Source organism: Nocardia xishanensis NBRC 101358 (assembly GCF_001613365.1).
In the GTDB taxonomy this organism is placed as follows: domain Bacteria; phylum Actinomycetota; class Actinomycetes; order Mycobacteriales; family Mycobacteriaceae; genus Nocardia; species Nocardia xishanensis.
The window spans coordinates 55,833-286,518 of the sequence record NZ_BDCF01000001.1 but is presented as its reverse complement, the minus strand read 5'-3'; the positions used below and the strand labels follow the sequence as shown (position 1 = coordinate 286,518).

At 68.7% G+C, this 230,686-nt stretch carries 210 protein-coding genes, 2 tRNA genes and 1 pseudogene (2 of these 213 only partly in view); 113 read left to right on the top strand and 100 right to left on the bottom strand.

Going from position 1 to position 230,686, the window contains the following annotated elements; translation table 11 throughout:
- On the top strand, positions 1-4,127 hold the 3' portion of the coding sequence (locus NX1_RS01350) for a non-ribosomal peptide synthetase (RefSeq protein WP_068052307.1). It extends 33,106 nt beyond the left edge of the window; the window shows 4,127 of its 37,233 coding nt (coding positions 33,107-37,233); its start codon lies off the left edge, out of view; the stop codon is at positions 4,125-4,127.
- 253 nt (positions 4,128-4,380) lie between these two features.
- Complete coding sequence (locus NX1_RS37610) at positions 4,381-4,620, top strand: hypothetical protein (protein ID WP_245668258.1); 240 nt, start codon at positions 4,381-4,383, stop codon at positions 4,618-4,620.
- Positions 4,621-4,808: 188 nt separating this feature from the next.
- Here the strand turns inward: NX1_RS37610 and NX1_RS01340 are convergent, their stop codons facing one another.
- Together NX1_RS01340 and NX1_RS01335 are read right to left on the bottom strand one after the other, a co-directional pair.
- Positions 4,809-5,024 (bottom strand): hypothetical protein, encoded by a 216-nt coding sequence (locus NX1_RS01340; protein ID WP_068052301.1) that lies wholly within the window; start codon positions 5,022-5,024, stop codon positions 4,809-4,811.
- Positions 5,025-5,307: 283 nt separating this feature from the next.
- Positions 5,308-5,865, bottom strand: a complete 558-nt coding sequence (locus tag NX1_RS01335) for a peroxiredoxin-like family protein (RefSeq protein WP_068052298.1) — start codon at positions 5,863-5,865, stop codon at positions 5,308-5,310.
- 71 nt (positions 5,866-5,936) lie between these two features.
- Between NX1_RS01335 and NX1_RS01330 the strand changes: the two genes are divergently transcribed.
- On the top strand, positions 5,937-6,551 hold the full coding sequence (locus tag NX1_RS01330; protein WP_068052297.1) for a TetR/AcrR family transcriptional regulator C-terminal domain-containing protein: 615 nt from the start codon (positions 5,937-5,939) through the stop codon (positions 6,549-6,551).
- 27 nt (positions 6,552-6,578) lie between these two features.
- Here NX1_RS01330 and NX1_RS01325 read toward each other — a convergent pair whose 3' ends face one another.
- A complete protein-coding gene (locus NX1_RS01325; RefSeq protein ID WP_068052296.1) occupies positions 6,579-7,721 on the bottom strand; it encodes a GDSL-type esterase/lipase family protein in 1,143 nt (380 codons plus the stop codon).
- Positions 7,722-7,832: 111 nt separating this feature from the next.
- Here NX1_RS01325 and NX1_RS01320 point away from each other — a divergent pair, with 111 nt between their 5' ends.
- On the top strand, positions 7,833-8,306 hold the full coding sequence (locus NX1_RS01320; RefSeq protein ID WP_068052295.1) for a MarR family winged helix-turn-helix transcriptional regulator: 474 nt from the start codon (positions 7,833-7,835) through the stop codon (positions 8,304-8,306).
- Between the two features lie 141 nt (positions 8,307-8,447).
- On the opposite strand, the gene NX1_RS01315 is transcribed toward NX1_RS01320, so the two are convergent.
- From NX1_RS01315 to NX1_RS01295, 5 genes are read right to left on the bottom strand one after another with little or no spacing between them, the layout of a single operon-like run.
- Positions 8,448-9,101 (bottom strand): ester cyclase, encoded by a 654-nt coding sequence (locus tag NX1_RS01315; protein WP_068052292.1) that lies wholly within the window; start codon positions 9,099-9,101, stop codon positions 8,448-8,450.
- 14 nt (positions 9,102-9,115) lie between these two features.
- The gene (locus tag NX1_RS01310) at positions 9,116-9,622 is read right to left on the bottom strand and encodes a WKL family lipoprotein (protein ID WP_068052289.1); all 507 of its coding nucleotides are present in this window, start codon (positions 9,620-9,622) and stop codon (positions 9,116-9,118) included.
- Between the two features lie 18 nt (positions 9,623-9,640).
- Positions 9,641-12,133, bottom strand: coding sequence for an FtsX-like permease family protein (locus NX1_RS01305; RefSeq protein WP_068052287.1), 2,493 nt, complete (start codon positions 12,131-12,133; stop codon positions 9,641-9,643).
- Positions 12,130-12,855, bottom strand: coding sequence for an ABC transporter ATP-binding protein (locus NX1_RS01300; RefSeq protein WP_068052283.1), 726 nt, complete (start codon positions 12,853-12,855; stop codon positions 12,130-12,132). The genes NX1_RS01305 and NX1_RS01300 overlap by 4 nt, the downstream gene beginning before the upstream one ends.
- Positions 12,855-13,298 (bottom strand): type II toxin-antitoxin system Rv0910 family toxin, encoded by a 444-nt coding sequence (locus tag NX1_RS01295; protein WP_068052279.1) that lies wholly within the window; start codon positions 13,296-13,298, stop codon positions 12,855-12,857. Before NX1_RS01295 ends, NX1_RS01300 begins: the two co-directional genes overlap by 1 nt.
- Positions 13,299-13,637: 339 nt before the next feature.
- Here NX1_RS01295 and NX1_RS01290 point away from each other — a divergent pair, with 339 nt between their 5' ends.
- The 11 genes from NX1_RS01290 (at position 13,638) to NX1_RS01240 (ending at position 34,708) form a co-directional block, all read left to right on the top strand.
- Positions 13,638-20,045, top strand: coding sequence for a type I polyketide synthase (locus NX1_RS01290; RefSeq protein ID WP_084500780.1), 6,408 nt, complete (start codon positions 13,638-13,640; stop codon positions 20,043-20,045).
- Positions 20,042-20,956 (top strand): metallophosphoesterase family protein, encoded by a 915-nt coding sequence (locus tag NX1_RS01285; protein ID WP_068052273.1) that lies wholly within the window; start codon positions 20,042-20,044, stop codon positions 20,954-20,956. Before NX1_RS01290 ends, NX1_RS01285 begins: the two co-directional genes overlap by 4 nt.
- The gene (locus NX1_RS01280) at positions 20,953-21,183 is read left to right on the top strand and encodes a hypothetical protein (protein WP_068052270.1); all 231 of its coding nucleotides are present in this window, start codon (positions 20,953-20,955) and stop codon (positions 21,181-21,183) included. Before NX1_RS01285 ends, NX1_RS01280 begins: the two co-directional genes overlap by 4 nt.
- A complete protein-coding gene (locus NX1_RS01275; RefSeq protein ID WP_157119470.1) occupies positions 21,180-21,746 on the top strand; it encodes a hypothetical protein in 567 nt (188 codons plus the stop codon). The genes NX1_RS01280 and NX1_RS01275 overlap by 4 nt, the downstream gene beginning before the upstream one ends.
- On the top strand, positions 21,743-23,269 hold the full coding sequence (locus tag NX1_RS01270; RefSeq protein WP_068052264.1) for a flavin-containing monooxygenase: 1,527 nt from the start codon (positions 21,743-21,745) through the stop codon (positions 23,267-23,269). The genes NX1_RS01275 and NX1_RS01270 overlap by 4 nt, the downstream gene beginning before the upstream one ends.
- Positions 23,266-24,126 (top strand): class I SAM-dependent methyltransferase, encoded by an 861-nt coding sequence (locus NX1_RS01265; protein WP_068052260.1) that lies wholly within the window; start codon positions 23,266-23,268, stop codon positions 24,124-24,126. The genes NX1_RS01270 and NX1_RS01265 overlap by 4 nt, the downstream gene beginning before the upstream one ends.
- Positions 24,123-25,529, top strand: a complete 1,407-nt coding sequence (locus tag NX1_RS01260; RefSeq protein WP_068052256.1) for an NAD(P)/FAD-dependent oxidoreductase — start codon at positions 24,123-24,125, stop codon at positions 25,527-25,529. The genes NX1_RS01265 and NX1_RS01260 overlap by 4 nt, the downstream gene beginning before the upstream one ends.
- 116 nt (positions 25,530-25,645) lie before the next feature.
- Positions 25,646-26,539 (top strand): alpha/beta fold hydrolase, encoded by an 894-nt coding sequence (locus NX1_RS01255; RefSeq protein WP_169812155.1) that lies wholly within the window; start codon positions 25,646-25,648, stop codon positions 26,537-26,539.
- On the top strand, positions 26,536-32,700 hold the full coding sequence (locus NX1_RS01250; protein WP_084500766.1) for a type I polyketide synthase: 6,165 nt from the start codon (positions 26,536-26,538) through the stop codon (positions 32,698-32,700). The genes NX1_RS01255 and NX1_RS01250 overlap by 4 nt, the downstream gene beginning before the upstream one ends.
- Positions 32,688-34,172, top strand: coding sequence for a beta-ketoacyl synthase N-terminal-like domain-containing protein (locus NX1_RS01245; protein WP_068052250.1), 1,485 nt, complete (start codon positions 32,688-32,690; stop codon positions 34,170-34,172). Before NX1_RS01250 ends, NX1_RS01245 begins: the two co-directional genes overlap by 13 nt.
- Positions 34,169-34,708, top strand: a complete 540-nt coding sequence (locus tag NX1_RS01240) for a DUF4442 domain-containing protein (protein WP_084500762.1) — start codon at positions 34,169-34,171, stop codon at positions 34,706-34,708. Before NX1_RS01245 ends, NX1_RS01240 begins: the two co-directional genes overlap by 4 nt.
- Before the next feature lie 137 nt (positions 34,709-34,845).
- On the opposite strand, the gene NX1_RS01235 is transcribed toward NX1_RS01240, so the two are convergent.
- Entirely contained in the window at positions 34,846-35,562 is a 717-nt protein-coding gene (locus tag NX1_RS01235; RefSeq protein ID WP_084500856.1) for a TetR/AcrR family transcriptional regulator C-terminal domain-containing protein, read from the bottom strand.
- Here NX1_RS01235 and NX1_RS01230 point away from each other — a divergent pair.
- Positions 35,521-36,414, top strand: coding sequence for an NAD(P)-dependent alcohol dehydrogenase (locus NX1_RS01230; RefSeq protein WP_245668256.1), 894 nt, complete (start codon positions 35,521-35,523; stop codon positions 36,412-36,414). The two genes, NX1_RS01235 and NX1_RS01230, sit on opposite strands and share 42 nt — an antisense overlap.
- Before the next feature lie 2 nt (positions 36,415-36,416).
- Here NX1_RS01230 and NX1_RS01225 read toward each other — a convergent pair whose 3' ends face one another.
- The gene (locus tag NX1_RS01225; protein WP_068052241.1) at positions 36,417-37,391 is read right to left on the bottom strand and encodes a helix-turn-helix transcriptional regulator; all 975 of its coding nucleotides are present in this window, start codon (positions 37,389-37,391) and stop codon (positions 36,417-36,419) included.
- 125 nt (positions 37,392-37,516) lie between these two features.
- Between NX1_RS01225 and NX1_RS36755 the strand changes: the two genes are divergently transcribed.
- Entirely contained in the window at positions 37,517-37,669 is a 153-nt protein-coding gene (locus tag NX1_RS36755; RefSeq protein WP_169812154.1) for a hypothetical protein, read from the top strand.
- A 10-nt stretch (positions 37,670-37,679) separates the two neighbouring features.
- Here NX1_RS36755 and NX1_RS01220 read toward each other — a convergent pair whose 3' ends face one another.
- The 4 genes from NX1_RS01220 to NX1_RS01205 all read right to left on the bottom strand — a co-directional run bounded on the left by NX1_RS01220 (position 37,680) and on the right by NX1_RS01205 (position 42,683).
- Positions 37,680-39,692, bottom strand: a complete 2,013-nt coding sequence (locus NX1_RS01220; protein ID WP_084500759.1) for a 5-oxoprolinase/urea amidolyase family protein — start codon at positions 39,690-39,692, stop codon at positions 37,680-37,682.
- Positions 39,689-40,309 carry an urea amidolyase associated protein UAAP2 gene (locus tag NX1_RS01215; protein ID WP_068052235.1) on the bottom strand — a complete coding sequence of 207 codons (621 nt, stop codon included), beginning with the start codon at positions 40,307-40,309 and terminating at the stop codon, positions 39,689-39,691. Before NX1_RS01215 ends, NX1_RS01220 begins: the two co-directional genes overlap by 4 nt.
- Positions 40,306-41,070: a DUF1989 domain-containing protein gene (locus NX1_RS01210; RefSeq protein ID WP_068052233.1), complete on the bottom strand. Its 765-nt coding sequence runs from the start codon at positions 41,068-41,070 to the stop codon at positions 40,306-40,308. The genes NX1_RS01215 and NX1_RS01210 overlap by 4 nt, the downstream gene beginning before the upstream one ends.
- 71 nt (positions 41,071-41,141) lie before the next feature.
- Positions 41,142-42,683 (bottom strand): amino acid permease, encoded by a 1,542-nt coding sequence (locus NX1_RS01205; protein WP_068052231.1) that lies wholly within the window; start codon positions 42,681-42,683, stop codon positions 41,142-41,144.
- 211 nt (positions 42,684-42,894) lie between these two features.
- Between NX1_RS01205 and NX1_RS01200 the strand changes: the two genes are divergently transcribed.
- Positions 42,895-43,563, top strand: coding sequence for a TetR/AcrR family transcriptional regulator (locus NX1_RS01200; protein WP_068052853.1), 669 nt, complete (start codon positions 42,895-42,897; stop codon positions 43,561-43,563).
- Positions 43,564-43,576: 13 nt separating this feature from the next.
- On the opposite strand, the gene NX1_RS01195 is transcribed toward NX1_RS01200, so the two are convergent.
- The 7 genes from NX1_RS01195 to NX1_RS01165 form a co-directional block, all read right to left on the bottom strand.
- The gene (locus tag NX1_RS01195) at positions 43,577-45,013 is read right to left on the bottom strand and encodes a TerD family protein (protein ID WP_169812159.1); all 1,437 of its coding nucleotides are present in this window, start codon (positions 45,011-45,013) and stop codon (positions 43,577-43,579) included.
- A gap of 98 nt (positions 45,014-45,111) precedes the next feature.
- Entirely contained in the window at positions 45,112-45,642 is a 531-nt protein-coding gene (locus tag NX1_RS01190; RefSeq protein WP_068052221.1) for a hypothetical protein, read from the bottom strand.
- A 78-nt stretch (positions 45,643-45,720) separates the two neighbouring features.
- Positions 45,721-46,521 (bottom strand): family 1 encapsulin nanocompartment shell protein, encoded by an 801-nt coding sequence (locus NX1_RS01185; RefSeq protein WP_068052219.1) that lies wholly within the window; start codon positions 46,519-46,521, stop codon positions 45,721-45,723.
- The gene (locus tag NX1_RS01180) at positions 46,518-47,564 is read right to left on the bottom strand and encodes a Dyp-type peroxidase (RefSeq protein ID WP_068052214.1); all 1,047 of its coding nucleotides are present in this window, start codon (positions 47,562-47,564) and stop codon (positions 46,518-46,520) included. Before NX1_RS01180 ends, NX1_RS01185 begins: the two co-directional genes overlap by 4 nt.
- Positions 47,565-47,775: 211 nt before the next feature.
- Positions 47,776-48,102, bottom strand: a complete 327-nt coding sequence (locus tag NX1_RS01175) for a cupin domain-containing protein (RefSeq protein ID WP_068052211.1) — start codon at positions 48,100-48,102, stop codon at positions 47,776-47,778.
- A gap of 173 nt (positions 48,103-48,275) precedes the next feature.
- Complete coding sequence (locus tag NX1_RS01170) at positions 48,276-48,791, bottom strand: dihydrofolate reductase (RefSeq protein ID WP_068052208.1); 516 nt, start codon at positions 48,789-48,791, stop codon at positions 48,276-48,278.
- Positions 48,788-49,588, bottom strand: a complete 801-nt coding sequence (locus tag NX1_RS01165; protein ID WP_068052205.1) for a thymidylate synthase — start codon at positions 49,586-49,588, stop codon at positions 48,788-48,790. The genes NX1_RS01170 and NX1_RS01165 overlap by 4 nt, the downstream gene beginning before the upstream one ends.
- Before the next feature lie 107 nt (positions 49,589-49,695).
- Here NX1_RS01165 and cobF point away from each other — a divergent pair, with 107 nt between their 5' ends.
- Together cobF and NX1_RS01155 are read left to right on the top strand one after the other, a co-directional pair.
- Positions 49,696-50,436: a precorrin-6A synthase (deacetylating) gene (cobF, locus tag NX1_RS01160; protein ID WP_068052850.1), complete on the top strand. Its 741-nt coding sequence runs from the start codon at positions 49,696-49,698 to the stop codon at positions 50,434-50,436.
- Between the two features lie 47 nt (positions 50,437-50,483).
- Positions 50,484-51,353 (top strand): Fpg/Nei family DNA glycosylase, encoded by an 870-nt coding sequence (locus tag NX1_RS01155; RefSeq protein WP_068052202.1) that lies wholly within the window; start codon positions 50,484-50,486, stop codon positions 51,351-51,353.
- 4 nt (positions 51,354-51,357) lie between these two features.
- On the opposite strand, the gene NX1_RS01150 is transcribed toward NX1_RS01155, so the two are convergent.
- The 4 genes from NX1_RS01150 to pdxR all read right to left on the bottom strand — a co-directional run bounded on the left by NX1_RS01150 (position 51,358) and on the right by pdxR (position 56,068).
- On the bottom strand, positions 51,358-52,869 hold the full coding sequence (locus NX1_RS01150) for a carboxylesterase/lipase family protein (RefSeq protein WP_068052200.1): 1,512 nt from the start codon (positions 52,867-52,869) through the stop codon (positions 51,358-51,360).
- Between the two features lie 13 nt (positions 52,870-52,882).
- Positions 52,883-54,319 carry a dihydrolipoyl dehydrogenase family protein gene (locus NX1_RS01145; protein WP_068052197.1) on the bottom strand — a complete coding sequence of 479 codons (1,437 nt, stop codon included), beginning with the start codon at positions 54,317-54,319 and terminating at the stop codon, positions 52,883-52,885.
- Positions 54,316-54,561, bottom strand: coding sequence for a DUF2630 family protein (locus NX1_RS01140; RefSeq protein WP_068052194.1), 246 nt, complete (start codon positions 54,559-54,561; stop codon positions 54,316-54,318). Before NX1_RS01140 ends, NX1_RS01145 begins: the two co-directional genes overlap by 4 nt.
- 70 nt (positions 54,562-54,631) lie before the next feature.
- Complete coding sequence (pdxR, locus tag NX1_RS01135) at positions 54,632-56,068, bottom strand: MocR-like pyridoxine biosynthesis transcription factor PdxR (RefSeq protein ID WP_068052191.1); 1,437 nt, start codon at positions 56,066-56,068, stop codon at positions 54,632-54,634.
- 79 nt (positions 56,069-56,147) lie between these two features.
- Between pdxR and NX1_RS01130 the strand changes: the two genes are divergently transcribed.
- The gene (locus NX1_RS01130) at positions 56,148-56,837 is read left to right on the top strand and encodes a pyridoxamine 5'-phosphate oxidase family protein (RefSeq protein ID WP_068052190.1); all 690 of its coding nucleotides are present in this window, start codon (positions 56,148-56,150) and stop codon (positions 56,835-56,837) included.
- A gap of 385 nt (positions 56,838-57,222) precedes the next feature.
- Here NX1_RS01130 and NX1_RS01125 read toward each other — a convergent pair whose 3' ends face one another.
- On the bottom strand, positions 57,223-57,900 hold the full coding sequence (locus NX1_RS01125; RefSeq protein ID WP_068052189.1) for a DUF4386 family protein: 678 nt from the start codon (positions 57,898-57,900) through the stop codon (positions 57,223-57,225).
- A 61-nt stretch (positions 57,901-57,961) separates the two neighbouring features.
- Between NX1_RS01125 and NX1_RS01120 the strand changes: the two genes are divergently transcribed.
- Positions 57,962-58,657, top strand: a complete 696-nt coding sequence (locus NX1_RS01120; protein ID WP_245668255.1) for a TetR/AcrR family transcriptional regulator — start codon at positions 57,962-57,964, stop codon at positions 58,655-58,657.
- A 114-nt stretch (positions 58,658-58,771) separates the two neighbouring features.
- Here the strand turns inward: NX1_RS01120 and NX1_RS01115 are convergent, their stop codons facing one another.
- Entirely contained in the window at positions 58,772-60,058 is a 1,287-nt protein-coding gene (locus tag NX1_RS01115; protein ID WP_068052186.1) for a hypothetical protein, read from the bottom strand.
- A gap of 2 nt (positions 60,059-60,060) precedes the next feature.
- Complete coding sequence (locus NX1_RS01110; RefSeq protein ID WP_068052183.1) at positions 60,061-60,828, bottom strand: crotonase/enoyl-CoA hydratase family protein; 768 nt, start codon at positions 60,826-60,828, stop codon at positions 60,061-60,063.
- A gap of 125 nt (positions 60,829-60,953) precedes the next feature.
- On the opposite strand from NX1_RS01110, the gene NX1_RS01105 reads away from it, so the two are divergent.
- The 4 genes from NX1_RS01105 to NX1_RS01090 all read left to right on the top strand — a co-directional run bounded on the left by NX1_RS01105 (position 60,954) and on the right by NX1_RS01090 (position 64,598).
- Positions 60,954-61,592 (top strand): TetR/AcrR family transcriptional regulator, encoded by a 639-nt coding sequence (locus tag NX1_RS01105; RefSeq protein WP_068052180.1) that lies wholly within the window; start codon positions 60,954-60,956, stop codon positions 61,590-61,592.
- Positions 61,579-63,201 (top strand): acyl-CoA dehydrogenase family protein, encoded by a 1,623-nt coding sequence (locus NX1_RS01100; protein WP_068052177.1) that lies wholly within the window; start codon positions 61,579-61,581, stop codon positions 63,199-63,201. The genes NX1_RS01105 and NX1_RS01100 overlap by 14 nt, the downstream gene beginning before the upstream one ends.
- Before the next feature lie 24 nt (positions 63,202-63,225).
- Positions 63,226-63,897, top strand: a complete 672-nt coding sequence (locus NX1_RS01095; protein ID WP_068052169.1) for a nucleoside/nucleotide kinase family protein — start codon at positions 63,226-63,228, stop codon at positions 63,895-63,897.
- Positions 63,898-63,968: 71 nt separating this feature from the next.
- Positions 63,969-64,598, top strand: coding sequence for a potassium channel family protein (locus NX1_RS01090; RefSeq protein ID WP_068052163.1), 630 nt, complete (start codon positions 63,969-63,971; stop codon positions 64,596-64,598).
- Here NX1_RS01090 and pgi read toward each other — a convergent pair whose 3' ends face one another.
- Complete coding sequence (gene pgi, locus NX1_RS01085; protein ID WP_068052160.1) at positions 64,599-66,236, bottom strand: glucose-6-phosphate isomerase; 1,638 nt, start codon at positions 66,234-66,236, stop codon at positions 64,599-64,601. It lies immediately after the preceding gene.
- Positions 66,237-66,405: 169 nt separating this feature from the next.
- Here pgi and NX1_RS01080 point away from each other — a divergent pair, with 169 nt between their 5' ends.
- Positions 66,406-67,860 (top strand): NAD-dependent succinate-semialdehyde dehydrogenase, encoded by a 1,455-nt coding sequence (locus NX1_RS01080; protein WP_068052156.1) that lies wholly within the window; start codon positions 66,406-66,408, stop codon positions 67,858-67,860.
- Positions 67,861-67,995: 135 nt separating this feature from the next.
- On the opposite strand, the gene NX1_RS01075 is transcribed toward NX1_RS01080, so the two are convergent.
- Positions 67,996-68,289, bottom strand: a complete 294-nt coding sequence (locus NX1_RS01075) for a chorismate mutase (RefSeq protein WP_084500853.1) — start codon at positions 68,287-68,289, stop codon at positions 67,996-67,998.
- 540 nt (positions 68,290-68,829) lie between these two features.
- Between NX1_RS01075 and pcrA the strand changes: the two genes are divergently transcribed.
- Both pcrA and NX1_RS01065 read left to right on the top strand, forming a co-directional pair.
- Complete coding sequence (gene pcrA, locus NX1_RS01070; RefSeq protein ID WP_373864854.1) at positions 68,830-71,343, top strand: DNA helicase PcrA; 2,514 nt, start codon at positions 68,830-68,832, stop codon at positions 71,341-71,343.
- 84 nt (positions 71,344-71,427) lie between these two features.
- Positions 71,428-71,853 (top strand): hypothetical protein, encoded by a 426-nt coding sequence (locus tag NX1_RS01065; protein WP_174555441.1) that lies wholly within the window; start codon positions 71,428-71,430, stop codon positions 71,851-71,853.
- A gap of 29 nt (positions 71,854-71,882) precedes the next feature.
- Here the strand turns inward: NX1_RS01065 and NX1_RS01060 are convergent, their stop codons facing one another.
- Positions 71,883-73,262, bottom strand: coding sequence for a DUF1731 domain-containing protein (locus NX1_RS01060; protein ID WP_084500750.1), 1,380 nt, complete (start codon positions 73,260-73,262; stop codon positions 71,883-71,885).
- An 83-nt stretch (positions 73,263-73,345) separates the two neighbouring features.
- Complete coding sequence (locus tag NX1_RS38595; protein ID WP_068052839.1) at positions 73,346-74,665, bottom strand: M23 family metallopeptidase; 1,320 nt, start codon at positions 74,663-74,665, stop codon at positions 73,346-73,348.
- 565 nt (positions 74,666-75,230) lie between these two features.
- Here NX1_RS38595 and sucC point away from each other — a divergent pair.
- The 7 genes from sucC to NX1_RS01020 all read left to right on the top strand — a co-directional run bounded on the left by sucC (position 75,231) and on the right by NX1_RS01020 (position 83,805).
- The gene (sucC, locus tag NX1_RS01050) at positions 75,231-76,397 is read left to right on the top strand and encodes an ADP-forming succinate--CoA ligase subunit beta (RefSeq protein WP_068052151.1); all 1,167 of its coding nucleotides are present in this window, start codon (positions 75,231-75,233) and stop codon (positions 76,395-76,397) included.
- 12 nt (positions 76,398-76,409) lie between these two features.
- Positions 76,410-77,324 (top strand): succinate--CoA ligase subunit alpha, encoded by a 915-nt coding sequence (gene sucD / locus NX1_RS01045; protein ID WP_068052149.1) that lies wholly within the window; start codon positions 76,410-76,412, stop codon positions 77,322-77,324.
- Between the two features lie 166 nt (positions 77,325-77,490).
- Entirely contained in the window at positions 77,491-78,543 is a 1,053-nt protein-coding gene (locus tag NX1_RS01040; protein ID WP_068052147.1) for a DUF5336 domain-containing protein, read from the top strand.
- A gap of 237 nt (positions 78,544-78,780) precedes the next feature.
- Positions 78,781-80,298 (top strand): cell division protein PerM, encoded by a 1,518-nt coding sequence (locus NX1_RS35870; protein ID WP_245668254.1) that lies wholly within the window; start codon positions 78,781-78,783, stop codon positions 80,296-80,298.
- A gap of 146 nt (positions 80,299-80,444) precedes the next feature.
- Positions 80,445-81,119, top strand: coding sequence for a phosphoribosylglycinamide formyltransferase (gene purN, locus NX1_RS01030; protein WP_068052138.1), 675 nt, complete (start codon positions 80,445-80,447; stop codon positions 81,117-81,119).
- Positions 81,116-82,717, top strand: coding sequence for a bifunctional phosphoribosylaminoimidazolecarboxamide formyltransferase/IMP cyclohydrolase (gene purH, locus NX1_RS01025; RefSeq protein ID WP_245668253.1), 1,602 nt, complete (start codon positions 81,116-81,118; stop codon positions 82,715-82,717). The genes purN and purH overlap by 4 nt, the downstream gene beginning before the upstream one ends.
- Before the next feature lie 200 nt (positions 82,718-82,917).
- Positions 82,918-83,805: a TIGR01777 family oxidoreductase gene (locus tag NX1_RS01020; protein WP_068052836.1), complete on the top strand. Its 888-nt coding sequence runs from the start codon at positions 82,918-82,920 to the stop codon at positions 83,803-83,805.
- A 7-nt stretch (positions 83,806-83,812) separates the two neighbouring features.
- Here NX1_RS01020 and NX1_RS01015 read toward each other — a convergent pair whose 3' ends face one another.
- The gene (locus NX1_RS01015) at positions 83,813-84,265 is read right to left on the bottom strand and encodes a hypothetical protein (RefSeq protein ID WP_174555440.1); all 453 of its coding nucleotides are present in this window, start codon (positions 84,263-84,265) and stop codon (positions 83,813-83,815) included.
- 227 nt (positions 84,266-84,492) lie between these two features.
- Here NX1_RS01015 and NX1_RS01010 point away from each other — a divergent pair, with 227 nt between their 5' ends.
- On the top strand, positions 84,493-85,074 hold the full coding sequence (locus tag NX1_RS01010; protein WP_068052830.1) for a LysM peptidoglycan-binding domain-containing protein: 582 nt from the start codon (positions 84,493-84,495) through the stop codon (positions 85,072-85,074).
- Between the two features lie 120 nt (positions 85,075-85,194).
- Here NX1_RS01010 and NX1_RS01005 read toward each other — a convergent pair whose 3' ends face one another.
- From NX1_RS01005 to NX1_RS00990, 4 genes are read right to left on the bottom strand one after another with little or no spacing between them, the layout of a single operon-like run.
- Positions 85,195-85,983, bottom strand: coding sequence for an AAA family ATPase (locus NX1_RS01005; protein ID WP_068052132.1), 789 nt, complete (start codon positions 85,981-85,983; stop codon positions 85,195-85,197).
- Between the two features lie 30 nt (positions 85,984-86,013).
- Entirely contained in the window at positions 86,014-86,682 is a 669-nt protein-coding gene (locus NX1_RS01000; protein ID WP_169812153.1) for an HAD family hydrolase, read from the bottom strand.
- Between the two features lie 2 nt (positions 86,683-86,684).
- Entirely contained in the window at positions 86,685-88,286 is a 1,602-nt protein-coding gene (locus NX1_RS00995; RefSeq protein ID WP_068052130.1) for an MFS transporter, read from the bottom strand.
- A 39-nt stretch (positions 88,287-88,325) separates the two neighbouring features.
- Complete coding sequence (locus NX1_RS00990) at positions 88,326-88,952, bottom strand: DEAD/DEAH box helicase family protein (protein ID WP_068052126.1); 627 nt, start codon at positions 88,950-88,952, stop codon at positions 88,326-88,328.
- 129 nt (positions 88,953-89,081) lie between these two features.
- Between NX1_RS00990 and NX1_RS00985 the strand changes: the two genes are divergently transcribed.
- The gene (locus tag NX1_RS00985; RefSeq protein WP_068052123.1) at positions 89,082-89,660 is read left to right on the top strand and encodes a TetR/AcrR family transcriptional regulator; all 579 of its coding nucleotides are present in this window, start codon (positions 89,082-89,084) and stop codon (positions 89,658-89,660) included.
- 11 nt (positions 89,661-89,671) lie between these two features.
- Here the strand turns inward: NX1_RS00985 and NX1_RS00980 are convergent, their stop codons facing one another.
- The 6 genes from NX1_RS00980 to rpmB form a co-directional block, all read right to left on the bottom strand.
- Positions 89,672-90,661, bottom strand: a complete 990-nt coding sequence (locus tag NX1_RS00980) for an AvrD family protein (protein ID WP_068052120.1) — start codon at positions 90,659-90,661, stop codon at positions 89,672-89,674.
- A gap of 39 nt (positions 90,662-90,700) precedes the next feature.
- Entirely contained in the window at positions 90,701-91,696 is a 996-nt protein-coding gene (locus tag NX1_RS00975; protein WP_245668252.1) for a beta-ketoacyl-ACP synthase 3, read from the bottom strand.
- A 415-nt stretch (positions 91,697-92,111) separates the two neighbouring features.
- Positions 92,112-92,366: a 30S ribosomal protein S18 gene (gene rpsR, locus NX1_RS00970; protein WP_011211513.1), complete on the bottom strand. Its 255-nt coding sequence runs from the start codon at positions 92,364-92,366 to the stop codon at positions 92,112-92,114.
- Positions 92,367-92,398: 32 nt separating this feature from the next.
- Complete coding sequence (gene rpsN / locus NX1_RS00965; RefSeq protein WP_068052115.1) at positions 92,399-92,704, bottom strand: 30S ribosomal protein S14; 306 nt, start codon at positions 92,702-92,704, stop codon at positions 92,399-92,401.
- 1 nt (position 92,705) lies between these two features.
- Complete coding sequence (rpmG, locus tag NX1_RS00960) at positions 92,706-92,876, bottom strand: 50S ribosomal protein L33 (protein WP_067784286.1); 171 nt, start codon at positions 92,874-92,876, stop codon at positions 92,706-92,708.
- A gap of 9 nt (positions 92,877-92,885) precedes the next feature.
- Entirely contained in the window at positions 92,886-93,122 is a 237-nt protein-coding gene (rpmB, locus tag NX1_RS00955; protein WP_068052112.1) for a 50S ribosomal protein L28, read from the bottom strand.
- 143 nt (positions 93,123-93,265) lie between these two features.
- Between rpmB and mrf the strand changes: the two genes are divergently transcribed.
- From mrf to rpmF, 3 genes are read left to right on the top strand one after another with little or no spacing between them, the layout of a single operon-like run.
- Positions 93,266-94,588 (top strand): ribosome hibernation factor-recruiting GTPase MRF, encoded by a 1,323-nt coding sequence (gene mrf / locus NX1_RS00950; RefSeq protein ID WP_245668251.1) that lies wholly within the window; start codon positions 93,266-93,268, stop codon positions 94,586-94,588.
- On the top strand, positions 94,585-94,851 hold the full coding sequence (locus NX1_RS00945) for a type B 50S ribosomal protein L31 (protein WP_068052107.1): 267 nt from the start codon (positions 94,585-94,587) through the stop codon (positions 94,849-94,851). Before mrf ends, NX1_RS00945 begins: the two co-directional genes overlap by 4 nt.
- A gap of 1 nt (position 94,852) precedes the next feature.
- Positions 94,853-95,026 carry a 50S ribosomal protein L32 gene (gene rpmF, locus NX1_RS00940; protein ID WP_068052105.1) on the top strand — a complete coding sequence of 58 codons (174 nt, stop codon included), beginning with the start codon at positions 94,853-94,855 and terminating at the stop codon, positions 95,024-95,026.
- 292 nt (positions 95,027-95,318) lie between these two features.
- On the opposite strand, the gene NX1_RS00935 is transcribed toward rpmF, so the two are convergent.
- Genes NX1_RS00935 through NX1_RS00910 form a run of 6 tightly spaced genes read right to left on the bottom strand, consistent with a single transcriptional unit; the run spans position 95,319 to position 101,219 of the window.
- Positions 95,319-96,359 carry a DUF1906 domain-containing protein gene (locus NX1_RS00935; RefSeq protein ID WP_068052102.1) on the bottom strand — a complete coding sequence of 347 codons (1,041 nt, stop codon included), beginning with the start codon at positions 96,357-96,359 and terminating at the stop codon, positions 95,319-95,321.
- 41 nt (positions 96,360-96,400) lie between these two features.
- Positions 96,401-97,162: an MHYT domain-containing protein gene (locus tag NX1_RS00930; protein ID WP_068052099.1), complete on the bottom strand. Its 762-nt coding sequence runs from the start codon at positions 97,160-97,162 to the stop codon at positions 96,401-96,403.
- 11 nt (positions 97,163-97,173) lie between these two features.
- The gene (locus NX1_RS00925) at positions 97,174-97,758 is read right to left on the bottom strand and encodes a GTP-binding protein (RefSeq protein ID WP_068052096.1); all 585 of its coding nucleotides are present in this window, start codon (positions 97,756-97,758) and stop codon (positions 97,174-97,176) included.
- Positions 97,759-97,783: 25 nt separating this feature from the next.
- Entirely contained in the window at positions 97,784-98,158 is a 375-nt protein-coding gene (locus NX1_RS00920; RefSeq protein ID WP_068052093.1) for a DUF742 domain-containing protein, read from the bottom strand.
- An 8-nt stretch (positions 98,159-98,166) separates the two neighbouring features.
- Entirely contained in the window at positions 98,167-98,577 is a 411-nt protein-coding gene (locus NX1_RS00915) for a roadblock/LC7 domain-containing protein (RefSeq protein WP_068052090.1), read from the bottom strand.
- Positions 98,574-101,219, bottom strand: a complete 2,646-nt coding sequence (locus tag NX1_RS00910) for a sensor histidine kinase (RefSeq protein ID WP_068052087.1) — start codon at positions 101,217-101,219, stop codon at positions 98,574-98,576. The genes NX1_RS00915 and NX1_RS00910 overlap by 4 nt, the downstream gene beginning before the upstream one ends.
- A 355-nt stretch (positions 101,220-101,574) precedes the next feature.
- Between NX1_RS00910 and NX1_RS00905 the strand changes: the two genes are divergently transcribed.
- The 7 genes from NX1_RS00905 (at position 101,575) to NX1_RS00880 (ending at position 107,976) form a co-directional block, all read left to right on the top strand.
- Positions 101,575-102,261: a response regulator transcription factor gene (locus NX1_RS00905; RefSeq protein ID WP_068052085.1), complete on the top strand. Its 687-nt coding sequence runs from the start codon at positions 101,575-101,577 to the stop codon at positions 102,259-102,261.
- 10 nt (positions 102,262-102,271) lie between these two features.
- Positions 102,272-103,744 (top strand): HAMP domain-containing sensor histidine kinase, encoded by a 1,473-nt coding sequence (locus tag NX1_RS00900; RefSeq protein WP_157119468.1) that lies wholly within the window; start codon positions 102,272-102,274, stop codon positions 103,742-103,744.
- Between the two features lie 72 nt (positions 103,745-103,816).
- Positions 103,817-105,229 (top strand): S1C family serine protease, encoded by a 1,413-nt coding sequence (locus NX1_RS00895; RefSeq protein ID WP_084500734.1) that lies wholly within the window; start codon positions 103,817-103,819, stop codon positions 105,227-105,229.
- Entirely contained in the window at positions 105,226-105,795 is a 570-nt protein-coding gene (locus NX1_RS00890; protein WP_218024028.1) for a MogA/MoaB family molybdenum cofactor biosynthesis protein, read from the top strand. The genes NX1_RS00895 and NX1_RS00890 overlap by 4 nt, the downstream gene beginning before the upstream one ends.
- Positions 105,792-105,983, top strand: coding sequence for a hypothetical protein (locus NX1_RS38590; RefSeq protein WP_373864853.1), 192 nt, complete (start codon positions 105,792-105,794; stop codon positions 105,981-105,983). Before NX1_RS00890 ends, NX1_RS38590 begins: the two co-directional genes overlap by 4 nt.
- Positions 105,984-106,492: 509 nt before the next feature.
- Complete coding sequence (locus NX1_RS00885; RefSeq protein ID WP_068052081.1) at positions 106,493-107,167, top strand: MspA family porin; 675 nt, start codon at positions 106,493-106,495, stop codon at positions 107,165-107,167.
- 137 nt (positions 107,168-107,304) lie between these two features.
- Positions 107,305-107,976 carry an MspA family porin gene (locus NX1_RS00880; RefSeq protein WP_068052079.1) on the top strand — a complete coding sequence of 224 codons (672 nt, stop codon included), beginning with the start codon at positions 107,305-107,307 and terminating at the stop codon, positions 107,974-107,976.
- Between the two features lie 194 nt (positions 107,977-108,170).
- On the opposite strand, the gene mscL is transcribed toward NX1_RS00880, so the two are convergent.
- From mscL to NX1_RS00865, 4 genes are all read right to left on the bottom strand, one after another.
- Positions 108,171-108,578, bottom strand: a complete 408-nt coding sequence (gene mscL / locus NX1_RS00875) for a large conductance mechanosensitive channel protein MscL (protein WP_068052077.1) — start codon at positions 108,576-108,578, stop codon at positions 108,171-108,173.
- Between the two features lie 144 nt (positions 108,579-108,722).
- Positions 108,723-109,391, bottom strand: a complete 669-nt coding sequence (locus NX1_RS00870) for an SAF domain-containing protein (RefSeq protein ID WP_068052075.1) — start codon at positions 109,389-109,391, stop codon at positions 108,723-108,725.
- Between the two features lie 101 nt (positions 109,392-109,492).
- Positions 109,493-109,786, bottom strand: a complete 294-nt coding sequence (locus tag NX1_RS34945) for an FmdB family zinc ribbon protein (protein ID WP_084500731.1) — start codon at positions 109,784-109,786, stop codon at positions 109,493-109,495.
- 68 nt (positions 109,787-109,854) lie between these two features.
- Positions 109,855-110,460, bottom strand: a complete 606-nt coding sequence (locus NX1_RS00865) for a 5-formyltetrahydrofolate cyclo-ligase (protein ID WP_245668250.1) — start codon at positions 110,458-110,460, stop codon at positions 109,855-109,857.
- 78 nt (positions 110,461-110,538) lie between these two features.
- Here NX1_RS00865 and NX1_RS00860 point away from each other — a divergent pair, with 78 nt between their 5' ends.
- The 5 genes from NX1_RS00860 to NX1_RS00840 all read left to right on the top strand — a co-directional run bounded on the left by NX1_RS00860 (position 110,539) and on the right by NX1_RS00840 (position 115,200).
- Entirely contained in the window at positions 110,539-111,495 is a 957-nt protein-coding gene (locus NX1_RS00860; RefSeq protein WP_068052070.1) for a UTP--glucose-1-phosphate uridylyltransferase, read from the top strand.
- Between the two features lie 125 nt (positions 111,496-111,620).
- Positions 111,621-112,877: a molybdotransferase-like divisome protein Glp gene (gene glp, locus NX1_RS00855; RefSeq protein ID WP_068052067.1), complete on the top strand. Its 1,257-nt coding sequence runs from the start codon at positions 111,621-111,623 to the stop codon at positions 112,875-112,877.
- A gap of 12 nt (positions 112,878-112,889) precedes the next feature.
- On the top strand, positions 112,890-113,540 hold the full coding sequence (locus tag NX1_RS00850; protein ID WP_068052065.1) for a GNAT family N-acetyltransferase: 651 nt from the start codon (positions 112,890-112,892) through the stop codon (positions 113,538-113,540).
- A 352-nt stretch (positions 113,541-113,892) separates the two neighbouring features.
- Positions 113,893-115,047 carry a divisome protein SepX/GlpR gene (sepX, locus tag NX1_RS00845; RefSeq protein WP_068052063.1) on the top strand — a complete coding sequence of 385 codons (1,155 nt, stop codon included), beginning with the start codon at positions 113,893-113,895 and terminating at the stop codon, positions 115,045-115,047.
- Positions 115,048-115,127: 80 nt separating this feature from the next.
- A tRNA-Ala gene (locus NX1_RS00840) sits at positions 115,128-115,200 on the top strand.
- 455 nt (positions 115,201-115,655) lie between these two features.
- Here the strand turns inward: NX1_RS00840 and NX1_RS00835 are convergent.
- Positions 115,656-116,102, bottom strand: coding sequence for an SRPBCC family protein (locus tag NX1_RS00835; RefSeq protein WP_068052061.1), 447 nt, complete (start codon positions 116,100-116,102; stop codon positions 115,656-115,658).
- Between the two features lie 45 nt (positions 116,103-116,147).
- A complete protein-coding gene (gene acpM / locus NX1_RS00830; protein ID WP_068052059.1) occupies positions 116,148-116,453 on the bottom strand; it encodes a meromycolate extension acyl carrier protein AcpM in 306 nt (101 codons plus the stop codon).
- A 119-nt stretch (positions 116,454-116,572) separates the two neighbouring features.
- Between acpM and NX1_RS00825 the strand changes: the two genes are divergently transcribed.
- Positions 116,573-117,574, top strand: a complete 1,002-nt coding sequence (locus NX1_RS00825; RefSeq protein ID WP_068052057.1) for a MerR family transcriptional regulator — start codon at positions 116,573-116,575, stop codon at positions 117,572-117,574.
- A gap of 57 nt (positions 117,575-117,631) precedes the next feature.
- On the opposite strand, the pseudogene NX1_RS00820 reads toward NX1_RS00825, so the two are convergent.
- From NX1_RS00820 to NX1_RS00805, 4 genes and pseudogenes are all read right to left on the bottom strand, one after another.
- Positions 117,632-117,931: pseudogene (locus NX1_RS00820) on the bottom strand (IS30 family transposase); the annotation flags it as partial.
- A 128-nt stretch (positions 117,932-118,059) separates the two neighbouring features.
- Positions 118,060-118,704, bottom strand: a complete 645-nt coding sequence (locus tag NX1_RS00815; RefSeq protein ID WP_068052052.1) for an HAD family hydrolase — start codon at positions 118,702-118,704, stop codon at positions 118,060-118,062.
- The gene (locus NX1_RS00810; RefSeq protein ID WP_068052813.1) at positions 118,698-119,882 is read right to left on the bottom strand and encodes an MFS transporter; all 1,185 of its coding nucleotides are present in this window, start codon (positions 119,880-119,882) and stop codon (positions 118,698-118,700) included. The genes NX1_RS00815 and NX1_RS00810 overlap by 7 nt, the downstream gene beginning before the upstream one ends.
- Before the next feature lie 498 nt (positions 119,883-120,380).
- Positions 120,381-121,199 carry an alpha/beta hydrolase gene (locus NX1_RS00805; RefSeq protein ID WP_068052049.1) on the bottom strand — a complete coding sequence of 273 codons (819 nt, stop codon included), beginning with the start codon at positions 121,197-121,199 and terminating at the stop codon, positions 120,381-120,383.
- Positions 121,200-121,318: 119 nt separating this feature from the next.
- Here NX1_RS00805 and NX1_RS00800 point away from each other — a divergent pair, with 119 nt between their 5' ends.
- Together NX1_RS00800 and NX1_RS00795 are read left to right on the top strand one after the other, a co-directional pair.
- A complete protein-coding gene (locus NX1_RS00800) occupies positions 121,319-122,260 on the top strand; it encodes an ATP-binding cassette domain-containing protein (RefSeq protein WP_068052047.1) in 942 nt (313 codons plus the stop codon).
- Entirely contained in the window at positions 122,257-123,006 is a 750-nt protein-coding gene (locus tag NX1_RS00795) for an ABC transporter permease (RefSeq protein ID WP_084500728.1), read from the top strand. Before NX1_RS00800 ends, NX1_RS00795 begins: the two co-directional genes overlap by 4 nt.
- Here the strand turns inward: NX1_RS00795 and NX1_RS00790 are convergent.
- A complete protein-coding gene (locus NX1_RS00790) occupies positions 122,990-126,139 on the bottom strand; it encodes an ATP-binding protein (protein WP_068052041.1) in 3,150 nt (1,049 codons plus the stop codon). The genes NX1_RS00795 and NX1_RS00790 overlap by 17 nt on opposite strands.
- A 174-nt stretch (positions 126,140-126,313) precedes the next feature.
- On the opposite strand from NX1_RS00790, the gene NX1_RS00785 reads away from it, so the two are divergent.
- From NX1_RS00785 to NX1_RS00775, 3 genes are all read left to right on the top strand, one after another.
- Complete coding sequence (locus NX1_RS00785) at positions 126,314-127,543, top strand: cytochrome P450 (RefSeq protein WP_068052037.1); 1,230 nt, start codon at positions 126,314-126,316, stop codon at positions 127,541-127,543.
- Positions 127,540-127,743: a ferredoxin gene (locus NX1_RS00780; RefSeq protein WP_068052035.1), complete on the top strand. Its 204-nt coding sequence runs from the start codon at positions 127,540-127,542 to the stop codon at positions 127,741-127,743. The genes NX1_RS00785 and NX1_RS00780 overlap by 4 nt, the downstream gene beginning before the upstream one ends.
- A gap of 301 nt (positions 127,744-128,044) precedes the next feature.
- Positions 128,045-128,518, top strand: coding sequence for a hypothetical protein (locus NX1_RS00775; protein WP_157119467.1), 474 nt, complete (start codon positions 128,045-128,047; stop codon positions 128,516-128,518).
- 248 nt (positions 128,519-128,766) lie between these two features.
- On the opposite strand, the gene NX1_RS00770 is transcribed toward NX1_RS00775, so the two are convergent.
- The 5 genes from NX1_RS00770 to NX1_RS00750 form a co-directional block, all read right to left on the bottom strand.
- Positions 128,767-129,096 (bottom strand): SH3-like domain-containing protein, encoded by a 330-nt coding sequence (locus NX1_RS00770; RefSeq protein ID WP_068052029.1) that lies wholly within the window; start codon positions 129,094-129,096, stop codon positions 128,767-128,769.
- Positions 129,093-129,803, bottom strand: a complete 711-nt coding sequence (scnC, locus tag NX1_RS00765) for a thiocyanate hydrolase subunit gamma (RefSeq protein ID WP_068052026.1) — start codon at positions 129,801-129,803, stop codon at positions 129,093-129,095. Before scnC ends, NX1_RS00770 begins: the two co-directional genes overlap by 4 nt.
- Entirely contained in the window at positions 129,800-130,102 is a 303-nt protein-coding gene (locus NX1_RS38585; RefSeq protein WP_068052023.1) for an SH3-like domain-containing protein, read from the bottom strand. The genes scnC and NX1_RS38585 overlap by 4 nt, the downstream gene beginning before the upstream one ends.
- Positions 130,099-130,524: an SH3-like domain-containing protein gene (locus NX1_RS38580; protein WP_068052020.1), complete on the bottom strand. Its 426-nt coding sequence runs from the start codon at positions 130,522-130,524 to the stop codon at positions 130,099-130,101. Before NX1_RS38580 ends, NX1_RS38585 begins: the two co-directional genes overlap by 4 nt.
- 186 nt (positions 130,525-130,710) lie before the next feature.
- Positions 130,711-130,968 (bottom strand): Dyp-type peroxidase domain-containing protein, encoded by a 258-nt coding sequence (locus tag NX1_RS00750; protein WP_068052017.1) that lies wholly within the window; start codon positions 130,966-130,968, stop codon positions 130,711-130,713.
- 27 nt (positions 130,969-130,995) lie between these two features.
- Here NX1_RS00750 and NX1_RS00745 point away from each other — a divergent pair, with 27 nt between their 5' ends.
- From NX1_RS00745 to NX1_RS00735, 3 genes are all read left to right on the top strand, one after another.
- On the top strand, positions 130,996-131,445 hold the full coding sequence (locus tag NX1_RS00745; protein WP_068052014.1) for a MarR family winged helix-turn-helix transcriptional regulator: 450 nt from the start codon (positions 130,996-130,998) through the stop codon (positions 131,443-131,445).
- A 93-nt stretch (positions 131,446-131,538) separates the two neighbouring features.
- A complete protein-coding gene (locus tag NX1_RS00740; protein ID WP_068052011.1) occupies positions 131,539-131,988 on the top strand; it encodes a hypothetical protein in 450 nt (149 codons plus the stop codon).
- Positions 131,989-132,110: 122 nt separating this feature from the next.
- Positions 132,111-132,413 carry a hypothetical protein gene (locus NX1_RS00735; RefSeq protein ID WP_068052008.1) on the top strand — a complete coding sequence of 101 codons (303 nt, stop codon included), beginning with the start codon at positions 132,111-132,113 and terminating at the stop codon, positions 132,411-132,413.
- A gap of 160 nt (positions 132,414-132,573) precedes the next feature.
- Here the strand turns inward: NX1_RS00735 and NX1_RS00730 are convergent, their stop codons facing one another.
- Together NX1_RS00730 and NX1_RS00725 are read right to left on the bottom strand one after the other, a co-directional pair.
- Positions 132,574-133,392 carry a hypothetical protein gene (locus NX1_RS00730; RefSeq protein ID WP_068052005.1) on the bottom strand — a complete coding sequence of 273 codons (819 nt, stop codon included), beginning with the start codon at positions 133,390-133,392 and terminating at the stop codon, positions 132,574-132,576.
- Positions 133,393-133,523: 131 nt separating this feature from the next.
- Entirely contained in the window at positions 133,524-135,719 is a 2,196-nt protein-coding gene (locus tag NX1_RS00725) for a hypothetical protein (RefSeq protein WP_068052002.1), read from the bottom strand.
- Between the two features lie 241 nt (positions 135,720-135,960).
- On the opposite strand from NX1_RS00725, the gene NX1_RS00720 reads away from it, so the two are divergent.
- Complete coding sequence (locus NX1_RS00720) at positions 135,961-138,075, top strand: acyltransferase family protein (RefSeq protein ID WP_068051999.1); 2,115 nt, start codon at positions 135,961-135,963, stop codon at positions 138,073-138,075.
- Between the two features lie 28 nt (positions 138,076-138,103).
- Here NX1_RS00720 and NX1_RS00715 read toward each other — a convergent pair whose 3' ends face one another.
- From NX1_RS00715 to NX1_RS00705, 3 genes are all read right to left on the bottom strand, one after another.
- Entirely contained in the window at positions 138,104-138,514 is a 411-nt protein-coding gene (locus NX1_RS00715; protein WP_068051997.1) for an RNHCP domain-containing protein, read from the bottom strand.
- 11 nt (positions 138,515-138,525) lie between these two features.
- Entirely contained in the window at positions 138,526-138,909 is a 384-nt protein-coding gene (locus NX1_RS00710; RefSeq protein WP_068051994.1) for an RNHCP domain-containing protein, read from the bottom strand.
- A 311-nt stretch (positions 138,910-139,220) separates the two neighbouring features.
- Positions 139,221-140,615 carry a serine hydrolase domain-containing protein gene (locus NX1_RS00705; RefSeq protein WP_068051991.1) on the bottom strand — a complete coding sequence of 465 codons (1,395 nt, stop codon included), beginning with the start codon at positions 140,613-140,615 and terminating at the stop codon, positions 139,221-139,223.
- Positions 140,616-140,780: 165 nt separating this feature from the next.
- On the opposite strand from NX1_RS00705, the gene NX1_RS00700 reads away from it, so the two are divergent.
- The 8 genes from NX1_RS00700 to NX1_RS00665 all read left to right on the top strand — a co-directional run bounded on the left by NX1_RS00700 (position 140,781) and on the right by NX1_RS00665 (position 149,824).
- The gene (locus NX1_RS00700; RefSeq protein ID WP_068051988.1) at positions 140,781-141,155 is read left to right on the top strand and encodes a DoxX family protein; all 375 of its coding nucleotides are present in this window, start codon (positions 140,781-140,783) and stop codon (positions 141,153-141,155) included.
- A gap of 183 nt (positions 141,156-141,338) precedes the next feature.
- On the top strand, positions 141,339-142,358 hold the full coding sequence (locus NX1_RS00695; RefSeq protein ID WP_068051985.1) for a GAF domain-containing protein: 1,020 nt from the start codon (positions 141,339-141,341) through the stop codon (positions 142,356-142,358).
- A 338-nt stretch (positions 142,359-142,696) separates the two neighbouring features.
- The gene (locus tag NX1_RS00690; protein WP_068051984.1) at positions 142,697-143,140 is read left to right on the top strand and encodes a GyrI-like domain-containing protein; all 444 of its coding nucleotides are present in this window, start codon (positions 142,697-142,699) and stop codon (positions 143,138-143,140) included.
- Positions 143,137-143,571, top strand: coding sequence for an effector binding domain-containing protein (locus NX1_RS00685; protein ID WP_068051981.1), 435 nt, complete (start codon positions 143,137-143,139; stop codon positions 143,569-143,571). The genes NX1_RS00690 and NX1_RS00685 overlap by 4 nt, the downstream gene beginning before the upstream one ends.
- 253 nt (positions 143,572-143,824) lie before the next feature.
- The gene (locus NX1_RS00680) at positions 143,825-144,595 is read left to right on the top strand and encodes a hypothetical protein (RefSeq protein WP_068051978.1); all 771 of its coding nucleotides are present in this window, start codon (positions 143,825-143,827) and stop codon (positions 144,593-144,595) included.
- Positions 144,592-146,739 carry an Rv1355c family protein gene (locus NX1_RS00675; protein ID WP_068051976.1) on the top strand — a complete coding sequence of 716 codons (2,148 nt, stop codon included), beginning with the start codon at positions 144,592-144,594 and terminating at the stop codon, positions 146,737-146,739. The genes NX1_RS00680 and NX1_RS00675 overlap by 4 nt, the downstream gene beginning before the upstream one ends.
- Positions 146,740-146,806: 67 nt before the next feature.
- On the top strand, positions 146,807-148,624 hold the full coding sequence (locus tag NX1_RS00670) for a putative bifunctional diguanylate cyclase/phosphodiesterase (RefSeq protein ID WP_068052811.1): 1,818 nt from the start codon (positions 146,807-146,809) through the stop codon (positions 148,622-148,624).
- A 75-nt stretch (positions 148,625-148,699) separates the two neighbouring features.
- Complete coding sequence (locus NX1_RS00665; RefSeq protein ID WP_068051972.1) at positions 148,700-149,824, top strand: glycosyltransferase; 1,125 nt, start codon at positions 148,700-148,702, stop codon at positions 149,822-149,824.
- Positions 149,825-150,114: 290 nt separating this feature from the next.
- On the opposite strand, the gene rsmI is transcribed toward NX1_RS00665, so the two are convergent.
- Complete coding sequence (gene rsmI / locus NX1_RS00660; RefSeq protein WP_281216012.1) at positions 150,115-150,987, bottom strand: 16S rRNA (cytidine(1402)-2'-O)-methyltransferase; 873 nt, start codon at positions 150,985-150,987, stop codon at positions 150,115-150,117.
- Positions 150,988-151,175: 188 nt separating this feature from the next.
- Between rsmI and NX1_RS00655 the strand changes: the two genes are divergently transcribed.
- Entirely contained in the window at positions 151,176-152,774 is a 1,599-nt protein-coding gene (locus tag NX1_RS00655) for a dolichyl-phosphate-mannose--protein mannosyltransferase (RefSeq protein ID WP_068051969.1), read from the top strand.
- A 40-nt stretch (positions 152,775-152,814) separates the two neighbouring features.
- On the opposite strand, the gene NX1_RS00650 is transcribed toward NX1_RS00655, so the two are convergent.
- Positions 152,815-153,180, bottom strand: a complete 366-nt coding sequence (locus tag NX1_RS00650; RefSeq protein ID WP_068051966.1) for a GntR family transcriptional regulator — start codon at positions 153,178-153,180, stop codon at positions 152,815-152,817.
- A 7-nt stretch (positions 153,181-153,187) separates the two neighbouring features.
- Positions 153,188-154,483: an arginine deiminase gene (arcA, locus tag NX1_RS00645; RefSeq protein WP_373864849.1), complete on the bottom strand. Its 1,296-nt coding sequence runs from the start codon at positions 154,481-154,483 to the stop codon at positions 153,188-153,190.
- A gap of 126 nt (positions 154,484-154,609) precedes the next feature.
- Here arcA and soxR point away from each other — a divergent pair, with 126 nt between their 5' ends.
- A complete protein-coding gene (gene soxR, locus NX1_RS00640) occupies positions 154,610-155,095 on the top strand; it encodes a redox-sensitive transcriptional activator SoxR (RefSeq protein ID WP_068051963.1) in 486 nt (161 codons plus the stop codon).
- On the opposite strand, the gene NX1_RS00635 is transcribed toward soxR, so the two are convergent.
- Positions 155,064-155,954, bottom strand: coding sequence for an SDR family oxidoreductase (locus NX1_RS00635; protein ID WP_068051960.1), 891 nt, complete (start codon positions 155,952-155,954; stop codon positions 155,064-155,066). The genes soxR and NX1_RS00635 overlap by 32 nt on opposite strands.
- Positions 155,955-156,106: 152 nt before the next feature.
- On the opposite strand from NX1_RS00635, the gene NX1_RS00630 reads away from it, so the two are divergent.
- Entirely contained in the window at positions 156,107-156,859 is a 753-nt protein-coding gene (locus NX1_RS00630; RefSeq protein ID WP_068051957.1) for an isocitrate lyase/PEP mutase family protein, read from the top strand.
- Positions 156,860-156,943: 84 nt separating this feature from the next.
- Here NX1_RS00630 and metG read toward each other — a convergent pair whose 3' ends face one another.
- On the bottom strand, positions 156,944-158,542 hold the full coding sequence (gene metG, locus NX1_RS00625; protein WP_281216011.1) for a methionine--tRNA ligase: 1,599 nt from the start codon (positions 158,540-158,542) through the stop codon (positions 156,944-156,946).
- Between the two features lie 62 nt (positions 158,543-158,604).
- Here metG and NX1_RS00620 point away from each other — a divergent pair, with 62 nt between their 5' ends.
- From NX1_RS00620 to rsmA, 4 genes are all read left to right on the top strand, one after another.
- A complete protein-coding gene (locus NX1_RS00620) occupies positions 158,605-159,435 on the top strand; it encodes a TatD family hydrolase (RefSeq protein WP_068051951.1) in 831 nt (276 codons plus the stop codon).
- A 408-nt stretch (positions 159,436-159,843) separates the two neighbouring features.
- Entirely contained in the window at positions 159,844-160,971 is a 1,128-nt protein-coding gene (locus NX1_RS00615) for a resuscitation-promoting factor (RefSeq protein WP_068051948.1), read from the top strand.
- A 149-nt stretch (positions 160,972-161,120) separates the two neighbouring features.
- Complete coding sequence (locus NX1_RS00610) at positions 161,121-162,287, top strand: lipase family protein (protein WP_068051945.1); 1,167 nt, start codon at positions 161,121-161,123, stop codon at positions 162,285-162,287.
- A gap of 177 nt (positions 162,288-162,464) precedes the next feature.
- Positions 162,465-163,346, top strand: a complete 882-nt coding sequence (rsmA, locus tag NX1_RS00605) for a 16S rRNA (adenine(1518)-N(6)/adenine(1519)-N(6))-dimethyltransferase RsmA (protein WP_068051942.1) — start codon at positions 162,465-162,467, stop codon at positions 163,344-163,346.
- A gap of 215 nt (positions 163,347-163,561) precedes the next feature.
- Here the strand turns inward: rsmA and NX1_RS00600 are convergent, their stop codons facing one another.
- Genes NX1_RS00600 through NX1_RS00590 form a run of 3 tightly spaced genes read right to left on the bottom strand, consistent with a single transcriptional unit; the run spans position 163,562 to position 166,892 of the window.
- Positions 163,562-165,802 carry a heavy metal translocating P-type ATPase gene (locus NX1_RS00600; protein WP_068051939.1) on the bottom strand — a complete coding sequence of 747 codons (2,241 nt, stop codon included), beginning with the start codon at positions 165,800-165,802 and terminating at the stop codon, positions 163,562-163,564.
- Positions 165,799-166,686 carry a DUF8832 domain-containing protein gene (locus tag NX1_RS00595; RefSeq protein ID WP_068051936.1) on the bottom strand — a complete coding sequence of 296 codons (888 nt, stop codon included), beginning with the start codon at positions 166,684-166,686 and terminating at the stop codon, positions 165,799-165,801. The genes NX1_RS00600 and NX1_RS00595 overlap by 4 nt, the downstream gene beginning before the upstream one ends.
- The gene (locus NX1_RS00590) at positions 166,686-166,892 is read right to left on the bottom strand and encodes a heavy-metal-associated domain-containing protein (protein ID WP_068051933.1); all 207 of its coding nucleotides are present in this window, start codon (positions 166,890-166,892) and stop codon (positions 166,686-166,688) included. The genes NX1_RS00595 and NX1_RS00590 overlap by 1 nt, the downstream gene beginning before the upstream one ends.
- A 151-nt stretch (positions 166,893-167,043) precedes the next feature.
- Here NX1_RS00590 and NX1_RS00585 point away from each other — a divergent pair, with 151 nt between their 5' ends.
- Both NX1_RS00585 and NX1_RS00580 read left to right on the top strand, forming a co-directional pair.
- Positions 167,044-167,979 carry a 4-(cytidine 5'-diphospho)-2-C-methyl-D-erythritol kinase gene (locus NX1_RS00585; RefSeq protein WP_068052800.1) on the top strand — a complete coding sequence of 312 codons (936 nt, stop codon included), beginning with the start codon at positions 167,044-167,046 and terminating at the stop codon, positions 167,977-167,979.
- A 95-nt stretch (positions 167,980-168,074) separates the two neighbouring features.
- Positions 168,075-169,865, top strand: a complete 1,791-nt coding sequence (locus NX1_RS00580; protein ID WP_068051930.1) for an ABC-F family ATP-binding cassette domain-containing protein — start codon at positions 168,075-168,077, stop codon at positions 169,863-169,865.
- A 110-nt stretch (positions 169,866-169,975) separates the two neighbouring features.
- Here NX1_RS00580 and NX1_RS00575 read toward each other — a convergent pair whose 3' ends face one another.
- Both NX1_RS00575 and NX1_RS00570 read right to left on the bottom strand, forming a co-directional pair.
- Positions 169,976-170,896, bottom strand: a complete 921-nt coding sequence (locus tag NX1_RS00575; RefSeq protein WP_068051927.1) for an Abi-alpha family protein — start codon at positions 170,894-170,896, stop codon at positions 169,976-169,978.
- On the bottom strand, positions 170,887-172,209 hold the full coding sequence (locus NX1_RS00570) for a DUF445 domain-containing protein (protein WP_068052797.1): 1,323 nt from the start codon (positions 172,207-172,209) through the stop codon (positions 170,887-170,889). Before NX1_RS00570 ends, NX1_RS00575 begins: the two co-directional genes overlap by 10 nt.
- Positions 172,210-172,573: 364 nt before the next feature.
- On the opposite strand from NX1_RS00570, the gene NX1_RS00565 reads away from it, so the two are divergent.
- The 3 genes from NX1_RS00565 (at position 172,574) to NX1_RS00555 (ending at position 175,209) form a co-directional block, all read left to right on the top strand.
- On the top strand, positions 172,574-173,449 hold the full coding sequence (locus NX1_RS00565) for an Abi-alpha family protein (protein ID WP_068051924.1): 876 nt from the start codon (positions 172,574-172,576) through the stop codon (positions 173,447-173,449).
- A gap of 279 nt (positions 173,450-173,728) precedes the next feature.
- Positions 173,729-174,256, top strand: coding sequence for a nuclear transport factor 2 family protein (locus NX1_RS00560; RefSeq protein ID WP_068052794.1), 528 nt, complete (start codon positions 173,729-173,731; stop codon positions 174,254-174,256).
- Complete coding sequence (locus NX1_RS00555) at positions 174,253-175,209, top strand: RNA polymerase subunit sigma-70 (protein ID WP_068051921.1); 957 nt, start codon at positions 174,253-174,255, stop codon at positions 175,207-175,209. Before NX1_RS00560 ends, NX1_RS00555 begins: the two co-directional genes overlap by 4 nt.
- Before the next feature lie 92 nt (positions 175,210-175,301).
- On the opposite strand, the gene NX1_RS00550 is transcribed toward NX1_RS00555, so the two are convergent.
- Positions 175,302-176,945, bottom strand: a complete 1,644-nt coding sequence (locus NX1_RS00550; protein ID WP_157119466.1) for a peptide chain release factor 3 — start codon at positions 176,943-176,945, stop codon at positions 175,302-175,304.
- 308 nt (positions 176,946-177,253) lie between these two features.
- Here NX1_RS00550 and NX1_RS00545 point away from each other — a divergent pair, with 308 nt between their 5' ends.
- Complete coding sequence (locus NX1_RS00545) at positions 177,254-177,850, top strand: 50S ribosomal protein L25/general stress protein Ctc (protein ID WP_068051916.1); 597 nt, start codon at positions 177,254-177,256, stop codon at positions 177,848-177,850.
- Positions 177,851-177,873: 23 nt separating this feature from the next.
- Positions 177,874-178,455, top strand: coding sequence for an aminoacyl-tRNA hydrolase (pth, locus tag NX1_RS00540; protein WP_068051913.1), 582 nt, complete (start codon positions 177,874-177,876; stop codon positions 178,453-178,455).
- Positions 178,456-178,506: 51 nt separating this feature from the next.
- Here the strand turns inward: pth and NX1_RS00535 are convergent, their stop codons facing one another.
- The gene (locus NX1_RS00535; protein ID WP_068051910.1) at positions 178,507-180,153 is read right to left on the bottom strand and encodes a fatty acyl-AMP ligase; all 1,647 of its coding nucleotides are present in this window, start codon (positions 180,151-180,153) and stop codon (positions 178,507-178,509) included.
- A 149-nt stretch (positions 180,154-180,302) separates the two neighbouring features.
- Positions 180,303-180,995: a lysophospholipid acyltransferase family protein gene (locus tag NX1_RS00530; protein ID WP_068051907.1), complete on the bottom strand. Its 693-nt coding sequence runs from the start codon at positions 180,993-180,995 to the stop codon at positions 180,303-180,305.
- A 97-nt stretch (positions 180,996-181,092) separates the two neighbouring features.
- Here NX1_RS00530 and NX1_RS00525 point away from each other — a divergent pair, with 97 nt between their 5' ends.
- From NX1_RS00525 to NX1_RS00515, 3 genes are all read left to right on the top strand, one after another.
- Positions 181,093-181,656 carry a TetR/AcrR family transcriptional regulator gene (locus tag NX1_RS00525; protein WP_068051904.1) on the top strand — a complete coding sequence of 188 codons (564 nt, stop codon included), beginning with the start codon at positions 181,093-181,095 and terminating at the stop codon, positions 181,654-181,656.
- Between the two features lie 85 nt (positions 181,657-181,741).
- On the top strand, positions 181,742-182,647 hold the full coding sequence (locus NX1_RS00520) for a hypothetical protein (RefSeq protein WP_068051901.1): 906 nt from the start codon (positions 181,742-181,744) through the stop codon (positions 182,645-182,647).
- 96 nt (positions 182,648-182,743) lie between these two features.
- Positions 182,744-183,007, top strand: a complete 264-nt coding sequence (locus tag NX1_RS00515) for a hypothetical protein (protein WP_084500722.1) — start codon at positions 182,744-182,746, stop codon at positions 183,005-183,007.
- On the opposite strand, the gene NX1_RS00510 is transcribed toward NX1_RS00515, so the two are convergent.
- The gene (locus NX1_RS00510) at positions 183,004-183,921 is read right to left on the bottom strand and encodes a ribonuclease Z (RefSeq protein ID WP_068051898.1); all 918 of its coding nucleotides are present in this window, start codon (positions 183,919-183,921) and stop codon (positions 183,004-183,006) included. The two genes, NX1_RS00515 and NX1_RS00510, sit on opposite strands and share 4 nt — an antisense overlap.
- Positions 183,921-185,099 carry an aminotransferase class V-fold PLP-dependent enzyme gene (locus tag NX1_RS00505; RefSeq protein WP_068051895.1) on the bottom strand — a complete coding sequence of 393 codons (1,179 nt, stop codon included), beginning with the start codon at positions 185,097-185,099 and terminating at the stop codon, positions 183,921-183,923. The genes NX1_RS00510 and NX1_RS00505 overlap by 1 nt, the downstream gene beginning before the upstream one ends.
- A 237-nt stretch (positions 185,100-185,336) precedes the next feature.
- Here NX1_RS00505 and egtA point away from each other — a divergent pair, with 237 nt between their 5' ends.
- The 4 genes from egtA (at position 185,337) to egtD (ending at position 189,970) form a co-directional block, all read left to right on the top strand.
- Entirely contained in the window at positions 185,337-186,647 is a 1,311-nt protein-coding gene (egtA, locus tag NX1_RS00500) for an ergothioneine biosynthesis glutamate--cysteine ligase EgtA (RefSeq protein WP_068051891.1), read from the top strand.
- A gap of 100 nt (positions 186,648-186,747) precedes the next feature.
- Positions 186,748-188,088 (top strand): ergothioneine biosynthesis protein EgtB, encoded by a 1,341-nt coding sequence (gene egtB / locus NX1_RS00495; RefSeq protein ID WP_068051888.1) that lies wholly within the window; start codon positions 186,748-186,750, stop codon positions 188,086-188,088.
- Positions 188,088-188,915 (top strand): ergothioneine biosynthesis protein EgtC, encoded by an 828-nt coding sequence (gene egtC / locus NX1_RS00490; RefSeq protein ID WP_068051885.1) that lies wholly within the window; start codon positions 188,088-188,090, stop codon positions 188,913-188,915. The genes egtB and egtC overlap by 1 nt, the downstream gene beginning before the upstream one ends.
- 83 nt (positions 188,916-188,998) lie before the next feature.
- Positions 188,999-189,970 (top strand): L-histidine N(alpha)-methyltransferase, encoded by a 972-nt coding sequence (gene egtD / locus NX1_RS00485; protein WP_068052788.1) that lies wholly within the window; start codon positions 188,999-189,001, stop codon positions 189,968-189,970.
- Between the two features lie 9 nt (positions 189,971-189,979).
- On the opposite strand, the gene NX1_RS00480 is transcribed toward egtD, so the two are convergent.
- The 7 genes from NX1_RS00480 to NX1_RS00450 all read right to left on the bottom strand — a co-directional run bounded on the left by NX1_RS00480 (position 189,980) and on the right by NX1_RS00450 (position 195,546).
- Positions 189,980-190,624, bottom strand: a complete 645-nt coding sequence (locus NX1_RS00480; RefSeq protein ID WP_068051882.1) for a DUF2461 domain-containing protein — start codon at positions 190,622-190,624, stop codon at positions 189,980-189,982.
- A 28-nt stretch (positions 190,625-190,652) separates the two neighbouring features.
- Positions 190,653-191,489, bottom strand: a complete 837-nt coding sequence (locus NX1_RS00475; protein ID WP_068051879.1) for a DUF4190 domain-containing protein — start codon at positions 191,487-191,489, stop codon at positions 190,653-190,655.
- Between the two features lie 211 nt (positions 191,490-191,700).
- Complete coding sequence (locus NX1_RS00470) at positions 191,701-191,976, bottom strand: hypothetical protein (RefSeq protein WP_068051876.1); 276 nt, start codon at positions 191,974-191,976, stop codon at positions 191,701-191,703.
- A 78-nt stretch (positions 191,977-192,054) separates the two neighbouring features.
- Complete coding sequence (locus NX1_RS00465; RefSeq protein WP_068051873.1) at positions 192,055-192,780, bottom strand: hypothetical protein; 726 nt, start codon at positions 192,778-192,780, stop codon at positions 192,055-192,057.
- A gap of 138 nt (positions 192,781-192,918) precedes the next feature.
- The gene (locus NX1_RS00460) at positions 192,919-193,899 is read right to left on the bottom strand and encodes a ribose-phosphate diphosphokinase (protein WP_068051870.1); all 981 of its coding nucleotides are present in this window, start codon (positions 193,897-193,899) and stop codon (positions 192,919-192,921) included.
- Positions 193,896-195,386 (bottom strand): bifunctional UDP-N-acetylglucosamine diphosphorylase/glucosamine-1-phosphate N-acetyltransferase GlmU, encoded by a 1,491-nt coding sequence (gene glmU, locus NX1_RS00455; protein ID WP_068051867.1) that lies wholly within the window; start codon positions 195,384-195,386, stop codon positions 193,896-193,898. The genes NX1_RS00460 and glmU overlap by 4 nt, the downstream gene beginning before the upstream one ends.
- Before the next feature lie 89 nt (positions 195,387-195,475).
- Positions 195,476-195,546, bottom strand: a tRNA-Gln gene (locus NX1_RS00450).
- A gap of 364 nt (positions 195,547-195,910) precedes the next feature.
- Between NX1_RS00450 and NX1_RS00445 the strand changes: the two genes are divergently transcribed.
- The 7 genes from NX1_RS00445 to NX1_RS00415 all read left to right on the top strand — a co-directional run bounded on the left by NX1_RS00445 (position 195,911) and on the right by NX1_RS00415 (position 205,314).
- Positions 195,911-196,525 (top strand): TetR/AcrR family transcriptional regulator, encoded by a 615-nt coding sequence (locus NX1_RS00445; RefSeq protein WP_068051864.1) that lies wholly within the window; start codon positions 195,911-195,913, stop codon positions 196,523-196,525.
- Positions 196,526-196,706: 181 nt separating this feature from the next.
- Positions 196,707-197,354 carry a TetR family transcriptional regulator gene (locus NX1_RS00440; protein WP_068051861.1) on the top strand — a complete coding sequence of 216 codons (648 nt, stop codon included), beginning with the start codon at positions 196,707-196,709 and terminating at the stop codon, positions 197,352-197,354.
- A 504-nt stretch (positions 197,355-197,858) separates the two neighbouring features.
- Positions 197,859-201,476 carry a transcription-repair coupling factor gene (gene mfd, locus NX1_RS00435; protein WP_068051857.1) on the top strand — a complete coding sequence of 1,206 codons (3,618 nt, stop codon included), beginning with the start codon at positions 197,859-197,861 and terminating at the stop codon, positions 201,474-201,476.
- Complete coding sequence (locus NX1_RS00430; RefSeq protein ID WP_084500720.1) at positions 201,473-202,246, top strand: nucleoside triphosphate pyrophosphohydrolase; 774 nt, start codon at positions 201,473-201,475, stop codon at positions 202,244-202,246. Before mfd ends, NX1_RS00430 begins: the two co-directional genes overlap by 4 nt.
- Positions 202,247-202,396: 150 nt before the next feature.
- Positions 202,397-202,630: a Uma2 family endonuclease gene (locus NX1_RS00425; protein ID WP_068051851.1), complete on the top strand. Its 234-nt coding sequence runs from the start codon at positions 202,397-202,399 to the stop codon at positions 202,628-202,630.
- Positions 202,631-202,805: 175 nt separating this feature from the next.
- Positions 202,806-203,897 carry a glycerol dehydrogenase gene (locus tag NX1_RS00420; protein ID WP_068052786.1) on the top strand — a complete coding sequence of 364 codons (1,092 nt, stop codon included), beginning with the start codon at positions 202,806-202,808 and terminating at the stop codon, positions 203,895-203,897.
- A gap of 427 nt (positions 203,898-204,324) precedes the next feature.
- Positions 204,325-205,314: a phosphodiesterase gene (locus tag NX1_RS00415; protein ID WP_084500714.1), complete on the top strand. Its 990-nt coding sequence runs from the start codon at positions 204,325-204,327 to the stop codon at positions 205,312-205,314.
- Here the strand turns inward: NX1_RS00415 and NX1_RS00410 are convergent.
- On the bottom strand, positions 205,262-206,695 hold the full coding sequence (locus NX1_RS00410; RefSeq protein WP_245668269.1) for a stealth family protein: 1,434 nt from the start codon (positions 206,693-206,695) through the stop codon (positions 205,262-205,264). The two genes, NX1_RS00415 and NX1_RS00410, sit on opposite strands and share 53 nt — an antisense overlap.
- Before the next feature lie 557 nt (positions 206,696-207,252).
- On the opposite strand from NX1_RS00410, the gene NX1_RS00405 reads away from it, so the two are divergent.
- The 3 genes from NX1_RS00405 to NX1_RS00395 all read left to right on the top strand — a co-directional run bounded on the left by NX1_RS00405 (position 207,253) and on the right by NX1_RS00395 (position 208,977).
- Positions 207,253-207,708: a flavodoxin domain-containing protein gene (locus NX1_RS00405; RefSeq protein ID WP_068052776.1), complete on the top strand. Its 456-nt coding sequence runs from the start codon at positions 207,253-207,255 to the stop codon at positions 207,706-207,708.
- 161 nt (positions 207,709-207,869) lie between these two features.
- The gene (locus NX1_RS00400; RefSeq protein ID WP_068051848.1) at positions 207,870-208,352 is read left to right on the top strand and encodes a hypothetical protein; all 483 of its coding nucleotides are present in this window, start codon (positions 207,870-207,872) and stop codon (positions 208,350-208,352) included.
- A gap of 49 nt (positions 208,353-208,401) precedes the next feature.
- Positions 208,402-208,977: a TerD family protein gene (locus tag NX1_RS00395; RefSeq protein ID WP_068051845.1), complete on the top strand. Its 576-nt coding sequence runs from the start codon at positions 208,402-208,404 to the stop codon at positions 208,975-208,977.
- Between the two features lie 19 nt (positions 208,978-208,996).
- On the opposite strand, the gene NX1_RS00390 is transcribed toward NX1_RS00395, so the two are convergent.
- The 5 genes from NX1_RS00390 to NX1_RS00370 form a co-directional block, all read right to left on the bottom strand.
- Entirely contained in the window at positions 208,997-210,400 is a 1,404-nt protein-coding gene (locus NX1_RS00390; protein ID WP_068051842.1) for an MATE family efflux transporter, read from the bottom strand.
- Positions 210,397-211,428 carry a PLP-dependent cysteine synthase family protein gene (locus NX1_RS00385; protein WP_068051839.1) on the bottom strand — a complete coding sequence of 344 codons (1,032 nt, stop codon included), beginning with the start codon at positions 211,426-211,428 and terminating at the stop codon, positions 210,397-210,399. Before NX1_RS00385 ends, NX1_RS00390 begins: the two co-directional genes overlap by 4 nt.
- Before the next feature lie 106 nt (positions 211,429-211,534).
- A complete protein-coding gene (locus tag NX1_RS00380; protein WP_245668245.1) occupies positions 211,535-213,631 on the bottom strand; it encodes a type III PLP-dependent enzyme domain-containing protein in 2,097 nt (698 codons plus the stop codon).
- Positions 213,622-214,632, bottom strand: coding sequence for an ornithine cyclodeaminase family protein (locus NX1_RS00375; protein WP_174555439.1), 1,011 nt, complete (start codon positions 214,630-214,632; stop codon positions 213,622-213,624). The genes NX1_RS00380 and NX1_RS00375 overlap by 10 nt, the downstream gene beginning before the upstream one ends.
- Complete coding sequence (locus NX1_RS00370) at positions 214,604-215,758, bottom strand: TauD/TfdA family dioxygenase (RefSeq protein WP_068051832.1); 1,155 nt, start codon at positions 215,756-215,758, stop codon at positions 214,604-214,606. The genes NX1_RS00375 and NX1_RS00370 overlap by 29 nt, the downstream gene beginning before the upstream one ends.
- A gap of 307 nt (positions 215,759-216,065) precedes the next feature.
- Between NX1_RS00370 and NX1_RS00365 the strand changes: the two genes are divergently transcribed.
- From NX1_RS00365 to NX1_RS00325, 8 genes are all read left to right on the top strand, one after another.
- Complete coding sequence (locus NX1_RS00365; RefSeq protein ID WP_068051829.1) at positions 216,066-217,595, top strand: ABC transporter substrate-binding protein; 1,530 nt, start codon at positions 216,066-216,068, stop codon at positions 217,593-217,595.
- On the top strand, positions 217,592-218,521 hold the full coding sequence (locus NX1_RS00360; RefSeq protein ID WP_068051826.1) for an ABC transporter permease: 930 nt from the start codon (positions 217,592-217,594) through the stop codon (positions 218,519-218,521). The genes NX1_RS00365 and NX1_RS00360 overlap by 4 nt, the downstream gene beginning before the upstream one ends.
- Before the next feature lie 14 nt (positions 218,522-218,535).
- On the top strand, positions 218,536-221,193 hold the full coding sequence (locus tag NX1_RS37595) for an ABC transporter ATP-binding protein/permease (protein ID WP_245668244.1): 2,658 nt from the start codon (positions 218,536-218,538) through the stop codon (positions 221,191-221,193).
- Between the two features lie 73 nt (positions 221,194-221,266).
- Positions 221,267-221,992, top strand: a complete 726-nt coding sequence (locus tag NX1_RS00345; protein WP_068051823.1) for a lytic transglycosylase domain-containing protein — start codon at positions 221,267-221,269, stop codon at positions 221,990-221,992.
- Positions 221,993-222,115: 123 nt separating this feature from the next.
- Positions 222,116-223,402, top strand: a complete 1,287-nt coding sequence (gene eno, locus NX1_RS00340) for a phosphopyruvate hydratase (protein WP_068051820.1) — start codon at positions 222,116-222,118, stop codon at positions 223,400-223,402.
- Positions 223,403-223,721: 319 nt separating this feature from the next.
- Entirely contained in the window at positions 223,722-224,150 is a 429-nt protein-coding gene (locus tag NX1_RS00335; RefSeq protein WP_245668243.1) for an FtsB family cell division protein, read from the top strand.
- A complete protein-coding gene (locus NX1_RS00330; protein WP_068051815.1) occupies positions 224,147-224,674 on the top strand; it encodes a DUF501 domain-containing protein in 528 nt (175 codons plus the stop codon). Before NX1_RS00335 ends, NX1_RS00330 begins: the two co-directional genes overlap by 4 nt.
- Positions 224,667-225,614 carry a Ppx/GppA phosphatase family protein gene (locus tag NX1_RS00325; RefSeq protein ID WP_068051812.1) on the top strand — a complete coding sequence of 316 codons (948 nt, stop codon included), beginning with the start codon at positions 224,667-224,669 and terminating at the stop codon, positions 225,612-225,614. Before NX1_RS00330 ends, NX1_RS00325 begins: the two co-directional genes overlap by 8 nt.
- Before the next feature lie 69 nt (positions 225,615-225,683).
- Here NX1_RS00325 and NX1_RS00320 read toward each other — a convergent pair whose 3' ends face one another.
- Positions 225,684-226,232 carry a TetR/AcrR family transcriptional regulator gene (locus tag NX1_RS00320; protein WP_068051809.1) on the bottom strand — a complete coding sequence of 183 codons (549 nt, stop codon included), beginning with the start codon at positions 226,230-226,232 and terminating at the stop codon, positions 225,684-225,686.
- A gap of 105 nt (positions 226,233-226,337) precedes the next feature.
- Here NX1_RS00320 and NX1_RS00315 point away from each other — a divergent pair, with 105 nt between their 5' ends.
- Positions 226,338-227,264 carry an esterase/lipase family protein gene (locus tag NX1_RS00315; protein ID WP_068051807.1) on the top strand — a complete coding sequence of 309 codons (927 nt, stop codon included), beginning with the start codon at positions 226,338-226,340 and terminating at the stop codon, positions 227,262-227,264.
- On the opposite strand, the gene NX1_RS00310 is transcribed toward NX1_RS00315, so the two are convergent.
- The gene (locus tag NX1_RS00310) at positions 227,240-227,707 is read right to left on the bottom strand and encodes an SRPBCC family protein (RefSeq protein WP_068051804.1); all 468 of its coding nucleotides are present in this window, start codon (positions 227,705-227,707) and stop codon (positions 227,240-227,242) included. The two genes, NX1_RS00315 and NX1_RS00310, sit on opposite strands and share 25 nt — an antisense overlap.
- A 194-nt stretch (positions 227,708-227,901) precedes the next feature.
- Between NX1_RS00310 and NX1_RS00305 the strand changes: the two genes are divergently transcribed.
- On the top strand, positions 227,902-229,368 hold the full coding sequence (locus NX1_RS00305; protein ID WP_068052768.1) for a peptide MFS transporter: 1,467 nt from the start codon (positions 227,902-227,904) through the stop codon (positions 229,366-229,368).
- Between the two features lie 58 nt (positions 229,369-229,426).
- Positions 229,427-230,686 carry the 5' portion of an amino acid permease gene (locus NX1_RS00300; protein ID WP_068051801.1) on the top strand. The gene runs 219 nt beyond the window's last position, so the window shows 1,260 of its 1,479 coding nt (coding positions 1-1,260); the start codon lies at positions 229,427-229,429; the stop codon falls past the right edge of the window.

Sequence of the window (230,686 nt, the reverse complement as noted above, 5' to 3'; positions counted from 1 at the left end):
TGGAATACCGTGGCCGCACCGACTTCCAGGTGAAGATCCGCGGCTTCCGCATCGAGCTCGGCGAGATCGAGGCCGCGCTGCTGCGGCAGGAGACGATCGCCGCGGCGGCGGTGCTCGCGCACAACGATCCCGGCCTCGGTGATCGGCTCGTCGCCTACGTCGTGCCGTCGGCGACCGGAATCGACCCGGAGACCGGCGAGCTGGACAAGCGCAAGCTCCAGTCGGCGCTGGCGGCGGACCTGCCGTCCTACATGGTGCCGAGCGCCTTCATGGCGCTGGAAGCCTTGCCGCTCAACGCGAACGGCAAGCTGGACCGCAACGCGCTGCCGCAGCCGACGTTCGAGAAGGCGGCGTTCCGCGCGCCGGTGACCCCGGCCGAGCAGATCGTGGCCGGCGTGTTCAGCGACGTCCTCGACGTCGAGCACATCGGCGCCGACGACGACTTCTTCGCGCTCGGCGGCAACAGCATCCTGTCGATCCAGCTGGTGTCGCGGGCCAAGGCGCTCGGCGTCGAGTTCAGCGTCCGCGACGTGTTCGACCAGCGCAGCGTGGCCGCGCTGGCGGCCATCGCGACCGCGACGCAGGCCGAGCGGGAACAGCCTGCCGAACTGCCCGGCGGCGGTGTCGGCGAGATGCCGCTGCCGCCCGCGGTGGCCGCCGCCCTGGCAGGCGGTGCGCCGTTCCGTCGGTTCGCGCAGTCCGCGCTGCTTCCGCTGCCCGCCGCGCTCGACTGGTACACGCTGCTCGACGCGCTCGAGGCGCTGTTCGACCGGCACGACGCACTGCACACGACACTGCGTGCGGAGGGCAAAGGCTGGGTGTTCGAGGCCATGCCGCGCATCGACGTGGAACCGCTGCTGTGCGAGGTCCGGGTCGAGAAGGGCGCCGAGTACGGCGACCTGCTCGCGGTCGAGCGCGCCGCCGCGGTCGACCGGCTCGATCCCGAAACAGGCGTGCTGGCGCAGTTCGTGCTGTTCACCTTCGCGGACAACCGTCCCGACGAATTGCTGGTCGTGGCACACCGTTTCGCGGTGGACGCGCAGTCGTGGCGGGTCCTGCTCGCCGAACTGACCACCGCGGCCGAGCAACTCGGCGTCGACGCGCCGCTCGAGCTGCCCGCGACCGGCACCACGCTGCGGCGCTGGGCGCACAGCGTGGCCGCCGACGAGGCCGCCGCGCACGAATCGGAACTGCCGTTCTGGCAGGAGATCTCGGCGACGGACGAGCCGCTGCTCGGCGCGCGGGCGTTCGATCCCGCGATCGACACCGCGGCGACCGTGGACCGCGTGCGGATCACCGTGCCCGCCGAGGTGACCGACGCGGTGCTGAACACCGCGTCTGCCCGCTTCCACGGCGCGGCGGCCGACGCGCTGCTCGCGGCGCTTGCCATGGCGCTGGTGCGCTGGCGCGGCGAACAGCACGGCGGCGCCGCGCTGGTACGCCTCGCTGGCGATGGGCGCGCCGCGCACGCCGCGGGCGCCGCGCACCTGGATCGCACGCTCGGCTGGTTCGACCTCGCCCACCCGGTGCGGATCGATCTGGACGGCGCCGACCTCGGCGACGCCTTCGCGGGCGGAGTCGCGGTGGATCGGATCCTGAAGGCGGTCAAGGAGCAGCTGCTCGCCGTGCCCGACAACGGGCGTGGTCACGGGCTGCTCGGACTGGCCGACGCCGCACAGGTCGCCTTCCGCTACCTGGGCGCGCTGCCCGCCGAGATCGTCACCGTCGCCGACCCCGCCCGGCCGGCGGCCGCGGCGCTCGACATCGACGCGATGGTGCTCGACGGTGCGAGCGGACCGGAGCTGGTGGCGTCGTTCGCGTTCCCGACCGGCCTGCTCACGGCAGAGCGCGTCGGCGAACTCGCCGAGACCTGGGTGTCCGCGCTGACCGCGCTGGCCACCCGGGTCCGCAGGCCCGACGCGGGCGGCCACACGCCGTCCGACATGCCGCTGGTGCGGGTCGGCCAGACCGACATCGAGCTGTGGGAGCGGAGCTACCCCGGCCTCACCGAGGTCTGGCCGCTCACGCCGCTGCAGTCCGGTCTGCTCTTCCACGCGCTGATGACCACGGCCACCGTGGACGTCTACAACATGCAGGCCGTGGTGGAGCTGAGCGGCGAGGTGGACGCCGAACGGCTGCACGCCTCGGCGCAGGCGCTGCTCGACCGCTACCCGAACCTGCGCACCGCGTTCGTCACCGACTCCACGGGCCAGTCCGTGCAGATCGCGCTGGACGGTGTCGAGGTGCCGTGGCGCGAGGTGGATCTCACCGATCTGCCCGAGGCCGAGCGGGAGGCGGAACTGCGCAGGCGGCTCGCCGAAGACCTGGCGCAGCGGTTCGACATGGCCGTGCCGCCGCTGGTGCGCTACGGGCTGTACCGCACCGCCGCCGACCACTGGCACCTGGTCATCAGCACCCACCACGTGCTGCTGGACGGCTGGTCGATGCCGCTGCTGATGCAGGACCTGCTGGTCCTGTACGCGGTGCGCGGCGACGCCTCCGCGCTGCCCGAGGTCGCGTCCTACCGGACGTTCCTGGAGTGGCTCTCGGGCCGCGACCTGAACGCCTCGCTGCGGACGTGGGCGGGTGCGTTCGAGGGACTCGACGAGCCGACCGAGCTTGCCCCGCAACCGGGTTCGGCCGAGGGGTACCAGACCGGCAAGCTGGTCACCCACCTCGACGCCGACCGCACCCGCAGGCTCACCAAGCACTGCGCCGAACTCGGCATCACGGTGAACACTCTGGTGTCGGCGGCATGGGGCATCCTGCTCGGCAGGCTCACCGGACGCTCGGACGTGACCTTCGGCGCCACGGTGTCGGGCAGGCCCGCCGAGCTGCCAGGCGTCGAATCGATGGTCGGTCTGTTCATCAACACGCTGCCCGTCCGGGTGCGCATCGATGACCGCGCCACCATCGAGGACCAGCTGCGCCAGTTGCAGCGCGAGCAGGCCGATCTGCTGGATCACCACTACGTCGGCCTGGCCGACATCCAGCGGGCGGCGGGGGCCGGGTCGCAGTTCGACACGCTGTTCGTGTTCGAGTCCTACCCGATCGACCGCGAGGCGATCGAGGCGGCGAGCTCGATCGACGGCATGTCGGTGACCGGGGTGGACGTCAGCAACACGACGCACTACCCGCTGACGCTGAAGGTCGCGGCCGAGTCGATCCTGGAGATCAGCCTCGAGTACCTGCTCAGCCGGTTCACGGCCGAGGAGGTGCAGACGCTGTCCACCCGGTTGGTGCGGGTGCTGGACTCGCTGCTCGGCGACCCGTCCGGGCTCGTCGGCGACATCGACATCCTGGACAGCGCCGAACGCGCCCAGCTGCTCGCCGAGTCCGGCGTGGCGACGACGGCCGCGGTGCCGGAGTCGGCGAACCGGGTCGGCACGCGGACCGTGGCGACAGTGCTCGCCGACGTGGTCGAGGCGGATCCGCAGGCGCCCGCACTGCTCGTGGACGGCGACGAGATCGCCTACCACGTGCTGGATCGGCGCTCCTCGCAGCTGGCTCGGGTGCTGATCGCGCGGGGCACTGGTCCCGGCGACGTCGTCGCGGTGGCGCTGCCGCGCGGTGTCGACGCCGTGGTCGCGGCATGGGCGGTGCAGAAGGCGGGCGCCGCCTGCCTGTTCGCCTCGGGCCTGAGCGCGGACGAGATCGTCGCGGCCGGAGCGAGTTTCGGTATCGGCGAGGCGGTGGCCGAGGGCACGCTGCGCTGGCTCGTGCCGAGCGATCCGCAGGTGCAGGGCGAACTGGCGGCCGCCGCCGGACACCCGGTGTCCTACGCGGACCGGGTGCGCTCGCTCGGCGAAGAGCACCCGGCCTTCGTGGAGCTGGTCGACGGCGCGCCGGTCGCGCTGAGCCAGACCGCGGCGCTCGACCTGGCCGAACGGATCCGCGACGAGAACGCGATCGACTACGAGTCGACCACGTTCACCACCGCCGCCGCGGGCCGCGCCGCCCTCTGGGAGTTCGTGGCTACGTCCACCGCCGGCGCACTCTCCGTGCTCCCCACGGCCGACGACATCGCCGACGACCTGGCCGACGGTGAAGTCACCCACTGGTTCGTCGCCCCTGGCGAACCGACCGACGCCGCCGACGAAGAGATCCGCGTCGTCGTCGCGGAGTGATGTGCCCGCTCAGTCGGCGCGGAAGACCCCAGGTCGACCGTGCCGACTGAGCTGGACTCGGGCAGAGCCGACCCATATGGGTCGGTTTCGACCGAGGTCGGAGGTGTTCGATGGCGATGCCGGTTCCCGGCTCAGATCGTTGGACGGCTGCCGATCTCGATCACATGCCGGAGGACGGACTCCGGTACGAGGTACTGTATGGCCTGCTCGTCGTGAACGCGTCCCCGAAGCCGCGGCATCCAAGTCGACAACCTTGCAGGACCGCATGGTGAAGCCGGTTCTCTATGCCGAGGCGGGCATCCCGAATTACTGGCGCTTCGAGCTCAACGCCTTCAAGGGACAACTGCCCGGCGAGTCGTTGCCGGTGGCGTTCGTCCATTCCCTCGGCGGCGACGGCGGCTATGAGCCGACGCATCGGGTCGCCGCCGGTGAGAAGATAACCGTGCGAACACCTTTCGAGTTCATTCTCGACCCGGCCGCACTGCTGCCATGAACCGAGCGGCCGAATCTGATCGGGCCAGGTCGAATGCCGCCGCTCCCAAGTGAATTCGAGTGTCGCATGATGATTTCGGACACTGCTGGATCGAGCAGGTCCGGCTGGCGCACCGGGTTATCAGTGCCCGGTGGCACGGGCGGAAGCCAATTCCGCCCGTGCCGTCGATTGGGCTATGCGCCCGACTCCTAGTTGCAGCTGTAGGCCGAGCCGCACCGCATCATGCGAAGCAGCCCATCGAAGCCGCTGAGCAGTGCACTACCGGACGACGCGCCCGGTGCGGGCTCGCCGGGCGCGATCACCGGTGTGACGGTAATCGGTTCGGCCGCAGCCGGACCCGCGGTGAGGACGGCTCCGAAGGCCAGTGCCGCGACGCCCGCGCCGAGCAGCTTGGTGAACGACATAATGAGTCCTTCTCAGTTCCATGGTTATGGATGGCGGCTCGTAGTGTTCCGCATTTGACCAATCGGTCTCATTAGCGCCAACGTTACGAAAACTGGCCCGCGCCAACTACTTCCGGTTCGACTGCCCTGGTCACGCGAGAAGGCGGTGTTCCTCGGTGAAGAGCTTCCCATGAGCCCAGCGCGCCGAGCACGGTGTCGGTCAGCTGTTCCGGGGTTGCTCATGCCTTGCGGGAGTCTTCGACACGGTGAGCGGGACGAAGGTCAGAAGTCTCGGCGATCCCCGTCACCGGAGCTGCTCGGCGGGCACGAGCGCCAGTAGTTCGTCCACCGACCACTGGTCGTAGACGTGTGAGCCGTGCTTGGACGCCAGTACGCGGCCGCCGGGAGCGATGAGGAAGTCGGCGGGCAGGCCGAGGCTGCCGCCGTCGGGACGGGACGGGGGAGCGGGGCGGTCGCCGCGCAGTGCGGCGCGCAGGTCGTGGGCGACGGCGCGGGCGATGGCGGGCCAGCCGCGCGGGTCGAGCAGGGCGCGCGGCGCGGATTCGACGCCGAACTCGCGGTAGAGGACGCGGTCCGGGTCGGCGATCACGTCGAGCGGCAGATCGTCGGTGTACTTGCGCAATTCGTCCGTGTGCGAGTGGAAGACGATCACCTCGCGGACGTTCGCCGCGGTGATCTCGGCGTGGCGGGCGACGATCGAGCGCAGGTGCAGGTTGCACACCGGGCAGCCCGCGAAGCGGCGGAATTGCAGGTGTACGAGGCAATCGGGGTCCGGGATCGGTACCTCCACGCCGGTGATGGTCAGCAAGGTGCGTGCGGCGACGGAAGTGGGCAGTGCCATGGGATTCTCCTTCGTAGGTGTACGACGTACGCCTACGACAAGTATGCGCGTACCTTGTACGCTGTCAACCCATGCCACGTCCTCGCTCGCTGACCACCGACGATCTCGGCAACGCCGCCCTCGCGGTCATCGACCGCCACGGGCTGGAAGGGCTGACCATGCGGGCCGTCGCGAAAGAACTCGGCATCGCCACCATGGGCCTGTACCGCTATGTCGCGGACCGGGATCGGCTCGAGGTGCTCGTGGTCGACCGGGTGCTCGGCGCCATGGCGACCACGCCGCCGGAAGGCGAGGATTGGCGCGCCAGGGCCGTGGTCCTGCTGACGCGCATGCGCTCCGCCGTCGCGGCCCATCTCGCCGTGGTTCCGCTGATCTTGCGGCACCGCCAGTCCTCCGCCGCGTCGTTGCACTGGATGGAGGCCATGCTGACGGTGCTCACCGACGCCGGTTTCACCGGCCGGGGCCGGGTGATCGCGCAGCGCACGGTGGTCGGCTTCCTGCTCGGCTTCCTGCAGAACGAGCACTACGCCTCGATCGCGGGGTCGGGCACCGCGACCATCGCGGCGCTGCCGACCGACGATTTCCCGCTGCTGGTGCAGACTGCGAGCCAGGCGCGGAAGATGTCGGTCGAGGACGAATTCCGCGGTGGCGTCGAGATCGTGCTGCGCGGACTGTCTCCGCGCTGAATCCGGCTGTGAACGTTCGGGATCCGGCTACCCGAAGATCTTCGCGAGGTCGACGGACTCGGCCATCGCCCGCGCGCCCGCGTCGTTCAGGTGCATGCCGTCGCCGCTGTCGAATTCGGGCCGGATGTAGTCCGGGCGCTGCGGATCGGCGACGGCGCGGTCCACGTCGAACACCGAGTCGAAAACGTCTGTGCCACGGATCCATTCGTTTACGGCGCGGCGGGTCGCCAGGGTTTCGGCGACGGGGAGGCCCGGGTAGACGCAGCCCGCGTAGGGGCCGATGGTGCCCGCGTGGATGGTCAGCCCGGCGGCGTGCGCGCGGCCGGCCAGTTCGGTGAAGCCGTCGATGAGTTCCGTCGCGGTGGCGGGGGCTTGGCCGCCCATGCCGCCGAGGATGAGGTCGTTGATGCCGAAATGGATCACCACGTGGCGCACGCCGGGGACGTCGCGGGCGTCGCGCTCGAACCGGTCGAGGCCGCGTTCGCCGATCTCGTCGGTGAGCAGCCGGTTTCCGCCGATGCCCTGGTTGACCACCCAGCCGCGTTGCGTTCGCTCGTTGAGCACGTCCACGGAGCGGCGATTGGCGCCGAGCGTACTGCCGAAGCCCTCGAACCACGAATCCCCGAAGGCCACGGCGATGTCGGTCTCGGCGGGTGCGAGGACGTCTACGCCGCTCACGAAGAAGCGCGAGGGAATTTCCTGTGCCCCAGGTATTTCCGTGCCGCCGGTGTGATCGCCGTCGGCGACGTAGGCGACTTCGGTTGGCATGTGCGAGAACGTCGCGAGCCCGGTCGGTTCGGGCAGGTAGAGGCTGAGCAGTAGATCGTCGCCCGCCTGCACCGCGAGGTCGATCGGGTCGCTGAGCGCTTCGCCGCCCGCGGGCACTGTCAGTTTCGTGGTTCCCGCGAACCGCACCTCGCGGTCGGTCTCCTGGACGATCTCGTCGGCGGTCTTACGCAGCGCGATCCGGGCGGCCCCGATGACGAGCGGTGACCGTCCGTAGCGGTTGGTCAGGCGAATGCGGATCTGCTCGCCACCGCCCGCCATGTGCAGTACCTGGCGCAGGGTCTGATCGGCGAATCCGTGCGGATCGGTGAGCTTGATCCGCTCGTCCGGGCTGATGACGGCCGAACGGAAGCCCGCGACCCACCGGGTGTCTTGCGATGCCATGATTACTCCTAAGTCGTTGACGCGAGGAATATTGCGTTGGCATATATCTACTCCGATGTATTCCGCTCGTCAACTATCCGCGTGTCAAATACTGGGGTAGAGTCCGAGGGCATGGACGAGTTCGACCTCTTCGACGATCCGCGCCTGACGGTGATGGGCCTGCTCTACGAGGCGCACGACGGTCTGCTCACCAAGCTGGAGCCGAGCTGGAAGACGAGCGGCCTCTCCGGCTTGGACCTGAATGCCCTGCTTCGCCTGAGCCGTTCCCCCGAACGGCGACTGCGCATGACGGACCTCGCGACCCAGACGTCGCTGTCGACCAGCGGCGTCACGCGGCTGGTCGATCGGTTGTCGGCGGCGGGATTGGTCGAGCGGGTACTCGATCCGGCCGACCGCCGCAGCGCCCGCGCGGTGCTGACCGACGCCGGGGTCCGCCGCCTCGAGCAGGTACTACCGGGTTATCTCGACGCGATTCAGCGCTGGTTCACCGGTCTGCTCACGCCGGAACAGCTCGACGCGCTGACCGTCGCGCTGCGGATCGTTCGCGACGCCACCAACCCGGACGCCACCGCGCGCACCGACTGACGGAGTACCAGCCTCGCGCCTTGCCCTGCCCTCGTATCAGCCTGGGTTCTTTCGGCGGCGGGGTCCTCGCCTGCGCGGATATCCGGCCGGGATCAGCGGGCCTGGCGCGAATCGCGTCGACATCGGTCGCCTACGGGGTGCCTATCGGCGGTGGCGCCCACGGAATCTGTGGATCGAGCGCAGCAGTGGTGCGCCCAGCCGTTGTATGCGAATCCCGAACTGGAACAGTCTGGTTCGTGGACCGGGGAGCATGCCGACCTGTTGGGCGAGATCGAACAGATCGGTTGTGGTCGACCAGCGGCAGAGTAATCCGTCGTTCAGTTCGTAGACGTCGACTCCGTGGGCGTCGAATCGCCGACCGGTCGGTGCGATTCCGAGGGGTGACGGGCCACCGCCCATGTCTCCCGCGAACGTGGCGCGCATTCGCCACGGCACGGCCATGCCGGTGCCGAGCAACGCCAGGTAGGGAGTGCCCGAGAGCTCGAAACGCACATCGGGGAACGCGCGCCACGTCATGGTCACGACTTCCCGGAGGGCGGCTTTGCCGGTAAGCCGTTCGCCGAACAGCGACGGGTCCTCGTACACGACATCGTCGGTGACGAGTGTCAGCACCCGCTCGAGATCGTGCTCGTTCCACGCGGCGAGCCACCGCATCGACCAGTCACGCCACATGGTCGCTTGATCGGCGGCTCGCCCGACGAATGTCCGCACCAACTCGGGCATCGCCGCGGCCAGTTCATCGGAGGTCATGCCCTCGACGAGCGTGGGTTCGAGACTCGCGATTTCGATGCTCATGGTATTCGCTCCGGTCACTGGCAAGCGGACGAGGTGAGCTGCGCATTGGCGAGCATCTGACAGGCCCATGCCTTTTGAAGCTTCCAGCGACCACCCTCGGCGACGAAGGGGATCTGCGCTTGGCCCTCCACCGGCTTGCCATTGAGGGTGAGTGTCGCGCTCGCTTGCATCACCCCCGCCCCGACGTACTCCACCTTCGTGATGGTCATGGTTACCTTGTTGGCCGCTCCGGCTTGGGTCATCTTGTCGATCAGATCCGGATCGACGTCTGCGCCCTGCACGGCTCCGATCTTCTGCTCCCGGGGCGTATTCGGGTCCAACGCCAGCGTCAGACCGGCGTTGAGGTCGCCGGGGCCGGGCAGCGGCAGCGGTGATTGGTCGGCGGCCGGCTTCGTCGTGGTGTGTTGTGCGTCAGTTTTCGCATCGTGGTCGGAACCACCGCACGCGGGAACGATGGCGGCCACGATCGCGGCGAAAAGGACCGCCGCCAGTCGGCCGTGAATAAGCTTGTGCCGCTGCATCTTCAGTCTCCTGCTCGGTTATTCGATACTCACTGCTTCGATGATGTTCAGTCGCGCTGCTCGGAGAGCGGGTGGAATCGAGCCGAGCAGGCTGAGTCCTATCGCGGCCGCGGTGAACACGAGGACCATCGAGTTCGGTCGGTAGGCGACGTCGATATTCATGATGTCCGGGGTGACGCTGTCGAAGAAGAATTGACTCGCCATGCCGAACAGCAGTCCGAGCCCGCCGCCGACGACACTGATGCCGGCCGCTTCGGCGAGCACCATGCCCAACGTGACGCGACGGCTCGCGCCCATGGCGCGCAGCACCCCGATTTCTCGCCGCCGCTCCAATACCGAGAGCGTGAGGGTGTTCAACAGTGCTATCGCCGCGATCAGTACGACGATCACCCACACGGCATTCGCCACGGCCATGCCTTGCCGGATAGCGCCTTCGACGCCGGCCAATGATTCCGCCCCGGAGTAGACATGTACGTCGGAAGGGCTCGACTGCCTGATCGATGCCAACAGCTGTGCCTCGTCGACACCCGGTGCGGCTTCGACCTGCAGCAGGGTGGCTCCGGGGCGGTCGAACCAGTCCTTCATTTGGTTCAGTCCGATACCGGCGGTACCCGTCAGCGCCGAGAAGTACGAGACCACACCCAGCACCCGAGTCCGTTGGAGTCCGCGCGGAGTTCGGATCGACAGTTCATCACCGACCCCGACGCCCAGAGCGCGGCTGAGATCCCGGGAGAGCACCATGCCGTGCCCCGCGACGACATCGGCGCGGACCTGTGGGTCCAGATCCTGATACATCGGGCTGACGCTGCCATGGTCCAGCCCGTAGAGAATGACCTTCTCGGTGCCGAGGGTGGCGTAGCCGAGCTGTCCCTCGGTGACGTGCGCGACGCCGGGAAGCGCTGCGACTTCGGCAGCGAGGCCGGACGGGAGCGCGGTGGTCGGAAATTGTTCCGGCGGATGGGACGCCACCCAGACATCGACGTCGCCGACCGCTCCCAGCGAGCTTCGCACCGAATTCAACAGGTCGTTGTTCGCGCCCGTGATGGTGATGGTGACCGTCACGGCCATGAAAACTGTCATCATGGTCGCCCAGACGCGGCGCGGAGCGCGCTCGAGTGTCGCGGCGGCGAGCTCACCGGCACGGCCGAAACGCCGCGCCACCCACGCCGCCGTGCGGACCAAGCCACCGATGGTCGCGAAGCACAGCGCGATACCCGCGCCGAAGAACATCGACAATGCGAACCCGGACCAGAAAAAGTTGCCCAGCCGAAGGAGCACCAGGACAACGGAAACCGTCAGTCCGCCGACAGTCACGCAGATCGCGGCCACACGCAGCCAGAGGCGCACCTGATCGGCGACCGATGCTCCCACCGGCGCGAGCGCTTCGATCGGTGACACCTTGTACACCTGGTATGCGGCCACCGCCGATGCGGCCACGCTGGTGCACACCGCCGCACCGACTGCCAGCGGAATCGCATAGAGGGGCAGTGAATACACGGTTCGCGCCTCTACGGACTGCATCAGCGCAACGGGCAGCGTGCCGATGGCGATGCGGCCGAATCCGATTCCGATCACGGAGCCCGCCATACCGCCGATCAGACCGATCATCGCGGCCTCGCCGAGCAGATCGCCGACGATGGTGCGGCGCCGACCACCGACGGCGCGCAGCATCGAAATCGTCGGTCGTCGTTGGGCTATCGCCATCGTCATGGTGGTATAGATCAAGAACGCCGCGACGATGAAGGCCAGTGCGGCGCCCATCAGCGTCATGTACTGCAGTATTCGAACACCATTGCCGGTCTGTACGGCGCGAACGCTGGGCTCGGCCACCAGCGCCCGGCCGTTCACCGCACGGTCGACAGCCTCCCGAAGCACCTCTGGATTCGCGTGCGGCTCGGCGACTATCATCACCGAATCCAGACGTCCCGCGTGCCCGGTTACTCGTTGCGCGATAGTCAGGGATGTGAGGACGAAGTGGCCTTCGTTGAGCCGTGCGGGCGCCCCGTCACGGATCACGCCCGCGACCGTGACCCGATGCGATCCCAGCCGAATGATGTCGCCGGTTGTCGCGCCGACACCGGTACCGACCAAGACTCCGTTCGTCGTGGACACGAGCGCTGCGAGCTGCTGCTCGACGGCCTCCTGGAGGTCGCTGCCCAGCGCTGTCGCTGAGGCGTCTGCGCCGAGCAGAAGCACTGGTCCGCTGTCGGAGTCGACCTGAGTCCGCACCATGGGGACCGCTGCCACGACCCCCGGAGTTGCGGCGATGTCGTCGCGGATCGACGCGGGAAATCCGGAATCGGTGACTCCGGTGACTTCGAGCGCGGCGCTTCCGGCGATGCCGCCGACCAGCCGGTCCACCGAGCCGGTCAACGAACCGAAGATGCCGAAGACCGAAACCAGGAACGCGGCGGAGACGGCCATCACCGTTATCGAGGCAATGGTCCGGCCCCGGTGTTTCACGGATTCGCGAAGGCCGAACAGTCGCCAGCGATCGATCAGTGCCGTCATCGGACCTCCGCCACCGGATCGCCGAGAGCGACCGCGGCACGGGAGGAGTCGTCAGCGATGATGCGTCCATCGGCCAGGGTGAGGATCCGGTCGGTGGTATTCGCGGCCTCGGTGTTGTGGGTGACCATGACGACGGCGCGCTCGCGCTGATCGTCGTGTGCGATCCTGGCGAGCAGCGCCATGATGTCGGCGCCGGTCTTGGAATCGAGGTTGCCGGTGGGTTCGTCGGCGAGGATGAGCGGGGGATCCATCACCAAGGCGCGAGCCAGCGCGACCCGCTGCATTTGTCCGCCGGACAGTTCCGATGGCCGATGGTCGACGCGGTCGCCGAGCCCGACCAGCTCGAGCAACTCTCGGGCGCGATCCTTGGTGGCGCGAAGACCGGTGCCGTCCAACAGCTTCGGGACGGCGACGTTCTCCCACGCGGACAGCGTCGGAAGCAGATTGAAGAACTGGAAAACGAATCCCACATGGTGGCGACGGAACTCGGACTGCCGATCATCGTCGAGATGCCCGATTTCCCGGTCGCGGAACCGTATCGACCCGCGGTCGGGCCGATCCAGTGCACCGAGCAGATGGAGCAGGGTGCTTTTGCCTGCGCCGGACGGGCCGACCACCGAGACGAATTGCCCTGCATCGATGCGTAGATCGATTCCGTCCAGTGCCCGCACGGACTGTCCACCGATCCGGTAGGTCCGCACGACCTCACCGAGTTCGAGCATCACGGGGCATCGGACCTGGTGAGCTTGCTCAGCCTGGCCATGGATTCGGTCAGTTGCGCCTGCGCATCGCCCTCGACCACCTTGGCGAGTTGGCCCGTCAACACCGGACCGGAGAAGTCGCCCGCGATGGTGAGCCGACAACCACCTGGGCTGCGTTCGATGGCGAAGCTGAACTCGCAGGTGACGCCGGCCGGGCTGCTGCCCGAAAGGGTCAACCGCATGGGTGGTTTGAACGCGGCGATGGTCAGATCCAGCCGCTGGGTCATGCCGAGCATGCGAATGTTCTGCACAAGCTTGGTATTCACGCCGATGTGCTCCGGCGGTTGCTCGGCGAACCCATCGTGCAGCAAGAACCAGTCCCCCCACGTCGCGGTGTCGGCGATGAGTGCGTAGAGCTGCGCCGGGCTAACCTCCAACGCGCTGGTGACTTCGAACCTGGCCACGCGCCTCCCCTTCTTGGTAATTGATTAGCAAACTCGTGGGTGCGAATCGTTTCGATGACCGAACGAGAAGACGTTCCCCCGCCCCAGAGCAGCCTTGCTGGCTTGAACGTAGCTGTCAGCGTTCACGATGCGATGTGAAGTTGCAAGTAACCGATCGTCACATCAAGATCTGTTCTGAAACGTGTTGCAGGCGGAGATGGTGTGGGTTACGGTGGCCATCACCGCATCAATTGGGAGTACTTGATGCGAACTCGACTTCTCTGCCCATGTTGTGGCAGCCAATCATAAGAACATGTTCTATATACATGCATCGGTGCATGTCGAGAAAGGGGGGATTTCGTGGTGAACGAAGACGTCTCGTCGGATGCTGTCGCAATCGTCGGAATGGCTTGCCGTTTTCCTGGCGGGATCGACTCGCCGGAAACGTTGTGGCGCTTCCTGGTTGAAGGAAAGCACATCTCCAGCAAATTCCCGTCGGATCGATCCATGACCGAGTTGGCGGACATGGCCTCGCCCGAGGTCGCGGCGGCTATGGCGCCGATGGGCGGATTCATCGACGAGCCGGGGCAATTCGACCCGGAGTTCTTCGGGATCAGTCCTCGCGAGGCCAGGGCGATGGATCCGCAGCAACGGATGGTGCTCGAGACCACCTGGCAGGCGGTAGAGGACGCGGGCATCGACCCGACGACGTTGCGCGACACGGACACTGGCGTCTACGTCGGTGCGATGGGCGGTGACTACGCCTATTTGATTCCCGGTCAGAAGGACCTCGACCCGGGATATATCTCGTTGGGCGTCAGTCAGAGCGTGCTGTCCGGGCGCGTCTCCTACATCCTCGGGTTGCAAGGCCCCACGATGAGCATCGACACCGCCTGCTCGTCCTCGCTGGTGGCGATGCACCTCGGCGGTCAGGCGCTACAGGCCGATGAATGCTCGCTCGCGCTGGTCGGTGGCGTCTCGATCATGTCCACCCTCACCGGCTTCTACGCGTTGGGCCAGCACGGTGCCATCTCGAAAGAGGGGCGCAGCAGGCCCTTTGCGGCCGACGCCGACGGATTCTGCATGTCAGAGGGCGTGGCAATGCTGGTGCTGGAGCGGCTCTCCGACGCACGCCGGAACGGACATCGGGTGCTGGCGGTCATGCGAGGCGCGGCCGTCAATCAGGACGGCGCCACGAAGGGCTTGACCGTGCCGAGCGAGGTGGCGCAGCGCAAGCTGATTCGTGCGGCGCTGGACAGCGCCGGGCTTGCGGCTGCCGACGTCGATGTCGTGGAGGGACACGGGACAGGTACTCCGGTAGGCGATCCAATCGAACTACGGGCTTTGTTCGACACCTATGGTCGGGATCGCGTCGCGGGACAGCCGTTGAAGCTGGGATCGATCAAGGGCAACTTCGGCCACACTCAGGCGGCGGCTGGTGTGGCCGGTGTCATCAAGACGGTCCTGGCGATGCGGCACGGCGTACTCCCATCCACTGTCAACGTCAGCGAACCCACACCGGCGGTGGATTGGTCGCACGGCGCGGTCGAATTGGTGACGCAGATCGGTCCATGGCCGGACAACGGCCATCCACGGCGGGCAGGCGTCTCGTCGTTCGGGATCGCCGGTACCAACGCGCACGTCATCCTCGAAGAGGCGCCACCGGCTGCCGAGCGGTCCGCTGACTCGTCCTCGGAAACCGTTGCGCCCGTGGCGGTGTGGCCGATCTCCGGCAAGACGCCAGAGGCGCTCGCCGATCAGGCGGCCCGGCTGGCGGACCATGTCAGAGCGCATCCCGAATTCTCGCTGCGTGATGTGGGTTGTGCCTTGGCGACCAGCCGGACGACATTCGAGCACCGGGCTGTGCTGCTCGGCACCAACCGAGTCGATCTGCTCGCTGGTCTTTCCGAGGTAGCGGAAAGCAAACCGGTCGGACCGATCAGGGGCCAGGCGCAGCCGGATCGACAGGTGGCCTTCGTCTTTCCCGGTCAAGGCGCGCAATTCGCGGGTATGGCAGCGCAATTGATGGATGAGTCGGCCTTCTTCGCGGAGCAGATCCGCACCTGTGAGGCCGCGTTCGCCGAATTCGTGGACTGGTCGCTGACCGAGGTACTGCGCGAGGCGGACGGCGCCCCGTCGATCGAACGCGTCGACGTGGTGCAGCCCGCGCTGTTCGCCACCATGGTCTCGCTCGCCGCGCTGTGGCGTTCGTACGGCATCGAGCCTGCTGCCGTGATCGGGCATTCGCAGGGCGAGGTCGCGGCGGCGTACGTGGCCGGCGCGTTGTCGTTGTCCGACGCCGCGCGGATCGTGACCATGCGCAGCAAGCCGCTGCGCACCCTGCCCGGTTCCGGTGGCATGGCCTCGATCAACGCTTCGGCCGACCGGGTTCGCGAGCTCATGGACGGCCTCGACGACCTCTACATCGCCGCGATCAATTCCCCGACGATCACCGTCGTCGCCGGAGGGGCGGGGGCGGTGACCCGAATGGTCGAGCTCGCCGAAGACAACGGCATACGGGCCAAGCGTATTCCGGTGGACTACGCCGCCCACACGTGCCATCTGGACCCGCTGCGGGAGCAGTTGCGGGCGGCCGTCGCGCCGATCGTGCCGATGGCCACCGATGTGGTGTTCTTCTCCACGGTCACCGGCGACGTATTGCCGACCGAGCAGCTGGGTCCGGACTACTGGTTCCGTAATCTGCGCGAGCCGGTCGACTTCGAGCAGGGCTTCCAAGCGGCGTTCCAGTCGGGATTCGACGCGTTCATAGAGATGAGCGTGCATCCGGTGCTCACTTCGGCGATGCACGAATCACTTGACTCCGCTGGATCTTTCGCGGATTCCTGCCTCATCGTCGGCTCGCTCCAGCGGGAAGACGCCGGTATGCACCGGTTCCTGATCTCGGTGGCCGAGGCCCACGTCAAGGGCGTCTCCCCGGACTGGTCGAAGATCTATCCGTTCCGCGGCGCCCGGCCGGTTACCCTGCCCACCTACGCTTTCCAGCGTCAGAAGTACTGGCTGGAGAGCGTTGCCAACACCGGTGGCGGGAAGCCGAGCGGGTTGGGTCTGGTCGCCGCGGGCCACCCGCTGCTCGGTGCGGTGTCCGAGTTGCCCGGCGCCGATCGGTACCAGTTCAGCACCCGGCTGTCGGTGACCAGCCAGCCCTGGCTCGCCGACCACGCGCTGCACGGCAATGTGCTGGTGCCCGGCGCCATGCTGCTGGAACTCGCGCTGCACGCCGGCGACTCGCTCGGCTGCCCTCGGGTCGAGAAGCTGAGCATGTACACCCCGGTCACTCTGCCGACGGAGGGCGCCATCCACCTGCAACTGGTGGTGGGCGAGCCGGAGAAGGGCGGGCGGCGCAAGATAGCGATCTATTCGCGTCCGGAGGTGAAGGACGAGCTGCCGGGTACCAGCCAGTGGAGCCTGCACGCCGACGGATTGCTGACCGCTGCGGCCCAAACCGATGACATCGAAGGACAGGGCCTCGAACTGTGGCCACCGGTTGGCGCGGAGCCTGGGATGGAGCCCGAGACCGCGTACCGAACCCTGGCTGCGCTTGGCTACCAGTACGGCCCCGTCTTCCAAGGGATGAAGGCGGTGTGGAAGCGCGGCGAGGATGTCTTCGCCGAGGTGGCGTTACCGGAGACGGTGGCCGACGCGGACAAATACGGCCTGCATCCGGCGTTGCTGGATGCCGCCATGCAATCCGCTGCCGCCGCCGCGGCTTTGCTGCCTTCGGAGGCGGGCGCGATCCGGCTGCCCTTCGCCTGGGAGCGGGTCGAACTGCGTGCGGTGGGCGCGAAAGCGTTGCGGGTCAGGCTGACTCCGGTCGGCGATGACCGTCTGCGCTGGGTGCTGGCCGACAACACCGGCCGCGTGGTCGCCGTTGGCACCTTGCAGGTGCGTTCGATCTCGATGGGCAAACTCGCGACCCGCGGTTTATCGGGCCGCCAGGAATCGCTGTTCGGTGTGGACTGGTTGGCCCTTCCCACTCAGCGAGCCCGATATTCGGCGCGGCGGGGTGAATGGGCCGTTGTCGGCGCGGAACCGCTCGGGGTGCGCGACGAAGGGGAATTGAGCGCCTACGCGGATATCGACGCGTTGGGCGCGGCGATCGCGTCCGGTGCGGAGGTCCCCAAGGTGGTGCTGCTGCCGAGGCTTGCCGGATCCGCGGGCGCCGAACCCGGTGCGCACCTGACGGGCACCGTTCGCGACGAACTGGTGCGAACGCTGAGCCAGCTCCAAACCTGGTTCGCCGATGAACGATTCGCCGAGACGAAGCTGGTCGTGCTGACCAGGCGAGTGCAAGCGGTCGACATCTCCGAAGAGGTTTCCGACCTGGCAGGCGCGACCGTGTCGGCGCTGGTGCGCAGCGCCCAGTCCGAGTTCCAGGACCGGATCCAGCAGATCGATCTCGACGAGGCCGATATCACCCTCGATCAGCTCAGCACGGTCCTGCAGACCGACGAACCCGAGCTGGCGCTGCGCGCCGGCGAATTCTTCGCTCGTCGATTGCGTTCCGGCCTCGAAGCCGCGGCCACCGTCGGCGCCCGGCTGAGCGGACCGTGGCGGCTGGCGATCCCGCCGTCGGGCAACCTCGACGACGTCACGTTGTCGGAAGCCGATGACGACGCGGCCGCGGACACGTTGCTACCCGGAACGGTTTCGGTCGCGCTGCGTGCTGCCGGTCTGTCCTTCCCGGTCACGCTCACCGCACTGGCCGCGTCGTCAGGAACGCCGTCCCGGTTGGTGCACGAGGCGGCCGGTGTCGTCGTCGCGGTCGCTTCGGACGTGACGGGCCTCGCGCCAGGAGACCGGGTGTTCGGCCTGTTCGACGAGATCGCCGCTACTTCGGTGGCCGATCACAGGTTGCTGGCAACGGTTCCGGCGGCATGGTCGTTCGCTCAGGCCGCCGCGGCGCCGGTCGCCTATCTGACCGCCTTGTACGGCCTGCGCGAAGTGGCGGGGGCACGGGCGGGGGAGCGGGTGCTCGTGCACGCCGCCACCGGTGGCGTCGGCATGGCCGCGGTGAACTTGTCCCGGCATCTCGGCCTGGAGGTGCTCGCGACCGCCGGCAGCGCCAAGCGGGATGATCTGCGCGGCATGGGCTTCGTCGAGGAACATCTGGCGGACTCCCGCTCGTCGGACTTCGCCACCCGATTCGCGCACCACGACATCGGGATCGTGCTGAACCTGCTGCCGGACGCCTTCACCGACGACTCGCTGGGTCTTCTGGGATCCGGGGGCCGATTCGTAGAGATCGCTCGTGACGTGGTGCGCGATCCGAAGGAAGTTCGTGATGCGCACGGTGTCGCCTACTCCTCGTTCGAGTTGGGCGCACTCGATCCAGATTTGCTGGGCGGACTGCTCACCGAGTTGGCGGAGCTGTTCGCCGATGGTGTCCTGGCCCCGCTGCCGTTGACCCGTTTCGATGTGCGGCACGCCGCCGCCGCGCTGCGGCTGATGTCCAAGGCCCAGCACGTCGGAAAGGTGGTGCTCACCTGGCCGTCTGCCTTCGATCCGGAATCGACGGTCTTGATCACCGGCGGCACCGGCACGATCGGCGGGATCATCGCCAGGCATCTGGTCTCCGCCTACGGTGCGAAGCAGCTGCTGCTGACCAGCCGCAGCGGCCCGCGTGCCGACGGGATAGATGCTCTGGTACGGGAATTGGAGGCGATGGGTGCTCGCGTGACGGTCGCCGCGTGTGACGCCGGTGATCGGGACGCGCTGGCGGCAGTGCTCGACTCCCTGCCCGCGCGGCATCCGCTCGGCGGTGTGGTCCATCTCGCGGCCGCCCTGGCGGACTCGACGTTCGCCGCGCTGACGGCTGACCATGTGGACGCGGTGCTGCCCGCCAAGGCGTACGGCGCCTGGCATCTGCACGAGCTGACCCAGCACCTGGATCTGTCGATGTTCGTGCTGTTCTCTTCGGCGGCGGGGACATTCGGTAGCGCCGGCCAGGCCAACTACGGTGCGGCCAATGTCTTTCTCGACAGCCTGGCCCTGCACCGGTACCACCGCGGGTTGCCCGCTACTTCGATGGCGTGGGGCTGGTGGGCGGAGGACACCTCCAATACCGGCGGCATGGACGAGAAGGACCGTTCGCGCCTGACCCGCATGGGTGTGACGCCCATCCCGACACAGGAGGCGCTGGAACTGTTCGACGCGGCCTTGCGCACGGGCCGCCCGCATGCGCTGCCGGTCGGTATGGATCTGTCGCTGCTGCGGGTGGCCGCGCAGGTGACCGAACTACCACCGTTCTTCCGCGCGCTGCTGCACACCCGGCCGCGTGCCACGCAGCAGATGGGGGATTCCTCTCAGCTGGCCAAGCGGCTGAGCGGGCTGAGCCCATCCGAGCAGCACGAGGTGATCGTAGAGCTGCTCGAGACGCCGATCTCGATGGTGCTTGGCTATTCGTCTCCCGATGCGGTCCAGGCGGATCGGGAGTTCACCGAGATGGGTATCGATTCGCTCAGCTCCATCGAGCTCGGCGCACACCTGCGGGCGCTCACGGGCGTCAAGCTGGCGAACTCGGTCATCTTTCAGTATCCGACGGTGAACCTGCTGGCCCGCCATGTGCTCGATCAGGTGACTCCGCAGGATGCGGAGCTCGCGGATCCGATCGTCGCCGAGGTGGAGATGCTGCTCGAGCGGCTGACGGCGATTCACGTGGACGGCGATGTGCCCGACGAACTGATCACCCGGCTCTCCGGGGCGGTGCGGAGGCTAGGGGGTTCCGTTGCCACCGAGGCGTTTTCGTGAGCCGCTTGCTCGCGGTGAGCGACCTGCACGTCGGTCATCCGGGGAATCGGGACGTTGTCGAGCGGATTCACCCGGACTCCCCGGACGATTGGCTGATCGTCGCCGGTGACGTGGCCGAGAAGACCGATGCGATCCGCTGGGCGCTCGGACTGCTGCGCACGCGCTTCGCGAAGGTGATCTGGACGCCCGGCAACCACGAGATGTGGACCACCGCGCGAGATCCGCGCCGCCGTCGCGGCGAGGGGCGGTACCGGCACCTGATCGACGAATGCCGGGACCTCGATGTGATCACTCCGGAGGACCCGTACCCGATATGGGAGGGTGCGGGCGGTCCCGCGGTGCTGGCGCCGCTGTTCCTGCTCTACGACTACAGCTTCCTGCCGCGCGGCGCGCAAACGAAGCAGGAGGGTCTGGCGCGTGCGGTGGCGACCGGCTCGGTGGCCACCGACGAGGAATTGCTCGCCTGCGATCCGTACGCTTCGGTGGACGAATGGTGTCGGCAGCGGGTGGACTACACCCGCGCCCGGCTCGACGCGCTGGACCCGACCGTGCCATTGGTGCTGGTCAATCACTTTCCGCTGCTCCGGCGACCGACCGAACGGCTGTTCCGCTCGGAGTTCGCCATGTGGTGCGGCACCGAGCTGACCGCGGATTGGCATCGCCGCTACAACGTGCGGTGCGTGGTCTACGGGCACCTGCACATTCGTAAGACCGACCACTTCGACGGCGTGCGGTTCGAAGAAGTGTCCATCGGCTACCCGCGGGAGTGGCGCCGCCGAGGGCTCCCCGACCCCCTGCTGAAGGAAATCCTGCCAGGCCCCGACGCTTCGTCGCGATCGGTCGGCGCGACGAGCCGACGCGTCGCCGGTCATGCCTGGCGTATGGCTCGAAAGGGAATTTCGCCACGATGACCGAGACGATCAGCGCGCGGAGAACGCTCGAAAACGAGCTCGGCGATGGCCTGACCGCGCTCTACCTGTTGTCCGAAGCCCAGTGCGCGGACCTGCTGACGCTCCTGAACGGCGCTGCAGGGCGGGACCGCGCCCTCGCCGAGTCCGAGCTCGCCGACAGTATCGCCCGCCTGCCGTGGGGCATCAGGTCCGTGGTGCGCGCGGTGCTGCTGAGGGGGCGGCGGTGACCGATCGTGCGACGAGTATTCAGTTGACGAAGCTGGCCGCCGCGCTGCATGTGCCTATCGAGCGCATCGAGTACCTGGGCATGCTGGGCGGCGACCATCTGGCGGCGTTGCAGGAGCGGGTCGTGAGCACGTTGCGCTCGCGCTATCCCGCTGAGTACCAGCGCTATTCGGCGCTGGGGCGGCGCGTGCCGATGCGGCTGGCGGTGCCGTTCGCTACTCGGGTGCTGCCGCCTCGGTTGCTGGGCCGCTCGATCGGCGGCGAATTGCTCGACCGGCGTACCGACAAGTCGCTGGGGGTGCTGTCGAATATCGATCCCGTGGTGGTCGCCGACGCCGCGCCCTATATGAATCCCGCGGTGGTCGGCAGGCTGGCGGAGATCGCCGCACCGGAACTGATCCGCGACGTGATGGAAGAACTGCTGGCGCGCAAGGACTTCGACACGGCCGACCTGTTCGTCGACTTCGTCACGGAGTTCTTCATGGCGGCGGAACAACCGGCCGCTGAATCGGACACCCGGCAGCCACGCCGGAGCCTGCTCCGGAGGTTGGGGAGGAGACGATGACGCCGGCGGGCGAGCGCGATTTCGAAGTCGTGGTGATCGGCGCCGGGTTCTCGGGCATCTGCGCGGCAATCCGCCTGAGGCAGGCGGGAATCCACGACTTCGTCGTGCTGGACAAGGCCGACGACATCGGCGGCATCTGGCGCGACAACACCTATCCTGGCGTGGGCGTGGACATTCCGATCTGGGGATACTGCTTTTCGTTCGAGCCGAATCCGGACTGGCGATACGCATACGCAAAGGGCCACGAGCTGAAGTCGTACGCGGACAGATGCGTGGACAAGTACGGTGTGCGCCCGCATCTACGGTTCGGCGCCGAGGTGACCGGCATCCAATTCGACGACGAACTCGACCATTGGGATGTGCAGACCAGCCGGGGCCCGCTGCGCGCTCGATTCGTCATCAATGCCTGCGGTGCCCTAGGGCGACCGAAGCTTCCCGAGATCCCGGGCCTGGATACCTTCGCAGGCGCGGTGATCCACAGTGCCCGCTGGGATCACTCGGCGTCGCTCGCAGGCCGGGTCGGGGTGATCGGAACCGGGTCGTCGGCGGTCCAGATCATCCCCGAGGCGGCTGCTCGCGCAGAACGGCTGACGGTATTCCAACGCACACCCATCTGGGTGATCCCGAAACCGGATTTCCCTATCCCGTTGTTCCTGCGCTGGTTGTTCCGGCTTGTGCCCGGCATGCTGAGAGTGCCGCGCTGGATCGTACTGGTGTGGCTGGAACTGCTCTACAACGGCGTCTTCCGGTTCAAGGCGCCCAGTGCGGTGACAGCGCTGGAGTGGATCGCTCGGCTCACCCTGCTGGCGCAGGTGCCCGATCGCGCTCTCCGCGAGCGGCTTACACCGCGGTATCGGTTCGGGTGCAAATTCTTGACCCTGTCCAACCGGTACTACAAGACGTTCGCGCGTGACAATGTCGACCTGGTCTCCGAGGATATCGTGGCGATCACCGCCACCGGCGTCACGACCGGCGACGGTCGCCATCATCGGATCGACACCCTGGTGTTGGCGACGGGTTTCGAGGTCTTCGAACGCACCAGTCTGCCTCGGTTCCCGATCACCGGTAGCGGCGGCGTGGATCTCGGCGACTATCTGGACCGCAATCGCAACGCCGCGTACGAGGGTGTCACGGTCCCGCCCTGCCCCAATGGCTTTCTCGTGCACGGTCCCTATTCGATGACGGGATCTTTCTTCGTGACCATCGAAAACGCGGTGGCGCACGCGCTTCGGTGTATCTCCGAAGCGCGGCGACGGGGTGCCACGCGGGTCGAGGTGAAGCCGGAATCCCATGCGCGCTTCACCGAGGAGATGATCACGCGTCAGGCCACTTCCATTTTCTACAACTCGAACTGCGAGCAGGCCCGCAGCTTCTACTTCGACCAGTTCGGTGATGTTCCGCTATTCCGGCCGTCGACCAGCGTCGAAGCATGGTGGCGCATGCGGAGATTCCCGCTGGCCGACTACACGTTCACCAAGCGTGCGGACCGGGAACGGACCGGCGAATATCAGGAGGCTTCATGACTTCGCCGTCGATCGGCCATGTCTCCGACACCGCGCGCTGGGTGGCGGTCTATCGGGCGCTGGAATCTGCTCGACCGGACGCGCTGTTCCACGACGAACTCGCGTCGGTGCTGGTCGGCGCGCAGGGCTTGACGCCAGGGCAATCGGAGATGCTGCCACGCGGCGCGCGAAACCACTGGCCGACCGTAGTGCGCACCAGGCTGATCGACGATCTCGTTCTCGACTCCCTGCGCCAGAGCTGCGACCGGGTGATCAATCTGGCCGCCGGCCTGGACACGCGCCCCTATCGGCTCGACATCCCGGCCGAAACGATCTGGTACGAAGCGGATCTGCCGGAGCTGATCACCTATAAAGACGCGCGGCTCGCCGACCAGCGAGCGCGGTGCGAGCGGGTCGCCCGGGCCGTCGACGTCACCGACGAGGTCGCGCTCGCGGAATTCCTCGCCGAGGCGTGCGAGGGCGCGCGCGCTGTTCTCGTGATCACCGAAGGACTGCTGCCTTATCTCACGGCGTCGCAGGTCCGCATGCTGAGCAACGTCCTGCGCAGGCCGGAAGTCCGCTGGTGGGCGCAGGATCACTGGTCACCCGCCATGCTGCGGCTGGTCAACCTGACCATGGGGCGCGACCTCGGTTCGGCGCGTTGGACCTTCGCGTCGAGTTTGAGCTTCTATCAGGGATGGTCGGTCGAGGCGGCGCACTCCACGTTCCGGGCCGCGGCCCGATGGAAGCGTTCCCCCCTGGCGTTGCGCGGATGGGCGCTGTTGCCGGACATGGAACGCGGGCCGAAGCTGGATCGCTCCCAATTGTGGTGCGGTGCGGTACGCCTGACCCAACGGGAGCGGGAGGGCAGCGCATGAGCCCGGCCAGACCACAGGTGGTCGTGCTCGGCGGCGGCTTCGCGGGCTTGCTGGCGGCATCTGCGGCGGCCCCGCACGCCGGCGCCGTCATCGTGCTCGAGCGGGACCGATACCCGCAGGGCTCGGAGTCACGCCGTGGTCTGCCGCAGTCCCGGCATCCACACTTCCTCGCGCCCGGCGGTGTACTCGGACTCGAGCGGCTGCTGCCCGGAATCGCCGGCCGGCTCCTCGCGGCGGGCGCGCATCGCATCGGCGTCAATACCGACTTGCTGTTCCGCTCCGGCGCGGGCGGCTGGATGGCCCGCAACGACACGGGCCGATTCGGGATCACGTGCAGCAGGTCCCTGCTCGACCGTGTGGTGCGTGCGATGGTCGTCGAGGCGGATGCCATCACCGTTCGCCAGGGGTGCGAGCCGGTGCGGCTGGTGGGCTCCGCGACCGCGGTCCGCGGTGTGCGGGTACGCGACGCGGCGGCCGGAACGACCGAGCAACTCGAGGCCGACCTGGTGATCGATGCCACCGGTCGCGGATCGCAGGCCGGTCGGTGGCTGGACGCGCTGGGAATCGCGGCACCACCTACCGAGGTCGTCGACTCCGGCCATGCCTATGCCACCAGGGTGTTCCGTGCTGCGCCTGGTGCCGAATCGGGATTTCCCGTAGTGCTCATCCAGGCCGAATCCCGATCCGGTACGCCCGGTGGCAATGCCATCCTGCTGCCGATCGAGTGCGGTCGCTGGATCGTAGCCATTGGCGGCACCCGCGGCCGCGAACTGCCCGCCGACGACGACGAATTCGTCGACTACGCCCGGCGCGGTGTGTCCGATCCGCTGGTCGCCGAGATCCTTGCGTCAGCCGAGCCGTTGACCGGGACGATGCGCTCGCGCAGCACGGGTAATCGGCGATACCGGTTCGACCGCGTCCGGTCCTGGCCCGCTGGATTCGTGGTCGTCGGTGATGCCGTAACGGCATTGAATCCGGTATACGGTCAGGGACTTTCGGTTGCCACGCGCTGTGCCGGCACGCTGGTCGCGGAATTCGCGCGCAGGGGTGTGGCTGCCGGTGCGGCGCCTCGGTTGCAACGCTCGATCGTCCGGGCGGGGACTGATCCGTGGCAGATGGCGACCAGTCAGGACCTCGCGTTCCGCAATACCGAAAGTCCCGGCCGCACCGTACTCGATCGCTGGAAGTTCCGGTACGGTGCGCGGGTGTTCCGCGTCGCGGAGTCGCGGCCCGCAGTGGCCGGCGTGGCATCGGATGTGATGTTCCTGGCGCGCCCGGCCCTGGCAATGGGGCATCCGGTGGTGCTCGCCGGAGCCGTCCTCGGCCCACGGCGGCCGCCGTTGACCGAGCCGCCGTTGACCGGCTGGGAACGAGGATTCGTGGCCGGGAGACGTGTCGGATGATCCGGCGCATGGCGTGGGTAGCGCTTTCACTGTGCGTGATGTGTGCGGTGGCGTTCTCGGAATTCGCGGTAGCACTGGCGGATACAACGCAACAGGGAGCCGAGGAGGTCCTGCCGATGCCGGCCTCGGCGGACAGGTGGGTGCTGGGTTCCGGCGATGTTCGACTGCGCGTGCACGAGTACGGCCCGCGCGCCGAGGTGGCGCCGACCGTTGTTCTCGTCCACGGCTACATGTCCACCTCGCGCGCCTGGGATCAGGTCGTGGCGCGCCTGGCCTCGAACTATCACGTGGTTACCTACGACACCCGCGGCAATGGCGAGAGCGACCATCCCGCTCGGCAGGAGGACTACGCGCTTCCCGTGCTTGCCGCCGATATCGGCGCGGTCATCGACGCCACCGCAGGCGGCCGCCGCGTGCATCTGGTGGGCTGGGATTGGGGCGCAGGCGAGGGCTGGGAGGCGGCCGCGACCCCGGCTGTCGCCGCCAAGCTCCTCGACTTCACCGCCCTGTCCGGGCAGAACCTCGATCTGTGGGGGCAGTGGCTCGCGCGCACCGTAGAGAATCCAGCGGACCTTCCTGCGGTGGTCGACCAGGCCGTGCGTTCGGTGTACATCCCGCTCTGGCACGTGCCGGTCGTCACCGAGGCCATGTGGAACGCGGGCATCATGGGGGCCACGTTGGACGCGGTCATCCAGTGGGAAGGCGCTCCGCCGCCGCACGTACCGCCCGCCGATGGAATCGCCTCACTGAATCGGTATCGGGCCAATGTGTTTCAGCGTCTTACCGATCCGACCTACAGCCACCTCGTCGTGCGCGACGTGCACGTCATCGTTGCGGTGCACGACCTGTATGTCGGAATCCCGGTCATGACACGGGCGATCGAAGGCGCGGCGGACCACCTGACCTTCACCGAAATCGACGCCGGCCACTGGGCACCCATCACCGCTGCACAGCAGGTCTCCGACGCGATTGTCAGCGGATTCTCGCCGACTACGGAAGGAACGCCATGAACGAGCCCATCGCGATCGTCGGCATGGCGGGCCGTTTCCCCGGGGCAGGCGATCCGACGGCACTCTGGGATTTGCTGATCTCGCGTGGTGACGCGATCGGGCCGGTCCCCGCCGACCGCTGGGACGCCGGCATTCCACTGGACGCGTCCAAGCGAGTGCAGGCGGTCGGCGGCTTTCTCGACGGTATCGACGGCTTCGACGCGGCACTGTTCGGCATCTCGCCGCGTGAGGCCGCCGATATCGATCCGCAGCAGCGGGTCGTGCTCGAAACCGTCTGGCGCGCATTGGAGGACGCGGGCGCGCCCGCCCATGGCCTGCGCGACACCCGGACCGGCGTGTACGTCGGCGCGTCCTGGCACGACTACGAGACGCTGCGCACGCGGCGGGGTATCGCCGCTACGCAGCACAGCCTGGTCGGCACCGCGCTCGATGTGATCGCCTCGCGTCTGTCATACGTTCTCGGCCTGACCGGACCCAGCATGGTGGTCGAGACCGGATGTTCCTCGGCGCTGGTGGCGTTGGATCTGGCAGTTCGCGCCATCCGCACCGGCGATATCGAATCCGCGATCGTCGGCGGCGTGAATCTGATTCTGACGCCCGATATCTCGATCGGACTCACACATTTCGGGGCGCTGTCCGATGCCGGACGCTGTGCGGCCTTCGGTGCGGGTGCGGACGGTTTCGTTCGCGGCGAGGGCGTGGCAGCGGTGTATCTCAAGCCGCTGAGTGCCGCTCGCCGCGACGGCGACCGGGTGCGAGCCATCATCGTCAACACTGTCGTGAACAACGACGGCGGCGGTGAAAGCTTGGTCACCCCGAGCATCGACGGCCAGCGAGAGTTGTTGCGGCTGGCTTATCGGGACCTCGACATCGACCGGCTGGCCTATGTCGAAGCGCACGGAACCGGCACCGGCAGAGGCGACCCCATCGAAGCGAGGGCTCTGGGCGAGATCCTCGGAACGCCGCGGGATTCCCGGCGCGGCCCACTGCTGATCGGTTCCATCAAAACCAATATCGGACATCTGGAGGCTGCGGCCGGACTCGCCGGCCTGATCAAATGCGTGCTGTGCCTGGAGCGCGGGATGGTGCCACCGAGCCTGCACTCCGCTGATCTCAATCCCGATATCGCCTTCGACGACCTGAACGTGCGGGTCGTGCGCGAAAACGTCGAAGAATTGTCTACCGACGCGCCGGTCTATGTCGGCGTCAACTCCTTCGGGTGGGGCGGCACCAATGCGCACGCCGTCTTGGAACGCGCGGAATGCACGGTAGAAGAGAACGATTCGTACCCGTCGAGGGTCGGGTTCGTGCCGATCTCGGCACACTCCGACGACACGTTGCGCCAGCGCTGCCATGACATAGCGGACCTGTTGACCGCCGAACCACAGAAGTTGGGTCCCGTGGCCGCCGCGCTCGCCCGCCGTGCGCCGTCGATGTCGTGGCGTGCCGCCGTACTGGGCTCCGCGCCGGACAGTGTGTCGGCGGCGCTGCGCCGTCATGCCGCCGACCCGGCTGCCGAGCAACCCGAGGTGCTGTCGGGGCGTGCCCGCGAAGTCGAACGGGTTTGCTTCGTCTTCCCGGGCCAGGGCGCGCAGTGGCACGGTGTCGGCACGGCGCTCTACGGGGTTGATCCGGCGTTCACCAGCGCTGTCGACGCGTGCGCGGCCGCGCTCGAGCCGCACGTGGACTGGAGCCCGCTACCGGTCATATCCGGTGTGGCCGGTGCGGATTGGCTCGAGCGAGTCGATCAGGTGCAACCGGTGCTGTGGGCGTTGTCGCTGGGTATCGCTGCCATGTGGCGGCGCATGGGCATTGCTCCGGACGTGGTCGTCGGCCACAGCCAAGGCGAAATCGCGGCGGCGACTTTCGCCGGTGGGCTGAGCCTGGCGGATGGCGCGCTCGTCGTGGCGCGTCGCAGCGCCGCGCTCCGAGCACTGGCGGGCACCGGACGAATGCTGGCGGTAGATCTTCCGAAGGACGAGCTACCCGCTGCGATAGGGGGTTTCGAGGATGCCGTTGGGCTGGCGGTCGACAATGGTCCGAGATCCTGTGTGCTGGCGGGTGATACCGACTCGATCGAAGCGCTGCACGAGATTCTCACCGCCGATGGTGTGTTCTGCCGGATGGTCAAGGTGGACTATGCCTCGCACAGCCCCCAGATGAACCGGCTCCGGCCCGAGCTAGCGGCGGCGTTCGCGGGGGTGACGGGGCGTGCGGGCACCGTCGAAATGCGTTCCACCGTCACCGGGCACCCGGTCGGTCCCGACGATCTCGGCGGCGATTACTGGATCGAGAACCTCTGTCGCCCAGTGTTGTTCGCCGACACCTTGAACGCGCTGTTCGACTCCGACGTCACGCACGTGATCGAGGTGAGCCCGCATCCGGTACTGACGCCGGCCGTCGAGCAACTGGCCGCCACGCGGCCGAACCCGCCCATCGCGCTTTCGTCGCTGTACCGGGAACGAGATCCCCTTGCCGAGATGTGTCGCAGTCGCGCCGAGGCGTATATCGCGGGGCTGCATCCATTCTCTGATATCACCGCCCCGGCCTCCGCGCTACTGCCTCCGTATCCGATGCGACGACAGTCCTATTGGCTTCCGGTGCGCGAATCCGGCGTATCCGCGGCCGGCGATCTGCGGGTTCCCCTGCTCCCCAGTGTCGTCGAATCCGGCGCATGGCACGCCACCGTTGCTATCGCGCTCGACGGCATGGCGTGGTTGGCCGACCACCGCGTCGGTGAAGCGGTGGTGCTGCCCGCCGCCATGATGGTGGCCATGGCCATAGCGGTCGGCCGTACCAAGTACGGGCGCCCACCGGCGGCGTTGCGGGGTTTACGATTCACCGATGCCCTGATGCTCGATGACGCGCCGGTCCGAGTCGACGTGCTGCTGCGCGAGGACCTCACGGCTGGTGCGAGCATCGAGATCAGGTCGCTCGATGCCGGGGGGCGGACATGGACAGCGCACGCCCGAGGCCGGGCGACATACGAGGTGGAGTCCACAGCCGTTCCTGGCTTCCCGGCCGAATCACCGGACGACGATGCCATGAGCTCCGAGGATTTCTACGAGCTGTGCCGACGGCGAGGACTGAATTACGGCCCGGAATTCCAAGGTGTGCGGGAAATCAGGATTTCGGGTGACACTGCGCTCGCGCGGGTCACGCTCGGCGAACAGGGACGGGCACAGCTGCACCGAGGCGAGTTGCACGCGGCGCTGCTCGACAGTGCGATGCAGGTCGCACTCGCACTGTTCGACGAGGAACGAACTGTCGTTCCGGCGGCGATCGAGGAGCTGCGGCTGCATGCCGAGCCGGGCGATTACATCGAAACGGCCTTGGTATGTGCTGTCCGGAGGTCGGTGAATTCGGCGGACGTCCATCTCTTCGATGCGCAGCGAGCGCCGTTGGCTTCCATCCGTGGACTCCATTTGGCCGCCATCGATGGCGAACGCAGCGCTGTCCGGCGATTCGATCGGGAATTCCACTTCGTGTTGCGCACCGCGGCGCTCGCCGAGCAGGGCTCGGCGGATACCCAATTCGTCCTGGCCGGTGCGGCGACGCTTCGAGACGAATTGACCGAAGCCCTTCGCCGGCGCGGCGCGGCCGTGCGCTCCGCTGATCGGGAACCGGTCGACCAGACCGCGACCGTGGTGTATCTGGTACCCGTCGCCGACCTCGATTCCCAACGCCAGGGACTTGTGCGGCTCGCCGAGCTGGTACGCGCCCACACCCGGACCGGAACCGCGCCGCGGCGCCTGGTCGTGGTGACAGCGAACGCCTACGCCGCCGAGCCCGAGGATCGACCGGATCCGGGCGCAGCGATGTACTGGGGATTCGCCCGTGTGCTGCGACGTGAACATCCCGAACTGTCCACCGCGATCATCGATGTCGCCGGGCCCGGCGACATCGATGCGTGCGCGGCCGAACTCCTGACGGCGACCGGAGAAGATCAGGTGGCGCTTCGTGGCGGGCGACGCTACGTCGGCCGGCTCGAAAGCGGTGAGCATCCGTGCGAGAGTGCGGCGCGCCCGTGGCGCGAACTCCCGCAGCCTTTCCGGCTGCGGTCGGCTACAGGCCGAGTCTGGGATGGGCTGCAGTACGTGCCGCTCGATCTCCGCACACCGGATGACGGTGAGGTGCTGGTCGAAATCGAGGCAGCCGCCGTGAATTTCATCGACGTGATGAAAGCCGCCGGAACCTATCCGGACACCTCACCGGGAGCGGGGGATTTCGGCGTCGAATGTGCCGGTGTGATCCGCCGGATCGGGCCGGGCGTGACAGACCGAGCCGTGGGCGATCGGGTGGTGGCCTGCGGACTGGGGACATTCGCCTCACACATCACTGTTCGGGCCGACCACACCGCGCCGATTCCCTCCGGCATGACCGCTGAGATCGCCGCGGCCTTGCCCATCGTGACGACGACCGCTTGGTACGCGCTGGCCGTACTCGGTCGCCTCGGACCGGGCGACACTGTGCTGATTCATTCCGGCGCGGGCGGATTGGGTTTGGCGGCCATCGGTGTAGCGCGCCGACTCGGCGCGCATGTGCTCGCCACGGCCGGTTCCGCGGAGCGCCGCGCGTTCCTGCGTGACGCGCACGGGATCGAGCATGTCTTCGACTCGCGCGCGCTGACGTGGGCGGACGAAGTGAAGGCAGTGACCGATGGGCGCGGCGTGGACGTCGTACTCAACTCGCTGGCCGGCGCGGCCATTGATCACGGTCTCGACCTGCTCGCCGAGGACGGCCGTTTCATCGAGGTCGGGAAGAAGGACATCTACGCAGATCGTCGTCTCGGCCTGCGGGCGTTCGCCAAAGGCGTCGGGTTCCTCGCCGTCGACCTGGCCGGGATGATGACCCGCCGACCCGACCGCTTCGCCGCCGCACTGCGGGAGTCGTGGCAGCTGGTCCTCGAAGGTGAGCTCGCACCGGTGCCGACCACCACTTATGCGCTCACCGAGGCCGCGGATGTCCTGCGGGACATGGCCCGCGGCGAGCACATCGGCAAATTCGTGCTCGATCGCCCCGAAACGGTGCGCGAGATCGCGCCGGAGCCTATGCCGAACGGCCGATTTCGAGCGGATGGGACGTACTTGATCACCGGTGGCCACGGTGCGCTCGGTCGCAGCCTCGCTAGGTGGCTGCTCGCGCACGGAGCCGGGGCCATTGCCCTGCTCGGGCGCAACGCGACCATGGAAACGCCGCCGATCGGCGCGACGGTACGTAGCTATCGCGCCGACGTCTCCGATCACGCGGCTCTCGCTACAGCGCTGGATTCGATCCGGAGTGAGCTTCCTCCGCTACGCGGGGTGTTCCATGCCGCCGGAGTGCTCGACGACGCCACCGTGCTCGGGCTCTCCGCCGAACAGGTCGAACGCGTCTTGCGACCGAAGATCGACGGCGCGCGCCATCTGGATGCGCTGACCGCGAACGACCCGCTGGATTCGTTCGTGCTGTTCTCCTCCGCCGCCGCGCTCGTCGGCAACCCGGGCCAGTCCGCCTACGCCGCGGCGAACTCCTACCTCGACGCACTCGCGGTGCGGCGACGCTACGACGGCCGACCCGGATTGAGCATCCAGTGGGGACCGTTCGCGGATATCGGTTTGGCCGCGGCACAGCAGAATCGAGGGGACCGGCTGGCCGCGCACGGAATGGCCGGTATCACCGAGATCGACGCATGGTCGGCTCTCGCCGCGTTCCTTGCCGAGGACCGCCAGGTCATCGGGTATCTGTCCTTCGATTCGCGCCGGTGGTTCGACGCCTATCCCGACTGTGCCGCGCTGCCGAGCTGGGAAGCGCTGCGACACAGCGCTGATACCGCGGCACCAGGCCTCGCTCTGAGCGAGTTCCGCTCTGTCCTCGCCGAGGCGACGGACGCCGAGCGGCCCGGGATGGTGCTCGACAAGATCGTCGAAGTCGCCGCGGGCGTCCTCCGAATGGCCACCGACGCCGTCGACGTGCGAACGCCATTTCGATCCATGGGTCTCGACTCGCTGATGAGCCTCGAGATGCGCAACAGGCTCGAATCCGTATTCGCCCTACGACTCTCACCGACCGTGCTGTGGACCTATGGCACCGCCGAGACGCTGGCCGTCGCACTCCACGGCGAACTGGCCGGCGCGTCCGAAGATCCCGTGACGTCAGGAGATAGAGGATGGATGAGATAGATACCGCGACTGCGGGCGAACCGGACAACCTTGCCCTGCGCCGCGCCACCGAGACCATCAAAAGACTGCGCGCACAGCTGGATCGACGATCCCAGGCCGGACCCATCGCCGTCGTCGGCGTCGGATTGCGACTTGCCGGGGGGATCAGCGACCTCGACGGATTCTGGGCGGCACTGAGGGAGGGGCGTGACCTGATCGGCGACATGCCGATGCACCGGCGTTGGCCGTTCGAAGACGAATGGGAACAACTGCCTATCCGGGGCAGCTTCATCGACGACGCACTCGATTTCGACCCGGACTTCTTCGGGATCAGCCCGCGCGCCGCGCAGGCCATCGATCCGCAACATCGGATGCTGCTCGAGGTCGCCTGGGAAGCACTGTGCCACAGCGGCACCGACCCCGACCGGCTACGCGGGGCCGCGGTCGGCACGTTCATCGGGATCAGCGGGCGGCAGGACTACGCCGACTGGGCGCGCCAGTACGCCGACGCGCACTGGGCGCTCGGCAACGGGCACAGCTTCGCGGCCGGACGAATCGCCTACACGTTCGGATTCACCGGGCCCGCGGTCGCGTTCGATACCGCGTGCTCCTCCTCCCTGGTCGCGATCACCCACGCGGTGCAGTCCTTGCGGCGCGGCGAAACGGAGATCGCGGTGGCAGGCGGCGTCAATCTGATTCTCGCGCCCGGCTCCACGCGGGTGATCAACCGAACGGGCTCACTGGCACCCGACGGCCTGTGCAAGGCCTTCGATGCACGGGCCAACGGCTTCGTACGCGGTGAGGGCTGCGGCCTGATCGTGCTGAAGCGGCTCGCGGACGCCGAGCGCGACAACGACCGAGTGCTCGGCGTCATTCACGGATCCGCGCTCAACCAGGACGGCCGATCGTCCGGATTCACCGCGCCCAATGGCGACGCCCAACGCCGGTTGATCGAGGCCGCTATGGCCGACGCCGCTTGTCGCCCAGCCGATCTCGGTCTGATAGAAGCCCACGGCACCGGCACCGCATTGGGCGATCCGATCGAGATGAGCGCTATCGTCGCGGCGCTGGCCGCTCGAAACGGCGGCCGGACACTGCACGTCGGATCTCTGAAGACGAACTTCGGCCATCTCGAGGCAGCGTCGGGGGCCTTGGGGCTCGTCAAAGCCCTCCTGTGCGTGCGCGATCGCGTGATCCCGCCGCTGCTGCACTTCGATACCCTCAACCCGCGAGTCGATCTGAACGGCACCGACATTCGACTGTCGAGCCAGGTGACGCCGTGGTCGGCAACGGAGAGCGGCCCGCTGGCCGGGGTGAGTTCGTTCGGCATCATCGGGACCAACGCGCACGTCATCGTCGGGCCGGCGACTTCGACGGAAGCCATGCGGGACGACCGAACTCCGCTTGAAACCGCGCGACCCCAGTGGAATCGGGTGCCCTGCGTACCGGGGTTCCTCGGCGACCCTCCACCCTCGTACGCCACAGTCCGATGACTTCATTCCCACGCGGCCCGGAGGGCTCGATCATGAAACCGCTGAACTCCACGAAGGGCGCTCGTACTCGTGCGCCTCGGGCATTGCCGGCGAATCCAGCGCGGTTCCGCCTGCTGATGAGCCTGTATCCGCCGTTGTTCTTCGCGGGTGTCCGAGTGGACGATGTCGCCGAAGACTGGACCGCGATCAAGGTCAGTCACCGGGTTCGCCCGTGGAATCGCAATGTCAACCGCTCTGCCTTCGGCGGCACCCTGTTCGCCATGACCGACCCCTTCTACGCGGTGATGGCGGCGGGTCAGTTGGGCAGCGGCTACCGCATCTGGAACACCTTCGGCAGCATCGAATTCCTCGCGCCTGGGATCGGAACCGTCAGCGCGACGATGAAACTGGGCGCCGACCAGGTCGACATGGTTCGCGACGAGATCCGTTCATGCGGTCATTCGGTGACGACGCATGTCACCGAGATTCGAGCCGCGGATGGCAAGTTGGTTGCGCGTGCGTCCCAAAACCTCTACGTACGCCCAATTCGAAGCTAGGGGCCGGTACGCCCGAGCCGCGAGGCTCCAGCGATGATCGCGGAGAGTCGATTTCCGCGATCACATGCCGGGAGTCGGCGCCGCGGGTCTCGCACTAACCGAGCAGTCGCCTGGACGGAGAAGGCCGTAATGGCAGATCAGTCGGTGACTTCCAGCAGCCGCTCCAGTCCGTCGAGAATCAGTTCGAGGCCGAACTCGAACTCCGAGACGCCGTCGTGCTCGCCCTCGATGACCAGGCGGGTGAGCGCGTTCATGTGCGGGTGTGTCGATTCTGGAATGCGCGGCAAGAAATACGTCGCCGCCGAAACATATTCGGCTGGTTCCAGCGGAAAGGTCGACTCCCGCAGCGTGAATCCGTAGATGTGCGCGTCCATCGCGTTCCACGCCCGGTCAGCCTGCTGGTAGGTGAAACCGGCGGAGCGCAGGCAGCCGAGTGTGGCGTCGATGTAGCGCAGCATCGCCGGGCCGACGTTCACCCGCGAGCCGATCAGCCCGGTCGCCCAGGGGTGGCGGCGCAGCACCTCGTGCGCCGAGACGGCGCGGGTGCGCAGCGCCGCCCGCCAGTCTCCACCGATCTCCGGCACCGCCATCTCGGCGACCACCAGATCCGCGATCCCGTCGAGCAGGTCGTCCTTGTTGGCGACGTGGTTGTACAGCGACATCGCCTCCACGCCGACGGTCTGGGCCAGTTTGCGCATGGACAACGCGTCGAGTCCCTGCTCGTCGGCGAGACGGACGGCGGCTTGCAGGACGCGTTCGCGGGTGAGGCGGGCGCGCTCGGCGGTCCGACTCCCGCCGAGAACGAAGTACTGGTGCGGGTCAGGGCGGCCGCCGTCGCCTCGGGCGACGTGCACCTGCTCACCGGCAAGCCGTATCTCATCCGGCTGATGGGCTTCGGGGTGCGCAAGCCCAAGCATCCACTGATCGGCCACGATTTCGCGGGCGAAGTGGTGGCCGTCGGGACGGCGGTCACCTCCTGCCGGATCGGCGATCGCGTCTATGGGGCAACGAATTTCGGCGCGTTCGCCGAGTACGTCTGCGTCGACGCGGCGACGCTCGCGCCGATGCCCGCCGGTCTCTCCTTCGAACAAGCTGCCGCCGTTCCGGATTCGGGCATGACCGCGCTCCAGGGTCTGCGCGACGTCGGCGGGGTGCGCGCCGGGCAGTCGGTGCTGATCAACGGAGCGTCCGGCGGTGTAGGCAGTTTCGCGGTGCAGATCGCCAAGGCGCTCGGTGCGCGGGTGACGGCGGTGTGCAGCACCCGCCATGTCGAACACGTGCGCGGCCTCGGCGCGGATCGGGTGGTCGACTACACGACAGCGGATTTCGTCGAATCGGGCGAGCGCTACGACATGCTGCTCGACCTGGTCGGCAACCGCGGCCTCGCCGACTGCCGCAGGGTGCTCGCACCCGAAGGTGTTTTCGTGTCCTCGGCGGGCTCACCGGGCGGCGAGTGGATCGGTCCGGTGCTCTGGATCGGGCGGGTGGTCGTGGCCGACCTTTTCACCCGGCGGACCATGCGTCCGCTGCTGATGAAGCCGCGTAGAGCCGATCTGGAATTCCTGACCGAGCTCGTCGAGACCGGCAAGGTACGCCCGGTGATCGAGCGCGAATATCCGTTGCGCGACGCCGCCGCCGCGATCGCCCATGTCGCCGAGGGGCATGCCCAGGGCAAGACGGTGCTGGTCGTCGGGCGGCGGCCGTAGGTTCACCCCTGAAGCCGGTGCGGCGGATCGGAGACAGCCTCCGCGAAGCGCTCGGCCAGCGTGCGGACGCGCTCGACGAGCTCGGGCGGCTCGTGCACCCGGAAGGGGAAGTCGAACAGCGCCACGTAGATGGCGATTTCATCGAGCGAGTCGGAACCCGTTCGCAGCAGGCAACTTTCGTCGTCGATCGGTTCGATGACGCCCACCGTCGGCGCGATGCGGTCGGCGGCCGTCGCAGCGGGCACGCCCAGAGTGATACGGGCGGCGTAGCGATAGGGTGCGGTCGTCACGCCTCGCGAGACGTAGCCGGCCAGATCTATTTCGGGCGCCTCGCGCGGCGCGAATCGCGGGCCGGTGGGGATGCGCGGGTGCATTCGGTCGACCCGATAGGTGCGCCAGTCGGCGCGATCGACGTCCCAGCCGACGAGGTACCAGCGACGGCCGGTGTGCGCAAGCCGATGCGGCTCCGCGGTGCGTAGAACGCTCTCGCCCTCGTGGTTCCGGTAGTCGAAGCGCAGCCGGTGCTGATCGCGGATGGCGGCGGCGACGGCGGTGAGCACGTCTGGATCGACCGTCGCGCCCGCGGCGGGCACGGTGACCGTCACCGAGTGCAGCAGCCGCACGCGATGCCGCAACCGCGAGGGGAGCACCTGCTCGAGCTTGGTGAGCGCACGCAGCGAGCTGTCCTCGATACCGGCGATGGTGCCGCCCGCGGCGGTGCGCAGACCGACCGCGACGGCCACCGCCTCGTCGTCGTCGAGCAGCAGCGGAGGCAGTTTCGCCCCCGCGCCGAGCCGGTACCCCGCCACCCCGGCGGTGGCCTGCACCGGATAGCCGAGGGCGCGCAGCTTGTCGATGTCGCGGCGGACGGTGCGCACATCGACCTCGAGGCGCGCTGCCAGCTCGGCCCCGGTCCAGTCGCGCGGGGTTTGCAGCAGCGACAGCAGGCGCAGCAGCCGGGCGGAGGTCTCCAACATGTGAACGAGTCTGCCCGAAACCTAGGGCTGGAAGTGTCCTAGCTCTTCCGGATATTTCCGGCATGTCGCCGCGCGAACGAGCGCACAATCGATGGTCAGGACCGCGGTGAGCAGGAGCGATCGCCATGACCGAGCCGTTGCGGATGACGCAGGAGCATCGAGAGGCATTCTGGCGGCGCTGCGGCTGGTCACCCGAACAGCCCGAGACGCAGCGCCGCGCGATCGAGCAGCGCTGGGGCGACGAGTGGATCGACCTGGCCGAACTGCTCGGCTGGTGAGGCGCGTCGCTCAGTCCGCGCCGAGTTCGCCGGCGCGCCGCCACGAGTCACGCTCGGCGGCGAAGGCTTTCGCCTGAATGGCGCGGAAGCGGTCGATGTCGGCGGCGTTGCCTGCGAGGAACGCGCGGTAGTCCGCGAGCCGGAACTCGCCTTCCTCGGCGCGCACCTCCACCTTGCCCGCGGCGAAATCGGCTCGCATGTCGAGCAATTCCTCCGCGCTCACCGGGTACCAGCTGATGCGGTCGAAATACCGCAGCAGCCACGGTGTCTCGGTGGCGGCGTGGTTCCACACCTGGGTGGTACGTCCGACGAACTGGTAGCCGCCCGGTCCTTCCATGCCGTAGATGCACAGGTACGCGCCGCCGATCCCGACCGCGTTCTCCGGCGTCCAGGTGCGGGCGGGGTTGTATTTGGTGGTCACCAGCCGGTGGCGCGGATCGATCGGGGTGGCCACCGGCGCGCCGAGGTACACGTCGCCGAGGCCGAGCACCAGGTACTGCGCACCGAAGACGGTGTCGTAGACGTCCTGCACCGTGTCCAGCCCGTTCATGCGGCGGATGAACTCGATGTTCCACGGGCACCAAGGCGCGTCGGCGCGCACGCCGTGCATGTAGCGGGTGATCGCTTCCCGTGTCGCGGGATCGTCCCAGGAGAGCGGCAGGTGCACGGTGCGGCTCGGCACCACCAGATCCGCGCCCGACGGCAGCTCCCGCTCGGCTTCGGCGAGCAGGTCCAGCAGCATGGGCACCGGCAGGACGTGCGGATCGACGCGGATCTGCAAAGACCGCACACCAGGGGTCAGCTCGACCACCCCGCGCGGATTCGCCGCCAGTAGGTGCTGATGCAGCGCGTGCACGCGGGCCCGAAGGCCGAGATCCAACGTCATCGCGCCGTATTCGACGAGCACGCCGTCGTCGCCCGCCCTGCGGTACGTCACACCGGTCTCCGCGTCCGCCTCGGCGCGGCGCAGCACGCCGTCGTCGCCGTCGCCACCGCTGGAGAGCACCGAAGGCCACGAGGCGCGACGGCCGGGCCCGAGTTCGCGCAACGAGGCGGCGTGCTCGCGGCGCACCGGCACGAAGCGCACGGCGTCGCCGGGGCTGAGCTGCCCCAGCTTCCACCGGTCGGCCGCGACCACTGTGACCGGGCAGACGAAGCCGCCGAGGCTCGGACCGTCGGGACCGAGCAGGATCGGGGTGTCACCGGTGAAATCAAGCGCGCCAACGGAATACGGGGTGTCGTGAATGTTGGACGGGTGCAGGCCTGCTTCCCCGCCGTCGGTGCGAGCCCACTCGGGCTTGGGGCCGATCAACCGCACGCCGGTGCGGTCGGAGTTGAAGTGCACCTCGTAGTCGGTGCCGATGATGGTGTCGAAATCGGCGCGGGTGAAGAACTCCGGTGCGCCGTGCGGTCCCTCGGTGACGGCCAGTTCCCAGCGCTCGGCCAGCACCGGGCGGTCGTCGGCGGGCACGGCGGTCGCCAGGGGCTCGCGCGGCGCGCCCAACGGCAGGATCTCCCCGGCGCGCAGCGCGGCGCCATCGCTGCCGCCGAACCGGCCGAGTGTGAAAGTGGCCATGCTGCCGAGGTATTCGGGCACCTCGATGCCACCCGCGAACAGCACGTACGTGCGCATGCCGGGTCCGCGGATCGCGCCGACCTCCAGCACGCCGCCCGCGGGCACCAGGACCGTCCGCCACTGCTCGACGGGCGCGCCGTCCACCGTCACATCCGCCGGTGCGCCCGTTACGCACACCCACGTCGCGCTGGCGAACCGGAGCGCGGGCCCGCCGAGTGCGCATTCCAGCCCCGCCGCGCCCTCGGCATTGCCGAGCACCCGGTTGCCGAGCCGGAAGGACAGGTCGTCCATCGGGCCCGACGGCGGAACGCCGACATGCCAGTAGCCGACGCGACCCGGCCAATCCTGCACGGTGACGAGCATTCCGGGCCGCACGACCTCGACGGAGGCCGGCGCCTCGGCAACCTCGGGCTGCGAGGTCAGGACGGGGACCTCGACGATCGTCATCGCGTCACCACCATGCGCACGGGAGTGGGGTCGAAACCGTTGCACGGGTTGTTGATCTGCGGGCAGTTGGACACAAGCACCAACGTGTCGATCTCGGCGCGCAGCGTCACCTTCTTGCCCGGCGCGGACAACCCGTCCACGATGCCGAGGGTGCCGTCGGGCTCCACCGGAACGTTCATGAACCAGTTGATGTTCGACACCAGATCCCGTTTGCCGAGGTCCCATTTCATCGCCTCGGCGAGAAAGTTCTCCACGCAGGCGTGCTGGTGGCGGGTGTGGTGACCGTAGCGAAGGGTGTTGGACTCTTGCGAGCAGGCGCCCGCGATGGTGTCGTGGTTGCCGACTTCGTCGGCGAGCACCGTCATCAGCGCGGTGCCCGCCTCGGTCAGCAGCACGCTGCCCGTGGTCAGGAAGATATTGCGCTGGGCGGTGACGGTGGCCTGGGCGCTGTAGCGGTCGGCGGTGTCGGCGGCGGAGTAGAGCAGGCAGTCCACGGCCTGGTTGCCGTGCAGGTCGATGATCTCCAGTTGCTCGCCCGCGCGAACGATCGCCGACCACGGCGCGCGGGCGGGGACGGTCTCGTCGAGCACGACGCTGCGGGACAGGGTCGGGGTCATGCCGTCATCTCCAGGGTCATGGCCGTCCAGGCCGCTTCGGTGTTGTGCACGGCCCGTTGGTATTCCGGGTCGCCGTTGTGGTCCGCGGTCAGGTCCTCGGGCGCGGACCAGGCGACGATGTCGAGTTCGGTGGTGGCGCGCTCGTCGAGCGGGTGCGCGGCGTTGGCCACCAGCAGCGTCGCGGGGAGGTGGACGAGCAGGTCGACCGAGGAGCCCGCGGGCGCGCTGCCGGTGGCGTTCAGCGCGCCGTCGGGTGATACACGGACACCGCGAAAGAACGAGACGCTCGGGGCGATATCGCGCGGCGAGAGGCCCTGTTTGGCGCCCGCGAGGCGCAGCAGCTCGCGAGCCTCGGACGTGGGACCGCACAAGGTGTCGTGCTGGCCGGAGTTGTCGGCCAGCACGGTGGCCAGCACCCGGCCCTGATCGGTGAGCAGCGGATGACCTGTCGAAAGGTATGCCTGCCATGGCACTTTCACGGTGTCGGCGACGTTCAGCCGCTCCCACGGCGCGTCGGCGCGCAGCAGCAGTACGTGGGCGCAGGCGGACCCGGCGGGGTCGCTCAGCCGGACGCGGGTTCCCCGGCCCAGGACGACATTGGCGTAGCCGCCCGCCGGAATGCGCTGCGACCAAGTGACCTTCGCGGACGGCACGTCGGAGGACAGGTCCGGCCCGGCGATGGTCGCGGCCGCCGCCTGCGCGCGAGCGTGTGAGCGGGCGCCCCCGGTGGAGGCGGTGCCCGGGTTCCTTGGCTCGGTCATCGAGAATCCTTTCGAGAAGTACTCGTGCGCGGCGGTCGGCGGCCCGAACGCCGCGCACGGAACGAACGCGGTCAGGCCGGTTGCCCGGCGGGTTCGCCGCTCGCGGCGGTGCGCGGTGCGGCCACGACGAACCGGTGCACGAGCGCGCCGACCGCGGCCACGGCGAGCACGAAGAGCGGTGCGGCCCAGAGCATCCACCAGCCGCCGCCGTTCGGCGTGTACACCTCGGGGCGCGGCCAGGCCAGGTTGATCACCATGACGACGCCCCACACCACCGCCAGCGCGTTGACCGGAATGCCGAAGCGGCCCAGCCTGAACAGCGACTCGTCGGCGGCCTCCGCCGTGCGGCCCCAGCCCCGCAGCCGCCGGATCAACAGCGGCACGGTGACCAGCAGGTAGGCCAGGTACAGCGAGACGATGCAGACGCTGGCGAGCGTCGCGAAGATCGCGGCGTTGCCGAGATTCAGTGCCAGCAGGGCGATCCCGAGCAGGCCGATCACCACCGCGGGCAGCACCGGTGTGCCGTACCGGGGATGCACCGCGGCGAGCTGCCTGGCGAAGGGCAGCTTGCCGTCGCGGGCCATCGAGAACATGAGCCGCGAGCCCGCGGTCTGAATCGCCAAGGTGCACACCATGATCGCGACGGCGACGCAGCCGAGCAACACCTTGCCCGCCGGGCTGTCCAGCTTCGAGGTCAGGACGTAGGCGATTCCCTCGGTGGCCAGCGCGCCGTCGTCCAGGCTCGGTGCCGCCATCAGCGCGCCGAGCAGCATCAGTCCGCCGCCGAGCGCGGAGACCGACAGCGCGGTGAGAATGGTGCGCGGCGCGACCCGGCGCGGGTTCTTGGTCTCCTCGGAAAGCTCACCGGCGGAATCGAATCCGACCATCACGTAGGCGGCCATCAGGCCGGAGACCAGGAACGCGGCCCAGTACGGCCCCGGTGCGGCCTGATCGGTGTGCAGCACGACGCCCGGCCCGCGTTCGCTGTTCACGAAGAAGAGGCCGATGATCGCCGCGACGCCGACGATCTCGATGGTGACGCCGATGGAGTTGATCTTCGCCATCAGGTCGATGCCGATGACGTTGATCGTGGTGGTGACTATCAGCAGGATACTGCCGAGCAGCACCGCGTTGGTCGCGCCGGACGGGGAGGTGAGCGCGGTGTCCTCGCCGACGATCTGGAATCCGCTCCAGATCGTCGGCAGCACCACTTGGAGCGCGATGGCGGCCGCGGCCGCGGTGACGATCTGCGCGACGACCATCATCCAGCCGGCGAACCAGCCGACGAGCTCGCCGCCGAGCCGCCGCGACCACTGGTAGATGCAGCCGGAAAGTGGGTAGCGGGCGGCCAGTTCGGCGAAGTTCAGCGCGACGAGGAACTGCCCGGCGAAGACGATCGGCCAGGTCCAGAAGAAGGCGGCGCCGCCGAACGAGTAACCGAAGCCGAAGAACTGGAAGATCGTGGTGAGAATCGAGACGAACGAGAAGCCCGCCGCGAACGAGGCGTAGCGGCCCAGCTTGCGGTGGAGTACGGGCCGATAGCCGAAACTGGCGAGGTCGGCGCTGTCGACGTTGGCGTCGGAGGGCGGAGGCGGGGCGACTGTTGTGGCCATGGGCGGTGTCCTTCGGCGTGCGGCCAATACCTATCGCATGACAGTTTTGCGTCCGCGATCGCGGTTTCGGTGTCCGCCGTGTATCGCTTGCGGCAACGCCGGTAACTTCTGCGTTGCCTGAGTTTCTATCGAGTGACAGAAACCTCTCCGCCGGATGGCGGCCGCCGATGGCGCCGACCGCCGCCCTCGCTCACGATGCCAGAATGGGCAGGTGGCAAACCTCGGTCCCGGCCGTCCCCGTTCGGAACAGCGACCTCGCCGCGGTCACACGCCGCGCGCGGAAATCCTGGACGCGGCGGGCGAACTGTTCACCACCAACGGCTACGCCAACACCTCGACCAGGGCGGTGGCCGACGCCGTCGGCATCCGCCAGGCCTCCCTGTACCATCATTTCGCCGCCAAGGACGACATCCTCGACGCGCTGCTCGCCGAAACCATCGCCGCCCCAGTCGAACTCGCCGAGCGCCTGCGCGCCGACACGGACCCCGCGCCAACCCGGCTGTACGCGCTGGCCTGGTTCGACGTGCGACAACTCTGCGCCGCGCGCTGGAATCTCGGTGCGCTGTACCTGCTTCCCGAGCTGCGCACCGAGCGCTTCGCGGCGTTCCGTCTGCGCCGCGACGAATTGCGCGGGCACTACGAGACATTGGCCGAGGCCGTCATCGAAGGCGTGGGCGCGGCCGGTATTCCCGGCGCGGAGGTGCTGCCGTTCCGTCTCGTCGAGACGGTGATCAGCATCCGGTCCGACGAGGGGCGCGCGCCCACGTACGCCGAGCAGACCATTCCCGACGCCGCGCTGCGCATGCTCGGCTGGGCCGGTGACCTGGAGGAGGCGCGCTCCGACGCGGCGCTCCTGCTGGAGCGGCTCGCCGCGGACTGACGCCGCGGGCGGGTCAGCCCTTGCCGCGGCCCGCCTTGAAGCCGAAGTCCCAGTTGTACATCCGCGCGATCTCCATGACGCCGGCGCCCGGCCTACCCGCGGGCGGCCGGATGAAGGTGCCCTCGCGGCGGACCACCAACTCGCCGTTGATGTTCTCGATGTGCGCGAGCACGGCGTCGCGCGAGTCGTCCATGCAGCCGTCGAGCATCATCTCGATCGGCGGGCAGTTCAGCGGATAGAGCGTCGCGGTGGCGTGCACGCCGCGGAAATCGTTGGCGCCCTCGTAGATCGAGGTGAAGACCAGGATGCGGCGGAACTGGGCGGTGAAATCCAGGTTGATGTCCAGGTTCTCACCGGTGGCGCTGCTGCCGGTGCGGTCGTCTTGGTCCAGCCGGATGAACGGCGGACGATCGAGCGCGCCGAACGAGCGGTCCAGCGCGCGCACCGAGCCGATCCGGCCGTCGGCCAGCTCGAAGAAGCAGCTGAGATCCAGATCCAAGCCGCCTGCGCCGCGCCGCCTGCCGAACAGGCCACCGCCGCGCTGGGATTGGCTGGTCCAGTTCAAATTTATCCGCATGGTGCCGCGGGTCGCGCCCTGCTTGGTGAGCGACACCGAGGGCGCTTCCTTGGTGAGCGAGATCTTGCTCATGTTCACCGGTGCGCCACCGCCCTGCGGAGGCGGCGGGGGAGCGTATTGCTGTTGGGCGGGCGGCGGTGCGTACTGCTGCTGGGGCGGCGGTGGCGCGTACTGCTGCTGCGCGAATTGCGTTGGCGGCGGAGCGTATTGCTGCTGCGGCGGCGGGGGAGCGTACTGGTCCTGGGGTGGCGCGTACGGCTGCTGCTGCGGGGGCGGCGGCGCGTACTGTTGGGTCGGCGGCGGGGTGAACTGCTGGGTCGGCGCGGGCGGCGGCGTCTGCGGTGCCGCGGGGGCCGGAGCGTCGTCGACGCTGATGCCGAAATCCGTCGCCAGCCCGGCCAATCCGGAGTCGTAGCCCTGACCCACCGCCCGGAACTTCCATGCGCCCTGGCGGCGGTACAGCTCGCCGAGCACGAACGCGGTCTCGGTGGTGGCGTCGGTGCTGTCGAAGCGGGCCACCTCGGCGCCGTTCGAGGCGTCGAGCACCCGCACGTACAGGCCGCGGAACTGGCCGAAGGTGCCGCCGTCGGCGGATGCCGCGACGACGATGGTCTCGATCTGCGGTTCGACCTGGGCCAGCTGCACCGACAGCACGTCGAGCACGGTCGGACCCTGCTGCTTGCCCTCGTGCCGGACGGCGCCCGACGGGTGCTGCGGCTGGTTGTAGAAAACGAAGTCGTTGTCGGAGCGGACCTTTCCACCGGCCAGCAGCAGAGCCGAGGCATCCGCGTCCGGAATTCCTGGCCCCGATTGCCACCCCAGCTCGATGCGAACCGCGGACATCGGCACCGCAACGTTGGCGCCCTTCATCATCGACACGACTGTCAACGTATACGACGCGGGTGGTGCTCGTCATCAGTGTTCGCCGCCACGACGGAAGAACGGCGCGACCGGTTCGTCCGCACGCGAATTCAGCGCGTCGGCGGTGCGACGTTCCAGTGCGTGCTCAGCGCGCCCGCGATCTCCGGCAGGACCGTCACCGGAACCCGCTTGTGGCGCAGCATCTCCCGTATCTGCTTCACCTGATCGCGTTTGCGCAGGTCGTAAGCGCCCGACACGGGACGGACCACCGGCGGGATGGACAGCAGCACCAGTTCGCCGTGCCGCTCGTCGCCACCGGCCAGATCGAGCGCGAGCGACCAGCGCGCCCGCTCGTCGAGCGCGAATCGGCCCGCGATCACGCGATCCCATTCGATGCTCGACTCCGCCCACGGCGTGCGGCGATAGATGGCGCCCTCGGTGAGCAGGACCGCGTCCCGCCCGAAGAGCGCCACCAACAGCGCGATGCCGCCGACCCCGCCCGCGAGCAGGCCGGTGAACACCCGATTCAGCCCGAAACCGGTGACGATCGCGGCGCACACTAGAGCGGTCACCGCGATGCCGAGCACGCCGTACAGCATGGCTCGTCGAGTCGGGACGACGCCCGCGCGCACCATCGTCATTTCTGTCTCGCCTCCCGGGGAACTACGGGCTCACCGTACCGGCTCGCTCGGCGGGCAGGAACGCGGCGCACGCGACCGTCAGGCGCGCAGCGCGACCGCCGCCTCCGCGGTGTAGACCAGGAACTGCAAGCTCTGCTGGAAGTAGAGCCGCACCGAGTCGGCGTCGTGCGAGAGGTAGCCGATCGAAAGGTCCTGTCCGAGGCTCAGATCGAAGTCGCCGCCGCGGGTGGTCAGCACGAACGCGCCGTCGATGGCGGGCGCCCAGATGATCTCGCCCTCCGGGATGAGGCGCTCGATGTGGGTGCGGATCGGGTGGCCGTGGTCGGAGGTCTCGCTCACCGCGGTGTAGAGATCGGCGCTGAGCAGCACCGAGTACGGTCCGTCGACGCCGGCCAGGCGCAGCGCGCTCAGCGATTGCGCGACGGCCTCCGGGACGAGACGCGGATCGGTGGGCACCTGGATCGGTTCGTTCGACGAGCTCGCCCGGATACCGGTGATGTTCGCGCCGGGGTAGCCCTCGAAGATGGCGCGGTCCTCGGCGAAGGCGATGCGCCGCGCGGCCTCCTTCACCGGGTCGAGATCGGTGTCCTTGGCGCCGCGCTCGACGTTGTCGAGTTCCTCCCGCGAGAGCGTGAACGGCACCCGCAACTCGACCAGCGGCGCGACGACGCGCTGGCGCGCCTGCACGCCCTCGTCCGGCGCGTCGATCGGGGCGGTGCGACCGAGCCCGACGGCGGAGTAGTCGGCACCGTGCGGGCCGGACACGTCGACCACCCTGCGCCCCGCGATGTGCCGCTTGAAGGTGCGGGTGGCCTCTTCTTCGATCGCCGTCCATGCCTCGGAGGTGATCGGCGCGAGTTCGCGATGGAGGTTGTTCACGGCGTGCTCCTTTTCAACGTGCCGATACCGAGTGAGCCGTCGCCCGCTACGGCCGACTTGTCAACGTCGCTGGGCGGCAGAGATTCCCCGCCCGGCTCTGCGGCGGCCGCCGTCCCCGGCGCCGGCGGCAGGTCTTCGAAGAAATCCAGTGGCGGCGTGAAGAACAGCGTGCCGGTGACCGCGACCGAGAAGTCGAGAATGCGGTCGTAGGCCGCGTCCTCGGTGCCCTCGAACATCCGCGAGAGCATCGTCTCGGTGACGCTCGGGGTGGCCGCGTAGGCGATGTAGTAGGTGCCGAACCGGCCCTCGCGGACGCTGCCGAACGGCATGTTCGCGCGCACGATCTGGCGTTCGTTGCCGTCCGCGTCGACCAGGGTGTTCACCGCGACGTGCGAATCGGCGGGCTTGTCCTCGTCGGAGAGCTCGAAATCGTCCAGCTTGGTGCGGCCGATGATCTTCTCCTGCTGCTCGACCGTCAGCGCGCGCCAGTCGTCGAGCGGGTGCAGGTACTTCTGCACGACCACGTAACTGCCACCGGCGAATTCGGGATCCTCGTCACCGATCAGGGCGGCGCTCACCGCGGCCGCGCCCTCGGGGTTCTCGGTGCCGTCCACGAAACCGAGCAGGTCACGCTGCTCGAAATAACGGAAGCCGACGGTCTCGTCGACGATGGTCGCGGCGCCCGCGAGCCGGTCGCCGATCACCATCGCCAGCTCGAAACACGCGTCGTGCACCTCGGACCTGATGTGGAACAGCAGATCGCCCGGCGTGGACGGCGCCCGGTGGTGCGCGCCGGCGAACTCGCGCAGCGGATGCAACTCGGCGGGCCGCGGCCCGGCGAACAAGCGGTCCCACGCGTCCGAGCCGATCGAGGCGACACAGCTCAACCCGGCGCCGGGCAACCGGAAGCCGACCGAACGGCGCAAACCGGGCAGGTCGGCGAGCAGATCGCGCACCGCCGCTTCACCACCCTCGTCGATGGTGGCGACGAGGAAGATCGCGGCCGGTGTGAGCGGTTCGAGGATCGGCTGCGGCTCACCCATGATCAACAGAGTAGTTGGCGCGCCGGGGCGCGCGGGTTCGCGGGCCCTTTGTCTCGCTTCCCAGCGGTCGAGACTCGCGACTGCGTCGCATGCGCTTCGGCCGCTGGGAAGTGAGACGGCCGCGAACGGGCTCGCAAAGACTCGCCCTCGGGTGGCTGAGAGAGCGAGGAACGCGCGTTTCGTCTCGAGCGGGCGCTGATGGACGGGCGACCTACTTCGCGACGGTCAGCAAAAAGGCGACATCGTCGACCGCTTTCACGCTGTGCCGCGCCTTGGGGACGACGAGCAGGTCACCCGCCGAACCCTTCCATTCGTTCGCGCCGCTGATCAAGGTCAGGGTGCCGGTCAGAACCAGCAGGGTGGCATCGCCCGCGTTGTCGTGTTCGGCCAGGCTCTGGCCCGCCGTGAGGCCGACGACGGTCTGACGCAGCGTCTGGGCGTGGCCGCCGTAGATGGTCTGTGAGCTTCGCCCGCTGGTGGCAGTTGCGGCCAATTTCAATTGCTGGCGAGCGACCGCGGTCAGGGATTTCTTGTCCATGGACTGCCTTTCGCGTCACATCCGCCGGTGCAGGGCTGGTGTCACCGGCTCGGAGCGCTCGGGCGGACGATGGTCCGCACCGCCGCATATCCAGGAGTATGCCCGACCGGGACCGCTCGCGTGCCGGGTTTGCCGGGCCTGCCGGTCAGCGGCGTGTTGCCAGGCGGGCGGGTTCAGCCGGCGGCGCGGCGCAGATACCGCCGGATGCGGAAGCGCAGCCCGGTGGCGGACGTGCGCCATTCCTCGGGTTCGTCGGCGTGCCATTCCGGACCGATTTCTGGGGCGTGCGCGTCGCCCTGGACGCTGATCTCCACCTCGGTCACCACCAGCTCGGTCGCCAAATCCATGGCGGCCCGGTAGATTTCGCCGCCACCCGCGATCCACACCGGATCCGGCGCGCTCAGCTGGAGCGCCTCGGCGAGCGAACCGGCGCGTTCGGCGCCCGGCACGGACCAATTCGGCTGCCTGGTGACCACGATATTGCGCCGCCCGGCCAGCGGCCGGAACTTGGGCGGCAGCGAATCCCAGGTGCGCCTGCCCATGATCACCGGATGGCCCCAGGTCACGGTGCGGAAGTTGGCCATGTCCTCGGGGACGCGCCAAGGGATGGTGTTCTCGAAGCCGATCACGCCGTCGGGAGTCTGGGCCCAGATCAGGCCGACGGTGCGGGTGCGCACGGCCGCGTTCATACCGCCACCGGTGCCTTGATCGCCGGATGGTGTTGGTAGCCAACCACTTCGATGTCCTCGTAGGTGTAGTCGAACAAACTCGGCGCGCGGCGAAGGCGCAGCTCGGGGAACGGGTAGGGCGCACGGCCGAGTTGCTCGGTGACCTGCTCGACGTGGTTGTCGTAGATGTGGCAGTCGCCGCCGGTCCAGATGAAGTCGCCGGGTTCGAGCCCGCTCTGCTGCGCAACCATGTGGGTGAGCAGCGCGTAGCTGGCGATGTTGAACGGCACGCCGAGAAACAGGTCGGCGCTGCGCTGGTACAGCTGGCAGGACAGTTTGCCGTCGGCCACGTAGAACTGGAAGAACGCGTGACAGGGGGCGAGCGCCATCTTGTTCAGCTCGGCGACGTTCCACGCGGAGACGATGATGCGACGCGAATCAGGGTCGGTGCGCAGGGTGTCGAGCACCTGGGTGATCTGGTCGATGTGCGCGCCGTCGGGGGTCGGCCACGACCGCCACTGCACGCCGTAGACGGGGCCGAGTTCGCCCTGCGGGTCGGCCCACTCGTCCCAGATCGTGACGCCGTGCTCGCGCAGCCAGCCGACGTTGGAATCGCCGCGCAGGAACCACAGCAGTTCGTACACGATCGACTTGAGGTGCACCTTCTTGGTGGTGACCAGCGGGAAGCCCGCCGCTAGGTCGTAGCGGAGCTGGTGGCCGAACACGCTGCGGGTGCCGGTACCGGTGCGGTCCGCCTTCGCGGTCCCGGTATCCAGCACCAGCCGGAGCAAATCCTCGTACTGCGTATCCGTCGCCACGAGTGGCAAGCTTACTGTCCGCGTCCGGACGGACCGCGCCGCCCGGATTGCCGCGCGTGAGCGGTGTGATTGCCGCGCGGCGGCGGGGTGCTGGCAAGCTCGGGCACATGCGCAAGCTCTTCGTGATCGGTATCGGTGCGGGCGACCCCGACCAGGTGACGGTGCAGGCGATCAAGGCCATGCGGCAGGTCGACACGTTCTTCGTGATCGCCAAAGGCGTCGAGAAGCAGGAGTTGCTCGACGTGCGGACCACGATCCTTGCCGAGCACGTCGAGCGGCCCTACCGGGTCGTCGAGATCGCCGACCCGCCGCGCGACCGCGATCCCGCCGACTATCGCGGCGTCGTCGCGGACTGGCACGAGCGCAGGGCCACGCTGCTCGCGGAGGCCTTCGCAGCCGAGGAGGGCGTCGGCGGGATCCTCGTGTGGGGCGACCCTTCGCTCTACGACAGCACCCTGCGGATGGTGGAGCTGGTGTTGGACAGCGGGCGGACCGCCTTCGACTACGAGGTGATCCCCGGGGTGACCAGTGCGCAGGCGCTGGCCGCGCGGCATCGCATGGTGCTGCACCGGATCGGCGAGCCGGTGCACGTCACCACCGGCAGGCGGCTGCGCGAGGACGGGCTCGGCCCCGGCTCGACGCTGGTCATGCTGGACGGCGAGTGTTCCTTCACCGAGGTGCCCGGCGACGATTTGCGCATCTGGTGGGCCGCCTACCTCGGCATGCCGGACGAGACGCTCGTCGCGGGTCCGCTGCGCGAGGTGCAGGACGAAATTTTGCGGCGGCGGGCACAGTTGCGGGCCGAAAAGGGCTGGATCATGGACATCTATTTGTTGCGCCGCGACTGATCGTTCGTCCCCCGCGATTGTCGGTGGCCCCGGGTAGCCTGGGACGCGTGCCCGAGCTACCGGAAGTGGAGGCGTTGGCGCAGTTCCTGCGGGAGCACGCGGTCGGCGCGGTGGTGGGGCGTGTCGACGTCGCCGCGCTCAGCGCGGTCAAGACGTTCGATCCGCCGGTGACGGCGCTGTCCGGGCGGGACGTGACCGGCGCCGACCGCTGGGGCAAGTTCCTCGGCATGGACTGCTCGGGACTCTGGCTGATCACCCATCTGTCCCGCGGCGGCTGGCTGCGCTGGATCGACGAGCCGAGCCCGACGCCGCCGAAACCGGGCGGCAAGAGCCCGCTGGCGCTGCGGGTGCACTTCTTCACGCCCGAGGGCGCGACCCCCGCGTTCGACCTGACCGAGGCGGGTACCAAGAAGCGGCTCGCGGTGTACATCGTCGAGGATCCGAAGATGGTGCCAGGTATCGCACGGCTCGGCCCCGACGCGCTGGAGGTCACCGAGCCGCAGTTCGCCGAGATCCTGCGCGGCGCCTCGCAGCGGATCAAGACGGCGATCGTCGATCAGTCGCTGCTGGCGGGCGTCGGCAACGCCTACTCCGACGAGATCCTGCACGCCGCCAAGGTGTCGCCGTTCGCGAACACCAAGACCCTCTCCGCGGAGAAGATCGCGCAGCTGTACGAGGCGATGCGCACCGTGCTCACCGACGCGGTCCAGCGTTCGGTCGGCCAGGACGCGGCGCGGCTCAAGGGCGAGAAGCGTTCTGGCATGCGGGTACACGCGCGCACCGGGCTGCCGTGCCCGGTCTGCGGTGACACCGTCCGCGAGGTTTCCTACGCCGAACGGTCCTTCCAGTACTGCCCCAGCTGCCAGACCGGCGGCAAGGTGCTCGCCGACCGCAGGATGTCGCGCCTGCTGAAGTGAGCCGTCAGGTCAAGGTCGGCACGCGAATGCCGTCCCAGGCCAATCGTTTCGCGCGGTCCGGGTCGTGGGCCAGCCGGGTCGGATGGTCGATGATCAGCGTGGTCCTTGCGTCCTCGGTGTAGGCGGGCCAGTGCGGCAGCGGCGCGCCGGTGCGGGCGAAGGACAGCCAGTTGTCCTGGAACTGGTCGGTGACCGCGAGCAGACTGCGGCGACCGCCCGCCGCGGTGAAGGCGCGCCCGACCGGGCTGTCGGCGGCGCCGAAGACCGGGATCAAGTCGCTGGCGTGGGTCGCGCCGACGCCGGCGAGTCGCAGTGCGCGCGGCGCGAAGTCGTAGCGGTAGGCGTAGGTCGGGGCGTACCGGCTGTGCCCTTCCATCACCGTGACGGATGGACGCCAGAAGACGTAGTCACCGCCCATGCGCACCGCGGTCCGAGGCTGCGGGTAACCCGGATAGGCCGCCGCGACCTTGGCCTCGAATTCCGCACCCGCGCGGTCGAACAAGGCGTGCAAGCGTCTGGGATTGGTGGGCAGCTTGTCGGCGAACCGCGCGAACAGCGCGCCCTCGTCGCGATTCGTGCCGATGATCAGCGGCAACCGGTGCGCCGCGCCCGCGCCGATCGCGTCGACCGGAGATCGCGGCAGGAAATCGCCGTCGACGACCGGGCAGATGGGGAACAGGCCGGGCCGCTCGCTCAGCACCGCGTCGCTCGTGCGGTCGACGGCCCTGCGGATGTCGTTGGCGGGCGCATCGATCAGCGCGCGGGACGCGTCGGCGGGATCGGCGCCGAGCGCGTCGAGGCAGCGGCGGGCGAAGATCGCGGCGTCCTCGGCGCTCAATGACCAATCCGCGGGCGGACTTTGGGCGATGCCGCGGTGGAACAGTCCGCGCGCGGCGGGGGTGGCCAGCAGCGCGAGCACGGCGTGCGCGCCCGCGGATTCGCCGAAGATCGTGACATTGCCGGGGTCGCCGCCGAATCCGGCGATATTGCGCCGCACCCATTCCAGCGCGGCGACCTGATCACGCAGGCCGAGGTTGGCGTCGAACGGGCGTCGCGGCGTGCCGAAGGCGCTGAAGTCGACGTAACCGAACGCGCCGAGCCGGTAGTTCAGCGACACTACGACCGCGTCGCCGCGCAGCGCGAGCCGCGCGCCTGAATACAGCGCGAGCGCCGAGGTGCCGATCAGGTAACCGCCGCCGTGGATGAACACCAGCACCGGTCGGGGGCCGGTGGACGGCGCCGCGGGGGCGGTGACATTCAGTGTCAGCGAGTCTTCGCTGGTCGGCTGGTAAGCCCTCGGGCCGATGCGGGCGCCCGCCCTGTGCTGCATGGACGCGAAGCCGAACTCGGTGGCCGTGCGCACCCCGGACCACGGGCGCACCGGTTGCGGCGCGCGAAATCGGAGGTCTCCCACCGGCGGCGCGGCGTAGGGCAGTGAGCGCCAGCGCAGGACGCGGCGGCCACGGCGACCGCGGACGACACCGTCGGCGGTCTCGATGTCGATCGTTGCCACCATTGATCGATGGTAGCTACGAGCGGCGGGCCTCCAACAGACGCAACCAGATCTCGCTGACCGTCGGATAGGCGGGTACGGCGTGCCATAAGGTGTCGAGCGGAACCTTGCCGACGACCGCGATGGTGGCGGCGTGCAGCAGCTCGCCGATCTCCGGCCCGACGAAGGTCGCGCCGAGCAAGGTGTCGGCGGCGGTGTCGACGACGATCTTGGCTCGGCCGGAATAGTTCTCGCGGGCGAGCGACGACCCGGCGACCGCGATATCGATCTCCACGGTGTCGACGTCGTAACCCGCGCGGCGGGCCGCTTCCTCGGTGAGGCCGACCGAGGCGACCTCGGGGCTGGTGAACACCACCTGCGGGACCTGCTCGTGGTCGGCGGTCGCGGCATAACGCGCTCCGTCGAGCGGGCGGCCCTCGGCGCGCGCGGCGATCACGTCGCCGCAGATCCTGGCCTGGTATTTGCCCATATGTGTCAGCGCTGGACCGTGATTCACGTCGCCCACCGCGTACAGCCAGTCGCCGGGAACGTCGCGTGCGGAGAGGTGATCGTCGACCTCGACGTAACCGTCGGCCAATCCGACTGCGGCGAGCCCGAGTTCCGCGGTCGCGGGCCCGCGCCCGGCCGCGACGACGATCTCGTCGGCCTCGATCGATTCGATGCGCGCGCCGCGGGTCCGCACGGTGACGGCGCCGCCGTGGATCCGGCCCTCGCCGGTGTCCTTCGGCTCCGTGCGCGTGACACTCTCCGGTTCGGTTTCGAACAGCACCCGCACGCCCGCCTCGGCCAGCGCGCTCGCCACCCGCTCGCGCGCGAACGGCTCGGCGTTGGCGAGCAGGGCCTTGCCGCGCACCAGCATGGTGACCTCGGAGCCGAGCGTGGCGAGCCAGGTCGCCGATTCACAGGCGACGACACCGCCGCCGACGATCACCGCGCGTCCCGGGACCTCGTGCAGGTTGGTCGCGTCGCGGGAGATCCACGGGAGGGCGTCGCGCAGGCCGGGCACGTCGGGCACTCGGGCTCTGGTTCCGGTCGCGAGCACCACCGCGTGCCTGGCCCGCAGCGTGCGGCCGTCGACCTCGACGAGGCGTTCCCCGGCGAGTCGCCCGACGCCGCGAATCACCGCGATGCGGCTGTGCTCGGCCCAATCGACCTGGCCGGAGTCGTCGTGGTTGTGCACGATCCGGTCCCGGTGGGCGAGCACGGCCTCGACATCCAAGCCCTTCGCGTCGATGCCCGGCATGGCGCGGGCGGCGGCGAGCAGATGCCCGGGGCGCAGCAGCGCCTTGCTCGGCATGCAGGCCCAGTACGAGCATTCGCCGCCGAGCAGTTCTTGCTCGACGATCGCGGCGGTGCGGTCGCTGCCCGCGATGGCGTAGGCGGCGGCGTTCTCCCCGGCGGGTCCGCCGCCGATCACGATGACGTCGTACTCGCCGGACGGCTCGGAACTCACTGCAGGTAGCCCTCGACCTGGCGCGGCGAGCTCACCTGGGCGTCGTCCGGGGAGGCGCCCACGTCGATCCTGGCCCTGCGCTGGCGCAGCAGGTCCCAGCACTGGTCGAGCATCACCTCCAGCTCGGCCAGCCGCTGCCGTTCGGTCACCGGGTCCACCTCGCCCGCGGTCGCCTTCGAGCGCAGCCTGTGCTCGTCGTCGACCAGTTGCTTGATGCGTTCCAGGATGTCCTGTTCGGTCATGAGTCACCACTTCGATACTCGGAGGTATGCGGCAGGGCGTGCAGCGACCGGGTTGCGGTCACGGACCATGCTACGACCGGGCCGGGGCAGCCGAGGCCCGAGCCGGTTGCCCGGCGGCCACTTCGGCGAGGCACTCGGCGGCTGTCGGGACCGCGGCGCGCAGGTCGCGCGAGCTCGGCGCCGCGTAACCGAGCGCGATGCCGAAGCTGGTCGGTGGCGCGGCTCTCGTGTGGTGCTGGGCGGAGAGGTGGTGCCGGGCCAGGCCGTCCAGAACGACGCCGCGCGCTGCCGCAGCGTCGACCGCACGGTGTTCGGCCTCCGCCGTCGGCAGCGGCACCACGACGTGCGAGCCCGCGTCGTCGCCGACCACGGTCAACCCTTTGCGGCGCAATTCCGTGACGATCAGTTCCCGGCGCGGCGGGAGCGCGCGCCGCAACCGGCGCAGGTGCCTGGCCAGGTCGCCGTGTGCGGCCAGTTCGGCGAGGACGCGTTGACCGGCCGGGCTCGGCGAGGTTCCGGTGCGATCGCGATGCTCGAGCACGGCCGCCGCGATCGACGGCGCGGCGACGAGCCAGCCGACGCCGAGTACCGGCGAGAGGATTTTGCTCGTGGTGCCGAGGTGCACGATCACATCCGGCGCCATCGCCGCGAGCAGCGGCAGCGGGGCGGTGTCGTAGCGCAATTCGCCGTCGTAGTCGTCTTCGATGACGAATACGCCGGTGCGACGGGCGAATTCGACGAGCTGCACGCGACGAGCTGCGGGCATTCGCGCGCCGAGCGGAAACTGATGCGCCGGTGTGCAATACACGGCCTTGATGTTGGAAGGCAGGTCGTCGACGCGCAGACCCTCGGCATCGATCGGCACCGGAAGCACCCGGATGCCGGCCGCCAGAAAGGCGCCCGCCGCCCGCTGATAGCCGGGCTCCTCCATGGCGACGGCGTCGCCGGGCCGCAGCAGGGCGGCGGCCAGTTCGCCCACCGCGGAACTGGTTCCGGCCGTGGCGAGCACGACGGTGTCACTGCCCGCGCTCAGTCCCCGATGGCGCAAGAGGTGTTCGGCCACGGCCGCCCGGTATTCCGGTTCGCCCGCGCGGTCCTTGCGGATGACCGGCGGCTGGTCGGAGGCGGCCCGCCAGGCGCGGCGCCACGCCGGTCGGTCGATGGCCTCGACGCAGGGCGCGCCGGGAACGAGGTCGTAGCCGACGCCTTCGAGGGCAGGGTCGGCGGCGACGTGGTTCGGTGCGGGGGCCGCGGCCGGGGCGGTGGTGAGGTACGTGCCCGATCCTCGTTTGCCCTCGAGCCAGCCTTCGGCGTGCAGCTGGTCGTAGGCCGACGCGACGACGGTCCGGCTGACGCCGAGTCGCCGGGCCAGCGCCCGCGAGGACGGCAGCCGATCCGAGGCGCGCAACAGGCCCGAGGTGGCGGCGGCGCGCAGGCCGTCGGCCACCTGCACCGACAGCGGTTCGGACGCGTCGCGATCGAGCGCGAGGGGTAGTTCTTCGAGCACCGGACACCTCGGATTGGACTGTGAGAATCGGGCTGAATTGGCTATTCAAGAATGCCACTTCCTGCCGGACGCTGGTGTCATGACGCACTCGACCAGCGCCCGCCCGTCCCTGTCCCCGACCCCGCGCAGCACGCTGACGCGGTCGAAAGAACGCGGCCGCAGCGACCGCGCAGAACTGGACGCGGTGCTCGACGCCGGTCTGATCTGCCACGTCGGCGTCGTCCTCGGCGGCAGCCCGGTGGTGCTCCCGACCGCGTACGGCCGCGACGGCGACACCCTCTACCTGCACGGATCGACCGGTTCGGGCAACATGCGCGCCGCGCTGGCCGGTGACATCTCCGTCGCGGTCACGCACGTCGACGGCGTCGTCTACGCCCGCTCCGCCATGCACTTCTCGATGAACTACCGCTCGGCCGTCGTGCACGGACGTGCGGTCGAGCTGACCGACCCCGAAGCGCGCACGCACGCCCTGCGCGTGATCGTCGAGCACGCCGCCCCCGGCGCGTGGGATCGGGTGCGCCCGCCGAACAAGAAGGAGCTAGCCGCCACCATGGTGCTTGCGCTCGACCTGACCGAGGCGTCGGTGAAGGTCCGCGAGGGCGCGCCGCTGGACGACCCGGCCGATGTCGACAGCCCGACGTGGGCGGGCGTGCTGCCGCTGCGCCAGGTGTGGGACGCGCCGATCGATTCGCCGGATCTGGCGGACGGGATCGGGGTGCCCGCCGATGTGCTCGAGCGGAGTGCGTTGGGGGTTTCGTTGGCGCGGTGAGGGATTCGCAGACATTCCCCCCGCCGATCGCTGTTCGCCTTCGCGGCCGTGGTCACCCGATATGCGGAGTCGTGGGGCCGGTCCACATGGCCGCGCTAGCCGCCCGAGCGTTTGGCGACCTAGTGCTTCGCTGCCTCCTTGCTTTTTCCCGGTGGCCGCCCTTTCGCTGGGGCTCCCAGTCACTCGAGCCTCCGGTATCGAGGTGGGCTGTGCGCGGACCTGGGTTCAGGCGGGGTTGCGGTGAGTTGGGCGCGGGTGGCCCGGTGCTTCGCCGCCGTGGCGCCTTGCTGCCCCTGGGTGATTGGTTGCCGGGAGCTCTCTGTCCGCTCCGGCGCTCGATAGCTTGCGCGTCCGGTGCCGAGGTGGGCTGTGTGGGGGCCTGGATTCAGGCGGGGGCTGCGGCGGGTTGGGGGCGGGTGGTGAGGAGTGTCGCGAAGAGGAGCAGCCATGCGCTCCACAGGATGTAGCCGAGGAAGTTGGCGGTGTTCGCGAATGGCAGGTCGAGTGGGATGAGGATGCCGAGGGCGATCAGGGCGGCGCAGGCGTAACCCAGTGACGTGAACCAGTGGGGGAAAGTCTGCCGTAAAGCGAGGCAGACCAAGGTGGTCCACGCGGCGGTCAGCAGGTAGCCGAGGGTTTCGCCGAGTGCGGTGCCCAGGATCGAGCCGAGTAGTTCGAAGGTGTGCACGGCGGGGGAGCCGGGTCCTTCCGCTGCGGCGCGGTCGGCCAGTGTGGGGACCAACAATGGCCAGCGCAGGAGGCCGATCGCCTGGACTGTTGCGGCCGCGACGCCGACGTACACGGCGCGGCGCATGGTGGACGAGTCGTCGAGTCGGCCGATTCGGATCGCGAGCGGGGCGAGCGCGAGGGCCGCGATGGCCAGCACGGTGAACCAGGTGATCACCGCGAATTGGTTCGCCCGGAACAGTTCCAGCACGTCGGGGGCGGGCTGTTGCAACACATCGGGGTAGTCGAAGACGCCGCCCAATCCGAGGAAGGCGACGTTGAGCGCGACGGGGGCGGCGACGAGCAAGGCAATGGTGGGCCAGGGCCTGGTGGACACGGGTTACACTCCATTCTGGCTGTACGGGGTACAGCTAGCTGTACGCGGTACAGTCAAGCGCGTGTCCGCAGCGAAGTCAATCCCCGAGGGGGAACGCAGAATCCGGCCCGCGCGCCGGTCCTTCACCGAGGCGCAGGTGGTGGACACCGCCCTGCTGCTGCTCGACGAGGGAGGTGCGGCGGCGGTCTCGATCCGGGCGGTCGCGGGACGGCTCGGGGTGAACCCGAACGCCGTCTACACCTACGTCGCGAGCCGCGCCGATCTCGAGCGCGCGGTGATCGAACGGGTGCTCGGCTCGGCGCCGCTGACGGTGCTGGCCGATCCCGCAATCGAATGGCGTTCGGCCATCGTCGAATTCGCGGTCGAACTGCGCCGTCGCGTCCTGGAACACCCGGCGGTCGCGGGGCTGATGATGACCGCGCCCATGGACGGCCCCGCCGCGCGCGACGTAGGCGAAGCCCTGCTGGCCTGCCTAGCCAGGGGCGGCCTGTCCCCAGACCGCCGAGCGCGCGCCGCCTACGCCGTCATGGTGCAGGTGATCGGCGCGATCGCGATGGAGGTCGCCGAGGCCGACGGCCGCCCCCCGCTGCCGCCCGAATCCGTGCGCATCGCACAACGCCGCGCCGCCCTGGCGGAGATCCCGGCCGAACGCTGGCCGCACACCCACGAGAGCCGCGACGTGATGGCGGAGTGGATCAGCGCCGAACAGTTCGCCTGGAGCCTGCGCGCATTGTTGGACGGGCTGTCGGTGGGGTGACGCACGCATGCCGTCGGAGCGTCGGATCCAAAACCGAGACGGCCTCGCCCCGGCCGCAGAGTGTGGACAACCGAGCGTAGTCCATCATCGCTGCGGCACACGTGGCCTGGCGCATCACCACGGGTAGGCGTCGAGCCCGAGGCGGCCAGCGGCTTCCGCTGCGAATTCGGCCAGCGCCGTATCGGATTCGATGGCGGGGTCGAGGCCGACCAGAGACAGGACGTAGTCCTGGCCGCTGCGGCATAGGTAGCCGGACAGGCGCGTGCGGGGGAGGTGGGTGGTGGTGAGCCCGGGGTGGATGGCGCGGGCGGCGACGCCGATGCAGGGATGGTCGCCGACGGTGCTCAGTGAATCGGGGAGAGTTCCGATGTTGGAGCACAAGATGTCTCGCTCGCCCGCACCCTTGGACAGGGCGTAGGCCCAGCGGTCTGGGATCACCTGGAGCAATTCCTCGGGCATCCCACCGGGGCTGGACATTCGGCGCTCGTACGCGGCGCGGGCCTTCTTGCGCAGTGTCGCGGGTGTGTCGGCGCGATCGACGACGATCTCGGTCATCGCGAGGTCGTTGTCGACGCGCGGCTCGTCGCGGGTGTCGACGGGCAGACTCGCGGAAATCCCGTGAGCGGGAAATCCAGTGTCCCACAACAGCATCGCGACGAATAGAATGAACAGGCTGTTAGCTGTACCGCCGTGTTCTGCGGCAACCCGGTCCCATTCGTCGGCGCGGAACTGCACGATCGCGCCGTGCGCGCCCAGTACGTCCACGCCCGTGCGCACCGGTCCCTCGGATTCGGGCCGTTTCGGAATCCCATGGCGCAGTGCACGGATCGTGCCACCCACCACGACCGACCATTGACGAATGGCGTCCGCCCACTCGGACTCCCTTGTGTAGCGCGACCGTGCGTCACCCGCGAAGATCGACTCGAGCCGTCCCGCACCGGCCGGCACGGCGCGAGCGTCGACCACCTCACGCAACGCGGAATCCACCGCGTGCACCAGCCCCCGGGCATCGGCAAGCGCGTGCGAACAGGTCAGCGCCACAACGGATCCGCCATCGGAAAGCCAGCGGGCGGCGAGTCGCCACCCAGGACCGAATTCCGGGTCCAGGTCCGTGCCCAGCGTGTCCGCCCAAAGCAGCAGCTCTTCGAGAGGGAGCGTGTCTTCGCGGAATTCGAGGGGGTGGGCACGGGTGTTCGGCTGCCAGAAGCGACGAGCGCCGGGAACGCGAGATCGGGTCACCCTGCGGCCCAAAGGCCCTACCCGCAACGCGGCGTGAATGCGTTGCAGCAGCGCGGGTTCGACACGGTCGGCGGTGCGCCAGAGCCCTTGGAGGGCGATGGGTGTGCCGAGCCCGCGGTGGGTGCGCAGGAAGATCTCGTCGACGACGCCGAGGCGGTCCATCCTCAGCCGGACACCCCGTGCCGCCCCGCGCCCGCGGCGAACCGCTGCGCGCCCGCGAGTGCGCCGTCGCCGTCGGCGAGGGCGGTGAGCCCGTGCCGGAACTCGTTGCGCAGGGCCGCGGCTTCGTCCATGCCTTCTTGCTCGAGCATCGACATCCGGTCCGAGCGCAGACAGGTCTGCGGCAGCCTGGCGAGTTCGCTCGCGAGTTCCTCGGCGGCGGCGCGCGCCTCGCCGGTGGGCACGGCCCGGTTCACCAACCCGATCTGCAGCGCCTCGGGCGCGCTGACGGCCCGGCCGGTCAGCACCAGATCCATGGCGCGGCCCGTGCCGATGATCCGCGGCAGCCGTATCGTGCCGCCGTCGATGAGCGGCACGCCCCAGCGCCGGCAGAACACCCCGAAGGTGCTGTCCTGCTCGGCGACTCGCAGATCGCACCACAGCGCCAGCTCGAGCCCGCCCGCCACCGCGTAGCCGGAGATCGCGGCGATCACCGGCTTGGACAACATCATTCTGGTCGGGCCCATCGGGCCGTCGCCGTCCTCGGCCGCGCGGTTGGATCGCTCCGTCCCGAGCGCCTTCAGGTCGGCGCCCGCGCAGAAGGTCCCGCCCTCGCCCCAGAGCACCGCGACCGCCGCCGTCGGGTCGGCGTCGAACTCGCGGAAGGCGTCGGCGAGTTCGAGCGCGGTCGGCCCGTCCACCGCGTTGCGCGCCTCGGGACGGTGCAGGATCACCGTCGTCACCGGCCCGTTCTTCTCGACTCGAACGCTCACTGACGCCCCCTTCGTATCGCCGTCCCTCGCCGCGGCGGGCGGGGCGCTCCTAGATGGCTCACGTTCTCGACCATACGACGGCCCGGCCCTTGTGTGAAGAAGTGAATCCGTGATTCACTTCTTTCGTGGCGTACCGCAGGACCCCTGCCGTCCAGGCCCGCCTGGACGCCCAGGAGCAGCTGATCGTGCAGGCCGCGACCAAGGTCCTCTCCGAGGCCGGGTTCGCTGGCCTGTCCATGGTCGCGGTCGCGAACCGCGCCGGAGTGGCCACCGGAACCGTGTACAAGCACTTCGACGGCAAGGCGAACCTGGTGACCGCGGTCTTCCGCACCGTCGTCGCCCGAGAGGTCGCCGCCGTCACCGCGGCGGCCGAGAAAGGCAGCGCGGTGGAGCGGGTGACGGCGGCCGTGGAGACCTTCGCCGGGCGCGCCATGAAGAACCCCAAACTCGCCTACGTGCTGCTCGTCGAGCCGGTGGACACCGTGGTCGACGCCGAGCGTCTGCACTTCCGCCGCGCCTTCGCCGAGGCCTTCGAATCCGCGGTGGCCGATGGCGTCGCGCACGGCGAACTGCCCGCCCAAGACCCGCGCACCAGCGCGGCCGCACTGGTCGGCGCCATCGGCGAAGTGCTGGTCGGCCCGCTCGCCGCCGCGCCGCACGCCGAATCCGTCGTCCCCCAACTCGTCACCTTCTCGATCCGCGCGCTCGGCGTGCGGCCGGGGGCGAGCGCCGAGAAAACAGGAGTGTCCGATGCAGACTCATGAGGTCTTCAACCAGGTCCCGAACATCGTGCCCTTCGACGCCGGGCGCAACCCGGCGCTGCTGGAGGGCCTGCACCGCGAGGGCGCGGGGTGGGCCGAGGACGAGGTCCGCGAACTCGGCAGGCTCGCAGGCGGTTTCGCGGCGCAGGAATGGGGCAGGCTGGCCAACGAGTACCCGCCGGTGCTGCGCACCCACGACCGCTACGGCAACCGCGTCGACGAGGTCGAGTTCCACCCGCACTGGCACGACCTGATGCGGGTGGCGGTCGAGCACGGTCTGCACGGCTCGCCGTGGACCGACGACCGGCCCGGCGCGCACACCGCCCGCGCCGCCAAGTTCTACACCTGGGGCGTGGCCGAGGCCGGACACATGTGTCCCATCTCGATGACCTATGCGATCGTGCCCGCGCTGCGCAACAACCCCGAGCTGGCCGCCCGATACGAGCCGCTACTCGCCTCGCGCACATATGATTTCGGGCTGCGCGAACCGTCTGCCAAGGCCGGTTTGATCGCGGGCATGTCGATGACGGAGAAGCAGGGCGGCTCCGACGTGCGGGCCAACACCACCTCCGCGACCCCGCAGCCGGACGGCAGCTACCGCATCGTCGGGCACAAGTGGTTCACCTCCGCGCCGATGTCGGACATGTTCCTGACGCTGGCCCAGGCGCCGGGCGGCCTGTCCTGCTTCCTGCTGCCCCGGGTGCTGCCGGACGGCAGCCGCAATCCCATTCGCATCCAACGGCTCAAGGACAAGCTGGGCAACAAGTCCAATGCCTCCTCGGAGATCGAGTACGAGAACGCGACCGGCTGGCTGGTCGGCGCGGAAGGCGCAGGCGTCAAGACCATCATCGAGATGGTGAACATGACCCGGCTCGACTGCGTGATCGGCTCCGCGACCAACATGCGAGCCAGCACCGTCTACGCCGTGCACCACGCCAGGCACCGAGCGGCCTTCGGCGCCGAGCTGATCGACCAGCCCGCCATGCGCAACGTGCTCGCCGACCTGGTGATCGAATCCGACGCGGCGACCACGGTCATGATGCGCCTGGCGGGCGCGACGGACCGGGCGAGCGGCGATCCCGCCGAGGCCGCGCTGCGCCGGATCGCGCTCGCGGTCACCAAGTACTGGGTGTGCAAGCGGGCTCCTTCGCATGCCGCCGAGGCGCTGGAGTGCTTGGGCGGCAACGGATACGCCGAAGAGTCGGGAATGCCGCGGCTCTATCGCGAGGCGCCGCTGATGTCGATCTGGGAGGGTTCGGGCAACGTGGCCGCGCTGGACGCGCTGCGCGCCATGGGCCGTCAGCCGGAGACCGTCGAGGCGTTCTTCAACGAGGTGACGCTGGCCAAAGGCGCGAACCCGCGTCTGGACGACGCCATCGCCAAGGTCGGCAAGGAACTGGCCGATCTCGGCGACATCGAATACCGCGCCCGCCGCGTCGTGGAACTGATGGCGCTGGTCCTCCAAGGCGCGCAGCTTGTTCGGCACGGTCACCCCGCGGTGGCCGACGCCTTCTGCGCCAGCCGGCTCGGCGACGACTGGGGCATCGCCTTCGGTACCCTGCCGACCGGCGTCGACACTGGCGCCATCATCGAACGCGCCTTCGTCGAATGACCGGCGCTGGGTAGTGTCTGCGCGGTGAGCGAGGTCGAGATTCCGCTGCACCGGCTGGTGCGCAGGGTGCTGGATCGAGCGGCCGAGCGTCCGGAGCGGCGGTACTTGCTCGGCATCGCCGGACCCCCGGGAGCGGGGAAATCCACGCTCTCGGTGCTGCTTCGCGACGCGTTCCCGGTCGCGGCGGCCGAGATCGCGCCGATGGACGGTTACCATCTGTCCAACGAGCGGCTTCGCGCGGCGGGCAGCCAGGCGCGCAAAGGCGAGCCGGACACCTTCGACGTCGCCGGCTTCGTCGAGAACCTGCGCCGCCTGCGCGACACCCCGCGCGGAACGCCGGTGCCGTGGCCGACATTCGATCGCGCCACCGACGAGCCCACCCCGGCGGGCGTGATCTTCACCGACCAGTCGATCGCCGTCGCCGAGGGCAACTACCTGCTGCTCGACGACCGCGCCGGGCACGGCTGGTCGGCTGTCCGGGCGGAACTCGACGAATGCTGGTACCTCGACGCCGACCGCGGCGTGCTGGCGGCCCGGCTGCTCGACCGGCACCGGAAGGGCGGCCGCGGCGCCGAGGCCGCCAGGACGAAGGTGTACGAGAGCGACCTGCGCAACGCCGATCTCGTCGGCGCGACGCGGGAGCGCGCCGACCTGGTGCTGCGCGAGCGCGACGGACGCTACTTCGTGGTCGGCTGACCGCGCCGCGAATCTCGCTTCACCCGGCGCGTGTGACGCCGCATCGGCGAGCCCCCGCCGATCATTGACCCATGACGGAGTCGCAGCGGGTTTCGGGGAGCGTGCACGTACTGCGGAACGCCGCCGCACTGCTGTGCGCGCTGCTGTTCTACTACGGCGTCCCGATCGACTGGGACAGGGATGTCGACCTGCCGGGACGCATCCTCGGCTTCGCGGCGTTCCTCGCCGGCGTCGGCGGGCTCATCTGGCTGACGGTGCGCCGCATCGAGCGCTACCTGCGCGCGCCGCTCATGACCGGCGGCCGAGTGGACGGCATTCTGTTGCTGCTGTGCGTGGTGGCGATGTTCTTCGCGCTGTTCTACTACCGGCTCGGGGTGCACTATCCCGGGCAGTTCGAGGGACTGTCGACCCGCACGGACGCGCTTTACTACACCGTCGTCACGCTGGGCACGGTCGGCTACGGCGACGTGCACGCCATCGGTCAGGCCGCGCGGATCGCCACCATGGTGCAGATTGTCTTCGACCTCATCGTCATCGGCAGCTTGCTGGCCATCGTCTCCACCGGCGTCGCCCGGCGACTGGAGGCGGCCGCGGCGCGTCGACCCGACGACGCGCAGCTCTCGGACGACAAGAAGCCAGGCTCCGGCGACGACCCTCGCCCGCTGTCCGGCCAGGGCCCGCGGCCGGACGGGCACGACTGATCAGCGGTTGGCGCGATACCAGCGGATGAGCGCGTCGGTGGACGAATCGTCCTGCGGCGCGGGTTCTTCGACGGCGGTGAGCAGGGGAGCGAGTGCCAGCGCCTGCTGTTTGCCGAGTTCGACGCCCCACTGATCGAAGCTGTCGATGCCCCAGATGCTGCCCTCCACGAAGACCTGGTGTTCGTAGAGCGCGATGAGCTGGCCGACCACCGAGGGCGTCAGCTGCGGCGCGAGGATGGTCGTGCTCGGACGGTTGCCCGGCATCACCTTGTGCGGCACCACCTCGGGATCGGTGCCCTCCGCGGCGATCTCCTCGGCGGTCTTGCCGAAAGCGAGCACCTTGGTCTGGGCGAACAGGTTGCTCATCAGGATGTCGTGCATGCTGCCGGTGCCGTCGCGGGTCGGCAGATCGTCGGTGGGACGGGCGAATCCGATGAAGTCGGCGGGAATAAGGCGGGTGCCCTGGTGCAGCAGTTGATAGAAAGCGTGCTGGCCGTTGGTGCCCGGCTCACCCCAGAAGATCTCGCCGGTGGAGGTGGTGACGGGAGTGCCGTCGGCGTGCACCGACTTACCGTTCGACTCCATCGTGAGCTGCTGCAAATAGGCGGGGAAACGCGCCAGGTCGTTCGAATACGGCAGCACCGCACGCGATTCCGCGTCGAAGAAGTTCGAGTACCACACGCCGAGCAGACCGAGCAGCACCGGTGCGTTCGCCTCGAGCGGCGCGGAGGCGAAATGCACGTCCACGGTGTGCATTCCGGCCAGGAATTCCGCGAAGCGCTCTTTGCCGATGGTGGCCATCACCGAAAGCCCGATGGCCGAATCCACCGAATAGCGGCCGCCGACCCAGTCCCAGAAGCCGAACATGTTCGCGGTGTCGATGCCGAATTCGGCGACTCGCTCGGCATTGGTGGAGACCGCGACGAAATGCTTGGCGACCGCGTCCTCGCCGAGCGCGGCCACCAGCCAGCGGCGCGCGGCGGTGGCGTTGGTCAGGGTCTCGAGCGTCGAGAACGTCTTGGACGCAACGATGAACAGGGTGGTCGCGGGGTCGAGGCCGGCGAGCTCGGCGACCAGGTCGGCGGGGTCGACGTTCGAGACGAAGCGAGCGCCGATACCCGCGTCGGCGTAGTGGCGCAGCGCCTGGTGCACCATCACCGGGCCCAGATCCGAGCCGCCGATGCCGATGTTCACCACCGTGGCGATCCGCTCGCCGGTGGCGCCGCGCCAACGGCCCGAGCGCAGCTCGTCGGTGAATTCACCCATTCGTCGCAGCACCTCGTGCACCTCGGCGCCCGCGTCGGCGCCGTCGATGATCATCGACTCGCCCGCGGGCAGGCGCAGCGCGACGTGGCCGACCGCGCGATCCTCGGAGGTGTTGATGTGCGCGCCCGCGAACATGGCGTCGCGCCGCTCGGCCACCCCGGCCTCGTACGCCAATTCGCCGAGTAGCTGCAGAGTTTCCCGGGTGACCCGGTGCTTGCTGTAGTCGATGTGCAGGTCGCCCACCTGGACGGTCAGTTCACGACCGCGCTCGGGGTCGTCCGCGAAGATCTCGCGTAGGTGTCGCTCGGACACGGCGCCGTAGTGATCGTGCAGTTTCCGCCATGCCGCCATCGCGGTGATGTCGCTGCTCACGTTCGCCGAGCGTACTCACCGTGCGGCGCCATCGCACGGCTGAGGCGGGCAATCCCCGGTCGAGTCGGCGCCGCGCGTGGCCGCCTTGGTGACGTCGCGTGAGCGCGGGCCGCCAATTTCCCGGATCGACTCCGGCGTCACCGACCAGGTAGCGGCCTAGGCTGGCGGCATGGTGTCCGAACGCGAACTACTCCAATCCGTACCGACGCAACTATGGATCGGCGGGCCCGTCGATGCCGAGGGCGGCGCCACTTTCCCGGTGCGCAATCCCGCCGACGGGGAAGTGCTGATCGAGGTCGCCGACGCGAGCCCGCAGGACGCGGTGCGCGCACTCGACGCCGCGGCAGCCGTGCAGGCCGAATGGGCCGCGACCTCATCGAGGGAGCGGGGCGAGATCCTGCGCGCGGTGTTCGAGCAGATCACCGCGCGAGCCGAGGAATTCGCGCTGCTGATGACCCTGGAGATGGGCAAGGCGCTGCCGGAGAGCCGCAACGAGGTGCGCTACGGCGCCGAGTTCTTCCGCTGGTTCAGCGAGGAGGCCGTGCGCGTGCACGGGCGCTACCTGCACGCACCCTCCGGCACCGGCCGGATCATGGTGCACAAGCAGCCGGTGGGCCCGTGTCTTGCCATCACGCCGTGGAACTTCCCGCTGGCCATGGGCACCCGCAAGATCGGTCCCGCGCTGGCCGCGGGCTGCACCATGATCGTCAAGCCCGCCTCGGAGACGCCGCTGACGATGCTGCTGCTCGCCAAACTGTGCCAAGAGGCCGGACTGCCCGATGGGGTGCTCTCGGTCATCACGACCAGCCGTTCCGGCGCGGTGACCGGGCCGCTGCTGGAAGACCCGCGACTGCGCAAACTCACCTTCACCGGGTCCACCGAGGTCGGCAAGAAACTCGTGCAGCAGTCCGCGCACGGCTTGCTGCGCACCTCGATGGAGCTCGGCGGCAACGCGCCGTTCGTGGTGTTCGACGACGCCGACGTCGACGCGGCGGTGCAGGGCGCGATGCTGGCCAAGCTGCGCAACGGCGGCGAGGCGTGCACCGCGGCCAACCGGTTCCACGTGCAGAACGGGGTGCTCGAGGAGTTCACCGCCAAATTCGCCGAGGCGATGACGAACTCGGTCACCATGGGGCCTGGCACCGATCCCGAGACGACCCTCGGCCCGCTGATCAACGAGGACCAGCTCACCACCGTCAGCGAACTCGTCGACGACGCGGTGGCGGCGGGCGCGCGGGTTCGCCTCGGCGGCAAGGCGCCAAGCGGTCCCGGCTGGTTCTACCCGGCCACGATTCTCAGCGACGTGCCGCCGCACGCCAGGATCTTGCGCGAGGAGGTGTTCGGTCCGGTCGCGCCGATCGTCGGTTTCGAGACCGAGGAGGAAGGTCTCGCCGCCGCCAACGACACCGAGTTCGGTTTGGTCGCCTACGTGTACACGCGGACGCTGGATCGCGCGCTGCGAGTGGCGGAGGGACTCGAGTCGGGCATGGTGGGCGTCAACCGCGGCGTCATCTCCGATCCGGCAGCGCCGTTCGGCGGCGTGAAGGCTTCCGGGTTCGGCCGTGAGGGCGGCATCGAGGGCATCGAGGAGTACTTGTCGACGAAGTACATCGCGCTGACCTGACCGGCTCGCGCCGGTGTGACCCGAAAACGCAAGGACCGCCCCGGGGTTCGAACACCCGGGGCGGCCTGTGGATGCGATGGTCTCGCGATCACCGCAAGGCTCGCGTGCCGCTGGAGGCGGCGGGAGAACTGCGCGTCAGTGGCCGAGGCGACCGCGACCGAGACGCAGCAGCAGCATGGCGAGGGTGTGGCCCTCCTGGCCGAGCTCGCTGAAGCGCTCCAGCACCTTCATCTCGCGACTGTGCACCAGTCGCGGGCCACCGGAGGCCATCCGAGTCCGTCCGATCAACCGGGAGACCTCGCTGCGTCGCTTGATGGCGGCGAGGATCTCGGCATCGAGCTGGTCGATCTCCTTGCGGAGCTTGTCGATCTCCGCCTCGGTCTGCGGCAGCGCCGCGTCGGACCCGGTGGTCGTGGCAGGGGTGCTCATCATTCATCTCCTCGTGTCAGAACGTGGATCGGCGGGTGCGCACGGCGCGTTACCGTCCGGTTCTTTCACCGTGAAACAGACCTGGTGGGCTTCTATAGTCCCCCAGAAGCGTGTGGTCGGCTACAAGGCTCCGCGATACCGATTTCCGGCTGGTAACCGAATCGGATGCATCGCGGTAACGCTGACCATGGGGGCCAGTCTGCCACGCGGCCGAACCAATGCAAAACGTCTGATTTTGTGAATCTGCTGAGAACGAGTCGAGCGGTTTTGCGGGATGCCACGCCTGGAGGTGTTCACTGAATGTTAGCCGGTGGTCGTCGCGCGGTTCGGAGCGCACCCGGGGGCTTCGCTTGTGTCGGTGGCCGCCGGTAGCGTGGATGGGCAATGGACATCACGGTGGCTCCCCAGACGCAGGCCGGTCGGAACCGGCATCAGGACGTGAACCCAACTCCGCGGCAGGCGGCCGATTCGGCCGCGGCCACGGGGCAGTCCGACGCGCCGCGATACTCGGCCGAACAGGCGGGGTCGTTGCCCGAACAGATGGGATTCTCGACCGGACAGGCGGGATCGTTGACCGAACAGGCACAGCGTCGCGCCGACGAGCAGGCCGAGCGTCGGGCCGAATGGGATCGCCGGCGCGCCGAGGAGGCCGAGCGACTGCTGGACGGGCTCAATCCGCAGCAGCGGGCCGCGGTCGTGCACAGCGGTTCGCCCCTGCTCATCGTCGCGGGCGCCGGCTCGGGCAAGACCGCCGTGCTGACCCGTCGGATCGCCTATCTGCTCGCCGCGCGCGGCGTCACGCCGGGCCAGGTCCTGGCGATCACGTTCACCAACAAGGCTGCCGCCGAGATGCGGGAACGGGTGATCGGGCTGGTCGGCCCGCGCGCGAACAATATGTGGGTTTCCACTTTCCACTCCAGCTGCGTGCGGATCCTGCGTATGCAGGCGGCTCTGCTGCCGGGCTTGAATTCGAATTTCTCGATCTACGACGCCGATGATTCGCGGCGATTGCTGACGATGATCAGCCGCGACTTCGACATCGATACGAAGAAATACTCCGCGCGACTCCTCGCGACCGCGATCTCGAATCTGAAGAACGAGTTGATCGGGCCGGAGCAGGCCACCGCGGACGCCGAATCGGACGATACCGAACTGCCCGGCTTGGTGGCCCGCGTGTACACCGAATATCAGCGCAGGCTGCGCGCGGCCAACGCGCTCGACTTCGACGACCTGATCGGCGAGGCGGTCGCGCTGCTGCAGAACCACCCGCAGGTCGCGGAGTACTACCGTCGCCGCTTCCGGCACGTGCTCGTCGACGAGTACCAGGACACCAACCACGCGCAGTACGTGCTGGTGCGGGAACTGGTCGGCCACCACACCGCCGAGGCGGAGCAGGGGGAGGACGACGCGGGAGCGCCGCCGAGCGAATTGTGCGTCGTCGGCGACGCCGACCAATCCATTTACGCGTTCCGCGGCGCGACCATTCGCAACATCGAGGAATTCGAGCGCGATTTCCCCGACGCGAAGACCATTCTGCTCGAGCAGAACTACCGCTCCACCCAGCACATCCTGTCGGCGGCGAACGCGGTCATCTCGCGCAACGAGGGCAGGCGTGAGAAGCGGCTGTGGACCGATTCCGGCGAGGGCGATCTGATCGTCGGCTATGTGGCCGACAACGAGCACGACGAGGCCTCGTTCGTTGCCCGCGAGATCGACCGGCTCGTCGATCAGGGCGAGGCGAACTACGGCGATGTCGCGGTGTTCTATCGCACCAACAACAACTCCCGTGCGCTGGAAGAGATCTTCATCCGGATGGGTCTGCCGTACAAGGTGGTCGGCGGAGTCCGGTTCTACGAGCGCAAAGAGGTTCGCGACATCGTCGCCTACCTGCGCGTGCTGGAGAACCCCGACGACGCGGTGAGCTTGCGCCGCATCCTCAACACCCCGCGCCGCGGCATCGGCGACCGGGCCGAGGCGTGCGTCGCCGTGCACGCCGAGCAGCGCGAGATCGGTTTCGCCGCGGCGCTGCGCGACGCCGCCGACGGCAAGGTCGCGCTGCTGAACACCCGTGCGCAGCGGGCGATCTCCGGCTTCCTCGAGTTGCTCGAGGAGATCAGGGCGGCGGGCGTGCAGGCCGACGCCGACTTCCCCGACGTCGGCAACGTGGTGGAGGCCGTGCTCGATCGCACCGGGTACCGCGCCGAGCTGGAGGCGTCCGACGATCCGCAGGACGGCGCCCGGCTGGACAACCTGAACGAACTGGTCAGCGTGGCGCGCGAGTTCAGCTCCGAGGCGTACAACAACGCCGTCGCGGCGCGCGAGGAGGGCATCGTGCCCGAACTCGGCGAAGGCGAACCGGACCCGGGCTCGCTCGCGGCGTTCCTGGAGCGCGTCTCGCTGGTCGCCGACACCGACCAGATCCCGGACGAGGGCTCCGGCGTGGTCACCATGATGACGCTGCACACCGCCAAGGGCCTGGAGTTCCCGGTGGTCTTCGTGACCGGCTGGGAGGACGGCCAGTTCCCGCACATGCGCGCGCTCGGCGATCCCACCGAACTGGCCGAGGAACGCCGCCTCGCGTACGTCGGCATCACCAGGGCCAGGCATCGGCTTTACCTGACCCGCGCGGTGGTCCGTTCCGGCTGGGGGCAGCCGGTGTCCAACCCGGAGTCGCGCTTCCTGCAGGAGATCCCGGGCCATCTGATGGATTGGCGGCGACTCGAACCCGCGAATTCCGCGGCGTCGAGGGGCCTGCGCAGGCGCGGCGACGACGACGGGCTGGAACGGGACTGGACGCGCGGTGACGGCTGGTCCGAGCGTCCGGGCGTGCGTCCCGATCGAGGTCCGCGCCGCCCCGCTCCCGGCGGCGCCGCCCGCAACAACACCAATCTGGTGCTCGCGGTGGGCGACCGGGTCAGCGACGACAAGTACGGCCTCGGCCGCGTGATCGCCGCCGAAGGCTTCGGCCCGCTGGCGACGGTCACGATCGACTTCGGCACCGCGGGCAAGATCCGCCTCATCCCGCAGTACAGCCGGACCTTGGTGAAGCTCTGACGCCGGTGTGCGGCCGGATGGGGTCTTTCGGCAGGTGCCGTCCGGCCCTCCCGGACCCCGCGCAAACGCGGTAGCGTCCGGCGGGTGGAGACCGTCGCGCAACATCTGGTGTGGTTCCTGCCCATGCTGTGGCTCGGCATGGTGCTGGCCATCTCGTTCCTCGAAGCGCCACTGAAGTTTCGCGCGCCAGGGGTGACGCTGGCCTTGGGACTCGGAATCGGGCGAATCGTGTTCCGCGCGTTGAACATCGCGGAAACAGTCCTGGCGGTGGCGCTGGTGCTTTCCTGCGTGGCGCTCGAGCCGAGCACGGCGACGTGGGTGTGGCTGGGTATCGCGGTGGCGATCCTGGCGGCCCAGATCCTCGTCGTCCGCCCACCACTCACCCGCCGCTCGAACCGGGTGCTCGCGGGCGAGGAACTGCCCCGTTCGCATGCGCATTACTGGTACGTCGGGCTCGAGGTCGCGAAGGTCGTGGCGCTCGTCGGGTTGGCCATCGCCGCCGCGCCTTGAGGGTCGTACCTCCCGCGGTCAGCGGTACCTCAATGCGGCAATAGATCACCCAACGCATCAGCCAACCGCGGGTACCGAAACCGGAATCCCGCCGGACCGAGCACCGCCGACGTCGCATGGCGCCCGGTCAAGCCCAGCGCCGCATCCGTCCGCAAGAGAACCGCACCGAGCTTCAGCACCGGCCCGGGGGTCGGGGGTGCTGGCGGGCGGTGGAGGTGGCGGCGGAGTGCGGCCATCAGCTCGCGGTTGCGTACGGGAAAATCGGTGGCCGCCACCAAAATGCCGTCCGGCAGCGTGACATCGGGGTCAAGCCCGAGCGCGGCGCGGACGATGCCCAACCAGTCTTCGATGTGGATCCAGCTGAACCATTGGTCTCCGCGGCCGACTCGCCCGCCGAGGCCCGCGCTGGTCAGCTGACAGAGCCGCCGCAGCGCGGGTGCGTGCGGGTCGAGCACGATGGAGGTGCGCAGGATGGTGTGGCGCTTGGTGTTCGCGCCGTCGAAGGCGCGCTCCCACGGCTCGGCCACGCCGGTCATCTGCGGCAGGCCGACGGGCAGCGGAGTTGCTTCGGTGCAACGGGTCTCGCCCGCGTCGGACCAGATCGCTGTGGTGCTTGCCTGCACCCAGTAGTCGACGGGCGCGGGCAGGGCGGCCGAGGCGGCCACCAGGGCGGCGGTGGGATCGACTCGACTGCTGCGCAATTCGATGACATTGCGTTCGGTCGGGCGGCAGTCCACCAGTTCGCCCGCCAAATTGACGATCGCGGTCTTACCCGGATTGCTCAGGGCCGTGACCCATTTCCCAACGGACTTACCGTCCCATTCGACTTGATCGAACGGCAGCGCGGGGTCGCGGCGGCGGGTCAGGATGGTGACTCGCTGTCCGCGGCTGACGAGATCGGCGGCGAGCTGCCTGCCGAGCGCGCCGCTGCCGCCCGCGATCACGACCGTCAGCGCGTCGGGCTTCGGAGCGAGACCGGCCAGCCTGGCCAGTCGCGCGAAACAGACGCGCGGGTCATGTTCCAGCAGTCGGGCGACGACGGTGCGCGCCGCCGCGGCCGAAGGCCCGGAGAAGGTCAGTTCCTGGGTGAGGTTCGTTCCGCCTTCGGCGGGAATCAGGCGCCAGGTCAGCCGCATCCGGCCCGCCGGTTCCGGCTGTTCGATGGTCAGTTCGCGCTGCGGACGCAGGACGGTGATCGCGAACGGCGGCGCCGTCCGGCCGTGTATCGCGCCCACTAGACGTCCGCGCGGTAGATAGTCACCGGTCGCGCCTACCGCGACGGGGCCGTGCAGCCGCACCGAGACGACGGCCGGGTTCCACTCGGGCCAGCGAGCCGGATCGCCCACCACCTGCCACACGAGTTCCGGTGGCAGCGCGATGAATTGGGTGTACCTCGTTGTACGAGCCATACCCCGACGCTAGAACGCGGACAACGGCTCGGGAAGCGTGCCGTTGCTCACGCGTGTCGATCGCGCCGGGTCGATCGGGCGGGTCAGTCGCGCTGTGGGCCGAGGCTGATGCCTCGGGTGGCTAGCCAGGGTAGCGGGTCGACCTTGTCGGAGCCGTTGAGCCAGACCTCGAAGTGTACGTGCGGGCCGGTGGAGAAACCGCGGTTGCCCATGGTGGCGATCTGATCGCCCGCCAGCACCCGCTCGCCCTGCGAGACCGTCGCTGTATCGACGTGGCCGTAGATGGTGACCGTGCCGTCGTCGTGCAGCAGGCGCACCCACATGCCGAATCCGGCGGCCGGACCGGCCTCGATGACGGTGCCGTCGGCGACCGCGTAGATGGGGGTGCCGATCGGGCCCGCGACGTCGATGCCCAGGTGCTGCACGCCCCAGCGGGCGCCGAAGCCGGAGGTGAAGTTGCCCGCGGCGAAGCGCGCGAACAGCGGGCGCAGCTTCGCGGCTTCCGCGGCGGCGAGATCCTCCGCGTACTTGCGGCCCTTTTCCAGGATGTCGTTGAACTGGCCGAGGTTCGCGGGGGTGGAGACGTTGAGCACCTGCGGCGAGCCGGGCGCGGCATTCGGGTCGGCCATGCTGACCGACTGGGCGGCGATCTCGTGGATCTGACCGGCGGCCTCGTAGTCGATGCTGTGCGAAGGCTGCTCGGGCGAGGCCATCGCGGCCTGTCCCGCGGCGACGACCGCGCCCGCGGCGACGGCGACGACCGCGGCGCGGCCCTTGAGCGCGGTGGGCGGCGCCGGCATCCGGTGCGCGCCACCGCCGCGTCTGTTCGGGCCGCGCGCCGGGATGACTTTCGGCGCGGCGTTGTCTTCGGTGGCTTCGGCGAACCAGGGGTTCTCGGAGCCCCAGTCTTCCTCGGCGGCTTCGGACGTCCACGCGCCGTCGGCCTCCGCCGACCAGCCGTTGCTCGGATCGGCTCCCCAGGAGTCGTCCGCTTCCTGCGCCCATTCCCCGTCGGGCTGCTGGGTCCACGCGCCGTCGGATGTCCATGCGCTGTCCGACGTCCACGCGTTGTCGGCGGGGGGCGTCCACGCCTCGTCCGCGTCCGGCGACCAGGCATTGTCGTTCGAAGCCCACGCACCGCCGTCGGACCACGCACCGCCGTCGGACCACGAATCCCGCTCGGCCCATTCGGTATTCGCGGACCAGGTGGACGTGTTCTCGTCGCCGTGCGCGCCGCTCGCGGCGTATCCGGTCGCGGCAGCGCCCGTGGCGGCGTAGGGGTTGTTGGACGACTGGAAGGCGTGTCCGCCGTGATCGCCGTGGGCGAAGGATTCGTCGTCGTCGCGATAACGATGTCCCGAGCGAGCGCGATGATCGGGAACGAGGGTGGAGCGATGGTTCATCGGCGGTGCCACATCGTGGAGCGGGGGATGATGACGGTGCCGAGAGATCGGCAGAAGGTCGACGTCGAAGGCTCGTCCGCAGGCCGGCCCACCGTCCGCGGAGCGTTGTGCTGCATCAAGGCTTGCCGTCCTCCTGAATCCTTGGAACAACGGAGTCGTGACATAGTTGTGACATCGACCGCATTTACGGTAACGAAACGATTGCGGGGTCCGCAAGCGTTGCGACCAATCTGTCCAACCATGTGAGATTGATCACCGTAACAGCACGGAATAACTCACTGTTTTCCGGGCACGCGAGTGAGGTCGAACGACGACGATTTGTAGTAGATCGTCGTCGGCTCCCGGCTTCGGCGGCTCTACCTGGCAAACCGACAACAAACTACTCGCGAGTAGCGTTGGCCAGGGGTTTTTCCGGCCGTCGACCCCGCCCGTGACCTGCGCCACTTAGGATGAACGTGGCCGATTGGCCCTCCATGTGACTGGTTAGAGTCCGACCCGACCCGCTTCCGACGTCGGGCCGCCAACAAAGACGTTGTCATCACAACGCAGACGAGACGGTGAGTACATGGATCTCTTCGAATATCAGGCGAAGGAGCTCTTCGTTAAGCACGGAGTGCCTTCGTCCGAGGGCCGCGTCACGGACACGGCCGAGGACGCCCGCGCCATCGCGGAGGAAATCGGCAAGCCGGTGATGATCAAGGCCCAGGTCAAGGCCGGTGGCCGCGGTAAGGCGGGTGGCGTCAAGTACGCCGCCACCCCGGAGGACGCGCTCACGCACGCGCAGAACATCATCGGCCTGGACATCAAGGGCCACATCACCAAGAAGATCCTTGTCGCCGAGGCCAAGGACATCGCGGAGGAGTACTACATCTCCTTCCTCCTCGATCGTTCCAACCGCACCTACCTGGCCATGTGTTCGGTCGAGGGCGGCATGGAGATCGAAGAGGTCGCCGCGACCAAGCCGGAGCGGCTGGCCAAGGTTCCCGTCGACGCCGTGCAGGGTGTCGATCTCGCGTTCGCGCGTTCGATCGCCGAGCAGGGCCACCTGCCCGCCGACGTGCTGGACGCCGCCGCGGTGACCATTCAGAAGCTGTGGGAGGTGTTCGTCAAGGAGGACGCCACCCTGGTCGAGGTCAACCCGCTGGTGCGCACCCCGCAGAACGAGATCCTCGCCCTCGACGGCAAGGTCACGCTGGACGAGAACGCCGAGTTCCGCCACGCCGACCACGAGGCGTTCGCGGACAAAGACGCGACCGACCCGCTGGAGCTGAAGGCCAAGGAGAACGACCTCAACTACGTCAAGCTGGACGGCGAGGTCGGCATCATCGGTAACGGCGCGGGTCTGGTCATGTCGACCCTGGATGTCGTCGCCTACGCCGGCGAGAACCACGGCGGCGTCAAGCCCGCCAACTTCCTCGACATCGGTGGCGGCGCCTCGGCCGAGGTGATGGCGGCCGGGCTCGACGTCATCCTGGGCGACGCGCAGGTCAAGAGCGTGTTCGTGAACGTCTTCGGCGGCATCACCGCCTGTGACGCGGTCGCGAACGGCATCGTGAAGGCGCTGGAGATCCTCGGCGCCGAGGCGAACAAGCCGCTGGTCGTTCGTCTCGACGGCAACAAGGTCGACGAGGGTCGCAAGATCCTGGTCGACGCGGCGCACCCGCTGATCACGCTTGCGCAGACAATGGACGAAGGCGCCGACAAGGCCGCCGAACTGGCAGCGGCCAAGTAAAGGAAACCGGAAATGTCTATCTTCCTGAACAAGGACTCCAAAGTCATCGTCCAGGGCATCACCGGCGGCGAGGGCACCAAGCACACCGCGCTGATGCTCAAGGCGGGCACCCAGGTCGTCGGCGGTGTCAACGCGCGTAAGGCGGGCACCACCGTCGCGCACACCGACAAGGACGGCAACGCGGTCGAGCTGCCGGTGTTCGGCACCGTCGCCGAGGCCATCAAGGAGACCGGCGCGGACGTCTCCATCGCGTTCGTTCCGCCGAAGTTCGCCAAGGACGCCATCATCGAGGCCATCGACGCGGAGATCCCGCTGCTCGTGGTCATCACCGAGGGCATCCCGGTGCAGGACACCGCCTACGCGTGGGCCTACAACGTCGAGAAGGGCAACAAGACCCGGATCATCGGCCCGAACTGCCCCGGCATCATCACCCCCGGCGAGGCGCTGGTCGGCATCACCCCCGCCAACATCACCGGCAAGGGTCCGGTCGGCCTGGTCTCCAAGTCCGGCACGCTGACCTACCAGATGATGTACGAGCTGCGTGATTTCGGCTTCTCCACCGCCATCGGCATCGGCGGCGACCCGGTCATCGGCACCACCCACATCGACGCCATCGAGGCGTTCGAGAAGGACCCGGAGACCAAGCTCATCGTCATGATCGGCGAGATCGGCGGCGACGCGGAGGAGCGGGCCGCGGCCTACATCAAGGCCAACGTCACCAAGCCGGTGGTCGGCTACGTCGCGGGCTTCACCGCTCCCGAGGGCAAGACCATGGGTCACGCGGGCGCCATCGTTTCCGGTTCGGCGGGCACCGCCCAGGCGAAGAAGGACGCGCTGGAGGCCGCGGGCGTCAAGGTCGGCAAGACGCCGTCCGAGACCGCCGCGCTCGCTCGCGAGATCCTGGAGAAGGCGAGCATCAGCGCCTGATTCGGTCCGAAATCGTTACGAGGGCCGCCTTTCCGCAGGAAGGGCGGCCCTCGTCGTCGTCACGGGAAGCCGTCCGGCCTGCTGTTCGAGGATGACCCGAACGGTCCGGTGCAGTAGCGTCAAGAGTGATCCAGCCGAACAACGACTCGACGTAGGAGACGACGACATGTCATACCCGACCGGGGGCTCCGGGTACAACACACCCGCGACGCCCTCCGCACCACCCAGTCTCGGCCAGACGGGCAGTGGTGCCAGCACAGGTGCGAGCGCTTCCGGTTCCGATGCCAAGGGCCTGCCGTTCTTCCTTGTGGTCGGTGTCGCTGCGCTCGGCGTGATCAACTTCCTGCTCGGATTCCTGCCGTTCTCCGTGGAGGAGGTCGAGCGAGCGGGCACCACCATCACCGGCGACAACTACAACGCCTTCACGCCGTTCGGCGCGACCGCCGCGCTCGGACTGCTACTACTCGGCGGTCTGCTCGCGGGAATCTCGGTGCTGCCCAAGCAGAATTGGACCGGCGCGGCCGCCGCCGCGTCGGCCGCTGGGTTCCTGACGCTGCTGTTCCAGGTCATTTCGCTGCCCGATCCGCTCGCAACGGAGTTCGGCGCGTGGGTGCTGATCTTCCTCGCGCTGGTGCAGACCGGCGTCGCGATCGCCGCGGTGCTGTTCGAGGCGGGCATCGTCAAGGCCCCCGCCCCGAAGCCCGCGTCCGCGCAGGCCGCGCAGGCCGGTTTCGGCGGCCAGGCCCAGGGCGGCTACGGCCAGCAGCAGTTCGGGCAGGGCGGCCAGTATGGTCAGCAGAGCCAGCCGAGCCAGCCGGTTTACGGACAGCAGCCGGGCCAGACCTACGGGCAGGCGGGCTACGGCACCGGCCAGCAGTACCAGCAGCAGCCGTACGGCCAGAGCCAGCCGAGTCAGCCGACCTATGGTCAGCAGCCCGGTCAGGCCTACGGCCAGCCGTCCTACGGTCAGCAGCCCGGTTACGGTGCGCCGCAACAGGGTTCGCCGTACGGCGCCGCGCCCGCGCAGCAGCAGCCGCGTCCGGACGAGAGCGCGACGCAGCACTTCGGCGGCGGCGCTCAGCCCGGCCAGCAGCAGCAGTACGGCGCTCCCGGCTACGGCCAGAGCCAGCAGGGCCAGCCGTTCGGCGGCGAGAAGACCTCCGATCCGGCCGGCGACGCCACCCAGGCCTTCCGTCCGTCGGACGACAACAACAAGTAATCGACGCAGGTTCCGCGAGCACCTATCCCTCCGGGTGGGTGCTCGCGGCGCGCCTGCCCCGCTCACCTCGGGACAGGTGTCACGCTGAAGTGCCATGAGGGAACGCAGTGAGCGAATCATGTGCCGGCGCGTTTCGCGCATGCCGGAGCCGAATGTCGGTGAGGCGAATGCATGAACTCACCGAGGAAGTCTCTCCTCCGCTGGAGAAGCGGGGCCGCCGACGAATCGGAATCGCCGATGCGTAGCGATCATTCGCCCGAGATCGAGGACTCCGGGTTCCTGTCTCTGACCCCGGAACGCGCCAGGGTCCTGCTCCTGGTCGCGGCCCGGCCCGCCACCTTCGCGCTGAGCGCGATCGTGGTGCTCGTGCTGGTCACCTTGTTCGCCGCAGGCAGCGCAATGGCGGGCGCCGCGGGCGCCGTCGCGGCGAGCTGGCTTGCGGTGCACCAGGTTCCGTTGGTGATCGGGAAGACCACGCTCGGCCTGTTTCCGCTGCTGCCGACCGCGCTGCTGCTCGGCGCCGCGGGCCGGGAGTGCTATCGGGCGGTGACGCCGAACAGTTCGCGCACCGAAATCGGCTGGGTCTTCGGAGCCGCGCTGGGCGGGCCGCTGTTGCTCACCGCAGTCTGCCTCGCGGTGGCCGAGGACGCTTCCGCCGTGGTCGCGCTGCAACCGCCGGACACCCTCGCCGCCTTCGGCTGGGTCATATTCCTGCATCTCGGCGCGGCGGGCGTAGGTGTCGCGCTGCGAATGCGTCGCCGGATGTTCGACCTGCTCCGTGCGCCGGAATGGGTGATCGCCGGAATCTACGGCGCGGGAGGTACCGTGCTGCGGCTGTTCGGCTGCGCCGCCGCGGTCACGGTCGTGTCGTTCCTCGCGCACTGGGGCGACATCGGCGACACCTACCGCTCCGCGGGAAATGCCTGGGGCTTCATCGGATTGACGGTGCTCTCGCTGGCCTACTTGCCCAACGTGGTGCTGGGTGCGGTGGGCGTGTTGCTTGGTGCGGGCGCTAATTTCGGTGCGGCATCGATCGGTTTGTTCGGCGTGGTAGGCGGACCGGTCCCGGCGGTGCCGGTGATGGCGGCGGTGCCGACCGGCCCCGCGTCGGCTTGGTGGGCGGCGTTGCTGCTGATCCCAGCCGCGGTCGGCGTGCTCGGTGGCATCGATGCCGGACGCACCTCGGGCGATCGCCTCACCGCCCCCTGGGCGACGCTGACCTCCGCCGGTGCGGCGACCCTGCTGCTCGTCCTGTTCGGCGCGCTCGCGGGCGGTGAGTTGGGCAGCTTCGGGCGGGTCGGCCTCGAGCTGCCGATCTTCGCGCTGGTCAGCTTCGGGTGGCTGGCGTGCGCGGGCTACGTCGGCCTGGTCTGCGCCCGGTACTTCATCGCTCCGGTCGGCGTGACGCTTCCCGTTTCGGACTATTACGACGATGACGACGAGGACTACGACACCGACGCGGATTACTACGACGACGACTACGAATCCGACGGCTATCGCGACTACGCGGACGACGACTACCACGACGACTACCGCGACGACGACTACCGCGAGGACGACGACTACTACGACGACGACGGGTATTACGGCCACGACTCGTACTACGACGACGACCCGGACGCACTCGACGCCGAACTCGTCGACGACCCGCCCAAGCTCACCACCGCCCCGCGCCAGACGCCGCCCGACATCGTCGACGCGGAAGTCGTCGAGGCCGATCCCGGCTTCGACTCCCGGGCCGACCGCAGGCGATAGCGGGCGCCGACGGGAGATTCCGCCGTCGGAAGGCGCGTAATAGCATCCCGCCCGCCCCGGCGCGCCCGCCACCGGTGGAAAGTCACGCGCAGGCCACCGACTAGGCTTTACTCCGGCGGCGCCCCGATCCGGCCGCCGTCCGGTCGATACGCAGGAGTAGAGCGCTGACGTCTCCGCATGCCGAGTGGGTGCCCGCCGCGGCGCCCGCCACCGTAGTCGTGCTCGCCTCGGGCACCGGGTCGCTGCTGCGCGCGCTTCTCGACGCGGCGAGCGCCGCGGACTATCCGGCCAAGATCGTCGCGGTGGGCGTCGACCGCGTCTGCGCCGCCACCGAGCACGCGGATTCCGCGGGTGTCCCGCACTTCCGGGTAGCGCTGAAAGACTTCCCCGACCGCATGGCGTGGGACGCCGCGCTGACCGACGCGGTGGCCGCATACGCGCCGGACCTGGTGGTCTCGGCCGGTTTCATGAAGATCCTCGGTCCCGCGTTCATGAACCGCTTCGGCGGTCGGATCATCAACACCCACCCCGCGCTGCTGCCGTCCTTTCCGGGCGCGCACGGCGTGCGCGACGCGCTCGCGTACGGGGTGCGGGTCACCGGCTCGACGGTGCACCTGGTCGACTCGGGCGTCGACACCGGACCGATCCTCGCGCAGGAGCCGGTGCCGGTGCTGCCCGACGACGACGAGGACACGCTGCACGAGCGGATCAAGATTGTCGAGCGACGGTTGCTGGCGGAGGTCGTCGCCGCCGTCGCGACGCGAGGCATTGTCTCCGACGGACGAAAGGCAGTAATTCCAGATGAGCGGGTGCGCCAGTGAGTGAGCGTAGCGAAACGACCGTGGTTCCGGGCGAGCGCAAGCCGATCAGCAGGGCGCTGGTGAGCGTCTACGACAAGACGGGCCTCATCGAGCTCGCGACCGGTCTGCACGCGGCGGGCATCGAGCTGGTGTCCACCGGCTCGACCGCGGGCAAGATCGCCGACGCGGGTATCCCGGTGACCAAGGTCGAGGACCTGACCGGGTTCCCGGAGACGCTGGACGGCCGGGTCAAGACCCTGCACCCGCGGGTGCACGCGGGCATCCTCGCCGATTCGCGCAAGCAGGAGCACGTCGACCAGCTGGTCGAACTCGGCGTGGAGGCGTTCCAGCTGGTCGTGGTGAACCTCTACCCGTTCACCCAGACCGTGGCCAGCGGCGCGAGCCAGGACGAGTGCGTCGAGCAGATCGATATCGGCGGTCCGTCCATGGTGCGCGCGGCCGCGAAGAACCACCCGTCGGTCGCGGTGGTCGTCGACAGCGGTGACTACGACGACGTGCTCGCCGCGGTGAAGTCCGGCGGCTTCACCCTCGCCGAGCGGACCGCGTTGGCCGCCAAGGCTTTCCAGCACACCGCGAGCTACGACGTGGCGGTGGCGAGCTGGATGACCTCGGTGCTGGCTCCCGGCGTGGCCGAGGAACAGGCGAGTTCGCCGTTCCCCGGCTGGATCGGTGGCTCGTGGGAGCGCGCGGCGGTGCTGCGCTACGGCGAGAACCCGCACCAGGCCGCGGCGCTGTACACCGACAACGACGGTTCGGTCGGTCTCGCCCAGGCGGAGCAGTTGCACGGCAAGGAGATGTCGTACAACAACTACACCGATGCCGACGCCGCCTGGCGCGCCGCCTACGACCACGAGGCGCCCGCGGTGGCGATCATCAAGCACGCCAACCCGTGCGGCATCGCGATCGGCGCCGACATCGCCGAGGCGCACCGCAAGGCGCACGCCTGCGACCCGGTGAGCGCGTTCGGCGGTGTGATCGCGGCCAACCGCGAGGTCACCGTGGAGATGGCCGAGCAGGTCGCCGACATCTTCACCGAGGTCATCGTGGCGCCGTCCTACGCCGACGGTGCGGTGGAAGTGTTGCAGCGCAAGAAGAACGTGCGCATCCTGGTCGCCGAGCCGCCGCAGCGGGCGGGCGTCGAGCTGCGCCCGATCAGCGGCGGCGCGCTGTTGCAGCAGCGCGACATCCTCGACGCCGAGGGCGACGACGCGGCCAACTGGACCCTCGCGGCGGGCGAGGCCGCGGACGCGCAGACCCTGGCCGATCTCGAATTCGCTTGGCGCGCTTGCCGCGCGGTGAAGTCCAACGCCATCCTGCTCGCGCACGACGGCGCGTCGGTCGGCGTCGGCATGGGGCAGGTCAACCGCGTCGACGCGGTGCAGCTGGCGGTGCAGCGGGCGGGGGAGAGGGCAACGGGTTCGGTGGCCGCCTCGGACGCGTTCTTCCCGTTCCCGGACGGTCCGCAGCAGCTGATCCAGGCGGGCATCCGCGCCATCGTGCAGCCGGGCGGTTCGGTCCGCGACCAGGAGACCATCGATCTGGCCCGTGCGGCCGGAGTGACGCTGTACCTCACCGGTTCTCGCCACTTCGCGCACTGAGTGCGTAGGAACGACGAGTCGTAGGAACGCGGAGAGCGGTCCCGAAAGGGCTTGCTCTCCGCGTTTTTCGTACCCGGGGCATTCGGAGCGGTCGATGTGCCGGAGCCGCAAGGCTTTTCGGTAAAACAGACTGGACGTCTGGATCTCACTATCTGGAACGGCATCTCCGGAACAGTATTTCCATGGTGCAGAATGTACGCATGCGTATCGTGGTCGCCGGGACATCGGGGTTCCTCGGCAAGTATCTGGTCTCCAAGCTGAACGACGACGGCCACGAGGTGGTCCGCCTGGTGCGCCGGCAAGCCCTGCGACCCGACGAAATCCATTGGGACCCTTACGGTTCCGAATTCGACAGCGGCATCGTCGGCGGAGCGGGCGCGGTGATCAACCTGTGCGGCGCCACCGTCGCCGGCAAGCGCTGGACGCCCGCCTACAAGGAGGAGATCCGGGCCAGCCGCATCGTGCCGACCGAGGTGCTCTCGCGCGCGGTGGCCGAGACCGGCGTCCCGGTTCTGCTCAACGCCTCGGCCGCGGGCTGGTACGGCGACAGCGGGGACCGGGACGTCGACGAGTTCGCACCGCACGGACCCGACTTCCTCGCCACCATGTGCCGGGACTGGGAGGCCGCGACCGAGGCCGCCTCCGCCGCCGGTGTCCGCGTGGTGAAGCTGCGCACCGCGAACGTGCTCTCCGCGGATTCCATGCTGGTCGAGAAGCTGCGCCCGCTGTTCCGCCTCGGGCTCGGCGGCAAGTTCGGCACCGGTCGCCAGTACCTGCCGTGGATCACCCTGCACGACTGGCTCGCCGCGGTGGACTGGCTGCTGACCTTCTCGGTCTCGGGCCCGGTCAATCTCTCCGCGCCGGAGACCGTCACCAACGCCGAGTTCACCACCGCGTTCGCCGCCGCGCTGAACCGGCGGGCCCGGCTGACCCTGCCCGGCCCGGTGCTGAAACTGATCGGCGGCGAGGGCGGCGCCGAGCTGCTGCACGGGCACCGGATGGTGCCGAAGGTGTTGGTGGGCAACGGTTTCGAGTTCACCCACGGCACTCTGGAACAGGCCATGAAGTACACCTTCGCCGTGCGCTGAGTCTCGGTCAGCTCGCGCTGAGCACCGCCCGGTCGCCGAGCGGCGCCTTCAGCGGGATCTCCATCGTGCCGAACACCGCGATCATCACGCACATCCTGCCGACCGCGTCGGCACGGGTGCCGCCGCGCAATTCCACCGTGACCGCCTTGTCGGTCTCGGTGGTCACCGCGTCGACGCCGTAGCACTCCGGCGCGCCCGTCTGGAAGTTGACGGCGATCTTGTCGTCGGCGACGCGGGCCCACGACATGAACGGGATCGGGTGGGCGCCGACGATCGTCGGGTCGGGCGTGAACGGCCGGCCTTGCGCCTGCGCGACCTCACTCGGCGTGCTCGGCGCGGACGTGGTCGCGCCAGGAGAGGTGTTCTGTTGCGCGCCATCGTCATCCGAACCGCCGCACCCCGCGACGGCGAGACCGAGCAGCAGTGCGACGGCGGCGAGGGAGATGCGTCGGCGATTCATGCCGACCACCCTAGGGGACGAAGTCGGCGGACCGGTCCGCGGCTGTATACACCGATGTCCGGTGGGGCGCGACGCGGCGGATGTCACACAGTGAACATTCCGCGAACCATGCGCGTAATCCGTGTGCTGATATCGGGCGGACTGTAGATTCGGCGGCGGTGCGCGCCAACGGCTTTCGGCGCGCACCGTTGTCAAAGCTCTGCACAGTGATCTTCGAAAGGAACAACGTGGGCGACACGCTGCGCGTAGGCGAAGAACTGGGACTCGGCCAGTCCCTGACCGGCGGTGCGTACACCCTGACTCTGCAATCGGACGGCAATCTCGTGCTGTCGGAACCGGGTGGAAACGTCGTATGGGCCACCCAGACTCACGACCAGGGTGTGGAGCGGGCGGTTCTACAGCACGACGGCAACTTCGTGCTCTACAAGGGCGAGGGCGCCGCCTGGTCGACCGAGACCAACGACACGGACGCGGACCGGCTCGTCGTGCAGGCCGATCGCAACGTGGTGCTGTACGGCGCCGACGGCAGCGCGCTGTGGGCCTCGGGCACCGACACCGACAACCCGCTGCCCGCGCCGGAGCCGGAGCCGCAGCCGGAGCCGGAGCAGCCGGCGGCCCCGGTCGCCGAGGAGGTGCCCCCGCCGCCCGCGCCGGAGCCGCGCACCTACACCGTGGAGCCGGGCGACACCCTGTGGGCCATCGCCGAGCGCTTCTACGGCGACGGCAACCGCTACCAGGAGATCGCCGACGCCAGCGGCATCCCCAACCCGGATGCGATCAACCCCGGCCAGGTGCTGACCATCCCGTAAGCGGCACACCGCGCGGGCCGGCGAAAAGCGACGTGGGCCCCCGGGACTATCTCTCGGGGGCCCACGTCTTTCGCGTGAATGGTCTGAGGGCGCTTGCGCGCCTTTGTCTTTCGTTGGCGGTCAGTACCGCATGGCGTAGGAGACCTTGCGCCACAGCGATTTCTTGCGCTGGGCGGCCTTGAACCGGTCGTCCTCCTCCAGCACCGCGGTCGCGGAGGTCACCCGGCGTTGGGCTTCGGCGATCGCCTCGTCGACCGGCATCACGGTCTCCAGGTCGAACAGCTCGACGATCCGGGAAACCCGTTCGTGCACGGTCCCGCCCACCACTTCGTAGGGCAGCCCGATGTCCTTGACCACTTGCAGCAGCGTGTCGTCGGACAGCTTACGGAACGGTTCGGACACCGGGCGGTGACCGTCGGTCTTCATCGGAAACTCTACCGGCAGATGCACATAGGCGTCGTACAACCTGGCGGCCCTTTCCTTGACGACGTCGCCGATGATGTCGGTGTACTCCCGCAGCGGCGCCTTGCGCCCGAAGCCCGCGGCGGCCTTCACGGTGCGCAGCAGCAGGCCTGCGCCGGGGTTGATGCCGACCGCCATCCGCGCGGTGCCGTACACCCATTCGTGCACCACGGAACCGTCGGAAATGAAAGAGCCCTCACCGGATTCGTTGTGCACCCGTTCCTCGAAACGGCGCAGCCCGAGTTGCAGCAGCTCGATGGAGTTCAGCTCCATCACCGTCTTGCCGGGCGCCAGATCGATCAGCAGCTCACGGGAGGTGAGCGCGTGCGTGCGCGGAATGCCGGTGGCGATCGAGAGCGTCTCGGTCGTCGTGCTCTTGCCGACGCCGTAGGTGCCGGAGATGGCCAACTTCAGGCTGTCGCGGCGCTGTCCGCCGACTAGGTACACGGGTCCTCCGATCGTCGGTGGTCGACACGCTCAGTGGTCGTCACGCAGCACTTCCCAGCCCCGCACCGCGGCGACCCGCTCCAGTGCGGGATCGACCGGGACGACCGCCGGGTGACCGACCGTTTCCAGCACCGGTACGTCGCTGAGATGGTCGCCGAAGCCGAAATCGCCCGCGAGATCGTGCTCGGGATATCTGGCCGCGAACGCCTCCACCTCGGCGCGTTTGGCCGCGCCGATGAGGGACTTGCGCACCGCACCGGTGTACACGCCGCCGCGCTCTTCCAGCTCGGTGCACAGCACGCCCGCGCAGTCCAGCTCCCGCTCGATGGGTCGCAGGCAGGCGCGGAAGGAGCCGGACACCAGTACCGTCTCCACGCCCTGCGTGCGCAGCTCGCGCAGGCGGCGCACCACGGGCTCGCGATAGAGCCCGTCGGCGCGCACGCGCTCGTGCCAGCCGCGCGTGGCGTCTTCGACCTCGCGGACCGAGATGTCCGTCCAGAGCAGGTAATAGCTCCGGTTCAGCGTTTCCCGGTCCGCTCCGGTCGCGGCCAGGCGTTGCATCCGCGTCTGATGCATGGCCAGCACCTCCGCGCGCCCCGTGCCTTCGAAGAAGTACAGCGCGAAGTGCTGCAGCGTGCTGATCCGCAGCAAGGTGTGGTCGACATCGGTGAACGCGAAGCGCGGCCTGGTCGCGAGCACGGTCAGGCCACCGGCGCGGGCTGGGCGCCTTCGGTCGGCACACCGGGGGTGGCCAGCGCGGCCTCGTCCAGATCGCGGCTGCGCAGCGTGAAGAACGCGATCGCGCCGGAGATCGCAGCGAGCACCGCGGCCAGCACCATGGCGTTCTCCAGGCCGCTCACGAACGCGGATTCCGCTGCGGCGCGGACCGATTCGGCGACCGACTCGGGAACCTGGGCCGCGACGACGGAAGGACCGCCGGCGGCCACCGCGTCGCCGGCCTCGGCTGCCTTGTCGGCGAAGACCGTGCGCGCCGCCTCCGATTCGGTGAAGGCGCTGCCCACCCGGTTCTGGAAGAACGCGCCGACCGCCGCGATGCCGATGGCCAGGCCTGCCTGCTGGAAGGTCTCGTTCACACCCGAGGCCATGCCCGCCTTGTCCGGCGTGGTCACCGCGATGGAGAACGCGGCGCGCGGCGGGTTGAACACGCCCATGCCGAGACCGATCAGCACCATGCCGGGAATCAGCGCGGTCCACGAGGAGCCTGGCTCGACGAGCAGCACCGCGATCAAGCCCGCGGCGATGAGCAGCTGCGAGGCGCCGACCAGGATCGCGGGCGGCAGCTTGGCGACCATGCTGCCCGCGATCGCGGCGGCGACGAACAGCAGCAGCGTCAGCGGCAGGAAGCGGACGCCGCTGGAGAAGGCGCCGTAGCCGAGCAGATTCTGCACGTAGGAGATGAGCAGGAACAGCGCGGGCATCACCGAGAGCGCGCACAGCGCGGTCACCACGGACAGACCGTTGAAGGTGCGGTTGCGGAACAGGGTGAGGTCGAACATCGCGTGAGTCGGCCGGGAGATCTGCAGCCAGGTGAAGACGGCGAGCAGCACCAGTGCCAGGGCGAAGCAGCCGATGATCCGGCCGCTCGTCCAACCGTCCTGCTCACCACGCATGAAGCCGAGCACCAGGAAGAACAGGCCGGCGGAGAAGGTCACCATGCCCGGCCAGTCGAGGGGCGGCGGTGTGTCGCTGCGGGATTCGCGCATCTTCAGGTAGCCGACGGCGAGCGCGGCGATGGTCACCGGCACGTTGATCAGGAAGATCCAGCGCCAGCCCGCGGTTTCGGTGAGGCCGCCGCCGATCAGCGGGCCGAACGCGATCGCCAGACCCGCGACGCCGCCGAACACGCCGAACGCCATGCCGCGGTCCTTACCGCGGAACTCGTGCCCGAGCAGCGCCGGGCCGACCGCGAAAAGGATCGCGCCGCCGAGGCCCTGCACCAGGCGGGCGAGGATCAGCACGAAATCGTTCGGCGCGAGCCCGCAGGCCAGCGACGACAGCACGAAGATCACCAGGCCCGCGTCGAAGACCTTCTTGCGGCCGATGCGGTCGGCGAGCGAGCCCGCCGCGAGCAGCACTGCGGCGAGGCCGAGTGCGTAGGCGTCGAGGATCCACTGCAGCGCGGAGAACGTGGAATCGAAGGCCGCCCTGATGTCGGGTAGCGCGACGTTGACGACGGTGAGGTCCAGCATCAGCATGAACGTGGCCAGGGCGACAACGACCAGGGTCCAGATCGCACTGTCCGATCGCTGTGGTGTCTTGGTTAATGCGCCTGCGGATGCCATGGGAATCCCCTCCAGGTGGTATGCGGCGACGGCTGTTGTTTACGCGGCTTGCAACGCTGCGGAGACCGCGTCGGGCACCGGCATCAGCTGCGGGAGCTGATACATGCCGGCCACCCGGGTGACGATTTCCTCGATGGACCCCCCGATCACCAGATAGGGGACGGTCCCTTCGTGCAGGGTGTCGAGCAGGAGTCGATCGATGGTGGTGCGGTATCGGTCATCGCCATCGGTGGCCGATTTCCGGTCCATCCTGAGATGGACGAACCCGTCGTAGGTGACGTTGGCCCGCCGCGTCACGATTCCGCCGTGCGCCAGCAGGTACCGCTTCTCGAAGATGCGATAGGGCAGGTCGCGCGGGTTCCACAGCCAGCGCCGGAGCCTGCGGGTTCGCCGCAGCGCCTCGGCCGCCACCCATTCCTCGAGCACCGAACCGTCGGAGATGAAACCCGAGGCCAGCCTGGCTTCGGAATCCACGCGCTGTTCGAAGCCGCGCACCGCGGCGTCGACCGTCGGCGCCAGCCTGCGGTCGGCCCCCGGGGTGGCGAGGTGGGTGGAGATGGCCGCGTAGTCCAGGCCGGTGGCCAGCGCGAGTGCGGTGCAAACGGTGGTCTTACCCGTTCGCGGTGCGCCGGTCACGGCCAGTCGTAGCGCGGGTGCATCCTTCATCGGGCGTCCTTGTATTGCGGGTGCCCGCACTCTCGCGTATCCGCTTGTGCCCAAGCGGAATACGCGAACGCGGAATGCGGTCTCACCGGGTTCATCGAAAATCTAGTAATCGAGTGATAACTTGTCAACATGAGGCCCAGACTGAGCGCGGCCGAGCGCCGCGAGATGATTCTCGAGGCCGCGGGGCGGGCGTTCTCGCGGGGTGGCTACGCGGGCACGAGCACCGACGTCGTCGCGCTGGAGGCCGGGGTGTCGCAGCCTTACGTGGTCCGCATGTTCGGCACCAAGGCGGATCTGTTCCAGGAGGTCTTCGACCGGGCCGTCGCCGCCTTGCTCGCCGCGTTCACCGCCGAACTGGAGGATCGGGAGGTGGCCGCGTCGCCCGAGGTCTGGGATCGGCTCGGCGGGGTGTACAACCGCCTCGTCGAGAACCGGGACGTGCTGGTGGTCCTGTTGCAGGGCTTCAGCGCGGCCGCCGGTCATCCGCAGATCGCCGCCGCCGCAAGGCGTTTCGTCTCCGCGCTGTACACCCTGCTGGTCGAACGCACCGGGTGTGGCCCCGAGCGCGCACGGGAATTCATCGCCAACGGCATGCTGCTCAACGCGCTGCTGGCGATGAACGCCACCGAACACGCCGACGACCCCGCGCTGGCCGCGCTCGCGCGATGCGCGCTCGGCCAGGACTGCGGGTTCGACGACGCTCCGTGACCAGGGCATGCCTAGTCGGGCAGCTGGTGGGCGAGCAGGCAGAACCCGGTGACGCCCTGGAACTCCTTGATCAGCAGATCGGCGCTGCGCCAGCGCTGGCCGCCGCGGTCGATGGTCGAGGTGCGGCGGATTTCCACCGTGCCGTCGAACGACTCGGCGGAGGAGCGGCGCGGCCCCTCGGTGACGAACTCGAGCTTGCGCATCCACAGAGTGTTGCTGCTGTTCCGGTCGAGTCCGTCCATCTGGTAGAGCAGGATCTGGGAGAGCTGCGCCGCGCCGACGATGGCGTCGATCGGCGAGACCGAGTCCCAGTAGGCCGATTCGGCGCCGACGTAGCCGCCCTCGACGCCGGCGTTCACCCGCTGCTTGCTGTTGATGCGGGAGGCGGACTCGTCGACGGTGAGGTCCGTCGCGGTCAAGGTGTGGTCCTTGACGCCGTTCAGGTAGTAGTGCGGCGCGGGTCCGTAGATGTCGCTGAGCTGCGCGATGTGGTCGACGCCGGGCACGTCCAGCGTGCCGGAACCGACCGGGTGCACCATGGTCAGCGTGCCGGTCAGGTTGCCGACGCGGAACTTGAAGGCCGTCTCGAGCTCTTCGGCGTCGTCCGCGGTGATGGTGGTGATCTCCGCCTCGACCGGAATGTTGTCGAGGTCCTCGTGCGGCGCCGCGCCCGCGCGTACGGCCGCCTGGCGCACCCACATGCGAGAGGATTCGGCGGCGCCGAGGTCGCGAGCGTGCGTGATCGCCGCGTCGCATAGGGAGGCCGCGAGCATGACCGTGTCGACGCTGCTGACGTGCGGCACGAGCTCGCGGTGCTTCTTGGTCGACCAGGCGGCCGGGTAGCTCAGCCGCGCGGTACCGGAGTATTTGGTGCCGACCTGGGTGGATCGGCGGATCTGGAGGTCGGTCAGTTCTGGACTGACTTTTTTGTAACCCTCACCGAAGTATCGATCGGACCGAGGTCCGAGGGGCTCGTCGTAGCTGGAAAAAGAAACGGTCATGGCAGAGCAACTTTCGAAGAGCGATCGAGCGATTCGGTTTCAGGCAACCTGGGGCAGGTCGAAAACCTGTCCCGCATACGACAGGCCGGCGCCGAAAGAAACCTGCAGAGCAAGTTGTCCCGGCTTTGCCCGGCCCGAAGACACCAGGTCATCGATCGCCAACGGAAGGGCGGCGGCGGAAGTGTTTCCGGCCCGTCGGACGTCGTCTGCGATCACTACCGATTCGTCCTGCCAGCCGAGTTTGCGAGCAACCCCGTCGATGATTCGCAAATTCGCCTGATGCGGGATGAATACCTCGACGTCGGCGAGCGTGATACCGCCGGCGTCTGCGATTTCGGAAACTATCCTCGGCACCGCGCCGGTCGCCCAGCGGAATACTTCGGTGCCTTCCATGTGCAGGAAGGGAGTGGTCGTGGTGGTCGGCGCCGCGCGCAGTTCCTCCCACGTGGGTTCCTGCCTGATCAGGCGGGCCTGGGTGCCGTCGCTGCCCCATACGGTGCGCCTGATGTGCCCGGATTCGGTGCGGCCGACGAGGGCTGCGCCCGCGCCGTCACCGAAGATGGGAGCCACCGACCGGTTGTTGGGATCGATGACGTGGCTGAGCTTTTCGGAGCCGATGACCAGAATGTTGTCGGCCTGGCCCGCGTTGATCAGCGCGGCGGCTTGGCCGATGCCGTGCGCGTAGCCGGAGCATCCCGCCGAAATGTCGAAGGCGGCGGGTCCGGCACAGCCGAGTTCGGCGGCGACGATGGCCGCTGCGGCCGGAGTCTGGTTGAGGTGGGTCGAGGTCGCGAGCATCACGACGTCGATCTGGCGAGCGGACGTTGCGGCGGCGTCGAGCGCTTTCTGCGCGGCCGATGCGGCCATCGAAATTACTGTCTCGTGATTTCCGGCGAATCTACGTTCGGTAATTCCGGTCCGCGTTAGTATCCACTCTTCGTCGACGCCCAATTCGGGGGCGAGGTCGGAATTGGAAACAATTCGATCGGGCCGGTATGATCCGATCATCAAAACTCCGGCTTGTAAAGCCGTCATACTTCCCACCCCCGAGAGGTGAATTCGTCAATTCTGTATGCATCAATGTATCACCCGTCCAGAATTCGCGAGTCAGATCACATTGCTATAACGCCTGCATAACAGGCAACTGTGACGAAGGTCACGTTTTTTCATAGACTATTGACATGGCTCGATCACCGGCCTTCGCCCGCCCCGTTGCCGGTAGATTGCCATTCATTAACTACTTATTGGTAATCGAGTGATGCGCACCCGATGAAGTGGTCGGCGTGCGAGTTGAGGCCGGTCGCGCCGGTTCGCTCGATCGATAACCAGGAATTGTCCGTCGGGCCGCCGTGGGCGGCTCGTCGGTCGACGAACCGCGCATACGACAACGGCGGGGGCTCGGATGCGTCACGCACCCGAGCCCCCGCCGTCGAGGCTGGAAGACCTCGCGCTACCGGCTGGTGAACGGCAGCAGGGCCATCTCGCGGGCGTTCTTCACCGCGACGGCGACCTGACGCTGCTGCTGCGGGGTGAGCCCGGTGACGCGCCTGCTGCGAATCTTGCCGCGGTCGGAGATGAACGTGCGCAGCAGGTTCACGTCCTTGTAGTCCACCGTCTCGATCCCCGCGGCGATCAGCGGGTTCTTCTTGGGGCGACGGGCCTGTTCCGCGCGGACCTTCTTCGACGGTGCTCGCTTGACTGCCATATCAGGGGTTCCTTCTACGGGATCGGTGGTTCTTACCAGCTCGATTTGTGCACACCGGGAAGCTCTCCCCGGTGGGCCATCTCGCGCACACGCACACGGGAGAGGCCGAACTTCCGGAGGTGGCCGCGCGGACGTCCGTCCGCCACATCCCGGTTGCGCAATCGTACCGGACTGGCATCGCGGGGCAGTCGCTGCAGTGCCGCCTGTGCGGCGGCGCGATCGGCCTCGGATGTGGCCGGTCGCCGGATCAGTTCCTTGAGTTCCGCACGGCGCGCGGCGTACCGGGCGACGACGGCTTCGCGCTGCTCGTTGCGGGCGATCTTCGACTTCTTCGCCACCTCAGCGCTCCTCGCGGAAGTCCACGTGCTTGCGCACCACGGGGTCGTACTTCTTCAGCACCATGCGGTCCGGGTCGTTGCGCCGGTTCTTGCGCGTGACGTAGGTGTAGCCGGTGCCCGCGGTGGACTTCAGTTTGACGATCGGCCGGATATCGGTCGACTTCGACGCCATGAGAGCTCCTCAGATCTTCTCGCCGCGCAACCGGATGCGGGCGACAACGGCCTCGATCCCGTCCCGGTCGATGGTCTTGATGCCCTTGGCCGAGACGGTCAGCGTGATGCGGCGGTCCTCGCTGGGCAGGTAGTAGGTCTTGCGCTGGATGTTGGGGTTCCAGCGGCGGCTGGTCCGCTTGTGCGAGTGCGACACGGACTTGCCGAATCCGGGCTTGCGCCCGGTCACTTGGCAGTGGGCCGACATGCGGGCTCCCTCCATTCGGGACTGGCACCGGCCGGAGTCGCCAGAGCAGACAGCGGAAGATGACAATCATTTTCGACAACGACTGCCCGACACTGTAGCGTTGCCTTACGGCAAATGAAAATCGTTATTGAAAGGGGTTCCTGGTGGTAGTGCCTGATCCCGCCCTGCTCCCACCCGAGCCCGACGGCCGGACGCCGGTGGTGCTGGTCACCGGCCTGCCGGGACGCGCCGCGACGGGCGTTGACCGTGTCGCCGCCGCGCTGCTCGGCGGTGAGGGCGCCGTCGTCGTCCGCCACGAATTGAGCGAGCTGCGCGAGGGCATCGTGCGCCGCACGGTCCGCACCGCGACGGACGCCAGGACCACCGTGCTCGAACTGGCGCACGGCTGCGTCTCCTGCACGCTGCGCGCCGATCTGCTTCCGCTGCTGTGCACGCTGGCCGCGCGGGAGTCGGTGCGGCGCATCGTGCTCGCGCTCGACCCGGCCTTCGAGGCCGAGGCGGTGTGCCAGGCCGTCGGCGATGTCGTGGTGACCGGCGTCGTCGGCCGGGTGGACGGACCCGCGGGAAGGGACGTGCGCGTCGAGGCGGTGCTGAGCTGCCTGGACAGCGGGCAGTGGCTGGCCGATGCCACCGGTGACGAGACCCTCGCCGAGCGCGGCCTCGCCGCCGCGGACGACGATCGCACCGTCGCGCAAGTGGCCGTCGGCCAAGTCGACTTCGCCGACGCGGTGGTTGCCATCGGCCCCGCGCTCGACGCCGTGGAGCAGGCCAGGCTCGGCGCCGTGCTGGCTCGCCTGGTTCCGGACGCGCCCGTCGCTTGGATCGACGACTTGGATGGCCTCACTACCGCGGACGTAGACGCGTTGCTCGCGCGGATCCCGGCGCAGGCGCGCCGCGGCCGGACCTTCGACGCGCACGCACCGCTGCTGCGTGGACAGCCGCCGCTGGTGGCCGAGCACGGCGTCACCCTGATCGAGTTCGCGGCTGGCAGGCCCTTCCATCCCGGCAGGTTGCACGAGGCGCTCGACGTGCTGTTCGAGGGCGTGGTGACCGCGCGCGGCCGGATCTGGCTGGCCACCCAGCCCGACGAGGTCGTCTGGCTGGAGTCCGCGGGCGGCGGGCTGCGCATCGGCGGCGCGGGCCGCTGGCTGGCCGCGATGAGCGAGGACGAGGTGGCGCGGGCGGATCGGGACCGGCGGGCGCTCGCGGCGTTGCGCTGGGACGACCGCTTCGGCGACCGGGACGTCTCGCTGGTGATCCTCGCGCACGACGCCGATCCCGCCGAGATCCGTCGGGCGCTGCACTGGGCGCTGGTCGAGGACGACGAGCTGCGGCTGGTCGAGCGCGCGCCCGAGCGGGTCGCGCTGTGGGACGACCCGTTCGGCGACTGGCATGCCGATCCGTGCGAGGACGGACTGATCGACGAGGTCGCGCAGACCGAAAGTCGGAGAGGAGAAGGAAAGTGAAGACAGGTGTCCACCCGGACTATCACCCGGTGGTGTTCGAGGACTCCAGCACCGGCAAGCGGTTTCTCACCAGGTCCACCGCGACCAGTGCGCGGACCGTGGAGTGGGAGGACGGCAACATGTACCCCTTGCTGGTGGTCGATGTGACCGCCGACTCGCACCCGTTCTGGACCGGCGCGCACCGCGTGCTGGACACCCAGGGCCGGGTCGAGAAGTTCGAGCGCAAGTACGGCAGGCGCGTGCGCGCCGGACGGGAGGCCTGAGATGGCGGTGCCCAAGCGGAGGATGTCGCGGTCCAACACCCGCAGCCGTCGCTCTCAGTGGAAGGCGACGCCGCCCGCGTTGGTGCCGGTGACCGTCGGCGGTGTGGTCCACCGGGTGCCACGCCGGCTGGTGCAGGCCGCGCGTCGCGGCTTGATCGACTTGGCTCGTCTCTGAGTCGGCGTCGCCAACGGCGAACAGTCAGCAATCTTCCGGCTACTGATGTGTCGTGGATCACATGGCGTTATTTCCGAATTGCCGCGTGCGACAAGGTAACTGAGGCGTGAAATACCGACTTAGAGTTGGTTTTTTGGGGTATTAAAAGTCTCCGTGCAGTGATGATTTCGTGCTCACACGCCGGTACGCTCATCCGAGAGGGCGGGTTCTTCTGGTTCTCGGGAGAACCCGCTCATCGCCAAATTCGGCAATTCCTCCCCAAAACCGTTCTCGCGAACGATCTTTCGGTGACCTATGACTTGCCGACGTGTGCCGCGGGCTCCGTGTCCGAATGTCCCGGCAATCCAGGCAAATCCGGCAGCAGCGATTCCAGTCGCGCCAGCTGCGCGCCGATCAACTCGGCGGGGCCCTCGATCAAGGAGAGCGGCCACGGCCAGCGGTGCCCCTCCAGTCGCTGTACCTCCTCGACCAAGTCGGCGGTCGTGGCCTCCAGTTCGCTGATCTCCGTGCGCAATTCGCCGACCTGGGTGCGCAGGGCCTCGGTGTCGCCCTCCAGCTCGTCGATCCGGCGTTGCATCTCGTCGATGCGGCTCAGCGCGGCGGCCAGCCCGTCGACCATCGTCAGGTGTCTGCCTTCGGTGTCGGTGCCCAGCTGCGGCCACCCGGCGAGACCCGGCCCGCGCAACTGGGTCTGGATGTCGCGCAGCACCGCGTCCTGCTCCGGCGTCATGTCCGGTTCCTCCTGTACGAAATCCCATTGGCCGAAATCCACTGTCTCGGCCACGTTCACATCGCAGAGCACGCCGTTGACCCGGACCTGGCGCAGCGTCTGGTGAATATTGCGCCTGGTCTCCACGTTGCCGCCCGACCACGCGTCGGTCTGCCAGGCCCAGGCGGCGCTGCCCGCGTCCAGCGCCCTGCTGACCGTCCAATACCCGCCGTAGATGCCGACATTCGCGGCGCCGAGCACGGTGGCGGCCCCGTCCAGATACGCGTCGATCGCCACCTGGTCGTGCGGGGTGGCGTCGAAATCCGCCGAGAAGTAGATGGGCCGGTCGCGACGGCCGCCGCAGCGCAGCACCTGCGCGAGGCCTGCCCGCGCGTCCACAATGCCCGCGTTGTAGCCGTCCAGCATGCGGGCGGCGGTGGTCTCCCAGTTGGAGACGATGGAAATGTCGTGTGCCCGAAGATCGTCGGCCTCGGCGGGCGTCAGCTGCTTACCTGGCAGACTCGGGCCGCCCGGCGTCAGATAGCGCACCACGAAGTCGAAACCAGCCGCCCGGATGGCAGCGCCCCCCGGACGTCCACCGGAGTAGTCCAGGCCGAAGCGCATGTGTCCCACTGTAAGACGTCGACCGCGCGGTGCGTCGCGGTTCAGCGCATCAGCCCGGGCTGCCGCGACGGCAGCGACGACGGCGTCCTCCGGTCAGGGGCGACCAGCACCGCGGTGATCGGCACGGCCAGCGACAGCACGCCGATGACGAACATCGGCATCAGGAAGGAGAACAGGTCGTCACCGGTCGGCATGGCGGCGCGCTGGTCGATCCGCAGCTCCAGCCCGGCCATTCGCAGATAGTGCATCCCGATGACAGCGCACCCGAACAGGGCGGAGGCCCCGACGACAGCGGACGTCGGCCACATGCGCTGCACGAACCACAGTGTGGCCAGCGAGATCACGATGCTGAGCGCGCCCGCGGCGAGCACTTGCCACAGTCCGAATTCGAGCTTGCCGCGCACCTGCACGGCGCTCATCCCCAGAGCCAGCATCAGGCTCGTGCCGACGCCCATCAGCACACCGCCGCCGAGCAGGCGCGCCAGCTGCGGCGTCCGCCCGACCAGCACCAGCCCCCCGAAGACCGCGAGCACGGCGAGCACAGCCGCTCCGATGAGCCGGACGACGTCGTAGCGGATCATGGTGTCGCCCGAAGGCGTGACACCGAGCATCGTCACGAAAATCGCCAGCCAGGTACCGATTCCGCCGATCGAGATCGCGGCCGAGGCCAGCCAGACCAGCCGGAACTTGGACGTCACCGATTTGGTCGACTGGCGGATGCAGATCAGACCGATCAACGCGCCCGCCATCGCCACCAGGATCGACAGGCCTAGCACCCAATAACCCATGGAGAAGTAGGACAAAGCAGCGAACCTCACACCTGCCCGACGGGCTGCTCTTGCTGTTGTGCGGCGAGCCGCTGGATCGCGTACTCCGTCACGGCGGCGAGGGATTGGCGCACTTCCATGGCGTTGCGAGCGTCGATGTCGACGATCGGGACGCCGGACCGCACCGAGAGCGCCTCGCGTAGCTCGGCGACCGGGAACCGCGGAGCGTCCGGAAAACGGTTGACCGCCACCAGGAACGGCAGTCCGCGCGCTTCGAAGAAGTCGACGGCGGCGAAGCTGTCCTCGATGCGACGGGTGTCGACGAGCACCACCGCGCCGATCGCGCCGCGGATCAGGTCGTCCCACATGAACCAGAACCGGCGCTGGCCCGGCGTGCCGAACAGGTACAGCGTCAAGTTCCCCGGCAGCACGATGCGGCCGAAATCCATGGCGACCGTCGTGGTTTCCTTGCCCGGTGTGGCGGCGAGGTCATCGATGCCGTCGGAGAAACCGGTCACCATCGCCTCGGTGCGCAGCGGGACGATCTCCGACACCGCGCCGACGAAGGTGGTCTTGCCAGCGCCGAATCCCCCTGCGACAACGATTTTCGTAGACGCGGTGCGGTTGTCCATGGGTGCCGAACCGTACGGCTGGGAGTTATAGGGCGCGGAGTCCACGCAAAGTCCTCTCCATCAGGGACCGGCGCTCGTCGTAGCTCGCCTGGTCGCTCAGGGTCCAATGCACGCGTAGCGTCCCGGCGACGACGAGATCGCCGATCACGACCCGGACCAGTCCGAGCGGCCGCTGTAGCTGGGCCGATATTTCGGCCACCGAAAGACGTGCGGTGCCGAGCCGCACGATATCGGTGCGGATATCGCCGACCGGCCATTCGAAATGGGCAGTGTAGGAGATGGTCTCGATGACCGCCTCCAAGGGAAGGTCGACCGCGGGTTCGGTACGCCCCGAGGTCAGGGCGTAGGGACGAACGCGGGTGGGTGGTGTGCCCGGCCCCCCGCCGGATGGGTTAGACATCGCACGCTCTACACGGCCGTCCGGGCGGTGGCCTGAACCACCGAACCGACACGATCCACGAGTAGCGCCATCTCATAACCGATCCGGCCGATGTCGTGCGTCTTGTTGGCGAGCACCGCCAGGTGCGAACCGTTGCCGACAGTCATCACCAGCAGGTAGCCGCGCTGCATGTCGACGATGGATTGCATCACCTTGCCGCCGTTGAACAACTGGGCGGCGCCGGTGGACAGGCTGGCCAGACCGGCGGTGACCGCGGCCAGCTGCTCGGCCCGGTCCGAAGGCAGGTGCGGGCTCGTCGCCTGCAGCAGGCCGTCGGCCGACACGAGCACCGCGTGCGTGACACCCGGCACGTCCCGCGTGAAGCGGGTCACCAGCCAGTTCAGATTCTCGTCTGTGGTGTTGCCTGGTTTCTCGGTCATGCAAGCCCTCCGTCGTTGTACTGGGCGTCGGCCCGCCCGCTGCGGACCCCGCTGAGATGCCTCGTCAAGCTATTGCGGATCTCGTCAGGATTCCGCGTGTTGGATTCGTTGGTCGGCGCCAGACCGCCCGGGACCAGCTGCGCTCCCGGCTGCCGGATGGGCAGGCCGCCGGAGGTGCGGCCGGAGTTGGTCGGGTTGCTCGCCTCCGCGGCGGCGGCCCAGCCGACGTCGGCGGGGGAAGTCCAAGCGCCGCCGTCGTTCTCGGAACCGGCGGAAGCGGGTTCGACCAGCCACTCCGAGACCATGCGCTGGTAGATGGGCGTCGGGGACTCCGGGTTCACCGGTCGCAGACCGGTGATCGTGGCCTGCGCCGCGTTCGCGAGCGCCGCGGGCTCTGGCACCTCGTAGGTCGCGGTCTCGGCCCAGACGTCGACGTGCGCGGGTTCCTCGGGCGCGGCGGGCGCTGGCACGGGCGCAGGCAGTGCCCGCGGCTCCACCGAGCGCGGCGCACCGTTCTCGTTGCGCATCCGCATCGGCAGCGGGCCGCCGCGGCCGGGATCGGTGGTCTCGGCATCGATCACCGGCGCAGCGCGGTCGGCCGGGGTGGCCACCCGGATCGCCGGGCGGCGCTGCGGCAGACCGGTGCCGCTCATCTCGAACGACGAGGTGTGTTCCGGCAGCGCGAGGCTCGGCACCGGCACCAGCATGCGCGGGGGCGCCACGGTGGGTTCGGGCGCGTTGTCCTGCGGCTGCGGCGCGGTGAGCTGCGGAGCCTTGTCGCTGATCGGCACCGGGGAGACCAGGGTGCCCGGCAGGTGCACGCTCGCCGTGATGCCAGGCTGCTGTGCCATTGCCGAGGTGCGGCGCAGGTTGACCGTGATGTTGTGCCGCTTGGCGAGCCGGCCGACCACGAAAAGACCCATGCGGCGCGCGGTTTCGACGGTGACCTCACCACCGGAGGCGAGGTGCTCGTTGACCGTCTGCAGGTCCTCGGCCGACATGCCGAGACCGCGGTCGATGATCTCGATCAGGTAGCCGCCGTCCACCGCGCGGGCTACCGAGACGGCCACCGGAGTGGTGGGCGGTGAGTAGCGCAGCGCGTTGTCGATGAGCTCGGCGAGCAGGTGCTCGACGTCGACGGCGGGCTCACCGGGCACGATGCCGTCGGGCGCGCTGCCGATCTCGACGCGCTGGTAGTCCTCGACCTGGGAGACCGCGCTCCACAGCATGTCCGACAGCGGCACCGGCGGCAGGTGTCCGCGGCGCAGCGCGGTGCCCGCGAGCACCAGCAGGTTGTCGCCGTTACGGCGCATGCGGGTCGCGAGGTGGTCGAGGCGGAACAGGCTCTGCAGGCGCTCGGAGTCGTCCTCGTCGTGCTCGAGCTCCTCGATCAGCGTCAGCTGCTGCTCGACGAGCGACTGGCTCCGGCGCGAGAGGGTCTCGAACATGCTGCCGATCTGGAGGCGCAGACGCGCCTGCTCGGCGGCGAGGTGGAGCGCGGCGCCGTGGATGTCGTCGACGGCGCGGGCCAGCTGGCCGATCTCCTCTGTGGTGTGCACATCGACGCGGGTCGGCTCCGGCGTGGCGTTGCCGGAACGCACGACCTCGAGCTCGTTGGGCAGGTCGACGTGCGCGACCTGGAGCGCGCCGTGCCGCAGGCGGCGAATCGGGACGACGAGCGAGCGGGCGACCGCGAGCGCGAGGGCGAGACCGGCGAGCAGCGTCGCGACCACGATCGCGATATCGCGCAACACGATGCCGCGGACTTCGGCGGTCCGGTCGGCCAGTCGCGCGTCGATGGTGTCGACCAGGTTCAGCGTGGTCTGGTCGTAGGCGGTGGCACTGGTGCGCAGCGAGTCGATGACCGGCTGGCTGCCCGCTGGGTCGCCGAGGTTCTGGCTGAAGGCGCCGAGGCGGACGTTCACCGCGTCGATCAGCACGCTGGCGTTGAGCGCCGAAGACGGCTGCAGCTGGGCGAACTGGCTCAGCAACACCAGCTCACCACCCGCGGTGATCAAAACCGTCGGGCGCACGGCCGGGTTGCGGTCCGCGCCGGGCGAACCGATCAGCAGGTACTGCTGGGTGTGCAGCCTGCGCGCGTTGGTGGTCACACCGAGCTGGAGGAAGTACCGCTGAATGGTGATCTCTTCCAGCGAGGTCGAACGCGCGATCGCGTTGCCGATGCGGGCGGCGACCTCGTCGGCCTGCTGGCCGATCGCCACCGGCGAGCTGTTGCGCAGGCCGTTACGCATCGCGCGGCCCGCTGTGAGCGCCGCGTCGAGCTCGTTGACCACGTCGGTCGGCGCGCCCGTCGAACGCAGGGCGGTCTGGAGATCCACGGCCGCCTGGTCGAACCGGCCCGCGATGCGGTCCAGGTCGGCGTCGGTGGTGTGGTCCTCCCACGTGGTCGCCGTGCTGACGGCGAGTTGTTCGGTGGCCGAGGCGAAACCGAGCATCGGCCGGATGATCCTGGCCTGGTCGGTCGCCGCGTCGAGGTCGCCGATCGTGTTCAACTCGTCGTTGATTCGCAATACCGCGAACGTCGAGGCGAGCACCACCGGCAGCAGTAGCACGATCCCGACCTTGCGGGTGACGGACCAGTTCGACAGCCTGAATTGCCGGGAACGCGGTGCTGCATCCATCCGCTTCCGTCGCCTCCACTCCGCGCGGGGTCCCCGGATGGCTAGTGGCTGTTTCACATAAGTATGGGACCAACCCGCTGAGAACCAACTCGAGGTCTTGTTTTTACCGCTGGGAACATACCGTGCTGAGTGTGTAACGGCAATCCGGGGCACTCGTCTTGATATTCCTCTAATATGGCTGAGCAGAACAAGTTTCGGTACCGGAGTGGGACTCGCGAGGACCGAAATCCGCGCGCGCCGGTGAAAGCCCCTGGTCATCGGTGGTGCTCCGCCATGTCGCCTCTCGGGCGCGGTTCGCGGCGTGTCGGGCATCCCCTCTCAGTTGGCTCTCAGTCGATGCGGTCAAACTGGTGGCATGCGCATTCTGGTAGTCGATGACGATCGCGCCGTCCGGGAATCGCTGCGTCGGTCGCTGACCTTCAACGGCTACTCGGTCGATCTCGCGGTGGACGGTGTCGATGCCCTCGAGAAAGCCACCGTGCAACGCCCGGACGCACTCGTGCTGGATGTGATGATGCCGAGATTGGACGGGCTCGAAGTTTGCCGACGGTTGCGCAGCACCGGTGATGATCTTCCGATTCTGGTTTTGACGGCGCGCGATTCGGTTTCCGAAAGGGTTGCCGGACTCGATGCCGGAGCCGATGACTATCTGCCGAAGCCATTTGCCCTCGAGGAATTGCTCGCCCGGTTGCGCGCGCTGCTGCGCCGCCGCGCGCCCGAACAAGGCGACACCTCCGAGGCGATGCTCTTCGCGGATCTGTCCCTGGATCCGGTGACCCGCGAGGTGTCCCGCGGCTCCCGCTCGATCAGCCTGACCCGCACCGAGTTCGCGCTGCTGGAAATGCTGATGGCCAACCCGCGCCGGGTGCTCACCCGCAGCCGCATCCTCGAAGAGGTGTGGGGCTACGACTTCCCGACCTCGGGCAACGCGCTCGAGGTCTACATCGGCTACCTGCGCCGCAAGACCGAGGCCGAGGGCGAGCCGCGCCTCATCCACACCGTGCGCGGCGTCGGTTACGTGCTGCGCGAGACTCCGCCGTAGGCCGCGCGACATGGCTCGAAGCGTCCCCCGGCGACCCGTCATCGCCACCCTGGGCCAGCGCCAGCCCGACCCGAACGAGATGCGGCCGCCGATGCCGCTCACCCGCTCGGTCTCGCTGCGCTGGCGCGTCACCCTGCTGGCCGCCTCGGTGGTTGCCATCGCGGTCGCCTTCACCTCCATCGCCGCGTACGCGATGGTGGCGCGCGCGCTCTACGCCGATGTCGACGCGCAATTGCGGGCGCGTGCCTCGACGATGATCGACAACAACTTCGAGAGCATGGGCTTTCAATCGATCATCCTGGCCGGGCTTTTCTCCAACGATGTCGGCGTCGCGCTGATCTTCGCCGACCACAAGCCCTATATGCCGCCACAGCAGACAATTCCGCCGGTGGGGGAGCAGGAGTTCGCCGTGGCCGACGGTGAACTGACCTCATCGCTGCGCACGGTGAGCAATCAGCGCGTCCTCGCGGTGCGCACCAATTCCGGTGCGACGCTGGTCATTTCCCAGCGGCTGGAGCCAACCCGAGAGGTGCTCGACCGGCTGGCCTGGCTGTTGTTCGTTGTCGGCGGATGCGGCGTCGTGCTCGCCGCGGCGGCGGGCACGGCGGTCGGCCGCACCGGGCTCAGACCCATCGCCAGACTCACGGCCGCGACCGAACGCGTCGCGCGCACCGACGACCTCACGCCCATCCCGGTCACCGGCGACGACGAATTGGCGCGACTCACAGACAGTTTCAACACCATGCTGCGGGCGCTCGCCGAATCACGGGACCGCCAGCGGCGTCTGGTCGCCGACGCCGGGCACGAGCTGCGCACGCCGCTGACCTCCCTGCGCACCAACATGGAGCTGCTCATCGCCTCCAGCAGGCCGGGCGCGCCGCGGATCCCCGAGGAGGACATGGCCGAGCTGCGCGCGGACGTGATGGCCCAGATCGAGGAGCTGTCCACCCTCGTCGGCGATCTGGTCGACCTGGCCCGCGAGGACGCCCCCGAGACCGTCTACGAGCGGATCGACCTCGGCGAGGTGACCGAGCGCGCGTTGGAGCGCGCCCGGCGCAGGCGCGGGTCCATCGAGTTCGTCGCCGAGCTGCGGCCGTGGTTCGTCTACGGCCACGAGGCCGGACTCGAGCGTGCCGTGCTGAACGTGCTCGACAACGCCGCCAAGTGGAGTCCGGCGGGGGCCCAGGTGCTGGTCACCATGCGCGAGACCGGACGAGGTCTGCTGGAGCTCGCGGTGGACGACGCGGGACCCGGTATCCCGTCGGACGAACGGGAGCTGGTGTTCGAGCGGTTCTACCGGACCACCGCGTCCCGATCGATGCCGGGCTCGGGTCTCGGCCTGGCCATCGTCAAGCAGGTGGTGACCAAGCACGGCGGCACCATCACGATCGACACGTCCGACCGCGGCGGCGCGCAGATCCGTATCGTGTTACCAGGTGAGGGTGATGGCCTCGCGTCCCCTCAGGAGATCTCGGAGAACTGAAAGCACGGTCTCAGTCGGCTCTAAGCCGTCGTCGGCACGCTGGTCGGCAGACGTGAGGAGAAACGAGAAACCATGACGGAGGATTTCCAGGACCGCAACGTGGAACCGGGGAAGGCGGACGCCTCCGTCCCCCGGCCGACCGAGCAGTTCCCGCACGCGGGCGCGGCCGAGCACGCGGCATGGGCCGCTCCCGGCGCGGCGCACCAGACGCCCCACTATCAGCAGCAGCAGCATCCCGGCGAGCACCATCGGACGCAGCCGTTCCACGGCCCGGAATCGGGCCACGGATTCGGCGCTCCCGGCGCACCGCCGCCCCCGCACACCGTGCCGGGCGCGGCCTTCGGCGCGCTGCCGCCACAGCCGCCGCGGCGCCCGTTCCGCACCGGCCTCGTCGCGGGCGCTGTGGCGCTCGCGCTGGTCAGCGGTGGTGTCGGCGGTGCGGTCGGCGCGCTGGTCACCCGGTCCGACGACGGCAGGGCATCGGTGACCAACGCGCTGGACGCGCCCAAGCCCAATGTCAGCAACGCCTCCAACGCGCCCGCGGGTTCGACCCAGGCGGTGGCGCAGAAGGTGCTGCCGAGCGTCGTCATGATCAAGGTGGCGAGCAACCGCGCCCAGGGCGAGGGCTCCGGCGTCGTGCTCTCCTCCGACGGCCTGATCCTGACCAACAATCACGTGGCCTCCGGCGGCGGCGCGGGCGCCAAGATGGAGGTCATGTTCTCCGACGGGAGCAGCGCGCCGGCCACGCTGGTCGGCGCCGACCCTGTTTCGGATCTCGCGGTGATCAAGGTGCAGGGGAAGAACGATCTGACCCCGATCGAACTGGGCACCTCGTCGAATCTTCAGGTCGGCCAGCCGGTGGTCGCCATCGGGTCGCCGCTCGGCCTGGCGGGCACCGTCACCACCGGCATCGTCTCGGCGCTGAACCGGCCGGTGTCGACCAGCGGCGAGGGCGGCCAGAACCCCAACGCTCCGCAGCCGGTGATCGACGCGATCCAGACCGACGCCGCCATCAACCCGGGCAACTCGGGCGGTGCGCTGGTCGACGGCAGCGGCAAGCTGATCGGTATCAACACGGCGATCGCCAGCCTCGGCGCCGGCGAGATGGGCAGCCAGCAGAGCGGTTCGATCGGGCTCGGCTTCGCCATCCCGGTGGACCAGGCCCGCAGGGTGGCCGACGAGCTCATCAAGAGCGGCCACGCCACCTACGCTCAGATCGGCATCAAGCTGCGCCCGCAGGACAGCGCCGCGCTGGTGCTGGAGGCGACGCCGGACGGTCCGGCCGCCAAGGCGGGGATCCCGTCGGGCGTCGTCATCACCAAGCTGGACGACCGCTCCATCGACTCCGGCGAATCCCTCATCGCAGCCGTCCGTTCGCACCAACCGGGAGACAAGGTGAAGGTCACCTATACCGACGAACAAGGCAACAATCCGAAGACCGTCGAGGTCACCCTCATCGGCGCGCCCGCGGACGGTGGACGATGAGGCGGCCGAGTGACGCGGAATTGTCCAGCGCCGCCGCCGGGTTGCTCGGCACAGGCGCTACGGTGAGCACCATGGAAATCGATGCTCCTGTGGCGGGGCGTGCACTGGTGGTGGTCGTCGACGATCGAACGGCGCATGGAGGTGTGGACTCGCTCGGCCCGCTGGTCACCGAGCTGCTCACCGAGGCGGGTTTCCTCGTCGACGCGTCGGTGTCGGTGCAGGCCGACGAGGTGGAGATCCGCAACGCGCTGAACACGGCCGTGATCGGCGGCGTCGACCTGGTCATCTCCGTTGGCGGCACCGGAATGTCGCCGCGCGACGTGACGCCGGAGGCGACCTCGCAGGTGCTGGACCGGGAACTGCCCGGAATCAGCGAGGCGCTGCGCTCCTCCGGCCGAGTCGCCGGCTCGCTGGACGCCGGGCTGTCGCGCGGGCTGGCGGGCGTATCGGGCAGCACCCTGGTGGTGAACCTGCCCGGCACCCGCGCCGCCATCCGCGACGGTATGGCAACCCTCTCGCCGCTCGCCAGCAAAGTGATCGGCGAACTGTCCGGATTGGCCGAATAATTTCGGCCGCCGACTCCTCCGACGTCCCTCGCCCCGCCGCGCGCCGGGCGAGGGACGCCGCGCGTCTGGCGCGGATTTTCGGCGAGACTCTCCCGGAGACCACCCGCGACGAGCGCGGCGACGATCCGGACGATCGCGGTTCGGCCGACGACTGGTTGCGCTCCCAGGTTCCGCCGCATCACGGCTGAGCGCCTTTCTACTATTTAAGTCCGTACTTTAGGACGATATTCCTCCGTGATCTCCTCACCGTTTTCAATAACGGACTGTGATCTGCGCCATTCGTACGGCCCTGTCCCGTAAGCCGCGGTTGGCGTCGTTGCGACTCGTGTCGATCGGATCGGCGAATGCGCGACATTCCCGCCTGCATTTATGCACGTCAAGCGATATTGGCATGTCAGCACCAGTGATCTACATCACATTGTTCTTTACAATTCTTTACGTTGCCAGGCAGTTACCGACGGTTTAATCTTCGCCTCGAGCCACCCAAACGTAGGACCCCGCAGGCTCGGATACGGCTCGTATGTGGTCGATCCGGTGGAACCAAGGCTCGGTTCCGTTGTCAGCGAGGGGCGTTGCGCCGAAATAACAGCCGGTTACATATCGGCAACAAAGGGGCGACAAACTGAGCTGGGCCTGAGAGGACCACTGTCCAGCCTCGATGGTCGAGGTTGACTGTTTGAACCTGATGAGGGGAAGTATGAGCGAGAACCGCACCAACGGTCTGCGTCGCGGTGCCCGCGTCGCGGGCGTCGGCGCCGCCGCGGCCGTTGCCATGGGCCTGCTGTCGACCGGTGCTGCCAATGCCGACACCTTCGTGCCGTTGCCGGACGGTCAGAAGGTCGGAGCCGGCGTGACCCTGACCCGCACGGGTGAGCACGCCCTGATTTCGCCGTCCCTTGCCGCCAACGGCGCCGGTCGCGTCGTCTGGGTCTCGGGCAACGCCACCGCCGATGTCACTGTCACTCCCGAGGGTACGGTCGGCCCGAACAACGGTCCCGCGGGCGGCCCTGGCACCAACAACTCCTCGACCCACGGCGCTTCCCAGCTGAGCACCGGCTACATCGTCGGCTGCCAGGTGAGCATCGCCGACGACGCCATCTCCGCGGGCGTGTCGGGCGGCGTCAACCTCGACGGCTTCAGTATGGGCGGCTCCATCGGCCTGAACCTCGGCCCGGGCGAAGTGAAGTTCGTGCAGATCGACTACAAGGACATCTTGAAGCCGGGCGTGTACTCGGTCGAGTACCAGGACGCGGAGATCGAGATCCAGGGCTGCGCGGGCTACGCCCAGGCGCGTGCCTACACCGTGGTCGAGATCATCGGCGACCACTACTCGAAGACCACCCTCTACGGGATGCCTTTCAGCATCGGCTGACGTCTGTCGAGCCCACCGCGGCGAGCGCGGACCGCGATCGATCGCACGAGCGATCGTCGCCGGTGCCGGGCCGCCGCCGATCGAACAACGAACAATCTTCTCGCTGAAGCGATTCAACCCTCGAGGGGTACAACGAAATGATCAACCGTAAGAACGTGGCGCGTGTGGCCGGTGTCGGTGCCGCCGCCACCATCGCCATGGGCCTGTTCTCCACCGGCGCCGCCAACGCCGACACCTTCGTGCCGCTGCCGGGCGGCCAGATCGTCAAGACCCTGTCCGACGGCACCGTCGTGACGGTCCGCCTGGTCGGTGAGTCCGCCAACATCAACCCGTCCCTTGGCTCCACGCCGGTGCACCGCAACGCGTGGGTCTCCGGTTCGGCTCAGGTCGAGCTGTCCGGCACCGGCTCGGAGGCCGGCGGCAAGATCTTCCCGGGCTACACCGTCGGTTGCCAGGTGAACATCGCGGGCGGCGGCGCCGAGGGCGGCGTCGAGGCGGGCAGCGACTGGCAGGGCGAGAGCCCGAGCATCGGCGCCACCAGCGGCGGCAATCTGTCGCTCGGCCCGGGCCAGGCGACCTCGTTCTACATCCTCGACATCGAGGAGGCCGACGACTTCGGTAACGAGGCGCACAAGAAGCGCAACAAGTTCAAGGGCAGCAACGGCTCGGTCACCTGGTCGGACTCCACCATCGGCCTGTCGGGCTGCGGTGGCTACGCGCAGGCCCGCGCCTTCGTCAGCGTCGAGGTCGAGACCGACAATGTCGTCACCTGGGTGACGCTGTGGGGTCAGCCGTTCAGCCTCGGCTGACGATCCGAACGAACGGGCCCGTCGCTTCTGCGACGGGCCCGTTGTCGTTCGTATCGGCGGATCGATTCCGATCCCGGACATGCGTCCAACCCGACGCGACTAGGCTGGATGTGTCGTTCGGAGGGGACAAACCGGACGACCCGACGGGAGCGGGTATCCGGGGCCGCTGCTCGAGGGCCCGCTTCCGGCTCGGCTCAGAACTCGTGCCGTCCGCCCGCGCTCTCGCGTCCCTCGGCGAGCAGATCGCGGATCTGCACCAGGATCTCGGTATCGCTCAGCGGTTCTTCCACGTCGCCGCCGAACCGCTTCTTCATCTGTGCGGCGGGCAATACCAGCACGAAATACAACACCGCCGCGATGATCGCGAAATTGATGACCGCGGTGACGATCGGGCCGACCTGAACGAAAGTCGCTGGTTTGTCGGCAACTAGGTAGAAACCTAGGCCGAGTGGGTTGTTTCCGCCGAATACGGCGAGCAGCGGATTGATGATTCCGTTGGTGAACGCGGTGACGATAGCGACGAATGCGGTGCCTATCACCACCGCGACCGCCAGGTCGACGACATTTCCGCGAAGCATGAAATCTTTGAATCCCTTGAGCATTGCCGATCTCTCCTCTTCGGAAGACAGTCACGGTCGTACTCGGCGGAATCTGCGTGCCGGGTATCGGGGATGCTAGTCGACCCTATTGGTTAATCTCTGGCGAACATATTCGCGTCGCGAAACAGCGCCCTGTCGGGCGGTTCGTCAATGAAAAACCACCGTGAGGGCGGTATGCAGCGAGGCCGCGGCCACCACCGTGGCGTGTTCGGAATCCATCGCGATCAGCACCACCCGGTCGGCCGCGTCGCGCCGCTCGCCGGGCTGGGAAACCAGGACGACGGCGGCGTCGCTCGCCAGTGTGCGGGCCGGGCGGGCGCTCGGTCCTTGTTGCTCGTCGCCGCCGATCACGTCGACGCGGTCGCCCGCGCGCAGGATCTCCGCCACGGCGCTGTCGGCCAGCCGGATCGGAACGATCCGGGCGTCACGCGCGCCGGCCGCCACCTCGGCCAGCCGGGGACCGATCACGCGGAGATCGGTGAACACCTCGCCCGCTCGCATCGCGCCGGTCGTCGTCGCGCCGTGCAGCGCCGCGGGACGGCGCACCGCGCCGACGGGCAGAGTGCCCGATTCGAGCGGAACGGACTTCAGATCATCGGGCGCGAGCACCGCCCCTGGTGGCAGATCACGCCCGGCGACCACGACCTCGGCCCGCGCCGCGCCGGGATTGCCGCGGGCGAAGAGGACGATGGCCAGCAACGTCAGCGCCGCCGCGAGCACACGGCGGGCGAGCAGGCCGTCGGCCCACGGTGGGCGGTTCGACAGCGCGAAGCGCAGCGGGCTACCGCGACCGAGATCGGCGAATGCGCGAGTCATGGCCGGATCCTATGGCCGGAATCACGCCGCGCGGCTCACGAGAAGACTGGGTTGTGGATCAACCGGAGGCTGTGGACAACCCGGAATCGGCTACCGCGGAATCAGCTGGCGACGGCCGTGCTGGTGGTCGAGCTCGCGCTGCTGGAGGAGCTGGAGTCGGAGCTCGACGAGCTGGAGCCGCTGTCGGACTTCGCGGGCTCGCTCGCGGTGGACGCGCCGCCGCGGCTGTCGGTGCGGTAGAAACCACTGCCCTTGAACACGATGCCGACCGAGTTGAACAGCTTGCGCAGCTTCCCAGAGCAGTTCTCGCAGACCGTCAGCGCGTCGTCGGAGAAGGACTGCACGATGTCGAAGCGGTTGTCACACTGGGTGCACGCGTATGAATAAGTTGGCACAGGATCCTCCGCAGGGTTCGTCGACTAGCACTCTACAGTCGACAGTGCCAACGCCGCCAATCGGTCGATCATTCCGCGACCGGATCGCCGCCGAGTCGCCGCAATCCGCCGCGCGGCGTGAGGACCCAGCCCATCCGCAGGTCGTGCGGTTCTTCGGGCAGCCGATCCACGAATTCGTCGTCGCGCACCACAGCGACGAGCCTGGCGTCCGGCCGGGCCGCGCCGAGCGTGCGGTCGTAGTGTCCGGCCCCGCGTCCCAGCCGCACACCGCGCCGGTCCACCGCGAGCGCCGGAATCAGAATCAGCTCGGCCAGCGTGACGGCCTCGGCGCCCAACGCGGGCCCGCTCGGCTCGAGCAGCCCGTACCTGGCCTTACGCAGATCGGCAGGGCCCGTGTACTCGGCCCAGTTCAATGGTTCCGCGTCGCCGGTGAGTGGCAGGAGGACGCGCGCCCCGGTCTCGCGCAGCGCTTCGAGCTGGGCCATCGACCCGGGTTCCTCGCGCATCGGCACGTACGCGCACACCCATTCGGACACCAGCGGGGTCTCGAACTTCGCGATCGCTTCGGCCAGCGCCAGCGCCTCTCGCTCGCGCTGCTCGGCGGACACCGCGGCCCGCCGGGCGAGAATTTCGCCACGCCATGCATGTTTGTCCCGCTCGCCGGGCATCTCCATGGGGATCACCATAAGCTCACCGGGTGCCGGGTCGCCGCGACGGCGGTCGGCGGTGTGATGGATGGATAGGGTATGCGTATGACAGCAATGGCAGGACAGTCCGCGGATGGTGCGCTGATGTCGTGTTTCCGTACGGCAGTCGTGCCAGCGGCCGGGCTCGGGACTCGTTTCCTGCCCGCGACCAAGACGGTGCCCAAAGAGTTGCTGCCGGTGGTGGACACTCCCGGCATCGAGCTGGTGGCGAGCGAGGCCGCCGAGTCCGGCGCGGACCGGCTCGTGATCGTGACCTCGCCGGGCAAGGACGGCGTCGTCGCGCACTTCGTCGAGGACCTGGTGCTGGAGAGCACCCTCGCCGAGCGCGGCAAATTCCAGCTGCTGGAGAAGGTGCGCAAGGCGCCTGCCCTGCTCGATGTCACCTCGGTGGTGCAGGAAGAGCCGCTCGGCCTCGGTCACGCGGTCGCGCAGGCCGAGCAGGCGCTCGACGACGACGAGGACGCGATCGCGGTCCTGCTCCCGGACGACCTGGTGCTGCCGTGCGGCGTGCTCGACGTGATGAGCCGGGTGCGGCGCAAGCGCGGCGGCACCGTGCTGTGCGCCATCGACGTGCCGAAGGAAGAGGTCAGCGCGTACGGCGTCTTCGACGTCGCGCCGGTGCCCGACGCGACCAATCCGAACGTGCTGCGGGTCAACGGAATGGTGGAGAAGCCCGCGCTGGCCGACGCGCCGTCCACCTTCGCCGCCGCGGGCCGATACCTGTTGGACCGCGCCATTTTCGACGCACTGCGTCGGATCGAGCCCGGCGCGGGTGGTGAGCTTCAACTCACCGACGCCATCGCGCTGCTGATCGAGGAGGGTCACCCCGTACACGTCGTCGTGCACCGTGGGTCGCGCCACGATTTGGGCAACCCGGGCGGTTATCTTCGTGCTGCGGTCGATTTCGCTTTGGAACGAGAGGAATACGGCCCCGCCCTGCGGGAGTGGCTGCAGCACCGGCTCGGTCCGGACTGGGATCCGCAGCTGACGACGGACGACTGAGCGAATGCTCGGCTTTCGTCGGCAGTGGACCGTCGGGTACGAATGATGGTTCACCGAACGCGGTTGCGTCCGAAGCGCGTGCGGCGGAATCGGTTCGAGGTGCGGAGTAGATCAGGAAGGGCTGGATGCGCTCGGTTGAGGATCAGCAGATCAAGGTGACCGCTGCGGCGGTCGCGCCCCGGCCGGTCCGCGTCGCGATCTCCGAGGCCCAGGGCCTGCTGTGCGCCGAGGACGTGATCACCGAGCGGCCGCTGCCCGGATTCGACCAGGCGGCCATCGACGGTTACGCGGTGCGCAGCGTCGACGTGTCCGCCGCCGGTTCCGATATCCGTGACGAGGAAGGCGAACTCGTCGACCTGACGCTGCCGGTGGTCGGCGAGGTCGTCGCGGGTTCCCGGCAGCCGATCCGGTTGCAGCCGCGCCAGACGGTGCGGGTCGACACCGGCGCCCCGCTGCCGACGCTCGCGGACGCTGTGCTGCCTTTGGATTTCACCGACGGCGGCCGGGCCAGGATCAAGGTCTACGAGCCCGTCCGTTCCGGCGATTACGTGCGCCGCATCGGCGACGATGTCCAGCCCGGCGACGTCGCGGTGCGCGCGGGCACCATCATCGGCCCCGCGCAGGTGGGTCTGCTCGCCGCGGTCGGCCAGGACAAGGTGCTCGTGCACCCGCGTCCACGGCTCTCGGTGATCTCGGTCGGCGGCGAGCTCGTCGACATCGATCGCACGCCGGGACCGGGGCAGGTCTACGACGTCAACTCCTACGCGCTGGCCGCCGCGGCGCGCGACGCGGGCGCCGACGTGAACCGCGTCGGTATCGTCAGCGCCGATCCGCGGCGGCTGCGCGACGTGGTCGAAGGACAGCTGGTGCGTTCCGAAGTCGTCGTGATCGCGGGCGCGGTCGGCGGCTGGGCCTCCGAGCAGGTGCGCGAGGCGCTGGAAGGGCTCGGCGAGCTCGAGATCGCCAGGGTTGCCATGCACCCCGGCTCGGTGCAGGGTTTCGGCAGGCTCGGGCGCGACGAGGTGCCGACCTTCCTGCTGCCGTCCAATCCCGTTGGCGCACTGGTGGTGTTCGAGGTGATGGTGCGTCCGTTGATCCGCATCGCGCTCGGCCGCAGGCATCCGATGCGCCGGATCATCCGGGCCAGGACCATCACACCGATCAATTCGATGGTCGGTCGTAAAGGCTTCTTGCGGGCGCAGCTCATGCGCGACGAATCCACCGGTGACTACCTGGTGCAGCCGCTGGGCGGCGGCGCGGGTTCCTCGCATCTGCTGGCCACCATGGCCGAGGCGAACAGTCTCATCATCATCGACTCGGAGGACACCGAGGTCAGGACCGGCGACGAGGTTCAGGTCGCTTTTCTCTCCCAGCGCGGCTGAAACGTGGAGTCCATGAACGTCTTCCGGGGCACCCAGCATCCGGGGTGGCCGGCGCATCTCGGTCCGGTGCGCGTCGCGGCGGGGCAGATCACACTGCGGCCGGTGCGGTTGCGCGACGCGGCGGCTTGGAGCCGCATCCGGCTGCGCGACCGCGAGCATCTGGAGCCGTGGGAGCCGACCGGCCGCGGGGCATGGGAAGCGCGCAATCACGCGTCGAACTGGCCATCGCTGTGGTCGAGCCTGAAGGCCGAGGCCCGGCGCGGCGCGATGATTCCGCTCGTCATCGAGGTCGACGGCGCCTTCAGCGGGCAGCTGACCGTCGGCAACATCGTGCGCGGGGCGCTGCGCTCGGCGTGGATCGGCTACTGGGTGGCCAAGGATCTCAGTGGGCAAGGCGTCGCCACCGCCGCGCTCGCGCTCGGACTCGACCACTGCTTCGGCCCGGTCGGACTGCATCGCGTCGAAGCGACCGTGCGCCCGGAAAACCTTGCCAGCCAGGCGGTGCTGCGCAATGTGGGCTTCCGTGAGGAGGGCCTGCTTCGCCGCTATCTGGACGTGGACGGCGCGTGGCGGGACCATTTGCTCGTCGGCCTCACGGTCGAGGAAATCAGCGGAACCGTGCTCGATCGGCTGGTGCGTGACGGGCGGATCATCCTGCCCTGACGGCCGCGATTCATTTGCAAGACGTTTGCTATCCGGACTACGTCCGGCGGCGCGCAACGGCCGGAAGGATACCGTCGTGACACGTCAACTCCCGCGCGAAACGCGGACCGACGGTGAGAGCTTGTGACAGGTGTGGCGGATGTGCACGGCGCGCCTGCCGTATTCGCGCGGCGCGCCGAATTAACCTACGGACGTCGGGGCTGCGTCTTGCGGCACCGGCATGGAGCCTGAGAGGCGTCTCCGGACGATGGATCGCGTCCGAGCGCGGGAGCGGTAGCGAACGCACGGCGCGGCGCGTCATCCGGACGCGGGGCCGAACGGACGAACAGGTGGGGACGGAGGTGACGACCTAGTGCCGAACTCGATTCTGTGGATCGGGCTGGTCGTGCTCTGGGTCTTCGTCCTGTTCCCGATCTTGGCCGACCGGCACCCCAGGATCCGGCAGACCACCGACGCGGCGCTGGCGACCCGCGTGTTGCATCGCGGCGGCTCCAAGCGGCGTATGAAGAAGGGGCCGGCGGCCGGGCACGACAGTGACCCGGACTATCGGCCGACCCGACTGCAGAGAAAGCGTTTCTATAGCGATGATGCGGAGGACCGGATGAGCGCACCGGCCGACGAGCAAGTCACCGAAGTCGACGAGGACACCGACGCGCGGGACGACACCCCGGCGCTCGAGGCGGGCGCGGACACGTCCGCCGACCGCCCCGACAGCGCCGAAGACGAACCCGCCGAAGCGGATTCGGCCGAGCCGGACGACGACGTGACGAGCGAGGCCGACCGTGCGGCGGATCCCGATTCGGATCTCGATTCGGACGAGAACGACACCGAGACGGCCCGAACGCCTGCGGACCCGGACGCGGCGGCCGATGATGACGACGTGGCCGAAGACGACGAAGAGGCCGCGGCGCACCACGAACCGACCACGGCACGTATTCCGCCCGCCCGTTCCGCCGCACCCGCGCGCGTCCCCGACCCCGACTACGAAACCGATTCGAACGAACCGGAATTCGTCCCCACCCGGCGCGGCCGCGGCGGCTTCGATCCGGAAGCCGACGCGATCGCCCGCGCCGCCCGCTACACCTTCCGGCAGCGCGCCGTGCTCGGCCTGCTGCTGTCGAGCATCCTCTGCGGTGCGCTCGCGATCGTCGTCAGCCCGCTCGTGTGGTGGGCCTGCGCGGCGTGCGTCCTCGGCCTCGGCACCTACCTGGCGTACCTGCGCAGGCAGGTCCGCATGGAAGAGGACATCCGCCGCCGCCGCGCCGCCCGCCTCAACCGCGACCGCGATCATGACGACGTCCACGACGACCAGCGGCACACCGGCGACAACGCGGCCCGCCGCGGCATGGACCGCGACACCGCCCGCGCCTTGCGACGCCGCTCGGTCCTCCTGGACGCCGACGACGAAGACCCCATGTTCGAACACCTGGAGACCTTCGATCCCGCCACCGCCCGTGCCCTTCGCGGCCGCACCGGCACCGACATGCGCCGCGCAGTCGGCGAATAATCGCAGCTCAGGCGGGCGATTCGGTATCTCGCCGGATCGCCTGCTACAGTTGCACAGCGCGGTTCCCCCGGGAGCCGCACGGGGCTATAGCGCAGTTGGTAGCGCGTCTCGTTCGCATCGAGAAGGTCAGGGGTTCGATTCCCCTTAGCTCCACTCCATTCGTCGGGAGGCCTGTGCTCATGGAGAGCATGGGCCTTTACTCATTTCGTCGTGTTTCGTAGGGGCCGGAGCCCCCACGCCCCGCCCGGCGGGCTTCGCCCCCGGACCCCCTTGCTTGTGGTTGCGTTGGGCGGTGATGTTTCGGTTGGTTGTGTGTCCGGCGTCTTCGGTCGCCCTTCGGGCGAGCGGTCGGGGTGCATCACGGGGTCTCGCGGGGGTCGGCGGTGTCGGCGAGGTGGGTGAGCATTGAGTCCGGCTGGCCAGGTGGAGACGCCAGTCTTCGCGCCGCCAGTTCCTTGCGACGCCGTTTCGACATCTCCGCCGCGAAGTCGGGTAGCGCGATAGTCCCCTTTCGATCCCCGACCAGGTCGTGAACGCACGCTATTGCCGAGTTCCGCATTCCGCGGAGCAGTGGAGAGCGGCGCCGGCCTTGTCGCACTCGGGCCAGGTCAGTGGTGCATCACCTCGCCGAGCCGCGGCAGAATGCGTCGCTTCCAGCTGCGCTCCGCGGCGTTGCGCGCCATCTTCTGCCGACGGTCTTCGATGTCGAAACCTGTCTGCGTCAACAGAAGGCGCGTGCCACGGCCCTGCGGCCGCAGCGTCCAGTCGACGATCCACTTGGTGGGAGGCTCGGCCTGCCGATACGTCCAGCTGTAGGTCAATCGTTCGTATGGCCGGGCCACCAGCACTTCGCAGGTGATCGCGTTGGTCGACGAGTCAGGGACGGCGAATCGGAAGTGGGTTCCGACGGAGGCGGCGAATCCGGTCGGTCGAAGCAGCCACCGCTCGAGGAGATCCGGCTGTGTCAACGCAGTCCACACGACCTCCGCCGTCTGCGGGAAGAAATTGCCGAGCTCCACCGCAGCGGGATTCAACTGGGGATCAGCGATCAGCATCACGCCACCGCGGACCGGGGAGCGAACCGGTCGACTGTTCTCGGTTCAATTTCCCTGGCCTTCTTTGAATTTCGCCTCCATCTCCGCGGCGAGCTGCGGTTCCTCGGCCTCCATCCGCTGGACGTAGGTGACCGCGTCGCCGACGGTTCTCAGGCTCGCGAGGTCTTCGTCCGGGACCTTGACGCTGTATTTGTCTTCCAGTTGTACGGCTATCTCCACCAGCGACAACGAGTCGATGTCCAGATCATCGACGAAGGACTTCTCGAACGTCACCTCGGCGGCGTCGATGCCGGTCACCTCCTCGACGATCTCCGCGATGCCTGCGACGATTTCTTCCTGCGTGGTGGCCACGAATTCACCCTCCTCGGTGTAATGGCATAGGCGTAGTACTCCGCTCGCCCCTCTCGGCAACTCTGGTTTCTCCGTGTGGGGTCGGACAGCGGTGCCAGTACGCTAAGAGCTCCACCGGGGTGGAGGTTCAACACGTTGTGACAGACAACACACAGGCGAGCGCGCTGGTGAGCATCGGGGAGTTGGCGCGCAGCACCGGGCTCGCGGTGCGAACGATCAGGTTCTACTGCGACGAGGGCATCCTGGAATCCCGTCGCAGCGCGGGCGGGCACCGGATGTTCGACGCCGATAGTGCCACCGAGCGACTGCTGCTGGTCCGGCGGTTACGCGCGGTTGGCCTCGGCCTTGGCTCGATCACCGATGTGCTGCACGGGGAGCGGTCGATCGCCGAAGCCATCGCAGCCGAGAGTGCACGACTCGATATCGAAGTCAGGTCGCTGGCATGGCGGCGGGCGTCGCTGCGGGCCATCGAGGCGGCTACCCCGGCGCGGCGGGCCGAGCGGCTCGCATTGCTGGCCGCCGTGCAGGACGCTGGTGCGGTACACGATTGCCTCATACGGTTCTGGCGGCGCATCCTGGCGCCGATACCATGGAGCGACGTCGACAAATGGGTGTACTGGAATGTCCCTGAGCCGCCTGCCGATCCGTCCGTCGACGCGGTTGTCGCGTATGCCGAGCTGGCCGCTCTTGTCGCCGACCCTGACATGAACCGCACTGTGCGACAACAATACTGGCGGAATCGGCCGGAATTGATCCGCGACTGTCGAGGACTGTATGTCGACGTGGGGGACGTAATGGCGGACGTGGTGCCACTTGTAGCAGAAGGAGTGCGGCCGCGTGCCGGCGGCGAACTCGATCGATTCGTCAACGCCCACGCCAGTGCGCGAGGGGAACGCGATTCCCCGCGTTTTCGCGAACAATTGCTGATCGGCGCCACCGATGCCGACCATCGGATTCATCGGTACTGGGCTCTCACCGGTCAATTCTTCGGAACTCGTGTCACTGTGGGGCGGGCCCATCACTGGGTCTACGCCGCACTGGCCCGCTCCACCGACCGCGCCGATGTACCGGCACCCCGGCAGCGTTCGCGCCCGAGGGCTCGCCAACGCCGATCCACGTAATCGACACCACGCCGCCGAACGTGCCAAATGTACCTTCTTGCCTGCGGGCTCAGGCGGTCATTGCAACACTTCTTCGAGTGCTTCTGATGGTGTGCGGAACCCGAGGGTTTGTCGAGGACGGCCGTTGAGTTCGTCGGCGATGGCGTCCAGGTCGGTTTGGCTGTAGGTGCGTAAGTCGAGGTGTCGGGGAAGGTATTGGCGGAAAAGGCCGTTGGTGTTCTCGTTGCTGCCCCGCTGCCAGGGGCTTTTGGGGTCGCAGAAGTAGACCGGGACGCCGGTGGCGATGGTGAAGGCGGCGTGTTCGGCCATTTCGTAGCCCTGGTCCCAGGTCAGGGTGCGGCGCAACGCGTCGGGCAGGGCGGTTCGGCCGCGTGCCGGCCGGATAGGCGCGAGCGGTGACCATGGCTTCGCGAGTCACTGGCGAGGCTCGTGCCGATCACCGGCCGACAGCGGAGTTGGGAGGTTCCCCGTGACGACTCGGGAACCTACGCGGCGACCGTGGCGAGGCGGAGGTGGTCTTCGATGTCGGTGGGTGTGCCGGTGTAGTGGAGCGTGCGCAGACCGATGCGGGCGGCGGCTTGGCAATTGTCGGCGCGGTCGTCGATGAACAGCACGCGGCCGGGATCGCGAACGCCAGTGGCGGCGAGTGCGTTTCGGTAGGTGTCGGGGTGAGGTTTGTTCATGCCGAGCCGGGCCGAGTAGAGGGCGTCGGTCATCAGAGTGCGCCAGTCGGAGGCGTCGAGGGCATCGCCCACCGGATGGGGCGCGTTCGAGAGCAGCACCATGGGGATATCCGCCCGCTGGGCCTGGTGCAAGAGTGCGACGACGCGGTCGTCGGTCGAGGTCCACATCCCGGTGTCGACGGCACACAATCGGGTGAGCAGTTCCGGGTGAGGGCGATGACCGAGCACGGCGGTCCAGAAGTCCGCGTCGTCGGACTCGCCGGAGTCGTAGGGTTCGCGGGCGCTCCAGAAAGCCTGCTGGAACAGTCCGAGCTGGTCTGCGCGCCACCCGGCGAGTTCGGCGAGGCCGCTCCACATCGGAACGGTGGGTTGCAGGCCGATGACGCCGTTGTAGTCGAAGATGACCGCGTCGAGTTCCGCGGGCTGGTGAGATAGTGCGGTTACCACCGGTTCTCCAAGGCTCTGTGGGACAGGACAGCCACGCCTGCGGCGAGCAGGGCGGGCAGTATGAGGGCAGTGGGCAGGGTCGTCGCGCTGGCCAAGGCGCCGATGAGCGCCGGTCCCGCGAGGAGACCGAGATAGCCGGTCACGGCAACGGTGGCGACCGCGCGAGGACCACCCGCTCCGGCCGCGCTGAACAGGGAGGGAATCGTGACCGACAGGCCGAGGCCGAAAACGGCCCAGCCGGCCAACGCGAACGGCACATCGGCCACCGACAGGCCCGCGATGAGTCCGGCCGAGGCCAGAATCGCGCCTGTCCGAACAACTCTCGGCACACCGAAGCGCGCGATGAGCCGATCACCGACGAGGCGGCCGCCCGCCATGGCCGCGCTGTATCCGGCGTACGCGGCGGCAGCGGCCGCGGGAGACGCGTGCAGCCCACCGAGATGGACCGCCGACCAATCGGCGGCAGCGCCTTCGCCGAGCAGACACGCGGCGGCCAGCAAGCCCAACAGCCAAACTCGGGACCGGGAAAATCCGGGCAAACTCGGCGTCAGTGCTTCCACCGGACCGAGGTCAGCGGTCGGCTCTCCGACACAGCGGGTAATCGGCGCCACCGCGGCCGTGGCGACGATCATCACCGTCGCGGTGACGCCGAAGATGTAGGTGTGCGAATCGTGCGCGGTGACGGCGGCGAGCACCGCCCCGCCCAGCGCGCCGAGGCTGTAGGCCGCATGGAGGCCCGACATGATCGGGCGACCGTATGCCTCCTGGCATCGAACCGCGGCGGCGTTCGCCGCGACGTCCAGCACACCGTGCGCGGCGCCGAAGAGCAGCGCCGCGGCGGCGAGCGCGAGCGGATTTCGGCAGGCGCCGACCAACGCGAGGCTGACGGCGAGGCCGAATGCGCCGCCGGTCAAAAGCTGTGAAAGCCGGGCGGGTTCGGCGAGCCGACCACCGATCTGGAGGCCGGCGACCATGCCGACCGCGGCGGCGAGCAGTACCGCGGCCAGTCCCGCGGTGTCCAACCCGGCGGACGCCTGAACCGCCGGAATCCGGGTTCCCCAGACGGCCATCACAACGCCGAGTCCGGCGAAGTATCCCGTCAACAAGCCACGACTCCGCACTACGGCGTCGGGTATATCTCGCGCGCGTTCCAAAGCCGGCGCGATTGCGCGTGTCATGAAAACTCCATCGGTGCCGCCGCCGATTCCGGGAATGACCGCGAAATCGGCGGCAAGTGGGTATGAAGATTCCCGCCTGCTTCCGCGACGGAAGAGGCGCACAAACTGTGGATCGGTGGAAGGTCCCGAGAGTCGAAGACCGAGGGTGTCGCGCCACGCTGCGCGAACAAGCCGAAACCTACCAAGGGGTACGTGGAGCTACCACTTGGAAAGGGTCTCGGTGATCCGCTCAACAACATGCAGTCCGAAGGTCTTACCGACACAGCGCGTTGTCGTCCGGCGACGGTATTCAGCCGCCGGTTTCGCCTCGGCCTCAGGTCGGGAAACGTTGGCCCAACACAAAGTGGCGAGTGCTCGTGAAGAGCACTCGCCACTTGTGGGTGTCGCGGGTTCTACGGGCGCGCAGTCGTATTCGTGGTTGCGGGTCGGCGTTCTATCAGGCGGCGTCGATGGGTCCGGTGATCTTGCGGGTCATGCCGGGCGTAGTCCGGAGATTCCTCAGTGGCCCGAGCGGTCGAATGCGGCGACCTCGCGCACGGCCTCCGCGATGGCGTGAAAGTCCTTGCGCAGGACGTGGTCGTGGTTGCTGGCGACCTTGGCGCTGATGCGAAGGTTCGGATTGCGTGCGCATACCGCGTCGAGGCTTGCGCGGATGCGTTCCTGCTCGTCGCAGCGGCTTCCGAAGGACGAGCCAGAAGCAAGCACGTACCGCGTCGGGACGATGATGTCGTCCAACACGGGGCCCAGTTCGCTGACGCGCGAAACTTTGCCGAGTTCGATGTTGCATTCGGCCTGCTGCGCGGCGGACATTCGCGGGGTCAGGCCCGTCGGGCGCAGCAGCGGCGTGATCCAGCCAAGGCGCTTGAACAGCTTGCGGATTCGCTGCTCCATGGCCTCGTCGAGCCAGTCGTAGGGTTGCGCGCCGTCCACCAGGACCGCACCTATGGCACGGTCCGGGTTCCGGCTGGCCCAGTGCGCCCCGACGAACGCTCCGTAGGACCAGCCAACCACCAGTGCCCGGTCCACACCTCTGGCCGCGAGAACGGCGTCGACATCCCGCACACACGCCTCGAACGAATAGTCCGCCGAAAGCTTCGATTTCTTGCCGCGAGCCCGCTCGTCGTATGTGATGTGCCGGAATTCGGGACCGAGGTCGGCGAGGACCCGCCGCCAGTAACCCTGAGTGGCGAACTGGCCGTTGAGGTAGAGCAGGGGGATACCGGGACCGCCGGTGTCGGTGACCGCCAAGGCCGTATCGTCGACCGGCACCATGCCGGTCCAGTTCGAATCGGCCGAGGAGATGCTGTTCGTCGTCATGGCAACCACTTTCGGCGCCCCGCCTGACACCGGCCTGTCACGCTCCTGACGCGGCCAGGTGGAACACCGTGTCAGGAGCGTGACAGGTCGGTGTCAGGCCGTGTGCCGATGGTGGTCGCATGAGTAATTCGGCGATCGCGGCGTCAGGGCTGCGGAAGGCATACGGGGACAAGGTCGTGCTCGACGGCATCGATCTGGATGTTCCTGCGGGAACGATCTTTTCGCTGCTCGGTCCGAATGGAGCGGGTAAGACGACGACGGTGAATGTGCTGAGCACGTTGACGAAAGCCGATGGCGGGTCGGTACGCGTTGCAGGCCACGACGTCGCGACCGAGGCCAAGGCGGTGCGCGCGGCGATCGGGGTCACCGGCCAGTTCGCGGCGGTGGACGAGCTGCTGACGGGGCAGGAGAACCTGCAGCTGATGGTGGACCTCAACGGGGTTTCCGCCGAGGACGGCAAGCGAACCGTCACAGAGCTGCTGGAACGCTTCGATCTGGTGGAGGCGGCGAAGAAGCCCGCGTCGACCTACTCCGGCGGTATGCGCCGGAAGCTCGACCTGGCGATGACGCTCGTCGGGAACCCGCGGATCATCTTCCTGGACGAACCGACGACGGGCCTCGACCCGCGCAGCCGCCGCACGATGTGGTCGATCATCCGCGACCTGGTGGCCGACGGTGTGACCATCTTCCTCACCACCCAGTACCTCGAGGAAGCCGATCAGCTCGCCGACCGGATCGCGGTGCTCGACCAGGGCCGCCTGGTCGCCCAGGGCACCCCCGACGAACTCAAGCGCCAGACCCCCGGGACGCACGTCCGGCTCCGGTTCACCGACGTCGCCCAACTCGACGCGGCTACGCGTCTGTTCCCCGACTCCACCCCGGACCACGAGGCACTGACCCTGCGGGTCCCCAGCGATGGCGGCACGAAATCGCTCAGGGCCCTGCTGGACCGGCTCGACGAATACTCCCTCAGCGCCGAAGAGTTCTCTGTGCACACCCCCGACCTCGACGATGTTTTCCTCGCCCTGACGGGCCACGCCACGGAGGTGGAAGCGAAATGAGTGCCAAGCCCCATTCGATGGTGATGTTGCGCCGCAACTTCGTACACATCACCCGGAACCCGACCTCGGTATTCAACGCGGTCCTGATGCCGATCATCATCATGCTGATGTTCGTGTACATGTTCGGCGACGCCTTCGACGTCGGCGTCGACTACATCGACTACGCGACGCCAGGCCTGATTCTGCTGGCGGTCTGCTACGGACTGGGGGCCACCGCCACCGCGGTGAACTCCGACATGACGAACGGCATCATCAACCGGTTCAAGGTCATGGACGTCTCTCGTGGCGCGGTGTTGAGTGGTCATGTCATCGCCACCGTGCTGACCAATCTGATCGCCATCACAGCTCTCGTCGGGGTGGCCTTCCTGCTGGGATTCAGTCCTTCGGCGAGTCTTCTGGACTGGCTCGGCGTGGTCGGCATCGTCGTGCTGCTCGGTTTCGCGGCAAGCTGGCTCACGGTCGCCTTGGGATTGGCGGCGAAGTCTCCGGAAACGGCGGGCATGGCCTCCGTGCCGCTGGTCATGCTGCCGTTCTTCAGCAGCGCGATCGTGCCGGCCGAGAAGATGGGGCCTGGACTGCGGCAGTTCGCGGAGTACCAGCCATTCACGCCGATCATCGAGACCCTGCGCGGATTGCTCGTCGGCACACCGAACACCGGAGACGCGATCACCGCCATCGCTTGGTGCGCCGGCATAGCTCTCGTCGGATTCCTCTGGGCGCGTTCCACTTTCAGCAAACGAGCGTGACCGCGGCCAACTCCTGCCAGCTCGCCTGCGCCCCTTGCTGAGTCGCCTCGGTGAACCCTGTGTCGCCGAGGCGATTTCGGGTAACCTGCTCGATCCTGGTCACATCCGGTTGGGAACGATCCGATAGACCGAGCACGCCCGCGCTCGCCGCGAGCAGCCGCGCGGCTTGCTCGTACTGTTCCTCGCGCAGCGCCAGATCCGCGATTCCCACGAGCGCCCGGGCGATCAGGGGTGCGTGCCCAGCCTCGGACGCTGCATGGAAGGCCGTGACGCGGTGTTCCCGAGCCGCGTCGAGGTCCTCGGCAAGATAGCCGAGCAGATCATGATTCATCGCGCGGCCGATTGCATGCTCGGCCGCATCACCCAGCATCGATGTCGCGATGTCGAGTTGCCTGTGTGCCTGCTCGGCGTCGCCGCTCCAGCGCGCGAGCTCTGCCTTCGACAGTGCCAGCTCGGCAAGCACATTCGGCCAGGCGACGCGTTGCGCGGACCGCTGTGCCTCGGCCATCGCCGCCGAGCTCGACTTCGCATCGCCCAACAGCCAGTACAACTGGGCCTGCCGTGACCGCATCGGCACGACGTCCTCGATTGCGCCGATCTCGGTGACGACCGCGATCGCCTGCTCGTAATGCTCGCACGCGGCGTCGAACTCGCCGCGCATGGCGATTCGATTCGCCAGCTCGGTCTGGGCGAACGAAATCCCCCACCGTTCGCCGAGCGCGCGGAACTCGGTGAGCGCCGTCTCGAGATAGGTGTCCGCGTCCCGGCCGCCCTGGCCGAGCTGGATGCGCAATTTGCCGAGCTGCAGCCGGCCGAGGGCGCGTACCCAGGGGTCCTCGTCGGCCAACAGCGATTCCCACGCGGGCAGGATCGCGTCCGGTCCTTGCAACATGCGTTCCAGTGGGGCGGTGAATTTCAGCACTGGGTGATGGCTCTGCGCATGTCGGCTGTATTCGTAAGCTTCGCGGATCCACTCCTGCGCCCGGTACTGGTCACTCTGCGGCCCGGAGATCACGAACTGTATGACCAACGCGTACACCACGGCCCGGATCTCGTCGGCCACCTCGCCTGGCAGGGCAGCGGCCGCCGTGATCAGCTCGTTGCCCTCGGCTTTGTGTCCGCCGAGCCACCAGTACCAGCCTGCGGCAGCGGCGAGCCGCATCGCGCCGACTGCCTCGCCCGCCGCGAGCGCACCGCGCATCGCGGCGGCGATGTTGTCGTGCTCGACCTCGAGCGTGGCGAGCCATGCCAACTGGTCGGCGCGGCGGAGTTGCGGATCCGCGATTTCGGCGAGTTCGGTGAAGTACGCGAGATGCGCGCGACGCGCCAGATCCGATTCCCCCGCCTCCGTGAGCCGCTGCTCGGCGTACTCCTTGATCGTGCCGAGCATCCGGTAGCGCGGCGCGCCCTCGCCCGCGGTGACCACAAGCGATTTCTCGGTCAGGGCAGTCAGCAACTCGAGCACCTCCCACGTCTCGACGTCGTTGCCGACCCCCGCCTTCACGCAAACTCGTTCGGCCGCTTCCAGACTCGCGCCGCCCGCGAACACCGAGAGCCTGCGCAGGACCATCCGTTCGGCGTCGGTGAGCAGCTCCCAGCTCCAGTCGATCACCGCGCGCAGCGTCCGGTGCCGCGGCAGCGCGGTGCGACTGCCGCCGGTCAGCAGGCGGAACCGGTCGTCGAGTCGGTTGGCGAGCTGATCGAGGGACATGGTGCGCAACCTGGCGGCGGCGAGTTCGATCGCCAGTGGCATTCCGTCCAGCGCACGGCAGACGCGCGCCAAAGCCGCCAATGTGCCGGCGTCGGTCGCGAGGTCCTTGCGCACCGCGCTCGCTCGGTCCCGCAACAGCCGGACGGCCGGAGAGGACGCGATCTCGGCCGAGTCCGCGTCCCCCTTCGGCAAGGCCAGCGGCACAACCGGCCACAGCGCTTCACCGGTGATGCCGAGCGGCTCCCTGCTCGTCGCCAGGATCCGCAGGCGACGGCACTCTCCGAGCACTCGATGGGCGAACGTCGCCGCTGACTCGATCACGTGCTCGCAGTTGTCCAGAATCAGCAACATCGCCCGCTCGCGAAGTGCGGCGACGACTCGGTCCGCCGGCTCCGCGTCCGGCGCCTCGCCGAGTAGCGCGTCCCGCAGTCCGAGCGCGGCGAGCGTCGCTTGCGCCACATCACCGTCGGCGCCGATGGCCGCGAGTTCGACGAGCCAGGCGCCGTCCGGCAGATCGCCGATCAGCGTGCGCGCGGTTTCCGTTGCCAGTCTTGTCTTCCCCGAGCCGCCCGGCCCGATCAGAGTGGTGAGCCGATGTTCGGCGTTGAGTTCGCGGACCGCTGCGATATCGGCGTCCTTACCGACGAAGCTGGTCAGCTCGGCGCGCAAGTTCGTCTTCCGGTTCTCCTCCCGCCGTCCCAGCTCGCCCCGCAGCAGCGCGACGTGTAATTCGGACAGCTCCGGTGACGGGTCGACGCCCAGCTCGTCGGCCAGGGTTTCTCTCGTACGCTCGTAGACGAGCAGCGCCTCGGTGTCGCGGCCGGTCGCGACGAGAGCACGCATCAACGCGGCGACGAGCCGTTCGCGCACCGGATGCGCGGCCACCGAGTCGGTCAGCTCCGTGACCAGCTCCGCACCGTGGCCGAGACTGATCTCCGCGTCGAACCGATCCTCCATGGCGGTCAGGCGTAGCCCTTCGAGCCGGGTGACCGCCGCGTCGAACGCCGCGCTCTCCTGGAGACCGACGTCTTGCATGGCCGCTCCGCGCCACAATGCGAGGGCATCGCGCAGCCGCTGTACCCCTCGCGGATCGTCGGTGGGCGCCTGGGCGACAAGGCGTTCGAAGCGCACGGCATCGACAGCATCGGGTTCCACCCGCAACCGGTATCCGTCCGTCTGACCTTCGATCGACCCTGCTGGCAGCACCTTCCGCAGGCGGGAAACCAACCGTTGCAATGCATTCGCCGCGTCGGCGGGCGGTTGTTCACCCCAGATCCAGTCGATGAGCGTCGCCTTCGGGACCGCGTGACCTGGTTCGAGCGCGAGGGCGATCAACAGTCCGCGCAGCCGCGCGCCCGGCACATCGACGAAAGCACCGTCGTCCGCGCGAACCTCGAATGGTCCAAGTATCCCGATCTGCACCTGGCCGATCTTGCCACGGGCGATCCGCTGACGACGCCGCGGAAAGTTGCCTCGGTGCTGGGCATTCGGGGCCGGACGGCATGGCCCCCGCCTGCCGGTGTCAGTGCCGTGACAGTCGTATGTCAGGTCCGTCGCCGATCGTGGTCGCAACAACAGCCACGAAAAGGAAATCCGATGAATCCAACGGCTCCCATCCCGCACGGCCTCCCCTTGGACCGCGATGCGGGCCCCTTCGACCCGCCCCGTGACATCACTCGGCTGCGTGAGGCTCGCCCGGTCAGTCCCATGGTTTTCCCGGATGGGCACGAGGGCTGGCTCGTCACCGGATACGACGCGGTCCGAAAGCTCATGGCGGACACTCGGTTCAGCTCCCGCCAGGACATCGGCATCGTGCACGCGGCATACGAGACCCCCGGCATGCCCGTCCCCACCGAGCCGTCCCCGCAGATTCCGGGCCTGTTCATCGCGATGGACCCGCCGGACCACACCCGGCTGCGCCGCAAGCTCACTGGCGCGTTCACCGTCAGGCGGATGAAGCAGCTCGAAGAGCACATCATCGACATAGCCGAGCGGCAACTGGACCGGATGGCGAGCCTGACCCCGCCCGTCGACCTGGTGAAGGAATTCGCGCTGCCGGTGCCCTCGCTGGTGATCTGCGAACTGCTCGGAGTCCCTTACACGGACCGCGAGACTTTCCAGATCAACTCCGCCCAGTTCCTGGTCAGGGACCAGTCGCTGGAGGAGAAGATGGCCGCGTATGGCGCGATGACCACGTATCTCGCCGAACTGGTCACGGGCAAACGCGCCGAACCTGGCGACGACCTGCTGTCCGATCTCGCCCGTGATGACGACCTCGGCATCGAGGAGCTGATCGGCATCGCCTTCCTGCTGCTGCTCGCGGGTCACGAGACCACCGCCAACATGCTGGCGCTCGGCACCTTCGCGCTTCTCGAGCACCCCGGGCAGCTGGCGAAACTGCGCGCCGACTCGGATCTGGTTCCCGATGCGGTCGAGGAGCTCATGCGCTACCTGTCCGTTGCCGACATCTTCTATCGCTACGCCACCGACGACATCGAACTCGGCGGTGAAACGATCGGCAAGGGATCGACCGTCGTCGTCTCGCTGCTTGCCGCCAACCGCGACCCCCTGCGCTTCGACAACCCCGACACCCTGGACATCCACCGCAAGGCGCGCGGATATCTGTCCTTCGGTCACGGCGTCCACCAATGCCTCGGCCAGCAACTGGCCCGCATCGAGATGCGCGCCGGTTTCGCCGGACTGCTGCGCCGCTTCCCGACTCTCGAGCTCGCCATCCCGGCGGGCGAGGTGAAACTCAAGACCGACATGAATATCTATGGCGTGCACGAACTCCCGGTCACCTGGACGGAAACGGCCCAGCGATGACGATGCTACGAATCTCCGCCGATCGGGAGCGGTGCATCGGCGCGGGCATGTGCGCCCTCGTCGCGTCGGAGGTCTTCGATCAGGACGAGGACGACGGCAGGGTCCGGTTGCTCGACCCAGAACCACAGGACGGCCTCGTGGCAGTGCGCGAGGCCGTGGAAGCTTGCCCGTCCGGTGCACTCGCGCTCGACGAGTACTGAGCCTTCGGGCGGCGAATCTCGCCGGGCTGGTCGTTGTGGCGCACCCCACAAACTCGCCGGACATCCCCGGCTCGACAGCCGGGGCGAGTGGCCACCCTTCGCGCTGGGTTTACACGCCTCGCAGGGGTTATAGCCGTTGCGAAGCGTGTCGAAGGTTCCGAGGCTTGGAGCCCAGTTCGACTGTCCCGATGGGGCTTTCAGTGAGTGGTATGTGTAACGAATACTCGCCTCCGATGTACAGGCAAAGGTGGGATGACAGTAGTGGTTGCACCAGCAACTGACGAGAGGTGAGGACCGATATATGTTGTCGCAGAAGAAGACTGGGACGAGGAGTAAGGTCGCCAGGGCGGCGGTGGCCGCTGCCGCGATGACGGCGGCCGTGTTGTCGGGGGCTGGGACGGCGTCGGCCGACGAAGGCGGGATCGTCACCACGTGCCGGGGCATGAGCCCCAACATCGTCGACTTCCCGTACTCCGGTCAGGTTGTCGTCGGGCAATACAACTCGCCGGGACGCGCCTACTTCACCATCCACGCGGGTGGCAGCGTCTGGGGCGGGTACGGAACGCAGGTCACGCTCAACTGGACCAACCTGAACACCGGCGCGACGGGTTCGGAAACACGAAGTGGCTCGGTAGGTTTCGTGATCGGCAACGGCAGCACCATGTACTTCGACCCGCCCACCGGCGCGGGCACGATCCGCACCGACTTCACCGTCGTCAACACCGGCTTCGTGCCCCAGACCATCACCTGCTCCGGCACCGCCGAAGTCTGGTAGCCGGTCAGCCAGGAGACTTCACTTCGGAGCGCATGGCCTGGCGCTCGGCTTCCGAGGCAGCGCCTGAGATCTCGATCGGCTGCGTCGGCTTCCCGCGGACACATCGCACGCCTCGCAGAGATTGTGACCTCTGCGGGGCGTGTCGAAGGTCTGCGAGACCGGCACGGCGGGATCGAGAACCGCGTGTTTCATGGGGCGAAGCGCTGGGCCCTGGATGATTCGTGAGCCAGCGCGTCGCGTCGAGGGCGCTACTCGCGATGGAACCGCTCGCGGATGATATCCATTCGCGCCCTGAGTTCTTCGGGGCTGATGACTCCTCGGTCCGTCAGCGTGTGGGCCGTGATCACCGCTGAGCGGGCGCGGACGGGGAAGTCGTGGTAGATGGTTTCGCCGAGGGCGTCTTCGGCGTGGCGGCGTTCGAGGTTGTCGAAAGCGCCTCGCCAAGAGAGGCATTCGCAGGTCGCCTGCATGCTCGACTCCCAGGGGTCGGGCTTGCGGTCGAGTTCCGGGAGGCTGGATTCGCGGGCGGATCCGGGGGCGAGGGTGTCCAGCAGCACGTCGTAGGGTCCGCTCGTCACGGGCGGGCCTCCCTTCCCATGGCGTCCTCGACTTGGTTCGGTGGTTTCTGGGCGGTCCAGCCGACCTGCGGCAGCGCGACGCCGATCATGGTGTCGCGGGTGACGATGGCGGCGAGTTGTTCCTCGGTCCAGCCCTCGGTGCCCTCCGGCCGCATCGGCATGACCATGAAGCGGGATTTCTGGTTCGAATCGTGCACGCGGACCTCGACCTCGGGCGGGAAGTGCAGGCCGAATTCGGCGAGCACCTCGCGCGGCCAACGGACAAGGCGGCGACGGTAATTGGGGGTGCGATACCAGTCGGGCGACATGCCGAGCACGGGTCGCGGGTAGCACGAGCACAGGGTGCACACGATGACGTTGTGCACTTCGGGAGTGTTCTCGAGGACGTAGAAGTAGGTGTAGTCGCTCGGCGTCCCTGAGCCCGTGGGGTCGCGCCAGTCGATGCCGATCTCTTTGCAGGTCTCGGTGCCGTCGGCGAGCAGTCGCGCCTTGAAGTCCGGGTCGAGCCACGCCTTGGCGACCAGTTTCGATCCACCGTGCGGGCCGACCGCCTCCGCCCATTCGGCGAACCGGCGGTGGTCTTCCTGGGAGAAGAGGCCCTTCTCGATGGCGAGTTCGCGGATCGCCGTTTCCAGCACCTCGAACTCGCTGATCTCCTCGCTCGCCTGGATCGGCGCGTGCGCCCCGTGGTCGTGGGTGTGACTCACTGCGAACCGTCCTCCTCTGCGGGCTCGAGCCAGCGCTCGGAGACCTCCGTCTCCAGAGTGTCGGCGTCGAAGCCGGTGTATTTGGGCCACAGATCTTTCTGGCGAAACCGCACCACGTAGAACGGCTCGACGCGGCCGTCGTCGCGTCCCCACGCCTCGTCTTCCGGGATGATCCATTCCGGCCGGTATTCGACGACGACGCCGGTGCGGCCGCGGGTGTAGCTCTGGGTGCGGGTGTGGAACATCGATGTTGCGTCGCGGACCGTCACGCGGTCGCCGATGCGGTACTTGCGGGTCATGCTCGCTCCTTCAGCCGGGCCCGCACCTCGTCCAACTTGGCCGACAGCTCGTCGGGGGTGATCAAGCCCTTGTTGATGAGGACCTTCGCGGCGACGGTCGCCCAGCGCGCGTAGTAGGGCAGGCCGAAGTAGAGGGTCGCGCCGAGGTCGTTCTCGGCCCGCCTGCGTTCCTCGGAATTCCACACCCCGCGCCACCCGAGACATTCGCAGGTGACGTAGGTGCTCATCTCCCACGGTTCTTCGACTTTTTCCCGGTATTCGATCGGGACGTCCGGTTGGCCGCCCACGTCGTGCAGCACGTGGCGCAGGGCCTCGAACAGCTCGTTCGAGATGTCGTATGGCGAGTCGAGTGGTTTGCGGAACACCGGCGCGATGTCCGCGACGCGGTGCTGGAGCTGGTCGAACCGATTCGGTGAACTCATGATGGCTCCGTTGTTGCGGCTCCGAGGTCCCCCGACGCGATGCGGCGCGCACCGGCTGAGGGCAGGTACGGGGGAGCGGGATCCCCATCACAATCGCGCAGTCTGGTTGCCAACGATACACGTAGTGTTTGCTGGGATGAAGCTGTAGCGCTCCGACCGGGGTTGGCCTGCCCGCATTACCGGCGCTCAGCTCAGCAAAGTGTCCGCGATGGACCCGCCCTGCGCGATGCCAGGAGGGATCGCGAAGAAGACGCTGCCGGTGTGCTGGATGAGCGGGTTCAGGCGGTCGCCGGCCGCGAGGGCGCGCTGGGCCGCGATGAACTGCGCGGGTGGGTTGTTCATGTAGGCCGCGAACAGCAGGCCCGCGTCGAGCCGGTTGTGGCCGCCGTGCGTGTGTTCCGGGTGCCGGGTGCGTGGGCGACTGCTCCACCCATGCCGCGCCATGGGTTTGCTGTGCGCGAGACTGAAGGTGTGACCTCCGAGAACGCTCGCCCCGGACCGCCCGCGATCAGCGCCTCGGTCATCGTGCTGACGCTCGCGCGCAAGGTGGAGACCGAGCTCGGCGCCGCCCTTGCCCCGCTGGATCTCACCATCAGCAGGCTCGGGCTGCTCGGTCACATCTCCGGCGTGCCGGGCGCGTCGTTCAGTGACCTGGCGCGCATGTCGGGCATCAGCGTCCAGAGCGTGCACACCGCTGTGAAGGCGCTCGTCGCCGCCGGGCTGGTGCGTGACCGCACTGCGCGCGCCGGGTCCGCGTCGACGATCGAATTGACGCCCAAGGGTTCTCGTCTGCTGCGTAAGGCCGAGGGGGTCGTCGCGGAGGTCGACGAGCGATTGTTCGGCGCCGAAGCCGATCCGATTCGTCGCCGACTCGGCGCGGCCATCCTCGCCGCTTTCGCGAACGGAATCCCGCCGCGGTGACGCTCGGCGGCCGGTGATTCGGCGCACATCCTTCAGGATGCCTGAAGCTCTCGGATAAGCTTCATGCGGACTGAAGGATGAAGGAGTCGATCGTTGAAGCATTTCTTGCTGTCGGTGCACGTGGTGGCGGCCATCGTGTTCGTCGGCGGCTCCGCCGTCGCGGCGAGCCTGTTCCCTCGGTACGCGCCGGTGACGGCCGGTGCGACGACGCGGAATCCGGCCGAACGCAGCGTCGCGGTGGCGCGGGCGCTGCATCGAATCACCGGTACCTACGCGGCACTCGGGGTCATCGTGCCGGTCGCGGGCATCGTGCTGGCCGCCGTGCAGGGCAGGATGGGCGAAATCTGGATCACGCTGGCCATGGCGCTCACCGCCGTCGCGGGCGGGCTGCTCGCGGTGCAGATCCACCCGATGCAGCGCGACGCGCTCGCCGAACCCGACGACGGCGGGCGGTTGCGCGTCCTCGGGATGCTCGCGGGCATCTACAACCTGCTCTGGACGGTGGTCGTCGTGCTGATGATCGTCCGGCCCGGCTCGGCCTGAACTGCCCGCCGAGCGGCTGCGACCCGCGGCGATCATCCCCGACCGCCGCGCGCGGAAACCCTTCTCGGCGCGCGTTGGCACTATGGCTTGGGGAAGTGATCACTACGAGGAGGTAAGTGGAGATGGCTCGGATTCCCACGGCGCTGTTGGCGGCCGGTGGACTCGGCGGTGGTTTCGCGCTCGCGCAGGCGACGAAGAAGCGGGAACTCGGCGGCGTGGTCTTCGCGGCGGCGACGGCGGCCGCACTGCCTCAGTGGCGCAAGGCGGTCGGCACGGGCGGCGCCGCGGCGCTGACCGGACTGTCGGTGGGCGCGCTCGGCGCCTCGCACCCGCTGGCCAAGAAGATCGGGGCGTGGCCGTCGGTGGCGGTGGTGTCGGGCGTGGTCGCGGCGACCGCGTGGGCGACGGTGGATCGCCGCGCCTGATCGGAGCCGTGGCTGTGCGGCCGGGGACCGGACGCGGTTCTCGACTGGGTGCTTGTGCCTCGGCCGAACCTCGCGGAGGCCGACGCGTTTCGCAGGGCGGGTCCGACGTGCGTTGGACCCGCCCCGTGCGTAATGAGTTGTGCGCTAACGAAATCCGAAGCTACGCGGCGGGAACCTCGTTCGGCCCAGGTGCGGCGGGCGGCAGCGGCGCCACCGAGCCTTCCACCGCGCCGACGATCGCGCCGATGCCGGCACCCGCGGCGATGAACGGGAGCGCCACCATGCTGATCGCCAAAGACGAGGCGATGATGGGCATGAAGATGAACCCGGCGGGGGCGAACGGAAGCGCGACGACGAGACCGACTGCTCCGCCCATCACCGCGGCGACGGCCGCGATTGGCGCGGACACGACCGCGCCGACGACCGCACCCTGCGCCGCGGTGCCGAGGACTTCGGCCGCGATCATGTCGGACCGCGCGCGATCGACGCCGGACCCCTGGATCGCGCCGGACAGGCCGTTCTGCGCACCCAGCGTGGCGTTGTTGATCATGCCTGCGATCTCGGGGGGAATGAAGTCGGGCCTGCCGATTTCGACGTTGCCGACGCGAAGCACGTTCGTCGGCGTCGGCACGGCGTCGGCGGCGGGCACGACCCCGTCGGGTACGACCTCGGTAGCCGCCTCCGGTGCGGGCAGATCCGGGTCCGCGACGGGACTCGGAGCGATCGCGGGGGCGATCGGCAGCGGGATCGGGAGCTGGATCGGGAGCTGGATCGGGAGCTGGATCGGCGCGCCGAGGGCGTTCGCTCCCAGCAGGAGCGGGTCGGTGACGACACCGGCGGGCGCCGACGCACCCGGCGGGGGCGTCTCTGCCACCGCGGGAGTGGCTGTGACCACGGCCGCGGAGATTGCGCCGACGACCAGCGTCGCCGTGCGCAGGGAGAAGGAATGGAACGGGATTACCGACTTTTCTGTGGCCATACGTTCGTCCTCATTCGAAGGGCGGAGATTCCTACGAATCTGATTCGGAGCCGCTTCGCAGTCGGATGAAACCAATTTCACGCCTTGGCGTTCCGCTCGGTCGGTTTTACGGGAAAGGCCGCTGCGATCGGTCAGTTCTTCGCATCGGCCAGCTCGCCTCGGACGGCGGGCCGCTCGACCCCCGGCACATCGCCCGGCCGGCGCCGTCCGCGCAGGTAAGCCCATTGGAGTACACCGATTCCCGCCAGGCCCGCGATCGTCGTCCCGATTCCGATCTGCCAGCCCGGCGGCCGCCAGTCGACGACCAGTTCGGCGTTCTGGGTGCCGGGTGGGATATCGACCGCGAGGAAGGTGCGGGCGACGGCGAGCGTGGGAAGTTTGCGGCCGTTCAGGGTGACGCGGTGACCTGGCCAGGTGAGGCGGGAGAACACCACGCGTCCACCGGTCGCGGAACTGACCTTCGCGCGGGCGGTGATGTCGTCGTAGGAGCCGGTCGAGGTGGCGGTGACGCCGGAGGTGTGCGCGATGACGCCGTCGCGCGTCGAGGCCGGACCGCCTTGGCGTTCCAGCACCCAGATGAAGCGTTCGTGCCCGCGGTAATCCGCCCACTGCCAACCTGGCGGGGCCGGATGGTCGCGCGCGTCGGGGTACTGGGCGCGGTGCAGTACCACCCGGTCCACCTTCATCAGGTCTACGACGGGCACGCCGGTGGACGGCTCGTCGGCGAAGGCGCGGCGGAACGCGTCCGGGCAGGTGCTGCCGTCCCAGGCCATGCAGAGCAGCCCGGCGAATCCGGTGTGGCCGATGGGCGTATAGGCGTTGACGTAGTCGAGTTCGAGTGCCTTGGCGTAGTTGCCGATGGCCAGCGATCCGTACGCGCCCGCGATATCGCGGTCCTCGGGGGCGATGATCGCCCGGTCGGCGAGTTGCAGTGTGAGCCCGCCGAAATCGGGGAATGCGGCCCGCATCTCGGAGCGCCGCTCCGGGAAGTTGTAGGACAGCGGCGTCATCGGCGCGCCCGCCACCTGCGCGAACGCGATCGGGAACATGGCGACGATGGTCAGCGCGCAGGCCGCGACGATGCCGCGTGTGCGCGCCAGCCACACCACCGCGGCGCCGAGAGCGGCCACCACGGCGACCGCGAGCAGATGGCGCAGCACCAGCTGCGGTGCGGCGGAGAACGACCGGATGAACAGCAACCCGATCAGCACGCCCGCCGCCACCGCGCGCCGCTTCGACGACGCGAAAGTGCCGTAGTGGCTGAGCAATACGCAGACCAGCACGAGCAGCGCGATGGCGAGCATCGGCAGCACGCGCGCGGGCCAGCGCAGCGGGCCGATCGCGCCGGGGCCCGCGGTCCACATCAGCACCGCGGTCGCGAAGAACGCGATCCCGCTGAACTCCCGCGCGGAGCGACGCGCCGCCCGCCAGTCGATGAACGCGAGCGCGGGGATGAGGAACCACGCGATGTAGACCATCGGCAGCGGCTGTACATGGCCCCACCACGCGGTGAATGCCGGAGTGGTGCTCGGGAGGCTGGCGTTGAGCGATTCCGACCAAGGCACGGTCAGGAAGGGATCGTTGTGGATCTCCGCGCTGCCGCGCCAGGTGACCTGCGAGGAGAGGATTCCGGACAGGTTCGCGATCGCCGCGGTCAGCGCCGCGCAGCCTGCGGCGAGCGAGAGCCGCACGGCCGGAGCCCAGCGCTGCTGGTTGACGATCTCGCCCGCCGCGACGGCGGCGATCACCAGCGCGGATTCCACTGCGGGAAAGGCGTATTGGACGGTGAGCGTGAGATAGAGGAAGACGAACACGGGGATGGGTCCGCTGCGCCCGCGCGCGTAGTTCACGGCGGAGGCCCAGGCGTGCACCATCCACGCGGTCGCGACGTGCGGGGTGAACCAGCTCGCCTCGTCGAAGAACAGGAACCAGCCGCTGAGCGGGAACGCCACGCCCGCGACCGCGGCCCACGGAGCGCGGGCGCCGTAGGCGAGGCAGATACGGAACACGCCGAGGCCCGCGATGATCGAGAAGACCAGCTTCACCAGGGTCGCGTAGAGGGCGAGGTCGTCCATCGATGGCGCGATCAGAAAGACCAGCAGCTGAGGCGGGTTGAAGAGCCCGGCCTCCTCGAGCGTGTAGTTGCCCGCCATCCATTCGTGCGGGATGAGGACCGGTAGCCGACCTTCCCGTAGCTGATTTCCGAGTGTCACCCACATGGGGGCGTACTGCGCCTCGGTATCGTCCGTGTAGTAGTGACGCGGATCGGCCAGCAGCACCGCCAGATATCCGGCGATCACTCCGAGCGAGGTAACCGCCCCCCACATCAGTCTTGCCCGGCGCGATACAGCCGCCGCGATTGTGCTCACAAGGGGCGGAGCGTATTAGCACCGGATGAACGAAGCAAGAACCGATTGGTGACATTTGTCCGTTTCTTCGGCGGCCATGTCCGGTTGGATTTTGCTTCTCCGCACGTGATAAGAGGGTTGTCATGTCATGTTCACCGTCTGTCCACCGCGCGGACGCCAAGGGGCGCTGCGCGGGTGCCCCGCGTCGGTCGATGGTGCGATGAGGACGCCGGAGGAGGAGTCATCCGTCAGCCGGGGCGCCGGTTCGGTCACCGCCCCCGCGACACCGAAGCGGCGGTTCACGCGAACGCGGAAATACGCCTACCGGCACGACCTCGACGGGCTACGCGGCATCGCGATCGCCCTGGTCGTGGTGTTCCACATCTGGTTCGGCCGGGTCTCGGGCGGCGTGGACGTGTTCCTGGTTCTCTCGGGCTTCTTCTTCACCGGCTCGCTGCTGCGGCGCGCGGAGTCGACCGACACCGTCGCGCTCGCCGCCACGGCGCGACGGCTCGGCAAGCGGCTGTTGCCCGCGCTGGTGCTCGTGCTGGCCGTCGTCGCGGTCGCGACGGTGCTGATCCGCCCGTACACGCAGTGGACGGAGGCGGCCGCGCAAACGCTGGCCTCGCTGCTCTACTACCAGAATTGGTATCTGGCGCTGTCCTGGTCGGATTACCTGGCCGCCGACCCGTCGGTGAGCCCGTTGCAGCACCTGTGGTCGATGTCGGTGCAGGGGCAGTTCTATCTCGTCGCCCTGGCTGGAATCGCGTTGCTGGTGGCTCTCTTTCGCCGGTTCGGCCACGCGTCCGCACTCCGGCCGACGGCGGCGGTCGTGTTCGGCGCGCTCGCGGCGGCCTCGTTCCTCTATGCCACGCGGGGCGTCCAACTGCATCAGGGTTGGAACTACTACGACAGCCTGGCGCGGGCGTGGGAGTTGCTCGCGGGCGCGCTGTTGGCGGTGCTCGCGACTGAACTGGTGATGCCGAGGCTGTTTCGGGTGCTGTTCGGGGTAGCCGGCGCGGTCGTCGTATTGACCTGCGGCTGGCTGACCGACGGCGCCAACCAGTTTCCCGGGCCAACGGCGTTGATTCCGGTTGGCGCGGCTGTGGCCCTCATCCTGTCGGGCGCGGGTCTGCCGACCGCCGAACAGCCGCTGCCGAACCGGCTGCTGGCGGCGGCGCCGATGGTCCGGCTCGGCGAACTCGCCTACGCGCTATACCTGTGGCACTGGCCGATCCTGATCTTCGTGCTCGCCGAGCGCGGCACCCCGACGGCGGGCATCGACGGCGGGCTCGCGGTGCTCGTGATCTCGTTCGCCCTGGCGTATCTGACTCATCGCTTCGTCGAGGAGCCGCTGCGGACCGGCGCGGACACGAGCCGATCCGGTTACGCCCGTCGCGCGGGCCGCATCCTGGTCGCCGTCGGCGCGGTGGTGCTCGCGGTCGCGGTCGGTGCCCAGGTGCTGACCAGAATCCTGCCGCCGAAAGCGGTCGCGTACCTGGATCCGGTGCGCTATCCCGGCGCCGAGGCGCTTGCGGCGGGCGCGGCCGTGCCGCGAGCGAAGATGCGTCCGACGGTCTTCGAGGCGCCCGCCGACGCCGCCTACCCGTCGCGGGACAAGTGCATCGCGGACTGGGACACCCGTGATGTGATCACCTGCACCTACGGCGATGCCCACGCGGAACGCACGATCGCGGTGGTCGGCAGCTCGCACGCCGAGCACTGGGTACCCGCGCTGGACGTGCTCGCCCGCGAACACGGCTTCCGCATCACGGTGTACCTGAAGATGGGCTGTCCGCTCACCGTCGCGGCCGAGCCGATGTACAAGGGCGAGCCGATTCCCGACTGCCGCGACTGGTCGGCGGAGGTGATCGACCGCCTCGGCGTCGACCGGCCGCAATGGGTGTTCACCACGGGTACCCGACCGCGCGATCCCACCGGTGACGAGACCCCCACGGACTACCTGGAGGTTTGGTCCCGCTTGGCCGAGCACGGACTCAATGTGCTCGCCGTCCGCGACACACCGTGGCTGCGCAGGGACGGCATCCGCTACCGCGCCATCGACTGCCTCGCTCAGAACGGCGACGGCACGACCTGCGGCATGCGCCGGGCCGACGCGCTCGACGAGGTGAACCCCGCCGCCGAGCCCGCCGCGTCGTTCCCGAACGTGTACCCGCTCGACCTGACCGATGCCGTGTGTACGCCGGAGGTCTGCCCGGTGATCGAGGGCAACATCCTCGTCTATCACGACGAGCACCACCTCACCGCCAGCTACTCGCGATCGCTGGCTCCCGAGCTCGGTCGCCAGCTGGCGCCGATTCTCGGCTGGTGGTGAGCCGGGGCCGGTCGCCCGGCCCCGGCTGTCACAGCGCCAGCAGCGCGCGCCTGCCCAATCGCGGATCGGCCAACGGCCGCACCGCGATGCGCATCAGGGCGAGCGCGTTGTCGTCGCCCGCGATGCGGTTGGCCTTCAGCGCGCCGCAGGCGGCGCACTGGTGCACGAGCAGCCACTCGCCGTCGTCGCGGGCCGTGAGGCTGAGCGCGGTCATCCGCCCGCCGCACGAGGATGCCCGGTCACCGGGGATCCTGCCGTCGACGTGGCGGCTGGACAGGCAGTGCGGACAGTGATTGCGATGCGCCGTGCCCGGTGCGACAACGGACACCGCCATGCGGCAGCCGACGCAGCGGAAGGCGTCGCCGGTTTCACCGCCCGGCCCGTGCAGTACGTCCTTGCGGCGTTGCGCACGTGCGTTTTTCGACTTTCTTCGCGGCATCTCGCACCTGCCTACATATCGCCGAAGACTTCGAGCGGGAAGGGCGGTTCCGCGAGCGGCCGCACCGCCAGCCGCATCAGGATCAGCTGGTTGTCGTCGCCGCACACCGGGTGCAGCGACAGCTCCTGGCAGCGGGTGCAGCGGTGCACCACCGCCCAAGAACCGTTGCGCTGCACGGCGATCGACAGCGGGGCCATCCTGCCCAGGCAGTCGGAAGCGCCACCTTCGACGTGATCGACGGTGTGCTGCGAGTTCAGGCAACTCGGGCAATGGTTGCGCCGACTGTCGTCCGGCGCGAGCACGGCCACCACGAGTCCGCAGCGCACGCAGGTGAAGGTGCCGGTCCGTAGCGCTGGGCTCGGACCGCGATGGGTCGAGGTGTTGGGGTCGGACACCCGGATTCTCCTTACTCCTTGGCTGTGTGAAGAGCAGCGGGAGCAGGCCGAGTGCGCCTCGAAAAAGGTCAGTGACGGTCGGCTTTATCGGCGCGGTCGGGATTCCGAGCCACGCCTCGAGGCGCCCTCGGCGCGAGCCGGCTCATACATCGTCCTCCTTCTCGGTTTCCTGTTCGGCCGAGTCTCCTTCGGCGCGGAGCGAACTGTAGTACCGCGCCTAGCGGCGCGGCCACCGATTATTCGCGGCACACCGGTCTCTCGAGGTTTCGAGCATCCACGGGCTCGGCGACCACCGTGCGCGCTCACCACGGTCAGCGCGGCGCGTTGCCCAGGGCGGCGACCGCGCCGGAGATCTGCCCGGCGACGTCGAGAATCAGCCGGAACACGTCCTCGGAGACAGGTTTTCCGTTGCACCACAGCACATTGCACTCCGTCGACGCGTACGGTCCGACGCCGAGCAGCAGGGCGGCGACGGTCTGCGGGTCGACGAGTTTGCCGAGGTCCTCCGGGGTGCGCACCAGCGGCTGGTTCGGATCGTGGACGGCGTAGGGATCCTCGTAGGGCAGGGCCGGCCCATCGACGACCGCGGCGCTCGCCCTGCGGAACAGTTCCTTGTTGTCGGGGTTGCTCGTTCCGGTGAGCATCCCGGTCGGGTTGCCCGGCTCGAACCGGGATGGCACGCCGAGGCGGACGATCACCAGGTCGCGGCTCGGTATCACGGTGAGGAACTGGCCGAGCGCGCCCGAGAAGGCGTAGGTGTCGCGCGGCGAGCCGACGAACACCGGATGCGAATACAACTGGGCGACAGGCACGTTCACGCCGCGATAGGTGTCACCGGCATTGAGCCACCATAGGAATCCGTAGCCGCCGTTGGCTTCCGTCGGCGTCGTGGCTCGGCGGATGTAATCCGGATCGATGAGCGACCGGTCTTCCCATCGGCCTTCTTGGAGCAGCAGTCTGCCGATCCTGGCCAGGTCGGCGGGCCGCATCGCGAGTCCGCCGTTGACGGCGGTGTTTCCGCTGCGGTCGCGCAGCCAGATCCAGTTGTCGCGGTCGATGCCCAGCGGGCCCATAACTTCCCGCTGCACGAAGTCCTGGAAGTCCGTGCCGGTGGTGATCTCGATGATCTTCGGCAGCAGCGCGAGGACGTTCTGGGCGTACTGGAAGGTGCTGCCCGGCTCGTGATCGATCGGCGCGGCGAGCGTTTGCAGCACCGAGTCGGTGGCCAAACCGGCGATGTCGGAGGGCCAGCTGAAATGAATGCCGGTGGTCTGGTTGAGCACTTGACGCACCGTGATGCCCACGTGCGCGGCGTCCGCCTGCGGGAAGAACGTGCCGAGCGGGTCGTCGAGACCGAAGTAGCCCATGGTCACCGCGCGCCCGACGGCCACCGACGCGACGCCCTTGCTGCCGCTGGCCAGCGGCATCGGCACGTTGCCGGTTGGCGTGAAATCGCCTACCAGGCAACCGTGCCGGTAGATCTGCACCGCGTGCGATCCGGTCCGCGCGCCCAGCTCGACCGCGTCGGCCACTGCCGCCGGGTCCATCCCGACGTCGGCGGCGTCCCGCCGTTCCGGAGCCTGACCGGCCGCGGGCTCGGCGCAGACCGCCCGGGGTGCGGCCGTGACGGCGGGCGAGAGCAGCGCCGCCGTGACGAGCACGGCGGCGCCGAGTCCGGTCGCCCAGGCGTTGCGACGCAAGAGCATGTGAATTTCCTTCTGCGATGCAGTGTTCCGAATCTGTGGAACTGGCCGGTCTCAGATCGCGACTGTAGCGCAGGAGTGTTCCACGACACAATCGCTGCTGCGAGTACGCTCTGGGAAGCACTTGGCTCCACGTGAAGGATCTTCATTCCAAACGAGGGACGGGCCATGAACATCGCACTGTGGATTGTCGCCGGGTTGCTGGCGGTGGTGTATCTCGCCGCGGGACTGGCCAAGCTCGCGCAACCGTACGAGAAGCTCACCGCGAATCCGAATATGAGCTGGGTCGAGGACTTTTCGCCCGGCGTTGTGCGCATGATCGGGACCGCCGAGGTGCTCGGCGCGGCCGGCCTGATTCTGCCCCGCGCCACCGGTATCGCCGAGGTGCTGACGCCGCTGGCCGCGCTCGGGCTCGCTGTTCTCCAGTGCGGTGCGATGGTGGTGCACTATCGCCGCGGCGAGACCAAGAACCTGCCGATCAACCTGGTGCTCCTGCTCCTCGCGCTCTTCGTCGCCATCGGCCGCTTCCTCGAGTGGGTCTGAGTCCAGCCGCGTGCTCGGCGCGGCGCTGAGACTCGACCGTGCGGCGCGCCGCGCGAAATACCTCGGCCGCTCGGCTGACCGTTAAAGTCGGTGTCCGGGCGATGAGCCGTGGGGATCCGGTCCGTTGGTGAGAGCGAAACAGCTAGGAGTACAGACCACCGAATTACGTGAGGGGGAGGACGTATGTGGTTTCTCGTCGATATGGCGGAGACGGACAAGGTGATTCGGCATGTGCCGAAGGAGGGGATGGCGCGGTCGCGTTCGCTGCATCGGGCGATACGGCCCGCCGGACTGGCGGCGGCGGCCGCGGCGGTGATCGCGCAGGCCGCCGAGAGCGGGCGGCGGTGCGAGCGCACGGTGCTGCTGCGCGGCGAAGCGCATCGGGCACTGGCGATTCCGGTGCCCGGCCCGGACGGCGTGCCGCTCGCCGTGCGGCTGTGGGCGGGCGTGTCGCGCATCGAGCCGCCCGACCCGCCCGCCGTCGACGCGTTCGTGTGGGACAGCCGTCAGTGGATGTTGCGCAATCACGGCGGGGGCGGCGGACCGGTGCTGCCCGAGGGGCATCCGTTGCTGCACGGCGCGTGGTTCCTTTCGCGGGTCATCGAATGCGAGGACCGGGATCGGCTGATGACCGCGGCGCTCGATCCGAAGCCCGGCGTCGCCTGGCGCGGGCCCATGCAGGTGCGCACGCCGGACGATCGCACCGCGCGGGTGTTCGGTTTCCTGCGCTATCACGCCGATGGCGCGCTGCGCGGTCTGTTACTCGAGGTGGCGACCGACCGTGCGCCCGGATTGGTGCCCGCGACTTACCGCGACGACGCGGCCGTCGCGCTGCTCGGCGGCACCACCGCGCTGATCGACGCCGAGACCATGCAGATCATCGAGTGGCTTACCCCGCCGCTCGGCGACATCGCCTGGCGGCACCACCCGGCCTCGCGCGGCATCGATCCGGACGACGATGGGCGTGAATTCACTTTGACCACCACCCATCTCGTGCACCCCGACGACGTGAACGGCTATCTCGGCGCGCTGCGCGAGCTGGCCGAGCGGCGCAGCGAGCGAACCAGGGTGGCGGTGCGGCTGCTGACGTTGCGCCGGGACTGGCAACCCGTCGAGCTGTACGGCGCGAGACTGCCCCGCGGCCTGCCGCGATTCCTGATCTGCCTGATTCGGCCGGTCGGCTCGGATCCCATGCCCGAGTAGGGAAACCGGGCGCGGTCAGGTCGGTCGGCGGCGCGGCGCGCGGCACGGCACTGCCGCGCGCCCCTCGGGGTGGCTCGAGCGTTGCTGTTGATTCGCTGTCTGTTTGTCGCCGCATGGGGTACGGAAGCGTTCCGGTGCGGTGACGCGAGGGAACTCGGTGTCGGATCGCGCTAGGTTCAACCCCGCCTTGCAGGACATCCGTCCAGTTCAGCGCGCACATCCGACCCGGCCGCCGGTAGGACATGTGATCCTTAGCACCCGGATCATGTTGATAGCATGGCGTTTCTAGCCGACCGGATGCGGGCGGACCCCCGGATGCACCTCGAAAGAGTCTTTCCATGCAGTTTGAAATCGTCGAGCGGGATGAGACGTGGGTTGCCGGATTGCCGGTGCGCAGCCCGAAGCGTGCCCTCGGAAAACTGCGTGACCACGACTTGGAGGCGGCGTGGGCGGCCGTGCTGCATCAGGAACTCGGTGGCCCGCTGGCCAGCGCCTACACCGATTACACCGGGGAACTGGGTACGTACAACACCCAGATCGTCGGATATCAGTGCGGATCCTTCGCCGAGGTGACTCGTGGCCATCTCGTCGCCCGCCTGCCGCGCGGCAGTTACGCGAAGTTCTCTTCGGTCGGTAATTTTCCGCAGGTGATGACCGATCTATGGACACAGATCGCTTACGCCGAGGAACACAATCAGATCAAGCGGACCTACACCGGTGATTTCGAGTGTTACCCGCACGCGTACAAGATCGATCTCTACCTGGCGGTCGATCCCCGATGACCTATGCGATCGTCGTCCGCAACGAGGCGCTCTACGGCGGACTGGTGGTGCCGAGGGTGCGGCCGAGCTTCAAGGTCAGTAACAGCGATCTGATCGAGTTCCTGAAGGATCGATTGCGCGATCGCGGCGCCGCGGTCCAGCCCATGTACACCGTCTACGTGCCCGATCCGGCCGGAAACTACAACGCGATGGTGTGCTTCGAGTATCCCGATCCGGCCGATGTGCCGGTCGGCGATTTACTCGTACGGGTACCGAAGGGCGTCTACGCTCGTTTCGAGCCGAACGGTGACTATCACGATCCGGTAGAGGACGTGTGGGCCCAGGTGGACGACGCGACAGCGTCCGCCGAAATCACCCGCGCCTATCGGGAGGAGATCGAGGTGTGGCGCGGGCCCGAGGCGGTCGAGTTGTTCATCTCCATCCTCGTTTGATAGCTACATGTTAACTACGCGTGAACCGACTGGTCTCTATCTTCTAAGTTAGGAATACCTTGCAGCCTTTGACCTGCAAGTATTTCCCGGACCACGATCAGTTTTCGGGATATTAACCAGACGCCTGGTCAATTCCTGCCGGATGACGGATACTGCCCTAGGCAAACTCTCCCGTAGCGCTCGGCGGCGGGAGAGTCTGCCAACCCGGCTCGAAGATCGCGCGCGGGCGCGGTAGCAACGGAGTAGGAACACCATGACTGTCGAAACAGTCGCAGTCGGCGCTGTCGGAGCGTGCGATGCCGAGGTGTTGCGGTTTCGCGACATGCATTCCGGTTATGTCTTCCACGTGGCTCCGCCGGGCGCGCATCCAGATCTGTGGGGACGCTATCTGCGCGGTGCGCTGCGGGTTTACCGGCACTATGAAGTCGAACCGGCATTGGAATACGAGAAAGTCTCCGACGGGCGCTCGACGTCGCTGTTCTTCGCGGCCGTCGATCCCTCGGGTGAGGTCGTCGCCGGTCTGCGAGCCCAGGGCCCGTATCTGCTCGAGGACGAAGTGCACGGGCTCGGCGCCTGGGAAGGGCGCCCCGGCGAGGCCGATCTTCGCGCGATGATCGCCGAGCGAATTCACCAGGGCATCGTCGAGGTCAAGGCGGTCTGGGTGACGCGCGATGGCATCGCGCACCGCGCTCAGCTCGGCGCGGCGATCTCCCGTTGCGTGGTACACGCGGCCTGGCTGCTCGGCGCGCGTTTCGGCTTCGTCACCGCCGCGGCGCACTCCGCCCGCATGTACGAATCCAGCGGCGGCCGGATCGCGGACGACGTGCCCGCCGTGCCGTATCCGGACGATCGCTACCGCACCGTCCCGCTCTGGTGGGACACCCACACGTGCCGGACCGGCGCCACCAAGCTGCAGGGCTCGCTGCTGGCGCTCGAACGCGCGGCGCTCGGCGCCTGGTTCACCAGGGCGCGACGACTGACCACTGTGGGCGATGCCCGGATAGGGGGGCTGGCGCAAGCATGAACGGTGACCCTGGTCCCGGTGCGGACTATCGGCCGCTGATCCTCGACGAGACGGTGCCGGACGAAGCGTCCGTCCTCGCACAACTGCGAAAGTCACCGATGATCCGGATCGTCGACCTGCGCGACGTATTGCGCGCCGAGCTCGGAAAAGTGCACAACCCGCCCGACGACCTGGGCGGACCGGAAACGGACCGCTGGGTCTACTACCCGTGGCGGCGCACGCTGACCGGCTTGCCCGGCGAACGGACCTATCGCGCGATCCGGCTGGATCGCAACCGCAACAAGGTGACTCGCGCCGAACAGCGGCGACTCGCGGGGCTGGCCGTCGGGGTGGTCGGGCAGAGCGTCGGTCACGCCATCGCGCACACCCTCGCCATGGAGGGTTCCTGCGGGCTACTACGGCTGGCCGACTTCGACGACATCGAGCTGTCGAACCTGAACCGGGTCCCGGGCAACGTCTTCGACATCGGCGTCAACAAATCGATCGTGACGGCACGCCGGATCGCCGAGCTCGATCCGTATCTGCCGGTCGAGGTGTACACCGCGGGCGTCGACGAACACACGGTGGACGAGTTCCTGCACGGGTTGTCGATCGTCGTCGAGGAATGCGACTCGCTCGACGTGAAGTTCGCTGTCCGCCAGGGCGCGCGCAGGCACCGGCTGCCGCTGCTGATGGATACCAGCGACCGCGGTCTCTTCGACGTCGAGCGCTACGACCTGGAACCAGAGCGCCCGCCGTTCCACGGCCTGCTCGGCCCGACCACCGCCGCCGATCTGCGCGGGTTGTCCACCAAGGAGAAGGCGCCGCACGTGATGCGGATCCTCGATCCGAAGGAACTGTCGGCGCGGATGGCCGCGAGCCTGGTCGAGATCGACGAGACCGTCACCACCTGGCCGCAACTCGCGGGCGACGTGCAGCTCGGCGCGGCCATCGTCGCCACGGCGGTGCGCCGCATCGGCCTCGGCTACAAGCTCTCCTCGGGGCGCACCAGGATCGATCTGGAGCGCGGGCTCGACGGACTCGCCGAGCCAGAGCCCGAGGAACTGATTTGGGAAGAAGAGCCCGACACCGTCGCGGCGCCGCCCGGGCCCGCCTGGGTGAACGTGCTCGAATGCGCGCAGCGCGCGCCATCGGGCGGCAACACCCAGCCCTGGCAGCTGCGCATGGAACACGACGCGATGCGCATCGATCTCGCGAGCAACCGGTCGTCGGCCCTCGACATCGGCTATCGCGGCAGCGCGGTCGCGATCGGCGCCGCACTGCACAATGCCCGCGCGGCCGCCGCGGCGCACGGCATCCTCGGTGATCACCACCTGATCGAGGACGACACCACCGCGCTCACCGTGCTGCTCGAATTCGGGACGGGATCGGATCCGCTGCTGGCCCGCGACTATCCGGCGGCGCTGATGCGCGACACCAATCGCAAACTCGGCACCGGTGAGCCGCTCGGCGACGCCGTGCTGGCAGGCCTCGCCACGGCCGCCGCTGCCGAGGGCGGCGCGGTGCACGCGATCACCGGCCGCCCCGAGCTGTCCGAAGCGGCCGTGCTGATCGGCGAATCCGACCGCATCCGTCACCTCACCCCGCGCCTGCACCAGGAGATGTACGGCGAACTGCGCTGGCCGGGTGAGGATCTGCGCACCGGCATCGATGTGCGCGGCATGGAGCTGGCTCCAGACGAACAGGCCAAACTGCGGATCGGCGGACGCGCCGATGTGATGGCCAGATTGCACGAGTGGTCCGGCGGCGCCGCGCTCGGCGAGTACAGCCGCGATCGGGTGTTGTCGAGCTCGGCTCTCGTCGCGGTGACGCTGCCCTGCCGACCCGGGCCGTACGGCGCGAGTCTGACCGATTACGCCGTGGCGGGCGCGGCTTTGCAGCGCGTCTGGCTGGAGGCCGGACGACGCGGTCTTGCCGTGCAACCGGTGTCGCCGGTGTTCCTTTACGCGCGGCACCCCGACGAGCTGATCGCGATTTCCCCGGATTTCGCGGATACACTAACGTCACTTCAGGGCCGTTTCCTGGACCTGCTGGGAGTGCCTGGACATGAGATCATGGCATTGGTGCTTCGCCTGAGCTACGCGGCAGCAGCCACGGTCCGCAGCAGGCGGCTTCCAGTGCCGGGTGCGGGCGACCGCAGCTAGCACGATCGGAGACAAGGTGCCTCGGCGAACGCTCGACTCACTGGTGACGCAAGTCGCCGCCGAGTTGATGGGCGTCGACGCCACGACCATGGTGGCGGCGAGCGAACGCGTGCTGTCCAAATTGGTCGAGCATTTCGACGTCGACTTCAGCTACCTGCGCCACACCGACCGCGAACGGCGCGCCACCGTGCTCATCGCGGAGTGGCCGCACCGCGGCGACATCCCCGATCCCGATCCGCTGAAGGTGGTCCAGTTCGAGAACGCCGACTCGGTGTTCCGCGAGCTCGAGTTCGCCACCGAGCCGATCATCGTTCGCCCCGACGTCAAGTCCGCCGACTACCAGGAGACGATCCGGCGCTCCTCGGGCATTCCGCAGGTGGCGATGGCCTGCGTGCCGCTCATCTCGCGCGGCGAATCCACCGGCGTGCTCGGCTTCATCAAACAGGGCGATCGGGATTGGAGCACAAGGGAGCTCAACGTCCTCAAGGCGATCGCCGCCTTGTTCGCCCAGGTGCAGGCGCGCGTGGTGGCCGAGGAGCGGCTGCGCTACATCGCGCTGCACGACGATCTGACGGGTCTGGCGAACCGGCGCGCGCTGCTCGAGCACATGGAGGACCGATTACGCCCCGGCAATCCGGGCCCGGTCGCCGCGTTCTTCCTCGACCTGGACCGGTTGAAGGCGCTCAACGACTTTCTCGGACACACCGCGGGCGACAACTTCATTCGCACGCTCTCCTCGCGTCTGCGCGAGAATCTGGACGCCAACGACATGATCGCCCGCCTCGGCGGCGACGAATTCGTCATCGTGCCCGCCAAACCCATGGACGCGGTCACCGCCGAGCTGGAGGCGACCAGGATCCAGCAGCTCATCGGCCGTCGCGTCACGGTCGGCGGCGAATCGGTGAGCCGCGGCGCGAGCGTCGGTGTGGCGGTTGGCATCCCGGGCGAGACCACCGTGGCCGACGTGCTGCGCCGCGCCGATCACGCGCTGCTTTCGGCCAAATCGGGCGGCGGCAACGGCGTGGCGGTGTTCACCGACGCCATGCGCGCCCAGTTCGAGCTGCAGGACGACGTCGAGCTGAATCTGCGCGGCGCGGTCTCCGACGGCTCGCTGCTGCTGCACTATCAGCCCGAGGTGGATCTGCGCACCGGACGGATCGTCGCGCTGGAGGCGCTGGTGCGCTGGATGCATCCGACCAGGGGACTGCTGCCGCCCGGCGCGTTCGTCACCGTCGCCGAGGCGACGAATCTGGCGGGCGAGCTCGGCCGGTGGGTCATCCGCTCGGCGTGCGCGCAGTTCGCCGAATGGCGTCGCAGGGGTTTGGCGGCAAACGTGGTGATGCGCATCAACGTGTCGCCGGTGCAACTGGTGAGCCTGGATTTCGTGGAGCGGATCGAGGACATCCTGCGGCTGTTCGGCATCGACGGAAGTTCGGTCTGCCTGGAGATCACCGAACACGTAGTCGTCCAGGATCTGGCCCGCACCCAGGTGACGTTGCGCGGGCTGAAGCGGATGGGCGTGCAGATCGCCATCGATGATTTCGGCACGGGCTACAGCTCGCTCTCGCACCTGAAGGCGTTGCCGGTCGACGCGGTGAAGATAGACCGCGGTTTCGTGCAGCGGCTCGGCGCGAGCACCGACGACCTGGCCATCGTGAAATCCATCATCGGCCTGGCCGGTTCGTTCGGGCTCGGCGTTGTCGGCGAGGGTGTGGAGACCGCGGTGGCGGCTCGCACGCTGGTAGGCCTCGGTTGCTACCGGGCACAGGGTTTTCTGATCGCAAGGCCGATGCCATCGGACCAGGTGGAATCGCATCTGGCGCTCGGCCGGATTCCGCTGGACCTGGACCTACCCAGGGCCGCGCGCGGCGTGGCGAAGCACTGACCGTTTCCCCGGTTCTTTCACTGCTGTTCACCGCGCGTTGAGCGCTATATCCGGTTGCGCTGCGACGATCGGCGGGTGCGCATCGTGCAGCTGGCGAACTTCTACGGTCCGCGGTCGGGTGGCCTGCGCACCGCCCTGCACCATCTGGGCGCGGGGTATGTGGCGGCGGGGCACGAGGTGGTGCTGATCGTGCCGGGACCGCGTCGCACCGAAGAGGTGCTGCCCGGTGGGGCGCTGCGGATCACCTTGCCCGCCTTGGCAATTCCCTGGACTGGCGGCTATCGCGCCGCGGATCCGCGCCGGGTCGCAGACGTGCTGACCGGCCTGCGGCCCGACGTGCTCGAGGTGTCGGACCGGCTCACACTGCGCGGCTTCGGCCGGTGGGCGCGCCAGCGTGACGTGGCGAGCGTGATGATCTCGCACGAACGGCTCGACCGGCTGCTCGGTCAGATCATGCCGGGCAGGCTGGCCAGCCGCTGCGCCGACATCGCCAACCGCCGCACCGCGGCCGAGTACGACATCGTGGTCTGCACAACGGAATTCGCGCGCGCCGAGTTCCTGCGCATCGGCGCGCCGAATGTCGAGCTCGTCCCACTCGGGGTGGATCTGGATTTGTTCAGCCCGCGCAGGCGCGACCGCAGGCTGCGCGCCGATCTGGCGGCCGGGCATCCGCTGTTGGTGCACTGCGGGCGGCTGTCGGTGGAGAAGCGCGTCGACCGCAGCATCGAGGCGGTCGCGCAGCTGCGCAAGACAGGCACCGAGGCGCGTCTCGTCGTGGCGGGCGACGGTCCGCGCCGCGACGCGCTCGAGCGGCGCGCCCGTGCGCTGCCGCCGCTGTCGAGCGGTCAGCCTGCGGTGCATTTCACCGGTTTCATCACCGACCGCGCGATGGTCGCCAAACTCCTTGCCACCGCGGATGTCTCGCTGGCGCCGGGTCCGCACGAGACCTTCGGCCTCGCGGCGCTGGAAGCGCTGGCCGCGGGCACACCCGTGGTCGCCAGCCGATCCTCGGCGCTGGCCGACATCGTCACCGCCGACTGCGGCGCCGTCGCCGACGACCACCCCGCCGCCTTCGCCGAGGCGGTCACCGACGTACTCGCCCTCCCCGCCGTCGCCCGCCGCCGCGCCGCCCGCACCCGCGCCGAACAGTTCACCTGGCCGCGCGCGGTCGCGGGCATGCTCGCCGTCCTCGCGCGCTAGGCGCGTCACACAGACGTTCCGCACTCCCCACACAGCCGACGCCTCTGTGGGACGCACGAATCCTGTGGTGGCAGCCAGGTGTTACGGCATCGCGAGGCGGCCTCGCAGAGGGTGCGTACGCCTCGCGGGGCGTGCAGGGGCTGCGAGGAGTGCGAAGCCTCTGCGAGCTACTCACGGGCGGTTTCAGGACGCCAGTGGGTCCGGTGCGCTGACGGCAAGAGGTCCTCGGAGAGGGTGGGTGCGCCTCGCAGGGGGTGAAGTGGCTGCGAGGGGTGTGAATAATCTGCGGGCTAGTCGCGGGCGGCGAGGACGGCGTCGTAGAGGGCGCGGCGGGAGACGTTGTTGGCGGTGGCGATGTGGGTGCAGGCGTCCTTGAGGCGCAGGCCCTGGGCGGTGAGGGCTTCGACTTCGCCGACGAGGTCCGCGGGGTCGGTGGCTTTGGGCTGGGCGCCTTCCAGGACGACGGTGATCTCGCCGCGGGCGCTGTCGGCGGCCCATTCGGCGAGTTCGGCCAGTGTGCCGCGCACGACCTGCTCGTATGTCTTGGTGAGTTCACGGCAGACCGCGGCGCGGCGGTCGGGTCCGAGCACCTCGACGGCGTCGGTGAGGCATTCGGCGAGCCGGTGCGGCGCCTCGAAGAAGACGCAGGCGCGGGGTTCCTCGCGTAACGTGCGCAGCCATTCCTTGCGCGGTCCCGGCTTTCGCGGCGGGAAGCCGTCGAAACAGAAGCGCTCGACGGGCAGCGCGGACAGGGCGAGCGCGGTGGTGACGGCCGACGGGCCGGGCAGGCAGGTGACGGACAGGTCGTGTTCGACGCAGGCCGCGACCATCCGATAGCCGGGGTCGCTCACCGATGGCATGCCCGCGTCGGTGACCAGCAGCACCGTGCGCCCCGCCTCGATCTCGGCGAGCAGCGCTGGAACGCGCGCGGTTTCGACGTGGTCGTAGAAGCTCACCACCCGGCCGGTGATCTCGACGCCGAGCGCCTTGGCCAGCGCGCGGGTGCGGCGGGTGTCCTCGGCGGCGACCACGTCGGCGGACCCGAGTGCGTCGCGCAGGCGCTGGGACGCGTCACCGATATCGCCCATCGGCGTCGCCGCGAGCACCAGCCGCCCGCCCGCCGATCTCCGGACCGCCTGCCCCGCAGTCGACTCGTCAGCCACCGCACTCCCGTCTCGCTCGACACCCGGCAACCACCGGACACCAGAAGCCTAGTGGGCGCTGTTGGAGGCAGTCGCCGCCTGTCGGACGCGATCCGTCGTCGGTTCGCGCACCGCCGAAGCCGACGCGCGGACGCAGGTACTTCCTACCGATCAGTTTCGGGGGAGCGCGGTCCTAATACGATCGGGGCGTGACCCAGGTGACCTCCCGCGCGACCGTACCCGGGGCTGTGCCCACCTGGTCGAGTCCAGCGCCGCTCCGGCCGTCGCCCGATTTCGGCCCCCTCGACTCGCTGCGGGGGTGGCTGGTCACCGCCGTGCTGACCGCGTTCGCGGCGGTGACTCGGTTCACCATGCTGAACTATCCGACCGACGCGGGAACGCCGGTCTTCGACGAGAAGCACTACGCGCCGCAGGCATGGCAGATGCTCACCGGCGGCGGGGTGGAGGACAACCCCGGCTACGGGTTGGTGGTGCATCCGCCGGTCGGCAAGCAGATGATCGCCGTCGGCGAGTTCCTCTTCGGCTACAACGGCTGGGGTTGGCGGTTCACCGCGGCGCTCGCGGGCACCGTGCTGGTGCTGCTGGTGGTCAGGATCGCGCGCAGGCTGGCCAGATCGACCCTGATCGGCGCGATCGCGGGCATCCTGACGATCGCCGACGGGCTGTTGTTCGTCTCCTCCCGCATCGGCATGCTCGACATCTTCATGGCGCTGTTCGTCACCGCGGCCTTCGGCTGCCTGGTGGTCGACCGGGACGAGATGCGGGCCAGAATGGCGCTCGTCGACGTGGAGGGACGCATCGGCGCCACACCGTGGGGTCCGCGACTCGGTGTGCGCTGGTGGCGTTTCGGCGCAGGCGTGCTGCTCGGACTGGCGTGCGGCACCAAATGGTCGGGCATCTACTTCATCGCCGCGTTCGGCATCATGAGCGTCTGCTTCGACGTCGCCGCGCGCCGCGCGTACGGGGTGCCCAAGCCCTGGCACGGCACGGCGCTGCGCGATGTGGGCCCCGCGCTCTATTCGCTCGTGCTGATCCCGGTCGGGGTGTACCTGGCCACCTACTGGGCCTGGTTCGTCAGCGAGACCGGTGTGTACCGGTACGCCGTCGGCAATCAGGTGGGGTCGGGGGGACCGTGGTCGTTCCTGCCCGACGCGCTGCGCTCGCTGTGGTTCTACAGCGGCGAGTCGCTGCACTTCCACGAGGGCCTGACCAACTCGGCGGGCAACCACCATCCGTGGGAATCCAAGCCGTGGACCTGGCCGATGGGCCTGCGGCCGATGCTGTACTACTACGCCGACACCAACGTCACCGGCTGCGAGCAGGCGCAGTGCGTCAAGGCCGTGATGCTGATCGGGACTCCGGCGATCTGGTGGGTCGCCTTCCCGGTGCTCGCCTGGATGCTGTGGCGCAGCGTGGTCCGGCGCGACTGGCGCTACGCCGCGGTGCTGACCGGCTACGGCGCCGCGCTGCTGCCCTGGTTCCTGACGCTGGACCGGCAGATGTACTACTTCTACGCCGTGCCGCTGGCCCCGTTCCTGATGATCGGCCTCGCGCTGGCGCTGGGCGACATGATGGGCCCGGCTCGCCCGGTGCCGATACCGCGCAGCCCGTCGGGCACCTTCCTGCCCGCCATCCCCAGCGAACGGCACAGTCTCGGGCTGCTCGCCGTCTGCCTCTACCTCGGCCTGGTTGTCGCGAACTTCATCTGGCTGTGGCCGATCCTGACGGCACTGCCGATCAGCCCGGGCAACTGGCACGACCACCTCTGGCTGCCGAGCTGGCGCTAGACGGAGGCCCGCCGGCGCGGACCCCGCCCAGCGGCGTCGCTCAGTACCCGGTCTCCAGCGCGGATTTCACATAGCGCAGGGCGGTTTCGTCGTCAAGGCCGAGCCGCCTGATGGCCGACACGTACGCGGTCGCGGCGCGTCCCGCCGCGTCGCGGGTCGGGTCGCCGGAGGACGCGATGAACGAGCCCTGCCTGCCCCTGGTCTCCAGCACGCCGTCGGCCTCCAGTTCGCGATAGGCGCGCGCGACGGTGTTGGGCGCCAGGCCCAGCTGGGCGGCAAGGGCGCGCACGGTGGGAATCTTCGTTCCCGCGGTCAGCTCGCCGGAACGTACCTGCGCGATGACCGCGAGCCGCAGCTGCTCGTACGGCGGGACGGGTGAATCGTGGCTGATCGAAACAGTGAACATAGGCGGCTCACACGTCGTCTCTGGCCAGCGGGCAGGACAGGCACCGCGGCCCGCCGCGCCCCGAGCCCAGTTCCGAGCCGGGGATCGGCAGCACCTCGATGCCCGCGTCCAGCAGCCGCGCGTTGGTCATCTCGTTGCGTTCGTAGGCGATCACGACGCCGGGGGCGACGGCGAGGGTGTTGTTGCCGTCGTCCCACTGCTCGCGCTCGGCGGTGACGCCGTCGAGCCCGGTATCGATCACCCGCAGCTTGCCGATGCCCATCGCCTCGGCCGCCGCGGGCAGGAACGGATCGGGTCCGCGCATCGTCACCCCGCCGCCGCCCTCGCGCACCGCGTAGTCGTCCTCACGATGAATCGTGAAGGCGCACAGCTCGTCTCGGACCGCCGGGTACATCACCACGGCGTCGGTGTCGACCATGGTGCACACCGTGTCCAGGTGCATGGTCGCGCGGGTCTGCGCGATCGGGACGACCAGCACGGTGTGCGCGAGTCCGTCGTCGAACAGACTGCGCGCCAAGGCTTCCGCGCCGGCGGGCGAGGTCCGCTCGCCGACGCCGACGGCGACGACGCCGGGCGCGAGCAGCAGCACGTCGCCGCCTTCGATCGGCGCGGTGTGCGATTCGTAGGCCCGCCGTACCCCGAGGAAGCGCGGGTGGAAGGCGTAGATGAGGTCGGTCAGCGAGGTCTCTCGCATCCGGGCGGGCAGCGCGAGCGAGGTGATCGCGACGCGCGGGCCGACCCAGAACGAGGAATCCCTGGTGAACAACAGATTGGGCAGCGGCGCGATGACGAAATCGGCGCCGTGGTGCATCCGCCGCACCAGGGAGGCGGCGTCGGGGCCGAACGGCAGTTCGTCGAAGGTCATGCCCGCCATCAGGATCTCGGCCAGTTCCGCGGCGGGCACCCCGCGCAGATAGGCGGCCAGCTCGTCGGCCAGCGCGTGGCCCAGCCTGCGCGCGTCGACGGCGGCGGAGATGCCCTGGATCCGCGCGGCGCCGCTGGCCGCGATCGTTTCGGCGAGCAGATCCGAGAGCAGCAGCACCTCGACGCCGCGGCCGCCCAGCACGTCCGCGAAGGTGTCATGTTCCTGCTGGGCTCGCTCGACCCAGGGAATGCCGTCGAACAGCAATTGATCGTTGTTGCGCGGGGTGAGCCTGCGTAGTTCGGCGCCGGGCCGATGCAACAGGACCGTGCGTAGGGCTCCCACCTCGGAAGTCACTCCGTAGCGCGGTTCGTCGGCGCGGTCGGGCCCGCCCCCGCGCCTGTCCTTTTCGTGGTCGACGGGCACAGCGTCTGCTCCCATCCTCCGACCGTAGTTCCCGATCGGCGCAACGGTACGGAAATCGGCCCCCCCAATGACTCGGGGCGTCCGAATTCGTCCCCAGGACATCCTAACCTGAAGTATGGTTTAGGTGAATGGAGGAGCGTGATGTCGACAGCCGATTGGCGAGCAAAGGAACTGACCCCCGGGCAACTGTCCGAGCGTAGCGGAGTAGCCGTCTCCGCGTTGCATTTCTACGAGCGCGAAGGGCTGATCTCCAGCCGCCGCACCAGTGGGAACCAGCGCAGATACACCCGCGAGACGTTGCGCCGGGTCGCGTTCATCCGCATCTCGCAGCGGGTCGGCATACCGCTCAGCGAAATACGGGAGGCGCTGGACAAACTGCCGGAGAGCCGCACTCCCACCCGGCGCGACTGGGAGACCCTCTCCACCGCGTGGCGGGAGGATCTCGATGATCGCATCAGCCAGCTGATCCGCCTGCGCGACAACCTGACCGGTTGCATCGGCTGCGGCTGCCTATCACTGGGCAGCTGCAAACTGGTCAACGAGCGCGACCGGCTCGGCGACGAGGGGCCCGGCGCCAGGGTGCTCGACACGCACCTCAACTGCCCGTCGAAACCGGCAGTGTGCTGAACCGGGCGCTGGCCCGGCGGATGACGAACTCGTAGGGGAACGCGAACTTGCGCGCCCACCAGTAGCCGAAGCGGATGTCGAACGAGCTGTAGATGAGGAACCGATTGCGTTCGACACCGCGCAGGATCGCCGCTGCCACCCGCTCGGGCGGCACGGCGTGCTTGGTGAACGCCTTGGTCAACCTGCGCACCTTCGGATCGTCCTTGTCCACCCCGACCAGCTCGAAGCTCTGCACGAGCGGGGTGTTCACCGCGCCCGGCGCGACCAAGTGCACCGAGATGCCGTGCTGTTCCAGATCGAAGCGCAGCACCTCGGAGACGCCGCGCAGGCCGAATTTCGCCGCGCTGTAGGCGGCGTGCCATGGCAGCGCGAGCAGACCGGCCGCCGAGGAGACGTTCACCAGGGCGCCGCCGCGGCCCGCGCGCACCATGGCGGGCACGAAGCTCTCGATGACATGGATCGGCCCCATCAGGTTGATGTCGACCATGCGTCGCCAGTGCCGGTGCTCGAGGTTCTCCACGGTGCCCCACGCGGAGGTGCCGGCGATGTTCATGACCACGTCCATGCTGTCGTGCCGATCGTGCACGTCCGCGGCGAAGGCGGCCACGGCGTCGTAATCGGTGATGTCGAAGGCCCGCGAGTCCAGCACCGTCCCGCCCGCGGCGCGGATCTGCTCGACGGTCGCCGCCAAGCCATCGGCGTTGATGTCGGTGAGCACCAGTTCGCCGCCCTGCGCCGCCGCGGCGATCGCGGTCGCCTTGCCGATGCCGCTGGCCGCCCCCGTCACCAAGACCTTCGCGCCGCGCACCGTCTTGCGGCCTACGCTCGCTCGCCCAACTACTCGCACTTCGGATCCCATCTCGCTAGCCCGATTCGGCCCAAGCAGGGTACTGCGCCCGCGCCGGACGCAGCGGCAGCTCGCCGAGTATCCGTGTGGCGCCCGACCTGGGCCGCCGCCGGAATGGGGTGTGTCACACTGCGGCGGGCCGGGGTGGGGTCCATGATCGGTGTATGACCACTTTGGAAAGCAAGGCAAAGGAACTGCTCGCGCTGCACCGTCCGGGCAATCCGGTCGTGCTGCCCACCGTGTGGGACGCATGGTCGGCGAATCTTGCTGTCAACGCTGGCTTTTCGGCTCTCACCGTGGGCAGTCACCCGGTCGCCGACTCGATCGGGCGCGGCGACAACGAGGGCATGACCTTCGCCGAACTGCTGACTCGGGTCCGGCAGATCACCGACGCGGTGGACGTGCCGATCTCCGTCGACATCGAAGCCGGATACGGACACGAGCCCGCCCAGCTGATCGAGGGCCTGCTCGACGTCGGCGCGGTCGGCCTGAACATCGAGGACACCGTGCACAGCGAGGGCGGTCGGCTGCGCGGCGACCAAGAGCACGCCGACCTCGTGCACGGGCTGCGCGAATTCGCCGACGCGGCAGGCGTGCACGTCGTGGTCAACGCCCGGACCGACCTGTTCCTGCGGCAGGTCGGCGACGAAGCCGACCGCATGGACCGGGCCATCGCCCGGCTGACGCTGGCCGCCTCCGCGGGCGCCGATGTGCTGTATCCGGTCGGGCGGCATTCCGACGCCGACATGCGCAGGCTGACCTCGGAACTGCCGCTGCCGGTCAACGCGATCGGTCTGCCGGACAAGTCGGACCGCGCGGAACTCGCCGCGCAGGGCGTGGCGCGGATCAGCTTCGGCCCCTACCTCCAGTTCGCGCTGGCGGCCGAGGCCAATCGGCTGCTCGAACGCTGGAAGTGAGGCGAAACAACTGCGCGGCACGGTGATTCATCGCGAATCACGGTGCCGCGCAGGTCGGTCGGTGAGTACCTTGCCGCGGGTACGTCAGTCCTTCTTCTCCAGGTAGCGCGGGTAAACCGGCTCCGGAGCGGGCAGCGGCACGCCCGGCACGAGCGGGGTCGCGAGGTCGGCGAAGGTGCGGCCCTGCTGGGCGAGCAGGTCGAGGATCTTGGCGGCGGACCCGGGCAGCACCGGCTGCACCAGGATCGCGACGATGCGGATCACCTCGAGCGTCACGTACAGCACCGTCGCCATGCGGGCGAGATCTTCCTCCGTGCCCGACTTGCGCAGCGCCCACGGCGCCTGGGCCGAGAAGTACTTGTTGGTCTCGCCGAGGGTCAGCCAGATCGCCTCGAGCGCGAGATGCATCTGCTGGGCGTCGTATTCGGTGCGGCAGCGTTCCAGCAGACCGTTCGCGCGGTCGAGCAGCGCGCGGTCCTCGTCGGTGAACTCGCCCGGCGTCGGCACCGCGGCGTCGCAGTTCTTGTTCACCATGGTCAGGCTGCGCTGCACCAGGTTGCCGAACTCGTTGGCCAAGTCGCTGTTGATGCGGCCGACGATGGCGTCGTGGCTGTAGCTGCCGTCCTGCCCGTAGGAGATCTCGCGCAGCAGGAAGAAACGCACCGCGTCGACGCCGTATTCGTCGACGAGCTCGAGCGGGTCGACCACATTGCCGACCGACTTCGACATCTTCTCGCCCTTGTTGTACAGGAAGCCGTGCACGAACACGCGTTTCGGCAGCTCCACCCCGGCCGACATCAGGAAGGCAGGCCAGTACACCGTGTGGAAGCGGGTGATGTCCTTGCCGATGATGTGCACGTCGGCGGGCCAGAACTTCTGGAACGCAGCCGATTCCGTGTCCGGGAAGCCGACGCCGGTGATGTAGTTGGTGAGCGCGTCCACCCAGACGTACATCACGTGGTCGGGGTGCTCGGGCACCGGCACGCCCCAGTCGAAGGTGGTGCGCGAGATGGACAGGTCCTTCAGGCCCTCCTTCACGTAGCTGACGATCTCGTTGCGACGTGTTGCGGGCGCGATGAATTCGGGGTGCTCCTCGTAGAGCGCGAGCAGCCGGTCCTGGTACTTCGACAGCCGGAAGAAGAAGTTGGACTCCTCGGTCCACTCCACCGGCGTGTTGGTCTCGGTGGAGACGCGGCTGCCGTCGTCGAGCAGCGTGGTCTCCGCCTCGGTGTAGAACGCCTCGTCGCGCACCGAGTACCAGCCCGAGTAGTTGTCCAGGTAGATGTCGCCGTTGGCGAGCATCCGCTCCCAGATCTCGATGCTGGCCACCTGGTGGTCGGCGTCGGTGGTCCGGATGAACCGGTCGTAGGAGATGTCGAGCGTCTTGTCGAGCTGCTCGAAGACGTCGGAGTTGCGCGCGGCGAGCTCTTCCACCGGGATGCCCTCGGCGGTGGCGGCCTGCTGCATCTTCTGACCGTGCTCGTCGGTGCCGGTCATGAAGAACACGTCGTAGCCGTCGAGTCGCTTGAACCGGGCGATGGCGTCCGCCGAGATGTACTCGTAGGCATGCCCGATGTGCGGCGCACCGTTCGGGTAGGCGATGGCCGTGGTGATGTAGAAGGCGGGGCGTTCAGCTGCGCTCATGGTGTGTCTACTGTAATGCGCGTGCTTTCCGTCGCTCACGTGAATATCCCCGCAGGACCTGGCGGCCGCCCGGCGCGGCCGAGCGCAGGGGAGGCGCAGTCGTGAGCGCCGGTCGTCGCCCCGCGCCGGATCTGCCCGAGCCGCTCGCACCGCTGGTGGACGCGCACACCCATCTGGACGCCTGTGGCGCCGAAGACGCGGAGTCCACCGCCGCCATCGTGGATCGCGCCGCGTCGGTGGGTGTCGGCAAGGTGGTCACGGTCGCCGACGATCTCGCCGCCGCGCAGTGGGCGGTGCAGGCCGCGCACTGGGATCCGCGCGTCTACGCCGCGGTCGCGTTGCATCCCACCAGGGCGAACGCGCTGGACGACGCCGCGAAGGCGGAACTGGAACGGCTCGCGGTCGACCCGAGGGTCGTCGCGATCGGCGAGACCGGCCTCGACTACTACTGGCCGGGCAAGCTCGACGGCTGCGCCGACATCGAGACCCAGGTCGAGGGTTTCCGCTGGCACATCGAGTTGGCCAAGCGGGTGCGCAAGCCGCTGATGATCCACAACCGCGAGGCCGACCACGACCTGCTGACCGTCCTGCTGGACGAAGGCGCGCCGTCGACGGTGATCTTCCACTGCTTCTCCTCGGACGCCAACATGGCGTTGTCCTGCGTCGCCGAGGGGTACGTGCTCAGCTTCTCCGGCACGGTCAGTTTCAAGAACGCACACGAGTTGCGCGAGGCCGCCAAGGTGGTGCCGGACGAGCAGATTCTGGTGGAGACCGACGCGCCGTATCTGACGCCGCACCCGTTCCGCGGTGCGCCGAACGAGTCGTACTGCCTGCCGTACACGGTGCGCGCGCTCGCCGAACTGCGCGAGCAGGATCCGCGAGAACTGGCCGAGATCACCACGGCGAACGCCCTGCGCGTGTACGGCATCTGAGGGGCGGGCGCTCGCATCAGTAGCCGCCGGGCGGCATTTGCGGACGCTCGCCCGTGAAGGCGCGCGGGGCACCTGAGCGCGGCGCTCGCACCTGAATGCCCGGGCGGCATCCGACGCGCGGAGGCTGCCGTCGAACGCGTGGGCGGCATCCGACGCGGCCGCTCCCATGTAGGCGCGGGCGTGTGAAGGCGCGCGGGCGCATGAGGGCGCGGGCACACAGGCACCTGAGGCGCGGGCCCAGGGATACCCAGGTAAGGGGACTGGAAAGCCGATGTGTGGCTCAGGTCACTTCAGATCTCGAGGGCTGTTATCTACCTGCGGAGTCGATACCGTTCTGTGATCAGCTCTGGTCCAGGTGGCAACGAATGTCTTGTCCAAGGGCGACCGCTTCGTTATCGTCCTGTGACCATGTCCCCTTTGACGAGGATCAACCAGTCCCGTTCGCCGCTGCTGTACGCGGCGGTCGCGGCGCTGTTGCTGACGCTGATCGTCGGCGCCTCGATGGCGATCGTGAACCGCAAGACGGTGACGGTCGTCGTGGACGGCGAGCGGTCGATCCTCAACACCATGTCCCGCAATGTCGACGGCGTGCTGCGGGCGGCCGGCTTCGATCCGACCGATCGCGATCTGGTCCGTCCTGGCCGCGGCTCGGCCGTGACGGACGGCGCGACCATCGTGCTGAACCGGGCGCGCGCGGTGGCGCTGACCGTGGACGGCAGGTCCGAGACGGTGTGGACCACCGGTCTCACCGCGGGCGAGGCGCTCGCCCAGCTGAACATCCCCCGGGACACCTACGTCTGGCCCTCCCGCGACGAGCGGCTGCCGCTGGACGGTGCGACGCTGCGCATCGCGAGCCCGCGCTCGGTGTCGCTGCTGGACGGCATCGGCCAGCCGGTCGACGTGCGGCTCGCCGCGCCGACCGTGGGTGAATTCCTCTCCGTCGCGGGCATTCCGCTCGTCGAGCAGGACACCGTCGAGCCGGCGCCGAGCACTCCGCTGTCCGACGGACTGCGAATCGTGGTGACTCGCAAGCGGATCGAACGGCACACCGAGACGTTGCCGCTGGACCCGCCGGAGAACGTCATCGAAGACGAGACCATGAACATGAGCCGCACCATCGTGGAGAGTCCCGGCGTGCCGGGCGTGCACGACGTCACCTTCGCGGTGACGATGGTCAACGGCCAGGAAGTCGACCGCAAGCCGATCGGTTCCGTCGTCTCCGTGCCCGCCCAGCCCAAGACCGTGCGCAAGGGCGCCAAGCCCGGCACCGAGGTGCCGGATGTGCGCGACGGCCCGATCTGGGACGCGCTCGCCCGCTGCGAGTCCAACGGCAACTGGGCCATCAACACCGGCAACGGCTACTACGGCGGCATCCAGTTCGACCAGAGCACTTGGGAACGGCAGGGCGGTCTGCGCTACGCCCCGCGCGCCGACATGGCGACCCGCGAGGAGCAGATCGCCATCGCCGAGGTGACCAGGGCTCGCCAGGGCTGGGGCGCGTGGCCCGCCTGCACCAGTAGGCTCGGACTCAGCTGACCTACATTACGCACAGCCACGCGGCGCCGTCCCCAGGTGGGCGGCGCCGCAGTCGTTTTCGTGATCGATGTGCCCTCCTCATCCCGCGACGTGGTTGTACACTCGGCCGAATTCGTGACGGTGCGGTCGGGGCGAGAGGGAAATTCGCGATGGGCTTGCTACACACCACGCGACGTTCGGCGCTCGCCGCCGCGCTCGTCGCCGGAGCCGTGTTGTCCGGGACGAGCGCGCCTGCCGCCGCGGCGACGCCGGGCTCGGTGATCTCGGTGACCGCGCAGCCCGACGGCTGGCACGGCATGTCCGGCGGTTCGGTGATCGATTACTGGATGACCGGATCCGACGGCGCCCCGCGCCGCGCGAGTGGCGCGCTGTTCCTGCCCGAGGGCACCCCGCCGCCCGATGGCTGGCCGATCCTCGCCTACGACCACGGCAGCAGCGGGCTCGGACCCGGCTGCGGCGGTATGTCGCAACCCGAGCGCGCGCCGTTCCCCGCCATGCAGGGCAGGCAGGATCAGCTGCTGCGGCGTCTGGTTTCGCAGGGGTTCGCCGTCGTCGCTCCCGATTACCTCGGTCTCGGGCGCTTCGACACCGGGCCGCATCCGTACCTCGAACTGCGCACCGAAGCGACCGCGACCATCGATCTGGTGCAGGCCGCCCGCGCCGCGCGCCCGGAGTTGTCGAGCACCTGGGCGGTATTCGGCGCTTCGCAGGGCGGGCAGGCCGCGCTCGGCACCGCACAGCTCCAGGCCACTTACGCGCCGGATCTCGATTTCCGCGGCACCATCGCCGTCGACCCGGAGTCCGACGTGGAGAAGGTGCTTCCGCTGGCGGGCCCGGTGATCCCGGCGGTGTCGGACGCCGCGGGGCCGATGAGCTTCTTCGTCAGCATCCTGGCTGGAGTGCGCGCGGCGCGGCCGGACGTGCGCGTCGACCAGTACCTGACGCCGCTGGGCAGCACGGTGCTCGACGAGGTCGGCGGACTGTGCCTGGACCGGATCATCGAGCGCGTCGCCGGTCTCGGCATCGGCCAGCTGCTGGCCAGGCCGCTGTCCGCCGAGCCGATCCGCGCCGCCTACAACGACTATCTGACGGTTCCGGTGCGCGGCTACGACGCCCCGATTCTGTTACTCGTCAACGCGACCGACACCGTGGTGCCCTCCCCGCTGCACGCGGCCTTGATCGCCCAGTTCGCCGCCAACGACGTCGACTCCGAGACCGTGCTCGGCACCGGCCAGCACACGCAGATGAGTCCTGCCATGTGGACCGCCGTCGAATCCTTCCTCGCCCGCATCCGCGAGACGCCTGCCCAGCGCTGAGCCTGCGCTGTCGGTTCGCACGGGGCGGTTCGATTCCGTGTCCGCACACCCGGCTCACCCCAACCCGGATTCGTGAGCATCGCTTTGTTCCGCGGAGCGTGGTCGCTGCGAGGCGTCCAGTAGGTCCGCATAGTGCTCACGTGTAGGTCGGTTGGTGCGGGTTGGTAGGTTTTCCGGGTGTCCGATGCCGATGATTCCGCGAGGGGGAGTGCTGCGCTGCTGGGGCCCGCCGAGGTGCGGGTGCTCGCCGAGCGATTCGGGGTGCGGCCGACCAAGCAGCTCGGGCAGAACTTCGTGCACGACGCGAATACCGTGCGGCGGATCGTCGCGGCGGCGGGCGTCGGGCGCACCGACACCGTGCTGGAGGTGGGGCCCGGCCTCGGCTCGTTGACGCTCGCCCTGCTGGACGTGGTGGATTCGGTGATCGCGGTCGAGATCGATCCGGTGCTCGCCGAGCATCTACCGGTGACGGTCGCCGACCGTGCGCCCGAGCTGGCCGATCGGCTGCGGGTAGTGCATGCCGACGCGCTGCGGGTCGCCGCCGCCGCTCTGCCCGCCGCCCCGACCGCGCTGGTGGCGAACCTGCCGTACAACGTCGCGGTGCCGGTGCTGCTGCACCTGCTCGCCGAATTGCCCAGCATCACAACCTCTCTGGTGATGGTTCAGGCCGAGGTAGCCGACCGCCTCGCGGCCGAGCCCGGCAGCCGGATCTACGGGGTGCCCAGCGTGAAGGCCGGTTTCTTCGGCAAGGTGAGCCGCGCGGGCGCGGTCGGCACCCAGGTCTTCTGGCCGGTACCGCGAGTGGAATCGGGTTTGGTGCGCGTACAGCGCTTCGCCGAGCCGCCCTGGCCGATGGACGACGACCACCGCCGTCGTGTGTTCGAGGTGGTCGACGCGGCCTTCGCGCAGCGCAGGAAGACGTTGCGGGCGGCGTTGTCCGGTTGGGCTGGATCGCCTGCTGAGGCCGAGCGGCGATTGGTTGCCGCGGGTATCGATCCGACCGCGCGGGGCGAAACGCTGGACACTGCAGCCTTCGTTCGGCTGGCCGCGCAAAAGTAGTCGCCTTCTCGGCAGCACACGACTGCGCGGGCGTGTCCGAATCCCCGGTGTGCGTTGCCCGGACGGACTCGGTCGATGGCCGCAGGTGTCCCAGCAGTAGTGGCCGGTTCGTGAGCCGCTCGGGTGATCGGCTCGCGGTTGGGAAGTCTTCGCGGTCGGTTTTCGGCTAGGCCGCACAGGGGGCCGAGCGATTGGGCCCGCAGGTCCTCGATCGGTCAGCGGAAACGGCGTAGCCGCAGGCTGTTCGTGACGACGAAGACGCTCGAGAAGGCCATCGCCGCCCCGGCGAGCATCGGGTTGAGCAGGCCCGCCGCGGCCAGCGGGATGGCGGCCACGTTGTAGCCGAAGGCCCAGAACAAGTTGCCTTCGATGGTGCGCAGGGTGGCGCGGGACAGGCGGATCGCGGTGGCGACGGCGCGCAGGTCGTCGCGCATCAGCACGATATCGCCTGCTTCCGCGGCGACGTCCGTGCCGCCGCCCATGGCAAGCCCCAGATCGGCGGCGGCCAGGGCGGGCGCGTCGTTCACGCCGTCGCCGACCATGGCGACCACCCGGCCCTTGTCCTGGAATTCGCGGACCACGCGCAGTTTGTCGTCGGGGAGTACCTCGGCGGTGACCTCATCGATGCCGACGCGGTCGGCGACCGAACGAGCCGTCGTCGCGTTGTCGCCGGTGAGCAGCACCGGGGTCAGTCCCAGGGCGCGCAGGTCGGCGATCGCGGCGGCGCTGGTCGGCTTCACCGCGTCGGCCAGCACCAGGATTCCGCGCGCCGCGCCATCCCAGGCGACCGCGATCGCCGTCGCGCCGTCGCGCTCGGCCTTCTCTTTCGCAACGGCAAGGCGCTCCGGGACGACGATGCCGCGTTCGGCCAGCAGTTCCGCGCGGCCGATCACCACGTCCCGCCCGTCGACCAGCCCGCACACGCCCTTACCGCCGTGACTCGTGAACCGCTGCACCGGCGCCAGGCGCAGCCCGCGTCCACGCGCACCCGCCACCACCGCGCGGGCGACGGGATGCTCGGAGCCGTGCTCCACCGCCGCCGCCAGTGCGAGCAATTCGTCTGCCGGGGTGCTCGATTCGACGCCGCGCTCGTCCGCGATCACCTCGATCAGCGTCATCCGGCCGGTCGTGACCGTCCCGGTCTTGTCCAGCACCACCGTGTCGATGCGCCGCGTGGACTCCAGCACCTGCGGGCCCTTGATCAGGATTCCCAGCTGCGCACCGCGTCCGGTGCCGACGAGCAGTGCGGTGGGCGTGGCGAGTCCGAGCGCGCACGGGCACGCGATGATCAAAACCGCGACCGCGGCGCCGCACGCCACCGCCGTCGGCGCACCGGTGATCAGCCAGTAGGCGAGTGTGAGGCCCGCGATCGCGAAGACGATCGGCACGAATACCCCCGCCACGCGGTCGGCGAGCCGCTGCACCGGGGCCTTGTCGTTCTGCGCCTCCTCGACCAGCGCCGCCATCTGGGCCAGCTGGGTGTCGGAGCCGACGCGGGTGGCGCGCACGGTGAGCAGGCCGCCGGTGTTCACCGTCGCGCCGATCACCGCGTCGCCGGGGCCGACGTCGACCGGGAGCGACTCGCCGGTCAGCAGGCTCTGGTCCACGACCGAATCGCCCTCCAGCACAACGCCATCGGTGGCGATCTTCGCGCCGGGCCGCACCAGGAACCGATCGCCGACGCGCAACGCGTCGATGGGCACGAGCACCTCGGTGTCGCCGCGCAGCACCGAGACTTCCTTGGCGCCGAGTTCCATCAGGGCGCGCAGCGCGGAACCGGCGCGGTCCTTGGCCCGCGTCTCGGCATAGCGGCCTGCCAGGATGAACACGATGACGCCTGCGGCCACCTCGAAGTACACGTCGGACGCGGCGTCGGCGCGGGCGATGCCGAGGCTGAACGAGTGCTTCATGCCCGCCATCCCGGCGTGCCCGAAGAACAGCGCGTATACCGACCAGCCGAACGCGGCCAGCGTGCCGACCGAGATCAGCGTGTCCATCGTCGCGGTGCCGTGCCTGGCGTTGATCAGGGCGGCGCGATGGAATTCGTACCCGCCCCAGCACACCACGGGGGCGGCGAGGGTCAGTGAAAGCCATTGCCAGTTCTCGAATTGCAGCGCGGGAACCATCGCCATCGCGATCACCGGCACGGCCAGCGCCAGGCTGACGAGCAGGCGGTGGCGCAGTGTGGCGAGCTCCGCGTCGTGAGACCGGTCGGCCTCGGTCGCGGGCGGTTCGGGCAGGTGCGCGGTGTAGCCCGCGTTTTCGATGGCGCTGATCAGCTGATCAGCCGAAACAGACTGTGGATAGCGAATTTTTGCCTTCGCCGTGGCGAAATTGACGGTGGCCGTGACACCGTTGAGCCTGCCCAGTTTCTTTTCGATGCGCGCGGCGCAGGACGCGCAGGTCATGCCGCCGATCTCGAGTTCGAGAGCGGCATGGCCCGCGGTCGCGGTCATCGGTGTTCGCCACCCGAACGGTGTCCGGCGCCGGATGTGGATGGCGTTGTGGAGAGCGGCTCGAATTCGAGGGTGAATTCGGCGGTGTGCACCGAACCGCCGTGCGCGAATTCGAAATACAGCCGGTAGGGCCCTGGCACGGGCGGCTCGACGTGGAACGCCGTCCCCGGGCCGGGGCTCGTCCGGCCGACCTCGCCCTGCGGATGCGCGTGCAGGTAGGCGAGGGACGGCGCGTGCAGCCCGACGAGGTGCGCGTAGGCGCCGAGGTACGGCTCGAGATCGGTGACGGGCCTGCCGTCGCGGGTCACGCTGAACCGCAGGTCGCCGGAGTCACGCTGCAACCGGACCTGGTAGCCGCCGTCCACCGAAGCGGTCTCGCCGACGGGCGGCAGGGGCCGCGCGGCCGCGTCCCCGGCGACCGTCACGGTGTGGCTCAGCACCAGGCCGCCCGATCCGGCGCCCGTGTCCGGCGCGAAGTCGGCGAAGACCCGGTACGTCCCCGGTGCGGCCCAAGTCCACTCGACCGACCAGGTGCCGTCGGCCGCCATCGCCGGATGCGTGTGCCGGAACTCGCCGCCGTCCGACCTGGCGACGACGAGATGCAGGGGCTTCTCGTGCCGGACGGCGAACCGGGTGACCGGCGCGCCGTCGGCACCGGTGATGCGGAAACTCAGGGGACCGGCGCGGTTCGGCGACGCGGGGGCGCTCAGGTCGGCGAGGGTGTAGCCGGACTCGGAGTCCGACAACCCGGTCGACCGATACGACCCGTCGTGCTCGACGCCCCGCTCGGACGGATCGCCCACCAGGGCCCCGATTCCGAGCGCTGCGCCGAGCAACACGACGAGCCCGCCACCGAACGCGGCGAACCGCAGCCGATCCCGCATCAGACGGCGACCTCGTATCCCGCCTCGTCGACCGCGGCGGCCACGTCGGCGTCGGCCAGCGGCGCGGCGCTGTCGACGCGAACGGCCCCGGTCGCGAGGTCGACGTCGACGCTGGTGACGCCATCGATCTTGCCGATCTCCATCTTGACCGAGCTGACGCAGTGCCCGCAGGTCATTCCCTTGACGGTGTAAGTGGTGGTGGCCATCTCCAACTCCTTCGCTCGCTGCAATCATACGGTGCCGGGGTATCTCCGACGAAGGAGAACATACCCCCTGTGGGTATATGAGCGCAAGGGTGGGTGAACGACCGATATCGAGCCCGGCGGTTGTCGGACCCACCCACTAGGCTTGAACACCGTGTTGTCAGTAGTGCCAAGCCCCGTCACCGTGCGCGCGCCGTCGAAGGTGAATCTCCACCTCGGCGTCGGCGACCTGCGCGCGGACGGGTACCACGACCTGACCACGGTGTTCCAGGCGCTCTCGCTGAGCGACGATCTCGAGCTGGCGCCGTCGTCGGCGCTGACCGTCCGGGTGACCGGTGAGGGCGCGGCCGACGTGCCGACCGACCGCAACAATCTGGTGTGGAAGGCCGCCGTGCGCCTCGCGCACCTCGCGGGCCGGGCGCCGCTGGTGGAAATCACCATCAGCAAAGGCATTCCGGTCGCGGGTGGCATGGCGGGCGGCAGCGCCGACGCGGCCGCCGCGCTCGTCGGCCTGAACGAGCTATGGGATATCGGCCTTTCCCGCGACGAATTGTCCTCGGTCGCCGCCGAACTCGGCAGCGATGTCCCGTTCGCGCTGCACGGCGGCACCGCGCTCGGCACCGGCCGCGGCGAACGGCTGCTTCCTGTCCTGTCTCGCAATACCTTTCACTGGGTGCTCGCGCTGGCCAAGGGCGGGCTGTCCACGCCGTCGGTCTTCGCCGAGCTGGACCGGTTGCGCGAGCTGGGCGACCCGCCGCGGCTCGGCGAACCCCAGCGGTTGATGCAGGCGCTCGCCTCCGGCGATCCGCACCAGCTCGCTCCGCTGCTCGGCAACGACCTCCAGGTGGCCGCGGTCTCGCTGAAGCCGGAGCTGCGGCGCACGCTGCGCGCCGGTGTCGGCGCAGGCGCGCTCGCGGGTCTGGTTTCCGGCTCCGGACCCACCTGCGCCTTCCTCTGCGAGAGCGAGGACGCCGCCGTCGCGGTGGCCGCGGAACTCGCCGGCGCGGGCGTCGCCCGCAGCGTCCGCACCGCGAGCGGACCGGTGCCGGGTGCGCGCATCCTCGACACGGACGCGTCGGCCAAGCGCTGATCCCGCCGCGCTTCGACCGCGCGCGGGCACGACAGGCCGGGTGAGTAGGCTCGTACGGTCGGCAAATCACCCGGAGAGGCGGGCTAGCAGCGTCCATGTCCAACCTGATCAACCTGGAGCAGGTTTCCAAGAGCTTCGGGATCAAGCCCCTCCTGGACAACGTCTCGCTCGGCGTGCACGCGGGCGAACGTATCGGCGTCGTCGGCCTCAACGGCGGCGGCAAGACCACGCTGCTCGAGGTGCTCACCGGCATCGAGGAGCCGGACAGCGGCCGGGTGAGCAGGGTCGGCGGACTGCGCTTGGCCGTGGTCACCCAGCGCGGCGTGCTGCCCGAGGGCGCCACCGTCGGTGAGGTGGTGCTCGCCGGTCTGGCGGACGATCAAATGACCGACGGCGTCGCCGAGCACGAATGGGCGGCGAACCCGCGGATCCGGTCCGTCCTCGAGGGCATCGGCATCCAGGGCCTCGGCATGGAAACCCCGGTCACCAATCTGTCCGGCGGCGAGCGCCGTCGCGTCGCGCTGGCCGCCGCGCTGGTGCGCGAGCTCGACCTGCTCGTGCTCGACGAGCCGACCAACCACCTCGACGTCGAGGGCGTGCAGTGGCTGGCCGCGCATCTGCTGAGCCGCCGCTCCGCCCTGGTCGTCGTCACCCACGACCGCTGGTTCCTCGACACCGTCGCCACCAATACCTGGGAGGTCGTCGGCGGCAAGGTCGAAAGCTACGAAGGCGGTTACGGCGATTGGGTTTTCGCCCGCGCCGAACGGGCCAGGCAGGCCGACGCCAGCGAGGCGCGCAGGCGCAATCTGGCCCGCAAGGAGCTGGCCTGGCTGCGGCGCGGCCCGCAGGCGCGCACCTCGAAACCGCGCTACCGGGTGGAGGCCGCCGAGGCGCTGATCGCCGACGTGCCCGCGCCGCGCGACAGCGTCTCGCTGGCCGCGTTCGCCCGAAAGCGCCTGGGGCGGGTGGTCATCGAGCTCGAGGACACCACCCTCACCACGCCGGACGGCCGGGAACTCGTGCACGACCTGACCTGGCGGCTCGCGCCGGGGGAGCGGGTCGGCCTGGTCGGCGTCAACGGCTCCGGCAAGACCACCTTGTTGCGCGCGCTGGCCGGTGACGGCGCGCCCGCCGCGGGCAAGCGCATCCAGGGCCAGACGGTGCAGATCGGCTGGTTGCGGCAGGAACTCGACGATCTGCCGACCGATATGCGCGTGCTAGAGGCGGTGCAGCAGGTCGCGCAGCGAATCATGCTCGGCGACAAGGAGATCTCGGCCGGACAGCTGGCCGAGCGGCTCGGATTCACCCCGGCCCGTCAGCGCACGCCGGTCGGCGATCTGTCCGGCGGCGAGCGGCGCAGGTTGCAGCTCACCCGTATCCTGATGGCCGAGCCCAATGTGCTGTTGCTCGATGAGCCGACCAACGACCTGGACATCGACACCCTGCAGCAGCTGGAGGATTTGCTCGACAACTGGGCGGGCACCCTGGTGGTCATCAGCCACGACCGCTACCTGATCGAGCGCATCTGCGACTCCACCTGGGCGCTGTTCGGCGACGGGAAGCTCACCAACCTGCCCGGCGGCATCGAGGAGTACCTGAAGAAGCGCGCCGCGCTGAGCGCACCGGCGCCCGCCCGCGCGTCCGCGGACAAGCCCGCCGCCGCGGCCACCGATGCCGCGGCCTACCGCGCGGCCCGCAAGGAGCTCACCCGGCTGGAGCGCGCCATCGACAAGCTGACCGAACGCGAGGGGCGCCTGCACGCAGCCCTCGCCGACGCGGCCACCGAACCGGACAAGCTCGTAACCCTCGGCGCCGAACTCAAACAGGTACTCGCCGAGAAGGAAACCGCCGAAGAACGCTGGCTCGAGCTCGCCGACGGTGTCTGACCACCCGTTTTCATCCGGTCGACGCGGTCCCACACGTCTTCCGCACGATTCACACAAGCCTCGGTGAAGCGTGCGCGAGGTCTGTGGCAACGAAGCGATGCGCGGTTTGCTCAGCTGGATTCGGCGCGGCCTTCGGTGACCACCGGGAGGCAGGTCTGGACGAAGTCGGTGCCGAAGGTGGTCAAGACGATGCTCCGGTAGTGCACCTTGGTGCCGAATCCGGAGCGCTTCAACAGTTCTCGCACCGGTGACTGCGCCTCGAGCAGCTGGTAGCGGTTCGGGTTGTCGACCGGTTCCTTGGCGAACTCGATCAGCCCGAGCCTGCGCAGGTTGGTGAGGTACTGGGGCACCCGGTTCGGAAAACGCAACCCTGCCTGTTCGCCGATCAGCGTGAGCCCGGACAGGTAGCGCTCGGCGCCGAGCGCCCTCGGCCGCCCGACGCGGATGTCGATCGAGGGCTGCGGGCCGTCCACGTGCAGGAAGCGCAGGATGCGCGCCTCGTCGGGCGTCAGCTCCGCGAGCATTCCGGCGAATGCCGGATGAATCTCGGATGCCTCGGCGTGCGTGCTCGCCGAGAGACGCAGCAGCGCGGCACCCTGCTCGCGCAGGGTGGGCACGGCCGGATCGGTGCGTTCGGGCGTCGCGGCGGGCAGGCCGAGCGCCCGGCGCAGTGCGTCGCGGACCTCGGCTTCGGCCTCGGCGAGCACCTCGCGCGGCGGCACGCCCGCGATGCTGCCCTTCACCACGGTGCCGGTGACGCCGAGCGCGGTGTCGACGGTCCACGCGGTGACTTCGGAGGCGGCCGTGAAGGCGACTTTGGCCACCCCGCCCGCGGCGCGCACGGTCTCGCGCGGCGACGGCACGCGCCGTTTCGCGGGCGGCTTCCCCGCCGGTTCGATATCGGAGAGCGGCCACCGGGCGAGCTCCGTCGACGGCGCGACGAACTCGGAATGCTCGGCGGCCTGGCTATCGTCGCCGACCGCGTCGGCGTCCGATCCCGCGTTGTTCTCGCCCGAGCCCGTCATAGCCATGTCGTCGCCACTCCCGTTCCGAAGATCAGAATGTGAGCGTATCCGGCCAAGAGGCCCAGTGCGCCGCCATGGACGAAAAGCAGCCATTCATCCTGTTTGATGGCCGAACGCAGCATTTCCACGAAGTCCGGCGGCTGCAGGGCGGACATCTGTTTGGCGATGTAATCGTTGATCTGCTTGCCCTGCTGGACATTGAAGTCCGGATCGGCGAACGCGATCGGCGCGATGGACATCGCCTCGGTGGTCAGCGTCGCCTGCAGCGAGTCGTATTCGCGGCTGCCGAGCATGAATTTCACCGCGGGTCGCGCCGGGCCGAGCGCTCGGTCGGCGGCCGGGCGCAGGGTGTCCTCCAGCATCTGCATGGTGCGATCCGAGCGCGGACCGTTGAGCAGTTCGTCGCCGATGTTGGCGACCGTCATCACCTGGCTGGACACGAGTTCGGCGTAGCCGTCGGTGATCTCGGACTGCCGCTTGATCAACAGGCCCTGCCGCCACGGGCACCACCACTTCGGGTACGCGGGGGCGAAGATCATGTTGATGCCGATCCAGTTGACCACCCACCCGATGATCACACCGCCGATCGGCAGCACCACCCACGTCGACAATCCGGTGACGTGCAGGATGAGTACGAGCAGCGCCCCCATCGGCGCGCCGAAGTAGAAACCGAAGTTCTGCATGAACCGCAGCTCTTTGGCGCCGAGTACCTGGAACAGCGTGTTGAGCAGCTGCGGGCGCGCCTGGAAGTAGCGGATCACCATCTGTTTGACGTCGATCAGCTGATCGATGTTGGCGCCGAGTTCCTCGGTCAGCTCGCGAAGTATGTCGGGCAGCTGCTGGCGCACCCGCGCGTGCACCATGTCGCGCACCTGGCTGGGCAGGTTGTACCAGAGCTGCGGGTGCTCGCGGCGCAAAATTTCCTCGACGATATCGGTGATCTGCGCGTCGGCAATGCTGGCCAGGTGCTCGGCCAGCTTGTCGGGTTCCAGTTCGCGATAGAAGTCGGAGACGCTACCGAGCTTGGCGAGCCCTTTGTCGACGGCGATGCTGGCCATTTTGTCGGCGCGCGAGGGAACGATGCCCTGCCAGCCCATTCTGCCGTCGTAACTCAGCAGCGGCAGTACTTGGATTCGCTTGGGCAGGAATGGGTAGAGCGCCCGTAGGCCGGGCACTCGGACGCCGTGAAAGGCGATGGGCTGGAACAGCATGAGCACGCCGGTCCAGTTGGTGATGTAACCGATCACTCCTGTGAAAAGCGGAATGGTCAAAAGCTCGAGGAGGATCGTGGGGTGAACTCCGAAAACACTCTCTAACAACGACACCCTCCTGCCGAAAAACCGGTGATCGCCGCCTCACCGGCACCCCAAAGTAGCACCCAGTCGGCAGCTGGACCCTATTGTGAGTTGCGGCGCTTCGTCCACAACTCGACGGACCGGACCGCGCGGCAGTGTCTGAGACATCGGTCACAGTATCCGTCTCGAATGCCGCATTGTCTCGGTCGGAACGAGAGAATGACGTCCGCCACATCCATTTCGCGGATGAAAGTCGCTGGGGTGCTGGCGATCGGGTCCGGCGGATGGGGTCGGCCGGGACGCGCGAACAGTTGGGGTTCGCTACGCCTGGAAGGCGGTCGGGCAATAATCTGTGGGCGGATTCGTTCACTTGGCGACGGAGTAGGACGTGGCAGACGACAGGACCGGACAGGACGTGACCCGGGCCGGTTCCCGCGCGGTAGAGCGCAGCTCGGATGTCGAACAGCGGCAGATCAGCAACGAGGCGAGGCTGATCCGCGGGGTGTTCCGGGCCGCGGGGCTGGCCGCGGGTACCGCTGTGCGCGGCGGACAATGGGCGGTGAACACCTCGTACGAGGTGACGAAGGAGATCGCCCAGGCCGCGCTGGACGGTGAATCCTCGGCGGAGATCGCCGAGCGGACGGGCAACGCGTTGCGCTCGATCGCGCGCAGCGCGCTCGGCGTGACCGAGGGTTCGGTGCGCGAAATCGTCAGTTACGTACCGACTCCCACGGGCGCGGCGCAGCAGGCCATCGCCATGGGCTCGTACCTGCGCTCGGCCACCACCGAGGAACTCAGGCGGCGCGGCGACGCGCTGCTGGCGCGTTCGGCCGACGTCTACTTCACCGAGGACGTGCACCCGGCCTACGACCGCATCCTCGACGAGATCGCCCCCGACGAGGCGCGCATTCTGCGCTTCATGTCGCTGAACGGCCCGCAGCCCGCGGTGGACGTGCGAACCAACCGTCCCCTCGGCATCGGATCGGAACTCGTCCAGGGCGACCTGACCTCGGTTCCGGAGCAGGCGGGCGTGCGGTACCCGGACCGCGCGAGGTCCTACCTCATCAACCTCAACCGGCTCGGCCTCACGCTGACCTCCGACGATCCCGTGGTGCTCAGCCGCTACATGGTGCTAGAGGTGCAGCCGGTGGTGGAGGCCGCGCTGAAGAAGGCGGGCCGCGCGCCGAAGATCGTGCGCAAGAGCCTGCGGCTGACCGAATTCGGCGAGGATTTCTGCCGCACCTGCTTTACCATCGGTAGTTGATCTTCCCGGGCGTCCAGTCCGTGCGTTGATAGCAATCTGATACAGATCTCCCAAACCGTGAAGCTCGGCGGCTTCGGATGGGATTGTTGAGGTATGGATCAGGGAAGCGGCGAGCAGGGGCTCGGCGACTCGACCGTCGACGCGGCCGAGGACACCGCCGAGCGTGCGGAAGCGACCGCCGATCGCGCGGCCGCCGAACCGCTCGACGGCGCCCAGCCGGAGGCCGCCGACGTCAGGGATCCCCGACGAGTCGTCCAGCCGCCCGCCGACCGGCCGGACCTGGACGATGTCACGGCCATCAGCCGCCTCAAGTTCCGCTACCTGCGCGCGCTGGACACCAAGTCATGGGAAGAATTCGCCGACACCATGATTCCCGAGGCCACCGCGACCTACAGCGAATACCTGCAGTTCGAATCGCGCGACGCCTTCCTCGCTTTCATGCGCAACACGCTCGGTCCGCACGTCATCACCGAGCACCGCTGTGATCATCCCGAGATCGACGTGGAAGGCGACACGGCAACGGGCACTTGGTATCTCGCCGACACCGTGCTCATCCCGGCGCACAACATGCTGCTGCGCGGCGCGGCCTTCTACACCGACCGCTACACGCGCTGCGACGACGGCCAGTGGCGCATCGCGCACACCGGATACGAGCGCACCTACGAGGTGGTGCTCTCGCTCAGCGACCTGCCGAGCCTGCGTCTGACCTCCAGCCGCTGGGGACTGATCGCGAGGGAGGACGGCATCGCGCCGGTCGAGCGCGAACCGGGAGCCGCGCCGATGCGCCAGGAGCCAGAGGCCGAATGACCGCGCAGCCGGCGCGGGTGACCGATCCGGAGTTCGAACGCATGGTCGCCCCGTTCCGCGCGGAACTGCACCTGCACTGCTACCGGATGCTCGGTTCGGTGCGCGAGGCCGACGACGCGGTGCGGGAGTCGCTGGTGCGGGCTCGGCGCGACTTCGACAAGCTGACCGAGCGCTTCGGACTGCGGCTCTGGGTCTACCGGATCGCGACCAGCCGTTGCCTGACCCTGCTGGAAACCCGCCGCCGCCGCGAACTGCCGGTGAATTTGAGTCCCGGCGCGGCGCTGACCGATATCGCCTGGCTGGATCCCTATCCCGACGCCGAGGTACGCGGCATGGCCCCCGACGCCAAGTATCAGGCGCGCGAGGCGGTGGAGCTGACGTTCGTCGCCGCACTGCAATATCTGCCCGGCTTGCAGCGCGCCGCGCTGGTATTGCGCGACGTCCTTGGTTTCTCGGCCCGCGAGACCGCCGAACTGCTGGAGATCAGCGTGGCCGCGGCCGACAGCGCTTTGCGGCGCGGGCGGGCCGGGGTCGAGTCGCGGCTGCCACGATCCCAGCGCGCGTCGCACCCCATGGCCGACGACGAGATCCGCGATCTCGCCCGGCAGTACGCGGACGCGTGGGAGGTGGGCGACGTATCCGCGATCGTCGCCTTGCTCAGCGCGGACGCGACGTACTCGATGCCGCCGCTGCCCGAGTGGTACGCGGGTCGTTCCGCCATTCGCGAGTTCCTGCTCGACGGTCCGCTGCGCTATTGCAGGCGCTTCCTGCTCACCTCGGCCAACGGCCGGCCCGCTTTCGGAACCTATCTCTGGAACGAGGAGCGCGGAGTCTTCGCGGCGATGGCGTTGGACGTGGTCGGGGTGCGCGACGGGCACATCACGGAAGTGGTCTCGTTCCTGGATCCCGAGCTCTTCCGCACCTTCGGCCTGCCCGCCGAACTGTTCACCTGAGATACCCGCCCGGATCGCCGATTCTGCTGCGGCCGCCACGAAATTGCCTGCGCTACACCGGTATTGATGCGCGGCTCAGCCGGTCGTTGCGGTCAGTTGTCGGCGGCGGCGACCAGCGGTTCGAGCGTCAGCTTCGGATGTTCCTTCTCGATGTACTGCAACCGCCACTTGTCGCTGAAGAGCGCGAGTAGCGCGCCGTCGCTGCGGGTGAACACCTCCACGCCGCGCTGGCGGCCGAGTTCGTCCGCCGAAGCGGCGTCGGTGCGCCTGGCCAGCGAGTAGCCGAGGTGTTCCATGGTGGTCTCGACGTTGAACTCCGCCAGCATGCGCGCGGTGACCACCTCGAACTGCATCGGGCCGACGGCGGCGAGCACCGGTGCGGCGTCGCCGCGGACGTCGTTGCGCAGCACCTGGACCACGCCCTCGGAATCGAGCTGGTCGATGGCCTTGCGGAACTGCTTGTACTTGCCCGCCGTCCGCGCGCGCAGCAGCGCGAAGTGCTCCGGCGCGAAGGACGGGATCGGCGGGAACTCCACCTTCTTGTCCACGAACAGCGTGTGGCCCGGCGCCAGCGCGGTCGCGTTCACCAGGCCGACCACGTCGCCCGGGTAGGCGGTGTCGACGGTGGCGCGTTCCCGGCCGAACACGGTCAGCGCGTACTTGGTGGCGAACGGACGTCCGGTCTGCGCGTGCGTCACCACCATGCCGCGCTCGAACTCGCCGGACACGATCCGCATGAAGGCCAGCCGGTCGCGGTGCGCGGTGTCCATACCGGCCTGCACCTTGAACACCACCGCACTGAACGGATCGGTGGTGTTGCGCGGCGTGCCGTCGACGGCCTTGCGCGCGCCGGGCGCGGGAGCCAGCGCCACCAGTGTCTCCAGCAGCTGGCGAACACCGAAGTTCAGCATCGCGGAGGCGTAGATGACCGGCGAGGTCTGTCCCGCGAGGAACAGCTCCTGGTCGTGGTCCTGCCCGGTGGCCGAGAGCAGTTCGCTCTCCTCGACGGCGGTGGTCCAGGCCTCGCCCTCGCGCACCTCGGCGGATTCGGGGGTGATCGATTCTTCCGGCGCGATCGTCGCGCCGCCCGCGGTGCGGGTGAAGTGGATGTATTCGAGCGCCTCACCGTCGGTGCCCCGGCGCAGCAGACCGCGGAAATCGCCCGCGATACCGACCGGAAGGAACAGCGGTGTCGGGGTGAGGCCGATCCGCTCCTCGATCTCGTCGAGCAGCTCGAGCGGCGCGCGGCCAGGCCGGTCCCACTTGTTGATCACGGTGATCACGGGGATGCCGCGGTGGCGGCAGACCTGGAACAGCTTCAGCGTCTGCGGCTCCAGACCCTTCGCGGCGTCGATGAGCATCACGGCCGCGTCCACCGCGGTGAGCACCCGGTAGGTGTCCTCGGAGAAATCCGAGTGACCCGGGGTGTCGACCAGGTTGATGACGCTGTCGACCTCGGAGCCCGCGGCGCGGTAGTTGAACTGCAACGCGGTGGAGCTGACCGAGATGCCGCGCGCCTTCTCCATCTCCATCCAGTCGGAGACCGTCGACTTGCGGCCCGCCTTGCCGTGGATCGCGCCCGCCTCGGAGATCATCCGCGCGTGCAGCGCCAGCGCCTCGGTGAGCGTCGACTTGCCCGCGTCCGGATGGGAGATCACTGCGAAAGTGCGGCGCCGGGCGACCTCGGCGGGCAGTCCGCGCGGGGTGGGCGCGACGACGTCCTCAGGGGCGGTCAACGTGAGCAACCTTTCGCAGGCGAGCGAACGAACAACCTGTCCAGATTACGCGACCGGGGTTGCGCGCCGCCGAACCGCGTCTGACCACCCGATTCATAAGCCGCGTGTGGCCTGGGGTATGGTGTTCGGGTTGTCTCGGCGAGGGTGTCCGCAGACGTTTTTGCGACACCGTGATCGACGCGGCGCGGCTTCCGGCCGTCCTCGTTCGGTCTTCGCCCCGACGAGTAGACCAGAACCCAGCCCAGGGCGCCACCCTCCCTGGCGGGCACCTTTGACAGCCCGGAAGAGCCGTAGGAGTAGATCCAGTCATGTCCGACGTCAACCTTCTCGAAGCCGCCGTACGCACCGAGTTCGGCAAGGGAGCCGCGCGTCGCACCCGTCGCGCGGGCAACGTCCCCGCCGTGCTGTACGGCCACCAGGCCGACCCGCAGCACCTCGCACTCAACGCCCAGGCCTTCGCCGCCATCCTGCGCGAGCACGGCACCAACGCGGTGCTGAACCTCGTCATCGACGGCAAGAAGCAGCTGGCGCTGACCAAATCCGTTGTGGTGCACCCGATTCGCCGCTACATCGAGCACGCCGACCTGCTCATCGTCAAGCGTGGCGAGAAGGTCACCGCCGATGTCACCGTCACCATCACCGGTGACGCCGCCGCGGGCACCCTGGTCACCCAGGAAGCCACCACCATCTCCATCGAGGCCGAGGCGCTGAACCTGCCCGAGACCATCGAGGTCTCCGTCGAGGGTGTCGAGCCGGGCACCCAGATCACCGCGGGCGAGATCCAGCTGCCGTCCGGCGTCGCCCTGGCCGCCGACGCCGAGACCCTGGTCGTCAACGTCATCGCCGCGCCCGCCGCCGAGGCGGAGGCCGCCGAGGGTGCGGCCGAGGCCGAGAGCGCCGAGTAAAGGACGCCCGGAACCGTTCGTCGATGACCGAATCCACGACCGGGCCCGTGCTCGTTGTCGGACTTGGCAACCCAGGTCCGGAATACGAGCGCACCCGGCACAATGTCGGTTTTCTGGTCGCCGACGTGCTCGCCGAGCGCGTCGGCGGCCGTTTCGCCGTGCACAAGAAGTCCGGCGCCGACCTGCTGCAGGCCCGCCTCGACGGCCGCCAGGTCCTGCTCGCCAAGCCGCGGTCCTACATGAATCTCTCCGGAAGGCCGGTGGCCGCGCTCGCCCGGTTCTTCTCGGTGCCGCCCACCGAGGTGATCGTCGTGCACGACGAACTCGACCTGCCCTTCGGTGCGGTCAAGCTCAAGCGCGGCGGCGGTGAAGGCGGCCACAACGGGCTTCGGTCCATCTCCAGCGCGCTGACCACCAAGGATTACGTGCGCACCAGGATCGGGATCGGCCGTCCGCCCGGCAGGCAGGACCCCGCCGATTTCGTGCTCAAGCCGTTCTCGACGCCGGAGCGCAAGGAAGTTCCTGTGATCGTCGAGCAGGCCGCCGACGCGGTGGAACTGCTGCTGCGCGTCGGGCTGGAAACCGCGCAGAATCAGTTGCACTGAATCGAGCGGTCGCGTCGCGCTCAGCCGCGGACCGGCGAATTCCTTTGCCCGTCAGTGCAAGTGGATCGCCGTAGCGGAGCGGCGCAGCTTCCCCGACGAGGTCTTGGGCAGTGCGCCCGGGCCGAGCACGGCCACCGTGCGGGGACGGACGCCGACCTCGGAGAATACGGCGTGCACGATCTCGCGCTCGATGCGCTTGACCTCGTCATGGTTCTGATGGTCGTTCGATTCCACCACCACCGCGAAGCTTTCGCGCTTCTGTCCCGCGTCCAGCCGGACCGCGACCGCGTTGCCGGGACGCACGCCGGACACGCGCATGGCGGCCCGCTCGATGTCGGTCGGGAAGATGTTCCGGCCGCCCATGATGATGACGTCCTTGATGCGGCCGCAGACCACAACCAGACCCTCGTCGGTGAAGTAGCCGATATCGCCGGTGTCGAGCCAGCCATCCTCGTCCTGGGCCGGGCGGAATCCGTCGACCGTCACATAGCCGGAAGTCACCGCGGGCCCGCGCAATTCGATGACGCCGACGGAACGTGTCGGCAGCGGTTCCCGTTCGGAATCGACGACGCGGCCCTCCAGTTGATCGACCAGGTAGCCGAGCGTCGGCAGGCGGCGCACGTTGGTGTGGGCGACATGCTGTTCCGGCACCGGAACCGCTTTGCCGAGCGCCTCGAGCAGGTCGGCGTCGATGACATCGAGTACCTGTCCGTGGCCCGCGTCGGGGACGGAAACCGCGAGCGTGGTCTCGGCCATCCCGTACACCGGAGTGAGCGCCATCGGATTGAGCCCGAAGCGTTTTCCGGCCTCGGCGAGGGCGTCCATGGTGTCGGGGTCCACCGGCTCGGCGCCGTTCCACATGTAGCGGACGCTGCTCAGGTCGAGCGAGCCTTCCTCGGCCTGCTTCAGCCTGCGTGCCAGCAAGGAGTACGCGAAATTCGGTGCCGCCGTGACCGTTCCGCGGTACTTGTCGATCAGTTCGGCCCACAGTACCGGCCGCATCAGGAAGTCCAGCGGTGTCACGCACACTACCTCGGCGCCGAATTGCATGGGAACGCTGAGGAATCCGACCATGCCCATGTCGTGGAAGAGCGGCAGCCAGCTGATCATCACGTCGTTGTCGAGCTGGAATTTCACCCGATCGAACATCGCGTAGGCGTTGACGTAGAAGTTCTCGTGCGTGATCTGCACCGCCTTGGGCGATCCCGTGGAGCCTGAGGTCAATTGCAACAGGGCGACATCGGATTCGGTGGTCGGCACGGGATCGGTGTCGGGGCCCTCCGGCAGCTGGTCGATCCGGACCACGGTGATGCCGCGCTCGCGCAGCAGCGGTTCCGCCGCCTCGAACGGCGCGCCGAGGACCACCGCCCGCGCTTCGATCATGCCGAGCACGGTCTCCGTGTCGCGAGCCCACACCGCCAGGTCGGTGCGCGGGGTCGGCTGATGCAGCATCGTGATCGACGCGCCGCGCATCCAGATCGCTTGGCAGGCAGGCGCGATGTCGACCGGCATGCCCGCGAGCACGCCGACCGCGTGGCCGTGGTCGATGCCCGCTGCCGCGAGTCCGCCCGCCATCCGGCGCGCCGTCCGGTGGATCTCGCCCCAGGACTGCCGCAGGGGCGCGTCCGGCTCCCCGGTTACCAGCCCGTGGCTGGTGGACCGCGCCGTCGCGTACATCTCGTCGGTGAACCTGCTCACTGTCGGACTCCTCGTCACACGATGGACCGAGCACCCGGCCTCTTCCCACTATCCCGCGAGAACGCCGCGACGTTAACCCCCTGCCGCGACCGAGACGCGTGCGGCGCGGTATTCGTTGCGCTCGGGCCGTCGCTTCGGTTTCTCCCTGATCAGGTGTGGCGCCGCCGCCTCTGCGTACTCGTGCCGCGGGACGAGAAGGTGGCGGCGTAGGAGTCCACGTACTGCCGGCCCGATCGCCGTGCCAGCTCGCGCATCAGCGCGTCGGTTTCGGTCCGCGCGTCCGTGCGCGCACCGGCGGGCGGGTAGTGGCGCGGCGCGCCGAAGTGGATGCGCACCTTGGCGAATCGCCACATGCGGCTACCCGGCGGGTTGACCCGGTCGGTGCCGGACAGCACGACGGGCACCACCGGCGCCCCGGTCTCGATGGCCACCCGCAGTGCCCCGGTCCGGCCACGGTAGACGCGCCCGTCCGGTGAGCGGGTGCCCTCCGGATGGATGGCCCAGATACCGCCATCCGCCAGAATGCTGGTCGCGGCCGCGAGCGCGTCCGCCGCCGCGGTGCCGCCGGTCCGGTCGACCGGTACCTGGCCCGCGACCGTGCAGAACCAGCGAGTGAACCGGCCCTGCCAACCGGTGCCGGTGAAGTACTCCTGCTTGGCCAGGAAGGTGACCCGTCGGGGTAGCACCAGCGCCAGATACAGCGAGTCGATCACCGCCAGATGGTTGGCGGCGATGATCACTGGCCCGCTAGGAGGCACGTGCTCGAGGCCGACCACCTCCGGTCGGCCGAGAATTCGCAGCAGCGGACCGAGCAAGACGTGCTTGAACAGGTGATACCACAAAGGAGCCCTCCATCGGCGAACGTGTAGACAATGTCTACACGCCGTGCGTAGACATTGTCTACCCCGCTGGCCGTCGCCGGTCCGGTGAAGGGGCACAATGTTTCGCGTGGCAGGCAACGAACCGCTGAGCGAACGACTGATCGCCGTCGGGGTCGATCTGTTGGAACGGGAAGGCCCGGACCGGCTCGGGTTGCGCGCCATCACCCGCGCCGCGGGCGTTTCGCACGGCGCGCCCCGCCGTCACTTCCCCACCCACAAGGCGCTGCTCGCGGCCATCGCGGCAAGAGGGTTCGCCGACCTCGCCGAGCGTTTCGCCGCGTCCGATGACGCGGGCGCTCCGACGCGAGGCCGGCTGCGCCGCATGGCCGTCGAGTACGTCGGCTTCGCCGCCACCCGTCCGCAGATGTTCACCCTGATGTTCCGGCACGATCTGCTCGAGGGTTCCGGGGAGAACCTGCGCGTGACCACACTCCCGATCTTCGACCGCTTCGCAGATCTCGTCCGCCAGGCCCGCCCCGCCGCCCCCGATCGCGCCCTCGTCCTCTGGACCGCCCTGCACGGCTTGGCCACCCTTCGCGCCAACCGCAGCCTCGCCCTCGTCGCCCCCACCGCCGACGACTCGGAACTGGTCGAGGAAATCCTCGAATTACACCTCGCCTGAACAACTTTCCGCTGGTACGGCGCGTCGCGGAACGGCACGCCGACGGTGATCGGTTCCGTCGGCGCCGACCGGTACTGTGCCGCGCATGCCATCGCAGCAGCATGAGCTGATCATCGATATGTTCCGGGCTCGACCGGACATGATCCCGCCGTTGCTGGCAGCGCTCGGCTGGCAGCTGCCCGAGTTCGACAAGATCGAGAACCTGTCCGGTGACCTGCCGATCCTGGCTCCGACGGAATACCACGCGGATTCGGTAGCGGTGCTGCATGCCGCGGCAGGGCCGGTGCTGGCGGTGGTCGTCGAGGTCCAGCTACGCCCTGATCCGGACAAGCGATGGTCATGGCCGGTGTACGTCGCCGCACTGCGAGCGCGGTGGAAGTGCCCGACCGTGCTGCTGGTGCTGTGCCCCGACGACCGGACCTCGCGGTGGGCGGCGAAGCCGATCGATTTCGGGTACGGCCACCCCTATGCCAGGCTGGTGCCGCTGGTGCTCGATCCGTCTTCCGTCCCGGTGGTCACCGACCTGGAAACCGCCAACACGCTGCCGGAACTCGCGGTGCTGTCCGCTGCGTCGCACCACACGCACCCGGACAACTCGAAGGTGTTCGCGGCCGCCCTCGCGGCGCTCGAGACCTTCGATAAGGACCGGGCCGACCTGTACTATGACTTCATCCTGACGAGGCTGCCGCAAGCCGCCCGATCCGTTTGGGAGACGCTGATGACTGCCACGCTCCGCAATTACGAGTACCAAAGTGACTTTGCCCGTCGGTATTTCGCCCAGGGCAAGCAGAGGGGCGAAGCGGAAGGGCACAAGAAGGGCGAAGCGGAGGGCGAAGTTCGTGCCCTGCTGACGGTGCTGGAGGCACGTGGCATCACGGTGTCCGATGAGGTCCGCGATCGCATCACGGAGTGCACTGACATCGAGCTGCTGACGCAGTGGGTGCGCAGTGCGGTCACGGTCGCGTCGGCCGAGGAACTCTTCGAGGAGTAGCGCCGAGTCATCGGAGCGGGCGGCGGTGCACTTCGGCTCCGCTGGTTACAAGGTCATTGCTCTTTCAGGTGTCAACTACGGTGTGGGGAGACCTTGATGATGCGTGTCGGCATGCGTCCATACGAGTACCAGAGCGACTTCGCTCGGGGCTACTTCGCCGACGGCGAGAGGGCGGGCATACGACAGGGCAAACGGGACGCGATCAGAGACTCGGTGTTCGTCGTGCTGAACATGCGGGCGATCCCGGTGCCGCACGATGTCCGCGATCGTATCTCGGCTTGCGCCGAGACCGAGCAGTTGTCCGCATGGCTGCGGCGGGCGGCGGTTGTCGAGGACGCCGACGATCTGTTCCGCGATTAGCGGTGCGGCGGAAACGGGATGCGGGCCAGGTCTTCGGCGATGACCAGATCGCCGGTGAAGTACTTCTCGGCTTCGGCGCGGTGGCCGTCCAGGGTGCGGTAGCGCTGGGAGAAGTGGGTGAGGACGAGGGTGTGCACGCCGGCTTCGGCGGCGACGCGCGCCGCTTGGCCCGCGGTGAGGTGGCCGTATTCCTCGGCGAGGTGGGCGTCGGCGTCGAGGAAGGTCGCCTCGATGACTAGAACGTCTACGCCGGAAGCCAATTGGGAGACACCCTCACACAGGCGGGTGTCCATGACGAAGGCGAAGCTCTGCCCAGGTCTCGGCTCGCTGACCTCGGCCAGCGTGACAGTGCCGCCGTCGATCTGGAGAACGCCCTCGTGTTGCAGGCGGCCGATGTCCGGGCCGAGCACGCCGCGGGCGCGTAACCGGTCCGGCAGCATCCGATGCCCGGCGGGCTCGGTCAGCCGGTAGCCGAAGGCCTCGACCGGATGCGACAGCGGCACCGCTTCGATGCCGAAGGGCGCGTCCGGCGCGGGCAACGCACCGGGCCCCGCGATCGGCCGCGCCCGCAGCTCGACGGTCCGGTAGAACGCCGTGGCATTGCACAACCGCTCGAAATACGCCTCGCCGGAAGCGGGGTAGTACACGTCCACCGGGTGCGCGACCCGATCCAGGTTGATCCGCTGCACGATGCCGGGCAGCCCGAGGCAGTGATCGCCGTGGAAGTGCGTCACCGCGATCCGCGTGATGTCGCCCGCCGCCAATCCCGCGAACGCCATCTGGCGCTGGGTGCCCTCGCCGGGATCGAACAGCACTCCCTCGGCGCCCCACCGCAGCAGATAGCCGTTGTGGTTGCGCTGCTTGGTCGGCACCTGGCTGGCGGTGCCGAGGACGACGAGCTCGCGCTGCGACATCAGAGCGCGGCGACGGCGGCCACGAAGCGGTCCAATTCCTCGAAGGACACGAAGCAGTGCGGGGAGGCACGGACCACCGAGTCCAGACCCCGCGCCGTCATGTCCAGCAGCGTGGAACTGGCGAAACTGACCGTGACGGTGATGTTCTGGGCGGCGAGCCGGTCGCGCACTTCGATGGCGGTGCGCCCGTCCACCGTGAACGAGACGATGCCGCTGTGCCGGACACCGTTGTCGCGCACGGTGACTCCGCCGATCTCGGGCAGCGCCTTGCGCAGGTACTCCGCCCGCGCGCCGATCGCGGCGTAGACGTCCTCCGGCCCGAGATCGAGCAGGTATCGAACGGCGGCGCCCAGCCCGAGCCGGGCCGCCACATCACATTCCCAGAATTCGAAGCGGCCGGCGTCCGGCGCGAGCCGGTACTGGTCGGGGCCGGTCCACTCCGCGCTGTGCAGGTCGAGTCGCTGCGGCTCCATCGAAGCGGCCAATTCCGGTCGCACATAAAGGAATCCGGTGCCGCGCGGCCCGCGTAGCCATTTGCGCCCGGTGACCGAGAGCGCGTCGACGTCTAGCTCGGCCACGTCGATCGGGATCTGCCCCGCCGACTGGCAGGCGTCGAGCAGCACGAGCGCGCCCACCGAGTGCGCGATCCGCGTCGCCTCGGCGGCCGGGTTCACCAGCCCGCCGTTGGTCGGCGCGTGCAGCAGCGACACCAGCTCGACCCGTTCGTCGACCAGCTCGGCCATGGCGTCCAGGTCGAGTTGCCCGCTGCCGTCGTTCGGGATCTGCTCGACCGTCGCGCCCGTCGCACGGGCCCGCTGAATGGCCGCGATCGCGTTGCTGGCGTAGTCCGATCCGGAGATGAGCACACGGTCGCCGGGCCCGAGCGGGACGGAGTAGAAGAAATCGGCCCAGGAGCGCGTCGCGCTGTCGCTCAGGGCGATGGCGCCGGGGTCGGCGTTGATCAGCGCGCCGATGGCGGTCTTCACCGCGGCGAGATCGTCGAGGCGTTCGTTGGCGGCGCGGTAGCCGCCGATCTCGGCCTCCCTGCGCAGGTGGCCGACGACGGTGTCCACGACGATCCCTGGCGGAAGGGACGAGCCAGCGCTGTCGAGAAAAACCAGCCCGGAATCGGACCGGCAGCCCGGCGTGTCCTCGCGTACCCGTTTCTCGTCCAGCATGCCGACGACATTAACGGCACGGATGTCCCGGCGCAGGCGCTCGCGCAGCGCCGCAGGTAGGACCGTTTGTTCGGTTGCCGGACGGATTTTTGTCGGTATCCGTGGCTACCCTGGTTGGAACGGAACCACGGTGAGAGCGCGTTCGGATGGATGTTCGAGCGCGGACGACAGCGACACGAACCACGATGGCGCTCGGACGGATGTCCGGCCCGCGCACGAACTCAGGCGGAGGTTGGCATGGCAGCCATGCTCGAGCATCCGGAATCGGCCAGACGAGCCATCGAGCCCGGCGATTTGTCCTCGCGCGCGGCGGCAGAGGCCTACGTCGGCGGCGTCTGCTTCAAGCTTGGACCACCGACGCTGATCGGCGCCGAGCTCGAATGGCTCACCGTGCAGGGTGAGTGTTCGGCGTCTGGCCCCGCGGCAGGGCCTCGCCCGCAGCTGTCCGCATTCGCAGCCGCACTCGGACCACACGCTCCGCGGTCCATCGCCCCCGATTCACCTGCACTACCGCTACCGGGGGGAAGCCGGGTCACTCTGGAACCCGGGGGTCAGATCGAGCTCTCCAGCGCACCGTATGCCGCCGCCGCCGAATTGTGCGAGCGCCTTGTCGGCGATGCCCGCCACCTGCGCGAGCTGCTCGAAACCCAATGCATCAGAATCCTTTCCCTCGCCGCCGACGCGGATCGCCGCCCCAAGCGGGTGTTGCAGTTGCCCCGCTACCGCGCCATGGAGCAGTCCTTCGGCGGCATCGGCCCCTTCGGCAAGCTGATGATGTGCAACACCGCGGCCGCCCAGGTCAGCGTCGACGCAGGGGCCGACCGCGCCGAAGTCACCGCCAGGTGGACCGCGCTGTACGCCATGGGCCCGGCCCTTGTCGCCGCCTTCGCCTGTTCTCCCACACTTCGCGGCGCACCCGACGGCGCCTGGGCCTCGCAGCGAATGCGCGCCTGGCTCCGCCTGGACCATGCCAGGACCCGCCCGCCGGTGCAGGAGTGGTCGGACCCGATCGCGGCCTACGGCCGCTGGGCGCTCGATGTCCCCTTGCTGTGCGTGCGCAGACCCGACGCGGTCGCCAGCGGTGATGGCCCGGGATGGGCGGCCCCGCCGGGCGCGACCTTCGCGGACTGGCTGTCCGGCGCGCTGGACGACGAAATCGGCCGCCGACCCGACACCGCCGATCTGGACTACCACCTGACCACCCTGTTCCCGCCGGTCCGCGCCTCCGGTCACCTGGAGGTCCGCTACCTGGACGCGCAGCCGGGCGACACCTGGACGGTCGCGGTCCACGCCATCGACGCGCTGCTTTCCGCGCCCGCCGTCGTCGCCGAGGCGACCGCGCTGGCCGCGCCCGTGGCAGGCCGGTGGTTGCAGGCCGCCCGCTACGGTCTGGCCGACGCCGAGATCGCGAAGGCGGCCGTCGACCTGCTCGCCCTCGCCGCCGACAACGCCCGCACGCCGTCGGCGGCCCGCGAACTCGACGACGCCTCGCAACGATGTCGTCGCGGCCGCACTCCGGCCGATGTCCGGGTGGGGGCCGCGTCGTGAACCAACCAGCAGCGCGTGACAGCCACGCGCACAGCATCATTCGACGAGGCCGCGGCGTGACCGGTCCGTCCTGCCGCACTACCGCCCGGAGAGCGTTCCCGTGACCACTTCTTCCGCCCCCACCGACCATTCCGGCACCGAGCGACTCCGCGACCGGATCGCCGAGGTGCTCACCACCGCCCGCAGCAGAACCCTCGGCCTGACCGACGTCGTCGACGAGGCCGAACTCGTCGCCCAGCATTCCCGGCTGATGAGCCCGCTGGTCTGGGATCTCGCGCATATCGGCAACCAGGAAGAGCTGTGGCTGGTGCGCGACGTCGGCGGCCGCGAAGCCGTCCGCGCCGATATCGACGAGCTCTACGACGCCTTCAAACACAAGCGGGCCAATCGCCCCGAACTGCCGCTGCTGAATCCGACCGAGGCCCGCGGCTACGTCGGCACCGTCCGCGACAAGGTGCTCGACGTGCTCGACAGCAGCGCGCTGCGCGGAAACCCTTTGGTGGACGGCGGTTTCGCGTTCGGCATGATCGCACAGCACGAGCAGCAGCACGACGAGACAATGCTGGCCACCCATCAGCTGCGGACGGGGGCCGCTGTGCTCGCCGCGCCGAGCGCTCCCGCGGCGGCCGTCCCGATCTCCGGCGAGGTGATCATCCCGGCGGGCGAGTTCATGATGGGCACCTCCACCGATCCGTGGGCGCTGGACAACGAACGCCCCGCGCACCCGGTCCATGTGCCGACCTTCGCGATCGACGCCGCGCCGGTCACCAACGAGCAGTACGTGGCCTTCGTCGAGGACGGCGGCTACGAGCGCCCCGAGCTGTGGTCCGAGCGCGGCTGGGCGCATCGCGTCGAGGCCGGTCTGGTCGCGCCCCAGTTCTGGGACCGGGATCCGGCCGGGCACTGGTGGCGGCGGGTTTTCGGCGTGATGACCCCGCTGCGGCCGCACCAGCCGGTACTGCACGTCTGCTGGTTCGAGGCCGAGGCATACGCCAACTGGGCGGGCAAGCGGCTGCCCACCGAGGCCGAGTGGGAGAAGGCCGCGCGGTACGACCCGGACACCGGCGCCACCCGCCACTACCCATGGGGCGACGCCGAACCCGACTCCGCCACCGCCAATCTCGGTCAGCGCCATCTCGAACCGGCCGAGGTCGGCGCGTACCCCGCGGGCGCCTCGCCCGCGGGCGTGCACCAGTTGATCGGCGATGTCTGGGAATGGACGTCTTCGGGCTTCGAGCCCTACCCCGGCTTCCGCGCTTTCCCGTACCGGGAGTACTCCGAGGTGTTCTTCGGCGGCGACTACCGCGTGCTGCGCGGCGGTTCGTTCGGCACCGACCCGGTGGCCTGCCGCGGCACCTTCCGCAACTGGGATCACCCGATCCGCCGCCAGATCTTCTCCGGTTTCCGCCTCGCCCGCGACCTGGGCCGGGACGAGATCTGATGTGTCGTCACCTGGGCTATGTCGGCCCGCCCGCATCGGTGGGTGAATTGCTCACCCGCGGTACGCATTCCCTGCGCACCCAGGCCTGGGCGCCGAAGGACATGCGCGGCGGCGGCACCATCAACGCCGACGGCTTCGGCGCCGCGTGGTGGCGCGACGGCGCGGGAGGCGCGCCGGAGGCCAGCCGATACCGCAATGCCGACCCAATCTGGACCGATCCGGCCGTGGAAGAGGTGCTGCCCCAATTGGTATCGGGCGCGGTGCTCGGCTCGATCAGATCGGCCACGGTGGGGATGCCCATCGAACGGGCCGCGTGCGCGCCCTTCACCGACGGGCGCTGGGCGTTCAGCCACAACGGCGCGGTACCGGAATGGCGGAAGGTGCTCACCGCGGTGATCTCGGAGCTGGACGTGGCCGCGACCCGGGCGGGCGCCACCCGCCTGTTCGAAACCGCGCGGCTGCTCGAGGCCGAATCGTCCACCGACGCAGCGGCGCTGTGGGTGCTGCTGCGAGACCTGTTGCGGTCCGCGGAATCCGGCGGTTTCGCGAGTTCGCCTGCGACCGCGTTGCGCCTGCTGGTCGCCGCCGTGCTGCGGCATATGCCGACGGCCCGGCTCAACCTGCTGATCGGCGACGGCGAACAGCTGTGGGCGACCACGGTGCACCACGCGCTGTCCGCGCTGGTCACCGACGACGTGGCGATCCTCTCCTCCGAACCGTACGACGACGACCCGCGCTGGCAGCCGATCCCCGACCGAAAACTGGTGTACGCCAGGCCCGGCGTGCTCTCGATCGAAGAGCTGACGCCGCCCGACGACTCCGTGTGACCGACCGCGAAGCCGCGAGAGCCACCGCACCGATCCGGCCCGCGCTTCCGACCTCATCCGAGCGATACCGAAAGGCCTACGCAATGACCGCACCGACGCTGGATGTCTACCTATCCGACGAGGACCTCACCGCGGCACTGCGGTCCGACGCCACGCGCGGACTGACCGCCGACCCGAAGTGGCTGCCGCCCAAATGGTTCTACGACGCCCGCGGCAGCGAACTGTTCGAACGCATCACCGAGCTGCCGGAGTACTACCCGACGCGCACCGAACGCGCGCTGCTGGAACGGGTGGTCGGCGATATCGCGCGGACGGCGCAGGCCGAGGTCCTCGTCGAACTGGGCGCGGGCTCGGCGGCCAAGACCCGCCTGCTGCTCTCCGCATTGACCGCCGAGGGCCCGTTGAAGACCTATGTGCCGCAGGATGTCTCGTCGGCGGCGCTGCGGGCGGCGGCCGAGCAGGTCGCCGCCGAATTTCCCGCCCTCGCCGTACACGGCGTGGTCAGCGATTTCACCGACACGCTGCACAACCTGCCGGGCGGCGGCCGCCGCATGATCGCCTTCCTCGGCGGCACCATCGGCAATCTGGTGCCCGACGAGCGCGCCGATTTCCTCGCGGGCATCCGGGACGTGCTCGAGCCGGGCGAGCGGCTGCTGCTCGGCGCCGGGCTGGTCATCGAACCCGAGGTGCTCGTGCCCGCTTACGACGACGCCGCCGGTGTCACCGCCGAGTTCAATCGGAACGTCCTGCACGTGCTCAACCAGCGGCTGCGCGCCGACTTCGAGCCCGAGAAGTTCGCGCACGTCGCGCTGTGGGACGCCGAGCGCGAGTGGATCGAGATGCGGCTGGCGGCGACCGAGGACATGACCGTCACCGTCGCCGACCTCGACCTCACGGTGCACTTCGCGCGCGGCGAGCAGCTGCGCACGGAGATTTCCGCGAAGTTCCGGGTCGACGGCCTCGACGGCGAACTGGCCGCGGCCGGTTTCCGCACCGAGCGGGTGTGGACCGATCCCGACGACCGCTTCGCGTTGGTTCTCGCGGCGCGCGTCTGAACCCGCGGCCTACGCGTTCGCCGGGCCGACGATGGCGGTCATTCGATCTATGAACGGCCGCATCGTCTCCCAGGCCTTGCGCACTTCCTTCGCGGCGCGCGGCGTCTCCAGCCATTCGGGGGCGCCGAACTGGCGGCTGCTGGTCAGCGACTTGTGGCGCAGCAGATCGATGCGGGGATGGTCCGCGTCGTAGCCCTTCGGTTTGGTCTTGAGCTTCTCGCCGCCGATGGTGAAGCCCGCTTTGGTCAGCTTGGCGAGGATCTTCTCCAGCTCCGGACCGCGCACGTCGTCGTCGATCGCGGTGCGCAGCTGCGCTACCTGCTCGGACGACCCGGAGTAGAAGCCGCCGCCGACGAACAGCCCGGCGGCGCTGATCTGCACGTACCAGCCGACGCCTGGCGCGGTGCCGACCACCGCGCCCTGCGCCGTCTTGTACGGGGACTTGTCCTTGGCGAAGCGCACGTCGCGGTAGGGGCGGAAGATCTTCGCGGATCCGAAATCGGCTTCCAGCTCCGCGGTGAGCGCGACCATCGGCGCGCGCACCGACTCCTCGTACACCGACTTGTGCGCGTTCCAGAACGTCTTGGAGTTGTCGGCCTCCAGGTCCTCGTAGAAATCCAGCCCGGCCAACGGAAACCCACCGAAACCACTCATAGCCGAGAACTTACGACGGGGCGCCGACTCAATTCTGGTCGGGGACCATCTCGGCGTTCAGCACCAGGAAGCTCAGCACGAGTCCGGCGACCAGCGCGACACCGGAGGCGATGGCGGCCCAGCGGCCGAGCGGCTCGCCCTTGTTGTGCCCCAGGATGCCGAACACGATCCCAGCCGGGCCGAAGAGGATCGGGCACAGGACCAGCGCCAGCGCGGCGCACACGAAACCGAGGATCGACATGGTCTGCGTGCCTGGCTTGCGCGGCCGCCCGGTGTCGTCGTAGGGCTGGCTTTGCTGCGGATAGGAAGGGAAGCCGCTTCCATATGGCGACTGCCCCGACGAGTAGTCAGGCTGGCTGCCGGGCGGATAGCCCTGCTGGTCGCCGCCGGGATAAGACTGGCCGCCGCCGGGCGGGTAGCCGGACTGACCGCCTGGATACTGGCCGCTGCCGGGATACGGGTGTTGTTCGCCGGGCTTCTCGAGCGAGGGGTAGCCCGGATAACCGGGCTGTCCGCCGGAGGGGTACTCGGGCTGTCCGCCGGACGGATACTCCGGCTGACCCGCCCCCGGCTGATTCCAGCCCTCCGGCCCGGTCGACTGTGGCGCCGCGCCCGTCACGGGCGGTTCCTGCGCGCTGCCGGACGACGAGGACTCCCCGCCGCCCGAGGACGACATAGACGGCTGAGTCGTCTCGCCGGGGAACTGCCCGGCCGATGTGGGCGTCGCCCATTCGGTGCCCGTCGGCTCGGGTTCCTCCGCCTTCTTCGACGGCGAGGACGAGGCCGCGGACTCCTGGCCCGACTGCGGTGCGCTACCGGTCGGCGGTGTCTCGGACGACTCGTCGGGATTCTTCGGTGTGGTCATCAGCGGCCTCCTGGTCGTGTTCGCCTCGCCAACCCCCGGGTACCACGTGATTCGAGCTTTATCGCCGCAGGGCGCAGGTGCGCCTGGACGGGACACCGCCGCACCTGATCCGCCTCAGCCCCGCGCGACCGGAGCGGAGGTACGCCTGCCAGGCACTGCCGGGCGTCCCCCGTCAGCCCCGCGCACGGCTGGAGCGGAGGCGGCGGTACGCCTACGAATCCGAATCGTCCAATTCGGTGTCGTCGATGATCCCCATCGCCGCCTCTTCGGCGGGCAGGGTGGATTCGGCCGCGTCCTCGGCGCGTTGACGGCGACGCGTCCAGCGCTGGTCGAGGTCCTCGCCGATGCCGAGCCTGCCGTCGTCCTCGCTCTCCCGGTCGTGGATGGTGAGGTTCTCGGGCGGGTTCTCGATGTAGCGCTCGTATGCGCGGATCTCGTCTTCCTGGTCGTCGTCGCCCATGTCCATGTCCAATCGGTCACGGTTCATGGGTCCCAGTATCGTCCCGCCGGTGCCGGGACGGGGCCAACTCGACGCCGGGAATTCGCGAATCGGTCGGGCACGCGACTAAGAGGAGAAGTTCGCGACTCCGATCACGAAAACGACCAACAGGATCGCCAGCACCAGTACCACGGCGTTCGCGATGGCCGCCCATTTGCCGAGCGATTCGCCCTTCGAGTGACCGACGAATCCGAGAATGATGCCAGCCGGTCCGGTGAGCAGGATGGGGAAGAAGCAGAGCGCGGTTCCGATCAGGCTCAGGCCAAGGCAGACGAAGCTGATGATCGACAGTGTCTGCGTCTGCGTCGGCGCGTACGGCCCAGCCGGATACGGCGCGTAGCCGCCGGACTGCGGGGCGGCCGGATACGCCGGGGCCGCCGGATAACCCGGTGCGGCCGGGTATGCGGGTGCTGCGGGGTAAGCGGGGGGATACGCGGGCGCGGCCGGGTAGGCGGGCGGCGCGTCGTAGGGGCTCGGTTGCTGCGGATAGCCCGTGGGCGGGGTGCCCGCCGGTACGCCGTCGACCGGCGGATAACCGTAGACGCCACCGGCCGGATACTGCGGCGGCGCGGGCGGCTGATAGGTGGGCACCTGCGGTGCGCTCGCCGAATTCGGCTGATACACCTGGGTTTCCGGGGCGGTGCCCGGGCCGTATCCCTGCCCGGACCGGTAGACCTGGGTCTCCGGCGCCGTGCCCGGCTGATACACCTGAGTCTCCGCCGAACGGGCGTCGTCCTGTGCTCCTGCCTTACCGAAGTCGATGCCGGGTCGCGGTTCCTGTGGCGTGCTCACGGTGCCCCCCTCTAGGTATTCGATTGCCCCACATGGGTATCACGTTCGGCCGGCCATCTCCAGCGCGTTCCGCCCGGCCGCCGAGACGACGACGGCCCGGGCGCGAAGCCCGGGCCGTCGTCGATGGCTATGCGATCGTCACGCGTTGCCGTTGAACAGGCCGGTGACCGAACCGTTCTCGAAGACCTCGCGGATGGTGCGGGCCAGCAGCGGCGCGATGGACAGCACCGTCAACTGCGGGAACTTCTTGTCTTCGGTGATCGGCAGGGTGTTGGTCACCACGACCTCGCGCGCGCCGCACGCGGTGAGGCGCTCGGCGGCGGGGGAGGAGAGCACGCCGTGCGTCGCCGCGATGACGACGTCGCCCGCGCCCGCCTCGCGCAGCACGCGCACGGCCTCGGCGATGGTGCCACCGGTGTCGATCATGTCGTCGATCAGGATGCAGGTGCGGCCGTCGACGTCACCGACCGGACGGTGCGACTTCACCTGGTTGGGCACCAGCGGGTCGCGGGTCTTGTGGATGAACGCCACCGGCGCGCCATCCAGCGCGTCGGCCCACTTCTCGGCGACCTTCACGCGGCCCGCGTCGGGCGAGACCACGGTGATGTTGTCCAGGCTGTAGTTGGCGCGCACGTGCTCGGAGAGCTGGAACAGCGCGTGCATGTGGTCGACAGGACCGTCGAAGAAGCCCTGGATCTGGTCGGTGTGCAGGTCGACGGTGATGATGCGGTCGGCGCCGGCGGTCTTCAGCATGTCAGCGACCAGGCGGGCCGAGATCGGCTCGCGGCCGCGGTGCTTCTTGTCCTGGCGCGCGTACGGGTAGAACGGCAGCACCGCGGTGATCCGCTTGGCCGAACCGCGCTTGAGCGCGTCGATCATGATGAGCTGTTCCATCAGCCACTGGTTCACCGGCGCCGGGAAGCTCTGCAACACGAAGGCGTCCGAACCGCGGACGGATTCCTCGAAGCGAACGAAGGTCTCGCCGTTGGCGAAGTCGCGGGCGATCTGGGGCGTGACGTGGACGTCGAGTTCCTTGGCGACCTGCTCGGCCAGCTCAGGATGGGAGCGTCCCGCGAAGAGCATCAGGTTCTTCTGGTTATCGATCCATGACGCGGTCACTGCTGTTTGCCATCCTTTTGCTCGATTGCCTGACCCGACATCTCGTCGGCCGCGATCGCCGCCGCTGCCGCGATCGCCGCCGCGGTCCCCGGCCGGTACCGCTGCACCCAGTTCTCAATATTGCGCTGTGCTCCACCCGATACCGCGAGCGCACCCGGTGGAACGTTTCTGCGCAGTACAGTACCCGCCGCCGTATACGCGCCGTCACCCACGGTCACCGGCGCGACGAACATGGTGTCGCTGCCGGTGCGCACGTGCGATCCGACCACGGTGTGATGCTTGCGCACGCCGTCGTAATTGACGAAGACGCTGGAAGCGCCGATGTTGCTGTGCTCGCCGATCGTCGCGTCCCCCACGTAGGTGAGGTGCGGCACCTTGGAATGCGCGCCGATGGTGGCGTTCTTGGTCTCCACGAAGGCGCCGAGCTTGCCGGAATCGCCGACCACGGTGCCCGGACGCAGGTAGCTGAACGGTCCGATTGCCGCGCCCGGTCCGACGGTGGACTGCTCGCCGTGCGTGCGCACCACCTTCGCGCCGTCGCCGACCACCACGTCGGTGAGCGTGCTGTCGGGCCCGATCTCGGCGTCCTCACCGATCACCGTCGCGCCGAGCAGTTGCACGCCCGGTCTGAGCACGGCGTCCCTGCCGATCCGCACGCTGGCGTCCACCCAGGTGGTGGCCGGATCCTGGATGGTCACGCCCGCGCGCATGTGGCGTTCCAGGATGTAGCGGTTCAGGGTGCGGGCGGCCTGGGAGAGCTGCACCCGGTCGTTCACCCCGGTGACCTTGGCCGCGTCCAGCAGGCGGGCACCGTGCACCGGGTGCCCGGCTTCGCGGGCCAGCCGCAGTACGTCGGTGAGGTACAGCTCGTGCTGCGCGTTGGCGGTGGACAGCCTGCCGATCATGGTGCGCAGCACCGCGGCGTCGAACGCGTACACGCCGGAATTGACCTCGTTGATCGAGGCCTGCTCGGGGGTCGCGTCGGCGTGCTCGACGATCTCGACGACCTGACCCTCCACGTCGCGGATGATCCGGCCGTAGCCGTTCGGGTCCTCGGGGACGAACGTCAGCACGGTGACGCCGGGACGTTCCGGGTAGCTGCGGTGCTCGTCGAGCAGCGCGGACAGCGTGTGCCCGTCCAGCAGCGGCACGTCGGCGGAGGTGACCAGCAGGTCGCCGCTGAAGTCGTCGGGCAGCGAGCGCAGCGCGCACTGGACGGCGTGGCCGGTGCCGAGCTGCTCCTCTTGGAGCGCGGGGATGATGTCGCGGCCGAGTTCGGCGGCCACTTCGGCGACCGCGGCGCCGACTTGTTCTCTGTCGTGGCCCACCACCGTGACGAGGTAGGCGGGGTCGATCTCGTTCGCCGCATGCAGCGCGTGCGCGAGCATGCTTCGGCCGGCCAGCGAATGCAGAACTTTGGGGGTCTTCGACCGCATTCGCGTCCCGGCTCCGGCGGCGAGAACGACGACGGCGGTCTGCTGTGGCATGGATCTCCCTCGGCTGCCTGTCATCGTGCTGGCTGTAACGTGCTTGGTCAGCGATGTGCGGGGCCAACGATAGTCACCGTGCCGGTGTGCTCCGCCGCCAGGACTCGAACCTGAACTATCTGAACCAAAATCAGAGGTGCTGCCATTACACTACGGCGGATCGCCACACCGGCGGACCAATGAACCGCCGCTGTGCCTCGGCACGGGTTGAATCCTCGCACGAAGACCCGTCTCACGTCGAACCGATACCACCTCCGCGCGCGTTGTCGAGGCCGCCGGGTCGCCGACGGCTGCGGAGACACTCGCTGTCTGGAACGGTTGTCCTCGCGCGGTAAGGTTCTGCGCGAGGGCGCGGTACCCCGCAGGCGCCCCAGGCAAACGACTGATTTCGCAAGCACATGGACAACTCGCCCGGAACGCCGGAAACCCGCGACGGCCAGCTCGGTGGCCAGGCGCGGAACCGGCGAGCAGCTCACGACCGGCGACCTGACACGGAGAGGCGGAACAGCGTGTCTCGTCCACGGATGACGGGAACTCAACGGCGGCAGCAGTTGATCGAGATCGGCAGGGCGCTTTTCGCGGAACGCGGGTACGACGCGACCTCGATCGAGGAGATCGCGCAGCGCGCCCAAGTCTCCAAACCCGTAGTGTACGAACACTTCGGCGGCAAAGAGGGCCTCTACGCGGTGGTCGTCGACCGCGAGATGTCGATGCTGTTGGACATGATCACCTCCTCGCTCACCCAGAATCGTTCCCGGGTTCGGCTGGAGCAGGTGGCGCTCGCGCTGCTCACCTACATCGAGGAGCGCACCGACGGCTTCCGCATCCTGGTGCGTGACCAGGTCGCGACCACCGACGACGGCCGCTATTCGAGCCTGCTCAACGAGGCCGTGAATCAGGTCGCGCACATACTGGCGGGCGACTTCGAGCGGCGCGGTTTCGACACCAGCCTGGCTACGCTGTACGCACAGGGTTTGGTGGGTATGGTCTCAACGGCCGCGACGTGGTGGCTGGACGTGCGCGAGCCATCCAAAGAGGTTGTGGCAGCGCATCTGGTGAATCTCTGCTGGAACGGTCTGAGCCACCTCGAGGCCGATCCGCAACTGGTTTCGGAATGGCGCGCCGGCACGTCGGATTGACCGGTTGTTAACCAGCGAATTGCGATGGAGGCTCGGTCGAATGCTCGAATTGACTGTCGTGCGCCCACCTGGTGGTACGGTTCACCCATCCTCTGGGTGCTGTTCGGGCGGTATGTCGGTCTTACTTCGGGATGTCGGTCTACTTCAGGATGGCTGGTTTTAGGGATGACAGGCGGATCTGATGGCTAGGCAAGCGCGCGCGGAGATCACCCGCGATTCCGTCCTTGCGGGCGCTGCCGATGTCTTTCTGCGCTTGGGATATGCGAACGCGAGCCTGAGCGAGATCATCGCGCAGTCCAACGTGACCAAGGGCGCCTTGTACTTTCACTTCGGTTCGAAGGAAGAACTAGCGCGCGCCGTCGTCGATCAGGGCAACGAGCGATTGATCAGCTCGTGCCAGGGCTTCTTCGATCCCAGAGTGCCCGCGCTCGAGGCGTGTATCGGCATCACCTACGTGGTGGCCGACCTGTCGATGAACGATCCGATGGTCGGCGCGATGCTCAAGCTGACCCACCAGATCGGCGACTACCGCGGCGCCCAGGGCGACAACATCGCCAAGACCTGGGGCGACACGTATCGCCTTCTGGCCGAACGAGCCATCGCGCAGGGCGATTTGGAGTCCGATCTCGATCCCGAGGTCGTCGGCCTGCTGTTGCAAGAGGTCACCGCGGGCGTGCACATCGTCGCGGTCGGCACCGAGTCGATGGACCAGATGGCGACCCGCATGGAACGTGCTTGGTACTTCCTCCTCCCGTCCATCGTCCCGACGGAAAAGCTTTCGTACTTCCGCGAATTCGCCGCCCGCCGCCTGCGCCGTTACGTGCCGTAGGCGCCGGAAGCGTAGAAGCGCAACAGGTTAGGGGCGCGGGCAATTCAATGATCGCGTATACCAACGGGAGTGGTGAAGCAAAGGGCCCGCCACGCCGAATGTAGACCGGCAAACCCAGGTTTGGGCCTAACCGGTCGCGCTTCAGCCGTTCGACACACGCCTGTTCCACAGCGCGATCCCCGATTCACCGCCACTGCCGCTCGTCGTCCATCGGCGTGCGCCGGCCGTTGGTGCTCTGCGTGCGCCGCCCGTTGGTGCTCCGCGTACGGCGGTCGTCCGGTGCCGTCACGATGGATGCGACCGTGGTCGGCTCACCCACGGCATCACGCCGCCCGCGGTCGCTACGCCTTGCGCCGAACCGCCAGATCCCGCCCTCCCGACCACCCCGAGGGCGAGTCCTACGAGCCAGGAAGCGAGACAAAAGGGGCCGCGAACCCGCGCGCCCCGGCGCGCCGTAAACTCAGCTCGCCGCTCGAAATGCCCGCTTGAGCTCAGGAGTTGTCGATGTCCACCCACCGTCCACCACTGGCAGGACTGGTCGCGGCGGCCGGAGCGGACGCCGCGCTGCGGACGGTCGCCGAGCTGATCGGGAAGTCGTCGGTCGAGTTGGTGGGGCCTTCCGCGGTGCGCCCGTTCGTGGCCGCGACGGTGGCGGCCAAGCGGCCGCTGGTGGTGGTGACCGCGACGGGCCGCGAGGCCGACGATCTGACGGTCGAGTTGCAGGAGATCCTCGGCGAGACGGTCGCGCAGTTCCCGTCCTGGGAGACCCTGCCGCACGAGCGGCTGTCGCCGGGCGCGGACACGGTCGGGCGCAGGCTGGAGGTGCTGCGCAGGCTCGCGCACCCCGAGGACGAGGTGTTCCCCGAGCCGCTGCGCGTCGTGGTGACCACCGTGCGTTCGCTGATGCAGCCGATGGCGGCCGGGCTCGGCGATATCGAGCCGATCGTGTTGCGGGTGGGCGCCGAGTTCGATTTCGACGAATTGCTCGTTCGCCTGGTCGAATTCGCTTACACGCGAGTGGATATGGTGGGTAAGCGCGGCGAGTTCGCGGTGCGCGGCGGCATCCTCGATCTGTTCCCGCCGACGGCCGACCATCCGGTGCGCGTCGAATTCTGGGGCGACGAGGTGACCGAGCTGCGGCCCTTCGCGGTCGCCGACCAGCGGTCGCTCGGCGATCTCCAAGTGGACGTGGTTGTCGCGCCGCCGTGCCGTGAGCTGCTGCTCACCACGCAGGTGCGGGCGCGTGCGGCGGAGGTGGCCGAGGCGAACGCGGCCGACGCGGCGCTGGTCGAGATGCTGGAGAAGCTGGCCGAGGGCATCCCGGTGGACGGCATGGAGGCGCTGCTTCCCGTGTTGCAGCCCGGTGAGCTGCGGCTGCTGACCGAACAGCTGGCCGAGGGCACGCACGTGCTGCTGTGCGATCCGGAGAAGATCCGCACCCGCGCCGCCGACCTGGTGCGCACCGGGGAGGAGTTCCTCGAGGCGTCCTGGACCGCGGCCTCGTTCGGCGGCGCCGCGCCGCTCGGCGGGCACGGCCTCGATCTGGCGGCCTCGTCGTATCGGGCGTTGCCGGAGATTCACGAGAGCGCCGACCGGCACGGCCTGGCGTGGTGGAGCCTGAGCCCGCTGGAGTCGGGTGATCCCGCCGAGGTCGTGCTTCCGGTGCTCGCCGGTCCGGCGGCCCGCGGCTCCGATGAACTGGTAGCGACGATCTTCGCCTCACTGCGCGCGCACGTTGCCACCGGCGGGCGCGCCGTGGTGGTCGTGGCCGGTCACGGCACCGCGCAGCGCGTGCTGGAGCGGCTCGCCGACGCGGAGGTGCCCGCCGCGGCACTGGACACGGGCGCGGAGCCGACCCCGGGCGTCGTCGGCGTGCTGTGCGGTTCCCTGCACGACGGCCTGGTGTTCGAGGACGCCGGGCTGGTCGTGGTCGCCGAGTCCGATCTGACCGGTAACCGGGTCACCGCGCCGGCCGAGGGCAAGCGGCTGCCCGCCAAGCGGCGCAACCAGGTGGACCCGCTCGCCTTGAACGCGGGCGACATGGTGGTGCACGACCAGCACGGCATCGGCCGGTTCGTGGAAATGATCGAGCGCACCGTCGGCGGCGCGCGGCGCGAGTACCTGGTCATCGAGTACGCGCCGAGCAAGCGCGGCCAGCCCGGCGACCGGTTGTTCGTGCCGATGGAGTCGCTCGACCAGCTCTCCCGCTACGTCGGCGGCGAGATGCCGAGCCTGTCCAAACTGGGCGGCTCCGACTGGGCGAACACGAAACGCAAGGCGCGCAAGGCCGTTCGCGAGATCGCCGGTGAGCTGGTGCAGCTCTACGCGGCGCGGCAGGCGGCGCCGGGGCACGCGTTCGCCCCGGACACGCCGTGGCAGCAGGAGATGGAGGACGCGTTCGCGTTCACCGAGACGGTCGATCAGATGACCGCCATCGCCGAGGTCAAGTCGGACATGGAGAAGCCGGTGCCGATGGACCGCGTGGTCTGCGGCGACGTCGGCTACGGCAAGACAGAGATCGCGGTCCGCGCCGCGTTCAAGGCGGTGCAGGACGGCAAGCAGGTGGTCGTGCTGGTGCCGACGACGCTGCTGGCCCAGCAGCATCTCCAGACCTTCACCGAGCGCGTCGCCGGGTTCCCGGTCACCGTGAAGGGGCTGTCGCGGTTCACCGATCCCGCCGAATCGCGGGCAGTGCTGGAGGGCATGGCCGACGGCGCGGTCGACATCGTGGTCGGCACCCACCGCCTGCTCCAGACCGGCGTGCGGTGGAAGGATCTCGGCCTGGTCATCGTCGACGAGGAGCAGCGCTTCGGCGTCGAGCACAAGGAGCACATCAAGGCGTTGCGCACGCACGTCGACGTGCTGACCATGTCGGCGACCCCGATCCCGCGCACCCTGGAGATGAGCCTGGCCGGCATCCGCGAGATGTCGACGATCCTCACCCCGCCGGAAGAGCGGCACCCGGTGCTCACCTACGTCGGCGCCTACAACGAAAAGCAGGTGACCGCCGCCATCCGCCGCGAGCTGCTTCGGGACGGCCAGGTGTTCTATGTGCACAACCGGGTCTCCTCGATCGACAAGGCGGCCAAGCGGATTCGCGATCTGGTACCGGAGGCGCGGGTGGTGGTCGCGCACGGCCAGATGAACGAGGACATGCTCGAGCAGACCGTGCAGGGCTTCTGGCAGCGGGAGTTCGACGTGCTGGTGTGCACCACCATCATCGAGACCGGCCTCGACATCTCGAATGCCAACACCCTGCTCGTGGAACGCGCCGACGCGCTGGGTCTTTCGCAGCTGCACCAGCTGCGCGGCCGGGTCGGGCGCAGCAGGGAACGCGGCTACGCCTACTTCCTGTATCCGCCGGAGAAGCCGCTCACCGAGACCGCCTACGACCGGCTCGCCACCATCGCGCAGAACTCCGACCTCGGTGCGGGCATGGCGGTGGCCATGAAGGACTTGGAGATTCGCGGCGCGGGCAACGTGCTCGGCGCCGAACAGTCCGGTCACGTCGCCGGCGTCGGCTTCGACCTGTACGTGCGGCTGGTCGGCGAGGCCGTCGAGGCGTATCGCGCCGCGGCCGACGGCAAGCCGATCACCACCGAAGAGGTCAAGGAGGTCCGCATCGACCTACCGGTCGACGCGCACATCCCGCCCGACTACATCGCCAGCGACCGGCTGCGCTTGGAGGCGTACCGGAAACTGGCTGCGGCCCAGGACGATCCGGCTCTCGCCGCAGTGGTGGAAGAGCTCGTCGACCGCTATGGTCCGCTGCCGGTCGAGGTGGGCCGACTGGTGTCGGTGGCGAAGCTGCGGCTGGTGGCGCGCGAGTACGGTGTGACCGAGATCGCGGTCACCGGAACGACTTTGAAGGTCTCGCCGCTGCTGAACCTGCCCGACTCCAAGCAATTGCGGTTGAAGCGGCTCTACCCCAGCGCGGGCTACAAGGCGGCCAGCGGTGTGGTGCAGCTTCCGCTGCCGAGGGTGGAGGACAGCGTCGGCGCCGAGCGGGTCCGCGATGTGCAGCTGCTGCAGTTCGTCGCCGACCTGCTGCTCGCTCTGGACGGAAAGGCCAAGGGCGCGGTGGATCTCACGGTGGACACCGAGGCGACGGCGGCTCGATGAGTACTCCGGACGACGGCGCGGGGGTGGGTTCCGGGCCCTCCGCGTCGGGCAATGGCGCATCGGAGAGCCGGGATTCGACCCGTTCCGCGGGTGACGTGGCGCTGGTTGCCGCGGGACTGGCGGGGGCCGTCGAGGTCATGGACCGGCTGTGGAACTTCGGCGGCTGGGAGGTCACCCAGACCCACGACTCCCTTCGCCCCTACCTGCTGGAGGAGACCTACGAACTCCTCGACGCCATTCAGCACGCCGACGCCGAGACCATCAAGGAAGAACTCGGCGACCTGCTGCTCCAAGTGCTCTTCCACTCCCGAATCGCCCAAGCCGCAGGCGAATTCACCGTCGACGACGTGGCGGCCGCCTTGGTCGCCAAGCTCGTCAACCGCAGTCCGCATCTGATCGATTCCGGCATCGCGCCCGATGCCACGATCGAGGAGAAGATCGCCGCCCAGGAGCGGGCCTGGGAAGAGCGCAAGTCCGCCGAGAAATCCCGCCGCTCGTGCCTCGACGGCATCGCCATGGCTCAGCCCGCGCTCGCGCTCGCCGAGAAGATCGTCGCCCGCAGCACCAAAGCGGGCCTACCCGACGATCTGATCCCGCCCGACCTGCGCATCGTCCACCTCGGCGGACCCGACAGCGCCGAAGAACGCCTCCGCAAAGCCACCCTCTCCTTCGCCACCGCCATCCGCGCTGCCGAAGACGCCGCCGAACTCGCGCGCGGCGCCCGTGGCCAACTCGACCCGGCGGATTGGCGCCGGTACTGGCCGAACTGACGGACCCCCGAGTTTCCGGATCGGCAGTTCCCGCGAAGGTCGGTGGGTGGCGTTGTCACCGAGCCGACCTGACGTGGTGGTAATTGTTGGATTGGCAGGCAGCTGTGACCGGGCCGAGACGAAGGGGTGGTGGGGGGTGCCATTGTCGAAGTGACGTCGGATTCGAACGCGGATACCGATCGGATCATCAAACGCAAACGCAAACGCTACGCGCAGTACGGTGCGCCGCTGTATCTGTTGGTCGACCGGCAGCGCAAAGAGTGCACGCTCTTTTCCGACCCACATGATCTCGGCTACGGCGAGGTGCATGGCCCCTACTCGTTCGGCACCGCTGTGGCGTTGCCCGCGCCGTTCGATCTGAGTTTGGATACCGCCGGGTTCTGAGATCCCACATCGTTGCTGTTCATGGGTCTTCTAGCTCCTGTCGATGCCAGGTGCGCCGGCGGGTGAATCCACGATGCGGCGCGGCGGCGGGCGCGTAGCGTTGATGGCGAGTCGATGGCGGACAGCGGGGGTGCGCTGGGGAATCGGCGCCCCTCGAGTTGGGAGGTGCCGGATGATGCTGAGTGTGTTCTCGTCGCCTGGGCACTATGTGCAGGGGCGTGATGCTACGGCGGCGTTGGGGCAGGAGCTGCGCAGGCTGGGGATCAGGGGGCCGGTGTTGATCGTGGCGGGGAAGAGTGCGCGGCGGTTGCTCACCGCGACGTGGGAGCGGTCCTTCGGGGCGGCGAGTATCGAGTATTCGGTGCATCCGTCGGGCGGGGAGTGCAGCAGGGCCGAGCTCGCCAGGATCACCGAGGCCGTGCGGGCGAGCGGCAGCGCCGCGGTGCTCGGCGCGGGCGGCGGGAAGGTGATCGATTCGGCGCGGGCGGTGGCCGACGATCTCGGGCTGCCGATGATCAGCTGTCCGACCACCGCGTCCAGCGACGCGCCGTGCAGCGCGTTGTCGGTGATCTACACGGAGGAAGGCGAATTCGAGGCGTACCAGCTGGTGCGCCGCAATCCCGCGCTGGTGCTGGTGGATACCTCGACCATCGCGCAGGCTCCCGCGCGGCTGCTCACGTCGGGCATGGGCGACGCGCTCGCCACCTGGTTCGAGGCGCGCACCTGCCTCGACGGTCATGTGCGCAACATGCGCGGCGGCGCGTCCACCCACGGCGCCGGGGCGCTCGCCGAATTGTGTTATCGCACTTTGCTCGCCGACGGTCAGCAGGCGTTGGCGGCGGTCCACACCCAGACCGTCACCCCGGCGCTCGAACGCATCGTCGAGGCCAACACCCTGCTGTCCGGGCTCGGCTTCGAGTCCTCCGGCCTGGCAGCTGCGCACGCGGTGCACAACGGTCTCACCGCCGTTCCGCAGACCCATCCGTACCTGCACGGTGAGAAGGTCGCCTTCGGCGTGCTCACGCAACTGGTGCTCGAAGGCGCACCCGACGACGAGATCGGCGCCGTCCTCGATTTCTGCGACCGTGTCAGCCTCCCGACCTCGCTGGCCGACCTCGGACTCGCCGACGCCGACGGGAGAACATTGACCGCCATCGCAACCCGCGCCACCGCCCCCGGCGAGACGATCCACAACGAACCGTTCCCGGTCGACGCCGCGATGCTCCGCGACGCCCTGCTCGCCGCCGACTCCCTCGGCGGCCGCTGACCCGGCCCACGGCCACGGGCGCTCGAACCCACAGCCCGGAGGTCCCGACCGCCGCGCGGCGGTCGGGACACCGCATCGCCGGCTCCGCAGGCAGACCGACCCGCGACGGGCCCGGCTCGGTGTCTTGCTGAGTGTTTGGACGCATCGCTCGGTGTTGGATGAATCACTCCGCACCGGATGCACCGCTTCGCGCCGGACGCATCGAACAATGGCGCATTCACCGCCTCGCACACCATCCCGCGCGCACCTCAGAACCCGTCGAAACCCGCTGGAACGCAGGTGTGTACCACCGGTCCAAAGCTCCCGCGGCGGTGGTGCGAAGGGCCGTCTCGTACACCGAAATCTCACCTTCCCGCAAGCTTGTCGTCACAGCTTGGCGGGAAATCTGTCAGTAGGGGTTCGCTATCCTGGCGGGAACCCGAAACCAATGGCGGGGGATCCGCCGGGAGGGACGTTCGGTCCGGTGCGCATCAGCAGAGTCGCGGAGCATCCGCGACCGGATCACGTGTTGTTCCATTTCAGTGACACCCACCTCATCGCCGGTGACGGCGAGTTGTACGGGGATGTCGACGCCGAGCGGCGGTTGCGCAAGCTGATCGGGCAGGCCGCGGCCAGTCGCATCCGCCCGACGGCGCTCGTGTTCACCGGCGACCTCGCCGACCGCGGCGAGCCGGAGGCGTACGAGAAGCTGCGCGCGCTGGTCGAGCCGTTCGCGCGGCACATCGGCGCGCCGGTGGTGTGGGTGATGGGCAATCACGACGATCGCGAGGTGCTGCGTCACACACTGCTCGACGAGCCGCCATCGACCAAGCCGTTCGACCGAGTGCACATGATCGACGGACTGCGCATCATCGCCCTCGACACCTCGGTCCCCGGCCACCACCACGGCGAGATCTCCGACGAGCAGCTGGCTTGGTTGCGCGATGTGCTGGCCGAGCCCGCGCCGTTCGGCACCATCCTGGCCATGCACCATCCGCCGGTTCCCTGTGTGGTGGATCTGGCCGTCACGGTCGAGCTGCGCGACCAGCGCAGGCTCGCCGACGTGCTGGACGGCACCGACGTGCGCGCGATCCTCGCGGGCCACGTGCACTTCTCCACCTACGCGACGTTCGCGGGCATCCCGGTCTCGGTCGCCTCCTCCACCTGCTACACCCAGGATCTCGCCATCGCGACGGGCGGCCTGCGCGGCCGCGACGGCGCGCAGGCATTCAACTTCGTGCACGTCTACCCGGACACCGTGGTGCATTCGGTGGTGCCGATCGGTGCGGGCGAGACCGTCGGCGAGCCCGCCACCCCGGAGGAGGCGGCGGCGAAGCTCGCCGAGGCGGGCATCGTCATTCCGCCCGCCGGTCGCATCCCGCAGGTCATGCAGCGCCGGGAGCCGACTCAGGAAGCGGACGACGAGGCGGTGCACTGAACCGCTCCCACGGCGCGGGGTCCGGGAACCAGTCCGCGAGGAAGTCCGAAACTCGCTGTACCCGTTCGGATTCCGGCACCTCGGGGAAGCTGCCGTCGTTGAGGCAGAAGAAGTCGACGTCCCGCCGCGCGGTCAGTTCGTCGAGTAGCGCGAGTCCCGCGCGACTCGTCGTGTCGACGTAGCGCATTCGCGCCGTCTCCTGTGGCACCGCGCGCCCGGTCAAAAGCGCGTAGTAGTGGTACAGCGAGTTGGTGACGGAAATGTCGGTGGCCGAACGGAATCGGCTCGCCATGGTGCGGGCGAAGTCGGCTCCGAACTCCGTCTCCATCTCCAGCAGCACGCTGCGCCGCAGCGGCGCGGGCGTGTGCTCCAGGTGCCGGGTGATGACGTGCCCCAAGTGATCGGCGAGCAGAGCTCGGTTCACCCGCGCCGCGTTCTCGAAACCGCTGCGGCGCTCGGTGTTCCGGCCAGGCCCGATCCGCGTGTCCGCCTCGACGAACCGGCTGATGCCACCGGGGGTGAAGAACATCGATGGCCGCACCGGCCTGGCGAAGAACATGTCGTCGTTCGAGTACAGGAAGTGCTCGCTGAGCCCCTCGATGTGCTGCAACTGCGATTCGACCGCGTGCGAGTTGAAGGTGGGGAGCGCCGCTGGGTCGCTGAAGTGGTCGATCGCCCGCACCACGGTGACCTCGGGGTGCTCGTCGAGCCAGTCGGGCACCGGCGAATCGGTGGCGACGAAGATGCGCCGGATCCACGGCGCGTTCTTGTGCACCGAGCGCAGGGCGTATCGCAGTTCGTCGATCTGGCGGATTCTGGCGTCCGCGTCGTCGCCCTCCCCGACGACCACCTGCGCCATCATGCCCGCGCGCCGCGCGCGGAACTCCGGGTCCGTGCCGTCCACCCAGGAGAAGACGATGTCGATGTCGAAGCCGACATCGGTGACGTGCGGCGCGAACATGTCGGTCAGCGTCGGCCAGCTGCGGTCGAACAGCCTCACCTCGGTGAATTCCACGTCGGCCAGGTCGAAGACCCCGCGGGTCAGCGCGTTGGGGCGCGGGCATTCGACCGTGTCGCCGTGGTACTCCCACAGCTCCAGCTCGACGTGGTGCGCCGGATCGGCGTCGCGGCCCAACCGAAGCACATGGTGTCCGGCTTCCGCGACGGCGAAGCCCGCCACGCGCGCTGCGTCCGTCACGCGTCGCACCATGGCGCGATGTGCGGCGTCCGCGGCCAGGATCAATCGGTGCCCGCAGTTCCTGACCAGCAGAAATGGAACCTCCGCCGCGGCGAGCTGGCCGCGTAGGTAGCCGAGGTCGTCGATCATCGCCGTCGAGACCGCCAGATTGCCCGCCGCGATCGAGACGCTGTCGTATCCCATTCGGGCCGTATTCGTCTCCCAGCCCTTCGAATTCATTGCCCCCATGTCCATGTTCGCCTCCCATTTCGTCGTTCCGGCCCTCGCCCTCGCTCGCACCGCACCGGGAATCGGCCGGTCCAGCAGACGCCGTATGCGTCGCCTCAGGACCCGCCCGGTGCGGTGCGGATTCAGAAATGGGGTGTGCTGCCGTAGTGCAGGAACGCGGTGATCCGCGGAATTCCTGTCGATCGGTACACCATCGTTCTCACCTCACTTACGGCCGGACGCGAGAAGCGTCGTAGGGGAAGTGCTGACCGGACTCCACGGTGAATGGAAACGGGCGCGGCCGGGAGCAGCACGTAGGGCCGGACAGACGTCGGCCGGCTGATCGAAGAACCCCTGCTGAACAGGGTCGTTACTGAATGATGCATCGGCGGCGACCGTCCGTCAATCGGAAACCGCGCCGGTGTCCCGGACACGGGGAACGTCACAGCGGGCGCTTGAAAATTAGGGTAGCCTGCCCAAAGAAAATAGGAGAATTTTCGGTGCACACCGAAGTGATGGAAGGAGCGGGCGCGGTGCGCGTAGTCATTCTGTTCGGGACGGAGATGGGGACTTCGGAGACCGCGGCCGGGTGCGTCGCGGACGAGTTGACCGCCGCCCATGATGTCTCGGTCTACGACATGACCGACTTCGATGTCGACGATCTTGACGCCGCGGATTTCCACATCGTCGTCTGCTCCACCTATGGCGACGGTGACCTGCCGACCGGAGCCGAGCCGTTCTTCGACGCACTCGACGCACGCACACCCGATCTGACCGGACTGCGATTCGCGGTATTCGGACTCGGCGATTCCGTCTACGGCGACACGTTCAACCGCGGCGGTGAGATCGCGGCCGAGAAGCTGACCGCGCGCGGTGCGATCCAGGTCGGCGAGCACGCGCGCCACGACGCGTCCACCGAGGTCCGCGTCCGCGACATGGCGCGCGAATGGGCCAGGTCCCTGCCGATTCTCGAATTCGCTTCGGCCTGAACGAACCCTCCGGCGCGGCAACCCGCCGAGCTCGGTGATCGGCGAGCCGTGCGGATGTCGCGGACAAGTAGCGCAGCGCCAGCGCGCAAGTGTCCCAGCGCCTTAGACTGCTATCAGCGCGACACAGCCCGTCGCGCGCGACGATCCATGAGGTGACGAAGATGGCAGCCGGAGCGAGTCCCGCGCAACATCGCGACCACTCGACCGATCATCCCGAGCTCGACGTGCTACCGGAATGGCCGCAGGACACGATCGCGGTGCTGGTGACCACAGACCCGGCGCCGCATGCGATTCCGGTGTCCTGGCCGGTGCGCGCCGGTGATCGGCGCATCCTGATCAGCCTGAAGTTCGACCGCGGTTCGCTGGCCAGACTGCGGGAACGTCCCGAGATCGCGCTGCTGATCCTCGGCGGCGGCAATGTCGCGCTGTGCGCGCGCGGCACCGCCAAGGTGATCGCCGAACAGATGCCGGACGCCGAGGACTACGCCGCGGTGCAGATCGACGTCGCGGTGATCGACGACCACCGCCAGTCGGCGTTCGCGGTGGACAAGGGCATTCGGCGCACCGTGCTCGATGCGAGCGAATTGCACGCGTTGCAGGGCCGTGTGGCGACCCTGCGCGGCTGGTCCGACGACCAGAACTGAACCGGTACAACGAGAAAGGCGGCGCCCGCGCGCCGTACGGGAAGGGATCATGAGCGTCACACTCGCCAAGGGCGGAAACGTTTCGCTGTCCAAGCAGGCGCCGAACCTGACCAAGGTCGCGGTGGGACTCGGCTGGGACGTGCGCACCACCACCGGTGCGGATTACGACCTCGACGCGAGCGCACTGGCCACCGGCCCGAACCTGAAGGTGCTGTCCGATCGGCACTTCGTGTTCTACAACAATCTGCGTTCGCCGGAGGGCACCATCGAGCACACCGGTGACAACCTCACCGGTGAGGGCGAGGGTGACGACGAGGTGATCAACGTCGATCTCGCGGCGACGCCGCCGACGATCACCAACATCTTCTTCCCGGTGTCCATTCACGACGCCGACGCGCGCGGTCAGTCGTTCGGCCAGATCCGCAACGCCTTCATCCGCGTCGTCGACGCCAACACCGGCGCCGAGTTGGCCCGCTACGACCTCACCGAGGACGCTTCCACCGAGACCGCCATGGTGTTCGGTGAGCTATACCGGCACGGCGGCGAGTGGAAGTTCCGCGCCATCGGCCAGGGCTACGCGTCCGGTCTCGCGGGCATCGCCCGCGATTACGGCGTCAACATCTGAAATCGGTCGGCCCCGGCGATCAGCCGGGGCTCGACAGGCTCTCCGGCAGGCGCCGCGGGTACGCGTGCGCCATGCTGTCGAGCAGAGCGAAGTACCGCCGCACCATGAGGATCGCGGTGGTGGCCAAACCTGCCGTCAGTCCCCACCAGACGCCCGCGGCGCCGAGGTGCAGCGGGAAAGCGAGGAGCAGGGCGGTGGGCAGGCCGACGAGCCAGTAGCCGATCAACGACAGCCGGAAGCCCGCGTTGGTCTGCTTCAGCCCGCGCAGCAGCCCGGTGCCGATGTTCTGCGCGGCGTCGAAGAATTGCAGCACGATGCCGATCAGCAGCAGGGTGTGCGCGATCTCGATGGTCGCGGTGTCGCCGGGCTCGAGGAACGCTCGCAGCACCGCGTTCGGCGCGATCACGTACACCGCGCCGGTGATCGCGGCGACGATCGCGGCGTAGCGCAGCGCCAGCCAGGCCAGCGCCTTGGCGTGCTGGAATTCGTCGCGCGCGGTCGCGTGACTGACCAAGATGGACGCGCCGTGCGAAAGCCCGATCGCCACCTGGAACACGATGTAGATGATCTGGTAAACGACGTTGTGGGCGGCCAGCGCGGCGGGGCCGATGCTGCCCATGACGAGCGCGAGCACCGAGAACATGCCCGCCTCGGACCCGTAGGTGAGCGCGATGGGTGTGCCGAGCTTCAGCTCGGAGACGACCGTCGAACGGTACACCGGCCACGGCCGGATCGAGAGCGTTGGACCCAGCCGCGGATCGTGGCGCACCATGGCCCAGAACACCCCGAAGGTGATCAGGAAGACCAGCGAGGTGGCCACGCCGATGCCGGTGAGGCCGAGTGCGGGCAGCCCGGCCCAGCCGTGGATGAACGCCAGGGCCAGCGCCAGATTCAGCGCGACAGAGCCGAGCGTCACCAGCAGCAGGGCCTGCGGACGCTGCATGCCGACGGTGTACTGCCGCAGCACCTGGAACCACAGGCAGGGCAGCAGCCCTGGAGCAAGTGCGACCATGAGCGGGCGCGCGTCGGCGAGCACACCGGCGTCCTGGCCGAGCCACTGCAACGACCAGCCGAGCCCGATCAGCACCGCGCCGCCGAGCAGGCCGGAGATCGTCGCGATGAGGAAACTCGACCGCACCACCTCGCGCACCTCGCGGTCGGCGGAATCGCCCCGCTTGTCCGCGGCGCTGACGGCCGAGGCGATCTGGTTGCCGGTGCCGGTGATCAACCCGACGCACATGGTGCGGATCTGGTTGAACAGCACGATCGCCAGGCCACCCGCCGCGACCTGTCGCACCCCGAGCGTGCCCATCAGCGCGATATTGGTGGTGGACACCGCGATCTGAGCCAGCTGGGTCAGCGCGATCGGCGTCGCCAGCGCGGCGAGCCGTCGTCCGTCGGCGCGGAACTCCCCCAGGTTCACCGCGCCTCCACCAACTGCTTTCGGCGGGCGGGCGAGTAGCGGTCGAGCAGACCGAGCACTTCGCGCTCCTTTTCGCCGTCGAGCAGGTCGCGGTCGTTCATCCAGTCGTCGTCGAAGACGGTGTCCAGATATTTCTCGCCGCCGTCGCAGACGATGGTGACCACCGTCGATCCAGCGGGGAACTCCTCGAGCCGGGTCAGCCCCGCGTACACCGAGCCGCCCGCCGAGCCGCCGAGCATCAGGCCGAGCTTGGCCGCGACGGCGCGGGCGGTGGCGAAGGCCGCCACGTCGGACACCTTCACGCCCTCGTCGAGCAGCGAGTAGTCGACGGCGGTGCCGATGGTGGCGCCCGGCGGTGTGCCGGTGCCCGATTGCCAATACGGCCCGCCGGGCCCGCCGAAGGCGATGGAGCCCACCGGCTCGACACCGATCACGTAGGGCGGGCAGCCCAGCTGCCGCAGCCTTGTCGCGGTGCCGAACAGCGAACCGCCGGTTCCGACCGACGAGAGCAGGATGTCGACCCGCTCGACGTCCTCCAGCAATTCCTCGGCCACCGCGTAGTAGCCGACCGCGTTGGCATCGTTGTTGTGCTGTTCGGTGAAGTAGGCGTCGGCCTGCGCCGCGGCCATCGCCTCGGCGAGGTCTTCTCGCGCCGAAGTGGCCAGGTTGTCGTCGCCATCATCGGCGACGTACACCAACTCCGCACCCATCGCTCGCATCGCGCGCAGCTTGTCCTTACATGCGTGGTGGTCGACCACGGCGGTGAAGCGGTACCCGCGTTCGGCGGCAACCACCGCGAGGCCGAGCCCGGTGTTACCGGACGTGGATTCGATGATATGCCCGCCACTGGGCAGCAAACCGCGCCGCTCGGCGTCGAGCACCATCTCGCGGGCCATCCGGATCTTGGCCGCGCCCGTCGGATTGAACTGTTCGAGTTTCAGCAGCAGCCGGGTGCCAGTCCCGGTGCAGGCCAGTTCGAAGAGGGGGGTGCGACCGATCAGGTCCGTCACGCGCGTGACGACGGGCATGCGAGTCTCCTATCCATGAGCGATCCCGCCTCGGGGTGTCGCCTGCCCCGCGCTGCTGGTTCGCGGTGAACGCGGGGCGATGCTGAGTTGTGGTCGTCGTGGTTGATTACCCGGCGTCGAGCGTCCACCGCAGTCGATCTCCGTGACCGTCGAAGAGCACGACCTTCGGCGGTATCGGCAATTCGTGAAAGGCCGATTCGTTCGAATCCATCTGGTATCCGGCCGTATTCGGGTAGATGAGCAGATCGCCCCGCTCGGCCCGCCGCGGCAGCGGGACGCGCCGCCAGCTGAGCATGTCCGATTCCAAACAGCTCGCCGCGCCGACGCTGGTCGGCATCGGTTCGCCCGGATGCCGCGCCGATTCGCGCTCGGGCCACAGCACCGGGTCGGGCAGGTACTCGCTGTCGAACCACTGCTCGGACAGGCTGAGGCTGGTGCCGTCGACGGTGAGCAGCTGGTACGGCTGTCCGTCCGCGTGCCTGGTCTTGCTGCCCTGTACGCGGAAGACGGTGCCGCCCGCGCGGTCGAGCAGGGCGCGGCCTGGTTCGACGGCCAGGCGAATGTCGTTGTCGCGCAACCACTCAGCCAGTTCGCCGTGGGCGAGGATCTGCGACAGCATGGCTGCTCCCGGTACCGGGAAGTGGTACGGATAGTAGGAGCCGAACGATTTCCCGGCGTGGAACCAGGAGCGGTCGACGCCCTCGGTGAACTCTCGCCACGCCGTCTCCGGCACGTAGTCCACGCCGAATCCGCCGCCGATCGAGATGGTGCGGGCCGGATGCCCGAGCTCGCGCGCCGCCGTGCAGCGGGCGATCAGGTCGGCGGCCTGCTCGGCGCGGGCGACCGCTTCGTAGCCGGAGAGGTGAAAACTGAAGCCCTCCAGCTGAACCGGCTCCAAGCCGTGCGGTCCGGACGCGGCGATCACCATCTGCGCCCGGTCCAGCTCGTCGCCGGTCATCCCGAATCGGCTGGCCGAGCCCGCGGGCAGGACCCGCAGCAGCACCCTGGCCGGGACGGCGGCGGAGGCGATCGCGCCGAGGCGGTCGAGCTCGTCCAGGCTGTCCACCGCGATCAGCGCACCGTGGCGCACGGCGAGCCACAGCAGATCGTCGGATTTCGCCGGGCCGGTGACCATCAGTTCGCCGCCGCGCACACCGGCGGCGAGCGCGGCCGTCAGCTCACCGACGCTGGAGACATCGATGCCCGCGCCGTTCTCGGCGCAGGCCCGCGCCACACACGCCGCCTTGTTCGCCTTCTTGCCGTAGTAGACGGCACCATCGACCCCCGCCCGCGCGAACGCCTCGCGGAATTCACGGATGTTGTGCGCCACCCGTGCGGGATACATGAGGTGGAAAGGGCCACCGATCGCGAACGCGATGTCGGCGAGCAGATCGGGGTCGGCCAGCACCCGCCGCTCCCACTCGTCGGTATGCGCGGGCATGGGGGAGGCGGTTATGCCGAAGGTCCGGTCGACAGAGTCGTCCACGATTTCTTCGATGAGCAGTTCGGCGACTTCCTCCACGAGGAGTTCGAGGAGGACGTCATCGGAATCCATGTCATCCCAGCCGGATTCAGGGCCGTCGGCTACGCCGTTTCCGTTTGGGATGTACCCATCGGTGGCGTCGGTGTACGGCTCCGAGGATGCCGCCGGTTCGACATGCTGTGGAACGGCCTGGTCGTCTTCGGTTCTCACCGGCTCGGTTTCGTCGTGGAGGTGCACCCATGGGCTGCCCGCTGTCGGCGTTTCGACGGATGCGGAAGTCGACAGCGTCCCGGCATCTTCGGGCGAATTTGCCTCCGCGTGCTGCGCCGGTGCGGCGGGAGCCGGTGGCGTCGTGTCGGGTTCGAGCGTCACGTCGGGCGTTCGCAGTTCGGAGAGGATCGGCGTCCGATCCATCCGGCGGGCATCTGGATTCGCGCCGAACGACACCGGTTCCGCGTCGAGCGGTGGCACGGCGGCATCGACCGGCGATGTGCCCAGCTCGAACGTCGCGTCGCCGGTATCGAGCGGCGATATCTCGTTCTCGTGCGCTGACGGAGCAGCGGCGAGGGTGTCGGCGGGGTGAGGCGCGGAGAGTTCACGCACGGTTCGGCTCGCGCGCGCACCGGCTTTCGTCTTCCGGGGCGTGGCGACGTCGAACAGCACCATGGCTTCCGGATTTGCGAGCTCCGGTTCCGGGTCGACGGCGGCCTCTAATCCCACAGGGGCACCTCCGTGCCGCGGCCATCGGCGATGGCGCGTTCGGCGAGCGCGTGCGCGACGGCGACGTCGGTGAGCACGAGGCCGCTGTTGTAGACGAAGATCTTCTCCTCGTCCGAGCGGCGCGCGACGGCCCTGCGGTTGAGGATCTGCGGCAGTTCGGCGTCGACGGTGCGCAGCGTGCCGTCCGGGCCGACCATGTCGGTGCCGGTGAGCTGCATCTGTTCCGCGCTTGTCGCCACCACACGGTCGGCCTGCACCAGCGTCGACGGCGCGAGACCGTAGCCGACCAGCACCGCGGTGGAGCCGGGCGCGAGATCCTCTGCCTCCAAGGCGACTTCGGTGCCCGGGCCGGCCGTGGCCAGCACCACGTCGGCGGCGGCCGCGGCGGCGCGCGGGTCGGCGACGGTCTCCAGCAGCGCCTGCGGATGGTGCTCGGCCAGGTGCCGGTGCACCGCGGCGAGGCCGTCCGGATGGGTGCCGTACACCATCAGCTTGCGCAACTGCGGATTCGCGGCGAGCAGGTGCGGCAGCGCGTGGCGGCCCTGGGTGCCGGTGCCGATCAGCAGCACGCTCTCCGCGCCACGGCGCATCGTCTCGCGCACCAGCAGCGCGGACACCGCAGGCGTGCGCAGCGCGCCGACCCGTGCGCAATCCATCATGGCGATGGGCGCGCCCGTAGCGTCGTCGTAGAGCGTGATGGTCGTGTAGTAGCGCTTGGTGCTGCGATCGTGCCCCGGATCGAACTTGTACGAGGTCTTCATGGCGACAACGCGACGTCTGCCGTCGCGGCCGAGCATGGCGTAGGCCACCGACCAGCCGTCCGGATTGGCGACGCTCAGCTTGCGCGGGTTGTCCGAATCTCCCGCCGCGAATGCCAGATACGCGTCTTCGACCGCACGCACCACGTCGCCCGGCGTGATGGGGACGTCGGCGAGGTCGCTACGGCTCAGCACGCGCAGCGGCGTGCTCCGATCACGAGTGTTCAACGGTTCCTCGTTCATCTGGTGTTGTGTCCCGCTCTGCATCCGCTCGGCCAGTTCCCATTCGGAACGGGGCGACTGTTCGCTGCCCGTAACCATTCTCATCGGCCTCAGCGGTTCGGCGCCGACGTTCGGGCAGGCGGATGTTGACCCGCTTGAGCCAGCGGTCGGTGCCGTCGTAACGCGCGGTGAACGGTACCCGACCGTGCACGGCGACGTCATTGTCCACCAGCAACAACTCGCCGGGCGACAACGCGGCGGTGTGGCACACCCGCTCCAGTTCCGCGGTGAGCCGGGCGTAGGCGTGCCGGAACTCGGCGTCGGCGGCATCGAGCGGCGTATAGGCGGGGTCGTAGCGGAGTGTTGGATACGTTGTGCCGGAGTGTGATTCGTCGGCGTACCAGATCGTCGGCAGCGGCGGCGGGGTGAAGCGTTCGTGGCCGTCGCCGTAGGAGACGTCGGGCAGGATCGGCAGTGTCGGCGTGCTCAGCAGCCGGTACTCGTCATCGGTCAGCTCGACCTGGCGGACCGAGGACACCGTGGTGCCGACCAGATCCGGATTGCGCAGGCACGCCAGCATCAGCAGATTCGCGCGGTCGGGATGGAAGGCGTCTTCGGTGTGCGGGCTGAGCAGCGTCTTGCTGCTGGCTCCCGACTGCTCGTGTTCGTGGCCCGGCGTCGGCACGATGTTGTTGACCAGGCGTCCATCTTGCTGGCCGTACCAGCCGAACGGCTCGCCCGCGCAGCGCGCCAGCAGCAGCATGACGACATCGAGCTGAAAAGAGTTGCCGCGCTTCGTATCACCGCTCCATCGAGCGGCTTCGCGCCAGCTCGGCGGCGTCGGCCCGAACTCGTCGTCGTTCAACGGCAGCCTGCTCACGATGGTCGCGCCCGTCGGTCCCGCGGGCGGGCGCATGGCCAGCCGCACCGCTTCGGGGAGTTCGCCCACGCGTTCCTCGATCGACGCGATGAGCGCGGGGTCGGTCAGCGTCATCGTCACGGGCGCCGCGCCGCGGGGGCTGCGATGGACCGTGGTACATATCTCACGGGCGAGCTCGCGTACCGCTCGCCCGGCTTCCGGGGGCAGCTCACGTCGTTCGATATCCTGCGGGTGAAGCGTCTTACGTTCGGGGAGAACGCTTTTCACCGGGGATTCCCTTCTTCGCATCGGGTCGAAAAGCGGGTGGGGAGGATTCGATTGCGAAGCTAGTGCCTCGGGAGCTGTTAAGCAAGGCTTACCTAAGCGAGTCGCGAAAAAGAGCTGAGACGCATCGAAAGACTAAGTCTCGTTCGGACCGGCCGGTGTGTATTCGGCGGCGGCGACTCCCGGTGGGCCGCGCGGATTCGCCGTTCGGCGGATTCGCACAGGTAGACAACCTATTTAGGCTAGCCTGTCCTAGCCTTGTAGTGTCGGGTCTCGGGCCCGCAGTGAACGATGAGGGAAGGCGGCACCGATGGGATTCAACCGACGGCAGCTTCTGCGTTCGAGCGTCGGAGTCGGCGCGATTCTGGTCGCCGCCGCGTGTACCGACGGCGCCGATCCCGGCGGCACCGCGCGGCGCGGCGGCACGCTGCGGGTCGGCGCGCTCGGCACTGCGGCGCGCATCGAGCGCGACCCGCACGCGAACCTCACCAACGAGAGCGATTTCCTCGTCGCGTCGCTGGTCTACGATGCGCTCACGGTCCCCGGCTCCTCGCCGAATACCGCTGCGCGCCTGGCGAGTTCGTGGGAATCCGACGCGACGCAGCGCCGCTGGACGTTCACGATCGCCGAGGGAGCCACCTTCCACGACGGCACGCCGGTGACCTCCGACGACGTGGTGTGGTCGCTGCGTAGGCTGCGCTCGGTGGGCGGCGCGTCGAAGATGCCCGCCGCGGCCGAGGACATCACCGCCGACGGTCCGAGCCGCGTGGTGCTCGCCGTCCCGGAGGCGAATACCCAACTGCCGCTGCTGGTTCGGCTGATGACTTTCACTGTGAAGAAAGACACAACGGACTTCACTTCGGCGATCGGCACCGGACCGTTCCGGCTCGAGTCCTATCAGGGCGGCAACGCCAGGCTGGTGCGCAACGACAACTGGTACGGCGCGGGCGCGGATCCGCGGCTGCCGTTGCTCGACGCCATCGAGGTCACGATGTTCGAAAGCGTGACGGCACTGGGCAATGCGGTGCTGAGCGGGCAGATCGATCTCGCGTCCAACGTCGGCGCGATCGCGGGCCGCACCGCGGAAGGGCGCGGCGATCTGCGAGTGGTGCGGCGCGCGAACGACACGATGCTCGGTGTGGCGATGCGCACCGCCGACGGGCCGTTCGCCGATCCCAGGGTGCGCACCGCTGTGCGGCTCGGCGTCGACCGTAAGGCGCTGGTGGATCAGGTGCATTCGGGCTACGGCACGATCGCCAACGACATCCTCGGCACCGCCGATCCGCGCTACGACGCGAGCATTCCGCAGCGCACCCGCGACATCGAGCGCGCGAAAACCCTGCTGCGCGAAGCCAATTTCGACACCGGGCGCAGCTACCCGCTGGTGACCAAGCCGGAGGCGCCGGGCGAGGTGGAGTCGGCGAAGGTGATCGCCACCCAGCTCGCGGACATCGGCCTCCGGCTGGAGGTCGTCGAGCAGGAATCGAACGCCTTCTACGACCGGACGTGGTTGCAGGCCCCGCTCTACACCGTCTCCTGGGGGACCAACGATTCGACGATGTTCTACGCGAGCAGACTCATGGCGAGCGCCTCCAACCGCAACGAAACCGCGTTCCACGACGCGGAATTCGATGCCGCGACGGCCGCGGCGCTGGCCGCCTCCGATCCCGCCGAGGTCGACAAGGCGAGCCGCCGTGTGCAAGCAATCGAGCACGAGCGCGGCGGCTATCTGGTGTGGGGCATGGCCGACGGCATCGACATCGCCACGACGGCGGTGCGCGACCTGCCTGCCCTCGGCGGTTTCGGAAGGGTGCAGCTCGAGCGGGCCTGGTTGGCGTGACGACCTTCGCCCGACTCCTGCTCCGGCGCGTCGCCTTGCTGATCGCGTTGCTGGCGGCGGTCTTCGTGGCCGTGGATCTGTTGCCGGGCAACACCGCCCGCGCGGTGCTCGGCCGCGAGGCCACGCCGGAACAGGTGGCGGCGAAGGAACGCGAGCTCGGACTCGACCGGCCCCTCGCCGTGCGGTTCATCGATTGGATCTCGGGCGTTGCGACCGGCGATTTCGGCCGCACCGCGCGCGGCAGGTCGATCAACGAACTGCTCGCGGACAAGTTTCCGCCGACGCTGCTGCTCGGCGGCCTCGCGCTCGCGGTGGCGGTGCTGGCCTCGGTACTGCTCGGCGCTTGGTGGGCGACGCGCTCCCGTGGCGCGGCGGCGCGGGTGTTGCAGCCGGGAACCACGGTCGCGGCGGCCGTTCCCGAGTTCGTGCTGGCGACGCTGCTGATCATGGTGTTCTCACTGGCCACCGGCTGGCTGCCTGCGGTCGCCATCACCGGCCGATCCGGCTTCCCGGTGAGCGCGGACATGCTCGTGCTGCCCGTTCTCGCGCTGGCCATTCCGCAGATCGGCTGGAACACCCGGGTGGTGCGGGCCGCGCTCGCCGACGCGGCCCGCGCGCCGCACGTGGAAACCGCTGTACTGGACGGCCTTTCGACGCCGCACGTGCTGGCCAGGTACCTGGTGCCGTTCGCCGCGCCCACCATCGTCGCCAGCTTCGCCACCACCGTCGGACTGCTGCTCGGTGGCGCGCTGGTGGTCGAGACCATCTTCAACTACCCGGGCCTGGGCGCGGTGCTGGCCGGATCGGTGGCCGACCGCGACACGTCGGTGGTGGCGGCGGTGGTCGCCCTCTCGGGAATGGTCATCATGCTGATGCTCGCCGTGGCCGACGGTATTCGGGCTTGGTCGTTGCGGGGGCGGCGATGAGATCACCGGCCACGATGAACCGATTGCGAGTGCTCGCCCTGCTTCCGGCGCTGGTGGTGATCGTGGCCGCCGCGCTCGGGCCGACCCTGGCGCCGCAGCCCGCGGACCGCCCGGTCGGCATACCGTTCGCTGACCCGAGCAGCGACGCCTGGCTCGGCGCCGATCGGCTGGGCCGAGACGTGCTGAGCCACTTGCTGTACGGCGGCTGGGGCCTGCTCCTGCTCGCCGCCGTGATCGCGGTGCTGGTGACGGTGGTGGCGTGCGTGCTCGGCGCGGTCGCCGCGCTGCGCCAACGGGTGGGCACGCTGATCGAGAGCGCGACCGACTTCGCCATGCTGGTCCCCGTCGTCCTCGGCATCCTGCTCGTCCTCACCAGCTGGCCGGACGCGGGTGTCTACGGCTTGATCGCGATGGCGATGATGTTCGGAGTGCCGTACTGCGCAAGGGTTTTCGCCGCCGCCGCATCCGGTGTGGCGGCCAGCGGGTATGTCGAAGCCGCGCGCGCGAGTGGGGAGTCGCTCCCGCACCTGGTGTTCCGCGAGGTGGTGCCGAACCTGCGCGAGGTATTCGCCGCCCAGCTCGGCCTGCGCTTCGTCGAGGCGGTCTACCTCGTCAGCACCGCCTCCTTCCTGCACCTCCCGACCACGCTCGGCACCGGCAATTGGGCGGTGATGGTCCGCGACAACGCCTCCGGCATCCTGCTCAACCCGTGGTCCGTGCTCGCCCCGAGCATCGCCATCGCCATCGTGGCCGTCAGCGTCAACCTGGCGGTCACCGAATTCGGCCGGGGCACGCGGGGGTCGGTGGACGCGGTGAGCGTTCGCCAGAGCGCAGATCCCGAGGACCGCCCCGGACCCGCACAGAATTCGACGCCGAACGACGCTGGCGCTGAGCCGAATTCGTCGGCCGCGAGAACGGCTCGGCTGCCTGTGGCGCTCGGCGGCGGAGCCAACGGCGCGCACCCGGCATCGAATGTGAGTGCGGGCGCTGAGGCAGCGACGGACGCGGCCCATCCCGACGGCTTCGGTGTGGCGGGTTCCGCGGACGGCTTGTCGGATATCGAACCGCCCGTTGGCCCCGACAGCGCGGTCGCGAGCAACCGTGCGAGACCGATGCACGATTCCAGTACTGGCGACGAGCCGGACCCGATCGTGGTCGTGGACGGACTGTCTGTTCGAGGATTGAGCGGACATGAGCTGGTCGGGCCCCTCTCGTTTCGGATGTCGCCCGGCACGATCACGGCGCTCACCGGCCCATCGGGTTCAGGCAAGACGACGGTGATGCGGGCGCTGCTCGGACAGCTGCCGTCCGGCGCGCCGCGTGCCGCTGGCACGGTCGAGGTGGCGGGGCACGAGGTGTTCGCGCTGGATTCGGCCACGCTCCGGCGTTTCAGGCGTACCGAGATCACCTACGTCGGACAGGATCCCGGCTCCGCGCTGAATCCGCTCATGCGGGTGCGCACGCTGCTCGCCGAAGTCGCGCGCGATCGCTCCGAGCCCGCGCTTCTCGAAGCCGTGCGGGCGGTGGGCCTCTCCGCCGAGCACCTGCGCCGCCGCCCCGGCGAACTGTCGGGCGGACAGCAACGCCGGGTCGCGCTGGCCAGAGCCCTGGTCCGCCGCACCGACGTCCTGGTGCTCGACGAACCGCTGGCCGGTCTGCATGGCGCGCTTCGCTCCGAAATCGCCTCCCTCCTGGTCGGTCTCGCGAAACACGGCACAACCATCCTCCTTTCCGGCCACGACACCGCCGCCATCCACACCATCGCCGACCAAGTGATCGAGGTCGGCACGCATGCGGCAGCACCGGGCCTCACGCTGCCATCTCCAGCCACGCACGAGAGCAACGGTTTTCGCCCGGCAACCGGTCCTTCGCCCGAAGCCGCCGACCGCGGCGACGTCGATGGCGGGTCGTCCCACTCCGCCGTCGAGCACTCCCGGCCCCCGATCGTGTTCCGCGCCAGCGGCATCAACGCATCCATCGGAAAGCGCCGCGTCCTCGCCGACATCGACCTCGCGCTCACCGCGGGCTCCGCGCTCGCCGTGGTCGGCGCTTCCGGGGCGGGCAAGACCACCCTCGCCAGGGTGATCGCCGGTCTCCGCGCGGCCGATGGGGGCGCGCTGACGCTGGCGGATAGATCTATCGAACTCGGCGGAAGACGCCGGATCGGGCGCGGCGACGGGATTCAGCTGGTTCCGCAGAACCCGATGTCGGCGCTCAACCCGCGCCGCACCGTCGCTCAAACCCTCGGCAGACCACTGCGCCGTATCGGTGGGGTTCCGAAAAACGCAGCACCGCAACGGATCACCGAGCTGCTCGACGCCGTGGAACTGCACCCGGCGCTGGCGGCCAGGTACCCGCACGAACTGTCCGGCGGTCAACGCCAGCGAGTGGCGCTGGCCCGCGCTCTTGCCGCCGAGCCATCGGTACTGATCTGCGACGAGATCACCTCGGCGCTCGATCACGCGACGGCGGCCTCGATCATGGGCTTGCTGGATCGGATTCGCGCCGAACGCGGCACCGCCCTGCTGGTGATCACGCACGACATGACCCTGGTCGCCGGGCACTGCGCCGAGCTCGTCGTGCTGGATCACGGCCGGATCGTCGAATCAGGCCGCACCGCCGAGGTTCTCGCGAACCCCGTCGAACAGGCCACCCACGATCTGCTGGTCTGAACGACAGCGACGTCCGACACGCGGTGGAGCGTAACCGCCAGGGAGGACTCCGCCGGATCTGGATGATGGAAGGGTGCTCCCGAAGAAGACCGGCATCCTGGCCGTCGCCTTGGTGGTCCTGGCGTTCGCCGGTTGCGGCATCGGCCAAGATCTGCCGCCCATTCCGGAAGGAATCCCGCCCGGCCCCGGCACCCCGCTGCCGCTGATCGATGTCGACGGACCGGGCCGCACCGCGCTGCAACTGCGCGGCTGGGCCGGAGACCAGGCCGGTGCGCTCGGCATACCGCCGGTCGCCCTGGAGGCGTACGGCTACGCCGCCGCGGTGATGGCCAGCTCCCGGCCAGGTTGCGGCATCGCCTGGACCACGCTCGCCGGCATCGCCAGCGTCGAGAGCAAGCACGGCACCCATCGCGGCTCCGGCGTCGACGACCACGGCACCGTCGTCCCGCCGATCATCGGCATCCCGCTGGACGGATCGCCCGGCGTCGCGCTGATCCGCGACACCGACGGCGGCAGACTCGACGGCGACCCGGTCTACGACCGTGCCGTCGGCCCCTTGCAGTTCATTCCGGAAACCTGGCAGCGCTGGGGCGTCGACGCCAACGGCGACGGTGTGATCGACCCGCAGAACATCGACGACGCAGCACTGACCGCCGCGCGCTACCTGTGCGCGAGCGGCGGGGACCTCACCTCCGAACGCGGCTGGCAACAGGCGCTGATGACCTACAACCAGTCCACCCGCTACCTGCTCACCGTCCGCGACCGCGCCGCCGCCTACAGCGTCGGCCGCCGCGTATGAGCGCCGCGCGAGCCGTCGCTCGGAGTGCCGGTTACCTCGGATGCGGTGAGGGCGCTAGGCTCGGCAGCGCACGGGCCCATCCGTGAGACCTACCGTGCCAGCAGCCGAAGGAGTGTCGTTTTCGTGGCCATCATCGAACAGGTCGGAGCCCGCGAGATCCTGGATTCGCGCGGAAACCCCACTGTCGAGGTCGAGATCGCCCTCGACGACGGCACGCTGACCCGCGCCGCGGTGCCCTCCGGCGCCTCCACCGGTGAGCACGAAGCCGTCGAGCTGCGCGACGGCGGCGACCGCTACCTGGGCAAGGGCGTGCAGAAGGCCGTCGAGGGCGTCCTCGACGAGATCGCGCCCGCCGTCATCGGCCTCGACGCGGTCGAGCAGCGCACGGTCGACCAGACGCTGCTGGATCTGGACGGCACCCCGGACAAGTCCCGCCTCGGCGCGAACGCGCTGCTCGGCGTCTCGCTCGCGGTGGCTCGCGCCGCCGCCGAGTCCTCGGGCCTGGAGCTGTTCCGCTACCTGGGCGGCCCCAACGCGCACGTGCTTCCCGTGCCGATGATGAACATCCTCAACGGTGGCGCGCACGCCGACACCGGCGTCGACGTCCAGGAGTTCATGGTCGCCCCGATCGGCGCTCCGACCTTCAAGGAGTCGCTGCGCTGGGGCGCGGAGGTCTACCACGCGCTGAAGTCGGTGCTGAAGTCCAAGGGCCTTTCCACCGGTCTCGGTGACGAGGGCGGCTTCGCCCCCGACGTGGCAGGCACCCGCGAGGCGCTCGACCTGATCAGCGTCGCGATCGGCAAGACCGGCCTGAAGCTCGGCACCGACGTCGCGCTGGCGCTGGACGTGGCGGCCACCGAGTTCTACACGGCGGGCACCGGTTACAAGTTCGAGGGCGCCCAGCGCACGGCCGCCGAGATGGCGCAGTTCTACGCCGAGCTGCTCACCGCCTACCCGCTGGTCTCCATCGAGGACCCGCTGTCGGAGGACGACTGGGACGGCTGGGTCGCGCTGACCGATCAGATCGGCGACAAGATCCAGCTGGTCGGCGACGACCTGTTCGTTACCAACCCGGAGCGTCTGGAAGAGGGCATCGCCAAGGGCGCGGCCAACGCGCTGCTGGTGAAGGTCAACCAGATCGGCACGCTGACCGAGACCCTGGACGCGGTCGAGCTGGCGCACCGCAACGGCTACAAGACGATGATGTCGCACCGGTCCGGCGAGACAGAGGACACCACCATCGCCGACCTCGCAGTCGCGGTCGGCAGCGGCCAGATCAAGACCGGCGCCCCCGCCCGCAGCGAGCGGGTCGCCAAGTACAACCAGCTGCTGCGCATCGAGGACGCGCTGGGCGACTCCGCCCGCTACGCGGGTGACGTGGCGTTCCCGCGCTTCGCGTTCGAGAGCTGATAGCCGCGGTGCGAGCGATGGGCCCGGAGGCGGCAGCCTTGCGTAACCACGCAGGGCCCCGGGAGCATCGCAGATCGATACAGGGGACGAGATGACGGAGCGACGTGCGCGCGGGACCAGTCCTGGCGGACGCGGGGACCGCCGCACGTCGCGCGCCGCTCGATCACGCCCGAGAGCGGGCGCGGACACCGAGACCGCTGCCCGTCCCGCCGCGGCCAAACGCACGCGCCGACGTAGCGAGACCGCTGAGAAGGCCCGACCGCGCAAGATAGCCCCGCGCGCGGGTGGCGTCGACAAGCACGAGCGCACCATTCTCGGCTTGTCCACCGGCAAGGCCGTGATCCTGGCCGGTGTGGTGTGCGCGTTGGCGCTGACGCTGTCCGTGCCGATGCGCACCTACTTCAGTCAGCGCGCCGAGGCCGCGCAGCTGGCGCAGGAGCGCAGGCAGCTGGAGGCCGATGTGGCCCGGTTGCGGGATCGCCGTGCGCAGCAACAGGATCCGGCCTACATCCGGTCGGAAGCCAGGGATCGGTTGCGGTTGGTCATGCCGGGGGAGACGCCCTACATCGTGCAGGTGCCCGGCATCGAAGCCCCGCCGCGCCCCGCCGCTCCGCCGCGATCCAAAGCGCCCGACCCGTGGTACACGGATTTGTGGCGCACCCTCTCCGAACCACAGCCGACGTCCGGCCTCGAGCCGCCGGCCGCGGGCCTGCCGCCCGCCGTTTCGCACCCGGAAGGACCCAGGTGACCGCACCGACAGACCGCGATCTCGAGATCATCGCCGAACAGCTCGGCCGTGCGCCGCGCGGCGTGCTCGCCGTCGCCTACCGCACCCCGGATGGGGTGCCCGCGGTGGTCAAGACCGCGCCGCGGCTGCCCGACGGCACTCCCTTCCCGACCCTCTATTACCTGACCGACCCCCGGCTCACCGCCGAGGCGAGCAGGCAGGAGTCCGCGGGCGTGATGCGCGAGATGACCGAGCGCCTCGCCGCCGATCCGGAACTGGCCGCCGCCTACCGCGCCGCGCACGAGAGCTACCTGGCCGAGCGGAACGCGATCGAATCGCTCGGCACCGATTTCACCGGTGGCGGCATGCCCGAGCGGGTGAAGTGCCTGCACGTCCTCATCGCGCACAGCCTGGCCAAGGGGCCGGGCGTCAACCCGTTCGGCGACGAGTCGGTGGCGCTGGCCGCCGAGCACGGGCTGCGCGGCACCGCAATCCCGGCCGACTGGCCGAAGTACCCGCCGAAGGACGGAGCAGAGCATGAGTGACCGGGTCGCCGCCGTCGACTGCGGAACGAACTCCATCCGGCTATTGGTCGCCGACGTGCTCGAGGACGGCCGTCTGGCCGACGTGCATCGTGAGATGCGGATCGTGCGGCTCGGTCAGGGCGTCGACGCCACGGGCTCGCTGGCGCCCGAGGCGATCGAGCGCACCAGGGTCGCGCTCGCCGAGTACACCGGGCTCATGCGCGAGGCCGGGGTCTCCCGGGTGCGGATGGTCGCCACCTCGGCGACCCGCGACGCGTCCAACCGCGAGGACTTCTTCGCCATGGCGCGCGCCGAACTCGGCACCGTGGTGCCGGGCGCGGAGGCCGAGGTGATCAGCGGCGACGAGGAGGCGCGCCTCTCGTTCACCGGCGCGATCGGCGAATTGTCCAGCGCGGCAGGTCCGTTCGTCGTCGTCGATCTCGGCGGCGGCTCCACCGAGCTGGTCTTCGGTGACAGCGACGGCGTGCGCGCCGCGTTCTCCGCCGATATCGGCTGCGTGCGGATCACCGAGCGTTGCCTGCCCGGCGACCCGCCCACCGCCGACCAGGTCACCGCGGCCCGCGAATTCGCTACCGAGCGGCTCGCCGAGGCGTTCGCCGAGGTGCCCGTCGAGAACGCGCACACCTGGGTCGGCGTCGCCGGCACCATGACCACGCTGGCCGCGGTCGCCCTCGATCTGCCCGAATACGACTCGGACCGAGTGCATTTGACCGCGCTCACGCTGGACCAGGTGCGCGAGGTCTGCGACCGGTTGATCGGCATGAACCACGAGGAGCGCGCCGCGCTCGGCCCGATGCACCCCGGCCGGGTCGATGTGATCGGCGGCGGCGCCGTCATCACCGAGGTGCTCGCCTACGAACTCTCCCGTCGCGCGAACATCACCCAGCTGATCGTCAGCGAGCACGACATCCTGGACGGCATCGCGCTGTCCATCGCCTGAGTCTTTCCCGCGTACGGCGGGAAAGACGTTCGTCCGCAACGGTATCGGCGAACGGAGTGAGGCGCTCGATCAGGTGGGCGGTGACTCGCTCAACAGCAGTGCGGCCGCGCGCAGGTCGGCGCGCGGTCCTTCGCCGTACAACTCGGTGAGGGCGATCTCGGCGACCATCGCGACCAGCAGGTGGGCGACCGCCGCGGGGTCCGGCCAGCCGATGGCGGCGAGGTCGGGCTCGAGCGCCGCCGCGGCGAGCTGGTTGCGGGCATGCACCTCGTCGAGCAGGTCGGTGTCGGTGCGGGACTGGGCGAGAAAGGCTTTCGTGCCCCGGGTGGCCAGGCACGCGTCCAGATAGGCGGCAACGCCCACGCGCAGCCGCTCCGGTCCGGGCGGCAGGTCGGCGATCGCGGCGGCGACGGTCTGCGTCAATTCGTCGTGGTAGCGGCGGTGCAGCGCGACGACGTAACTGCGCCGATCCGAAAAATGGTGGTAGAAGGTGCCTTTCGCCATTCCGGCGAGTTCGACCACCGCGTTGATCGACAGCCCGCGCAGTCCCTTGTCCTCGGCGACGCGCGCGCCCGCGGTCAGCAGTGCGGTGCGACCTGGCTCGGCCGGACGTGGCATGGGGGTTCCTTCCTGTTGCCTCTTTCGCAGATCCTACCGACCCGCTACGGTGTGACCGACCGGTCGGTCACGACGGATCGACGGTACCGCACGAGGAGATCGAGCATGCGAATATCGCGACGGTGGATCGCGGCACTTGCGGCCTCCGTGGCCATGGCGGCCTGCTGGCCCGCCGGTTCGGCCGCGGCCGAGGAGTCGCCGACCTACAGCTATCTGTCCGGGCTCGCCGCCCAGCTCACCGGTCCGAGCCAGCCGCCGCCTGGCGCCAACGACTGGTCCTGCCGTCCGGCGGAGGCGCACCCGAACCCAGTGGTGCTGCTGCACGGCCTGAGCAACGACACCATCACCTGGAACACCCTCTCACCCGTGCTCGTCGCCGCGGGCTACTGCGTGTTCTCCACCACCTACGGCACCGGCCCGCTCGGCCCGATCGGCGCGATCTCGCCCGTGCCGGAGAGTGCGCGGCAGATCGCGGACTTCATCGACCGGGTACGCGCCGCGACCGGCGTCTCGAAGGTCGATCTCGTCGGCCATTCGATGGGCGGCGCGATCCCGTTCTACTACCTCAACCACCTCGGCGGCGTGCCGAACGTCGACGACTACATCGCGCTGGCCGCACCGCTGCACGGATCGACGCTCAGCGGCACCGACGCGCTGTTCTCCTCGGTGCTCGACGCGCTCGGGGTGCGCGATGCGGTCGCCGATCGGTGCGGCCCTTGCCAGGTGTCGCCCGGATCGCCGATGCTCGGCCTCGTCAACCCGGACCCCGCCATCGCGCCGGATATCCACTTCACGACCATCGTGAGCAGATACGACCAGATCGCCACGCCCTACATCACGGGCCTGCTCGACGGCCCCAACGTGCGCAATATCGTCCTGCAGGATCTGTGCCCGACGGACTACACCGAGCACTACGAACTGACGGCCGACCCGGTGACCGTGCGCGAAGTGCTGAACGCACTCGACCCGGCCAACGCCAGGCCGGCCGACTGCGCCGTTGTGCTGCCTTACATCGGACCCTTGGCGCGGTAGCTCTCGTCGGCGCGGCCCACGATGAGGGCGGCCAACCGGGACAGCGACTCTTGGTTGCGCGGCTTGAGCGAGACCCGCTGCAACTGGCTCGGCAGCAGCGTCGCCGGCCCCCTCATCGCGTGCTCGGTCATCCGGATGTGCGTGGTGTGTGGATGAATCTCGGTGAGCTCCAGCATGATTCGGGCCGAGCCGAACGGCCACAGCCGGGCCTCCAGCTCGATCATCCGCGGCGGATCGACATCGCGGACGGTGGTCACGTCGCGCGCGTTCAACGGCCATAGGCCGACGCTGTGGTGGATTCGCGTCCCCACGTCGGGCCAGCCGGGATCGACCTGCCGGATGTGCGAGGCCCCGACCACCCAGCTGGAGTACAACCAGCCGTCGGCGAGGACCGCGAATGCCTGCTCGGGGTCGACCGGCACGGTCACTTCGGCATCCAACATGTGCTTCTCGCTTCCTTCCGGCGCCGATTGTCACGTTGCTGGGTTCTCGCTCGTCCGTCTCTCCAGGGTATGCGCGAACCACTCCGGCCGCCCTGCAATGTGCTGGCGCTATCCTTGCCGTGCGTAAACGCCGCCCCTGGGGCGAGGCATCGGTGAGTTGCTGCACAGTTGCGGTTTGTGACAAGGTGCTGGGCATGTCCCAAGTAGTGGAATCCGAGCGGCCGACCCCGGCTCGGACCCTGTTCGGTCATCCGATCGGATTGGCCAACCTGTTCGGCGTGGAGCTGTGGGAGCGGTTCTCCTTCTACGGCATGCTCACGATCCTCGGGTACTACCTGTACTACTCGGTGGCCGACGGCGGTCTCGGCCTACCGCAGAGCACCGCGGTCGGCATCGTCGGCGCCTACGGCGGCCTGGTGTACCTGTCCACCGTGCTGGGCGGGTGGATCGCCGACCGGCTGCTCGGGATGGAGCGCACCGTCTTCTACGGCGGCGTGGTGGTCATGGCCGGGCACATCGCCCTCGCAGTGCTGCCGGGACTGGCGGGCGTCGCGGTCGGCCTGGTCCTGGTGGCGCTGGGCAGCGGCGCGCTGAAGGCGAACGCCTCCTCGTTGCTCGGCACGCTCTACCCGAAGGACGACCCGCGCATCGACGGCGGCTTCACGCTGTTCTACCTGGGCATCAACATCGGCGCGTTCACGGGCCCGCTGCTCACCGGCCTGCTCCAGACCCACCTCGGCTTCCACTACGGCTTCGGCGCGGCCGCCATCGGCATGGCGCTCGGCCTCTCCCAGTACGTGATCTTCCGGCGCAACCTCGGCACCGCTGGTCGCGAGGCGCCGAACCCGTTGCCGCGCAGTGCGGTCGGTCCGATGATCGGGGTGATGCTCGGTGCGGCGGCCGCGGTCGCGGTGGCCTTCGCCGCCCGGTTGGTCACGCTGGACAACCTGCCAGAGGCGACGACGATCGTGATTGCGGTGGCCTCGCTCGGGTATTTCGCGGTCATGCTCACCAGCGCCAAGGTAGAACCGGTCGAGCGAAGCAGGGTGCGGGCGTTCATCCCGCTGTTCCTCGCCAACGCGGTGTTCTGGTCGCTGTTCCAGCAGATCTTCACCGTCCTGGCCGTCTACTCCGACGAGCGAATGGACTGGACCATCTTCGGCTGGACCGCCCCCGCCAGCTGGATCGGCTCGGTGGAGCCCGTCTGGATCATCACGCTCTCGCCGCTGTTCGCGCTGCTGTGGACCAAGCTCGGCAATCGCGCGCCGAGCACGCCGCATAAGTTCGCGCTCGGCGTCATCGGCATGGGCGCGGCGTTCCTGCTGTTCGTGCCGCTCGCCGGATTCGACGACAAGTCCGTGCCCGCGCTGCTGGTGCTGGTGATCATGGCCGGGTTCGCGATCTCGGAACTGCTGCTCTCTCCGATCGGGCTCGCGGTGACCACCCAGCTCGCCCCGGAAGCGTTCCGGGCGCAAATGATGGCGTTGTACTTCTTCTCCGTCGGTATCGGTACGTCGATGTCGGGCGTTCTCGCTCGTTTTTACGCCCCTGAACACGAAGTCGCCTACTTTGGCATCACCGGTGCCGTGGCGATCGTGGTGGGACTGATCGTCGTGGCACTGGGACCGTGGATCAGTCGCTACATGGCCGGCGTCCACTAGCAAACCGGCGGCGCCCGGCAATCCCGGCGTCCCGCCTGATCATCTCGAAGGAGAACACGTGGCGATTTCGAGCTCCTCTCGGCGAAATGGCTTGTTCCGAACCAAATCCGTCGAGCAATCGATTCGCGATACCGACGAGCCAGACTCGAAACTACGCAAAGACCTGACCGCCTGGGATCTCACCGTCTTCGGCGTCGCGGTCGTCGTCGGCGCCGGTATCTTCACCCTCACCGCACGCACCGCGGGAAACGTTGCCGGACCGTCGGTTTCGCTGGCCTTCGTATTCGCCGCCATCGCCTGCGGACTGACCGCGCTGTGCTACGCGGAGTTCGCCTCCACCGTGCCGGTGGCGGGCAGCGCCTACACCTACTCCTACGCCACCTTCGGTGAACTGGCCGCGTGGATCATCGGCTGGGACCTGATCCTCGAATTCGCGCTCGCGGTGTCCGTGGTGGCCAAGGGCTGGTCGCAGTACCTCGGGCAGGTGATGGGCACCGGGGCCGCGGTCGTCGACCTCGGGCCGGTCACCTTCGACTGGGGCGCGGTGACGCTCATCGCGGTGCTCGGCGTGCTGCTCGCCGTCGGCACCAAGCTCTCGTCCCGCGTCTCGGCGATAGCGGTCGCGATCAAGCTCGGCGTGATCGCCGTGGTGCTCGTCGTCGGCGCGACCTACTTCGACAAGTCGAACCTCTCGCCCTACATCCCGCCCTCCGAGGCGGGCGAGGGCGGCCACGGCATCCACCAGTCGCTGTTCTCCTTCCTCACCGGCGCGGGCAACAGCAACTTCGGCTGGTACGGCCTGCTCGCCGCGGCCAGCCTGGTGTTCTTCGCGTTCATCGGATTCGACGTCGTCGCCACTACCGCGGAGGAGACCAAGGACCCGCAGCGCAACGTGCCGCGCGGCATCCTCGGCTCGCTGCTGATCGTCACGGTGCTCTACGTCGCCGTCTCCCTCGTTCTCACCGGCATGGTCTCCTACACCGAGCTGTCCGGCAACGACGCCACGCTCGCAACGGCTTTCGCGCTGCACGGCGCGGACTGGGCGAAGAACATCATCTCCATCGGCGCGCTCGCAGGCCTCACCACCGTGGTGATGGTGATGTACCTGGGGCAGACCCGGGTGCTGTTCGCCATGGCCCGCGACGGGCTGCTGCCCCGGCGTCTCGCGCACACCGGCGCCAAAGGCACGCCCGTCCGCCTCACCGCCATCGTCGGCGTCGGCTGCGCGCTGCTCGCCGGTTTCGTGGACTTCGGCACGCTGGAGGAAATGGTCAACATCGGCACGCTGTTCGCCTTCGTGCTGGTCTCGCTCGGCGTG

Bases quoted from the DNA above. Each gene is read 5' to 3' on its own strand.
- NX1_RS01340 (WP_068052301.1), bottom strand. From the start codon at position 5,024: ATGTCGTTCACCAAGCTGCTCGGCGCGGGCGTCGCGGCACTGGCCTTC.
- NX1_RS01335 (WP_068052298.1), bottom strand. From the start codon at position 5,865: ATGGCACTGCCCACTTCCGTCGCCGCACGCACCTTGCTGACCATCACC.
- NX1_RS01330 (WP_068052297.1), top strand. From the start codon at position 5,937: ATGCCACGTCCTCGCTCGCTGACCACCGACGATCTCGGCAACGCCGCC.
- NX1_RS01325 (WP_068052296.1), bottom strand. From the start codon at position 7,721: ATGGCATCGCAAGACACCCGGTGGGTCGCGGGCTTCCGTTCGGCCGTC.
- NX1_RS01320 (WP_068052295.1), top strand. From the start codon at position 7,833: ATGGACGAGTTCGACCTCTTCGACGATCCGCGCCTGACGGTGATGGGC.
- NX1_RS01315 (WP_068052292.1), bottom strand. From the start codon at position 9,101: ATGAGCATCGAAATCGCGAGTCTCGAACCCACGCTCGTCGAGGGCATG.
- NX1_RS01310 (WP_068052289.1), bottom strand. From the start codon at position 9,622: ATGCAGCGGCACAAGCTTATTCACGGCCGACTGGCGGCGGTCCTTTTC.
- NX1_RS01305 (WP_068052287.1), bottom strand. From the start codon at position 12,133: ATGACGGCACTGATCGATCGCTGGCGACTGTTCGGCCTTCGCGAATCC.
- NX1_RS01300 (WP_068052283.1), bottom strand. From the start codon at position 12,855: ATGCTCGAACTCGGTGAGGTCGTGCGGACCTACCGGATCGGTGGACAG.
- NX1_RS01280 (WP_068052270.1), top strand. From the start codon at position 20,953: ATGACCGAGACGATCAGCGCGCGGAGAACGCTCGAAAACGAGCTCGGC.
- NX1_RS01270 (WP_068052264.1), top strand. From the start codon at position 21,743: ATGACGCCGGCGGGCGAGCGCGATTTCGAAGTCGTGGTGATCGGCGCC.
- NX1_RS01265 (WP_068052260.1), top strand. From the start codon at position 23,266: ATGACTTCGCCGTCGATCGGCCATGTCTCCGACACCGCGCGCTGGGTG.
- NX1_RS01260 (WP_068052256.1), top strand. From the start codon at position 24,123: ATGAGCCCGGCCAGACCACAGGTGGTCGTGCTCGGCGGCGGCTTCGCG.
- NX1_RS01255 (WP_169812155.1), top strand. From the start codon at position 25,646: ATGCCGGCCTCGGCGGACAGGTGGGTGCTGGGTTCCGGCGATGTTCGA.
- NX1_RS01250 (WP_084500766.1), top strand. From the start codon at position 26,536: ATGAACGAGCCCATCGCGATCGTCGGCATGGCGGGCCGTTTCCCCGGG.
- NX1_RS01245 (WP_068052250.1), top strand. From the start codon at position 32,688: ATGGATGAGATAGATACCGCGACTGCGGGCGAACCGGACAACCTTGCC.
- NX1_RS01240 (WP_084500762.1), top strand. From the start codon at position 34,169: ATGACTTCATTCCCACGCGGCCCGGAGGGCTCGATCATGAAACCGCTG.
- NX1_RS01225 (WP_068052241.1), bottom strand. From the start codon at position 37,391: ATGTTGGAGACCTCCGCCCGGCTGCTGCGCCTGCTGTCGCTGCTGCAA.
- NX1_RS36755 (WP_169812154.1), top strand. From the start codon at position 37,517: ATGACCGAGCCGTTGCGGATGACGCAGGAGCATCGAGAGGCATTCTGG.
- NX1_RS01220 (WP_084500759.1), bottom strand. From the start codon at position 39,692: ATGACGATCGTCGAGGTCCCCGTCCTGACCTCGCAGCCCGAGGTTGCC.
- NX1_RS01215 (WP_068052235.1), bottom strand. From the start codon at position 40,309: ATGACCCCGACCCTGTCCCGCAGCGTCGTGCTCGACGAGACCGTCCCC.
- NX1_RS01210 (WP_068052233.1), bottom strand. From the start codon at position 41,070: ATGACCGAGCCAAGGAACCCGGGCACCGCCTCCACCGGGGGCGCCCGC.
- NX1_RS01205 (WP_068052231.1), bottom strand. From the start codon at position 42,683: ATGGCCACAACAGTCGCCCCGCCTCCGCCCTCCGACGCCAACGTCGAC.
- NX1_RS01195 (WP_169812159.1), bottom strand. From the start codon at position 45,013: ATGATGAAGGGCGCCAACGTTGCGGTGCCGATGTCCGCGGTTCGCATC.
- NX1_RS01190 (WP_068052221.1), bottom strand. From the start codon at position 45,642: ATGACGATGGTGCGCGCGGGCGTCGTCCCGACTCGACGAGCCATGCTG.
- NX1_RS01180 (WP_068052214.1), bottom strand. From the start codon at position 47,564: ATGGGTGAGCCGCAGCCGATCCTCGAACCGCTCACACCGGCCGCGATC.
- NX1_RS01175 (WP_068052211.1), bottom strand. From the start codon at position 48,102: ATGGACAAGAAATCCCTGACCGCGGTCGCTCGCCAGCAATTGAAATTG.
- NX1_RS01170 (WP_068052208.1), bottom strand. From the start codon at position 48,791: ATGAACGCGGCCGTGCGCACCCGCACCGTCGGCCTGATCTGGGCCCAG.
- cobF (WP_068052850.1), top strand. From the start codon at position 49,696: ATGCGCAAGCTCTTCGTGATCGGTATCGGTGCGGGCGACCCCGACCAG.
- NX1_RS01150 (WP_068052200.1), bottom strand. From the start codon at position 52,869: ATGGTGGCAACGATCGACATCGAGACCGCCGACGGTGTCGTCCGCGGT.
- NX1_RS01140 (WP_068052194.1), bottom strand. From the start codon at position 54,561: ATGACCGAACAGGACATCCTGGAACGCATCAAGCAACTGGTCGACGAC.
- NX1_RS01130 (WP_068052190.1), top strand. From the start codon at position 56,148: ATGACGCACTCGACCAGCGCCCGCCCGTCCCTGTCCCCGACCCCGCGC.
- NX1_RS01115 (WP_068052186.1), bottom strand. From the start codon at position 60,058: ATGGACCGCCTCGGCGTCGTCGACGAGATCTTCCTGCGCACCCACCGC.
- NX1_RS01100 (WP_068052177.1), top strand. From the start codon at position 61,579: ATGCAGACTCATGAGGTCTTCAACCAGGTCCCGAACATCGTGCCCTTC.
- NX1_RS01090 (WP_068052163.1), top strand. From the start codon at position 63,969: ATGACGGAGTCGCAGCGGGTTTCGGGGAGCGTGCACGTACTGCGGAAC.
- NX1_RS01080 (WP_068052156.1), top strand. From the start codon at position 66,406: ATGGTGTCCGAACGCGAACTACTCCAATCCGTACCGACGCAACTATGG.
- NX1_RS01075 (WP_084500853.1), bottom strand. From the start codon at position 68,289: ATGAGCACCCCTGCCACGACCACCGGGTCCGACGCGGCGCTGCCGCAG.
- pcrA (WP_373864854.1), top strand. From the start codon at position 68,830: ATGGGATTCTCGACCGGACAGGCGGGATCGTTGACCGAACAGGCACAG.
- NX1_RS01060 (WP_084500750.1), bottom strand. From the start codon at position 73,262: ATGGCTCGTACAACGAGGTACACCCAATTCATCGCGCTGCCACCGGAA.
- NX1_RS38595 (WP_068052839.1), bottom strand. From the start codon at position 74,665: ATGAACCATCGCTCCACCCTCGTTCCCGATCATCGCGCTCGCTCGGGA.
- sucC (WP_068052151.1), top strand. From the start codon at position 75,231: ATGGATCTCTTCGAATATCAGGCGAAGGAGCTCTTCGTTAAGCACGGA.
- sucD (WP_068052149.1), top strand. From the start codon at position 76,410: ATGTCTATCTTCCTGAACAAGGACTCCAAAGTCATCGTCCAGGGCATC.
- NX1_RS01040 (WP_068052147.1), top strand. From the start codon at position 77,491: ATGTCATACCCGACCGGGGGCTCCGGGTACAACACACCCGCGACGCCC.
- NX1_RS35870 (WP_245668254.1), top strand. From the start codon at position 78,781: ATGCGTAGCGATCATTCGCCCGAGATCGAGGACTCCGGGTTCCTGTCT.
- NX1_RS01020 (WP_068052836.1), top strand. From the start codon at position 82,918: ATGCGTATCGTGGTCGCCGGGACATCGGGGTTCCTCGGCAAGTATCTG.
- NX1_RS01015 (WP_174555440.1), bottom strand. From the start codon at position 84,265: ATGAATCGCCGACGCATCTCCCTCGCCGCCGTCGCACTGCTGCTCGGT.
- NX1_RS00995 (WP_068052130.1), bottom strand. From the start codon at position 88,286: ATGGCATCCGCAGGCGCATTAACCAAGACACCACAGCGATCGGACAGT.
- NX1_RS00990 (WP_068052126.1), bottom strand. From the start codon at position 88,952: ATGAAGGATGCACCCGCGCTACGACTGGCCGTGACCGGCGCACCGCGA.
- NX1_RS00985 (WP_068052123.1), top strand. From the start codon at position 89,082: ATGAGGCCCAGACTGAGCGCGGCCGAGCGCCGCGAGATGATTCTCGAG.
- NX1_RS00980 (WP_068052120.1), bottom strand. From the start codon at position 90,661: ATGACCGTTTCTTTTTCCAGCTACGACGAGCCCCTCGGACCTCGGTCC.
- NX1_RS00975 (WP_245668252.1), bottom strand. From the start codon at position 91,696: ATGACGGCTTTACAAGCCGGAGTTTTGATGATCGGATCATACCGGCCC.
- rpsR (WP_011211513.1), bottom strand. From the start codon at position 92,366: ATGGCAGTCAAGCGAGCACCGTCGAAGAAGGTCCGCGCGGAACAGGCC.
- rpmG (WP_067784286.1), bottom strand. From the start codon at position 92,876: ATGGCGTCGAAGTCGACCGATATCCGGCCGATCGTCAAACTGAAGTCC.
- rpmB (WP_068052112.1), bottom strand. From the start codon at position 93,122: ATGTCGGCCCACTGCCAAGTGACCGGGCGCAAGCCCGGATTCGGCAAG.
- rpmF (WP_068052105.1), top strand. From the start codon at position 94,853: ATGGCGGTGCCCAAGCGGAGGATGTCGCGGTCCAACACCCGCAGCCGT.
- NX1_RS00935 (WP_068052102.1), bottom strand. From the start codon at position 96,359: ATGCGCTTCGGCCTGGACTACTCCGGTGGACGTCCGGGGGGCGCTGCC.
- NX1_RS00925 (WP_068052096.1), bottom strand. From the start codon at position 97,758: ATGGACAACCGCACCGCGTCTACGAAAATCGTTGTCGCAGGGGGATTC.
- NX1_RS00920 (WP_068052093.1), bottom strand. From the start codon at position 98,158: ATGTCTAACCCATCCGGCGGGGGGCCGGGCACACCACCCACCCGCGTT.
- NX1_RS00915 (WP_068052090.1), bottom strand. From the start codon at position 98,577: ATGACCGAGAAACCAGGCAACACCACAGACGAGAATCTGAACTGGCTG.
- NX1_RS00910 (WP_068052087.1), bottom strand. From the start codon at position 101,219: ATGGATGCAGCACCGCGTTCCCGGCAATTCAGGCTGTCGAACTGGTCC.
- NX1_RS00905 (WP_068052085.1), top strand. From the start codon at position 101,575: ATGCGCATTCTGGTAGTCGATGACGATCGCGCCGTCCGGGAATCGCTG.
- NX1_RS00900 (WP_157119468.1), top strand. From the start codon at position 102,272: ATGGCTCGAAGCGTCCCCCGGCGACCCGTCATCGCCACCCTGGGCCAG.
- NX1_RS00895 (WP_084500734.1), top strand. From the start codon at position 103,817: ATGACGGAGGATTTCCAGGACCGCAACGTGGAACCGGGGAAGGCGGAC.
- NX1_RS00890 (WP_218024028.1), top strand. From the start codon at position 105,226: ATGAGGCGGCCGAGTGACGCGGAATTGTCCAGCGCCGCCGCCGGGTTG.
- NX1_RS00885 (WP_068052081.1), top strand. From the start codon at position 106,493: ATGAGCGAGAACCGCACCAACGGTCTGCGTCGCGGTGCCCGCGTCGCG.
- NX1_RS00880 (WP_068052079.1), top strand. From the start codon at position 107,305: ATGATCAACCGTAAGAACGTGGCGCGTGTGGCCGGTGTCGGTGCCGCC.
- mscL (WP_068052077.1), bottom strand. From the start codon at position 108,578: ATGCTCAAGGGATTCAAAGATTTCATGCTTCGCGGAAATGTCGTCGAC.
- NX1_RS00870 (WP_068052075.1), bottom strand. From the start codon at position 109,391: ATGACTCGCGCATTCGCCGATCTCGGTCGCGGTAGCCCGCTGCGCTTC.
- NX1_RS00865 (WP_245668250.1), bottom strand. From the start codon at position 110,460: ATGGAGATGCCCGGCGAGCGGGACAAACATGCATGGCGTGGCGAAATT.
- NX1_RS00860 (WP_068052070.1), top strand. From the start codon at position 110,539: ATGACAGCAATGGCAGGACAGTCCGCGGATGGTGCGCTGATGTCGTGT.
- glp (WP_068052067.1), top strand. From the start codon at position 111,621: ATGCGCTCGGTTGAGGATCAGCAGATCAAGGTGACCGCTGCGGCGGTC.
- NX1_RS00850 (WP_068052065.1), top strand. From the start codon at position 112,890: ATGAACGTCTTCCGGGGCACCCAGCATCCGGGGTGGCCGGCGCATCTC.
- NX1_RS00835 (WP_068052061.1), bottom strand. From the start codon at position 116,102: ATGCTGATCGCTGATCCCCAGTTGAATCCCGCTGCGGTGGAGCTCGGC.
- NX1_RS00810 (WP_068052813.1), bottom strand. From the start codon at position 119,882: ATGACACGCGCAATCGCGCCGGCTTTGGAACGCGCGCGAGATATACCC.
- NX1_RS00805 (WP_068052049.1), bottom strand. From the start codon at position 121,199: ATGACGACGAACAGCATCTCCTCGGCCGATTCGAACTGGACCGGCATG.
- NX1_RS00800 (WP_068052047.1), top strand. From the start codon at position 121,319: ATGAGTAATTCGGCGATCGCGGCGTCAGGGCTGCGGAAGGCATACGGG.
- NX1_RS00795 (WP_084500728.1), top strand. From the start codon at position 122,257: ATGAGTGCCAAGCCCCATTCGATGGTGATGTTGCGCCGCAACTTCGTA.
- NX1_RS00785 (WP_068052037.1), top strand. From the start codon at position 126,314: ATGAATCCAACGGCTCCCATCCCGCACGGCCTCCCCTTGGACCGCGAT.
- NX1_RS00780 (WP_068052035.1), top strand. From the start codon at position 127,540: ATGACGATGCTACGAATCTCCGCCGATCGGGAGCGGTGCATCGGCGCG.
- NX1_RS00775 (WP_157119467.1), top strand. From the start codon at position 128,045: ATGTTGTCGCAGAAGAAGACTGGGACGAGGAGTAAGGTCGCCAGGGCG.
- NX1_RS38585 (WP_068052023.1), bottom strand. From the start codon at position 130,102: ATGACCCGCAAGTACCGCATCGGCGACCGCGTGACGGTCCGCGACGCA.
- NX1_RS38580 (WP_068052020.1), bottom strand. From the start codon at position 130,524: ATGAGTTCACCGAATCGGTTCGACCAGCTCCAGCACCGCGTCGCGGAC.
- NX1_RS00750 (WP_068052017.1), bottom strand. From the start codon at position 130,968: ATGGCGCGGCATGGGTGGAGCAGTCGCCCACGCACCCGGCACCCGGAA.
- NX1_RS00735 (WP_068052008.1), top strand. From the start codon at position 132,111: ATGGCTCGGATTCCCACGGCGCTGTTGGCGGCCGGTGGACTCGGCGGT.
- NX1_RS00730 (WP_068052005.1), bottom strand. From the start codon at position 133,392: ATGGCCACAGAAAAGTCGGTAATCCCGTTCCATTCCTTCTCCCTGCGC.
- NX1_RS00725 (WP_068052002.1), bottom strand. From the start codon at position 135,719: ATGTGGGGGGCGGTTACCTCGCTCGGAGTGATCGCCGGATATCTGGCG.
- NX1_RS00720 (WP_068051999.1), top strand. From the start codon at position 135,961: ATGAGGACGCCGGAGGAGGAGTCATCCGTCAGCCGGGGCGCCGGTTCG.
- NX1_RS00715 (WP_068051997.1), bottom strand. From the start codon at position 138,514: ATGCCGCGAAGAAAGTCGAAAAACGCACGTGCGCAACGCCGCAAGGAC.
- NX1_RS00705 (WP_068051991.1), bottom strand. From the start codon at position 140,615: ATGCTCTTGCGTCGCAACGCCTGGGCGACCGGACTCGGCGCCGCCGTG.
- NX1_RS00700 (WP_068051988.1), top strand. From the start codon at position 140,781: ATGAACATCGCACTGTGGATTGTCGCCGGGTTGCTGGCGGTGGTGTAT.
- NX1_RS00695 (WP_068051985.1), top strand. From the start codon at position 141,339: ATGTGGTTTCTCGTCGATATGGCGGAGACGGACAAGGTGATTCGGCAT.
- NX1_RS00690 (WP_068051984.1), top strand. From the start codon at position 142,697: ATGCAGTTTGAAATCGTCGAGCGGGATGAGACGTGGGTTGCCGGATTG.
- NX1_RS00685 (WP_068051981.1), top strand. From the start codon at position 143,137: ATGACCTATGCGATCGTCGTCCGCAACGAGGCGCTCTACGGCGGACTG.
- NX1_RS00680 (WP_068051978.1), top strand. From the start codon at position 143,825: ATGACTGTCGAAACAGTCGCAGTCGGCGCTGTCGGAGCGTGCGATGCC.
- NX1_RS00675 (WP_068051976.1), top strand. From the start codon at position 144,592: ATGAACGGTGACCCTGGTCCCGGTGCGGACTATCGGCCGCTGATCCTC.
- NX1_RS00670 (WP_068052811.1), top strand. From the start codon at position 146,807: ATGGGCGTCGACGCCACGACCATGGTGGCGGCGAGCGAACGCGTGCTG.
- NX1_RS00650 (WP_068051966.1), bottom strand. From the start codon at position 153,180: ATGTTCACTGTTTCGATCAGCCACGATTCACCCGTCCCGCCGTACGAG.
- arcA (WP_373864849.1), bottom strand. From the start codon at position 154,483: ATGGGAGCAGACGCTGTGCCCGTCGACCACGAAAAGGACAGGCGCGGG.
- soxR (WP_068051963.1), top strand. From the start codon at position 154,610: ATGTCGACAGCCGATTGGCGAGCAAAGGAACTGACCCCCGGGCAACTG.
- NX1_RS00635 (WP_068051960.1), bottom strand. From the start codon at position 155,954: ATGGGATCCGAAGTGCGAGTAGTTGGGCGAGCGAGCGTAGGCCGCAAG.
- NX1_RS00630 (WP_068051957.1), top strand. From the start codon at position 156,107: ATGACCACTTTGGAAAGCAAGGCAAAGGAACTGCTCGCGCTGCACCGT.
- NX1_RS00615 (WP_068051948.1), top strand. From the start codon at position 159,844: ATGTCCCCTTTGACGAGGATCAACCAGTCCCGTTCGCCGCTGCTGTAC.
- NX1_RS00610 (WP_068051945.1), top strand. From the start codon at position 161,121: ATGGGCTTGCTACACACCACGCGACGTTCGGCGCTCGCCGCCGCGCTC.
- NX1_RS00600 (WP_068051939.1), bottom strand. From the start codon at position 165,802: ATGACCGCGACCGCGGGCCATGCCGCTCTCGAACTCGAGATCGGCGGC.
- NX1_RS00595 (WP_068051936.1), bottom strand. From the start codon at position 166,686: ATGCGGGATCGGCTGCGGTTCGCCGCGTTCGGTGGCGGGCTCGTCGTG.
- NX1_RS00590 (WP_068051933.1), bottom strand. From the start codon at position 166,892: ATGGCCACCACCACTTACACCGTCAAGGGAATGACCTGCGGGCACTGC.
- NX1_RS00580 (WP_068051930.1), top strand. From the start codon at position 168,075: ATGTCCAACCTGATCAACCTGGAGCAGGTTTCCAAGAGCTTCGGGATC.
- NX1_RS00575 (WP_068051927.1), bottom strand. From the start codon at position 170,896: ATGGCTATGACGGGCTCGGGCGAGAACAACGCGGGATCGGACGCCGAC.
- NX1_RS00555 (WP_068051921.1), top strand. From the start codon at position 174,253: ATGACCGCGCAGCCGGCGCGGGTGACCGATCCGGAGTTCGAACGCATG.
- NX1_RS00545 (WP_068051916.1), top strand. From the start codon at position 177,254: ATGTCCGACGTCAACCTTCTCGAAGCCGCCGTACGCACCGAGTTCGGC.
- pth (WP_068051913.1), top strand. From the start codon at position 177,874: ATGACCGAATCCACGACCGGGCCCGTGCTCGTTGTCGGACTTGGCAAC.
- NX1_RS00525 (WP_068051904.1), top strand. From the start codon at position 181,093: ATGTTTCGCGTGGCAGGCAACGAACCGCTGAGCGAACGACTGATCGCC.
- NX1_RS00520 (WP_068051901.1), top strand. From the start codon at position 181,742: ATGCCATCGCAGCAGCATGAGCTGATCATCGATATGTTCCGGGCTCGA.
- NX1_RS00515 (WP_084500722.1), top strand. From the start codon at position 182,744: ATGATGCGTGTCGGCATGCGTCCATACGAGTACCAGAGCGACTTCGCT.
- NX1_RS00510 (WP_068051898.1), bottom strand. From the start codon at position 183,921: ATGTCGCAGCGCGAGCTCGTCGTCCTCGGCACCGCCAGCCAGGTGCCG.
- NX1_RS00505 (WP_068051895.1), bottom strand. From the start codon at position 185,099: ATGCTGGACGAGAAACGGGTACGCGAGGACACGCCGGGCTGCCGGTCC.
- egtA (WP_068051891.1), top strand. From the start codon at position 185,337: ATGGCAGCCATGCTCGAGCATCCGGAATCGGCCAGACGAGCCATCGAG.
- egtC (WP_068051885.1), top strand. From the start codon at position 188,088: ATGTGTCGTCACCTGGGCTATGTCGGCCCGCCCGCATCGGTGGGTGAA.
- egtD (WP_068052788.1), top strand. From the start codon at position 188,999: ATGACCGCACCGACGCTGGATGTCTACCTATCCGACGAGGACCTCACC.
- NX1_RS00480 (WP_068051882.1), bottom strand. From the start codon at position 190,624: ATGAGTGGTTTCGGTGGGTTTCCGTTGGCCGGGCTGGATTTCTACGAG.
- NX1_RS00475 (WP_068051879.1), bottom strand. From the start codon at position 191,489: ATGACCACACCGAAGAATCCCGACGAGTCGTCCGAGACACCGCCGACC.
- NX1_RS00470 (WP_068051876.1), bottom strand. From the start codon at position 191,976: ATGAACCGTGACCGATTGGACATGGACATGGGCGACGACGACCAGGAA.
- glmU (WP_068051867.1), bottom strand. From the start codon at position 195,386: ATGCCACAGCAGACCGCCGTCGTCGTTCTCGCCGCCGGAGCCGGGACG.
- NX1_RS00445 (WP_068051864.1), top strand. From the start codon at position 195,911: ATGACGGGAACTCAACGGCGGCAGCAGTTGATCGAGATCGGCAGGGCG.
- NX1_RS00440 (WP_068051861.1), top strand. From the start codon at position 196,707: ATGGCTAGGCAAGCGCGCGCGGAGATCACCCGCGATTCCGTCCTTGCG.
- mfd (WP_068051857.1), top strand. From the start codon at position 197,859: ATGTCCACCCACCGTCCACCACTGGCAGGACTGGTCGCGGCGGCCGGA.
- NX1_RS00430 (WP_084500720.1), top strand. From the start codon at position 201,473: ATGAGTACTCCGGACGACGGCGCGGGGGTGGGTTCCGGGCCCTCCGCG.
- NX1_RS00420 (WP_068052786.1), top strand. From the start codon at position 202,806: ATGCTGAGTGTGTTCTCGTCGCCTGGGCACTATGTGCAGGGGCGTGAT.
- NX1_RS00415 (WP_084500714.1), top strand. From the start codon at position 204,325: ATGGCGGGGGATCCGCCGGGAGGGACGTTCGGTCCGGTGCGCATCAGC.
- NX1_RS00410 (WP_245668269.1), bottom strand. From the start codon at position 206,695: ATGGGATACGACAGCGTCTCGATCGCGGCGGGCAATCTGGCGGTCTCG.
- NX1_RS00400 (WP_068051848.1), top strand. From the start codon at position 207,870: ATGGCAGCCGGAGCGAGTCCCGCGCAACATCGCGACCACTCGACCGAT.
- NX1_RS00395 (WP_068051845.1), top strand. From the start codon at position 208,402: ATGAGCGTCACACTCGCCAAGGGCGGAAACGTTTCGCTGTCCAAGCAG.
- NX1_RS00385 (WP_068051839.1), bottom strand. From the start codon at position 211,428: ATGCCCGTCGTCACGCGCGTGACGGACCTGATCGGTCGCACCCCCCTC.
- NX1_RS00375 (WP_174555439.1), bottom strand. From the start codon at position 214,632: ATGAACGAGGAACCGTTGAACACTCGTGATCGGAGCACGCCGCTGCGC.
- NX1_RS00365 (WP_068051829.1), top strand. From the start codon at position 216,066: ATGGGATTCAACCGACGGCAGCTTCTGCGTTCGAGCGTCGGAGTCGGC.
- NX1_RS37595 (WP_245668244.1), top strand. From the start codon at position 218,536: ATGAACCGATTGCGAGTGCTCGCCCTGCTTCCGGCGCTGGTGGTGATC.
- NX1_RS00325 (WP_068051812.1), top strand. From the start codon at position 224,667: ATGAGTGACCGGGTCGCCGCCGTCGACTGCGGAACGAACTCCATCCGG.
- NX1_RS00320 (WP_068051809.1), bottom strand. From the start codon at position 226,232: ATGCCACGTCCGGCCGAGCCAGGTCGCACCGCACTGCTGACCGCGGGC.
- NX1_RS00315 (WP_068051807.1), top strand. From the start codon at position 226,338: ATGCGAATATCGCGACGGTGGATCGCGGCACTTGCGGCCTCCGTGGCC.
- NX1_RS00310 (WP_068051804.1), bottom strand. From the start codon at position 227,707: ATGTTGGATGCCGAAGTGACCGTGCCGGTCGACCCCGAGCAGGCATTC.
- NX1_RS00305 (WP_068052768.1), top strand. From the start codon at position 227,902: ATGTCCCAAGTAGTGGAATCCGAGCGGCCGACCCCGGCTCGGACCCTG.